At 47.1% G+C, this 221,016-nt stretch carries 266 protein-coding genes, 1 pseudogene and 1 riboswitch (2 of these 268 running past the window's edge); of the genes and pseudogenes, 127 read left to right on the forward strand and 140 right to left on the reverse strand.

All coding sequences use genetic code 11. The features are described from left to right. Nucleotides 1–157: the 3' end of a GGDEF domain-containing protein gene (locus ACY2IG_RS08045; RefSeq protein ID WP_290774554.1), read on the forward strand. Its footprint begins 980 nt before the window's first position; the window shows 157 of its 1,137 coding nt (coding positions 981–1,137); its start codon lies beyond the left edge, outside the window; it ends in the stop codon at nt 155–157. Nucleotides 158–212: 55 nt separating this feature from the next. On the opposite strand, the gene ACY2IG_RS08050 is transcribed toward ACY2IG_RS08045, so the two are convergent. Together ACY2IG_RS08050 and ACY2IG_RS08055 are read right to left on the reverse strand one after the other, a co-directional pair. Continuing rightward, complete coding sequence (locus ACY2IG_RS08050; RefSeq protein ID WP_035408158.1) at nt 213–506, reverse strand: hypothetical protein; 294 nt, start codon at nt 504–506, stop codon at nt 213–215. A 204-nt stretch (nt 507–710) separates the two neighbouring features. Continuing rightward, a complete protein-coding gene (locus tag ACY2IG_RS08055; protein WP_290750139.1) occupies nt 711–1,394 on the reverse strand; it encodes a hypothetical protein in 684 nt (227 codons plus the stop codon). Between the two features lie 124 nt (nt 1,395–1,518). On the opposite strand from ACY2IG_RS08055, the gene ACY2IG_RS08060 reads away from it, so the two are divergent. After that, a complete protein-coding gene (locus tag ACY2IG_RS08060) occupies nt 1,519–2,592 on the forward strand; it encodes a threonine aldolase family protein (protein ID WP_462618692.1) in 1,074 nt (357 codons plus the stop codon). Here ACY2IG_RS08060 and ACY2IG_RS08065 read toward each other — a convergent pair. Then, entirely contained in the window at nt 2,562–2,969 is a 408-nt protein-coding gene (locus tag ACY2IG_RS08065; protein ID WP_462618693.1) for a MerR family transcriptional regulator, read from the reverse strand. The two genes, ACY2IG_RS08060 and ACY2IG_RS08065, sit on opposite strands and share 31 nt — an antisense overlap. An 82-nt stretch (nt 2,970–3,051) precedes the next feature. Between ACY2IG_RS08065 and ACY2IG_RS08070 the strand changes: the two genes are divergently transcribed. The 3 genes from ACY2IG_RS08070 (at nt 3,052) to ACY2IG_RS08080 (ending at nt 5,172) form a co-directional block, all read left to right on the forward strand. After that, the gene (locus ACY2IG_RS08070; protein ID WP_035408149.1) at nt 3,052–3,801 is read left to right on the forward strand and encodes an SDR family NAD(P)-dependent oxidoreductase; all 750 of its coding nucleotides are present in this window, start codon (nt 3,052–3,054) and stop codon (nt 3,799–3,801) included. A gap of 530 nt (nt 3,802–4,331) precedes the next feature. Further along, nucleotides 4,332–4,673 (forward strand): DUF3139 domain-containing protein, encoded by a 342-nt coding sequence (locus ACY2IG_RS08075; protein WP_308101481.1) that lies wholly within the window; start codon nt 4,332–4,334, stop codon nt 4,671–4,673. 250 nt (nt 4,674–4,923) lie between these two features. Beyond that, nucleotides 4,924–5,172 (forward strand): hypothetical protein, encoded by a 249-nt coding sequence (locus tag ACY2IG_RS08080; RefSeq protein WP_056061193.1) that lies wholly within the window; start codon nt 4,924–4,926, stop codon nt 5,170–5,172. 66 nt (nt 5,173–5,238) lie between these two features. On the opposite strand, the gene ACY2IG_RS08085 is transcribed toward ACY2IG_RS08080, so the two are convergent. Together ACY2IG_RS08085 and ACY2IG_RS08090 are read right to left on the reverse strand one after the other, a co-directional pair. Further along, nucleotides 5,239–5,565 carry a DUF3139 domain-containing protein gene (locus tag ACY2IG_RS08085; protein ID WP_214853536.1) on the reverse strand — a complete coding sequence of 109 codons (327 nt, stop codon included), beginning with the start codon at nt 5,563–5,565 and terminating at the stop codon, nt 5,239–5,241. Nucleotides 5,566–5,636: 71 nt separating this feature from the next. Continuing rightward, the gene (locus ACY2IG_RS08090; protein ID WP_462618694.1) at nt 5,637–6,146 is read right to left on the reverse strand and encodes a hypothetical protein; all 510 of its coding nucleotides are present in this window, start codon (nt 6,144–6,146) and stop codon (nt 5,637–5,639) included. Nucleotides 6,147–6,283: 137 nt separating this feature from the next. Here ACY2IG_RS08090 and ACY2IG_RS08095 point away from each other — a divergent pair, with 137 nt between their 5' ends. Next, nucleotides 6,284–6,688, forward strand: a complete 405-nt coding sequence (locus tag ACY2IG_RS08095; RefSeq protein WP_462618695.1) for a class I SAM-dependent methyltransferase — start codon at nt 6,284–6,286, stop codon at nt 6,686–6,688. 75 nt (nt 6,689–6,763) lie between these two features. Beyond that, complete coding sequence (locus ACY2IG_RS08100) at nt 6,764–7,696, forward strand: cation diffusion facilitator family transporter (protein ID WP_426273282.1); 933 nt, start codon at nt 6,764–6,766, stop codon at nt 7,694–7,696. 47 nt (nt 7,697–7,743) lie between these two features. Here ACY2IG_RS08100 and ACY2IG_RS08105 read toward each other — a convergent pair whose 3' ends face one another. Next, entirely contained in the window at nt 7,744–8,061 is a 318-nt protein-coding gene (locus ACY2IG_RS08105; RefSeq protein ID WP_023468204.1) for a hypothetical protein, read from the reverse strand. A 175-nt stretch (nt 8,062–8,236) separates the two neighbouring features. Here ACY2IG_RS08105 and ACY2IG_RS08110 point away from each other — a divergent pair, with 175 nt between their 5' ends. Together ACY2IG_RS08110 and ACY2IG_RS08115 are read left to right on the forward strand one after the other, a co-directional pair. After that, nucleotides 8,237–9,436 carry an MFS transporter gene (locus tag ACY2IG_RS08110; RefSeq protein ID WP_462618696.1) on the forward strand — a complete coding sequence of 400 codons (1,200 nt, stop codon included), beginning with the start codon at nt 8,237–8,239 and terminating at the stop codon, nt 9,434–9,436. Between the two features lie 376 nt (nt 9,437–9,812). Next, on the forward strand, nt 9,813–10,553 hold the full coding sequence (locus ACY2IG_RS08115) for a sugar nucleotide-binding protein (RefSeq protein WP_462618697.1): 741 nt from the start codon (nt 9,813–9,815) through the stop codon (nt 10,551–10,553). A gap of 49 nt (nt 10,554–10,602) precedes the next feature. Here the strand turns inward: ACY2IG_RS08115 and ACY2IG_RS08120 are convergent, their stop codons facing one another. Next, on the reverse strand, nt 10,603–11,742 hold the full coding sequence (locus ACY2IG_RS08120; protein ID WP_462618698.1) for a globin domain-containing protein: 1,140 nt from the start codon (nt 11,740–11,742) through the stop codon (nt 10,603–10,605). A gap of 139 nt (nt 11,743–11,881) precedes the next feature. Continuing rightward, entirely contained in the window at nt 11,882–13,513 is a 1,632-nt protein-coding gene (locus tag ACY2IG_RS08125) for an ABC transporter substrate-binding protein (RefSeq protein ID WP_462618699.1), read from the reverse strand. 102 nt (nt 13,514–13,615) lie between these two features. Here ACY2IG_RS08125 and ACY2IG_RS08130 point away from each other — a divergent pair, with 102 nt between their 5' ends. Next, nucleotides 13,616–14,851: an MDR family MFS transporter gene (locus ACY2IG_RS08130; RefSeq protein ID WP_462618700.1), complete on the forward strand. Its 1,236-nt coding sequence runs from the start codon at nt 13,616–13,618 to the stop codon at nt 14,849–14,851. A 15-nt stretch (nt 14,852–14,866) separates the two neighbouring features. Continuing rightward, a complete protein-coding gene (locus ACY2IG_RS08135) occupies nt 14,867–15,430 on the forward strand; it encodes a GNAT family N-acetyltransferase (RefSeq protein ID WP_462618701.1) in 564 nt (187 codons plus the stop codon). A gap of 92 nt (nt 15,431–15,522) precedes the next feature. On the opposite strand, the gene ACY2IG_RS08140 is transcribed toward ACY2IG_RS08135, so the two are convergent. The 6 genes from ACY2IG_RS08140 to ACY2IG_RS08165 form a co-directional block, all read right to left on the reverse strand. Further along, nucleotides 15,523–16,038, reverse strand: coding sequence for a DinB family protein (locus ACY2IG_RS08140; protein WP_462618702.1), 516 nt, complete (start codon nt 16,036–16,038; stop codon nt 15,523–15,525). A 76-nt stretch (nt 16,039–16,114) separates the two neighbouring features. Then, nucleotides 16,115–17,020 (reverse strand): helix-turn-helix transcriptional regulator, encoded by a 906-nt coding sequence (locus tag ACY2IG_RS08145; RefSeq protein WP_035408125.1) that lies wholly within the window; start codon nt 17,018–17,020, stop codon nt 16,115–16,117. A gap of 712 nt (nt 17,021–17,732) precedes the next feature. After that, entirely contained in the window at nt 17,733–17,867 is a 135-nt protein-coding gene (locus ACY2IG_RS08150; RefSeq protein WP_308102102.1) for a DUF2164 family protein, read from the reverse strand. Between the two features lie 194 nt (nt 17,868–18,061). Next, nucleotides 18,062–18,475 carry an SRPBCC family protein gene (locus ACY2IG_RS08155; RefSeq protein ID WP_290753212.1) on the reverse strand — a complete coding sequence of 138 codons (414 nt, stop codon included), beginning with the start codon at nt 18,473–18,475 and terminating at the stop codon, nt 18,062–18,064. A 126-nt stretch (nt 18,476–18,601) separates the two neighbouring features. Beyond that, complete coding sequence (locus ACY2IG_RS08160) at nt 18,602–19,360, reverse strand: hypothetical protein (protein WP_462618703.1); 759 nt, start codon at nt 19,358–19,360, stop codon at nt 18,602–18,604. 1 nt (nt 19,361) lies between these two features. Beyond that, a complete protein-coding gene (locus ACY2IG_RS08165; RefSeq protein WP_056061231.1) occupies nt 19,362–19,685 on the reverse strand; it encodes a PadR family transcriptional regulator in 324 nt (107 codons plus the stop codon). Between the two features lie 141 nt (nt 19,686–19,826). Here ACY2IG_RS08165 and ACY2IG_RS08170 point away from each other — a divergent pair, with 141 nt between their 5' ends. The 3 genes from ACY2IG_RS08170 to ACY2IG_RS08180 are packed head-to-tail and all read left to right on the forward strand — an operon-like array spanning nt 19,827 to nt 22,145. Beyond that, nucleotides 19,827–20,492 carry a GntR family transcriptional regulator gene (locus ACY2IG_RS08170; RefSeq protein ID WP_462618704.1) on the forward strand — a complete coding sequence of 222 codons (666 nt, stop codon included), beginning with the start codon at nt 19,827–19,829 and terminating at the stop codon, nt 20,490–20,492. Beyond that, nucleotides 20,492–21,424 (forward strand): DMT family transporter, encoded by a 933-nt coding sequence (locus ACY2IG_RS08175; RefSeq protein ID WP_462618705.1) that lies wholly within the window; start codon nt 20,492–20,494, stop codon nt 21,422–21,424. Before ACY2IG_RS08170 ends, ACY2IG_RS08175 begins: the two co-directional genes overlap by 1 nt. Before the next feature lie 16 nt (nt 21,425–21,440). Beyond that, nucleotides 21,441–22,145: a DUF554 domain-containing protein gene (locus tag ACY2IG_RS08180; protein WP_035408116.1), complete on the forward strand. Its 705-nt coding sequence runs from the start codon at nt 21,441–21,443 to the stop codon at nt 22,143–22,145. A 44-nt stretch (nt 22,146–22,189) separates the two neighbouring features. Here the strand turns inward: ACY2IG_RS08180 and ACY2IG_RS08185 are convergent, their stop codons facing one another. Together ACY2IG_RS08185 and ACY2IG_RS08190 are read right to left on the reverse strand one after the other, a co-directional pair. Continuing rightward, entirely contained in the window at nt 22,190–22,660 is a 471-nt protein-coding gene (locus ACY2IG_RS08185) for an NUDIX hydrolase (RefSeq protein ID WP_462618706.1), read from the reverse strand. Nucleotides 22,661–22,665: 5 nt separating this feature from the next. After that, nucleotides 22,666–23,409 (reverse strand): arylamine N-acetyltransferase family protein, encoded by a 744-nt coding sequence (locus ACY2IG_RS08190; RefSeq protein WP_462618707.1) that lies wholly within the window; start codon nt 23,407–23,409, stop codon nt 22,666–22,668. Nucleotides 23,410–23,592: 183 nt separating this feature from the next. Between ACY2IG_RS08190 and ACY2IG_RS08195 the strand changes: the two genes are divergently transcribed. The 3 genes from ACY2IG_RS08195 to ACY2IG_RS08205 are packed head-to-tail and all read left to right on the forward strand — an operon-like array spanning nt 23,593 to nt 26,520. Then, nucleotides 23,593–24,513 carry an ABC transporter substrate-binding protein gene (locus ACY2IG_RS08195; protein ID WP_329470941.1) on the forward strand — a complete coding sequence of 307 codons (921 nt, stop codon included), beginning with the start codon at nt 23,593–23,595 and terminating at the stop codon, nt 24,511–24,513. Nucleotides 24,514–24,571: 58 nt separating this feature from the next. Next, complete coding sequence (locus ACY2IG_RS08200) at nt 24,572–25,555, forward strand: FecCD family ABC transporter permease (protein ID WP_290773181.1); 984 nt, start codon at nt 24,572–24,574, stop codon at nt 25,553–25,555. A 5-nt stretch (nt 25,556–25,560) separates the two neighbouring features. Then, nucleotides 25,561–26,520 carry a FecCD family ABC transporter permease gene (locus ACY2IG_RS08205; protein ID WP_374120245.1) on the forward strand — a complete coding sequence of 320 codons (960 nt, stop codon included), beginning with the start codon at nt 25,561–25,563 and terminating at the stop codon, nt 26,518–26,520. A 105-nt stretch (nt 26,521–26,625) separates the two neighbouring features. Here the strand turns inward: ACY2IG_RS08205 and ACY2IG_RS08210 are convergent, their stop codons facing one another. Then, nucleotides 26,626–27,201 carry a hypothetical protein gene (locus ACY2IG_RS08210; protein ID WP_290754664.1) on the reverse strand — a complete coding sequence of 192 codons (576 nt, stop codon included), beginning with the start codon at nt 27,199–27,201 and terminating at the stop codon, nt 26,626–26,628. Between the two features lie 75 nt (nt 27,202–27,276). Between ACY2IG_RS08210 and ACY2IG_RS08215 the strand changes: the two genes are divergently transcribed. Then, a complete protein-coding gene (locus tag ACY2IG_RS08215; RefSeq protein ID WP_035408106.1) occupies nt 27,277–27,609 on the forward strand; it encodes a hypothetical protein in 333 nt (110 codons plus the stop codon). A gap of 118 nt (nt 27,610–27,727) precedes the next feature. Here the strand turns inward: ACY2IG_RS08215 and ACY2IG_RS08220 are convergent, their stop codons facing one another. From ACY2IG_RS08220 to ACY2IG_RS08230, 3 genes are read right to left on the reverse strand one after another with little or no spacing between them, the layout of a single operon-like run. Continuing rightward, nucleotides 27,728–28,657 carry an ABC transporter ATP-binding protein gene (locus tag ACY2IG_RS08220; RefSeq protein WP_308101503.1) on the reverse strand — a complete coding sequence of 310 codons (930 nt, stop codon included), beginning with the start codon at nt 28,655–28,657 and terminating at the stop codon, nt 27,728–27,730. Continuing rightward, nucleotides 28,657–29,346 (reverse strand): ABC transporter permease, encoded by a 690-nt coding sequence (locus ACY2IG_RS08225; RefSeq protein ID WP_308101504.1) that lies wholly within the window; start codon nt 29,344–29,346, stop codon nt 28,657–28,659. Before ACY2IG_RS08225 ends, ACY2IG_RS08220 begins: the two co-directional genes overlap by 1 nt. A gap of 28 nt (nt 29,347–29,374) precedes the next feature. Beyond that, complete coding sequence (locus ACY2IG_RS08230) at nt 29,375–29,788, reverse strand: DUF4064 domain-containing protein (RefSeq protein ID WP_056061264.1); 414 nt, start codon at nt 29,786–29,788, stop codon at nt 29,375–29,377. A 187-nt stretch (nt 29,789–29,975) separates the two neighbouring features. Here ACY2IG_RS08230 and ACY2IG_RS08235 point away from each other — a divergent pair, with 187 nt between their 5' ends. Beyond that, nucleotides 29,976–30,278 (forward strand): DUF2089 family protein, encoded by a 303-nt coding sequence (locus ACY2IG_RS08235; RefSeq protein ID WP_056061265.1) that lies wholly within the window; start codon nt 29,976–29,978, stop codon nt 30,276–30,278. Then, nucleotides 30,275–30,559 (forward strand): hypothetical protein, encoded by a 285-nt coding sequence (locus tag ACY2IG_RS08240; RefSeq protein WP_035408095.1) that lies wholly within the window; start codon nt 30,275–30,277, stop codon nt 30,557–30,559. Before ACY2IG_RS08235 ends, ACY2IG_RS08240 begins: the two co-directional genes overlap by 4 nt. 141 nt (nt 30,560–30,700) lie before the next feature. Here the strand turns inward: ACY2IG_RS08240 and ACY2IG_RS08245 are convergent, their stop codons facing one another. Beyond that, complete coding sequence (locus ACY2IG_RS08245) at nt 30,701–33,922, reverse strand: ABC transporter permease (RefSeq protein ID WP_462618708.1); 3,222 nt, start codon at nt 33,920–33,922, stop codon at nt 30,701–30,703. A gap of 562 nt (nt 33,923–34,484) precedes the next feature. Here ACY2IG_RS08245 and ACY2IG_RS08250 point away from each other — a divergent pair. Next, nucleotides 34,485–34,841 (forward strand): hypothetical protein, encoded by a 357-nt coding sequence (locus ACY2IG_RS08250; protein WP_462617694.1) that lies wholly within the window; start codon nt 34,485–34,487, stop codon nt 34,839–34,841. A gap of 65 nt (nt 34,842–34,906) precedes the next feature. On the opposite strand, the gene ACY2IG_RS08255 is transcribed toward ACY2IG_RS08250, so the two are convergent. Genes ACY2IG_RS08255 through ACY2IG_RS08265 form a run of 3 tightly spaced genes read right to left on the reverse strand, consistent with a single transcriptional unit; the run spans nt 34,907 to nt 37,445 of the window. Further along, nucleotides 34,907–35,284: a VOC family protein gene (locus tag ACY2IG_RS08255; protein WP_290773163.1), complete on the reverse strand. Its 378-nt coding sequence runs from the start codon at nt 35,282–35,284 to the stop codon at nt 34,907–34,909. A 17-nt stretch (nt 35,285–35,301) separates the two neighbouring features. After that, a complete protein-coding gene (locus ACY2IG_RS08260) occupies nt 35,302–36,465 on the reverse strand; it encodes an MFS transporter (RefSeq protein WP_462617695.1) in 1,164 nt (387 codons plus the stop codon). Further along, entirely contained in the window at nt 36,462–37,445 is a 984-nt protein-coding gene (locus ACY2IG_RS08265; RefSeq protein WP_462617696.1) for an ROK family protein, read from the reverse strand. The genes ACY2IG_RS08260 and ACY2IG_RS08265 overlap by 4 nt, the downstream gene beginning before the upstream one ends. A gap of 260 nt (nt 37,446–37,705) precedes the next feature. Between ACY2IG_RS08265 and ACY2IG_RS08270 the strand changes: the two genes are divergently transcribed. From ACY2IG_RS08270 to ACY2IG_RS08285, 4 genes are all read left to right on the forward strand, one after another. Continuing rightward, a complete protein-coding gene (locus ACY2IG_RS08270) occupies nt 37,706–38,611 on the forward strand; it encodes a methyl-accepting chemotaxis protein (RefSeq protein WP_035408084.1) in 906 nt (301 codons plus the stop codon). Between the two features lie 109 nt (nt 38,612–38,720). Next, entirely contained in the window at nt 38,721–39,209 is a 489-nt protein-coding gene (locus ACY2IG_RS08275; RefSeq protein WP_035408082.1) for a GNAT family N-acetyltransferase, read from the forward strand. A 34-nt stretch (nt 39,210–39,243) separates the two neighbouring features. Then, complete coding sequence (locus ACY2IG_RS08280; protein WP_462617697.1) at nt 39,244–39,822, forward strand: GNAT family N-acetyltransferase; 579 nt, start codon at nt 39,244–39,246, stop codon at nt 39,820–39,822. Further along, entirely contained in the window at nt 39,804–40,280 is a 477-nt protein-coding gene (locus ACY2IG_RS08285; protein WP_462617698.1) for a GNAT family N-acetyltransferase, read from the forward strand. Before ACY2IG_RS08280 ends, ACY2IG_RS08285 begins: the two co-directional genes overlap by 19 nt. A gap of 40 nt (nt 40,281–40,320) precedes the next feature. Here ACY2IG_RS08285 and ACY2IG_RS08290 read toward each other — a convergent pair whose 3' ends face one another. Next, nucleotides 40,321–41,373 carry a C45 family autoproteolytic acyltransferase/hydolase gene (locus ACY2IG_RS08290; RefSeq protein WP_035408076.1) on the reverse strand — a complete coding sequence of 351 codons (1,053 nt, stop codon included), beginning with the start codon at nt 41,371–41,373 and terminating at the stop codon, nt 40,321–40,323. A gap of 162 nt (nt 41,374–41,535) precedes the next feature. Here ACY2IG_RS08290 and ACY2IG_RS08295 point away from each other — a divergent pair, with 162 nt between their 5' ends. Further along, a complete protein-coding gene (locus ACY2IG_RS08295) occupies nt 41,536–43,242 on the forward strand; it encodes a methyl-accepting chemotaxis protein (protein WP_462617699.1) in 1,707 nt (568 codons plus the stop codon). Nucleotides 43,243–43,384: 142 nt separating this feature from the next. Here ACY2IG_RS08295 and ACY2IG_RS08300 read toward each other — a convergent pair whose 3' ends face one another. Further along, the gene (locus tag ACY2IG_RS08300; protein WP_056061296.1) at nt 43,385–43,888 is read right to left on the reverse strand and encodes a DNA topology modulation protein; all 504 of its coding nucleotides are present in this window, start codon (nt 43,886–43,888) and stop codon (nt 43,385–43,387) included. A gap of 81 nt (nt 43,889–43,969) precedes the next feature. Here ACY2IG_RS08300 and ACY2IG_RS08305 point away from each other — a divergent pair, with 81 nt between their 5' ends. The 7 genes from ACY2IG_RS08305 (at nt 43,970) to ACY2IG_RS08335 (ending at nt 49,741) form a co-directional block, all read left to right on the forward strand. After that, the gene (locus tag ACY2IG_RS08305; RefSeq protein WP_462617700.1) at nt 43,970–44,392 is read left to right on the forward strand and encodes a hypothetical protein; all 423 of its coding nucleotides are present in this window, start codon (nt 43,970–43,972) and stop codon (nt 44,390–44,392) included. A 302-nt stretch (nt 44,393–44,694) separates the two neighbouring features. After that, nucleotides 44,695–45,135: a VOC family protein gene (locus tag ACY2IG_RS08310; protein ID WP_462617701.1), complete on the forward strand. Its 441-nt coding sequence runs from the start codon at nt 44,695–44,697 to the stop codon at nt 45,133–45,135. A 79-nt stretch (nt 45,136–45,214) separates the two neighbouring features. After that, entirely contained in the window at nt 45,215–45,544 is a 330-nt protein-coding gene (locus tag ACY2IG_RS08315; RefSeq protein ID WP_052019022.1) for an ArsR/SmtB family transcription factor, read from the forward strand. 19 nt (nt 45,545–45,563) lie between these two features. Then, a complete protein-coding gene (locus ACY2IG_RS08320; protein ID WP_290750260.1) occupies nt 45,564–46,859 on the forward strand; it encodes an arsenic transporter in 1,296 nt (431 codons plus the stop codon). Nucleotides 46,860–46,874: 15 nt separating this feature from the next. After that, complete coding sequence (locus tag ACY2IG_RS08325; RefSeq protein WP_462617702.1) at nt 46,875–48,533, forward strand: FAD-dependent oxidoreductase; 1,659 nt, start codon at nt 46,875–46,877, stop codon at nt 48,531–48,533. A 108-nt stretch (nt 48,534–48,641) separates the two neighbouring features. Continuing rightward, the gene (locus tag ACY2IG_RS08330) at nt 48,642–49,259 is read left to right on the forward strand and encodes a flavodoxin family protein (RefSeq protein WP_308101515.1); all 618 of its coding nucleotides are present in this window, start codon (nt 48,642–48,644) and stop codon (nt 49,257–49,259) included. Further along, nucleotides 49,256–49,741: a YusW family protein gene (locus ACY2IG_RS08335; RefSeq protein WP_290750264.1), complete on the forward strand. Its 486-nt coding sequence runs from the start codon at nt 49,256–49,258 to the stop codon at nt 49,739–49,741. The genes ACY2IG_RS08330 and ACY2IG_RS08335 overlap by 4 nt, the downstream gene beginning before the upstream one ends. Nucleotides 49,742–49,987: 246 nt before the next feature. Here ACY2IG_RS08335 and ACY2IG_RS08340 read toward each other — a convergent pair whose 3' ends face one another. From ACY2IG_RS08340 to ACY2IG_RS08360, 5 genes are all read right to left on the reverse strand, one after another. After that, the gene (locus ACY2IG_RS08340) at nt 49,988–50,773 is read right to left on the reverse strand and encodes an endonuclease/exonuclease/phosphatase family protein (RefSeq protein WP_462617703.1); all 786 of its coding nucleotides are present in this window, start codon (nt 50,771–50,773) and stop codon (nt 49,988–49,990) included. Beyond that, nucleotides 50,770–51,300 carry a GNAT family N-acetyltransferase gene (locus ACY2IG_RS08345; protein WP_462617704.1) on the reverse strand — a complete coding sequence of 177 codons (531 nt, stop codon included), beginning with the start codon at nt 51,298–51,300 and terminating at the stop codon, nt 50,770–50,772. Before ACY2IG_RS08345 ends, ACY2IG_RS08340 begins: the two co-directional genes overlap by 4 nt. 162 nt (nt 51,301–51,462) lie before the next feature. Further along, nucleotides 51,463–51,939, reverse strand: a complete 477-nt coding sequence (locus ACY2IG_RS08350; RefSeq protein WP_056061317.1) for a hypothetical protein — start codon at nt 51,937–51,939, stop codon at nt 51,463–51,465. Beyond that, nucleotides 51,939–52,145: a helix-turn-helix transcriptional regulator gene (locus tag ACY2IG_RS08355; protein WP_035408056.1), complete on the reverse strand. Its 207-nt coding sequence runs from the start codon at nt 52,143–52,145 to the stop codon at nt 51,939–51,941. The genes ACY2IG_RS08350 and ACY2IG_RS08355 overlap by 1 nt, the downstream gene beginning before the upstream one ends. A 179-nt stretch (nt 52,146–52,324) precedes the next feature. Beyond that, nucleotides 52,325–52,492: a hypothetical protein gene (locus tag ACY2IG_RS08360; RefSeq protein WP_462617705.1), complete on the reverse strand. Its 168-nt coding sequence runs from the start codon at nt 52,490–52,492 to the stop codon at nt 52,325–52,327. Nucleotides 52,493–52,778: 286 nt separating this feature from the next. On the opposite strand from ACY2IG_RS08360, the gene ACY2IG_RS08365 reads away from it, so the two are divergent. From ACY2IG_RS08365 to ACY2IG_RS08375, 3 genes are all read left to right on the forward strand, one after another. Continuing rightward, entirely contained in the window at nt 52,779–52,997 is a 219-nt protein-coding gene (locus tag ACY2IG_RS08365) for a hypothetical protein (protein ID WP_155960153.1), read from the forward strand. 133 nt (nt 52,998–53,130) lie between these two features. Continuing rightward, nucleotides 53,131–54,042 (forward strand): PhzF family phenazine biosynthesis protein, encoded by a 912-nt coding sequence (locus tag ACY2IG_RS08370; RefSeq protein WP_462617706.1) that lies wholly within the window; start codon nt 53,131–53,133, stop codon nt 54,040–54,042. After that, entirely contained in the window at nt 54,014–54,619 is a 606-nt protein-coding gene (locus ACY2IG_RS08375) for an HAD-IA family hydrolase (RefSeq protein ID WP_308101520.1), read from the forward strand. The genes ACY2IG_RS08370 and ACY2IG_RS08375 overlap by 29 nt, the downstream gene beginning before the upstream one ends. Nucleotides 54,620–54,658: 39 nt before the next feature. Here ACY2IG_RS08375 and ACY2IG_RS08380 read toward each other — a convergent pair whose 3' ends face one another. The 3 genes from ACY2IG_RS08380 to ACY2IG_RS08390 all read right to left on the reverse strand — a co-directional run bounded on the left by ACY2IG_RS08380 (nt 54,659) and on the right by ACY2IG_RS08390 (nt 57,622). After that, nucleotides 54,659–55,840 carry an MFS transporter gene (locus ACY2IG_RS08380; protein WP_290750289.1) on the reverse strand — a complete coding sequence of 394 codons (1,182 nt, stop codon included), beginning with the start codon at nt 55,838–55,840 and terminating at the stop codon, nt 54,659–54,661. 8 nt (nt 55,841–55,848) lie between these two features. After that, the gene (locus ACY2IG_RS08385) at nt 55,849–56,451 is read right to left on the reverse strand and encodes a TetR/AcrR family transcriptional regulator (protein WP_290750293.1); all 603 of its coding nucleotides are present in this window, start codon (nt 56,449–56,451) and stop codon (nt 55,849–55,851) included. 118 nt (nt 56,452–56,569) lie between these two features. Then, nucleotides 56,570–57,622, reverse strand: a complete 1,053-nt coding sequence (locus ACY2IG_RS08390; protein ID WP_290786941.1) for a hypothetical protein — start codon at nt 57,620–57,622, stop codon at nt 56,570–56,572. Nucleotides 57,623–57,913: 291 nt separating this feature from the next. On the opposite strand from ACY2IG_RS08390, the gene ACY2IG_RS08395 reads away from it, so the two are divergent. The 3 genes from ACY2IG_RS08395 (at nt 57,914) to ACY2IG_RS08405 (ending at nt 61,326) form a co-directional block, all read left to right on the forward strand. Beyond that, nucleotides 57,914–59,206: a methyl-accepting chemotaxis protein gene (locus ACY2IG_RS08395; RefSeq protein WP_462617707.1), complete on the forward strand. Its 1,293-nt coding sequence runs from the start codon at nt 57,914–57,916 to the stop codon at nt 59,204–59,206. A 78-nt stretch (nt 59,207–59,284) separates the two neighbouring features. Continuing rightward, nucleotides 59,285–59,980 (forward strand): hypothetical protein, encoded by a 696-nt coding sequence (locus tag ACY2IG_RS08400; protein WP_462617708.1) that lies wholly within the window; start codon nt 59,285–59,287, stop codon nt 59,978–59,980. Nucleotides 59,981–60,384: 404 nt separating this feature from the next. Further along, on the forward strand, nt 60,385–61,326 hold the full coding sequence (locus ACY2IG_RS08405) for a sensor domain-containing diguanylate cyclase (RefSeq protein WP_462618719.1): 942 nt from the start codon (nt 60,385–60,387) through the stop codon (nt 61,324–61,326). A gap of 51 nt (nt 61,327–61,377) precedes the next feature. On the opposite strand, the gene ACY2IG_RS08410 is transcribed toward ACY2IG_RS08405, so the two are convergent. Next, nucleotides 61,378–61,998, reverse strand: a complete 621-nt coding sequence (locus tag ACY2IG_RS08410) for a serine/threonine protein kinase (RefSeq protein ID WP_290775070.1) — start codon at nt 61,996–61,998, stop codon at nt 61,378–61,380. A 155-nt stretch (nt 61,999–62,153) separates the two neighbouring features. Here ACY2IG_RS08410 and ACY2IG_RS08415 point away from each other — a divergent pair, with 155 nt between their 5' ends. The 5 genes from ACY2IG_RS08415 to ACY2IG_RS08435 are packed head-to-tail and all read left to right on the forward strand — an operon-like array spanning nt 62,154 to nt 66,324. Next, nucleotides 62,154–63,632 (forward strand): carboxypeptidase M32, encoded by a 1,479-nt coding sequence (locus tag ACY2IG_RS08415; protein ID WP_462617709.1) that lies wholly within the window; start codon nt 62,154–62,156, stop codon nt 63,630–63,632. Next, entirely contained in the window at nt 63,632–64,354 is a 723-nt protein-coding gene (locus ACY2IG_RS08420) for a glycerophosphodiester phosphodiesterase (RefSeq protein WP_462617710.1), read from the forward strand. Before ACY2IG_RS08415 ends, ACY2IG_RS08420 begins: the two co-directional genes overlap by 1 nt. Nucleotides 64,355–64,367: 13 nt before the next feature. After that, nucleotides 64,368–64,817, forward strand: coding sequence for a hypothetical protein (locus ACY2IG_RS08425; protein WP_035408033.1), 450 nt, complete (start codon nt 64,368–64,370; stop codon nt 64,815–64,817). A gap of 10 nt (nt 64,818–64,827) precedes the next feature. Next, nucleotides 64,828–65,385 (forward strand): guanylate kinase, encoded by a 558-nt coding sequence (locus tag ACY2IG_RS08430; protein ID WP_214853717.1) that lies wholly within the window; start codon nt 64,828–64,830, stop codon nt 65,383–65,385. 51 nt (nt 65,386–65,436) lie between these two features. Beyond that, nucleotides 65,437–66,324 (forward strand): aminoglycoside phosphotransferase family protein, encoded by an 888-nt coding sequence (locus tag ACY2IG_RS08435; protein ID WP_329470993.1) that lies wholly within the window; start codon nt 65,437–65,439, stop codon nt 66,322–66,324. Between the two features lie 75 nt (nt 66,325–66,399). On the opposite strand, the gene ACY2IG_RS08440 is transcribed toward ACY2IG_RS08435, so the two are convergent. The 4 genes from ACY2IG_RS08440 to ACY2IG_RS08455 all read right to left on the reverse strand — a co-directional run bounded on the left by ACY2IG_RS08440 (nt 66,400) and on the right by ACY2IG_RS08455 (nt 68,878). After that, nucleotides 66,400–66,645 carry a hypothetical protein gene (locus tag ACY2IG_RS08440; RefSeq protein WP_035408028.1) on the reverse strand — a complete coding sequence of 82 codons (246 nt, stop codon included), beginning with the start codon at nt 66,643–66,645 and terminating at the stop codon, nt 66,400–66,402. Between the two features lie 83 nt (nt 66,646–66,728). Next, the gene (locus tag ACY2IG_RS08445) at nt 66,729–67,214 is read right to left on the reverse strand and encodes a tetratricopeptide repeat protein (RefSeq protein WP_056061357.1); all 486 of its coding nucleotides are present in this window, start codon (nt 67,212–67,214) and stop codon (nt 66,729–66,731) included. Nucleotides 67,215–67,286: 72 nt separating this feature from the next. Beyond that, nucleotides 67,287–67,730, reverse strand: coding sequence for a MarR family winged helix-turn-helix transcriptional regulator (locus ACY2IG_RS08450; protein WP_035408025.1), 444 nt, complete (start codon nt 67,728–67,730; stop codon nt 67,287–67,289). A gap of 71 nt (nt 67,731–67,801) precedes the next feature. Next, nucleotides 67,802–68,878 carry a GTP pyrophosphokinase gene (locus ACY2IG_RS08455; RefSeq protein ID WP_235514003.1) on the reverse strand — a complete coding sequence of 359 codons (1,077 nt, stop codon included), beginning with the start codon at nt 68,876–68,878 and terminating at the stop codon, nt 67,802–67,804. A gap of 140 nt (nt 68,879–69,018) precedes the next feature. On the opposite strand from ACY2IG_RS08455, the gene ACY2IG_RS08460 reads away from it, so the two are divergent. Next, complete coding sequence (locus ACY2IG_RS08460) at nt 69,019–70,155, forward strand: Six-bladed beta-propeller, TolB-like protein (RefSeq protein WP_462617711.1); 1,137 nt, start codon at nt 69,019–69,021, stop codon at nt 70,153–70,155. A 347-nt stretch (nt 70,156–70,502) separates the two neighbouring features. On the opposite strand, the gene ACY2IG_RS08465 is transcribed toward ACY2IG_RS08460, so the two are convergent. Then, the gene (locus ACY2IG_RS08465; protein WP_023468292.1) at nt 70,503–70,925 is read right to left on the reverse strand and encodes an organic hydroperoxide resistance protein; all 423 of its coding nucleotides are present in this window, start codon (nt 70,923–70,925) and stop codon (nt 70,503–70,505) included. Nucleotides 70,926–71,033: 108 nt separating this feature from the next. Between ACY2IG_RS08465 and ACY2IG_RS08470 the strand changes: the two genes are divergently transcribed. Further along, nucleotides 71,034–71,465 carry a MarR family winged helix-turn-helix transcriptional regulator gene (locus ACY2IG_RS08470; protein WP_023468293.1) on the forward strand — a complete coding sequence of 144 codons (432 nt, stop codon included), beginning with the start codon at nt 71,034–71,036 and terminating at the stop codon, nt 71,463–71,465. Nucleotides 71,466–71,482: 17 nt separating this feature from the next. Here the strand turns inward: ACY2IG_RS08470 and ACY2IG_RS08475 are convergent, their stop codons facing one another. Next, nucleotides 71,483–71,938, reverse strand: coding sequence for a hypothetical protein (locus ACY2IG_RS08475; RefSeq protein WP_023468294.1), 456 nt, complete (start codon nt 71,936–71,938; stop codon nt 71,483–71,485). Between the two features lie 126 nt (nt 71,939–72,064). On the opposite strand from ACY2IG_RS08475, the gene ACY2IG_RS08480 reads away from it, so the two are divergent. Genes ACY2IG_RS08480 through ACY2IG_RS08495 form a run of 4 tightly spaced genes read left to right on the forward strand, consistent with a single transcriptional unit; the run spans nt 72,065 to nt 75,766 of the window. Then, complete coding sequence (locus ACY2IG_RS08480; protein ID WP_056061365.1) at nt 72,065–72,556, forward strand: PH domain-containing protein; 492 nt, start codon at nt 72,065–72,067, stop codon at nt 72,554–72,556. Continuing rightward, the gene (locus tag ACY2IG_RS08485) at nt 72,553–74,001 is read left to right on the forward strand and encodes a PH domain-containing protein (RefSeq protein WP_462617712.1); all 1,449 of its coding nucleotides are present in this window, start codon (nt 72,553–72,555) and stop codon (nt 73,999–74,001) included. The genes ACY2IG_RS08480 and ACY2IG_RS08485 overlap by 4 nt, the downstream gene beginning before the upstream one ends. Nucleotides 74,002–74,035: 34 nt before the next feature. Then, nucleotides 74,036–74,956, forward strand: a complete 921-nt coding sequence (locus ACY2IG_RS08490; RefSeq protein ID WP_462617713.1) for an alpha/beta hydrolase — start codon at nt 74,036–74,038, stop codon at nt 74,954–74,956. Between the two features lie 18 nt (nt 74,957–74,974). Continuing rightward, nucleotides 74,975–75,766: a protein phosphatase 2C domain-containing protein gene (locus ACY2IG_RS08495; protein ID WP_462617714.1), complete on the forward strand. Its 792-nt coding sequence runs from the start codon at nt 74,975–74,977 to the stop codon at nt 75,764–75,766. Between the two features lie 35 nt (nt 75,767–75,801). Here the strand turns inward: ACY2IG_RS08495 and ACY2IG_RS08500 are convergent, their stop codons facing one another. Further along, nucleotides 75,802–75,948 (reverse strand): hypothetical protein, encoded by a 147-nt coding sequence (locus tag ACY2IG_RS08500; RefSeq protein ID WP_462617715.1) that lies wholly within the window; start codon nt 75,946–75,948, stop codon nt 75,802–75,804. 148 nt (nt 75,949–76,096) lie between these two features. Between ACY2IG_RS08500 and ACY2IG_RS08505 the strand changes: the two genes are divergently transcribed. After that, a complete protein-coding gene (locus ACY2IG_RS08505) occupies nt 76,097–76,693 on the forward strand; it encodes a DUF1129 family protein (RefSeq protein WP_462617716.1) in 597 nt (198 codons plus the stop codon). A gap of 21 nt (nt 76,694–76,714) precedes the next feature. Next, entirely contained in the window at nt 76,715–77,899 is a 1,185-nt protein-coding gene (locus ACY2IG_RS08510) for a hypothetical protein (protein ID WP_462617717.1), read from the forward strand. A 47-nt stretch (nt 77,900–77,946) separates the two neighbouring features. On the opposite strand, the gene ACY2IG_RS08515 is transcribed toward ACY2IG_RS08510, so the two are convergent. Continuing rightward, on the reverse strand, nt 77,947–78,207 hold the full coding sequence (locus ACY2IG_RS08515; protein WP_462617718.1) for a hypothetical protein: 261 nt from the start codon (nt 78,205–78,207) through the stop codon (nt 77,947–77,949). A gap of 222 nt (nt 78,208–78,429) precedes the next feature. Further along, a complete protein-coding gene (locus ACY2IG_RS08520) occupies nt 78,430–79,893 on the reverse strand; it encodes a potassium/proton antiporter (RefSeq protein ID WP_462617719.1) in 1,464 nt (487 codons plus the stop codon). A gap of 160 nt (nt 79,894–80,053) precedes the next feature. Here ACY2IG_RS08520 and ACY2IG_RS08525 point away from each other — a divergent pair, with 160 nt between their 5' ends. The 11 genes from ACY2IG_RS08525 to ACY2IG_RS08575 all read left to right on the forward strand — a co-directional run bounded on the left by ACY2IG_RS08525 (nt 80,054) and on the right by ACY2IG_RS08575 (nt 91,011). Further along, nucleotides 80,054–80,926 (forward strand): SDR family NAD(P)-dependent oxidoreductase, encoded by an 873-nt coding sequence (locus ACY2IG_RS08525; protein WP_462617720.1) that lies wholly within the window; start codon nt 80,054–80,056, stop codon nt 80,924–80,926. A 222-nt stretch (nt 80,927–81,148) separates the two neighbouring features. Further along, a complete protein-coding gene (locus tag ACY2IG_RS08530) occupies nt 81,149–81,634 on the forward strand; it encodes a GNAT family N-acetyltransferase (RefSeq protein ID WP_329468254.1) in 486 nt (161 codons plus the stop codon). 73 nt (nt 81,635–81,707) lie between these two features. Beyond that, entirely contained in the window at nt 81,708–82,757 is a 1,050-nt protein-coding gene (locus ACY2IG_RS08535) for an oxidoreductase (RefSeq protein WP_462617721.1), read from the forward strand. A 183-nt stretch (nt 82,758–82,940) separates the two neighbouring features. Then, the gene (locus tag ACY2IG_RS08540; protein WP_462617722.1) at nt 82,941–84,017 is read left to right on the forward strand and encodes a C39 family peptidase; all 1,077 of its coding nucleotides are present in this window, start codon (nt 82,941–82,943) and stop codon (nt 84,015–84,017) included. A gap of 139 nt (nt 84,018–84,156) precedes the next feature. Continuing rightward, entirely contained in the window at nt 84,157–85,860 is a 1,704-nt protein-coding gene (locus tag ACY2IG_RS08545; protein WP_329468259.1) for a DUF2339 domain-containing protein, read from the forward strand. Nucleotides 85,861–85,994: 134 nt separating this feature from the next. After that, nucleotides 85,995–86,813: an iron uptake system protein EfeO gene (efeO, locus tag ACY2IG_RS08550; protein ID WP_329468261.1), complete on the forward strand. Its 819-nt coding sequence runs from the start codon at nt 85,995–85,997 to the stop codon at nt 86,811–86,813. Nucleotides 86,814–86,815: 2 nt separating this feature from the next. Beyond that, on the forward strand, nt 86,816–88,048 hold the full coding sequence (gene efeB / locus ACY2IG_RS08555) for an iron uptake transporter deferrochelatase/peroxidase subunit (RefSeq protein ID WP_369792028.1): 1,233 nt from the start codon (nt 86,816–86,818) through the stop codon (nt 88,046–88,048). Next, nucleotides 88,032–89,705 carry an FTR1 family iron permease gene (locus tag ACY2IG_RS08560; RefSeq protein WP_462618720.1) on the forward strand — a complete coding sequence of 558 codons (1,674 nt, stop codon included), beginning with the start codon at nt 88,032–88,034 and terminating at the stop codon, nt 89,703–89,705. Before efeB ends, ACY2IG_RS08560 begins: the two co-directional genes overlap by 17 nt. An 86-nt stretch (nt 89,706–89,791) precedes the next feature. After that, nucleotides 89,792–90,253, forward strand: a complete 462-nt coding sequence (locus tag ACY2IG_RS08565; RefSeq protein WP_035407992.1) for a YflT domain-containing protein — start codon at nt 89,792–89,794, stop codon at nt 90,251–90,253. Between the two features lie 93 nt (nt 90,254–90,346). Beyond that, the gene (locus ACY2IG_RS08570) at nt 90,347–90,712 is read left to right on the forward strand and encodes a YciI family protein (RefSeq protein WP_308101542.1); all 366 of its coding nucleotides are present in this window, start codon (nt 90,347–90,349) and stop codon (nt 90,710–90,712) included. Then, entirely contained in the window at nt 90,709–91,011 is a 303-nt protein-coding gene (locus ACY2IG_RS08575; protein WP_214853777.1) for a putative quinol monooxygenase, read from the forward strand. Before ACY2IG_RS08570 ends, ACY2IG_RS08575 begins: the two co-directional genes overlap by 4 nt. A 40-nt stretch (nt 91,012–91,051) precedes the next feature. Here the strand turns inward: ACY2IG_RS08575 and ACY2IG_RS08580 are convergent, their stop codons facing one another. After that, nucleotides 91,052–91,369: a hypothetical protein gene (locus tag ACY2IG_RS08580; protein WP_290750393.1), complete on the reverse strand. Its 318-nt coding sequence runs from the start codon at nt 91,367–91,369 to the stop codon at nt 91,052–91,054. A gap of 79 nt (nt 91,370–91,448) precedes the next feature. Next, nucleotides 91,449–91,985 carry a flavodoxin family protein gene (locus ACY2IG_RS08585; RefSeq protein WP_290750396.1) on the reverse strand — a complete coding sequence of 179 codons (537 nt, stop codon included), beginning with the start codon at nt 91,983–91,985 and terminating at the stop codon, nt 91,449–91,451. A gap of 145 nt (nt 91,986–92,130) precedes the next feature. On the opposite strand from ACY2IG_RS08585, the gene ACY2IG_RS08590 reads away from it, so the two are divergent. Next, nucleotides 92,131–92,799: a hypothetical protein gene (locus ACY2IG_RS08590; protein WP_214853785.1), complete on the forward strand. Its 669-nt coding sequence runs from the start codon at nt 92,131–92,133 to the stop codon at nt 92,797–92,799. Here the strand turns inward: ACY2IG_RS08590 and ACY2IG_RS08595 are convergent. Continuing rightward, complete coding sequence (locus ACY2IG_RS08595; protein ID WP_290771975.1) at nt 92,787–93,638, reverse strand: alpha/beta fold hydrolase; 852 nt, start codon at nt 93,636–93,638, stop codon at nt 92,787–92,789. The genes ACY2IG_RS08590 and ACY2IG_RS08595 overlap by 13 nt on opposite strands. A gap of 113 nt (nt 93,639–93,751) precedes the next feature. Between ACY2IG_RS08595 and ACY2IG_RS08600 the strand changes: the two genes are divergently transcribed. From ACY2IG_RS08600 to ACY2IG_RS08610, 3 genes are all read left to right on the forward strand, one after another. After that, a complete protein-coding gene (locus tag ACY2IG_RS08600) occupies nt 93,752–94,756 on the forward strand; it encodes a helix-turn-helix transcriptional regulator (RefSeq protein WP_290750405.1) in 1,005 nt (334 codons plus the stop codon). A 154-nt stretch (nt 94,757–94,910) separates the two neighbouring features. Then, a complete protein-coding gene (locus ACY2IG_RS08605) occupies nt 94,911–95,237 on the forward strand; it encodes a hypothetical protein (RefSeq protein ID WP_290750408.1) in 327 nt (108 codons plus the stop codon). Between the two features lie 326 nt (nt 95,238–95,563). Next, complete coding sequence (locus ACY2IG_RS08610; RefSeq protein WP_462617723.1) at nt 95,564–96,082, forward strand: hypothetical protein; 519 nt, start codon at nt 95,564–95,566, stop codon at nt 96,080–96,082. 245 nt (nt 96,083–96,327) lie between these two features. Here ACY2IG_RS08610 and ACY2IG_RS08615 read toward each other — a convergent pair whose 3' ends face one another. The 3 genes from ACY2IG_RS08615 to ACY2IG_RS08625 are packed head-to-tail and all read right to left on the reverse strand — an operon-like array spanning nt 96,328 to nt 99,256. Further along, nucleotides 96,328–97,302 carry a hypothetical protein gene (locus ACY2IG_RS08615; protein WP_462617724.1) on the reverse strand — a complete coding sequence of 325 codons (975 nt, stop codon included), beginning with the start codon at nt 97,300–97,302 and terminating at the stop codon, nt 96,328–96,330. Then, nucleotides 97,299–98,345: a DUF58 domain-containing protein gene (locus tag ACY2IG_RS08620; protein WP_035407969.1), complete on the reverse strand. Its 1,047-nt coding sequence runs from the start codon at nt 98,343–98,345 to the stop codon at nt 97,299–97,301. The genes ACY2IG_RS08615 and ACY2IG_RS08620 overlap by 4 nt, the downstream gene beginning before the upstream one ends. 2 nt (nt 98,346–98,347) lie before the next feature. Further along, entirely contained in the window at nt 98,348–99,256 is a 909-nt protein-coding gene (locus tag ACY2IG_RS08625) for an AAA family ATPase (protein ID WP_056061438.1), read from the reverse strand. 224 nt (nt 99,257–99,480) lie between these two features. Here ACY2IG_RS08625 and ACY2IG_RS08630 point away from each other — a divergent pair, with 224 nt between their 5' ends. Beyond that, a complete protein-coding gene (locus tag ACY2IG_RS08630) occupies nt 99,481–99,708 on the forward strand; it encodes a hypothetical protein (RefSeq protein WP_290758460.1) in 228 nt (75 codons plus the stop codon). Between the two features lie 33 nt (nt 99,709–99,741). On the opposite strand, the gene ACY2IG_RS08635 is transcribed toward ACY2IG_RS08630, so the two are convergent. From ACY2IG_RS08635 to ACY2IG_RS08675, 9 genes are all read right to left on the reverse strand, one after another. Next, nucleotides 99,742–99,957 (reverse strand): DUF3006 domain-containing protein, encoded by a 216-nt coding sequence (locus ACY2IG_RS08635; RefSeq protein WP_290750423.1) that lies wholly within the window; start codon nt 99,955–99,957, stop codon nt 99,742–99,744. 21 nt (nt 99,958–99,978) lie between these two features. After that, complete coding sequence (locus tag ACY2IG_RS08640) at nt 99,979–100,839, reverse strand: ComEC/Rec2 family competence protein (RefSeq protein WP_414651178.1); 861 nt, start codon at nt 100,837–100,839, stop codon at nt 99,979–99,981. Next, entirely contained in the window at nt 100,836–101,387 is a 552-nt protein-coding gene (locus ACY2IG_RS08645; protein ID WP_462617725.1) for a histidine phosphatase family protein, read from the reverse strand. The genes ACY2IG_RS08640 and ACY2IG_RS08645 overlap by 4 nt, the downstream gene beginning before the upstream one ends. Before the next feature lie 46 nt (nt 101,388–101,433). Then, nucleotides 101,434–102,228 (reverse strand): DUF3307 domain-containing protein, encoded by a 795-nt coding sequence (locus ACY2IG_RS08650; RefSeq protein ID WP_308101547.1) that lies wholly within the window; start codon nt 102,226–102,228, stop codon nt 101,434–101,436. After that, a complete protein-coding gene (locus ACY2IG_RS08655; protein WP_035407956.1) occupies nt 102,225–102,872 on the reverse strand; it encodes a hypothetical protein in 648 nt (215 codons plus the stop codon). Before ACY2IG_RS08655 ends, ACY2IG_RS08650 begins: the two co-directional genes overlap by 4 nt. A 286-nt stretch (nt 102,873–103,158) precedes the next feature. Then, entirely contained in the window at nt 103,159–103,629 is a 471-nt protein-coding gene (locus tag ACY2IG_RS08660; RefSeq protein WP_230088538.1) for an NUDIX domain-containing protein, read from the reverse strand. Between the two features lie 297 nt (nt 103,630–103,926). Then, on the reverse strand, nt 103,927–106,332 hold the full coding sequence (parC, locus tag ACY2IG_RS08665) for a DNA topoisomerase IV subunit A (protein WP_462617726.1): 2,406 nt from the start codon (nt 106,330–106,332) through the stop codon (nt 103,927–103,929). After that, on the reverse strand, nt 106,325–108,295 hold the full coding sequence (parE, locus tag ACY2IG_RS08670; protein WP_035407952.1) for a DNA topoisomerase IV subunit B: 1,971 nt from the start codon (nt 108,293–108,295) through the stop codon (nt 106,325–106,327). Before parE ends, parC begins: the two co-directional genes overlap by 8 nt. A gap of 178 nt (nt 108,296–108,473) precedes the next feature. Beyond that, nucleotides 108,474–108,875 carry a CoA-binding protein gene (locus ACY2IG_RS08675; RefSeq protein ID WP_035407950.1) on the reverse strand — a complete coding sequence of 134 codons (402 nt, stop codon included), beginning with the start codon at nt 108,873–108,875 and terminating at the stop codon, nt 108,474–108,476. A gap of 429 nt (nt 108,876–109,304) precedes the next feature. Here ACY2IG_RS08675 and ACY2IG_RS08680 point away from each other — a divergent pair, with 429 nt between their 5' ends. The 9 genes from ACY2IG_RS08680 (at nt 109,305) to ACY2IG_RS08720 (ending at nt 120,214) form a co-directional block, all read left to right on the forward strand. Beyond that, the gene (locus ACY2IG_RS08680; protein WP_462617727.1) at nt 109,305–110,345 is read left to right on the forward strand and encodes a tyrosine-type recombinase/integrase; all 1,041 of its coding nucleotides are present in this window, start codon (nt 109,305–109,307) and stop codon (nt 110,343–110,345) included. Nucleotides 110,346–110,375: 30 nt separating this feature from the next. After that, the gene (locus tag ACY2IG_RS08685; RefSeq protein ID WP_462617728.1) at nt 110,376–112,985 is read left to right on the forward strand and encodes a DEAD/DEAH box helicase; all 2,610 of its coding nucleotides are present in this window, start codon (nt 110,376–110,378) and stop codon (nt 112,983–112,985) included. Continuing rightward, entirely contained in the window at nt 112,982–113,512 is a 531-nt protein-coding gene (locus tag ACY2IG_RS08690; protein ID WP_462617729.1) for a glycerol-3-phosphate acyltransferase, read from the forward strand. The genes ACY2IG_RS08685 and ACY2IG_RS08690 overlap by 4 nt, the downstream gene beginning before the upstream one ends. 13 nt (nt 113,513–113,525) lie before the next feature. Further along, nucleotides 113,526–115,076: a GNAT family N-acetyltransferase gene (locus ACY2IG_RS08695; RefSeq protein WP_462617730.1), complete on the forward strand. Its 1,551-nt coding sequence runs from the start codon at nt 113,526–113,528 to the stop codon at nt 115,074–115,076. 291 nt (nt 115,077–115,367) lie between these two features. Continuing rightward, nucleotides 115,368–116,039, forward strand: coding sequence for a 50S ribosomal protein L25/general stress protein Ctc (locus tag ACY2IG_RS08700; protein WP_214728666.1), 672 nt, complete (start codon nt 115,368–115,370; stop codon nt 116,037–116,039). A gap of 95 nt (nt 116,040–116,134) precedes the next feature. Beyond that, nucleotides 116,135–116,234, forward strand: a riboswitch (TPP riboswitch). 100 nt (nt 116,235–116,334) lie between these two features. After that, nucleotides 116,335–116,907 carry an ECF transporter S component gene (locus tag ACY2IG_RS08705; RefSeq protein ID WP_462617731.1) on the forward strand — a complete coding sequence of 191 codons (573 nt, stop codon included), beginning with the start codon at nt 116,335–116,337 and terminating at the stop codon, nt 116,905–116,907. Then, nucleotides 116,904–118,433 carry an ABC transporter ATP-binding protein gene (locus ACY2IG_RS08710; protein WP_462617732.1) on the forward strand — a complete coding sequence of 510 codons (1,530 nt, stop codon included), beginning with the start codon at nt 116,904–116,906 and terminating at the stop codon, nt 118,431–118,433. Before ACY2IG_RS08705 ends, ACY2IG_RS08710 begins: the two co-directional genes overlap by 4 nt. Then, nucleotides 118,405–119,127 carry an energy-coupling factor transporter transmembrane component T family protein gene (locus ACY2IG_RS08715; RefSeq protein ID WP_462617733.1) on the forward strand — a complete coding sequence of 241 codons (723 nt, stop codon included), beginning with the start codon at nt 118,405–118,407 and terminating at the stop codon, nt 119,125–119,127. Before ACY2IG_RS08710 ends, ACY2IG_RS08715 begins: the two co-directional genes overlap by 29 nt. A 55-nt stretch (nt 119,128–119,182) precedes the next feature. Further along, nucleotides 119,183–120,214 carry an NAD(P)/FAD-dependent oxidoreductase gene (locus ACY2IG_RS08720; protein ID WP_462617734.1) on the forward strand — a complete coding sequence of 344 codons (1,032 nt, stop codon included), beginning with the start codon at nt 119,183–119,185 and terminating at the stop codon, nt 120,212–120,214. Between the two features lie 71 nt (nt 120,215–120,285). Here the strand turns inward: ACY2IG_RS08720 and ACY2IG_RS08725 are convergent, their stop codons facing one another. Further along, complete coding sequence (locus tag ACY2IG_RS08725) at nt 120,286–121,104, reverse strand: alpha/beta fold hydrolase (protein WP_308101556.1); 819 nt, start codon at nt 121,102–121,104, stop codon at nt 120,286–120,288. A gap of 154 nt (nt 121,105–121,258) precedes the next feature. On the opposite strand from ACY2IG_RS08725, the gene ACY2IG_RS08730 reads away from it, so the two are divergent. Further along, complete coding sequence (locus ACY2IG_RS08730; protein ID WP_462617735.1) at nt 121,259–122,527, forward strand: hypothetical protein; 1,269 nt, start codon at nt 121,259–121,261, stop codon at nt 122,525–122,527. Beyond that, nucleotides 122,524–123,795: a hypothetical protein gene (locus ACY2IG_RS08735; RefSeq protein ID WP_462617736.1), complete on the forward strand. Its 1,272-nt coding sequence runs from the start codon at nt 122,524–122,526 to the stop codon at nt 123,793–123,795. Before ACY2IG_RS08730 ends, ACY2IG_RS08735 begins: the two co-directional genes overlap by 4 nt. Before the next feature lies 1 nt (nt 123,796). Here the strand turns inward: ACY2IG_RS08735 and ACY2IG_RS08740 are convergent, their stop codons facing one another. From ACY2IG_RS08740 to ACY2IG_RS08755, 4 genes are all read right to left on the reverse strand, one after another. After that, on the reverse strand, nt 123,797–124,033 hold the full coding sequence (locus tag ACY2IG_RS08740; RefSeq protein ID WP_035407893.1) for a hypothetical protein: 237 nt from the start codon (nt 124,031–124,033) through the stop codon (nt 123,797–123,799). A gap of 115 nt (nt 124,034–124,148) precedes the next feature. Then, nucleotides 124,149–124,478 carry an antibiotic biosynthesis monooxygenase gene (locus ACY2IG_RS08745; protein ID WP_035407890.1) on the reverse strand — a complete coding sequence of 110 codons (330 nt, stop codon included), beginning with the start codon at nt 124,476–124,478 and terminating at the stop codon, nt 124,149–124,151. 33 nt (nt 124,479–124,511) lie between these two features. Next, nucleotides 124,512–125,135: a hypothetical protein gene (locus tag ACY2IG_RS08750; protein WP_035407887.1), complete on the reverse strand. Its 624-nt coding sequence runs from the start codon at nt 125,133–125,135 to the stop codon at nt 124,512–124,514. Continuing rightward, a complete protein-coding gene (locus ACY2IG_RS08755; RefSeq protein WP_462617737.1) occupies nt 125,132–125,563 on the reverse strand; it encodes a GNAT family N-acetyltransferase in 432 nt (143 codons plus the stop codon). The genes ACY2IG_RS08750 and ACY2IG_RS08755 overlap by 4 nt, the downstream gene beginning before the upstream one ends. A gap of 44 nt (nt 125,564–125,607) precedes the next feature. Here ACY2IG_RS08755 and ACY2IG_RS08760 point away from each other — a divergent pair, with 44 nt between their 5' ends. Next, nucleotides 125,608–126,393, forward strand: coding sequence for a pentapeptide repeat-containing protein (locus ACY2IG_RS08760; protein WP_035407883.1), 786 nt, complete (start codon nt 125,608–125,610; stop codon nt 126,391–126,393). A 70-nt stretch (nt 126,394–126,463) separates the two neighbouring features. Here the strand turns inward: ACY2IG_RS08760 and ACY2IG_RS08765 are convergent, their stop codons facing one another. Both ACY2IG_RS08765 and ACY2IG_RS08770 read right to left on the reverse strand, forming a co-directional pair. After that, nucleotides 126,464–127,186, reverse strand: a complete 723-nt coding sequence (locus tag ACY2IG_RS08765) for a nucleotidyltransferase domain-containing protein (RefSeq protein ID WP_462617738.1) — start codon at nt 127,184–127,186, stop codon at nt 126,464–126,466. Beyond that, the gene (locus ACY2IG_RS08770) at nt 127,176–127,649 is read right to left on the reverse strand and encodes a hypothetical protein (protein WP_035407879.1); all 474 of its coding nucleotides are present in this window, start codon (nt 127,647–127,649) and stop codon (nt 127,176–127,178) included. Before ACY2IG_RS08770 ends, ACY2IG_RS08765 begins: the two co-directional genes overlap by 11 nt. Nucleotides 127,650–127,848: 199 nt before the next feature. Here ACY2IG_RS08770 and ACY2IG_RS08775 point away from each other — a divergent pair, with 199 nt between their 5' ends. Continuing rightward, nucleotides 127,849–128,418: a recombinase family protein gene (locus tag ACY2IG_RS08775; RefSeq protein ID WP_462617739.1), complete on the forward strand. Its 570-nt coding sequence runs from the start codon at nt 127,849–127,851 to the stop codon at nt 128,416–128,418. A 26-nt stretch (nt 128,419–128,444) separates the two neighbouring features. Here ACY2IG_RS08775 and ACY2IG_RS08780 read toward each other — a convergent pair whose 3' ends face one another. Next, the gene (locus ACY2IG_RS08780) at nt 128,445–128,852 is read right to left on the reverse strand and encodes a hypothetical protein (protein WP_035407875.1); all 408 of its coding nucleotides are present in this window, start codon (nt 128,850–128,852) and stop codon (nt 128,445–128,447) included. A 145-nt stretch (nt 128,853–128,997) separates the two neighbouring features. Here ACY2IG_RS08780 and ACY2IG_RS08785 point away from each other — a divergent pair, with 145 nt between their 5' ends. Then, nucleotides 128,998–129,381 carry a hypothetical protein gene (locus ACY2IG_RS08785; protein WP_290758543.1) on the forward strand — a complete coding sequence of 128 codons (384 nt, stop codon included), beginning with the start codon at nt 128,998–129,000 and terminating at the stop codon, nt 129,379–129,381. Nucleotides 129,382–129,397: 16 nt separating this feature from the next. Here the strand turns inward: ACY2IG_RS08785 and ACY2IG_RS08790 are convergent, their stop codons facing one another. Continuing rightward, complete coding sequence (locus tag ACY2IG_RS08790; RefSeq protein WP_462617740.1) at nt 129,398–129,925, reverse strand: hypothetical protein; 528 nt, start codon at nt 129,923–129,925, stop codon at nt 129,398–129,400. 110 nt (nt 129,926–130,035) lie between these two features. On the opposite strand from ACY2IG_RS08790, the gene ACY2IG_RS08795 reads away from it, so the two are divergent. Next, nucleotides 130,036–130,635: a TetR/AcrR family transcriptional regulator gene (locus tag ACY2IG_RS08795; protein WP_308101565.1), complete on the forward strand. Its 600-nt coding sequence runs from the start codon at nt 130,036–130,038 to the stop codon at nt 130,633–130,635. A 40-nt stretch (nt 130,636–130,675) separates the two neighbouring features. On the opposite strand, the gene ACY2IG_RS08800 is transcribed toward ACY2IG_RS08795, so the two are convergent. From ACY2IG_RS08800 to ACY2IG_RS08855, 12 genes are all read right to left on the reverse strand, one after another. Next, nucleotides 130,676–131,965 (reverse strand): MATE family efflux transporter, encoded by a 1,290-nt coding sequence (locus ACY2IG_RS08800; RefSeq protein WP_329468335.1) that lies wholly within the window; start codon nt 131,963–131,965, stop codon nt 130,676–130,678. Next, entirely contained in the window at nt 131,959–132,696 is a 738-nt protein-coding gene (locus ACY2IG_RS08805) for an ABC transporter ATP-binding protein (protein ID WP_462617741.1), read from the reverse strand. Before ACY2IG_RS08805 ends, ACY2IG_RS08800 begins: the two co-directional genes overlap by 7 nt. Continuing rightward, complete coding sequence (locus ACY2IG_RS08810) at nt 132,675–133,421, reverse strand: ATP-binding cassette domain-containing protein (protein ID WP_462617742.1); 747 nt, start codon at nt 133,419–133,421, stop codon at nt 132,675–132,677. The genes ACY2IG_RS08805 and ACY2IG_RS08810 overlap by 22 nt, the downstream gene beginning before the upstream one ends. Continuing rightward, nucleotides 133,369–134,019 (reverse strand): ABC transporter permease, encoded by a 651-nt coding sequence (locus ACY2IG_RS08815; RefSeq protein WP_462617743.1) that lies wholly within the window; start codon nt 134,017–134,019, stop codon nt 133,369–133,371. Before ACY2IG_RS08815 ends, ACY2IG_RS08810 begins: the two co-directional genes overlap by 53 nt. A 173-nt stretch (nt 134,020–134,192) precedes the next feature. Continuing rightward, complete coding sequence (locus tag ACY2IG_RS08820; protein ID WP_462617744.1) at nt 134,193–135,128, reverse strand: ABC transporter permease; 936 nt, start codon at nt 135,126–135,128, stop codon at nt 134,193–134,195. After that, on the reverse strand, nt 135,128–136,645 hold the full coding sequence (gene nikA, locus ACY2IG_RS08825) for a nickel ABC transporter substrate-binding protein (protein ID WP_462617745.1): 1,518 nt from the start codon (nt 136,643–136,645) through the stop codon (nt 135,128–135,130). The genes ACY2IG_RS08820 and nikA overlap by 1 nt, the downstream gene beginning before the upstream one ends. A 163-nt stretch (nt 136,646–136,808) precedes the next feature. Then, the gene (locus tag ACY2IG_RS08830) at nt 136,809–137,723 is read right to left on the reverse strand and encodes a methyl-accepting chemotaxis protein (RefSeq protein WP_462617746.1); all 915 of its coding nucleotides are present in this window, start codon (nt 137,721–137,723) and stop codon (nt 136,809–136,811) included. A gap of 115 nt (nt 137,724–137,838) precedes the next feature. Beyond that, nucleotides 137,839–138,597, reverse strand: a complete 759-nt coding sequence (locus ACY2IG_RS08835) for a glucose 1-dehydrogenase (protein ID WP_308101574.1) — start codon at nt 138,595–138,597, stop codon at nt 137,839–137,841. A gap of 124 nt (nt 138,598–138,721) precedes the next feature. Beyond that, nucleotides 138,722–139,159, reverse strand: coding sequence for an Asp23/Gls24 family envelope stress response protein (locus ACY2IG_RS08840; RefSeq protein WP_035407860.1), 438 nt, complete (start codon nt 139,157–139,159; stop codon nt 138,722–138,724). A gap of 42 nt (nt 139,160–139,201) precedes the next feature. After that, complete coding sequence (locus tag ACY2IG_RS08845; protein ID WP_035407857.1) at nt 139,202–139,408, reverse strand: DUF2273 domain-containing protein; 207 nt, start codon at nt 139,406–139,408, stop codon at nt 139,202–139,204. Between the two features lie 15 nt (nt 139,409–139,423). Continuing rightward, nucleotides 139,424–139,966 carry an alkaline shock response membrane anchor protein AmaP gene (gene amaP, locus ACY2IG_RS08850; RefSeq protein WP_035407854.1) on the reverse strand — a complete coding sequence of 181 codons (543 nt, stop codon included), beginning with the start codon at nt 139,964–139,966 and terminating at the stop codon, nt 139,424–139,426. Nucleotides 139,967–140,250: 284 nt separating this feature from the next. Then, nucleotides 140,251–140,700, reverse strand: coding sequence for a hypothetical protein (locus ACY2IG_RS08855; RefSeq protein ID WP_462617747.1), 450 nt, complete (start codon nt 140,698–140,700; stop codon nt 140,251–140,253). A gap of 85 nt (nt 140,701–140,785) precedes the next feature. Between ACY2IG_RS08855 and ACY2IG_RS08860 the strand changes: the two genes are divergently transcribed. Continuing rightward, complete coding sequence (locus tag ACY2IG_RS08860) at nt 140,786–141,514, forward strand: SDR family oxidoreductase (protein WP_035407846.1); 729 nt, start codon at nt 140,786–140,788, stop codon at nt 141,512–141,514. Between the two features lie 65 nt (nt 141,515–141,579). Here ACY2IG_RS08860 and ACY2IG_RS08865 read toward each other — a convergent pair whose 3' ends face one another. From ACY2IG_RS08865 to ACY2IG_RS08875, 3 genes are all read right to left on the reverse strand, one after another. After that, the gene (locus ACY2IG_RS08865; RefSeq protein WP_462617748.1) at nt 141,580–142,548 is read right to left on the reverse strand and encodes an LLM class flavin-dependent oxidoreductase; all 969 of its coding nucleotides are present in this window, start codon (nt 142,546–142,548) and stop codon (nt 141,580–141,582) included. Nucleotides 142,549–142,611: 63 nt separating this feature from the next. Next, nucleotides 142,612–143,301, reverse strand: coding sequence for an ABC transporter ATP-binding protein (locus ACY2IG_RS08870; RefSeq protein ID WP_462617749.1), 690 nt, complete (start codon nt 143,299–143,301; stop codon nt 142,612–142,614). Nucleotides 143,302–143,408: 107 nt separating this feature from the next. Further along, nucleotides 143,409–143,801, reverse strand: a complete 393-nt coding sequence (locus ACY2IG_RS08875) for a hypothetical protein (protein WP_290750545.1) — start codon at nt 143,799–143,801, stop codon at nt 143,409–143,411. A gap of 195 nt (nt 143,802–143,996) precedes the next feature. Here ACY2IG_RS08875 and ACY2IG_RS08880 point away from each other — a divergent pair, with 195 nt between their 5' ends. Further along, nucleotides 143,997–144,515 (forward strand): DUF4256 domain-containing protein, encoded by a 519-nt coding sequence (locus ACY2IG_RS08880; RefSeq protein WP_462617750.1) that lies wholly within the window; start codon nt 143,997–143,999, stop codon nt 144,513–144,515. Nucleotides 144,516–144,654: 139 nt separating this feature from the next. Continuing rightward, on the forward strand, nt 144,655–145,518 hold the full coding sequence (locus ACY2IG_RS08885) for a sensor domain-containing diguanylate cyclase (RefSeq protein WP_462617751.1): 864 nt from the start codon (nt 144,655–144,657) through the stop codon (nt 145,516–145,518). On the opposite strand, the gene ACY2IG_RS08890 is transcribed toward ACY2IG_RS08885, so the two are convergent. Further along, the gene (locus ACY2IG_RS08890) at nt 145,480–146,169 is read right to left on the reverse strand and encodes an alpha/beta fold hydrolase (protein ID WP_462617752.1); all 690 of its coding nucleotides are present in this window, start codon (nt 146,167–146,169) and stop codon (nt 145,480–145,482) included. The two genes, ACY2IG_RS08885 and ACY2IG_RS08890, sit on opposite strands and share 39 nt — an antisense overlap. Next, nucleotides 146,166–147,011, reverse strand: coding sequence for an alpha/beta fold hydrolase (locus tag ACY2IG_RS08895; protein ID WP_462617753.1), 846 nt, complete (start codon nt 147,009–147,011; stop codon nt 146,166–146,168). The genes ACY2IG_RS08890 and ACY2IG_RS08895 overlap by 4 nt, the downstream gene beginning before the upstream one ends. 39 nt (nt 147,012–147,050) lie before the next feature. On the opposite strand from ACY2IG_RS08895, the gene ACY2IG_RS08900 reads away from it, so the two are divergent. Together ACY2IG_RS08900 and ACY2IG_RS08905 are read left to right on the forward strand one after the other, a co-directional pair. Beyond that, nucleotides 147,051–147,716, forward strand: coding sequence for an HAD family hydrolase (locus ACY2IG_RS08900; RefSeq protein ID WP_462617754.1), 666 nt, complete (start codon nt 147,051–147,053; stop codon nt 147,714–147,716). Then, on the forward strand, nt 147,713–147,874 hold the full coding sequence (locus ACY2IG_RS08905; RefSeq protein WP_313491489.1) for a hypothetical protein: 162 nt from the start codon (nt 147,713–147,715) through the stop codon (nt 147,872–147,874). The genes ACY2IG_RS08900 and ACY2IG_RS08905 overlap by 4 nt, the downstream gene beginning before the upstream one ends. Here ACY2IG_RS08905 and ACY2IG_RS08910 read toward each other — a convergent pair. From ACY2IG_RS08910 to ACY2IG_RS08925, 4 genes are read right to left on the reverse strand one after another with little or no spacing between them, the layout of a single operon-like run. Continuing rightward, the gene (locus tag ACY2IG_RS08910) at nt 147,866–148,303 is read right to left on the reverse strand and encodes a GNAT family N-acetyltransferase (protein WP_462617755.1); all 438 of its coding nucleotides are present in this window, start codon (nt 148,301–148,303) and stop codon (nt 147,866–147,868) included. The genes ACY2IG_RS08905 and ACY2IG_RS08910 overlap by 9 nt on opposite strands. A 14-nt stretch (nt 148,304–148,317) precedes the next feature. After that, nucleotides 148,318–148,773 carry a hypothetical protein gene (locus tag ACY2IG_RS08915; protein ID WP_462617756.1) on the reverse strand — a complete coding sequence of 152 codons (456 nt, stop codon included), beginning with the start codon at nt 148,771–148,773 and terminating at the stop codon, nt 148,318–148,320. After that, complete coding sequence (locus ACY2IG_RS08920) at nt 148,770–149,051, reverse strand: sigma-70 family RNA polymerase sigma factor (RefSeq protein ID WP_462617757.1); 282 nt, start codon at nt 149,049–149,051, stop codon at nt 148,770–148,772. The genes ACY2IG_RS08915 and ACY2IG_RS08920 overlap by 4 nt, the downstream gene beginning before the upstream one ends. A 48-nt stretch (nt 149,052–149,099) precedes the next feature. Beyond that, complete coding sequence (locus ACY2IG_RS08925; RefSeq protein WP_462617758.1) at nt 149,100–149,264, reverse strand: hypothetical protein; 165 nt, start codon at nt 149,262–149,264, stop codon at nt 149,100–149,102. 158 nt (nt 149,265–149,422) lie between these two features. Between ACY2IG_RS08925 and ACY2IG_RS08930 the strand changes: the two genes are divergently transcribed. The 6 genes from ACY2IG_RS08930 to ACY2IG_RS08955 all read left to right on the forward strand — a co-directional run bounded on the left by ACY2IG_RS08930 (nt 149,423) and on the right by ACY2IG_RS08955 (nt 153,207). Then, a complete protein-coding gene (locus tag ACY2IG_RS08930; protein WP_056061557.1) occupies nt 149,423–149,833 on the forward strand; it encodes a hypothetical protein in 411 nt (136 codons plus the stop codon). Beyond that, complete coding sequence (locus ACY2IG_RS08935; protein WP_462617759.1) at nt 149,830–150,390, forward strand: ATP-binding protein; 561 nt, start codon at nt 149,830–149,832, stop codon at nt 150,388–150,390. The genes ACY2IG_RS08930 and ACY2IG_RS08935 overlap by 4 nt, the downstream gene beginning before the upstream one ends. Before the next feature lie 171 nt (nt 150,391–150,561). After that, nucleotides 150,562–151,368 (forward strand): phosphotransferase, encoded by an 807-nt coding sequence (locus ACY2IG_RS08940; RefSeq protein WP_462617760.1) that lies wholly within the window; start codon nt 150,562–150,564, stop codon nt 151,366–151,368. Between the two features lie 116 nt (nt 151,369–151,484). Next, on the forward strand, nt 151,485–151,853 hold the full coding sequence (locus tag ACY2IG_RS08945) for a hypothetical protein (RefSeq protein ID WP_462617761.1): 369 nt from the start codon (nt 151,485–151,487) through the stop codon (nt 151,851–151,853). A gap of 199 nt (nt 151,854–152,052) precedes the next feature. Then, a complete protein-coding gene (locus tag ACY2IG_RS08950) occupies nt 152,053–152,883 on the forward strand; it encodes a DUF2268 domain-containing putative Zn-dependent protease (protein ID WP_308101591.1) in 831 nt (276 codons plus the stop codon). Nucleotides 152,884–152,892: 9 nt separating this feature from the next. Beyond that, entirely contained in the window at nt 152,893–153,207 is a 315-nt protein-coding gene (locus tag ACY2IG_RS08955) for a hypothetical protein (protein ID WP_056061570.1), read from the forward strand. Between the two features lie 58 nt (nt 153,208–153,265). Here the strand turns inward: ACY2IG_RS08955 and ACY2IG_RS08960 are convergent, their stop codons facing one another. Further along, complete coding sequence (locus ACY2IG_RS08960; protein ID WP_462617762.1) at nt 153,266–153,400, reverse strand: hypothetical protein; 135 nt, start codon at nt 153,398–153,400, stop codon at nt 153,266–153,268. Between the two features lie 351 nt (nt 153,401–153,751). On the opposite strand from ACY2IG_RS08960, the gene ACY2IG_RS08965 reads away from it, so the two are divergent. The 4 genes from ACY2IG_RS08965 to ACY2IG_RS08980 are packed head-to-tail and all read left to right on the forward strand — an operon-like array spanning nt 153,752 to nt 158,445. Further along, nucleotides 153,752–154,447, forward strand: a complete 696-nt coding sequence (locus tag ACY2IG_RS08965) for an ABC transporter ATP-binding protein (protein ID WP_308101593.1) — start codon at nt 153,752–153,754, stop codon at nt 154,445–154,447. A 26-nt stretch (nt 154,448–154,473) separates the two neighbouring features. Further along, nucleotides 154,474–155,244 (forward strand): hypothetical protein, encoded by a 771-nt coding sequence (locus ACY2IG_RS08970; RefSeq protein ID WP_462617763.1) that lies wholly within the window; start codon nt 154,474–154,476, stop codon nt 155,242–155,244. Between the two features lie 19 nt (nt 155,245–155,263). Beyond that, nucleotides 155,264–157,900 carry an ABC transporter permease gene (locus ACY2IG_RS08975; protein WP_462617764.1) on the forward strand — a complete coding sequence of 879 codons (2,637 nt, stop codon included), beginning with the start codon at nt 155,264–155,266 and terminating at the stop codon, nt 157,898–157,900. A 17-nt stretch (nt 157,901–157,917) separates the two neighbouring features. Further along, nucleotides 157,918–158,445, forward strand: coding sequence for an HAD-IIIA family hydrolase (locus ACY2IG_RS08980; RefSeq protein ID WP_462617765.1), 528 nt, complete (start codon nt 157,918–157,920; stop codon nt 158,443–158,445). 202 nt (nt 158,446–158,647) lie between these two features. On the opposite strand, the gene ACY2IG_RS08985 is transcribed toward ACY2IG_RS08980, so the two are convergent. Further along, complete coding sequence (locus ACY2IG_RS08985; protein ID WP_255359375.1) at nt 158,648–158,770, reverse strand: hypothetical protein; 123 nt, start codon at nt 158,768–158,770, stop codon at nt 158,648–158,650. A 265-nt stretch (nt 158,771–159,035) separates the two neighbouring features. On the opposite strand from ACY2IG_RS08985, the gene ACY2IG_RS08990 reads away from it, so the two are divergent. Both ACY2IG_RS08990 and ACY2IG_RS08995 read left to right on the forward strand, forming a co-directional pair. Then, nucleotides 159,036–160,292 (forward strand): hypothetical protein, encoded by a 1,257-nt coding sequence (locus ACY2IG_RS08990; protein ID WP_462617766.1) that lies wholly within the window; start codon nt 159,036–159,038, stop codon nt 160,290–160,292. Between the two features lie 30 nt (nt 160,293–160,322). Continuing rightward, nucleotides 160,323–161,597 carry a hypothetical protein gene (locus ACY2IG_RS08995; protein WP_462617767.1) on the forward strand — a complete coding sequence of 425 codons (1,275 nt, stop codon included), beginning with the start codon at nt 160,323–160,325 and terminating at the stop codon, nt 161,595–161,597. Here ACY2IG_RS08995 and ACY2IG_RS09000 read toward each other — a convergent pair. Together ACY2IG_RS09000 and ACY2IG_RS09005 are read right to left on the reverse strand one after the other, a co-directional pair. Continuing rightward, on the reverse strand, nt 161,578–162,108 hold the full coding sequence (locus ACY2IG_RS09000; RefSeq protein ID WP_462617768.1) for a nucleotidyltransferase domain-containing protein: 531 nt from the start codon (nt 162,106–162,108) through the stop codon (nt 161,578–161,580). The genes ACY2IG_RS08995 and ACY2IG_RS09000 overlap by 20 nt on opposite strands. After that, nucleotides 162,105–162,692, reverse strand: a complete 588-nt coding sequence (locus tag ACY2IG_RS09005; protein ID WP_035407786.1) for a TetR/AcrR family transcriptional regulator — start codon at nt 162,690–162,692, stop codon at nt 162,105–162,107. The genes ACY2IG_RS09000 and ACY2IG_RS09005 overlap by 4 nt, the downstream gene beginning before the upstream one ends. A gap of 153 nt (nt 162,693–162,845) precedes the next feature. Here ACY2IG_RS09005 and ACY2IG_RS09010 point away from each other — a divergent pair, with 153 nt between their 5' ends. Both ACY2IG_RS09010 and ACY2IG_RS09015 read left to right on the forward strand, forming a co-directional pair. Then, entirely contained in the window at nt 162,846–163,562 is a 717-nt protein-coding gene (locus tag ACY2IG_RS09010; protein ID WP_462617769.1) for an ABC transporter ATP-binding protein, read from the forward strand. Further along, nucleotides 163,562–164,590: an ABC transporter permease gene (locus tag ACY2IG_RS09015; protein WP_035407779.1), complete on the forward strand. Its 1,029-nt coding sequence runs from the start codon at nt 163,562–163,564 to the stop codon at nt 164,588–164,590. Before ACY2IG_RS09010 ends, ACY2IG_RS09015 begins: the two co-directional genes overlap by 1 nt. On the opposite strand, the gene ACY2IG_RS09020 is transcribed toward ACY2IG_RS09015, so the two are convergent. Next, on the reverse strand, nt 164,591–165,271 hold the full coding sequence (locus ACY2IG_RS09020; RefSeq protein WP_462617770.1) for a hypothetical protein: 681 nt from the start codon (nt 165,269–165,271) through the stop codon (nt 164,591–164,593). 103 nt (nt 165,272–165,374) lie between these two features. Here ACY2IG_RS09020 and ACY2IG_RS09025 point away from each other — a divergent pair, with 103 nt between their 5' ends. The 3 genes from ACY2IG_RS09025 (at nt 165,375) to ACY2IG_RS09035 (ending at nt 166,187) form a co-directional block, all read left to right on the forward strand. Continuing rightward, a complete protein-coding gene (locus tag ACY2IG_RS09025; RefSeq protein WP_329468422.1) occupies nt 165,375–165,719 on the forward strand; it encodes a DUF2200 domain-containing protein in 345 nt (114 codons plus the stop codon). Between the two features lie 12 nt (nt 165,720–165,731). Beyond that, the gene (locus ACY2IG_RS09030) at nt 165,732–165,902 is read left to right on the forward strand and encodes a hypothetical protein (protein ID WP_023468416.1); all 171 of its coding nucleotides are present in this window, start codon (nt 165,732–165,734) and stop codon (nt 165,900–165,902) included. Nucleotides 165,903–165,977: 75 nt separating this feature from the next. Beyond that, nucleotides 165,978–166,187, forward strand: a complete 210-nt coding sequence (locus tag ACY2IG_RS09035) for a hypothetical protein (protein ID WP_029341800.1) — start codon at nt 165,978–165,980, stop codon at nt 166,185–166,187. Between the two features lie 58 nt (nt 166,188–166,245). Here ACY2IG_RS09035 and ACY2IG_RS09040 read toward each other — a convergent pair whose 3' ends face one another. The 6 genes from ACY2IG_RS09040 to ACY2IG_RS09065 form a co-directional block, all read right to left on the reverse strand. Beyond that, a complete protein-coding gene (locus tag ACY2IG_RS09040; RefSeq protein ID WP_329468432.1) occupies nt 166,246–166,788 on the reverse strand; it encodes an NADPH-dependent FMN reductase in 543 nt (180 codons plus the stop codon). Between the two features lie 54 nt (nt 166,789–166,842). After that, a complete protein-coding gene (locus ACY2IG_RS09045) occupies nt 166,843–167,826 on the reverse strand; it encodes a ring-cleaving dioxygenase (protein ID WP_035397186.1) in 984 nt (327 codons plus the stop codon). A gap of 58 nt (nt 167,827–167,884) precedes the next feature. Beyond that, on the reverse strand, nt 167,885–168,319 hold the full coding sequence (locus ACY2IG_RS09050; RefSeq protein ID WP_329468436.1) for a MarR family winged helix-turn-helix transcriptional regulator: 435 nt from the start codon (nt 168,317–168,319) through the stop codon (nt 167,885–167,887). 136 nt (nt 168,320–168,455) lie between these two features. Beyond that, nucleotides 168,456–169,079: a Type 1 glutamine amidotransferase-like domain-containing protein gene (locus ACY2IG_RS09055; RefSeq protein WP_329468437.1), complete on the reverse strand. Its 624-nt coding sequence runs from the start codon at nt 169,077–169,079 to the stop codon at nt 168,456–168,458. A gap of 25 nt (nt 169,080–169,104) precedes the next feature. Continuing rightward, nucleotides 169,105–169,863 (reverse strand): aminoglycoside phosphotransferase family protein, encoded by a 759-nt coding sequence (locus ACY2IG_RS09060; protein ID WP_329468439.1) that lies wholly within the window; start codon nt 169,861–169,863, stop codon nt 169,105–169,107. Next, on the reverse strand, nt 169,860–170,285 hold the full coding sequence (locus ACY2IG_RS09065) for an Lrp/AsnC family transcriptional regulator (protein ID WP_064299803.1): 426 nt from the start codon (nt 170,283–170,285) through the stop codon (nt 169,860–169,862). Before ACY2IG_RS09065 ends, ACY2IG_RS09060 begins: the two co-directional genes overlap by 4 nt. Before the next feature lie 136 nt (nt 170,286–170,421). Between ACY2IG_RS09065 and ACY2IG_RS09070 the strand changes: the two genes are divergently transcribed. Then, a complete protein-coding gene (locus ACY2IG_RS09070; RefSeq protein WP_215147551.1) occupies nt 170,422–170,580 on the forward strand; it encodes a DUF1272 domain-containing protein in 159 nt (52 codons plus the stop codon). 35 nt (nt 170,581–170,615) lie between these two features. Here the strand turns inward: ACY2IG_RS09070 and ACY2IG_RS09075 are convergent, their stop codons facing one another. Together ACY2IG_RS09075 and ACY2IG_RS09080 are read right to left on the reverse strand one after the other, a co-directional pair. Beyond that, a complete protein-coding gene (locus tag ACY2IG_RS09075) occupies nt 170,616–171,080 on the reverse strand; it encodes a DUF4188 domain-containing protein (protein ID WP_064299802.1) in 465 nt (154 codons plus the stop codon). A gap of 1 nt (nt 171,081) precedes the next feature. Next, a complete protein-coding gene (locus ACY2IG_RS09080; RefSeq protein ID WP_029341807.1) occupies nt 171,082–171,618 on the reverse strand; it encodes a PadR family transcriptional regulator in 537 nt (178 codons plus the stop codon). A gap of 147 nt (nt 171,619–171,765) precedes the next feature. Here ACY2IG_RS09080 and ACY2IG_RS09085 point away from each other — a divergent pair, with 147 nt between their 5' ends. Then, nucleotides 171,766–172,038, forward strand: coding sequence for a hypothetical protein (locus tag ACY2IG_RS09085; RefSeq protein ID WP_064299800.1), 273 nt, complete (start codon nt 171,766–171,768; stop codon nt 172,036–172,038). Nucleotides 172,039–172,043: 5 nt separating this feature from the next. Here the strand turns inward: ACY2IG_RS09085 and ACY2IG_RS09090 are convergent, their stop codons facing one another. After that, nucleotides 172,044–172,601, reverse strand: coding sequence for a histidine phosphatase family protein (locus ACY2IG_RS09090; protein ID WP_462617771.1), 558 nt, complete (start codon nt 172,599–172,601; stop codon nt 172,044–172,046). Further along, nucleotides 172,598–173,260 (reverse strand): Type 1 glutamine amidotransferase-like domain-containing protein, encoded by a 663-nt coding sequence (locus ACY2IG_RS09095; protein ID WP_329468452.1) that lies wholly within the window; start codon nt 173,258–173,260, stop codon nt 172,598–172,600. Before ACY2IG_RS09095 ends, ACY2IG_RS09090 begins: the two co-directional genes overlap by 4 nt. A gap of 90 nt (nt 173,261–173,350) precedes the next feature. Between ACY2IG_RS09095 and ACY2IG_RS09100 the strand changes: the two genes are divergently transcribed. The 8 genes from ACY2IG_RS09100 to ACY2IG_RS09135 all read left to right on the forward strand — a co-directional run bounded on the left by ACY2IG_RS09100 (nt 173,351) and on the right by ACY2IG_RS09135 (nt 179,401). Beyond that, nucleotides 173,351–174,070: an alpha/beta fold hydrolase gene (locus tag ACY2IG_RS09100; RefSeq protein WP_329468454.1), complete on the forward strand. Its 720-nt coding sequence runs from the start codon at nt 173,351–173,353 to the stop codon at nt 174,068–174,070. Nucleotides 174,071–174,151: 81 nt separating this feature from the next. Next, the gene (locus ACY2IG_RS09105) at nt 174,152–174,859 is read left to right on the forward strand and encodes a hypothetical protein (protein WP_462617772.1); all 708 of its coding nucleotides are present in this window, start codon (nt 174,152–174,154) and stop codon (nt 174,857–174,859) included. A gap of 10 nt (nt 174,860–174,869) precedes the next feature. Then, nucleotides 174,870–175,574 carry an AAA family ATPase gene (locus ACY2IG_RS09110; RefSeq protein ID WP_056061652.1) on the forward strand — a complete coding sequence of 235 codons (705 nt, stop codon included), beginning with the start codon at nt 174,870–174,872 and terminating at the stop codon, nt 175,572–175,574. A 103-nt stretch (nt 175,575–175,677) separates the two neighbouring features. Beyond that, entirely contained in the window at nt 175,678–176,001 is a 324-nt protein-coding gene (locus ACY2IG_RS09115; protein WP_308101613.1) for a hypothetical protein, read from the forward strand. Nucleotides 176,002–176,056: 55 nt separating this feature from the next. Then, nucleotides 176,057–177,307 (forward strand): type 2 periplasmic-binding domain-containing protein, encoded by a 1,251-nt coding sequence (locus ACY2IG_RS09120; RefSeq protein WP_329468462.1) that lies wholly within the window; start codon nt 176,057–176,059, stop codon nt 177,305–177,307. 17 nt (nt 177,308–177,324) lie between these two features. Then, nucleotides 177,325–178,323, forward strand: coding sequence for a carbohydrate ABC transporter permease (locus tag ACY2IG_RS09125; RefSeq protein WP_462617773.1), 999 nt, complete (start codon nt 177,325–177,327; stop codon nt 178,321–178,323). Next, complete coding sequence (locus tag ACY2IG_RS09130; RefSeq protein WP_308101616.1) at nt 178,320–179,150, forward strand: carbohydrate ABC transporter permease; 831 nt, start codon at nt 178,320–178,322, stop codon at nt 179,148–179,150. The genes ACY2IG_RS09125 and ACY2IG_RS09130 overlap by 4 nt, the downstream gene beginning before the upstream one ends. 23 nt (nt 179,151–179,173) lie before the next feature. Further along, nucleotides 179,174–179,401 (forward strand): helix-turn-helix domain-containing protein, encoded by a 228-nt coding sequence (locus tag ACY2IG_RS09135; RefSeq protein WP_308101617.1) that lies wholly within the window; start codon nt 179,174–179,176, stop codon nt 179,399–179,401. Here ACY2IG_RS09135 and ACY2IG_RS09140 read toward each other — a convergent pair. Together ACY2IG_RS09140 and ACY2IG_RS09145 are read right to left on the reverse strand one after the other, a co-directional pair. After that, nucleotides 179,376–179,786: an SRPBCC family protein gene (locus ACY2IG_RS09140; protein WP_308101618.1), complete on the reverse strand. Its 411-nt coding sequence runs from the start codon at nt 179,784–179,786 to the stop codon at nt 179,376–179,378. The two genes, ACY2IG_RS09135 and ACY2IG_RS09140, sit on opposite strands and share 26 nt — an antisense overlap. A gap of 305 nt (nt 179,787–180,091) precedes the next feature. Next, complete coding sequence (locus ACY2IG_RS09145) at nt 180,092–181,372, reverse strand: right-handed parallel beta-helix repeat-containing protein (RefSeq protein WP_462617774.1); 1,281 nt, start codon at nt 181,370–181,372, stop codon at nt 180,092–180,094. 118 nt (nt 181,373–181,490) lie between these two features. Here ACY2IG_RS09145 and ACY2IG_RS09150 point away from each other — a divergent pair, with 118 nt between their 5' ends. Next, complete coding sequence (locus ACY2IG_RS09150) at nt 181,491–182,069, forward strand: hypothetical protein (RefSeq protein WP_462617775.1); 579 nt, start codon at nt 181,491–181,493, stop codon at nt 182,067–182,069. A 36-nt stretch (nt 182,070–182,105) separates the two neighbouring features. Here the strand turns inward: ACY2IG_RS09150 and ACY2IG_RS09155 are convergent, their stop codons facing one another. After that, nucleotides 182,106–182,720 carry a histidine phosphatase family protein gene (locus ACY2IG_RS09155; protein WP_462617776.1) on the reverse strand — a complete coding sequence of 205 codons (615 nt, stop codon included), beginning with the start codon at nt 182,718–182,720 and terminating at the stop codon, nt 182,106–182,108. Between the two features lie 144 nt (nt 182,721–182,864). On the opposite strand from ACY2IG_RS09155, the gene ACY2IG_RS09160 reads away from it, so the two are divergent. Beyond that, nucleotides 182,865–183,752, forward strand: coding sequence for an alpha/beta hydrolase (locus tag ACY2IG_RS09160; protein WP_462617777.1), 888 nt, complete (start codon nt 182,865–182,867; stop codon nt 183,750–183,752). Nucleotides 183,753–183,822: 70 nt separating this feature from the next. Here ACY2IG_RS09160 and ACY2IG_RS09165 read toward each other — a convergent pair whose 3' ends face one another. The 19 genes from ACY2IG_RS09165 to ACY2IG_RS09255 all read right to left on the reverse strand — a co-directional run bounded on the left by ACY2IG_RS09165 (nt 183,823) and on the right by ACY2IG_RS09255 (nt 204,368). Next, complete coding sequence (locus ACY2IG_RS09165; protein WP_035407717.1) at nt 183,823–185,223, reverse strand: MFS transporter; 1,401 nt, start codon at nt 185,221–185,223, stop codon at nt 183,823–183,825. A 204-nt stretch (nt 185,224–185,427) separates the two neighbouring features. After that, nucleotides 185,428–186,117 (reverse strand): hypothetical protein, encoded by a 690-nt coding sequence (locus tag ACY2IG_RS09170; protein ID WP_462617778.1) that lies wholly within the window; start codon nt 186,115–186,117, stop codon nt 185,428–185,430. A 20-nt stretch (nt 186,118–186,137) separates the two neighbouring features. Continuing rightward, nucleotides 186,138–186,668, reverse strand: a complete 531-nt coding sequence (locus ACY2IG_RS09175; RefSeq protein WP_462617779.1) for a nucleotidyltransferase family protein — start codon at nt 186,666–186,668, stop codon at nt 186,138–186,140. Further along, a complete protein-coding gene (locus tag ACY2IG_RS09180) occupies nt 186,658–187,644 on the reverse strand; it encodes a quinone oxidoreductase family protein (protein WP_462617780.1) in 987 nt (328 codons plus the stop codon). The genes ACY2IG_RS09175 and ACY2IG_RS09180 overlap by 11 nt, the downstream gene beginning before the upstream one ends. 97 nt (nt 187,645–187,741) lie before the next feature. Next, nucleotides 187,742–188,665, reverse strand: coding sequence for a DMT family transporter (locus ACY2IG_RS09185; RefSeq protein WP_308101627.1), 924 nt, complete (start codon nt 188,663–188,665; stop codon nt 187,742–187,744). Nucleotides 188,666–188,770: 105 nt separating this feature from the next. Continuing rightward, complete coding sequence (locus tag ACY2IG_RS09190; RefSeq protein ID WP_462617781.1) at nt 188,771–188,974, reverse strand: hypothetical protein; 204 nt, start codon at nt 188,972–188,974, stop codon at nt 188,771–188,773. Between the two features lie 31 nt (nt 188,975–189,005). Continuing rightward, nucleotides 189,006–189,323, reverse strand: coding sequence for a hypothetical protein (locus ACY2IG_RS09195; protein ID WP_035407705.1), 318 nt, complete (start codon nt 189,321–189,323; stop codon nt 189,006–189,008). Nucleotides 189,324–189,352: 29 nt separating this feature from the next. Next, complete coding sequence (locus ACY2IG_RS09200; protein WP_329468488.1) at nt 189,353–191,797, reverse strand: ABC transporter permease; 2,445 nt, start codon at nt 191,795–191,797, stop codon at nt 189,353–189,355. Beyond that, the gene (locus ACY2IG_RS09205) at nt 191,794–192,540 is read right to left on the reverse strand and encodes an ABC transporter ATP-binding protein (RefSeq protein WP_375091817.1); all 747 of its coding nucleotides are present in this window, start codon (nt 192,538–192,540) and stop codon (nt 191,794–191,796) included. The genes ACY2IG_RS09200 and ACY2IG_RS09205 overlap by 4 nt, the downstream gene beginning before the upstream one ends. A gap of 776 nt (nt 192,541–193,316) precedes the next feature. Next, a complete protein-coding gene (locus ACY2IG_RS09210; protein ID WP_329468492.1) occupies nt 193,317–195,380 on the reverse strand; it encodes a beta-galactosidase in 2,064 nt (687 codons plus the stop codon). Nucleotides 195,381–195,416: 36 nt separating this feature from the next. Continuing rightward, complete coding sequence (locus ACY2IG_RS09215) at nt 195,417–196,232, reverse strand: sugar ABC transporter permease (RefSeq protein ID WP_290753232.1); 816 nt, start codon at nt 196,230–196,232, stop codon at nt 195,417–195,419. A 38-nt stretch (nt 196,233–196,270) separates the two neighbouring features. Beyond that, nucleotides 196,271–197,527 carry a carbohydrate ABC transporter permease gene (locus ACY2IG_RS09220; protein ID WP_329468496.1) on the reverse strand — a complete coding sequence of 419 codons (1,257 nt, stop codon included), beginning with the start codon at nt 197,525–197,527 and terminating at the stop codon, nt 196,271–196,273. A 75-nt stretch (nt 197,528–197,602) separates the two neighbouring features. Further along, nucleotides 197,603–198,871 carry a sugar ABC transporter substrate-binding protein gene (locus ACY2IG_RS09225; protein WP_290750730.1) on the reverse strand — a complete coding sequence of 423 codons (1,269 nt, stop codon included), beginning with the start codon at nt 198,869–198,871 and terminating at the stop codon, nt 197,603–197,605. A gap of 116 nt (nt 198,872–198,987) precedes the next feature. Continuing rightward, nucleotides 198,988–199,980: a LacI family DNA-binding transcriptional regulator gene (locus ACY2IG_RS09230; protein ID WP_462617782.1), complete on the reverse strand. Its 993-nt coding sequence runs from the start codon at nt 199,978–199,980 to the stop codon at nt 198,988–198,990. 284 nt (nt 199,981–200,264) lie between these two features. Further along, nucleotides 200,265–200,687: a cytidine deaminase gene (locus ACY2IG_RS09235; RefSeq protein ID WP_462617783.1), complete on the reverse strand. Its 423-nt coding sequence runs from the start codon at nt 200,685–200,687 to the stop codon at nt 200,265–200,267. Nucleotides 200,688–200,697: 10 nt separating this feature from the next. Then, the gene (locus ACY2IG_RS09240) at nt 200,698–201,468 is read right to left on the reverse strand and encodes an ABC transporter permease (RefSeq protein WP_035407693.1); all 771 of its coding nucleotides are present in this window, start codon (nt 201,466–201,468) and stop codon (nt 200,698–200,700) included. After that, nucleotides 201,465–202,166: an ABC transporter ATP-binding protein gene (locus ACY2IG_RS09245; RefSeq protein WP_462617784.1), complete on the reverse strand. Its 702-nt coding sequence runs from the start codon at nt 202,164–202,166 to the stop codon at nt 201,465–201,467. Before ACY2IG_RS09245 ends, ACY2IG_RS09240 begins: the two co-directional genes overlap by 4 nt. 96 nt (nt 202,167–202,262) lie before the next feature. Continuing rightward, complete coding sequence (locus ACY2IG_RS09250) at nt 202,263–202,703, reverse strand: NUDIX hydrolase (protein ID WP_308101632.1); 441 nt, start codon at nt 202,701–202,703, stop codon at nt 202,263–202,265. A 39-nt stretch (nt 202,704–202,742) separates the two neighbouring features. Then, a complete protein-coding gene (locus tag ACY2IG_RS09255) occupies nt 202,743–204,368 on the reverse strand; it encodes a M3 family metallopeptidase (RefSeq protein ID WP_290786693.1) in 1,626 nt (541 codons plus the stop codon). Nucleotides 204,369–204,527: 159 nt separating this feature from the next. Here ACY2IG_RS09255 and ACY2IG_RS09260 point away from each other — a divergent pair, with 159 nt between their 5' ends. Then, on the forward strand, nt 204,528–204,734 hold the full coding sequence (locus tag ACY2IG_RS09260; RefSeq protein ID WP_035407684.1) for a helix-turn-helix transcriptional regulator: 207 nt from the start codon (nt 204,528–204,530) through the stop codon (nt 204,732–204,734). Beyond that, complete coding sequence (locus tag ACY2IG_RS09265; RefSeq protein WP_035407681.1) at nt 204,731–205,429, forward strand: DUF3169 family protein; 699 nt, start codon at nt 204,731–204,733, stop codon at nt 205,427–205,429. Before ACY2IG_RS09260 ends, ACY2IG_RS09265 begins: the two co-directional genes overlap by 4 nt. A gap of 44 nt (nt 205,430–205,473) precedes the next feature. On the opposite strand, the gene ACY2IG_RS09270 is transcribed toward ACY2IG_RS09265, so the two are convergent. Next, nucleotides 205,474–205,623: a hypothetical protein gene (locus ACY2IG_RS09270; RefSeq protein ID WP_197026211.1), complete on the reverse strand. Its 150-nt coding sequence runs from the start codon at nt 205,621–205,623 to the stop codon at nt 205,474–205,476. Between the two features lie 98 nt (nt 205,624–205,721). Here ACY2IG_RS09270 and ACY2IG_RS09275 point away from each other — a divergent pair, with 98 nt between their 5' ends. Next, a complete protein-coding gene (locus ACY2IG_RS09275; RefSeq protein WP_035407678.1) occupies nt 205,722–205,904 on the forward strand; it encodes a hypothetical protein in 183 nt (60 codons plus the stop codon). Between the two features lie 5 nt (nt 205,905–205,909). Then, nucleotides 205,910–206,773, forward strand: coding sequence for an NAD-dependent epimerase/dehydratase family protein (locus ACY2IG_RS09280; protein WP_462617785.1), 864 nt, complete (start codon nt 205,910–205,912; stop codon nt 206,771–206,773). A gap of 48 nt (nt 206,774–206,821) precedes the next feature. On the opposite strand, the gene ACY2IG_RS09285 is transcribed toward ACY2IG_RS09280, so the two are convergent. Continuing rightward, on the reverse strand, nt 206,822–207,787 hold the full coding sequence (locus ACY2IG_RS09285) for a phosphotransferase (protein WP_462617786.1): 966 nt from the start codon (nt 207,785–207,787) through the stop codon (nt 206,822–206,824). A 110-nt stretch (nt 207,788–207,897) separates the two neighbouring features. Here ACY2IG_RS09285 and ACY2IG_RS09290 point away from each other — a divergent pair, with 110 nt between their 5' ends. Next, entirely contained in the window at nt 207,898–208,299 is a 402-nt protein-coding gene (locus tag ACY2IG_RS09290; RefSeq protein WP_462617787.1) for a VOC family protein, read from the forward strand. A 201-nt stretch (nt 208,300–208,500) separates the two neighbouring features. Here ACY2IG_RS09290 and ACY2IG_RS09295 read toward each other — a convergent pair whose 3' ends face one another. The 7 genes from ACY2IG_RS09295 to ACY2IG_RS09325 all read right to left on the reverse strand — a co-directional run bounded on the left by ACY2IG_RS09295 (nt 208,501) and on the right by ACY2IG_RS09325 (nt 214,819). Continuing rightward, nucleotides 208,501–209,952, reverse strand: a complete 1,452-nt coding sequence (locus ACY2IG_RS09295; RefSeq protein ID WP_462617788.1) for a 6-phospho-beta-glucosidase — start codon at nt 209,950–209,952, stop codon at nt 208,501–208,503. Between the two features lie 14 nt (nt 209,953–209,966). Further along, the gene (locus ACY2IG_RS09300; RefSeq protein ID WP_214854097.1) at nt 209,967–211,805 is read right to left on the reverse strand and encodes a beta-glucoside-specific PTS transporter subunit IIABC; all 1,839 of its coding nucleotides are present in this window, start codon (nt 211,803–211,805) and stop codon (nt 209,967–209,969) included. A 166-nt stretch (nt 211,806–211,971) separates the two neighbouring features. Next, nucleotides 211,972–212,814, reverse strand: coding sequence for a BglG family transcription antiterminator LicT (gene licT, locus ACY2IG_RS09305; RefSeq protein ID WP_290773905.1), 843 nt, complete (start codon nt 212,812–212,814; stop codon nt 211,972–211,974). A 176-nt stretch (nt 212,815–212,990) separates the two neighbouring features. Next, nucleotides 212,991–213,344, reverse strand: coding sequence for a hypothetical protein (locus ACY2IG_RS09310; protein ID WP_462617789.1), 354 nt, complete (start codon nt 213,342–213,344; stop codon nt 212,991–212,993). After that, entirely contained in the window at nt 213,341–213,556 is a 216-nt protein-coding gene (locus tag ACY2IG_RS09315) for a helix-turn-helix transcriptional regulator (RefSeq protein WP_462617790.1), read from the reverse strand. Before ACY2IG_RS09315 ends, ACY2IG_RS09310 begins: the two co-directional genes overlap by 4 nt. A gap of 63 nt (nt 213,557–213,619) precedes the next feature. Beyond that, nucleotides 213,620–214,435, reverse strand: coding sequence for a GNAT family N-acetyltransferase (locus ACY2IG_RS09320; protein ID WP_462617791.1), 816 nt, complete (start codon nt 214,433–214,435; stop codon nt 213,620–213,622). A gap of 147 nt (nt 214,436–214,582) precedes the next feature. After that, the gene (locus ACY2IG_RS09325; RefSeq protein WP_462617792.1) at nt 214,583–214,819 is read right to left on the reverse strand and encodes a MarR family transcriptional regulator; all 237 of its coding nucleotides are present in this window, start codon (nt 214,817–214,819) and stop codon (nt 214,583–214,585) included. Nucleotides 214,820–214,893: 74 nt separating this feature from the next. Here ACY2IG_RS09325 and ACY2IG_RS09330 point away from each other — a divergent pair, with 74 nt between their 5' ends. Together ACY2IG_RS09330 and ACY2IG_RS09335 are read left to right on the forward strand one after the other, a co-directional pair. Beyond that, complete coding sequence (locus tag ACY2IG_RS09330) at nt 214,894–215,250, forward strand: hypothetical protein (protein ID WP_462617793.1); 357 nt, start codon at nt 214,894–214,896, stop codon at nt 215,248–215,250. Between the two features lie 12 nt (nt 215,251–215,262). After that, nucleotides 215,263–216,030, forward strand: coding sequence for a nucleotidyltransferase domain-containing protein (locus ACY2IG_RS09335; protein WP_462617794.1), 768 nt, complete (start codon nt 215,263–215,265; stop codon nt 216,028–216,030). Here ACY2IG_RS09335 and ACY2IG_RS09340 read toward each other — a convergent pair. After that, nucleotides 216,019–216,497 (reverse strand): annotated as a pseudogene (locus ACY2IG_RS09340) (class I SAM-dependent methyltransferase). The gene ACY2IG_RS09335 and the pseudogene ACY2IG_RS09340 overlap by 12 nt on opposite strands. Nucleotides 216,498–216,680: 183 nt before the next feature. Here ACY2IG_RS09340 and ACY2IG_RS09345 point away from each other — a divergent pair. Beyond that, nucleotides 216,681–217,316: a homing endonuclease associated repeat-containing protein gene (locus ACY2IG_RS09345; protein WP_462617795.1), complete on the forward strand. Its 636-nt coding sequence runs from the start codon at nt 216,681–216,683 to the stop codon at nt 217,314–217,316. Between the two features lie 48 nt (nt 217,317–217,364). Here the strand turns inward: ACY2IG_RS09345 and ACY2IG_RS09350 are convergent, their stop codons facing one another. Genes ACY2IG_RS09350 through ACY2IG_RS09360 form a run of 3 tightly spaced genes read right to left on the reverse strand, consistent with a single transcriptional unit; the run spans nt 217,365 to nt 218,637 of the window. Continuing rightward, nucleotides 217,365–217,775, reverse strand: coding sequence for a DUF4362 domain-containing protein (locus tag ACY2IG_RS09350; protein ID WP_462617796.1), 411 nt, complete (start codon nt 217,773–217,775; stop codon nt 217,365–217,367). Nucleotides 217,776–217,793: 18 nt separating this feature from the next. Next, nucleotides 217,794–218,300, reverse strand: coding sequence for an SRPBCC family protein (locus tag ACY2IG_RS09355; RefSeq protein ID WP_056061754.1), 507 nt, complete (start codon nt 218,298–218,300; stop codon nt 217,794–217,796). After that, the gene (locus ACY2IG_RS09360) at nt 218,272–218,637 is read right to left on the reverse strand and encodes an ArsR/SmtB family transcription factor (RefSeq protein ID WP_462617797.1); all 366 of its coding nucleotides are present in this window, start codon (nt 218,635–218,637) and stop codon (nt 218,272–218,274) included. The genes ACY2IG_RS09355 and ACY2IG_RS09360 overlap by 29 nt, the downstream gene beginning before the upstream one ends. Before the next feature lie 136 nt (nt 218,638–218,773). Between ACY2IG_RS09360 and ACY2IG_RS09365 the strand changes: the two genes are divergently transcribed. Next, nucleotides 218,774–219,628 carry a LysR family transcriptional regulator gene (locus ACY2IG_RS09365; protein ID WP_462617798.1) on the forward strand — a complete coding sequence of 285 codons (855 nt, stop codon included), beginning with the start codon at nt 218,774–218,776 and terminating at the stop codon, nt 219,626–219,628. Here ACY2IG_RS09365 and ACY2IG_RS09370 read toward each other — a convergent pair. Beyond that, nucleotides 219,616–220,242, reverse strand: a complete 627-nt coding sequence (locus ACY2IG_RS09370; protein ID WP_329468549.1) for a hypothetical protein — start codon at nt 220,240–220,242, stop codon at nt 219,616–219,618. The genes ACY2IG_RS09365 and ACY2IG_RS09370 overlap by 13 nt on opposite strands. Nucleotides 220,243–220,360: 118 nt before the next feature. Here ACY2IG_RS09370 and ACY2IG_RS09375 point away from each other — a divergent pair, with 118 nt between their 5' ends. Further along, on the forward strand, nt 220,361–221,016 hold the 5' portion of the coding sequence (locus ACY2IG_RS09375; RefSeq protein ID WP_329468551.1) for an SDR family NAD(P)-dependent oxidoreductase. It continues 112 nt past the right edge of the window; the window shows 656 of its 768 coding nt (coding positions 1–656); it begins with the start codon at nt 220,361–220,363; its stop codon lies beyond the right edge, outside the window.

The raw sequence follows: 221,016 nt of genomic DNA on the forward strand, positions 1-221,016 counted from the left end.
GTACGAACCCCTTTGCCGGGTCAGCGTCAGTCTTGGCTTGACGTCACTTGTACCCGAAGAACAGACGACAGAGAAGGAAATCATCGACCAAGCCGATCAAGCACTGTATCGAGCGAAAGAGAACGGACGGAATCAGATTGGGGACTTGGCAGGGTGAATACGATAAAATCCCCCGCGTGAGTGTTTGCTTCTCACACGGGGGATTTTTCATTTCATTGTAAGATGACGCAATACGATCGATCGGAAATGAGAGGCGCCGATATGACATAAACCGTCCTGACAGGTTCACCACCGACACGCGCATTAAGTTGTGTGAGCTGGGAACGAATCTTACGGCTTAAGCCATATCGTAATTCAGTACTGAGCTCATCAACATCTTCCTGTACGTGCAAGAGAAGTTGAAACGGTTCAAGCGAAAAGATTGAAAAATCACAGGAAATCCGTGGATCCTCGAATTTTTCATTCAATTCCTTCTTAATGTAATAGGCTTCTTGTGCACTAATCAACTTTTCTCACCTCACTCTCCTGATAAATCAACTCTTTCTCTACTATAGTCTATATTACCCATTTTTCTGGCAACTAATCGTCTGATTTTGAAAAAAAGTCAATCCGAATTTTGAAATCATCCAAAATCTATTTTCAAGAAATCCTCTTAAACTCCGCCAAAAAAACGCCAAGCTTCAATGAGCAAGGCGGAAGGAGAGAAAAATTCAAGATATCGAAGACTGGACATGGCATTTTTTTAAATATTGTTCCATAGCTTGGACGAAGAAGGTCAGTTGATGAGTGGAGATGACGGGTACCTTTCCGTACCGCACTTCAAAATAAAGCGGATCAACAGGTGACGGAAAAGCGATTCGCTCGAACCATTCCGTCACGGTCTCATGTGTCCTGCGCTGTAACGAAAGCGGAAGTTGCTCATTAAAACGAACGAGTTGTTTTCGAATCGAGTCAGCAGGTAGGTCTTTTGTCTCATAAACGAAAATCGGGAAGCGTGGTGGAAGTACATGACCCGATGCATCAAGTCGCGGACGACGCAACCACTGGAGATAGTGCCATAAAAACCAGCTACAAAACAGGAGAACGAGACATAAGATGAGAAGATAAGGAGGTGTCGTCACCGAAGAGTCAAAACCGGTCCGGAACCAAGGAGTAGGTGGATCGGCTTCACTAATCGTGACAGTACTTCCGTCTCCGCCGTATGAGGTTCCTTCCTCGACTGCACTAAACATCGATGCTTTCGGACCACAGCGATCAATGCAGTATGTATTTGTTGCTGGATCGATTCGTCCAAGCAGTGATGTATAGAATGACGGGACGAATTGTTGGATGGCAAGCAGTAGAAGACAGACGATTGGAATAAGAAGCAACAGGCGAGTGCGGAGCGTTTGCACGATAGGGACACCTCCTTTGACGAGTACGTTTAACAGACGTTCGCTACACAGTATAGCAAAAGTGGAGATGGAATATTTTGATTTTTTCAAAAAATAGTCATTGATTTAGAAAGGAATGGATAGTATGGATTTACGATCGAGTTACCAAAAAGCGACAAAACGATTGGATGGACACGGAAGTCGAACCATCGGAATATTACAAGAAGCGTTGCAAACCGTTTCTGCCGATCAACCAAGCGATATGTATGGAAATGGCGAATTGATTAAAACGTTTGAACGTAAGATAGCAGACTTACTCGGGCACGACGATGCGATCTTTTTTTCGAGCGGTACGATGGCGCAACAAATTGCGTTACGGATCTGGTCTGATGAACGGAATAATCGTAAGGTTGCCTACCATCCCCTTTGTCACCTCGAGATTCATGAGCAGGATGGGTTGAAGGAATTACACGGGATTAAACCAGTACTAGTCGGAGAAGTCGATCGCTTAATGACGATAGACGACGTCAAAGCCTTGCCGGACGTCAGCTGCCTGTTACTCGAACTGCCACAACGCGAACTCGGCGGACTGCTTCCGTCGCGTGAGGAACTTGAAATCATTTGTGCATATGCACGGGAACAAGGAATTCGTCTGCACTTGGATGGGGCACGCTTACTTGAAATCTTACCGTACTATGAGGCATCGGCAAAAGAAATCGCAGAGTTATTTGACAGTGTCTATATCTCTTTTTATAAAGGTCTTGGCGGCGTCGCAGGAGCGATCTTAGCCGGACCGGAAGCATTTTGTCGCGAGGCTCGCATCTGGAAACGTCGCTATGGCGGTGATTTGATTAGTCTCTATCCGTATATTCTATCCGCGGATCATTATTATGAACAACGAAAAGACCGGATGGCGGAGTACTATGTAGCCGCAAAAGCACTAGCGAGCAGCTTGAATGCGATACCAGGCATCTCGACTCGTCCCCTTGAGCCGGTCTCAAACATGTTTCATCTTTACTTTGAGGCAGATAAAGCAGTCGTCGAGGAAAAATTGATTGAAATCCAGTTGCACGGAAAAGTTGGTATCGCCGGCTATCTTGTAAAGAAAGAAAAAGGCTGCGCAACGGAAATCAATATCGGCGATAGTTTTCTTGCATTGACGACTGACGAACGCGAAAGCGTCTTTCGTCAATTGACGGAGGCGTTCTCAGAGGATTGAATGACATCAGGAGCGGGAATCGTAGGATGGAGGCGACGATAGGTGTCGACTTTTTCTGCGATCATCCCCTCCGTTTCTTGTAATGCTGCCAGTTGAGCTAAGACGTTTGCATGGTGTGCTTCAAGCAACGCAAGGCGTTCGCGGGTCGTATCCTGCTCGCCGTGAGCAAGAAACAGTGACACATACGTACGGATTTGCTCGATCGGCATATGCGTTTCACGTAAGCGGAGGACAAATCGAAGCCACGTCACGTCTTGGTCGTCATAACGTCGTTGGCCATTCTGGCGCTTCGGAAAGAGTAATCCTTCTTTCTCATAATAGCGAATCGTATGGGCACTCGTCATCGTCAGTCGACTGATTTCAGAAATCGTATACATGAATCTCACCTTTCTGCTTGACTTAGAGTTCACTCTAAGGATTAGACTCTGACTATACCAAATCGAAAAGGGGATATGCTAGATGAAGTACACGGTCATTACAGGAGCAAGTTCAGGAATTGGGTATGAGACGGCAAAACTACTCGCAGGAAAAGGAAAGTCACTCGTCCTCGTCGCGCGCCGGACGTCAGAGCTCGAAAAACTTCGAGATGAAGTCAAACAGATTTCACCAGACAGTGATGTCATCCTCAAGTCGATCGACCTTTCTGATAACCAAAACGTTCATGATCTTTATGAAGGCTTAAAAGAACTTGAAATTGAAACATGGATCAATAATGCTGGATTTGGTGATTTTGATCTCGTCCAGGACATCGATCTCGGAAAAATCGAGAAGATGCTCCGCTTGAACATCGAGGCATTGACGATTTTGTCGAGTCTGTTCGTCCGCGACCATCATGATGTCGAAGGAACGACGCTCGTCAATATCTCGTCAGCTGGCGGCTACCGGATTGTACCGAACGCCGTCACGTACTGCGCGACGAAGTTCTATGTCAGTGCCTATACGGAAGGACTCGCGCAAGAACTGCAAAAAGGCGGCGCAAAACTCCGGGCGAAAGTGCTCGCACCAGCTGCGACCGAGACAGAGTTCGCCGATCGTTCGCGCGGGGAAGTAGGGTTCGACTACAGCAAGAACGTCAAGAAATATCATACGGCAGCAGAAATGGCAGGCTTCCTGCATCAGTTAATCGAAAGTGATGCAATCGTCGGGATTGTCGACGGTGAGACGTATGAATTCGAATTGCGTGGTCCATTGTTCAATTACGCAGGATAAAAACTAAGTAAGGTCCCTTTTCAAATGAAAAAGGGACCTTATTTATGTAAGCATAATTTATACGAATTTCATGAATGCATCAAAAAAAGACATCAATTACTTATTTTTTTAAAGATTTTTTTCGCTAACTTCCATACGACATAGACGACTGCGCCGATGATCAAAAGATTTATCAGAGCGCCGAAAATCATGAATTGTTCCACGATTCAACCACCTTTCTACACTTTTTTAGAGGCGTAAGCATCTTATTTACGTGAGAACCTCAAGCCTATAAAGAATAACGCCATTAGAACTATTGCAATGTTCACGGCTAATGTTAATCGCTCATTATCAATCACTCGACCATTTAAGAAGTTCAAAGTAAGAACAATCAACATAAATAACAATAAAAAGTATTTTATGGATTTTTTTATCATAAATGACTTCCTTTTTTTGTGTTCTTCTATTAGTTTATACATATCGACATTTTAAAAACAAGGAGAATGTCTAATACGAAGAATGACACAGAAACGATTCTCAGGAGTGATGAAATGAAACGAACCTTTATATCGATTACGTTATTGATGATTTTAGGATTGGGCATCATCGGTGCTTCAGCCTATAAGTCGTTGTACTATGATGAAAAACAAGAGGTTACTCAGTCAATCAATCACTATCTGAAGCGACATGGATATATGGTACATGTGAAGAACAAAGAAATTCGCTATGATACGAGCACAGGTGAATTCTTCGCACGCGTCGTGTTCGAAGATGAACCGAATAATGAATATGAGATTTATCAATCGGGATCGAGTCACATTGAAGTTACGGGATATAAAGACGGCGTACAGATTACGAACAAACAAGAAGGACGGTATATTTCAAAGGATTGACAACACGTTAAATCCATTGAAGAAACGAGGTGATAGAATGAAAAACATGATCTTTTTAGGAAGCGTCGTTGCTCTACTAACGGTACTTTTTTCACTTCATTACGGAGTACACCTTATCGATGATACAACGCTTAAAATATCTCTGTTGATTTCGCTAATCGTTGTATTGATTGCGCGGAAGAAATGGAAGATTGCGTTTACTACAGCGGAATGATTTTGAGAGTGTATGAAGGATTGGGAGAGATAAAGGATGAATGAGAATGAATTCTTTGACTGGAAAATCAGCTTGGATGATGAACTATATGCCGTCATTGATGAGAAGGCGAGAAAAATGGTAGTCATGGGAAACTTCATCGAACTAACTGCAGTCTTGTGGTTGGATCAAAAAGGCACACTGCAATTAAAGCCGACGTGGGATTGTGTCATATCCATCGATGATGCTGCAAAACAGATTACGATCCGCTCGGCAGAATCATTGAACATGAAAGAAGAATGTTAAGTTACCAAAAACGAGTCCATTCACGAAATTCGTGGAGAGGCCTCGTTTTTGATTTGAAAAGACAAGTTACTTTAATTCATGTTGACCAGGGACAGTCACTTCAACATTATGCTGGTCGTATACGGTCGTCAGTACATGCCCCTCAATGATTTCATAGTAGTATGTATGATCCAGTTCATTCGTGTATGTGATTTTCATCTCATATCTTCCAGTTTTTGAATCATAGACCGTTTCTTTTTTAGAGATATCCTGATCGTATCCTGTTTCAGCCAACAAACGTTCAATCTTGATTTCCGTAATCACCTTAGATCCTAATCGATACGTTGGATAGGCGGCAATTAGCATGACGAGAACGACAAGGGTATAGACTAGTGGACGTACTTCTTTTTTCATGCAATCACTTCCCTTCAATTTGATGGTATAGATATAAAAGTCGTTTGAAAAAGGTCGCTCGTCTGCGTCATTTAACGAAATCGAATTATTTGTATCAAACGAATCATGGTAGAAAGAAGAAGATACAAAGCGGACGCGGTCATTAATACCAAACAGATATATATCAGAAATGTGTTCAGATTAAAAAATTGTGAGTTTAGATAAATGGAGAATCCGACTAAAACATCATCGATGTAATCTAAAGCTAATCCGGCATCGATCATGTGTTGTTTTTTGAGATGCTGATATGTAACGTAGCTTTCCCGCTGATGAAAATAACCGATGTAGGTATAGGTAGCGGCTAAAATGATCGTAGTCATCAAAGAGAGGGGACGAGCGTCAATCAAATAAAAAAGAACGATGATTCCTAATACGATAAGTGGAAGCAGGAAAACGATGATGTAAGCAAATAAAATTCCTGGATTGCCGTTTCCGCTGATCTGATGAGAACTTACTTCAAATCCATGTCCTGCCCAGAAGAAAAAAGCACAAATCGTTATTAACACTAACAAGACAATCTGTAACTGTTTCAAACGGTTCATTTGCTGACTCCCTCCATAAAAAAACGTCTATGTATAGTATTACATGTTTCTCTGATTTCATAGTGTGGGATTTCAGTGATAAGGGATATCGGAAATTTACTTTTCAATCATTCTCCTTTCGCAAACGGACGCATCGCATGTTACGGGACTTGATCTCTTCGAAGACAATGGTTCGTTCTGCGACGCTTCGTAATCGACAAGCCATTCAAGCAAACCGAGCGACGATTCAGCTAGCCAATCTGAATCACTTGAAGTTAGTGCATGAGACGGTCGAAGGTATTTATAGTATTCGTACGATCTATTTTTGGGAATCCGTCGATCGAACGCTTCAAGAAATGTATCGAGCCTTACGACCAGGCGGACGATTCGTTTTAACATACTGTGATGGAAAAGCAGGGGAAGAGGGGGAAGAACTACATGAGCGGATCGAACGGGAATTCATCCCGCTTGCAAACAAAATGGGATTCGAATCAGTCATTTTGAAACGTGGACCAGTCATTCGTTCGTTTCATACGGTAGCGCTTGTGGGATATAAAGGATGAGCCCGTTGACCAAAGAACAGTGGCACGTTATAATTCAAATAGACGTTTGAATGAAAGGTAAAAGGGGGCAATGTCATGGCACATGATCATCATCACCATCATCATACGGACAATAAAAAGGTACTCGGCCTGTCGTTCCTGATCATTACTGTGTTCATGATCGTCGAGGTCATCGGCGGGATTTGGACGAACAGTTTGGCATTGTTATCAGACGCCGGGCACATGTTAAGTGATTCGATTTCACTTGCGATTGCCCTGTTAGCCTTCCAGTTCTCGAGTCAAGCACCGGATGCGAACAAGACGTTCGGTTCAAAACGCTTTGAAATCTTAGCCGCAATCCTAAATGGCGTGACGCTGATTGTCATCGCTCTCTATATTTTCATTGAAGCCATTCAACGCTTCATCGATCCACCCGCTGTCGCAACGACGGGGATGCTGATCATTAGTGTCCTCGGGTTGCTCGTCAATATTTTAGTTGCCTGGATCATGACACGCGGTGGTGGGCACGAACATAACCTCAACATGCGCGGTGCGTATCTGCACGTCTTAAGCGACATGCTCGGATCGGTCGGTGCGATTGTAGCCGCCTTGCTGATCCTATTCTTCGGTTGGGGATGGGCGGATCCACTTGCGAGTATCATCGTAGCGATCCTCGTCTTACGGAGCGGTTATTACGTGACGAAGGCGTCCGTTCACGTCTTGATGGAAGGAACGCCGAGTGATGTCGACATTGATGAGGTCGTTTCGACGATTCAGACGAACGAAGCCGTTCTCGGACTACATGATCTACACATCTGGTCGATCACGAGTGGTTATAACGCGTTATCGTGTCACGTCGTCGTCAAGGAGAACATGACCGTCCGGGAGTCGGAGTCGATTCGCGAACAGATTGATCACGACTTAAAACATGTCGGCATTAACCACGCGACCATCCAGGTCGAGACGGATCAACACGCACATGGCAATACGTTGTATTGTGACGGCAAACACGAATCGCATACGCATTAAAAAACGAGCACTCGTCCAAAGTCGGACATGTGCTCGTTTGCTTATGCTCAAATGATCGGCACCGTTGGTAGAAACAGCGTCGCGAACAGACTGATACTCAAGAACATCGAGTATCCGAAAAAGGTCGTTTTGGCATTTCCAGCAGCTCGGTTACCTAAGTACATGAAAAAGACGATGGATAAGAACGTCAAACCCGTCAATACGGACGAGTGGTGTTGATCCGGCGAAGGAGCAAGCGACTGGACAAGATGCGCGAGACCAAGCGGCAGGACAATCAAAAGAAAGTAGTAGCCTAGACGTGCCTCAGACGGGACGTCGACCTGTTCCTGTTCGGTTTCATAGTCATAACGCGTTTGCGTTTTCATGGATCTTCACCTCCCTATGCGTTTTAGTATAGCGAATGAACATGTCGGCTCTGTTACAGATGGGTAAGAATGCCTTAACAGACGATGACGATGTGATGACGAAAAAAGAATGGGCAGCAATTGAGAAAAATTGTAAGATGAACAAGAAGTCGTTTTAGGAAAGGAATAAAGCATCATGTCACGTGCGTTTCGTTTTATGTATGTCTCCGATTTGTTATCGACTGTCGGGACGAGTTTTGTTTATATTGCGATTTACTGGTTGAGCGCGGAACAGATTAGTGCTTCCGGTGTCGCCTTGCTTGCAACAGGTGTGTTTTTGATTCGTTTTCTCGTCTCAACGTTCGTTGGACCGTGGATTGACCGTTTCGTCAGCGCATCGTTGTATCAAACGTCCTTACTCATTCGCTTGCTAGCGCTTGGTATTACGTTAGTGGGAATCGGTCTGACAGACGTCGTCTTACCGTGGTTACTTTGCTTGCTCGTCGTTCAGACGATCCTGCAAATCGTTGGTGGAAATGCTGTCTTCACGTGGGTCGTTGATCTAGTCGAAGATGACCAATTGCCGCAAGCGAATGCCTATCTCGCAACAATCGAACGGATCGGGACGTTAAGCGGATTCTTACTTGGTGGGATGATGGTTGCCCACTTCTCGATTGCGAGTATCTTGTGGCTCGATCTGGGACTGCATCTCGTTGCCTGGTTGCTCGTCCGACACATGACGGGACAGGTCGCAGAAGGAGCGCGTGTCGGATCGTACCGCGAAGCGTTACTCGAAGGGATTCATTACGTCGCGTGTGACGGTCGCTTAAAATGGATCCTTGGTTGTGCGATCCTTGCGAACTGGATGATCACACCGATGAATACTTTACTTGCACCATATGCCAAGGATGTCTTGTCGGGAAATGCCCAGACGTTTTCTGCACTCGAACTGGCGACGGTGATTGGGGGGATCACGATGTCGCTCCTTTACGGCAAGTGGGTCGTCTCGATCAGACAGGATAAGCTGTTTCGGATCGCAGTCGTACTGCAAGGACTCGCGATTGCAATCGTTGCTTATATGTCGTCCGTGCCCCTTGCGATTGGCGGATTCGTTTTACTCGGCATGGCGCTGACATTGTTCGGGATTCCGTTTGCGACATTGTTACAACGCTCGACGCCTGCGCACTTGCTTGGACGGGTTCGAACGGCGATGGTCGCAACATCAACGGCGTGTTCTGCACTCTGTTACGGATTATCATCGTACTTGACGTCGCTCTTTAACATCTCATTTGTTTTCCTACTGTTTTCCTTAAGTGGTCTCGTGTTGACAGCTATCTGGTTACTCATTCATCGTAACGTTTCCTTTACCGAGGCACGACAGGACAAGGTCGGATGAAATATCCGCCTTGAGGTGGAGGTAAGCGGTTTCGCGCTTATATACACTAGAGATAGAAATGAACGATGAGGAGTGGAGTCGATGGAGAGTTTATGGATCACGGCATTATTGTTTTTGATTCCGATCAGTGGGATGACGGTCTTTTTGAATGTACTATGGCGTCGAATGGCAACGGAAGGCGTTTCGGAGTAATCATGAACTAAACAGTGCGCCTGCTTACCGAGATTAGATCGGATAGCAGGCGCTTTTTTCATTTGAGTCATGACTGGTCGTAGAAGAATAACCTCAGATTCGTTAATTCAGCGATTCGCGTGTAAACTGAAGTAGCAAGTGGTTTTATGATTTTTTCGATCGAAACTAAGGGGGATGAATCACAATGAAAGCAATCATTACAGGCATGAACGGAACGGTGGCACCCGTCGTTGCGGACGTCTTAGCAAAGCACGATATCGAGACAGTCGCGTGGGATCGGACGAAAGTCTCAACGACTGACGAGTCTCAGATGCGGACGTTTTTAGAAACGGAACGACCGGATTATTTCCTACATATTGGGATGGGGTCCGTCAGTTGGACGGAAGCGCTCGTCCGTTTGTGCCAGGAATATCAGATTCCGTTCTTCTTCACGAGTACGGTGTCTGTCTTTTCGGACGACGTGCCGGCACCGATTGACAAGGACGCTGTACCGGATGCGACCGATGAGTATGGTGCCTATAAGATTGCTTGCGAGCAAGCGATTCAAGCAATTGATCCTCAAGCAAAAATCGTCCGAATCGGCTGGCAGATCGGGACGGAGGCAGGTTCGAACAACATGGTCGACTTCTTTACGAACGAGATGAACCAGCACGGCGTCATTCGGGCGAGTCGGAATTGGTATCCGTCGAGTTCAGTGCTTGAGGACACAGCTGAAGCGCTCGTTACGATTTTACTTGAACGCGAAGCGGGGCTCTATCAGTTGAACGGAAACGATCGTTATTCGATGTACGATTTAGCGCATGCCTTAAATACACTCCACGCGAAAAACTGGACGATTGAACCAGTCGATGAACCGCGCCGGGATAACCGGATGGCGACAGATGTCGTTTTGGTCCGTCCGTTGTCAGAACGATTGCCACTCTAATCAAACATCCCGCTCTACTTGACGTGTATCAAAGAGAGCGGGATGTTTTTTACTGCGTGACTGGCGTTTCCGCGGCAAAAGCGAGTGCCGGTCCAAAGATTTCGTAATGCAGTTTGTCCGAAGACGCCGTGAAGTGTTTAATGACGTATTGAATCATTGCTTCCGGACCACAGACGTATGTCGGATCCGTGATGCTTGCGATGACGTCTTTCGGTAGACGTCCCGCTTGATCCGTCGCCTGGTGCTCTGCGTAACGAATGACGCGAGCGCCACGCTGCTCAAGCAGGGCGAGTTGTTCTGTAAACGGACGATTGCGTTCATCTTGGACGGCGTGATGTAATGTCACGTCTCGTCCAGCAGCTAACGCTTCGTCTGCCATCGCAAGCATCGGTGTGATGCCGATTCCACCAGCAATTAGAACGACGGGTTCACCTGATGCATCAAGCGTGAAGGCACCTGCTGGCGCACTGATTAACACCGTATCACCGATTCGAGCTGCATGTAAGTAGTTCGAGACAATGCCTTCTCGTTTGACACCAATCGTATAAGTCGTCGTGTTTGATGCCGCCGTCAGACTGTATTGACGATTGTGCCATAAGCCATCTTGATCTTGAATCCGTATCGTGATGTATTGCCCTGCTCGATAATCAGGGAGCGGACTGTCCGTTTTGAAAGTCAGCGAGCGGATGCCGTCTGCTTGTTCCTGGATATCCGAAATCTTGACGGACTGATAACCGGAAAAGTCTTTCGCCTGTTCGTCCTGCGTGTATAGTTCGGCTTCGAGTGTGATGAACAAATCGGCAATCTTCCCGTACGCTTCACCCCACGCTTGCAGGATTGCAGGCGTTGCGGCTTCCCCTAAGACGTCTTGCATCGCTCCGAGTAATTCTTGACCGACGAGTGGATACATCTCCGGCTTGATTTGTAGACTCCGGTGTTTATGCAGCACTGGTAATAAGACTGGTTTTAACGTCTCGAGTCGATCGATGTGAGCAGCAGCGGCATAAACGGCTGTAGCGAGTGCTTGCGATTGTCGGTCACTCCGTTGATTCGATTGATTGAAGACATGTTTGAGTTCTGGATGAGCTTGAAATAAACGTTGATAAAAGACTTTCGTAATTGCGGCGCCATGCGATGCAAGGACCGGGACGGTTGATTGAACGATTTGAATGGTAGAGGTTGATAACATAAGACCACTTCCTTTTCACTAAGTAATGAACACAGTCTTAGTATTTCGTAGCCTCGTCATTAATACAACATTTAAAATACTAGATTAAAGAACTTCGTGCGTTTTGTCACAAGCAAGTCAAAATATCGACAAGGATTCGTCACGATTGATTGGATATCCAGAGCTTTGAGAAATCAAAATAACCGAATGAATCAATCGTGATATTTTGCAGCTCGATCGGATACGGAATTAGTCGTGTATCGTGATAGAACGGGATGAAATACGATTCGTTAATCAAGTAGCGTTCGATTGCTTGATGAATCGGAAGCCAGTCTTCGAACGGTGTTGTATCGTATTGTTCAATCCATGTCAGCATCTCGGGCATCTGCTGAAATAGCCGGATCGGTGGTGAAAAAGTATTCGTCATGAACTGATAGAAGGCGTACTGGACATTCCGCTCGAACACTTCGGCATGAATGGCGAGATCGATCGTATCGTAGACATGAAAATCCGTAATACTCTCTTCGAATCCGACTTCGACGAACTCATACGGAATCCCGTCCTGATCAAATCGCTGACAGAGCCAACGTGTTACTTTGTCCGTAAAATCAGTCAACTTGATCCGGATCGGTTGCGTGAACAAAACAGCAGGACCGTCCGGGACGGTATACGATGGACTATAGGACTCAAGAAAACCAGAGTCGTTCGGTTGTGTCCGCTCATGGAAGTCATGAATGCCATCACGGACTTCCGTGATGAGCCGGTGGATATAATGTCGCGCTGCTTTTGATTCAAACGGACCACCGGCGCGTGGATGGAGAAAGACGAGACCAAATCCGGACTGCGTCGCGATCGTATCAATCGGACTGGAGTCAGATGCTGATGTCCGGTAGACCGGATCGTATTGCTCCGGCATCTGGATGAACTCAATTCGGTCGAGCAGGGCGCGGATGCCAAAGTAATTCGGAAATGCCGTCAGAACGGTTTTCTTATCGTCATGTTGCGTGAGTTGAAATGGTCCCGTTCCAATGCCATCTTTGATGATGCTCGTATGAATCGAAGCGAGCTGCGGCAAAATCGAACTCCTGCGCTGATCGAGTGTGAGATCGACCCGGTACGGACCGTTCGAGACGATATGTTTGACGTGCCGATAGGAATAAGCGTAAGCCGGATAGGCGATCAAGGCACGCAGACTCTTCGTCACTTCCTTACTCGTCAGGAGCGAACCGTCATGAAAGCGGACGTCCTTACGTAAGAAGAGACTGAGCATCGGACCATTCCAGGCATAGTGATGTGCCAGTTCGCCTTGGATGTTGCCGTCGACGTCAATCGTAAACAAACGGTTGAAGACGTTTTGGACGAGGTGAGCACTATGAATGTCAGCTGCTTCTAACGGGTGTGTCGTCAAGAAGTTGCGTTTCCGAGGAATCAGCAAGGCGTCCGATGTCGTTTGCGTATAGCCAAACTTTCGCTCGAGTTGGCGCATGAAGCGTCCTGCTTGGGCCGGTGACCAGTCCCACGACAGTTCTTCCGTCACTGATTCGATCGAATCACGGTCGATCCGCTCGAGCATCCGTTTCGCATACTCCCGTTCGACGTGGCGTAACCAGACGAGTTCACTTAAGTTGCCCCGTCCGCGACCACTCGTGTAATTCATCCAGCCGTCTTCCTGCCATTTATTGAGATATCGTTTTGTTTGTTTAGGACTTAAATGGATCGCTTCCGCGAGTGTCGTGATCGGATAATGTCCATTTCGGCAAGTCTTCCATAACATAAAAAGATAAGCATCCATCGTACTTCTCCTCCTTAAAAGGGGACATCTTTTTTATATGACGTCCATTTTTATTATGTATTGTCTTGTTTATGATACAGCTAGAGAATGGAAGGTGACAATATGAAATGGAAAGAAATACCGAAACCAATTAAAGTACGTCTCATCACATCGTTTTTCAACCGGGCTGTCTCGTTTTCGATCATGCCGTTCATGGCTCTCTTGTTCGTCAAGGCATTCAACGAAGTCATCGCCGGTGCGTTTTTGATCGCGATGGTCTTCGTCAGCTTCATCACCAATCTACTCGGCGGATATCTCGCCGACCGCTTCTCTCGTAAACGCCTACTCGTCACGACATCTGCGCTCACGGCGTTGACGTTCATCACGATGGCGATCTCGTTGACGCTCGACTGGATGCTGCTGTTCATGGTCATCTACGCCGTCTTCTCGGTGACGAGTAATCTTGGTCGACCGGCAATGGGGGCGATCATCATCGATGCGACGACGAAGGAGAACCGCCAAGCGGTCTATGCGCTCGACTACTGGTTGGTCAATCTCTCGATCGCCATCGGAACAGCGCTCGGGGGCTGGCTCTACGTCAGCAATCAATTGCTGTTGTTTTGGATCTTGAGCTTTACGTCGTCCGTTTTACCGATCGCGTACTACCTGTTTCTCGACGACACACCGCGAACGTGGCAACGTCAGAAACTACGTGGTGTCATCACGGATATCTTTACAAGCTATCAACTCGCTTGGCGGGACCGTCCGTTCGTTAAGGTCGTCTTTGGTTCGATGTGTATCTTAGCGGCTGAGTTTTCGATGGGGAGTTACGTCGCCGTCCGCCTCGCTGATTCGTTTGAACCGCTATCGTTTGCCGGGTGGTCGATCAACGGGGTTCGGATGATGAGTATCATCAACATCGAAAATACGTTGCTCGTCGTCACGTTGACGTTCATCGTCCAGCGGCTTGCGAAGCGTCTGTCTACGCGCCGGACGCTCGCTGCAGGTCTGATGCTGTACACGATCGGTTACGTTGTCGTGACGAGTGCCAACAGTATGACGGCACTGATGCTTTTTATCTTCATCGCAACGATCGGCGAGTTGCTCTACTCCCCGGTCTTAAACACACAAAAAGCGAACATGATGCCGGCGGATCAACGCGGGGCGTACTCGGCCTTCGCCGGAACGTCATTCGCAGGAGCTGATTTGCTTTCTCGGTCGACGATTTTAGTTGGGACATTTTTAATCCCGTCGATGATGAGTGTTTACCTCGGATTGATCCTTTTGACGGGCTTCGGTTTAATCTATACAAGTCTGTTCGTGAAGGAATCGGTCGAACGACAGCGAAACGTATCTTAATAAGGGGGAATACAGATGAACTTACCAGATATTTTAGAAACACCACGGCACGTGTTGCGCCGTTGGCAAGACGACGATGCAGGAGCCTTATATGCTTACGCGAAGGATCCAAATGTCGGACCGAAGGCAGGTTGGGCACCGCATGCGTCGCTTGGCGAAAGCCGCGAAGTGATCGGGATCTTTCAAGCGTCGCCCGGCGAGTATGCCGTGACCAATAAGGAAACGGGTGAAGTGATTGGGAGCTTCGGTTTTCACTTCAATCGTCGACCGGACGAAGCGATCACGCATGACCGTCAAGTCGAAATCGGCTATGTCCTCGCTCCTGACTACTGGGGAGAAGGACGGATGCCGGAGATCGTCGAAGCGATACTTGATTTCATCTTTCGGGAACTGCCGATCGATGTCGTCTGGTGCGGATACTTTGATTTTAATGACCAATCACGTCGTGTCATTGAGAAACTAGGCTTTACGCATGTCCTTGATCGACCGTTCGTCTTAGAACGAATTGACGGACGGACCGTAACGAGTCATGTCTATAACTGGACGCGTGAGCGGTATGAAGCAATACAAGGGAATTGATAAATAGATAAAATAAAAAGGCGTGCACCGGTGCACGCCTTTTTATTTTATATAGTGATGTCTAAATAGACATTAAAAACGAATACATTCTGTTATGGCTTAACTTTCATATCTTCATACCAAAAAAGAGAATAATCCATCATCAATGAGGATTCATTTTGCTGCCTTAACATGGTAGTAATGTTCCCCAGGTGATACGTACCGTGATTGGCTACATGTAAAAGAATTTCTTCAAAAGTCGTTTCCCGTGGACCAGACCAAGGATTATCCACATGTATCGTCATAGTAAGATTTGAGTTCTGATTTATAAATAGTTGATACTTTGATGCTATATTTTTGAATGCTGTTTTGAATTCTTCAATTGTATATGCATCAGTTAATGGTAATTGACTCATCGCACCTTGTAGCGCTTGTTGAAATTCTACTTTTTCTAAAACATGAATCCACATAGTATCAACTGCAAGAATATGACTAAGTGTTTTAGCGATTGTCGGATAAGAGCTTTTCACCTCTTTATTTAATAGATTTTCAGGTAATGCATCCATATGATCTAACATCAACTGCATCGCCCAGTTGTGATATTCATACATCGTTTTTCCGGCATTCATCCAAATCGCTCCTTTAATTGTAGTAAGAACTGTCTAACTACGTTCATTATAAAAAAGGATATATGACATCTGAGTGTCATATATCCTCATATAGATTAACTATTTTTTTGGCTTCATTTCTTAATATGTCTTGTAAGTACAAGGGATGAATAACAACTACACCTGATCTGAAGCTTAATAAAATGTTGATTAACCATTCCGCATGTAAAGGTGAAGGTAACAATAAAGTCATCGTAACACTACCATCTTCTTCAAAAACCATCGATTGATGCTGAAAATGGTTTAAGACTACATGAATGGATTCAGGATGAACTCTTAACGTGATACTTTCCCGTGCGGGCTTCACGACAGCTCTGTCTCCAGGAATGGGATGGTTATCCTGAATAGATGTTGAAAGTCTTTGAAGGTTGAGCATATGTGACACTTTGAATTCGCGGTAATCATTTCTTAAATAACAATAAGCATAAAGGTACCATGTACGAAATTTATATCGTAGAAAAATAGGATCTACTTCTCGAATGGTCTGTTCCTTTTGAGCACTGATGTATTGAAACAGAACTCTTTTTGATTCTTTGATACTCTTTTGAAGATCAATTAAGAAAGTAGGCTCAATGGATTGATCAGCTAAATCAATGTGTAAATGGTTATTTTGTTCTTCTGTCGTAAGAATCGATAGCCGTTCTAGCGTATTTTTTAAATCTTGATCATGTAATTGCGCTGATAAACTTTTCATTAAAGATAGAACATCGACCATAGAAGACGCATTTAAAAAGGTCTTATCCCATTTATAATTCTCAATAATACCGAAACCTCCATTAGTTCCATGATAAGAAGTAACGGGAATTCCAGCTGCACTAATGGTTTCGATATCTCGATAAATCGTTCTCTGAGAGACATTTAATTCACTAGCTAATTGAGCGGCCGAGATCGTAGAGCGATGCAGTAACTTAAATATGATAGTCAGTAATCGTTCGAGTTTCAAAAAATTCTCCTTTGTATTAAGCACGACTATAGTGTGAACCGTCATTCCATACAAATAATTACGTTTAGTATAATTGATTTGTTCGTTCTATGGAGAGATTAAAAAGTACTTCGTAATGAATTGAATCAAAATCCAAAGAAAAAAGTATGCATCGCGCATACTTTTTGTGGTTTTCCTTATCTTATTAGATATGTTTGAGTTGTGAATCTAATTCAATATGTAATTTTGACCTATTTCTTTAAGAATTTATTCGGCGATAAGACAGCTACCACTTTGAAGTCGGGAAGCTAACACCAAAAAAATGAAAATTACTTATGAATCATAAAAATGTAAAATCAAGGGTTACGTATGGAAAAGGAAGTATGTTAAAATTCGGTTCAATTCAAATAAAGTCCTTATCTAAATAAGAAGGAGAGTGGGAAAAAATGAATCAGGTTGCAGCCATAAGTATGCTAGGAAACGTCTTTATTTTTATAGTCGTTTTATACTTTATTTACAAAATGATTCAATACATTCGACTGAAATGATCCGTCATCCTATAAAATGAACAATGGATGGTTCGATAAAAAAATAATGAGATACATTTTAATGAAACATAGTTGAAAGTGAACGCTAAAGAGCAAAAAAGTATGCGCCGGCGCATACTTTTTTGTAGAGGATGACAAAAGATCTCTGCTAAAAATATATTATGGAGATACGGGACGCTTGAGCGTTAACAATTCATCGTCGAGTGACGCGAATGACTTAACACAGCCGCATGAGCGTCTTGAATTCCAATATTATAAAAGTGAATAGCAACTGACTCTTTGATGAAATCAAAAACACGTTCTGCGGCGAACTCAGACAGCTCTTCGTTGCGCTCTTCTAAGAAAAAATCTTAAATAGACTGGATAATTTGTTATTGTTCTTTACTAAATCGATTGAACATAACGACACTCCCTTTATCTTTGTTGATCTCTGAATGATCTAAAAAAACTACAAGAGAATGTATTTTAAAATCACAGTCTATATTTTGTCGTAAAAAAATGTACATGCCTTCCTTTAAAATGTTGCTTTTAATTTCTGAAGCATCCCATCCCAACCTTGGTCCATAAAGTTACGGACACGACCTTGTGGCTGATTTGCTTTCGGCACAAGGTCATCAGCGTTTTTCCATCCGCTGTGTGTCACAGTGAAAAGGGTAAGGTCGTTCAATGGAGTTAGGGAGAAGGTCACGATCCATCCATCTTCATCCCAACTAAACGATAATTCTCTTTCTGGTTGTACGTTTAATACCGTGCAAGGAGATGGACCAAAAGGAGATTGAATATGAAACACACATCCTGTTTGTGCGACAAGGTCGTTTGGCATAAACCATTTAGATAAAGAGCGAGCCGTCGAGATGTTCTCCCATACCTGTTCAATGGGCTTGTTGATCTTAATGGAATGTTGAATATCTTTCACAGATTGATGCATCGTTTACAACCACCTATTCTTTTTTAATATATTTTATTCTAATTCTATCCTCAATTTTTTCTCAATGATATACAAAAATGATCTTAGCGCTGAGGTCATTTTAAGTATCAGAACCAAATCGTTGCTTCAGTGCTTTGAGACGTTTGACTGATCTTGTTTAGATTCACGAATAAAAGCGACTGTCATTGTAATGGCAGCAACAGCATATCCGACAAGTCCAGAGGTCAATTCCGACCAATCAAATACAGTACGGAGAATGATTTGGGGAACAAAATAGACGAGCAATGCAATCGGCAAAATCCATGTCTTCGTCTTCCATGCCGTGACAAGAATCCAGATAATCAATAGGGCACCAATCATCCAGCCGACGCTTGGGAATAACGTGATCTTTGGTGAATCAACAAGTCCGTTGACGATCAATAGTCCGATGATTAACAGAAAATGAATACTACCATGAATGCCGTAACGCATGATACGAGGGCGCGCGCCATCACGTAAAGCATCTTGACGGAAGAGAAACGCCAAGGTGGTCAGGTAAACGGCACTAATCAACAGGAAACCGCCAACGAGCAGGATACTGAACGTCGTTGTACCATCCAAGAGGTTTTGGAGATAGAGAAAACTGGATGCGCCGAGAAAAACTTGCAAGACGAGCCAAAACGCTTCTTTTGGATCAAATGCCATCTCTTTAGAAATCGATTGGATGTAATCGGCGGGACTATCACCTGTGATCGCGCGAACCGATTTTCCGTCTGCTTCCGCTTCGATCAGGTGATCCTCGAGTTCGTTGACAATCTCGTTCGTCGCCAATTCATTTTTACCCGAAGCAAGTAGGTATACCTTTAAGTCTTCCAAAAATCGTTTTGATTCCGTCGATAGGGTCATCTCATTCGTCCTCCTTTAAAATGCTTTCGACACTCGTTGAAAGGTGATGCCATCTTTGTTTGAAAGCGGCGAGTTCTTCAACACCGCTCGTCGTGATCGAATAATACTTTCGTTTTGGACCGGACGGGGAGACGCGAGAGGTTGCTTCGATCCAGTCCAGTTTTTGCATCCGAATCAATAGAGGATAGATCGTTCCCTCACTGATGTCAGCGAATCCGTACGCTTTCAGTTTCGTCGCCAGTTCATAGCCATAAATCTCTTCTTCCGCAATCAGTGCGAGTAAGCAACCGTCGAGAATTCCTTTTAACATTTGCGTCGATGACATCCGCATCTTCCTTTCGCTACTTGGTATTACAAGGTAATGATACGCTATGCTATTTTGTATTGCAAGGTAGTGAGTAAAATAAATCCAATGAATTTTAGGATGGTGCTTTCGCGATGAATTGATATGTAATATATTACTTGTATGAAACCTACAAATGATTTAGCCATTGCACGACTTCCTTTAAGTGAGGAAGTGTATCGACGCTTGCAACACCACATCATCACCTTACGTCTTGCCCCAGGAGAAAAGGTGAACGATCAAGCACTCGCGGAAGCGTTCGGTGTCAGTCGGACACCGGTCCGCGAAGCCTTGAAACGACTCGAAGAGGAGGGATTGATTTTAGCAAAACGGGGTTCACGGACGATCGTGACGGAACTCGATGCCGAACAGGCACAGCAAACCTATCCAATCATTGCGACACTGCATGGGTTAGCGGCGCGTTTAGCAGGATCAATGCTGACGGATGACGATCTAACGAGTCTAAAGTCGATTCATCAACAATTCACGACGGCAATTGATCAGCAGGATACAGAGGCGGCACTAGCACTTGACGATGCCTTTCACGATGTCTTCGTGCAGCGCAGTCAAAACGATCAACTACGAGAGACAATCCGTCGATTGACCCCGTTGATCCGCCGGCTCGAATATGCTCAGTTTGATCGTCTCGGACGCCAGTCGATTGCCGATCATGCAGCGATTTTAGATGCATGTCAACAACAGGATGTCGAGCAACTCGTCCAGGCGACGGAGCATAATTGGAACGGGCTCGGACGTCTACTCGTCTCGACACTAAAGGAGGAGAGCTGATGCGACCGATCATTTATGGAATTTTAGCGGCAATGTTTTTTGCCGTCACCTTCATCTTGAATCAATCGATGCAAGGGGCAGGCGGTCACTGGATTTATAGTGCGTCGCTCCGCTTTTTCCTGATGTTGCCGTTCTTTATCGTCATCGTCATGATCCGACGGGGGATCGGGCGCGTCTTTCAGGCGCTTCGAGCCGATATCGGCTTTTGGTTACTGTATGGAACGATCGGCTTCGGACTGTTCTACGGCAGCATCTGTTTTGCTGCTGACTACGCACCAGGCTGGTTGATTGCCGGGACATGGCAGTTGACGATTTTAGCGGGACCGTTGCTTGCCCCCTTGTTCAACCAACGGATCCCGTGGTCAGCACTGAAGTATTCCGTCCTGATCGTCCTCGGTGTCGTCGTCATGCAACTATCGGTCGCGGGAAGCCTATCGCTGCAGTCACTGTTGTTCGGTGCCTTACCGGTCCTCGTCGCGGCAATTGCCTATCCACTCGGGAACCGGAAGATGATGGAACGCTATGGGAACGAGCTCGATGTGTTTGAACGGATTCTCGGAATGACACTTGCCAGTCTACCGTTTTGGATCGTTCTTTCCATGATTGCCTACATACAGGTCGGATTGCCGAGTGTCAATCAAGTGACCCAGTCCGGATTCGTCGCGTTGTTCTCCGGCGTCATCGCAACGTCGCTTTTCTTCTACGCGACGTCGCTCGTTCGGACAGATCCGGTTCGGTTAGCAGCGATCGAAGCAACGCAATCGTTCGAGATCGTCTTTACCGTATTCGGAGAGATTCTTTTCCTTCACGCGGCACTACCAACGGGACTCGCGACACTCGGAATCATCCTCGTCATGCTCGGGATGACGTTGCATAGTTTGAATCAGGCAGAGCGAACCGTCGTTCGTTCCGCTAAACGAAAAATCAATTGAGAAAGTAGGCTGTCAGATGGTTTTAACAGGTACACTCGTCAATACCGTCCTGATCATCATCGGGACGTTGCTTGGATTAATGTTCCACCGGATACCGGAACGCATGAAGGAGACCGTCCTGCAGGCGATTGGACTTGCTGTCGTCGTGCTCGGAATGCAGATGGGGATGAAAAGCACGAACTTCTTGATCGTCATCGGTAGTCTAGTTCTCGGTGGTGCAATCGGCGAGTGGTTCCGGCTCGATGAGAAACTCGACCGGATGGGAGCGTGGCTCGAACGTAAGATCAGTCGGGGTCGTCCGTCGAACATCGCGGAAGGATTCGTGACAGCGACGTTAATTTTCGTCATTGGCGCGATGGGTGTGTTAGGAGCCCTCGACGGTGGACTACGCCAGGATCACGACGTCCTTTATACGAAAGGATTGATTGACGGTTTTACGGCACTCGTCCTTAGTTCAACGCTCGGGATCGGTGTCATGTTCTCAGCGATTCCCGTCTTTCTCTATCAAGGGGCGATTGCATTAAGTGCTGTTGCGATCACGAAATTCATTCCCGACGCCGCACTGCAGGAATTTATTCTTGAGATGACGGCGACTGGTGGGGTGATGATTGCGGCAATCGGTCTTAATCTCGCTGGCATCACGAAGATTCGTGTTGCGAACTTGTTACCGGGTATCGTCATCGTCGCAGTTATCGTCACCGGTCTCCATCTGTTTTCATGAAAAATCCCCACTTGTCCGAAAGCGGACGAGCGGGGATTTTCTGTTTATGTCTCGATCAATTCGTGTGTCTCGTAAGCAGTGATTGTATGTCCATCGTAATGGAAGTCATGCAACAACGGTTGATCCGTTGACAAAGCGACCGGTAAGTAATGCCGGAGATTGCTGATGATTCCCATGTTTTCATCGTTTAAGATCCAGTCGAGTGTTTTCCAATCAAGGATACCTTCGATCGTCATGACCGGTGTCGGAAACGGGCGGTCTTTTAGTTCAGCAAGATAGAGATACATGCCAGACGTTTCTTCCCCGTGTAAGCGAACGATGCCTTTTGCTGTCACTTTGTTGAGCGTGATGCCCGTCTCTTCGAACGTCTCGCGGATGACAGCAACTTCCGGTGTCTCGCCCTGTTCAATCTTGCCGCCGACACCGTTCCACATGCCCATCGCTGGTCGTTTTTGGCGGTTGACGAGTAAAAAACTATCCGCGTGGCGAATTAAACAAAGCGTATATCGATCCATGTTCATTACTCCTGTCCTAAAAAGTGAGACTGATACAGCATCTCGAATTGAGCGGGACCTGCGACCGGCAATTCGGTTGTCGTCGCTTCTTCAATTCGTAACGTCCGCTCAGTCAACGTCTTTTGTCCGTGCGACGTCCGCATCGCGACGAGGCGACCTTTATTAAATGGCGAAGCGTCGCTCTGCTGGATGATCTGTTCCATCTTCGATAAGTCATCTGTTGTAATGGATGTCTCGCGGTCGAACCGGTATCCAGTCACAAACTCCGCTTGTCCCGTTCGCTTCATCTCAAGTGTGTCATTATTGATGATCCGGTAACTGCCGCTAGCGGAATGAACGGTCTCCCCATTCAACGGAACCGGAACGAGCGGTAAATTGACGCCGAAGCCGGTATCGAGCAAGTGTGTTTCATTCCAAATGATCGCGACATGGGTCGGTCCGGTCGCTGACCAGGCATCTGACTTCGTATCGTAGACAGTCGCTTGAACGAGTCGAACGGGACAATTCAGTTCCTGCAGGACCCGGTGCAGCAGTCCGTTCAAGTCATAACAGACACCACCACGTCGCTCCGTCAGAAACGTTTCAATGAAGCGCTCGTCGTTAAACGGACGGATTCGTTTCTCAAGCACAGTCGTATTCTCAAACGGTAACTGGTAGGCAAAGGCTTCGAGTAAACGAGGTAACTGATCAAACGTGATCGTCTCAAGCGGAAATCCGAGCCGTTTTTCCAAGTCTTTCATCCAATCCATCTGTAATCCCTCCTTTATATACTACCTGATTATCCCATATTGCTTCAGAAAATGTGGATTTGAGCATATATTATCTGAAAATAAGGATAACCCTTTTGTTCGATGGGAATCTTTGATATGCTGAAACAGGATTAATTAAGAATGATTCTCAATGTCGAATCACGAACTAAAGGAGGTCTCATCATGAGACGGAAAACTTGGATGACAGCGTTGACGCTACTCGTGTTGAGCAGTTTGATGCTTGCGGCCTGTTCAGGTCAAGCAGAACAAACAAACGAAAAGACGCGGACGATTACGCATGAGGCAGGAAAAACGAAAGTGCCGGAGCACCCGAAGAAGATTGTCGCACTTGAATACTCATTCGTTGATGCGTTAGACGAACTTGGGATTACACCAGTCGGAATCGCACAAGAAAATAAGACCGATGTCTCCGGATTACTCGGAAAAGACATCGCGTTCACGGAAGTCGGTACACGTCAACAACCGAATCTTGAAGTAATCAGTTCCTTGCAGCCGGATTTAATCATCGGCGACTTCAACCGACATAAAGGAATCTACAAGCAACTGCAAAAAATCGCACCGACGATCATCTTGAAGAGTCGGAATGCGACGTACGAAGAGAACATCGAATCGTTCAAGACGATTGCGGAAGCAGTCGGGAAAACTAAACAGATGGATGACCGACTTGCCCTGCATGAAGAACGATTGAATGCAGCGAAGAAAAAGGTGGATCCAAACGACAATCGAAAAGTGATGGTTGGTGTCTTCCGCGCCGATTCACTGACGGCACATGGTGAGACGTCGTTTGATGGTGAATTACTCGAGAAGATCGGTATCGAGAACGCTGTTACGAAAACAGCGGAACCTACCGTTACGATTACGTTAGAGCAGATGGTCAAATGGGATCCGGACGTCATCTTCATGGCGGAAGCCGATCCGAAACTGCTGAAGGAGTGGAAAAACAACCCGCTCTGGAATCAGATCACAGCGGTTAAGAACAAAGAAGTTTATGAAGTCAATCGTGACCTTTGGACACGCTATCGAGGACTTGACGCTGCAGAACAGATCGTTGACGAAGCGATTCAATTGTTACAACAGAAATAATGAACGACAAAAGCCGGAGCAATCTGGCTTTTCGTCTTGATGAAAGGGGAACCATCCGGTGCAGCGGAAACGTCTGATTTTTGTACTCATATTACTCGGTTGCTTGGCGGTTTATAGTAGCCTGTTCTTTGGCATCACACAGATGAATCCGATTCACTTAGTCCAGGAGTGGATTAGTGGCACGACATCAAAAGCAGGGCTCGTCCTGACAAATCTGCGCTTACCGCGGCTCTTACTCGGATTGTTGCTCGGAGCGAATCTTGCCGTTGCAGGGGCAATCATGCAAGCCGTGACACGAAATCCGCTCGCTTCACCGCAAGTCTTTGGTGTCAATGCCGGTGCGTCATTTCTCGTCGTCTTAAGCCTGCTCGTCTTTCCGTCGCTCGGAACGGCAAATTTGATCTACTTTGCCTTTGCCGGTGCCTTAGTCGGTGGAGTGCTTGTCTTTTCGTTCGCCTCCGTTCGCGGGATGACAGCATTAAAACTTGCCCTCGTCGGGATGGCGATCCATCTCTTGTTGACGTCGCTGACGAAAGGCTTGATCTTGTTCAACGACCGGATCACGAACGTCTTGTACTGGTTGTCCGGTTCGCTCAGTGACGCGAGCTGGCTTGAACTACGGATCGTCCTCCCATGGTCGATTGCTGGTTTGCTTCTTGCGGCGAGTCTCGCGAAATCACTCGCTGTCTTCCAACTGGGACAAGACGTCGCGGTCGGTCTCGGGCAAAAAGTGACGCGAATCCGTTTGCTTGCCGGCATCAGTGTCGTCTTACTCGCAGGCGTCACCGTTGCAGTCGCCGGAGCGATCGGTTTCATTGGATTAATGGTTCCGCACATCACGCGGCGCCTCGTCGGGGAAGATTACCGGATCGTTCTGCCGGTCGCTGCCGTCATCGGTGGACTTCTGCTGACGTATGCCGATGTCCTCGCGCGGTTCATCGCCTATCCGTATGAGTCACCAGTCGGCATCGTGACGTCATTGCTCGGTGCACCATTCTTCCTTGTTCTGGCACGTCGTCAGATGAAAGGGGGATTACGATGAAAGACATGCGTCGGATTTTGATTGTTGCGGTGCTCGTGTTCTTCGCGAGTTTTGCCTTACTGTCGGTCGGCTCGATTCAGTTATCGTTATCGGATCTATGGCAGTCGTTCTTTGGTGGAAAGGATGCCTTCATCGTCCAAAATTACCGACTGCCGCGAACTGTCCTTGCTTTCTTAGCAGGTGCGAGTTTCTCACTTGCAGGAGTCATCTTACAAAGTGTCATCCGTAATCCATTGATTTCGCCTGACGTGATCGGTGTGACGAATGGTGCGTCACTGTTCGCCGTCTTAACGATTGCCCTCGTGCCGGATGGTCCGCTCTTGTTAACACCAATCGCTGCTTTCATCGGAGCAGCACTCGTCATGCTGGCATTGATGATGCTTGAGCGGGGTGGGAATGTATCCCGCAGTTCGTTTGCGTTACTTGGTATCGCGGTCAGTGCGATTTGTGCTTCAGGGACGGAATACTTGTTGATCAAGTTTCCGCTCCAAACGAACGATTCACTCGTCTGGCTCGCTGGGAGTCTGTTCGGGAAAGGGTGGCAGGAAGTGATGATCTTAGCGCCCGTGCTCGTCGTGATTGGTGCAATCATCTTCTATCGCCATCGTCAACTCGATGTCTTATCACTAAGTGAAGAAGTCAGTATCGGTCTTGGGTTACCAATTCAGCGGACGCGGCACATCTTCTTGGCGCTCGCGGTCATTCTAGCTGGTGTTGCCGTCGCGACGGTCGGTGCGATTGGTTTCATCGGACTGATTGCGCCACATATGGCACGGCGTCTCGTTGGTCATAAGCATCTTGCTGTGTTGCCGATGGCGCTGTTGCTCGGCGGAGGGTTACTCGTCGTCGCGGATGCACTCGGTCGAGGGATACATCCACCACTTGAAGTACCAGCCGGATTGATCACAGCGATCATCGGTGTGCCGTATTTCCTGTATCTTTTACGGAGAGAACGGACGGCATGATGTTCGATCTACCAAAATGGAGTCCTAGCGCTTACGCGAAGGACTCCATTTTTATGAAAGGAAAGAAGTACGCACTTGACGAATCATGGCGACATCTTTCTATATTTATTTGGCTTCAAGTTGGTTTGATTTTTCTACTTCCTCTTTATACTTTTCTAAAAATTCATCAACTGAAACGTTATTAGCGTTTGGATTCGATTCAATGGTTAATTTACTCGAAGAAACCGATGTGCTTTGATCGTCTACATGTGATGGAATTTCAAGTACCAATTGATCACCTAAACCCGTTTCAAGACCACTTTTTCCGAAGTTAAAAGTTCGTGTGACATACGCTTCAGCATAATTTTTTTGATTCTCTGAATAGACTTTGACATCAGAAATGTTGTATTTGAATGAATTCAGCTGAATTTTATCGACTTCCGTAGTGGATAGAAAAATCAATACAGCCTCGTCCCCTTCAGATAACTTTGAAAGGTTAGTATGCGCTAATGGAGTATTGTTCAAGAAATCTGCTTTTTGTTGCTCAAGCACTGTAGTGAAAAAATCGAAAGCTTGTTCCTCTGTGATGCTACTCTTAGATTTTTCTTGTGCAACATTAGAATCGGCAATCGCATTACTCCATAAGAAACCAGCATATAGGATGACACCTAAAGTGAGGGATGAAAAAATAGTTTTTTTCACGATCGCGACCTCTTTCTATTGTTTGATTCATGTTATTATATAACAAAAAAAACCAAAAAAGGAAAGGGTATAAAAATGAGTAAATCGAATTTTAAGAAAAAAAGGAAAAAGAAATTTTTGGCACTATTTTTAGGAGTTATAGCCCTCATTGTATTACTCATGCCGGTACTATCACCTATTCTGTTTACGGATGCTACGCCTAAAGGTGCTCTTAGACACGAACTATACAAACAAGGCTATTACTATCAAAATTACTTTGCGGTCATTACGGAACAAGATCCTGTTGCAGAACGGTACCATATGTTTTGGTATGATTGGAAAAGTGAAACGGGAGGAACACCTTTTATCTGTTATTCAAAGAAGGTAAACGCGGAAAAGTATGCTGTTTCCTGCGGTACGGGTCCTTAAAGTGGTATCTTATATAAAATAGAATTGAGCTACATAAATCAGGCTTCCTGACATCGTATATTCACGATGCTAGGAAGCCTGATTTTTAATTCATAATGTATCGATTTAAAACGAGTGTTTAAGCCGAGCGACTTTCTGTGCCTAGATTCAAGAAGATTTCTTCTAAGGACGCTTCTTCTACTTCGAGTCGATAGACATGGATCTGTTGTGAGACAAGATAAGAATTGATCGTCGCAATATCCTGTTCACTTTGGACGATGAACGTTGACTGAGTCGGGGAGACATTGACGTCTTTCGCAAGCGTCGACAACTTGGACTGCAAGTGTAGTTGCATCTCATTGTCGAGCAACGCATGTTTGACATGAACATTGATGTTTTTCTCATATTGTTCCCGTAACTCCTCCATCGTACCTTGCGTTTGGATTGATCCAGCCTGCATGATTGCAATCTCCGTACATAGTTTTTCGACCTCGTCCAAGTTGTGGGACGTTAGAAATATCGTCGTTCCGTCTGCTGCAATCTTGCGAATCAAAGAGTGAATTCCGAGAATCGAGTTGGCATCAACGCCAGATGTCGGTTCATCTAAAAATAAGATATCCGGTCGATTGATTAAAGCTTGGGCAATGCCGAGCTTTTTTTTCATCCCGAACGAGTAGTTCTTCGTTTTCATATCGATCGCGTCTTCGAGTTGTACATCACGCAGAAGTTGCTTCAACTCGTCGATCGTCGTCTTCAGACCAAGGACTTTACTGAAATACTTCAAGTGATCGAGCGCCGTGAAGTTTTCGTAAAAGGTCGAGTAATCCGGTAGAACACCAATCCGTGTCCGGACATCTTTCAAGGAATCGTTCGGCGCTCCGAGTAACTCGAACGTCCCGGACGTCGGGCGGACCAGTCCAGTGATCATATTGATGAACGTTGATTTACCGGCGCCATTTTGACCTAGGAATCCGAAGATAGCCCCTTGCTCGATCTCGAGATTCAGCTGGTTGACGACGTTCTTATTGCCGTATTGTTTCGTTAGATTGGTTGCACGAAGGGCTAACATCAGAGATCTCTCCTTTTAAAGATAATCAGAGTCGTCAAGACGAAAACAGCGATATGAATCAAAACAAGGTAAGTATAAGCAGTGTTTTCTTGCGTATAGTAATAATATGGCGTTAAGTAAGACAACGTATCAACGATGACATTCTTCGAAATAAGACTCCACATCCCGATGATCGGAAGCGCGATCGAGATGAAGATTCCGACGAACATCGTCATCGAGGAACTATTGACGACTGTTGAAAGAAACAACGACAATCCAATGAAATAAGAGACGAAGATGATGCTTTGAATCAAATCGACGAAATGAAACGACTTTGAAAACGGAACGATCAATATGAGGGAAACTGTCAGGCAGAGGACCCAAAATGATACGTTGCCTAAAAACTTCCCGAAAATGATGTTTTCACGGGACGTTTTTGTTGCAAGAAAACGAATCGTCTTCGACTCGATCTCTTTATTGACACTACTATGAGAAATACTTGTCACGAATAAAGGAGCAGCTAAAAACAGAAGTAACATCAATCCGATGATATACGCATTGTTACCTAGACCAAGATCACTGAGTTGCCCTTTGAACTGGCTGACGAGTTTAGCAGAACCAGTCGTCACGCCGAACAAGACGACGATGATCAGGATGGCGCGGATGCTTTGAAAAAGTGATTTGAATTCGCGAAGCGTAATGGCAAACATATATAGACGCACCTTTCTCTAAGTATGATTAATATTGTCGCGCTAGCTTCTTATTCTTCGATACATTCGTGATACCGGCAATCAAGTAAGCGATTGAACCGAAGGCGCCGGCGAGTAACGTAAAGATTCCCCCGAGAATCGCTGTAATGATCAATAGCTTTCCAGCAGAACCGTTTTTGCGAATCCGGACGATTGAGAAGATGCCTCCTAATGTACATAAGAGCGAGACGGCACCAAGGTACAAGAAGAATTGTTGAAAGGATGTGAGGATTTGATTAGCCGTGACATCCGTGATGTTTTCATCGCGAATGAATTGATCGACCAAATCTTTCATGCCAGCGTGATCCGCAATCGAGCCAGACAATAGAAAACCGCCTAAGCACAATGATCCAAACAAAACGATACCGATGACTGCAAATATGTACTCTGTTGTTCTTTTCAAGTAAAACACTCCTTTTCCTTATTTTTCCGATTTGACATTCCTAAACTACCATGACTTGAATCTCTATGACAAGTGGGAAAATGAATATATTTTAATTTTTTATTGGTTAAATGTTTAATTAATATCAAAAATACTTTAACTTTATTTAAATAAATGCTATTGTGAATACATGGGAGGGAAATGGTAAATGAAGAAAGATGATGTTCCCGATTGGATTTTATCTCTAGAATTGGAAGAAGTGGAATTCGTAAAAAAATTCATCGTAAGCTCAGGTTCCTTGAAGGAACTAGCAAAACATTATGATGTGTCCTATCCGACCGTCCGAATTCGTGTCGATCGTATCATTCAGAAAATCGAAGTGAATGAGAAAATCGAGAATGAACCGTTCATCACATATATTAAACAAATGGCAATCGAGGATCGCATCACGATTGAGGATGCAAAAAAAATAATCGAAAAATATCGACTTGAGAGGGGTAACAATCAATGAATTTCTTCGTTTCTGCTCTACTTATCAGTATCTGTTTAGGAATACAGTATTTCTTATCGAGTCGTCACAATCCATATCTTGGCATCATCATGCCGATCATTTTAGTGATCGTGATGACGTGGCGTTACTTTGATGGTAGATATAATAGCCTATTAGCCTACGTGTTGATTTTAGGAATCGGTTTGATTTCACTTTGGGAACAATGGTCGCGTGGTCGAAAAGCTTTAAAAAAGAATCAAGAAAAAGAACTAGAACGAATGCGCGTGCACGATACGCTGTAAAGTCGTACATATAGTTTCACATACAGACGATCTTGAGAGAGATCGTTTTTTCATGAAAAAATGAGAGTAGCCTCTGCTTTGATGATGAAACCGAGGCGACTCTCATTTACATGTTCCGTGCTAGATTCATATTACGGCATATTAATCGAGTTCAATCTTCACTGTCGTATCCTTCGGAAACGCATCATCCGCAGCAAAGAGAACGAATACTTTCTGGTCGACAGGGACTTGATAGACCAAATCGACGGTTGACTTATAGGGAGAGAAGTATTGATAACTATTCCTGAACGCTTTCTTATTATGATTAACGTAATCAACGGTTTCATATTCTTTTCCGTCGAGTGACGTTATCGTAAATGTGCCAGGTCGGTAAATCCCAAATGCATTTTTTTCTGTGGTGTATGGATCGTACAAAACAACAGGAATCGTGACATAGCGATAACCGGTCTTTTCCTTTAGATTAAGTTCTTTTGGTGTTGGAATGAGTGATTTAGCATAGAACAGTTCAGATGTAGCTTCCGGATCACCCGGATAGGTTTGAATAACCCCTTTCTTCATCAGTTTTTTAAGTGCTTTTTGATCGTCTGTTTTCTTGTCAGCGGATGTTTTTGTTTCCGAAGCCAAGTCTCTTAATTTTTGTCCGCTCGTCTGTTGTTTCGGCGGCGCACTCTGTGGTGTAGTCGTCGAGGATTCGGTTGAGGCGAACAAGAACAGGCTCGCAACCCCGATACACAAGGAAGCAGCAATCGATCCGAGAACCCATTTGAAACGTCCTTCTGTCGCCTGTGTATTTTCAACGACACTACCGAGTGCCGCATTCGGTGTAATCCGGACAGCGCGCTCGGCAGGAAGTAAGGCACCTAATACGCCAGTGATCACAGGAATCAAGAGCATGATGCTGAGGAAACCAAGCTCTTGGACCGGGAATTGTCCGTAAACGAAACCGATCATTCCAAGTGCAGTCAAAAGACCAATCACACCAGCACAGAGTCCCGTCATCATCCCTTCACTTAGTACGAGTAAACGAACTTGTCTGTCTTGCCAGCCGGTTGCTTTGAGGACGGCAAGCTGACTCTTGCGTTCATTAACGTTTTGCCACATGATTTCGGTCGTCGTTAGAATAGCGATTAATAGAGCGACGCCCATCGCGACGTAATGCATCGTCCCGACTTCGAGCGCGACATATTCGCCGAGCCACGTTGCGTACAAGACGCCTTTTAAGCGGAACGTGATGAAGAGAAAGAAGATGAACAGACTCGTCGGTAAGGCAATCGCAACGACCGATAGCAATGTTCGTTGCCAGTAGGTGACAAGCTGATTGGTACTCATCCCAAGCACGCTACGCGCGCGGACGAAACGACGACCTTTTGAGACTTCACCAGAACGCATGCTTTCATACGGTTTGATGCGTCGGATGAGCGTCATCGGTACGAGCGTTCCACCCCAGTAAATGAGTAAACCAGCAAGACTGATCAATAGAATCCGACCGATTGCGATCGGATTGTCCGTCGTGACCCAGAACGAACCGAGAATCGTCCAAGCAATCAAGACGACGAGTGTACCAAGTATTGTTGCTTCGAGGAACAGCAGTTTCGAAAGCTGACGAGGGCGCCAACCGAGCGATAGTAAAATCGCGAACTCTTTCTTTCGAGCGTAGAGCAAGATGATATTCGAGCTGAAGACATAGACGAGTGCGACGGCGATGACACTGGCGATGATGCCGCTCATCCCAACTTTTGCTTCCTGAAAGATCGCAATCGACGAGCCGAGCTTAATCCACGGTTGCTGAACCCAGCCAAGCGCTGATTCGTCTTTTAGCCCCGGTAAATAGGTCAAAGCGAGTTGCGGCGAGGAACCGAGTGTCACGTCCGTGATCAGTCCGGTCTTCTGTTCGATTTCTGTTGCGACTTGCTGGAGCTTCTTCTCGCTAGCAGCGTTCATTGTCTCGACACCTTTGACGTTGACGCGGATGGCTGAAATCGCTTTGTCGCCACGAATCTTGAATGCGGCATCGAGCGTCGTCAGCATCGATGGTGGTTTTGTCAGAAAATCATACGGATCATTCGTTGGTTTGACGTCTCGGACCGGATTGACGGGACGTTCATTCTTGTCCATCACCCACTGAGCTTTCGAAGGGAAGTACGTCTCCATCGGCAGTTCCGTCAACGGATCTTTCGAGATATTCAACTTTTTTGGATCGAAGACGCCGATATAGTTCAAGTTGACTTTTGGCCAGTCCGCGCTATCTTTTCCGAACATCCTCGCTTCCCGGTACATACTGCGTTTAGCGAGTAAGGAATCTTGGTCGACTTGTTTCGGTTGGACTTGATAGGTGAACGGCCAACGTGATGCGTACGGACTTTTGATCGAGCGGTAGTCGATCGGAGACGGTTTTAAGGCAATCCACGTAAAGGAATTACTGTTCGTCTCTTCAGCAGTCGGTAACGTATGTTTTAAAATATCATTGACGAGCTTCTTCTGGACATCTTGTGTCGTGATCGTATAACGTTTCGCACCACTTGTCGGTAAGGAGTCTAAGTATTCTTTTCCGCCTTTTTGTTCGACTTGTTGTACCATGTCGTTGATGGATTTCTTTTTAGACGGAAGCTCGACTTTTTCGTACGTGTAGATGCGTGACGCATCGACATATTCACGATTGTTCAACAAGATTGGGATTTGAACACCGTCTTCCCCGAACGAGATGACCTGATCATCTTTTGAAAAATAGTTACTATAGGTTCCTTTTGTCGTCGCTTGGTCCAAGCCGACGAGTGCGGCTTCCGCTTCGGGATCAACTCCTGCAATCATGACTTGGCTCCCATACTCAAAAAGTGGCTGCTTTCCAAGGAGGAGGGGAGACACCCCTGATTTTTTTGCATCCCCTGTGGGTTCCCATCCTGCTGCTAAGTAGGTGACCCCACTCGATGATTCGTTTTGTAATCCGGTATCTTGCGTATCTTTGATCGTCAGTTTATAAATCCCTTCTTGATCGATCGTGTGCGTACCGACACTCGAAACTGTTTGATTGTAGCCGATCATCGCGATCGGGGCAGCGACCTCGACGTCAGTGACTTTTTTGATCGTCTCGTATTGTTTGCGGGTGATCCCACCATCGAGACCACTCATATAGTTGGGCTCAAGTAACTTCAAGTCTTCCGTTACGCTCCGGCTGCCTTCCGGGCGGACGACGAGGTCGTAAGAAGATCCCCAACGCTTTTGTAGCTCATCGACGACAGTCCCGTTATTGGCTTGCGTCGTACCGATCAAATAACTCAGTCCGGTACTGACGATCAGGACACCGACGAGCAGCAGGATGAAGCGCTCTTTATTGCGCCACCAGGAATTCCAGATGAACTTAAGCATCGGCAAAAACCTCCTGCGTTTGAATGTACGGTCTCGTTATTAACGGATTTCGATGAGTCGATCTTGCGTTAAGCATCGACTGAAGTGAAGTATGACTGAATGCGTGTAACGAATTGGTCATACGTAAAACCTCCTTAATGACGATTTAAATTCCATATGTAAGTAAATAAATCCAATACCTACCTAATTATAACCATAGATAAAATGAAAAGAGAAAGTTAATAACTGAAAAATTAGTCAATTTACATATTTACCAAATAAATGGACTAGTATGAGCGACTGTTTTTCTGAAATGTAATGGATGAATTATTAAACGAACGTTGTCAATGTTTTACAGAACTATACGTTATGTTAAGATAGGTGAATCGAACGATAAAGACAGTAGGAACCTCAGTTCATAGAGGCTTTTACTGTCTTTTACTATTTTCGAAAGGTGTAGGCATCTATGAAAAAGCGAGTATTGCAGAAAATGAAGGCAATTCTGTTGATGAGTCTTCATTTTGGATTCATCTATTTATTGATGAATCCAGTGAACCTCGGGAGTGTTTAAGAAAATCTGTTCATGACGATATTCGTTCTGATCGAGGTCTATGTCGTGACGGTCTTTTATACGAGTTTGATTTTTTTAGGGATCGGGACACCGCTATCATTAGGGATTGAATATATCGTGAGTCAGCAAAAGCATAAGCGTAGATGGTCGATCGTCCTGCACCTGCTGTTAGGAGGAGTTCTGACATTATTAATTCTTCTTCTATTTGGCATCTTGCCACCATTTTCAGCGTGGATGGATACGGAGATTCTATTGAAAGTAATCTTCTTATTGTTCTACCCAGTAGGGTCTCTTCTCGTATTTGAACGAATGATCAATCGTCGGAAGTCTGCTCGTCAAGAGAAATACCAACAAGCAGAAAACAATTGAACAGTCATCGACCGACAAACAATCCCTCACTCTAATCAGAATGAGGGATTGTTTCGTTTCATCTATTAGACCGTCAATTCAATCACATTACCTTCCGGGTCCGCGATCGTACTTTCATAATACCCGTCACCTGTCGTCCGAGGACCGTCAAGATGTTGTATACCTTCATCCTGTAACCGAGCTGTCCAGTCATCGACCGCTTGTTTACTGCCGAGCGAAAAGGCGAGGTGGGCATAACCGAGCGCATTCATCGTCCGTTCCGTGATATCCGTCCGTTGCATCAATTCAAGACGCGCACCACTCGAGAACGTCAGGAAATATGACGTGAACCCTTTCATCGGATTATGATATCGCTCGCCTGTCGTAGCATCAAAATGTGTTTCGTAGAATTGACGCATCCCTTCCAGGTCTGCCACCCAAAGGGCGATATGTTCAATCTTCATCTCCATTCCTCCTTTTTTCAAGACGCTTTTGCCAATCGCTGTCTGAATAACATCCGGTTCAATCCTTCCGTAGCGATCAGCATCAAGAAGATGAGACTGATCGTGAACCAATGGAACAACGATAAGGAGTAGGACGTCGCCAGCCATCCGAACAATGGCGGCATGAAGGTACTACCGGTATAGGCGAATGCCATTTGTACCCCCATCAGCCGTTGCGCCGCGGCCTCCCCGAAGCGAACCGGCGTCTCATGGAGCATTGCCGGATAAATTGGTGCGAGACCAAGCCCGACAAGTACGAAACCAAGCGGCATCCAGGCAGCAGGTGCGAGGATGAAACAGGTGGCTCCGACGAATGCCGTCCATTGACCGACACGAATCAAACGACGATTCGACCAGCGCAGCGATAGAAAACCACTGATGAAGCGCCCCGCGGTGATACTTCCGTAGTAGACGGAAATCCACGTCGCTGCTGATGTTACGGAAAAGGACCGGACTTGGACAAGATAACTGCTGCCCCACAGCCCGACGACCGCTTCGGCTCCACAATAAAAGCAGAAGGCAGCGAGAGCGGCAATCAATCCGCGTGGTTTTCCGGACGACGTATTTACGGTCTGAACCTGTTGAGACACATGTTTCGGAGCCCGCTTCCAGAGGGGTAAGCTGACGATTAAGACAATCATCAAGACGAGTTGCAATGCGCCGACGACGAGGTAACCAAAACGCCAGCCGGAATCGAGCAATACGCCAGCCATGATGAGCGGACCAGCCGTCGCACCGATGCCCCAGAAGCAATGGAGCCAGTTCATGTGATGCGCTTGATAATGCGTGGCGACGAAATGATTCAACGCCGCGTCGACGACTCCAGCGCCCAGTCCGAGCGGAATCGCAAGGACGAAGAGCCAAATCAAGGACGGAGCAACGTAAAAACCAATCAATGCCAGAGCCGTCAAACCGGCAGAAGCTGCCGTGATCGGACCTGTTGAATAACGTTCGATCAGTCGACCGCTAAACAGACTCGAGACGATCGTTCCGGCAGCGATCGTCATGAAGAGCCAACCTGCCATGTCGAGCGGGGCGTCGAGATCGAGCCGCATCACAGGCCACGCCGTACCGAGTAACGCATCCGGAAGACCAAGACTGATGAAAGCGAGATAAATCAAAGGTAATAGTAGACGGGTCATCGGGCGAGACCTCCTATCGGAATTTGTTCAATGAACGACTGGATGCTGAGTTGCATCAAACCATCTAAATAATCGGTTTCCCAGTCGCCTTTTCGCAACTGAGGTAATTTGCTGAGCGGAAAGCGCTTGGCGCATCGATCCGTCAATCGAGCTAACCCGTCATCCGAGACATCTGACGCTGCGAACAAGATGACATCCGGATTTAAGGTGGCGCTAAACGAGAGGATGATTCGACTTAACGCCTCATACCAGTCGTCTGAGTGTGGTGTAGTCGTCGCGAGGGCTTGTCCGACATTTCGTTTGTCGTCAAACGGGATGAACGAGATCTCTCCAGCGAAGTGATGCGCTCCGTGGACGACATGACCTGAAACGGCGACACCGGCTCCCGGTCCGTTCGTTCCGAGATACATATAGACGGTCGTCTCGTTATCAGAAGCTTGCGCACGGACCGCAGCGTTCATATCATTTTCGACGATGACGGGTCGCCCGAACCGTTCAGTCAGTTCTTGTTGTAAGGGGCGACCGTCTAGCGTCGGATAATCCGGGGCGAATAGGATTGTGCCGGTCGTATCAACGGCACCGGCGACACCAATCGCAAACGTCTGAATACGTGGATGATCGTTAAGTAATGCTGTCAGCGTGCTCAATAAAACAGATCCATGATCCGTTGAATCGAAGTTCAGGCGATCCGTTGCGATCACATGTCCACCGACGTCGTGGATGCGATACTGCAGATACGTCCGTTCGAGATAAAGAGCGAGTCCGTGAAAGTGATTCACGCGATAGCGATACCGTTTTGCCGGACGACCACCGCGAACCAATTCAAGTGGTGTCTCTTCAATTTCCCGAGCAGTGATCATCTGATCAATCTGTTTGCTCGCAGTCGGAAAACTGACGTCTAGGACGTTCCGAATCACCGGAATCGTATCGAGATGGTCGATCAAAAAAGCGTGACGCGTACGAGAGAGGACTTCAGTCAAAGGATAAACCTCCAATTTGGATTACTTATTAAAATATTTTAATAAGTTTTGATTTAAGTATAGCAGGTCGGGAAATATAGACAACAAAAAAGAGGAAAGAAATAAATCCACTGAAAATCATGTTTCATTCTTACTCTCTCTGGATAATAATAAAAGAAGTGAAAAAATTTTAGTCATATATCTTTAATTCATACTATTCCGATTTGTAATATCTTGGATAGCCTGTAACGGGAGGTAGATGGCGAGAGGAGCTTGTAATCATGACAACACAACTATCAACCGACCTAGGATCCCAAGATATTGTAGCCTCCCTGCGCGATAACGTCGCGATGATTCGATTCGATCGGCAACGTCGTGTCGTTGATGTCAATGGCTTGTTCGCGAAGACGATGAAATATAAACGAGAAGAGATGATTGGGATGCAACATCATCTATTCTGTACGACGGAGTTCGCAATGAGCGACAATTATCAAGCATTTTGGCAGAAGCTTTTCAGCGGCTTCAGTACGGCGGATAAAATTGAACGGATCGATGCGTATGGTCAATCGATTTGGCTAGAAGCGACCTATATGCCGATTTACGATGGAACGGAAGTGACCGGTGTCTTGAAGATCGCCTCTGATATCACCGATCGTCAGCAGACGATTCAACAATTCGCGACTTCGTTTGATGCGATCGCCAGTGATCTGAACACGCGGTCGACGCATGGCGAGCGGGAGAGCAAAGCGTTACGGCAAACAATCGAGCAGATGGCTGAGACGACCCGTGATAACCATCAGACGATTGAACGCTTGCAGCGCCAGGCGCAAGATATCGCCCAAGTGACCGAGACGATTAAAACGATCGCGTCCCAGACGAATCTCTTGTCACTCAATGCCTCGATTGAAGCAGCACGAGCCGGTGAACACGGGAAAGGGTTCAATGTCGTCGCGACAGAGGTCCGCAATCTCTCGAAACTCGTCGAGCAAGCCGTCGTTGATGTCCGGCAAACGACACAGCGAATGAACGATGAACTACAGCGGATTGCCCGTGCGATGACGCAGGCAACGACCGATGCACAAGCAAGCGTCATCGTCGTTGCGGAAACGGTTGATCGTTTCCATGACGTGCAGAGTGCAGCATCGTCGTTAACAGAGACAGCGCGAGATTTTACAAAAGCAATTTAAGTGAGAGACGGCATTCCGATAAACGGAGTGCCGTTTTGTATAAAAAGTATCCCTACACTTTGGAATAATATGTTAATATACTACAAAACGAAAAGGGAGCGAACTTCTGATGAATATCCGTACTGCCCGCCCTGACGATTTTCAGGCGTTGATTCCGCTATTCCAACAAATTCATGAGCAGCATGTAGCTTTACGCCCCGATCACTACCGTCCGCACGAGATGCCGGTTTCGGAAGACTTATTTTTGTCGCAACTCGACCGATCAGATTTCGAAATCCTCGTCGCGGAATACAAAGGACTTGCCGGTGTGATCGTCTTAAAGGAAGATATCATCGAAGGGAGCGGCTTCGTCTTTGATAAACATTACTTACGGGTCATCAGTCTCGTCGTTGCGGATACGCATCAGAAGCAAGGCGTAGGCAAGCGATTGATGCAAGCCGCTTACGCGCATGCGAAAACAATTGGTTGCGACCGGATCGAACTCGGCGTCGATGACGCCAATCAAGAAGCGATCGCCTTTTACGAGGCACTCGGAATGTCTGTCCGCTCAAGACGGATGGAATGGAACGTGACGTCTAGCAGGGAAACGACGTCGTGACGTCAAACAACAGTTACTAGAAAGGGGAGAGGTCATGTTCAGGTTACAAGTGTCCGATCACTTATCGCTTCAATTGTTCGAACGGCACCATGCGGAGACATTATTCGCCCTTGTCGATGCCAATCGCGCACATCTTCGCGAATGGCTCGGTTGGGTTGATGGTACAACAGATGCCATTACATATCAGGAAGTAGTCATCCCAGCATGGTTGCAACAGTTTGCCGATGGTAACGGGTTTACGTGTGGCATCTATCTTCAGGAGGAGCTCGTCGGAACGATCGGTTTGCATGCAATCGATCGGCACCTCGGACAAACGTCGATCGGCTATTACTTAGGAGAAAAGGGACTCGGGAAAGGTGTCATGACGGACGTCGTCCGGTTCGTCACGCACTATTGTTTCGAGACGCTCGGCTTGAACCGCGTCGTCATCGAGTGTGCGACTGGAAACGTCCGGAGCAGACGGATCCCGGAACGACTCGGGTTCACGGAAGAAGGCGTCTTACGGGATGCTGAGAAATTGTACGGAACTTATCATGACCTCCAGGTCTATGCGATGTTACGACGGGACTGGACGAAAACGCAGGAGGTAGCAGCATGCGCATCGAGCAAATGAATCAAGCGACGTATGATGCTTACTTACCGGTCGCAATCGAGGAGTATGCGGCAGATAAGTGTCGCGCCGGTACGTGGTCAGAGAACGAGGCGCATAATAAGTCGACAGATGAGTTTGCGACGTTGTTGCCTGAAGGTCTGAAAACGAAGGATCATTATTTGTTTACGTTTCGTGACGAGACAGACAGCGACATTGGAATGGTCTGGGTTCACGTAAAAGAAGAATCACGCGGACGTTCCGCTTTCATCTTCGATGTCAAGATTACGTCCGATAAACAAAACCAAGGGTACGGCAAAGAAGCACTCCGATTACTGGAAGTGATGTTAAAACGGATGAACGTCAAAAAGATTTCGTTACACGTCTTCGCGCATAACGAACGGGCGATTCATGTGTATGACTCGCTTGGGTATGAGAAAACGGATTATCATATGTCGAAACGACTAGACGTTTCCCAGTAAAAAAGATGCCTCTTGCGCAAGCAGGAGGCATCTTTTTCGTTTAACGCCATGTCTGAAGTGTATTTGCAAACTGGATGGTCGTCTCAAGTTCTCCTGTGATTTCACTTGCTGTGAAGTCGTTGCCAGCGAGCCAGTCGGCAAAGTCGAACGTGACCGGTTCCTGATCACCACCGAGCGCGAACCAGACCTTTAACTCTTCCGGGAAGTAGGCAGACGTATGGATCGTTCCTGCCCACTGCGCATATAAATCAGCGAAGACGCCTTTATCAGTATCGTTCAAGAGTCGGAAAGCGGATTCCGCATCTTGAATCATATGTTGATGTGTCTTTAGCTCCATCATCCGACGTTTTGAGTCATCCAGGTGATAGCGGTTTTCGTGCTGTAGCAAATCGAAGTGATTGGTACACATGTTCGATTCCCGCACTTGGACGTCGCGTGCCGTCGCCTCGATGACAAACGAACGCGCGGATTTATCGTGGACGACGTACGTGAACGATCCGCGATGTGGAATCTCTTTGACGAGTGAGATCGCATCGTCGACCGAGGTACACATCTCGAGGATGATCCGCCCGATCATGAAACTGACGAATCCATCTCCCGGCCGCCGACGATTGATGAAGTTATAACCCATCGCAAGACCGTGTTCGTTCATCCCGTCCATTCGACCGGTCACCCGAGATGCCGGGCCGATGATCGCTGAACCGCCATCGTTCGGTTGAAAGACGGAAAATCGTCCGTCGTACGTCATCGGATGATAATCATAATTGCGAACGAGAAAATTATCACCGGTCATGATCGAACAACCACTTTTAGGACCTTCAACACGGTAATGTCCGAAATGGAGTAAGGTGTCTGGCAATGATAGTTCGAGTTCGTCTTGCAGTCCGAGCAACTCGTCCCAGATGTGCGGAGCATACCGAAGGAACATTTCCTTCGTCTCGACCGGATCGACTTGAAAGCGAGGAACACGGATTTTCCAGTTGTCCTCTCGGTTATGGAGCAACTGATTTCGTTTGACGTAACGCCCTTGTTCGCGACCGAACTCATAATGACTGCCGCGGAATTGCGTGATTTCATTGGCTACTCGTTGCATGGGACTCATCCTTTCTTCAACTGCTGTATGCTGATTATATCGAACGCAAGGGAGAAAGTCGTACGGCAAGTCTTTACTAAAGCACATCTAAAGTATGGGAATATTGAAAAAATAGTCAACTTTTTCAATCCTGAACCGATAACAAAAACGGGAGGGGATGGAATGAAACATATGTCAGTCAGACGGAAGATACAAGCTTTGATCGCAACAGCCGTCGTTGCGATGCTACTCATTGCGGGAGCAGGACTCTATTTCTTGAACCAGATGTCAAACGCTTCCCGAGCGATGTATCAGGAGAACTTGATTCCGATCCAAGAAGTGGCACAGATTCGGATCGATACACGGGCTCTCGATTCCTTTTTAGTGGAGATGATCCTAACGAAGGATGAAGCACGAATCACGGAACTCCAAGCCGATATCGATACGCGACAGGCTCAGATTCGGTCGTCGGTCACGAAGGTTGAAAAAACGGGACAATTTGATGCGCGAGAAAAGAAACAACTCGAGGAGTTGAAGGATAATGTCCTCGCCTACGACAACTCGATGACGCTCGTTCAAGATGCGGCGACACGAAATGAAGAGGAAGAAGCCTACACGGCGTATTCCGATGGTTTGGAACAAGTCCGGGATAACGTCGCGAACTCGGCAAAAGCATTAATGGCTTCAATGACGAAACAAGCGAAGATGTTAGATGCCCAGAATCAAGCGGAAAAACAAACCGCCTTTTACTTAATGCTCGGTATCTTTTTACTGGCGGTCCTCTTGTTTGCAGGACTTGCCTTATACATCACACGTCTCATCACACGTCCGATTCGTCAACTGCAGGGTTGGATGAATCAGTCAGGTAAAGGTGACTTGACTGTCCGAGGTCACTATGATTCGAAAGACGAACTTGGTCAATTGACGACATCGTTTAATGAAATGATCGCCTCACAACAACAAGTCGTCCTTGAACTTACGGGAACGGCAGACCGCGTCGCCGTTGCGTCGGATGAGCTTAGCGTCAATGCGGAATCAACGACGAAAGCAACAGAGATGGTCGCTGTGACGATGGAAGAGATGGCAAGCGGTGCAAGTCAACAGCTGCATCAAGTGTCCGATGCTTCACGGACGATTGAAGAGTTGACGACGTCCGTCCGCTACGTCGCCGGCAATGCGCAACAGATGACGGAACGGACGGCGGACGCGATGGAAAAAGTCGCGCTCGGGGGGAAGGTCGTCGGATCACTCGGAACGCAGATGGGACGTATTCAAGAAGACGTGTCGCGTCTCAGCCAAGTCATTGATGGTCTTGGCAACCGATCACAGGAAATCGGTCAAATCACGGATTCGATCAAAGGTGTCGCGGCACAGACGAACCTCCTCGCTTTAAACGCAGCAATCGAGGCAGCACGCGCTGGTGAACAAGGACGCGGATTCGCCGTCGTCGCAGCGGAAGTCAAGACGCTCGCGGAGCAGTCGGCGGTCTCGGCAAAACAGATCGAGTCGTTGATTCGGGTCATTCAACAAGAGACGGAAGCATCGGTCGCCTCGATGGAGAAAGTCTCAACCGAGATGACGAGTGGAATTGCCGTCGTCGATCAAGCCGGTGCCTCATTCTCAGAAATCGAGACAGCGATCACCGACGTGACAGGGCACGTCGAAGATGTGTCCGGCGCCGTTCAGGAAATGGCGGCAGCGAGTGAACAAATCGCTTCTGTCATGCGGACGATTCAAGCGGTGACGGAAGGAACCGCTGCTGGGACACAAAACATCTCCGCTTCGACCGAGGAGCAGATGGCGTCGATGGAAGAAATTTCGTCTGCATCGCAATCGCTCGCGACGATGGCGGATGATTTAAAACAAGTCACAGGCAGATTCAGCGTGTAAGATATTGCACTACGACCATGAGGGGTAACCGTCATGGTCGTTTTTTTATTTGTGGTAATGACTGGAAAATGGGCAGAAGAGTAAATTTGTTTCGTCGTATGTACATCACTAAGGATGACGAAAGGTAACAGATGGACCGATGTTATGAAAGTGATTGAAGAAACTGTTTGACAGCGCGGCGGGACCGCAAATGAACGATTTGTTTATCGGACGTCGCTTTAAGCGTTGAAAGGATACTCGGTCGCTTATCGATCGGAAACCGCCAAATCCATTTCAGAAAATCAAGCGACAGTTTCTCGGGACAGCCTGCCGCCATATCCGGTCGGCCGGTCTTACGATAGCGCAAGGTCCGTTTCAGCGCACGGTACAGACAAAGCGTCCGCGGCAGATCAAGGAAGATGACCGTATCAGCGGCATCGATTCGTAAGTCAAGCGTTCCACCGTAATTACCGTCGATGATCCATGGATCACGCGATATGAGTGTTTGTTGAATCTGGCGTTGTTCCTCACGCGAAACCGCCTCCCAGTTCGGACGCCACAATAAGCTGTCGAGGTGATCAACGGGATAACTTAGTTTTTTGCCCATCTCGCGGGCAAGCGTCGATTTACCGGACCCACCAGAACCAATCAGGATGATTTTTCGCATCATAGACCTCCTATTTTTTGTCATAGGAATTGATCATACCACGGTTTTCTAGTCGAGGATAAAACGAAAGGAGTGAATGAGATGGTACCAAACTTCATAATCGAAGGGATGACGATTGTTTTTACACTACTCGTAATCAGCTGCGGCGTGATATTCCTGCCGCAGCGGTGGAAGCGATATGGCTTAATTTTACTTGGTTTGGTGGCAATCGGGTGCAGTTCCTTTTGGTACATCCGACCGATGCTCATCAATCAACAGATTGCTGAGAATGAGAAATTGCTTAAGGTGGAACTAGCACGTCGATTTCCTGGTGAAGTCTACACTACAAAAACACAAAAATTTTCGTATGAGTATTCGGCGAATCCGGCTTCAATCGAAGTCGAATTTGCAAATGAACCTAACGTAACTTATTTTCTAGATATGGATGGGAACCGGATTAGGTTGTCAAGTTTTATCTTTAAAAACGGAGGATTTCCACAGGATTTACAGCATGAATTCAAATAAAGACCGGATGCTTAAAACATCCGGTCTTTTGATTAAGTGGATTTCAATTTTTTCGTTGCGGACATCGTTTTGACGGCAGAGAAGGTAATCAGACCGAATCTGACCCAAAATATGTTCTAGGTCGCAAGGACGAGAAGGTTGACGTCTTCCATGTTATTTCGACTCCTTTTCGTAAGTGGACACGATCTTTCATACTTATATTTTAATGACGATACAAACTGCAGACACCACGTCGAAACGCTCTAGATGTGCTTTCTAGCAACGGTTTGACAACATTCTGACACACTTGAGGGGGATAAAGGATGCCGATTAAACGAACGGATCATATCAGTCTGAACGTCGTGAATTTAGAAGAAGCGATTCACTTTTTTTCGCTGTGCGGGCTCGAAGTACGTGGACGATGGGAAATGGAAGGGAAGTTGCTCGATCGTTTGTTGGATCTAGACGGTGCAAAGACGGAATGTGTCGCTCTTGGGTTACCAGGTGAAGCAATCTGGCTCGAACTGGTTCGGTTCAAACGACCAGTTGAGACGTCCACTGTCGTCCAGTCCGTTTATTCCAGTGGATTGCGTCATCTCTGTTTTGAAGTGACAGGACTCGATACACTCCTCAAACGGTTAGCGAATCATGGATATCAACCGATTGGGGACGTCGCGAATTACGAAAATGAGTATCGCCTATGTTACGTAAGAGGACCTGAAGGTGTGATCATAGAGCTAGCAGAAAAAATCGATTCCGTATAAACACGGGATCGATTTTTTATTTCTTGTTGTATAACCAAATGGTTATATTATATCCTGATGAAGAAAGGACGGGAAACTCATGACACGATTTGATCCAGAAATAGAAACGATGAGTCAGTATCTCAAAGGGTTAAGTGATCCGGTACGGCTGGATATCTTACGTCGATTACAGGTGCGCGAACACTGTGTCTGTGATTTGACCGCAGCATTCGATATTTCACAACCCGCGATCAGTCGACATTTAAAACGACTTCGAGAACAAGCGATCATCTCCGAACGCCGCGATCGGCAATGGATCTATTATCGCTTAAATCGGGAACATCCTTATTACGGTCAACTGGAATGGATGCTAAGACGGCTGGATACAGCAGATGTGCGCTCCAGTTCCTGTACCGTATTAGAAATCTAACAGAAATGAAGTGAATTAATTGACAGCATCACAATGGCTTGCGATCGGAATATTTCTGATCACCTTATTTTTGATCATTAAACAACCGAAAGGGCTAGGTATCGGATACTCAGCGATCGGGATGGCGATTGTCGCGCTTTTAACGGGCGTCGTCGAACTGGGAGACGTCGCGACCGTCTGGGGGATCATCTGGAACGCGACGTTCACCTTCATCGCCTTGATCGTCATCTCATTGATCTTAGATGAGATCGGCTTCTTTGAATGGGCCGCGTTACATATGGCCCGAATCGCCCGCGGTGGCGGTCTTAAACTATTCATCTACATGACGTTACTCGGTGCCCTTGTCTCGGCCTTGTTCGCGAATGATGGGGCTGCCTTGATTCTGACACCGATCGTCCTCGCGATGGTCCGTCACTTGAAGTTACCGGATGCGGTCGTCCTGGCATATGTCTTCGCCTCCGGCTTTATCGCCGACACGGCAAGTCTTCCGTTCGTCATCTCGAACCTCGTCAACATCGTTTCGGCGGACTTCTTTCACATCGGTTTTACAGAGTATGCGGCACGGATGGTCTTCGTCAACGTCTTTTCGGTCGTTGGTAGTCTGCTTGTCTTGTACTTCTATTTCAAGAAGCAGATCCCGAAAGTCTATGCCGTCGAGGATTTGGCGAAACCGACGTCTGCGATTCGCGATATGCGGATGTTCCGTGCTTCATGGATCGTCCTTGGCTTGTTGCTCGTCGGATACTTCACGAGTGATGCGATTGGCATTCCGGTCAGTCTCGTTGCTGGCATCATCGCTGTCTTTTTCTTATTCCTGGCGCAAAAATCACCGAGTGTTCCGACGAAGAAGGTCCTTGCCGGTGCCCCGTGGGCGATCGTCTTCTTCTCGCTCGGTATGTATATCGTCGTCTACGGTCTGCGCAATGCGGGACTGACGCAAGTCCTTGCGGAGTTGATCGAGTGGATGGCGACGAACCTCGCATCGGCGACGTTTGGAATGGGCTTCCTTGCCGCTCTGTTGTCTTCTGTCATGAACAATATGCCGACCGTCATGATCAATGCGTTGTCGATCGAGCATACGGCAACGACGGGAGCGATTCGTGACGCCTTAATCTACGCGAATGTCATCGGTAGCGATCTCGGTCCAAAGATCACGCCGATCGGAAGTCTTGCAACCTTACTGTGGCTCCATGTCTTGCGCTCGAAAGGGGTCCGGATCGGTTGGGGACAATATTTCAAAATCGGTACCGTCTTGACGATTCCGACGCTCGCCATCGCGTTGCTCGGACTCTACATCAGTTTATTACTCTATTAAGAGGAGGACATGAATATGGCGAAACTACTTATCATCGGCTCGGTCGCTGCCGGCACATCAGTTGGGGCGAAGGCACGCCGTAATAGCGAAGACTTAGAGATCACGATCTACGACCGGGACGAGGACATTTCCTATTCCGGTTGTGGGATTCCCTATTTCGTCGGCGGTGAAGTCGCTGAGCTCGATGAATTGACGCCACGCGACGCAGCGTTCTTCAAGAAACGTTACAACATCGACGTTAAGACGCGTCATAACGTCGAAGCGATTGACCACGAGACGAAGACAGCGACGATCCGTCATCTGGATTCGGGTGAGACATTCACGGATACGTACGATACGCTCGTTTTCGCGACTGGTGCCTCTAGCATCATTCCGCCGCTACCAGGCGTCGATCTCGAAAACGTCTTCCCGGTGCGTAACATCCGTCATGCAGATGCGATTCGTCGTTTTGTCGACGCGCATGCCCCAAAGCATGCTGTCATAGTCGGGGGCGGATTCATTGGACTCGAGATGGCGGAGCAGTTGACGTATCGCGGAATCGAGGTGACGCTCGTCGAACGATTGGCGCAAGTCATGCCACCGCTAGACGTTGATATGGCAAAACGCGTTAGTGACCATCTTGAGGCGAACGGCGTCATCTTGCGACTCGGTGAGTCCGTCGCTTCGTTCGAAGGGGAGAAAACGGCTCGTGCAGTCGTTCTTGCGAGTGGCGAGACGATTGAGACGGATCTCGTCATCCTGTCAGTCGGTGTCAAACCAAACACGCAACTCGCACAAGAGATCGGTGTGACGATTGGACAGACCGGTGCGATCGCCGTCAATCGACAGATGCAAACGAACATCGAAGGCGTTTATGCGGTCGGTGATGTCGCCGAGAGCTTCTCCGTCATCACCGGTCAACCACTGTACCGTCCGCTTGGTTCGACGGCGAACAAGATGGGACGAATCGCTGGGATGGTCATCACCGGTGAAACGATTGAACACCGAGGAATCCTTGGAACGGGTATTTTTAAAGCATTCGATTTGACGGTCGCCCAGACCGGATTGACTGAAAAAGAAGCCCGCGACGCCGGGTATGATATCGAAGTGTTACACAACATCAAGCCGGATCGCCCGGAATATCTCGGCGGCAAAGAAATGGTCATCAAGGCGATTGCAGATCGGAACGATGGTCGTGTCCTCGGTGCCCAAATCGTTGGTCCGCAAGGGGTCGATAAACGGATTGATGTCCTTGCGACCGCAATCAGCTTCAAGGCAAAAGCGGAAGACTTATTCCATCTTGATCTGGCCTATGCGCCGCCATTCTCGACGACGAAGGACCCCATTCATTACACCGGGATGGCCCTCGATAACGCGATCAAACGAACGGCCCGTCTGAAAACACCGAATGCTTTGATGGAAGAGGTCGCTAAGGGTCAGGTCTTCCAAATCATCGATACGCGCTCACGCGCTCAGTTCGAGAAGAGTCATGTCGACGGGGCAATCCATATTCCGCTCGGTGAGTTACGTGAGCGGGCGCAGGAACTTGATCCGACGGTACCGACGATCGTTTACTGCAATAAAGGTGTCACAGGAAACGCGGCACAGAACGTCTTGAAGAATCTCGGGTTCAGGGACGTCTGTAACTTATCCGGTGGCAATCAAAACTATCAACACATCAAGTCATGTCTCTGACGAGGAAAGTCTTCGCGAAAGCGGAGGCTTTTTTTGTTTACTTCGGATTAGAATCAGGAAAGGATTAAGGACGAGGAACATGTCAATTCAAAAGGGGAGGATGAACGGATGGTACGCGCTTTATTTTTGAACTGCACATTAAAAGCATCACAAGAACCATCGAACACGGAAGCGTTGATTCGTGACGTGATCGCGTACTGGGAGCATGAGGACGTCGATTCAGAAATCGTCCGTGTCGTCGATCATCAAGTCGCATTCGGTGTGACGGAAGATGAAGGGAACGGCGACGAGTGGCCGGCACTCTTCGACAAAGTCAAACAAGCAGATATCGTCGTCATCGGGACACCGCTGTGGCTCGGTGAAAAAAGTAGTGTCGCGACACAAGTCATCGAACGGTTATACGGGGGAAGTGGCTTGACGAACGACGTTGGACAAGCCATCTATTATAACAAAGTCGGTGGTGTCATCGTCACCGGCAACGAGGATGGGGCGAAACACGCGTCCGCGTCGATTTTATACGGTCTGTCGCACATCGGATTCACGATTCCCCCCAATGTCGATGCGTACTGGGTCGGTGAAGCGGGACCTGGACCGTCTTACATCGAAGCCGGACGTGACAATGACTTCACGAAACGGCATGCCCAGTTTTTAGCTGCCAATCTTTTGCATCTTGCTCGGCTATTGAAAGCGCACCCGATTCCAGCAGAAGGGAATGTGATGGAATGAAGAGAGGATATGTTACAGGATACGGTGTTGCGACCTTATTTGCGATGAGTCTAATGGTAGCAGGATGCGGGAACGACGAAACGGCGTCGGACAAGGTCGAGGACGGATCTACAAACTCGAATACGACCGACAATACGATGAAAGATAAGGATGCGGTCACGAAAAATGCAGATACGGATTATGGATTCACCAGTTTATCGATTGAAGCGGACGTCAACGGGGATATGGACGCAATCGACATCAGCTATGACCGAGAGAATGACGGCACGGAAGCCGAATACCAGTATAAAGATGAAAACAAACGCGGGGACGCGGCAATGACGGAACTCGACGCGAAGTTCAAGAACTTAAAAGTAGATGCGGATACATCTGAGAAAGATGTCATCGCGGAAGTGGAGCGTGTATTTGCGATTCAAGATGCGTCCCGCCTCGAGGTGGAGATCGACTTCTCGGACGGAACAGAAAAAGAATATAAAAAATAAACGACGGGGCTGACTCACATGTCGTCCTCTAAAGATAAGGGTGGCAGAATGATGATCTGCCACCCTTATCTCGTAAAAAAATGACGCGTCACACGCCACTCCTACAGGAAAAAGCGCATTATGCGCTGTCAGAGACAAACAAGACCCGCTTTCCTGCTTGAATGAAGCAAGAAAACTGGCTTGTGTCTCGCCTGAGGAAAGGGCGTAAAAAGACGCGTCATTCTTTTTTGAGTCAGCCTCGTCGTTTTAGTGAATCGTCATATGAGCGAGGACACCATAATGATCGCTTGGTATGACGTGATGGGGCAGTCGTTCATGTCCGATCAATTGAACGCGTTGTAAGGTCACTGGTGCCGGTGAGCGTTGACACAATAACCAATCGTACCGTGCAGGTGTCGTGATACCGTCATTCTTTTTAGCATACGAATTCGTCATAGGATCAAGAGTCACAGGAGCAAGTTGACCGGTCCGCATCGCAAAACAACCAGCGAGATCGACCCACTCCTTAAGCGTTGCTTGATGCAGAGAAGAATTTGGACAATCATTAAAGTCACCACCAAGGAACTCGACCGTCGCGTCATCTGTTTGTGAGGCAATCCATTCGTTGACGAATCGAAGTTGATCGAGTCGAATGTCTGAAGCACGCCAGTTGAAATGAATGTTCGTCACGGCAAAACGAACGCCTTCAATCGAAAACGGAATCCGAATCGCACAGTGATGGTTGATGTTTGCTGTCGCGGCAGCACTCGAATCCGTTCGCTCAAACGGCAGTTTCGTTAAAATGGCAAGTCCTTCATCCGGTGAATCCATATAAGGATCCATCATCCAATACGGATAACCGGTCGCCTCTGCGAGATGTTCAGCGATTGAGACGAACGGTTCATCCGGATGAAACGTCGACATCACTTCCTGCAGAAGAAGAACATCCGGTTGATGCTGATTGATTTCCGCACACAATGCCGTAAACCGTTCCTGACGCTTGTATGGATGATGCCAAATGTTATACGTCGCGATCGATAATGAGAAACTCATAACGCTAAGCCCATCAGGACAGTATCATAATAACAGCCGTCCGACAGCAACCGATCGTGGCGTAGTCGTCCTTCTTCTAGGAAACTGTGACGTTGGTAGAGTCGGATCGCCCCGTGATTCGTCTCGACGACTTCGAGTTGGATTTTCAGAAGCGACTTCGTCTTCGCCCAAGCGATCATCCGGATCGTCAATTGGGTGCCGATTCCTTGTCCCCAATCCGAACGCAGGACCCCTAAGCCGAACGATGCTTTATGGGCAAAGCGCTTTAATGCAAATCCACGACACCTAGCGTAAGCAATGAGTTGTTCCTCCCGTTCAACGACGAGGATTTGATCCGGAACCGATGAATTGTGTAACTGATCAATGAAATCGGTCGCCGTCATCACGTCCTCACCAGGCATCCGGTCGAAGTACTCCGTTTCCGCGTCAAGTGCTTGACGTAGTGCAGCAAGTGCTTCAGCATCACTAAGACGAGCCGGACGAATGTGGTAACGTTGCGTATTAAATGAGTGGTGCGTCGTCTGCATATATTAGCCTCCCATCTAGATAGAATATGCCAGCATTGTGGCATTGTTGTCGGATTAAAATCGGTCACATGTATATGCTAGGGAAACGGTGTATCACGAAGAGGGTCAACTGACGGACCATCCGGAGCAGGCGCAAACTCAATAGTCCTTCGTCAAACGATGTTAGCGGCGAACGTGGACGATCCAAGCGGTCATATAGGTAAGTGTTCCAACCGATAGGACGAGCGCGATCGCATAAAACGGAAACGAAGGATACCGTTCAAGTAGTGGCTGTTCAAATAAAAAGGCAATCATCAGGATAGGAAGACTGATCAAAAAAGCAACGTACGCTGCGCGGGTCGCCTTACCAGTGATAAGGGCTTCTCGTTCGTCCGAGTCAGAGAATTCTGCTGTTGACGTCGACCATTTTGAAAATGACCGGGAGCGATCCGTTCGTGAGAGATAGCCAATGCATGAGACGACAATAGCGATGATGATCAGTGGTAGCATGATGCTGAGATCGAGCTCAAACGACAGACCGGTACCGGATACAGGATCATCTTGAAATAATTGAAGTTTGTCATGAATCGCACTGATGAGAGACGCAGCTAAAAAATAGAGACAACAATTTAAAACAGATTGGGTTATGACGCGGTTCATCAAGACTCCTCCTCTAATTGAAATAATTCCTCTACTGGTCGATCGAAGACGCGAGCAATTTGCATTGCGAGTAGTAAGGATGGCGTATAGCTGCCTTTTTCAAGCGAGATGACGGTCTGGCGTGTCACGCCGATCCGTTCAGCGAACTGTTCCTGCGTCCACTTCTGTTGTTGGCGGTAAATCCGGACTTGATTCGTCAGCTTCATCCAGCGACCTCCTTTCCAGTTGGTTATATTGTAAAGTCTGTTTTACATTTTGTAAAGTGAACTTTACTTTTTGGATGAGAAAAAGCCAATGAATCAAGACGATCCATTGGCTAAGTCGTAAACGATACATTCAAATTGGTTTATATTGCAATGGGAATGAAGCGAGCCATTTGCAAACATTACATGATGTGCGGCGTTACAATGATGGCTACGAGACACACGAACGTCGTAATGACGTGATGTCGTCGTAAGGACAAGGGAAGCAAAACAAGCCCTGCGATCGTGACACCGATAACGATCCATCCTAAAAGAAATTCCGTGTCATGGGAAGCGATCGGAATACTCAATAGATACGCTGTCGCGTGCGGAAAGTAGCCCAGTGTTTGAAAAGGATCCCGCTAAAAACACCAATCAATAGCAAACCGATCGAGAGCTGAAACCGTTTTTTGGATTTAATCATATAGATGCTCCTCATCTGTTTGTTTAACGCATGACTTCGTGATCGGTGCGTCTACCTTCTAGTCATTCGTCAAAATGAATCGAATTCCTGTCTGTTATCTTTCTCGGAACTTTATCAAAAATCCTTGCTTCTACACACCAATCGGAATATTCAGATAATAATCGGGTATCATCATGAAAACACCATCGCCGATTCAGTGGAAAGGAGAAGAGAAGATGATGCCTGAACTGATACCGGATGACCGGGAGCTCGAACGAAGGATTCGAATCGTCCATCTGTTGCGAAAACTGGGTAAGACAGACGAAGCAATTGCAAGGTCCCTCTATGTACCGATCGAATGGGTCCAGTCGATTTATGAAGAAGACGACTGGCAGCAAATGCAATCATCCTAAGGCAAGGGCGTCTCGTCCTTGTTTTTTCATCTGTTCTGTTAGACTTATTTTATAAAAATGAAATCAGGATGTCAGAAATTAAAGATACATAACAACACGGTGCGTGATCTGAAAACTGGACAGGAGGAGACAGATGATTGAAATATTGCACTATGATGTATTTACGACGACACCAGGAACCGGTAATCCAGCCGGAGTCGTCTTATCCGCCGATCGATTGTCGGAGCTTGAGATGCAACGGATTGCTCGGACGAGTGGATTCACGGAAACGACATTCGTCCTCTCTTGCAAGCGGGCAGATTATCAAATTCGTTTCTTTGCACCGGAACGGGAGATGGACTTGTGTGGACATGGTACGATCGCTGCATTGACGGCGATCGATTCACACATTGGTGTACCTGCAACATGTCACATCAAGACAAAATCAGGTATCTTGCCTGTGATTCGATTAGCGCATGGCATGTTTCGTTTACGACAAGGGCGACCTTGTCTGCACCCATTTAATGGTGACGTTGAGGCAGTCTTAGCATCGATTGGATTAGAAATGAAACATTTAGATGAACGATTTCCGATCGTTTATGGAAGTACCGGGAATTGGACGCTTGTGTTGCCGATTCGCCGTCTCGTCGATTTTCAACGGATGATGCCAGATCATCAACAATTTGCATCCGTTTTGGCTGACTATCCTCAAGCATCGATTCACCCCATCTGTTTCGATACATATGATGCGCAGGCGACTTTACACGGACGTCACTTCTCAGCAACGGGATCAGGCAGCATTGAAGATCCGGTAACAGGAACGGCGAGTGGTGTGATGGGTGTCTACTACCGAAAATTCATGAAGCCATCCGTCTCAGGAACGATGATCACTGTCGAGCAAGGACATGAGATAGGACGATCAGGTCAGGTAAAAATTCATGTCTACGGTGAAGGACTTAATCACAACGACTGGAAGGTTGAGATGGACGGGCAAGCCGTCTTTGTTGGAGTAAAGAAAGTGGGAGAGGAAGAGGCAGATGTTGAAACACTTCATTTGGGATTTTGACGGCACCTTGTTCGATACATATCCGGTGTTGATCGATGTTTTCGTGGACATGCTCGAGAGCGAGGGGCAATCGGTCGATCGAGAACGTGTCGCTGAGCTGATAGCGATCTCGGCTAAGACGATGTATGAGGCGTTTGCGGTGTCCGAAGCATTCATTACGAACTACAAACAACAAAAGGCGACGATCGAGCGCGAACGGTCCGGTCCGTTTCCGGGAATTCATGAATTGCTTGAGACATTATCGGCAAGTGGTGCGACGCATCATATCGTCACCCATCGTGGAACATCCATTCATGCGTTGCTTGCAAAACACGAATTGACGCATCATTTTCAAGACATCCTGACTGCAGCACATGGCTTCGTCCGTAAGCCGGATCCGGAAGCTGTCACGTACTTGATTAATCGGCATCAGATGGCTCTAGACGAGACGATCATGATCGGGGACCGGGAACTCGACGTCTTAGCGGGACATCGTGCGGGTATTGCCACATGTCTGATCAACGAACGACCAAATGAGACGGTTGCGACCTATACGGTACCGACGCCTGAACAATTACACGAACGATTGCTGACATAACGACAGCCCCGCTTCCAGTGATGGGAACGGGGCTGTTTTTTAAGAAGACAAACGATCCGTTTCAGTTACTTCAGTGCGTGGTGCATGCCAGAAGTATGTCAGTAAAATACCGACCGCAAGCATCATCGTCGCGAAATAAAACGGATAGTTAAGGTTGACGTCAAACAATAATCCGCCGACGATCGGTCCAAGAATATTTCCGATACTCGTAAACATCGAGTTCATTCCACCGACAAAACCTTGTTCATCCCCGGCAATCTTCGAAAGATAGGTCGTGACGGCTGGTCTCATCAAATCAAAGCCAACGAAGACGACCATCGTCACGAGAATGATCGAGACATAGTTCGTCACGAACGTCATTAAGACGACGAGCAACGTCGAACCAATCAAACTGTATCGGATCAAGCGAATCTCGCCGAACCAACGTGTCAAACGATCGAACAGCCCGACTTGGACGATGACGCCGACAATCGCACCAAGGGAGATCGCAAGCGCGATATCTTTTGCCGTGAAACCGAACTTCCGGTCAACGAACAGCGCGAACAAGGACTCGAACGAGGCGAGACCGAACGATGAGATCAATAGGACTAGGAAAGCGATGAAATAGAGCGGACTAAATACTTTCCGAAAACCCGTCTGTTGTTTGATGGTCGTCGCCTCATAATGACGGTTAGGTTCCTTGAGCGTAAAGATAGATAACACCATTGCCGTCAGACCGAACGCGGCAGCAAAGAAGAACGGCGTTCGCGTGCCGAGGTCAGCAAGGAACCCACCGATCCCTGGTCCGATGATGAAACCGGTCGAGATGGCGGCAGACATATAGCCAAGCGCTTTCGGACGGGTTTCGTTCGTCGTGATGTCAGCGATGAAAGCGGTGACAGCTGGCATGATGAAGGCCGCACTGACACCACCGAGAATCCGCGACGCGAACAGGACTTCGACCTGTTGACCGAGACCGAACAAGAGCTCAGACATGCTAAAGATGAATAAACCGATGATGATCATTGGCTTGCGTCCGTATTTATCGACGGCACGTCCTGCAAGCGGGGACAGAATCAATTGCGCGAAGGCGAAGGCAGATACCATGTAACCGACCGTCGCCCCGGAAATGCTTAACTCATTCATGATCGTCGGTGTGACAGGAATGACGAGTCCGATTCCGAGAAAAGCGATGAATAAGTTGAGCAGGAGTGTACTTAAAATCAATGTATTGTTTTGCATAGGTCACCTCAATTGTTTGGAATCGTTTTCGACATGCCACGCCAGACGATTGGCCATACGGCTTGCTGTCTAGCATGAAAGGCGTCGACGCCGTTATAGACAAGTTCTGTCAGCGTACCTTCAGCGACCGTCAAATAAGCAAGCGCTGCACTTTTATAGTCCGTCGAATAGAGGATCTGTTCCGTTCGGTCACGTTCGCGTAACAGACGAGTCAATAAATCATGCAGTGAATCGAAGAACGGGTTGAAGCGATCGGTCATCTCTTGTTCGAGTTTTTCTGGTGGAAAATAGGCTGCCCGAAGGATGAATCGCATCAGAACATCATCCTGCTGCTCTAAAATGAACCAATCGAAGAAGCCGTGCAAGGATTGCTCGAGCGGTTGCTGTCGTGTTTTTGTGAAATACGTAGCGAAACGACGCTTTTGTTCCTGCAAGGCATACGTCGTCGCTTGCAGGAAGAGGTCATCTTTGCCTTTATAATGCGCGTAGATAGACGGTTTTTTGATGCCGACTTCTGTTGCGATCTCTTGTAGCGATGCTCCTTCATAGCCATGCGCTGCAAAATGATGGATGCTCGTCTGTAACAATTGTTGCGCTTTCAGATAAATCACCTTCCTAACGGTCGTTAGGTAATACTGTAACAGGAAATTTCATGGGCAGTCAATGAGAGTGTCTTACCGCACAAAAAAACTGACTCCGCCATGGCGGAATCAGTTTTATAAGGAATCATTATTTATTCATGACACGACCGCGTGTTGCGACGCGTGAACCGACAATCCCAGCGAACGACGTGAAGATCAGTGTCAGAAGGAGACCGACGAACGCCCAGATCGAAACTTTCGATGCCGTTTGTGTCGCTTGTTCCGTTTGCTGACGAACATCTTGAACCGTTTTCTTCAAGTCAGCTGATGTCTCGTCGAGTGTTTGTTTCGCATTATTGATTTGTTGCGTTGTTTCTTTTGTTGCCGTGTTTAAACCATCGACAATGTTTTGCGTCGCTTTATCTGCCTCGGCGCCTGTAAGATCCGTGTTCTTTGCAACAGCGTCAGCGATTTTCTTTTCATCGACGGATTTCTCGATCTTTTCAGATCGTGCTGTCAATGAATCACCGAGATCCTGAACGATTTTGTCGAAGTCTTCTGGTTTCGTAATAGCCTCTTTACCAGCAGCCGTGACGTCATCTTTGACAGCATCTAGTTGACCTTGCAGGTAGTTAGGTTGTAATTCTTTGATGTCTGTATCCTTAAGAATTTCTTCGACGTTGCCATCGAGTTCCTTCGTATCGATATCTGAGACGTTTTTCGTAACGGAGTCGAACCCTTTCGTCGCAGCGTCTTTTGCAGTCGACGCGACAGACCCGATGCCGCTACCGGCAGCTCCACCGACTGTTCCGAGTAATGAACCGACCGATTGTAACGTATTGACGGTCGTAAACGTCAAGAGAGCGAACAAGAGGATGACGCTCGTCGACCAAGTCAAAAATCCGTGAATGAGACCGGCTCGAGCTGACGTCACACCAGAAACGAATCCGGCAACGAATAACGAAATGAGCAATGACAGAATCGCCCAGATGATCAAGCCTGTTCCGACGCCATCGAATGGGTTATTCGACGTGACGTCCGTGACGCCGAGACCGATCGCCGATCCAATCAGACTGAAAAGAATCAATAAAGATAAGAATGATACCACACCGGCAAAAATTGAACTCCATGAAATGTTACGACCCGCACCGTCCGCTTCCGCTCGGAAGTGGGATGAAAAGCCTTTATTTGTTTTTTCCATAATCAGCACTACCTCTCCCAAAATTAATCTTTCAAGTTTGAGATGTTCATGAATAGCAAAGCTTCATCTCAAGTTTCTTACGCGCATAGCTCTTATATTTCCGGGAAGTAACAAAGAGAAACCTAGTATTACAGTTACATGATTAATGATCGTATGAACTTCAAAATATACGGAATATTCCAACATGCAATTACCATGACATGTAGAAAGAGACTAACGTTTCCCTTTAAAGGTCAATCAACGGTGACGATATAAGAGGTGAAGTGAAATTAAAAACAAGGAGATGAATATATGAATTGGTTTAAGAAATCACCTTCACCTTCCTTTGACGCGCTCATTGAAGTCGAACGCACGCATGTCATATTGAATGTTCCAGCATCTTTACATGAACAATTACGTCTAATCGGTCTACACGCCATCGATTTACAAATTGCACGAGTCATCCGCGAGGATGTTTCCCGTTGGATGCCGAGCATGGTCGATGCGTTCTACGAGGAGTTAGTCCGGGTTCCGTCTCTCCGTCAGTTAATTGAAAAACATTCGACACTCGAACGGTTGAAAGGCACCCTCGCTCGGCACATCTTACAAATGTTCGATGGTCAGGTGACAATGGACTACATCGAAGCCCGGCGCCGGATTGCTGAACGGCATGTTCGGATCGGTTTGCACAATAAATGGTACATCGCTGCCTTCCAGAAAGTCTGGAACGTTCTCAGCGAGAAGATTGACGACAGTGCTTGGCCGGAAGCAGAGCGTGTCCGAATCATGCGGGCAGCGGGAAAACTATTCAACCTCGAACAACAGATTGTCATGACGATGTATGAGGATCAAATCGATGAAGAACGCCAAGCGATCGCGACAGCAAAACAACACGTCGGGGATGGCGTTCAAAAATCGACCGAGGAACTCGCTGCGATGAGTGAGGAGTCGTCAGCAAACTTTCAAGAGATTGAACGGCACGCTAAACACGTCTCAACGACGACAAACGCGATTTCGATCCAGTTGACGGAAGCGGTCAGTGAAGCAGAAGCGGGTGTCGTCCTGGTTGAAGAAGAGACACGGCGCTTTGAGCATGTCGTTGAAGATTTATCACGGACGACCGAACAAGTCGCTGAACTGTCCCGTCTGTCGCAGGAAATCGAACGGATCGCTGGGATGGTGACGACGATTTCTGATCAGACGAATCTACTCAGTTTGAACGCCTCAATCGAAGCGGCACGTGCCGGGGAGATGGGACGCGGGTTCACCGTCGTTGCGCAAGAAATTCGGAAGCTTGCCGAAGAGAGTAAACAGTCGGCAACAGAGACGTCGCGGATCGCCCAAGAGATTACGCAAAAGATGCTCGTCGTCTCAGAGCGGATGGGAATGACGGAGACAGCGGTCGTCCGGACGACGACAGAGATGCAACAAGTCGTCCGTGCCTTTTCACGGATTTCGGAACAGACCGACAATGTCTCGCGGCAAATTCATGAACTATCGACTGATACGAAGGATGTCGCCGGCACGATCGAAGGCATGCGTAAGATTGCAGAAGCGATTGCTGAGACAGCGGATGATTTACAAGAAGTCGCCGCGACCCTCTGATTTAGTCCTCCTTTCCATGTGAAAGGAGGACTTTTTTGACGTTTTATGGAAAAATAAAGTTGGAGGTGTGGAAGGTTTATGGTGCAGAGTCTATTATTGATTGTTTTATGCTTTTTCGCTTTGATCGGACATTACCTGACGACAGGAGAACTTGCTCCACGTGAGTTGTATGGATTACTTGGTTTAACGGGCGTCGCTTTCTTGATCGGTGGAGTTGAATGGTGGCAAATCCGGCGTGATTTGCGTTATCGTGGACGAGAGGCAGGGGTGTCCGTTCGCTTAGCGGACCGGGCGACCCAAAAGACGAATACGGTTTTTCTCGCGCATGAACAATGGCTGACGTTCTCACGACGTTATGCCACTTGGTGGCAGGCGATCCTTGTGCGCTTCAAGAAGTTTGAATCGTTTTTCCTCGATGTAACGTTCGACGGAGAAGGAACCCGTCTTCAAATTAAAGAAACGAGAACGGAATGGCTTCGCAATACGACACATTTCGTGATTCGTAAAGATGGACGTGACGTCGGTACAATCCGTACCGATCCGGCACTTCGTCAGCAATTGCGACTACAAGAAGTCTTACTCGTCTCGTATGCCGGTCAGGAGTATCAAATTCGTTCCTCGACAGTCACGAGAAAGATCGGCGTTTATCAAAACGGGGACTGCATTGCGACGGGTTCTCGACACGGGGCGCAACTTGACTTTGATTGTGAGACGAATATACGTCTATTAGCTGTCGCAAGCATGATCGTCTTTCGACTTGTTTATTCAAAATGATTTTATTTCAAATACCTTATAGTAAGAAAAATAGAATGAGCTAGTTTCAAGAGAGTACGGCGTTACATACTAAAATGCTCTTATTACGAAAAATCCGACTGGCTGATACGGAAGCGATGTTTAGAACGGATTGTGGAACAATGGAAATGGTAGCGAGGCATTAGCTGCAGTCCTTGTCTTTGGTTTTCAAGAAATGCTCCTTTATAAGGTTTCAGTCGCCCATAATATCGATAAAGCTCCAGGAGGAATCATGCAGAAGGTCGGTATGATTCAAGAAGGAGTGTATGGGTGATGATTCGCAATGCGACTGGAAAATATAAGGATTGTGCAATCGATGGGCTGCTTCGTGAAACATATGATCTAAAAAGAACGAATAACGAATGAGGTGTGATACGTTGCAAGAAATGACACTGTATCGGAATTTTAACGAACTGGCAGATGATGTATTGGAATTAGCGAAAGAGATTCTACCTGATCAATTGTTATATTTAACGACGATCGAAGAAAACCAACAGATGATTTTACGACTCTCAAATGATCATCAACGAATCGAGATTCGAGCAGGACAAGTGTTTGAGATGGAAAAGACACTTTGTCGTCACATCAATTTCGAACAGAACGAACCCATCTGGTATGAGTCCATTAGCGATGACGAGCGCTTAGAAGATATGCAGGACGCATTAAAAGCGTTACAGATCGAGTCCTATCTCGGGATTCCAATCAGTTTAACGAATGGTCAAACCTTTGGTACGTTGTGCGCTGTCCATGATGAAGCAAGTCAATTCGAAGAGAAGAGCATTCAATTTCTCCAACGGATCGCGAAACTGTTTTCGTATTACCTTGAGCTCGAACAGTTTGCTTGGAAGGACACGCTAACACAATTGTATAACCGACGTTATTTGACGAGACAGTGGGAAACGGAACAGCAACATTCCGGTGCGCTGTTTTATCTTGATCTCGACGGATTCAAGCAAGTGAATGACGTGTATGGGCATGAGACCGGCGACAAAGTCTTGATCGACGTCGCGAAACGACTACAGGATAGTACACGTTCTTATGAAGACGCGTTTTCTGTCCGGATCGGGGGAGACGAGTTCTTGATTCGTTTCACCCATCAGAAGACGAAAAAGGAGTACGAACGAATTGCGCAGCAGCTCCTTCAGAAACTTGGAACATGGCAGACGCCATACGCTGTCTCGACCAGCATCGGGATCGTGCTGTTTGATGATGAAACCGTTAAGCTAAAAACGATCATTCAACAAGCAGACCGTGCGTTATATGCCGCAAAAGGAGACGGTAAGAATACGTTTCGTTTTGCGGATGCTGTCTCACATCGCGTCCAATAATCAACGAAAAAACGCGATGTTTCCTCACAAGGAGGAGCATCGCGTTTTCAATTAACCGGTCTTTCGAATCGATTCGAACAAGCGTCCCTTATAGACATCAGCGATCGTATTGAGGAACGTCTCGCTCAGTTTTTTCGGGAAGAACGGTTTTGCATAGACATACTGGTAGGCTTTCTTCAAATCATCCCATTGTGTACACGGTTCGGTTTGACGGAACCTTGCGACATCGATGATCCGTGTTCCATTTGCCGTTAACAAAATATTGCGTAGATGAATATCTGATGGATTAAGACCTACGGCGCGTGCCTCTGCTAGCGCTGCATCGACTGTCGTTAAAACGGATTCTGGAATATAGGTCCCGCTGACGAGGCATTCGAATAACGTTTGTCCCTCGATGTATTCGAGCACAAGGTAATCGGATCCATATTCGAACATCCTCGCATACGTCGAAAACGTCGTCAGTTGTTCATAAATGCCGCCTTCTAACTCAGCGAGAGGACGAAATGACGGATAGAACTTCTTGATGACGCGGTCGGTGCCACGAACCCGGAATACATAGGCGCTACGACCGGTGCCGATCCAGTCGAGCTCTTTTGGGAGATGTTCGATCGTACAAACCGGTCCCGTTTCTTTCAACTGAATCAAATCGGCTAACTCAGCGTCTGTCTTCACTGTTGCCACTTCCTTTCGCTCTGCTTGATCGTATGTTCATTATACGCTCATCTGACGGGAAAAGTTTCAAAAATCATTCGTGTGTGAAAGTTTTGAACATTTTGTGATATGCTAAAAATGCTATACTGTTACATACTTCAAGGGGGTCTCTAATCATGTCAACGACACAACAATGGCGCGACCATTTTGATGGTCTTCGCGCATACGAAGAAGCCGTCGCATTACTATACTGGGATATGCGGACATACATGCCGGATCAAGGTGCAGCGAACCGTTCCGCTTCAATCGGATTCCTCTCAACAGAGAGCTTCCGTCGCCGGACAGGAAAAACGTACCAACAATTACTGGCAGCGATGGAGCAAGAGACGCTGACGGGCATCGAAGCGATCTCGTTCGCGAAAGCAAAAGAAGCATTCGATCGCGACTCGAAGATTCCAGAAGCCGAGTATCAAACGTTCATCACGTTGATTTCGGAAGCCGAGAGTGTCTGGGAAAAGGCGAAGGACGCGAATGATTGGTCGATGTTTGAACCATATCTCGAGAAAATCGTCGCGATGGAACGCCAGTTTGTTGAGTATTGGGGTTATGACGCGCACCCGTATGACGCACTCCTGCATGACTATGAGCCAGGGATGACGGTCGCAACACTCGATCCATTGTTTGCGGAACTCCGTCAAGCAATCATTGGTTTGCTCAGTCAGCTCGAAGGAAAAAATTTCCCGACGCTTGATTGGTCAGCGGACCGCGAGACACAGATCGCCTTGAATCAAGAATGGCTCCGTGATATCGGTTATGACTTCACGTCCGGTCGATTGGATGAGACGGTTCACCCGTTCCAAACGACGATCAACCGGAAGGATGCGCGGATCACGACGAAATATGATGAGAACGACTACCGGAACTCCGTCTTCGGCACGATGCATGAAGCCGGACACGCGACGTATGAGCAAGGTATCGAACCGGAACTCGATTCTCTCGGTCTCGGTGAAGGTGCTTCGATGGGGATCCACGAATCACAATCACTGTTCTTCGAGAATTTCATCGGACGTAATCAAGGCTTCTTATCAGCACGTTATCATGGTCTACAACAAGCAATCCCGTCGCTTGCTGATGTCCCGTTCGAACGCTTCTATGCAGCGGTCAACGAAGTCAAGCCGTCACTCATTCGGATCGAAGCCGATGAATTGACATATGCCCTTCATATCATCATTCGGTATGAGCTTGAAAAGCGCCTGATGACGAAAGAACTCGAAGTGAAGGATCTCCCGCAAGAATGGAACCGTCTCTATAAAGAGTATCTCGGCGTCGATGTCCCGAATGACGATAAAGGGGTCTTACAAGACGTCCACTGGTCAGGAGGCTCGTTTGGTTACTTCCCAAGTTACGCGCTTGGTCTCGTCTATGCAGCACAATTGAACGAAGCGCTTCGTCGTGACGTCGAAAACGTCGATGGTCTGATTGCAGCTGGTACACTCGCACCGATCAAAAGCTGGCTGAAAGAAAACATTCACCGTCACGGGAAATCGAAGACACCGGCTGAACTGATCGAAGCAGCAACGGGTCAATCGATCTCGGTCGCACCCCTCGTCAACTACTTGACGAAGAAATACACGCGTGTCGTCGAGGCACTCTGATGTTATGGTTTGCACACCGCGGTGTCAGTGACCGTTTTCCTGAGAACACGCTTGAAGCAATCGCCGCTGCAATCGAAGACGACGTCGATGGTGTCGAGTTCGATGTCCATTTCTCAAAGGATGGTGTTGGTGTCATCATTCATGACGAGACTGTCAACCGGACGACGAACGGGACAGGGCGTGTGATCGACATGACGGTCGCTGAACTGCAAGCACTCGATGCCGGAGCACGTTTCAAAGGGGAAGCGATCAAGACGAAGATTCCGACGCTTGACGAAGTACTAGCAATCCTCGCACCAGCGACACTGCGGCTCAACATCGAGCTGAAGACGGATACGATTCGCTATGATGGCATTGAAGCGTATGTCCTCGAGCGTTGCGCGGCGCACGGCATTTCGACGGATCGGTTGTTGTTCAGTTCGTTCAACCATTATTCGGTTGCTCTGATTCACAAGCTTGACCCGAGCGTCGAGACGGCGATTCTGTATCCGTATCCGATCTATCATCCGGAAGAACAAGCCCTCCGGATCGGTGCGACAGGGATTCATCCCGATTACCGACGCGTGACTGAGGCGGATGTCGCGTTCGCTCACGCAAAAGACGTCACGGTTCGGGTCTATACCCCGAAGACGATCGACGATGTCCGTCAGATGCAAACGATCGGTGTTGACGCCGTCATCGTCAATGATCCAAAAGGAATGCGCGACACACTCGAAGGATGAGGAGGAGGAAGGGATGCGCAAGGAATACGTATTCGTCATCAGTTTGTCGCTCGTCGCTTTATTCGTCGGTCTCCAGCTCGGCTTTGCCCGCTTGCCGGAACCAAAACCGAAACAAGTGACGACGACACCGATGCGCCCTGCGGATTATGAGGCAGGACTTGCATCAGCGAAACGTGAATTGAAGCAGATTCAGCGCTTCACCTTGAAAAGCACCCTTCCTGCTAATGGAACGACGGTGACTTGGATCTATGAGACCCCATCCGATGAACGGATTGCGGTCGATTGGTACTATGTTGAGAGTTACCCGGAAGCTCAAGTCCAGATGACACGTAATGAGACGTCCCGGATCATCTCGTATGAACGCTACTTGATCGTCATCCGACCAATATACGGGACGGTCGTTGATAGTGAACTAGAACAGTTCGCGCTCCGCTTTACAGGTTATTTCACGACACAACAATAGGGGGAAAACGATGTCAGGTAAAATCATTCTCTTGATTGGTGGATCGGGCAGCGGAAAGTCTTCCCTAATCAAACGTCTGCGGACGGAATACGCACACGTCCGGTTCATCCCGTCCGTGACGACACGACCGAAACGTCCGACGGAAATTGATGGAGCAAGCTATCACTTCGTCGACGTCAAGACGTTCCAGCAACTGATCCAAGAGGACGGGTTCATCGAATACGCCCATGTTCACCGCGCGTGGTACGGAACACCACGGCAAGCGTATGTCGATGTCCTCGAGCAGGATCAAATTGTTATCAAGGACATCGATCCAAAAGGAGCAGCAAACTTTAAACGTCTGTTTGGTGATCAAGTCATCACGATCTTCGTCTCGGTCCCACCCGATTTGATGAAGGAGCGATTGTTGATGCGCGGTGATACACCGGAGTTCGAAGCGCGACTCGTCGATTACGAGGAAGCGTGGAAAGACCGCGATCACTACGATTATATGATCGAAAACATCGATTTCGAAACGGCGTATGCCGATCTGCTTGAGATCATTGCCAGCTATATCCCACAGGCATGACGAAGAGGACGCAAGTAAGCGTCCTCTTTTTGTCTTCAGAAAGGAGTCTTCATGCTACCAGATCATCCATTACTGACTGAGATCGATAGCGTTAGACGGCTTACCGGACGCTCGCACCAAGCCGTCTGGTCCGTCAAGACGGCAACAGCACACTACATCGTCAAGGTCGTGACGGACCCATTAAGTCGTCAGTTTGAACGTGAGGCGGCTTTAATGATCCCAGAACAAAAGGGAATTTCTCACGCCTTACCGCTAGCGACCGGACGGACTGCGACGACCGCGTACGGCATTTATCCATACTTATCCGGACGAACCGTCCGAAGCGTGCTTCTCGAGTCACCGGAATTAGCTCCTCGACTCGGTCAGGAGGCAGGGCGAGCGTTGAGAAGCATTCATGACGTGATAGCACCGAGCGGGACGGCGGCATGGAAGGAACGTTGTCAGGCGAAACATGACCGCTATCGCGCAGCGGTTGATGGGTTGCTTGAGCCAGAGTGGATCGAGCGACTCGATCGGTTCATTCTTTTGAAGCTCTCCCTTTTAGCTGAGCGTCCGAATCAACTGCAACATGACGATGTCCATCTTGATAATCTTCTTGTTGAGAATGGACATCTCTGTGCCTTCCTCGATTACGGGAATCATGATTACGGCGATCCGTGGCATGACTTCGTCAAATGTGGGTTGTTTCAAGTCGAGACGAGTCCCGTCTTTGCCCGTCACATGATCGATGGATACTTTGAGAACGAAGTACCTTCTAACTTTTGGCAAATCTACAGCCTCTATATGGCGATGGTCGTCTTCTCGTCTCTCGTCTGGGCAAAACGGTTCGATGTAGACGGATTGGAGGCAATGCAACGACGTGTTCAGCGGATCATCCGAGACCACGATGGGTTTCAGTGTGAAATACCGCTTTGGTATGAGAGGCAAAGCCATGACTAAAAAATGGATTCGTCTCTCACTTGAAGAGAAACGAATCCATTATTTTTTGAGTGGACCTTTAAATGAAAAGGGAGATTACCATTCGAATCCTTCTTCACTATACTTGCCGTTCGAATTGAAGAACCGTTCTTCTGTTTTACCGTTTACCGTATTCGTATAAATCACGTAGACGTCGAGATGATCGTTTTGATCCGCCATCTTCTTAGCGGCTTTCTTAGCATCCGCTTCAGTCGTATATGTTTCTGACTTACTTGCCTTGCCGTGTTTTTCTTGCCCTTGTTCTTCATAACCCTCTACTGTCCATACTTTTTTTGATGACATCATTAACTTCCTTTCCTGCCAAAAGCGAGTCCGCTTGGCTGTTACATTATGCTGTGCGAACCAATCCATCGTCAACTGTTGCTTTATTCCGTGTCGATCTCGTCCAAATGATCGGCATAATAACGAAGTGCCCGGTTAAATGTCTGAATCGAGGCGTCCGACGACGTCGCAGCAAGACTCTTGAGTAACCGACCGACAGCCTGATTGACTTGACCAAGGTTGTACTCCGTCATCGCGAGGAATGCTTGTAAGGCGTGGGCGTCTGGAAATTCAAGCAACGCGCTTCGGAAAACGCTTGATGCTTCTTTGAACTGACCGATGACGCGGTATGTACTGCCGAGCCCGATATAAGCTTGCAAGCGGTCCTCACCAGCAAGACCGAGCGCAAGTGCTTGTTCATAGTAGGGGACAGCAGCCTGTTCCTCACCAAGACTATCATGACACCAGGCCATCTGATAGAGGACCGTCGGATCGTTAGGGGCTGTTTCGACATACTGACGGACGAGTTCCTTTGCTGCTTCATACTGCCCTGTCTTTCGTAAGTGTTGGACTGATTCGAAATCAAACATCGTGTTTCCTCCTAATCGATTACTAAAAAACGGATCCGATCGCTTTTGACCGGATCCGTTCCATCGAACAGCTTAGACTGTTTTTTCAAGCTTCGTTAAGAGCGAACGGAACAACTCCAGTTCCTGATCCGAGAAGTCCTCAAAGACGTCTGCAAGGTAATCCATCTTCATCGACTCGAGTTTTTCGTAAAGCTCAATGCCTTTCGGTGTTGCCCGCAGTTCGACGACGCGACGATCGAGCTCGCTCCGCTCACGTGAGATCAACTCTTTTTTCGTCAATTCGTCTGCCAGAGCCGTAATCATGCTTGCTGAAAACTGGAACTCTTGTGAGAGCGCTGAAGCAATTTGTGGACTGTTCGCACAAAGTGATTTTAAGATGAAGAACTCGTTACGTGTCAAGTAAGTCGTAAACATGCTACGCACGTCCTTTTTGATCGCGCGGTAGTTCATCCGTAATCCTTTTTCCGTATCAACGATCAACTGATCGCGTAGTGCTACTTCTAGTGTAGTTGCCATGTATCCTTCACTCTTTCTATACCGTAGTTTCTTTCACTCGTGATTTAGTATAGTGAAAAATTTTAGTTTAATCAATATTTTTCTCTTGAATCATCTGACTCGACGACACGGGCGACTTGAGCGACGATTTCTTCGACGTTACGTAACTCCGGATAGAAACGGCGGAAGAAGTAGTCAATGCGGTGCGTATCTTCGCCAGCGATCGTCAATGCCATACAGATATAGGCGATCCCGATTCCTTGACGAGGCAAGAATGGGTTCGGCATGACCTTTGCACAACGTAAGGCGAGCGGACTATGTGTCGAGACCGCTTCAATCAGTTCACCGTACGTTCGGATATCGACGTAATGGAACATCCGAATCAGTTCGTTGATCAGTTGTTGATCGGAATCGAGCATCATCTGTGACGTGACGAGACGTTTGTCGAGTTCGCTGATGACGGGGGAATGATCGATGAAATAGTTCAAGTTATCTGCTGTGATCCGGACTTGATGTGGATCAGACAAGATTTGTTGGACCGTCTCATCTTCGAATTGTTTCAATTGCTTCTTGATGTTGACGAACTCCTGATCGGCGATCTCTAGAAGTCCTGCCACTCGACTGAAGCTGCGCCGGACTTCTGCTGGGACGCTGTTCGGATTTTTATATCCGAGATCATGCTCGATCTCGGCCCACGCATGTTGGAGGATCGAGCGGATCTGAATCTCTGCCGTATAGTCCTTGAAACGTCCATACTCGCTCAAGGCAAGCCGCTGTTCACTGAGTGACGCGACGAAGTGGACCGAGAGGTAACCAAATTCCGTCGTATCAAGCAAGGTCGACTTATCGACCGATTGATCGCGATCGATTGCGAACTCATTCTCGATGATTCGCGCCGCTTCCCGAACGTCGTCATGGAAATAAGTGACGATCCGGATCCCGGTCAAGTCATGGACGTCCTTGAGCGAACGGTATTTATTCGGTTGCCGTAAGACCTTTTGATACAGACTCTCGGAGTCTTTCGTCCGGGCGACGATTGAGTGGTACTTGATACCCGCTGCGTCTAACAGCTCGGACAGAAGCATCTTCAACTTGTCGGCATAGGCATCATATTCTTCCTTATCATTGACGTATTCGAGCATCATCGTATTTAAATCTTGTGATTGCACCGTTTCGCACCTTCCTCATCCTGTAGTCATCTAGCCATATTGTAGCACTCTGCTTCACTAAACGCACAAGAAGACCCTGTTTGAAGCAGTACGATTCGTGGGAAAAAGACAAGTAGTATGTGTTCAGGAGGAGATTGAAAATGGAAATAGTGGATGCCCGTGCTTTACCTGCCGATCATATGGATGTCTTGCATGTTACACCGTCGTCGATCTATTTTCGACGTCGCCTCGATGACGCCCGTTACCACATCAGTCGGTATGATCTTGAAGATCAAGAACAAGTCGATCTGACGCAGCAGGCTTTGACGGATCACGGACCGACCCGTCCGTTTGTTCGTCATGGAAAGGTCTATTGTCTGAATGAACATACGCAAGAGCAAGGCGGTGAGACGGAAGTGCTCGTCCTCGATCTCTTGTCCGGGAAACGCGAGCAGATTGCATCGTTTTACGTGGAAGGGGATTTGACGCTCTACTGGGTGCTCAATGAGAACTATCTCGTATTCTTGCAGACGACGGATACGACGTCCGCGTTTCTATATGACGTCAAGGACGAATCACGGCAGACGATTCGCGATCCACGGCTCTACGGGATGACGGAGAATTACCGGGAACTCTATTTCTTTCTCGTCACGCTCGAAGAGAAGGAGTACATCGTCTGTAACGCTCGGCTCGATGAGTTCTCGTTCTATGATGCCCTTGAAAGTGGTGTCATCTCACCAGAAGATCCGATTGATCACTCCGAAAGTCTGTTGATCGCACCACTGTCGACCTTGATTGAGGAGATTGAACAAGGTGTCGAACATTTATCATTTGCGACACTACTGAAATTAGATGGGGAAGGGGATACCGTCCAGTATCTCGGGGAACAAGAAGGACATCTCATCTTCAGTGCCTATACCGATCGTCTGAACGAAGAAATCTTTTACCGGATTGATACGGAAGCGAGTGTCGAAGAGGTCGCCCGGATCCAGTGGAGTGACTATGAACCGCTTGACTTCACATACGATGACGTTGAGTCGACGATCTTCATCGTTAATGACCGTTCCGAGCACCATCATGAAGTAATCAACTTACGCAACGGTGCCCGATTCCTTGATAAAGAACCGTTCGAACGTGTCTTACGCGGACGTTTCTATCTACACGAAGCGGTTGGAGACAACGCGGAACCAATGGTCACCGTCTATGACGCAGAACATAATGAACGCTATCGCTTCGAAGATGCCTATTATGTCACTGTGTCCGGGGAACTTGTCATCTTATCAGTCCATCAACTATAAAAAGGTGGGACTGACTCAAAAAAAGAATGACGCGTCTTTTCACGCCCTTTCCTCAGGCGAGACACAAGACCCGCTTTCCTGCCTTATTCAAGCAGGAAAGCGGGTCTTGTTTGTCTCTGACAGCGCAAAGATGCGCTTTTTCTGTAGGAGTAGCGTGTGACGCGTCATTCTTTTTGTTACGAGATAAGGTTGGCAGAATGATGATCTGCCAACCTTATCTTTGTAAAAACTGACTTTTGAATCAGTCCCGTCTGTATGAACATATAATTATTTCAGATACCATAATTTATATAAAAAACAAAAAAACCAGCCGAGAGTAAACCTCAGGCTGGCTAGAGATGCTACACTTATTCTGCGTCAGTCGTACGTGTGTAGACGTCAACTTGAATGTTTCCAGCAGTTGCACGTGAGTAAGGGCAGACCGTATGCGCGACTTTCGCAAGTTCAGCCGCCGCTTCTTCCGAGATCCCACGGACGAGAACATCGAGTTCGACGGAAAGCATGAATCCGTCAGCTGCTTCGTTTAATGTCACGTGTGCTGTGACTTCACTGCCATCGTGTTTGATCCCTTGTTTGCGAGCGACCATGTTCAAGGCAGAGTCGAAGCAAGCAGAATATCCTGCAGCAAAGAGTTGTTCTGGGTTCGTTGCTTGTTTTTTCGATCCTGGTACTGGCATTGCGAGGGCGACGTCAAGGATTCCGTCCTCCGATACGACGCGTCCGTCGCGACCTCCGACAGCTGTTGCAGATGATGTGAACATTGGTTTCATGTGTGTAACTCCCTTTCGTTGTTAGATTCAAATAAGTAGCTTACAATTAGATTGTATACAATTTAAATCGAAATGCAACTCGTTTGCTCACGATAGGAGGAATTTTTTATGAACCCGTTAGCTTTAGATGAACAACTCTGTTTTCCGTTTTATGCGATTTCGCGTGAGATCACGCGTCGTTATCGTCCGTTACTTGAACCCCTCGGTCTGACGTATCCACAATATCTCGTCATGCTCGTCGTCTGGGAGGAGGAGGGACAATCTCTTAAAGCCATCGGCGAACGGCTCCATCTTGACTCCGGTACGTTGACGCCGTTACTAAAGAAACTCGAAGCAGCAGATTTGTTGCGACGCGTCCGTAAGCCGGAAGACGAACGACACATCCAGATTTTTTTGACAGATGCCGGTCGTGCGTTACGGAAACAAGCAGAGACCGTTCCGCTTGATCTCGTCCAAACACTCGACGTCGATGAAGAAGACTTACGCGTCGTCAAAGCGGCACTGAATCGTCTCGTCATGAAAATGAGCGACCCGGATTAACCGGATCGCTCATTGTCTTATTTACGGCGGAAGCCTTCTTCTTCAAGATAATTCGCTGCTTCCTTATACGAGTTGAATGCACCGTCTAAAAGATCACCGGCGTAGACGAGCCACGTGTCGATGTCTTCATTGAGTAACGTCAATTCGAACTGGTTATCGTTGACCCATGTTTCTTCGAGTGTTTCGACCGATTGGACTGTTGAGAGTGCTTTGATTGCATCTTCTAATAAGAGAATTAAAGCAGGCTCTGAGAATTCACGGATGTTGACGAAACCTTTTTCGTCCGTTTCATAACCTGGTAGACCAGCGGCATAGACGAAGCCGTTACCGTTCGGATGTAAATGATAGACGAGATTCTTCTTCTCATACTGACTGTCCGGAAATTGGAAATTGACGCGCTTCAGCGAGACATCTTTTCGGACGAGTTGTGGGAAGGTCTCGATAATTCGTAGTTTTTCTTCAAAAGTTAACATGGTTCCTCCTTGGTGTTACAGTTCTTCACTTCTATATATGCGATGAAATCAAACAAAATGTCAACCGCTGTCTGAAACCAAGCGACGTTTTTAACCGTAAATGGAAACGAAAGGAAGTGTTTTTTGATGTCTACTGTACAATGGCATACGCTGCCAGAACGATCGATTCGAGCAGAACGGCTCGGATTGTTGCCGTTACATGGCTTAATCGCCGTCATCTTGATCGGAACGACGATTACTCAAGTCATGTGGCTCGACCTGACACCTTGGTGGATGGGCATCGTCGGTCTGCTTTGGCTGATCTATTTCATTCCCCGTATCGTCTACATACCCGTTCTTCGCTTGAAGTATATGCGTTACCGCATCGATGAGGAATTTCTCGTCGTCCGCAACGGCATCTTCTTCCGCCGCGAAGTCACCGTGCCGCTTGTCAAGGTGCAATTGATCGATAGCCAAACGGGACCGATCCTGCGTCGCTATGATTTGATCACACTGGATATTCGAACGGCATCCGGCTTCGTCACGTTAACTCGACTCGATCGTGCGCAAGGAGACGCGCTACGCACACAAGTCGAACGATTCGCGAAACTCGAGGAGCGGGAGGAGGAATCGTTATGACCCGGCGCGTCCACCCGCTGTTCATCGTGATGTCGAGTATCTCGATCATCCGCTCGCTCCTGATTCCGTTCGCCGCCTTGATTTTAAATGCGATCCGAAAAGGCGAGATCAACACCTATACGTGGATCGGGATCAGTGTCGGGATTGTGTTCGTCCTCTTATACGGGATCGCCTCCTGGTATTTCTATACGTTCACGATTGATGCCGAGACGATTCGGGTCCGCAAAGGAATTCTCCAAAAAAGTGAACGGACGACGCAACGTAAACGGATCGAGTCGATCGGCATTCAGCAAAACGTCATCGAAAGACTGTTGCGTCTTGCGACGTTGACCGTCGAGACATCGTCCGAGAGCGGAACACCGGAAGTCGAACTGAAGGGGATCCGACTTGATTTTGCGAAAGAACTGAAGTCGTCGATCAAAAACGAGGGACAGCTCGTCGTCGAAGAACAACAGGCGGAAGTCGCCTATACGATCCCCGTCCGCGATTTGGCATTAGCTGGTGCCTTGTCGGGACGCGTCGGACTAGCGCTCGTCGGGATCGGGACCGCTTATCAATTCATCGATCAGTTCATTGAACGTTATGTCGATCGACTGTTCTCGGAACTCGCTCATTTATCGTTGTTCGTCTTGACGGGACTTGGCGTACTCGTCTTACTCGTCATCTACATCGGCTCGATCATCGTCTATATCTTGAAATACGGTTCGTACCGTGCCATCTTGCAACACAACCGATTGTTGATCGGGTACGGGATGTTGAACCGGACCGAGGTCGCGTTTCATGCTGATAAGATTCAAGCCCTCGTCATTCAGGAAAGCTGGATTCAGCGTTTGATCGGACGAGCGAGTCTGTCCTTGCACATCATCTCGGCGACCGGAGAGAAGGAGCGACTGTTGCTCCATCCGTTCATCCGGACGAACGAGATTGATCCGTTTCTGGCGACGTATCTGCCGCGCTTTCGTCAGTTCAGTCCGCAGCATGAAGTCGCACCGATCGGTTTTCGCTACCGGGTTCGTTGGCCGTTACTCGGTTATGCGCTGTTGTTTACTGCATTAAACAGTGTTGTCATCATCGTCCTTGATTCCTCATGGCGCTTCTTGATCTTGCTTCTGTTCATCTGGTTACCGTTCTATTACTTCGCTGTGCGCAGCGGTTACCGAAAGACCCGTTTCGGAACCGGCCACGATCTCTTGATGTTACGCAAACAATGGGTCCAAAAAGAGACCGTCTATACGCCACGACTGAAAATCGAGGAATTGACCTGGTCCGTTTCTCGCTGGCTCGAAGCAAAGGAGATTGCCCGGATTGAGATTCAACTACGGGGCAATACTGCTTTTAACGCGCTTTATTTTGAACGAACGGATATCGATACCTTACAGCGCTGGTATAAACAATCGTTCCTTTCGACCCCGTTAGCAGGGGAAGTGAAAACCGACGACGAATAAGGAAAGACTCACTGTCGGAAAGGAAGCGAAGCACATGCGCAAATGGGGAATCGGCATCGTGTTGCTCGTCACGTGTCTGCTACTGTTCATCGTCTATGATGGATACCGGATGCAAGAAACATTGATCGGTCAGTCGGACGCTTCTCCGATTCTGAAGACGACGAGAACGGACGGACAGGTGACGAAAGACGAGACATGGTTCAAACAAACGAGCGAGACACAGCAATGGTCGAAGGACGGGCTCGTCCGCTTCGGTCGTTATCTACCGGTTGACGGTAGCAAACAGACAGTCCTCCTCGTCCCGGATGAGATGATGTTTTCACAGACCGGTGTTTATGCACTTGCCCGCTATTACCATGAGGCGGATTTTAATGTCTTACTCATCGAACGGCGTGGTCAGGATCGTAGCGGTGGCGTCCGGAATTACGGTTGGCTCGATCGACTGGATGCCTTGGAATGGACGAAGCGCTTGCTTGCTGAAAACGGAGACGATACACGGATCGTCTATCATGGACTCGGTGTCGGCGCATCGACCGTCTTACTCGCTTCTGGCGAGACCGTACCTACACAAGTCCGGGCGATCGTTGCTGAAGGAGCTTACGCCCGACTCGACGACTGGTTCAGTCTACTCGCGGATGAACAAATCCTTTACCCGGCACTGCCGTCTCTGACGGTCGCGAGCATGTGGAACAAAGGCGAGCAGGATTTCTTTTATGGCGACGTCTCGGTGACGCGCCAAGCAACGAAGAGTCGGGTTCCGACGATGTTCATCCACGGACTGAAGGACGATCTCGTCCCGGTTCGGATGATGTACGAACTGTATCAAGCAAAAACGGGATTAAAACAATTGTATCCGGTTCGCGATGCCGGTCATGACGAGACGTATACGATGGACCCGGACAACTACGAAAAACGATTACGCTTATTCCTGCAACCGTACTTGCGGGAGATGTAAAGAAGGGAAGACTGATGCATGCAGACGACACAATCATCCTACTACTGGGTCGGATCCGACGAACCATTCGTTGACACGAAGCAGATTGACCAGATTGGTCGGGTGACGCTCGGTCGATTCGGAGGCTGCTCAAGAAGCGGTCAATATAAAAACGAAGACGGGGCTGCCATCTTGATCGGCGACGATTGGGAGATGACCGTCGTCTTAGACGCTCATAAGACAGCGGATAGTGCAGCACTTGTCTTAGAGCACCTGGCGCAACATGAGTCGCGTATTCGAGATGATCTAGATGCCCCACTCACTGAAGCGTTCAGTCGAATTGAGACGACCATGTTGGATCTCTTTCAAGATCCCGACTTCATAGCGGCATGCGCAACGTTACAAGGGGAGACCGCCTGTCTGATTGCCGTTCGCAAAGGGCGCTTCATCTGGTGGTTATCCATTGGTGATGTCGTCTTGTACCTGTTTCATCCAGAGTTGATGAACATGGGACAAGCTGCTTTAAACCAGCGTCAATTCTATGAATGGATCGGTCGTGCAAATACGTTTGCCTTACCGGTACCAAGTTACGCGCGTGGGATCCGCGAATTGCGTCAAGGTGAGAACCAATTGTTCGTGACGACGGATGGTTTGCTTGAGTGCCCGGGAACCCCATATGCTGACGCGTTGCAGATCGAGAAAACTTTACGATCAGGTGGTGTCAAAGAACTTCTCTCGACGATCGAGGCACAGGGCGTTCGTGACAGCACGACCGTCGTCACGTGGAGGGTCACGATTGAGGAACACGCCACGCGACCAAGCGATACATAACACACCCCGCGTTCCTCTTGGAGCGCGGGGTGTTGTCATTCTATTTCAGTTGGTTGTTCCTGCTGCTGATCAAGTTCGATCGGTTCTTGGTCGACCGGTGTTTTGGCTTCAATCAATGGGAAGGCGATGCCCGCACTGGTCAACAAGGTGATCAAAGCGGCGCTCGTCAATGTTTGGCGCATGATCCGACACGTCCTTTCTATCTGATTCCGACACTATATTTTAATAATTCTGAACATTTTTCATCGTTTCGTCAAGCAATCTTTTACTTCCACTACGTATTTTTCCCAAAAACCCAGTATACTTAAACATGAAAAAGGGGGAAATCGATTGAAATTAACGAAAGCCAACACACGTTTATTAGAAACCGTTTTACCACGATTGAATCTGAACGTTTCAGAACCGGACCGGACGGAAATTGAAGACCGTCTGCGGGCAGATATCTACGAAGCCCAGCGGAAGCAGCGTCCATTCGAAGAGATTCACGGTCGATCCGTCGAAGCACGCCTCGATCAGATGATCGCTGAGTTACCACAACGACATCGGATGGAGACGCAAAAACGCTGGACACGAAACTATGTCTCCTCAATTCTGATGTTCATCTTCATCGAAGGGATCGACGGATTGTTCCAATTCGCCCTGATCGATTACTTATTCTTCTCAATCATCGCTCTTTTCTTGATCGATGCGATGTCACAAGTCATCACGGCACCTAAGATCAAACAAGTCAAACCGCGGGTGTGGATTCAATTCGTCATCAGTTTCATTTTATTCTCAACCTATAAGGCACTGCTCGTGACGGTCTTCCCGGCACCGGACGTCTTGATTCAAGTCAGCGGAATGCCGTCTTATCTCATCGGCATCGCGGGACTCGTTGGTCTCTACATCTACTGGTCAAAGAATCCGTTACGAAAACGCGGCGCATAATTCGCGAGAGGGGATGGTTGCGTGGAGTTCACACATTGGAAACGACGGTTGCAAGATCATTTCGAACGAATGGGCTTTTCCTTACTGACGGAACGCCTAGCGATGCAAGACATGGTCAAACTCGAAGCGACACATGGTGCCTTCCTGTTCTTCCCGGTGACGATTCATCTCTATGAACGGTCCGGCTGGAAGATGGTCGCGTTTGAGGCAGAGACGGGGGAGGATCCGCAACTCGTCGAGCAGCAGATTGCCTCGTTGTTCCAACTCTTGATGGTGACGTTCCAAGAAGAAGAGCGCGAGTTCTTACTCGGATTTCATGCGAATACCGGTCGTTACCTGACGGACCGTAATGCACCCGTCGGACGGCTCGTCCGTCTGATCGAAGAGTGCTGGTATGACGGTGACGTCCTGCGAGTCGACACATTCGATCCGTTTCCGGGACTGTTCGTCGCACCACCTTTTGCCCATCAAAGTTATGCCTTCATGCCGGAAGAACGGACGTGGCGCTTATCCGTCGGGCGTACTGGACGTCCGGCGAACGATTATCGTTTCGACGGAACGATTTTGTCCCCACACCGCTTACCGGAATCGGAATTATTTACTGTGACACCAAAGTCGGTACCGTTAGAGGATGAAGAGGCGATCCGAAACTTACTGGAAACGGAACGACAGACGATTGCTAAGTTCCATGATCGTGCCATGGCGACGATTCAGGCGTACGACCCATCATTTGGTTTTGCTTGGCGCGGGACGCAGACATTTTTCCACGGTGTTCCGGTCAATCCATTCGCACAGCGCTTGTGGCTCGAGAACGGCGTGACGCGTTACCGGATTCTACAACAAGGATCGACGCGATTGCTTGCTTCCGGTGAGACTTGTGACGCTGTCATCGAAATGCTCGATGCTGCCGTCAGCAGTGAAGAACCGGATGGTCTATCCGTCAGTCCGATTGGTCAACTGATCCTCGGGATTTGGCAACAGATCGAGTCGGACGAAGCGACGTATATCACGAACGTCGATTGCCGCGGCATCTCGCGTACACAAGCCGATAACCGGATCCGCCACGCGCTAGCACGACAAGAGACGATCGAGTGGGTGCACCGGGCACCGAACGAAGATGATATTTGTCGCTTTGCCGGTCTGACGTTGACCTTCCCGCATCGTCCACCGGGTGTCATCACGATTGAACGAACGGAAGCAGAATAACACGAACAGGCACGTCCGCCAGTAAGCAGACGTGCCTGTTCGTTTTTTTAGTGCGCGTGCTGTGACAATCGATTAAAGACGACGGACAGACTGTAATAGATCATTGCTGTCAGAGCAGCGATCGTAAAAGAAAGCGGCAGGTCAAATGCGTCCTTCGTCGTCAAGAGAATCAGGAGACTCGCGATCACGATACCGTACACTCCGTAACCGAGGACTGTCGGCACATACACTAATGTCGTCGATGACCGGTTGATGATCATGCCGATAAGGAAGTCGAGTAAGAAGCCGGACAGCAAGATGATCGGCAAGGCGAATAAGAAAATATTGAACCGAATGAATCATACATCGTATCCGATGTCCGATCTCGGAGCGGTGTATAGGATATGTATGCTAGGACGGTGCAAACGAGCGTGGTGGTCAAGATGACGGCAAGTAATCGTTTCAACATCAAGGTTCCTCCTTTATTTTCCTTTTTGAGTATATCAATCTTCATCAAAAAACACACCCTACTGGAGGATGTGTCAAATGATCTATATTCCGAGTGACGCGATCAACCGTCGCACGTCCTGATCCGCTTGTTTAGGTGTTAAAATCAACAGTTGATCGTCTACGAGGACACGTGTCTGACCACGCGGCGTCAAGATTTCATCTTCACGAATGATCGCAACGACGAGCACATCCTGGGGCATCTCGATATCCTGTAACGTTCTTCCGGCAATCACACTGTTTGTCGAGACCCTGACCTCGATGATCTCCGCTTGCGGATGCGTGACGGTCATGAATTTCAGGAACGGTTCGACCGTCGTGTCGGGCTGTGTCTCTAGCCCCATTCGCCGGACGATCCACGGCAAGGCCGTTCCTTGCAAAAGAGCAGACGTCATGACGGTGAAGAAGACGATATTGAAAAGAAGCGGCGCTTCAGAAAGACCACTCGAAAGCGGATAGGTCGCGAGAATGATCGGAACGGCGCCCCGTAATCCGGCTGCCGTGATGACACTCTGTTCTTTGACCGTGTACCGAAACGGAAGCAACGACAAGACGACGGCAAGTGGACGAGCGAGCAGGATTAACGTCAGGACGATGACGGCCGAGACGAACAAGGTCCGAGGATCGAGTAATTGTTTTGGAAAGACGAGCAGTCCGAGCATGATGAACATGCCGATCTCTGCTAGATGCGACAAGCTACCACTAAATCGTTTGAGCGTCTCGCGGTAGATCATATCATGATTGTTGATCCAGATTCCGGTCAGATAGACGGCGAGAAACCCACTGGCGTGCAAAATCGTCGCGAGACCATACGAGAAGAGCGCCCCACTGAACAGAAGCGTCGGATAAAGGGCGGACGATGGCAACTCGATCCGGTTCAGCAGTTGCGTGACGAGATACCCGATCGCAAGACCAACTAGTGTCCCAAGTCCCATCTCGTAGATGAAGGAAAGAATACCCGCACCAATCGAGAACGATTCCGGTGCCAATGCAAACGATGTGAATAAGATCGTGAGAAAGACAGCCATCGGGTCATTCGTTCCAGACTCCGCTTCAAGCGTATGTTTGACCTTAGCATCGACCGGTCGTCCACTTAACAGAGAAAAGACAGCCGCCGCATCGGTTGAGCCGACGAGTGCGCCGATCAGTAACGCGACCGGCCAAGAAAAATCAAGCAGATAATGTGCGACGAAAGCGATGATTCCTGTCGTTGCGAGGACTCCGATGGTCGCGAGCGACAGGGCGGCGGGGAGAATCTTTCGGAAATGTGTCCATTTTGTATGCAAGCCGCCGTCAAATAGAATCAAGACGAGCGCCATTGTCCCATAGAGACGCGCTTGTTCAAAATCACCGAAGTTGATGATTCCTGAAACGTCGGACCCTGCGACGATACCGATAACGACGAATAGGATCAACGTCGGTACATTTAACCGGACAGCGAACTTCGTCGTGATGATTGCAATCAGTAATAGTGTGCCTGCGACGAACAAAATCGTACCTTCTTCCATCCCACCACCTCTTTCTTGATGACATGCTCTCTTCTTAGTATACGTTATTTTTCGAAAATTTCGAAAAATAACACCAAAATAAGGTGTATAAACGAATAGAAAAAGGAAAACTAGAAGCAGGACTAGTGCGTTCAAAATGGAACATCAAGGAGGAAGAGGGATGAACATCTGTATCGTCACGGGTGCCAATTCTGGTATGGGAATGGTCACGATTCAAGAATTACTGGAGCGGGGAGATCGTGTCATCGCGACCGTCCGGTCTCAGAAAAAAGCGACGGCACTCGTTCAACTGTTGCGGGAAAACGGTGTATCGCATACACAACTGGAAATCGAGATCGTTCAACTCGATCAACTGGACTCCGTCCGTCGTTTTGCGGATCGCCTGTTCGACATGGTGGGTCGAATCGACCGTTTGATCCTAAATGCTGGAGTCATGGTACCGCCGTATCATGTCACGAAGGACGGTTTTGAATCGCAATTCCAAGTCAATTACTTGAGTCACTTCTACTTGATCGAGCGATTGTTACCTTTACTCGAAAAAGGACAAGATCCGCGCGTCATCTCGATTTCCTCTCTCGCCGGTGAAGGCGGCTTGATCCGGACCGACGTCGAACTTGAGGCGATCGCGCACGTCAAAAAAGAACATTACAGCCCGATGCGTTCTTACCGCGAATCGAAGCTCATGCAAATGATTCATATGCGTGAGCTAGCTGAAAAGCACGGCGACCGGATCACGTTCGTCAGCGTCCACCCGGGGATCGTCAATACGGATCTGTTCTATCGCGGCAAGTACGGCAAAGTGATGAAGACGTTACTCAAACCAGTCGCGCAAGTCGGATACTGGACCGGAAAACTTTATACACCGGAATACGGTGCGAAGACGGCGCTCTATCTCGCAACAACCGACGACCCACTTGACAACGGCGGCTATTATGCGGATTCCGCTCCTCGACTCAGCAATCCGATCGTCGAAGATGACGAGTACCGGGCACAAGCACGGAATTTGTCGCGCCGCTGGGTCGAATTATCCTGAACGCCAAAAAAACGACCGGCTCGTGGGAAGCCGGTCGTTTACCGTTGTGACGACTGGGGGTCAGATCACTCCTAAAGAATACGTTACATCGAAATAAAATTGTGGAATATGAAAAAAATCACAAAATAATGGGCAAACATGAAATCTTGAAGCAAAAAGGTTTTCTTCTCGCTTCGCATTCGTTAGGATAGAGAAGAATTTTTTTGTAACAGGAGGAATAACATGATACGACAAGCTACATCAAAAGACGTTCGAAACATCGCAACCCTACTTGAGCAAAAAGCGCTCTCCCTCAAAGCCGGTGGCAGTAGCCAGTGGTCTGCTTATCTTGAGCAAGACATCGAGCAACTCGTCGTGCGAGATTTAGAAGCCGGTCGCCTGTATGTCTTTGAGGATCAGAACGAGCTGCTTGGTTCCGTTGCCCTGCTTCCTTCGCTCGAATGGGATCAATCCTTGTGGGATGATGTAGAAGGTCTGTATATCCATCGAATCGTCGTCAGCGACCGCGCAAAAGGACGTGGAGTCGGTCGGAAACTGCTGGAACATGCGATTGCTGTGACAGAGGACGAAGGGGAAATCCTACGACTCGACTGTGTCGCTTCAAACGAGTTTCTCAATGCGTATTACACGTCATTCGGCTTCGTCCATCAAGGAACACGGGACGGGTTCGCGATTTACGAGTATGAACGCATCGAAGCGACAGCCTGAAGCGGTTCAATCAAGACAACGGTCGTTTCGTTTGGTATGGTAAGAGAAAAAGAACGGTTCAAGGAGTGATCGGATGCGATTGAATATCGGCTTCATCGGCTTTGGCAAAAGTACGACCCGTTACCATTTACCGTACGTGATGATCGAGGACAACTATCACGTCACCTGGATTTACAATCGGAAGGAAAAACCGGAGCTGTTCGCGTCCTATCAGGATCAACTGCCAGATGCACGTTTTACGACGGATGTGTCTGAGATGCTCGCTGACCCGGCACTTGATGTCGTCGTCATCAATACACCACCGGCTACCCATTTCGAATACGCGTTGCTCGCCTTGCAACATCAAAAGCATGTTCTCGTCGAAAAGCCGTTTACCGTGACTGAAGAGGAGACGAAGCGTTTATTTGCGGAAGCACATGCGCAAGGCGTCAAGATTCTCGCCTATCAAAACCGACGTTACGACAGCGACTTCCAAGTCGTCGCGCAAATCATCCGGTCCGGGAAACTTGGTCGTCTCGTCGAGGTCGTCTCGCAATTTGATCTATTCCGCCCAGAAGCGGCGTCAGCTGATGCGCGTCACGAAAACGGTGCGCTTTACGGACTCGGTGTTCATACGCTCGATCAAATCATCGCTTTGTTCGGAAAACCGGACAAGGTCGCCTTTGACGTGCGCAGTGTTCGACTGCCGCATAATCCAGACGACGCGTTTGCGATTGATCTCTATTATCCGGAGCTGAAAGTCAGTGTTCGGACGAGTCACGTCGCGCTTGCTCCGGCACCGAGGTGGATGTTACACGGAACGAACGGTACGTTCATCAAACAACACGTCGATCGGCAAGAGCTCGACCTGAAAGCGAACTACTTCCCGGGAGAAGAGGGGTTCGGTGAGGATTCGGAAGACGATTACGGTCGTTTGATTTATCATGATGAACACGGTCACTTACAAGACGTCCGGATTCCGAGTCCCGTCGGTGATTACGGCAAGCTGTACCGTGCCTTTTACCGTAGTATCGTCGAAGATGCACCGCTTCCGGTGAAAGAAGAGGATACCTTGTTTGTTGCCCATCTGCTCGAACAGGCTTTTGCGCAACCGTCACCTTATATCTTGACGATCCAAAATTAAATTTTAATTTGATTGCAGGTTGATGACAACTCGACTGTGCCCATAGGCATGGTCGGGTTTTTTTGATATAAAGAACAGGTGCATTCCTTATTTTTCAGATTTTTCTAAAGAAATGTTGATTATTTTTTCAAAAAGTTGGGAATAAGGGAATGTCTCACCAAATTTAAACATAGGGGGTCTATCATGAAACGATTCTTATCCGCATTGCTCGTAGCGGTTGTCATCGTTGGCGTACTCAGCCCTTCGTTGATCGCTGAGGCCGCGACGAAGTTGACCGTGACGACGGATGTCTTACGCGTCCGCGAGAAACCGTCGACATCGAGTAAGATTCTCGGTAACGTCTACAAAGGGAACGTCTACACATCAAAGGGAACGTCCGGCAGCTGGTATAAAATCAGCTACAAATCCCGCACAGGCTACATACACAAGAACTACGTCAAATCGTCTTCGTCGAAATATACGTCGACAGGAACGAAGTATACGACGGTCGGCACACTTAACGTCCGGACGGGTGCTGGAACGAAGTATAAGGTCGTAGGACAGCTGAATAAAGGGGTTGCCGTTGCGACATACGGCACGTCAGGGAGCTGGACACGGATTCTCTACAAGGGAAGCTACCGCTATATCTCGACGCAATACGTTTCGAAGTCAAAACCATCGACGACGACGAAGCAGTTAAACGTTCCGTACTACAACCAATATTCACTCGGGTATCCATCTGGCTGTGAGTTCGTCTCGTTGAAGATGGCACTCGAATACAAGAAAAAAGCCGTTTCTGCTGCGTCACTCTATAATCAAATGCCGAAAAGCATGAAGAACGCGACGTATAAAAACGGGAAGTATTACTGGGCAGATCCACAAAAGATGTTCACAGGTAATCCCGCTGGAACGCTCGACTACTACAAGAACTGGGGAATCTATCCGAAAGGAATTCTACCTCTCGCTAAAAAATACCGCAACGGGTCCGTTGATATCTCAAAACAAGGTGTTTCAAAGATTGAGAGTGAGATCCGTAGCGGAAACCCGGTCATCGTCTGGGCAACGGTCGATTTCAAAAATCCATACGGTTATTTCTCTTGGATTAAACCAGACGGTAAAACATTCACAGGGTACCGTAATTATCATGTCATGCTTGTGACGGGTGTCTCGAGCGGTTCGTTCTACGTTTCAGATCCATATCGTGGCAAGTATAGTGTCAGTCGCTCGCAGTTCACATCCGTTTTCAATCAAACGGGACAATATGCGTTATCTGTTCGTTAATTCCTCATCCGGTCGCCCCGACGCGACCGGATTTTTGTCATTTTCAGGCATATTGATACGAAAACTACTGTAAAATGAAGGAGTTCACCTGCTAGGTGTGTAAAAGAATGACAATGTATCCATGAAAGGAAGTGAAGAGATGGAAGATCCACGGATCACGCGTCTCGAGCAGGAGGTCGAAGCGTTACGCCAACGCGTGGCTGCCCTTGAAGGACAGCACACTTCGTCTGTCGCACCTGAACCGAGCGAACCAGAAGTAAGTACAGTCGCCCGCCCAGCTCCGCGCCCTGCTTATACGAAACGAAAACCGGTTGTTCCTCCACCAACATTTAAGGAAAAACGCTCCCGCGAAGACTGGGAACAGGTCATCGCGACCGTTTGGTTACCCCGGATTGGAGCCATATTCGCCGCACTTGGGGCTTTGTTCCTCTTTTCCTACGCCTCGGTTGCCGGTCTGATCAGTCCGCCTGTCCGCATCGGAAGTGGGGTATTGATCGGTTTACTCGTCATCGCCCTTGGAGAATACCAGTATGAGAAGAAACGACGTGAGCTCGGGGTCGGACTCGTCGCGACCGGTACGATCGTCGCCTTGGCGGCACTGTTCGCCGGGATGGCCTTATATCAATTCTATCCACCATCTTTAGCCTTCTTACTTGAGCTCGTCGTCGTCTTCATCGCGTACGGTTTGATGCTCTGGATGCGATCGCAAGCCTTGCTCGTCCTCGTATCCATCACCGGCTTCTTATTACCGTATCTGCAATTATCAGATAATCCAAACTTACCGCTTTTCTTATTGTACGAAGTCATCCTCTTCGCAGCGATCTTCTTTGCGGTTGACCGACTGAAGGCAAAAAAAGCGTTTGTCTTCGCTTGGGTGATCTTTACGATCGCACTCGCGTTCGGTCTACTCTCGTTAGAGCTCTACTGGCTTGATGAACAGGTACCACGACTTGATGAATGGTCTCTCTTACTTGCGACATTCTTCGGCTACGGTGCGACTTCCTTCGTCGGAAAACGGATTCAGTTTGAGAAGAACGTCCCAAGTTGGCTCGCTGGGGGTGTCGTCTTACTGACGTTACTGATCCTTGACTGGTCGTTCGGTACGCTGATCGCGATTCTGTTCGCTGGCACTGCCTATCTGCTCGCTGAACGATTGAAGGATCTCGCTCAAAACGGTGTCGGTCACGTCGCCTTACTCGTCGCCGTCCTCTTGATTCCGGCAGATGCCCTCAGCTGGACGTATCAACTGCGCTACTTTTTGATTGCTGGATTAATCGCTGCATTCTGGTTCGTTCCACGAGCGCGAATGCCACACCAACGGTTATTTAACGTCGGATTGTATGTCGTCTTCATCTTCTCGGCTGTCGTTGACTATGAAACCTATCAAAACCTAGGTTTATCCTACGCCTTGACCGTTCTAGCGATGGTCCTAGCTTCGACGGCGTTCGTCTTACTCCTCGTTCAGACACATCGTGATCCGAGGTGGAAAGGGTCGTGGCAACTCGTACTTGTCCTAGCGGCAATCGGTGTTTTTACGACCTATACGTTGATCATCATGGAGTTACCGTTCTATCGCGGTCTTGAAGAGACAGCGCGTAGTACGACGTTATCCGCGGCTTATATCGTCCTTGCCCTCGTGCTCGTCGCGATCGGTCGGATGCGGACGTCGTCGACATGGCGGTTATCCGGGTTGTTGCTCCTGACGATCAGTGCCGTCAAGCTTTTATTGTTTGACTTGTCATTCCTCACCTTGTTCCAAAAAGCGTTCGTCTTCATTGGCTTTGGGATTGTCACGTTCATTATTTCACGGACCTATTTCAAAAAACGAAAAAAAAATACCTGACAAAGCGCTTGGATTGGTCAAAAATGACTAATTCAAGCTTTTTTTATTAAGCAAAAATTTTTATTGATAACGATTATCATTGTCGTCTATACTGATGAAGGAACTGACTTAACCATTTACAGGGGGAACGATAGATGAAACAAGCATTGTTGATGACAGGCGCACTCGCGGTCGTCTTAGCGGGTTGTAGTGAAGCCAAACAAGCGGAGAAACCAGCACCGAAAAAGGAGAATTTCGATCAGGTCGTCACCGATTACCGGACGTATGCAATCAATGAAATCGATACGTTCGTTCGTGAGACAGAAAAATTCACCGATGCCGTTCAAGCGGGCAAACTGGAAGAAGCGAAAGCATTGTACGCACCGACGCGGATGTATTACGAACGCGCGGAACCGATCGCGGAAGTGTTCGGTGATCTCGATCCGAAAATCGATGCGCGAGCAGGCGATGTCAAAGCGTCGGAGTGGGGTGGCTACCACCGGATCGAACAAGGGTTGTTTGAAAAGGGAACGACAAAAGGCTATGAAGCGTACGCGAAGCAATTGATGAAAGACGTTCATTTACTGCGGGCGAAGGTCGAGACGGTCGAGGTGACGCCGGAACTACTCGTCACGGGGGCGACGGATCTATTAAACGAAGTCTCGACGTCAAAAGTGACAGGCGAAGAAGACCGTTATTCGCATACGGACTTATATGACTTCGCAGCAAACGTCGAGGGGGCTGAAAAAATCTATGACCTGTTAAACCCGGCGCTGAAGAAACAAGATGCGGCGTTATCAAAAGAGATCGCTGCTCGCTTCAAGGATGTCCACGCTTTACTCGATGCGAAGAAACAGGGTGACGGCTATGTCCTCTACACGAGTCTCTCGAAACAAGACGTCAAACAGATGAGTGTCGCAATCAATGAACTCGCGGAACCGCTCTCGAAGATGGGCATCGTACTGGAGGGATAAGCATGAAACCAATACAAGAAGGCGTCACGCGACGGGATGTCCTGAAGGTCGCAGGCTTGACGAGTCTCGGGGCCGCCCTGTATGCCAGTGGTCTTGAGAAGTTTCTTCCGCGGACATTAACTGTTGAAGCAAGTGATCAAGAGCCGTTCTACGGGACGTATCAGGCAGGCATTTTGACACCACCACAAAACCACGTCCAAGTCGTAGCGTTTGATATCAAGACGGAGCGACGCGATGAACTCGTTGATTTATTAAAACGCTGGACACGGTTATGTGCCCGACTTGCGGCTGGGTTACCATATGGCGATTCCGACTCCCGTTACGTCCCACCGGAAGATACGGGGGAAGCGGACGGATTATCTGCCGGTCATTTGACGTTTACGTTCGGGTGCGGTCCAAGTCTATTTGACGGTCGCTTTGGTATTCAGCATAAACGACCGGAGGCGCTTAAACCGTTGCCGACGTTCGATCTCGATCGTTTAGATGAAAAATGGGGCGGAGGTGATCTTGTCGTTCAAGTTTGCGGTGATGATGCGCAAGTCGTCTTCCATGCAATTCGTAACCTCGTCCGTGTTGGGCGCGGAACGGTCGCGATGCGATGGTCGCAAGCTGGCTTCCAGCGCAGTAAAGCAGCAGATGCCTCTGGCGGGACGCCGCGCAATCTATTCGGCTTCAAGGATGGCACGGGAAATCCCGACGTCTCGAAGCAACAAGTCCGGAAAGAATCGCTCTTTTGTCAGTGGCAGGACGGGACGCCGTGGTTAACGAACGGCTCGTTCCTCGTCGTCCGCCGCATTCAGATGCATCTCGAGGTTTGGGACCGGACGATCCTGAAGGAACAGGAACGGACTTTCGGACGCGAACGTGCTTCCGGGGCACCGCTCGGCTCAACAGACGAGTTCGCTTCCGTCACCCCAGCGAAACGACAAGCTCGTGGCGAAGCTGCCTTACCGGTTGACTCGCATACCGCTGTCGCGCATGGAGACGGGAAGACAGCGATCCTACGCCGTTCCTACTCTTATCAAGACGGCATTGATGAGAAGACAGGTGCCCTCGATGCTGGACTACTCTTTTTATCGTATCAGCGTTCGCCAAAACAATTCATCGCGATTCAGCGCCGTCTTGCCGCGCAGGATCGACTGAATGAATACATCACGCACCGTGGAAGTGCCATTTTCGCCTGCTTCGGTGGGATCTCGAAAGGAGGCTACATCGGTGATGCGTTATTTGCGTAATCTTGTCCTTTTACTTGTACTCCTTGTAGCTGGTCAACACGCGGTGCCTGTCCATGCTGCTTCGACGGATGATCTCTATGTCGCAATCGGACAAGCCCTGTCTGCCGTCGCAAGTGAAGATCGCGCGGCACTGAATCAAGCCATCGATGAATTAGGGCAAGCTGCTCAAGATTTACCTGATCAACAAGCGGCAATCACGAAAGCCGTCAAACAGGTCGATGCAAAACGATCGGCAACGTTTCCTGAAGTCCGCGAGCAACTGACGGCACTCTCTGCTGCCGTCCGGAAGCAGGAAGAAGCCACGAAACCGAAGACAGATCCGGTTGCGAAAGCAAAGGTGAAGCAATTACTTTCGTTGACAAAAGAGATGCGTCAAGTCAAAGCGAGCGATCGTCCGGCAGCGGAACAACGATTGTTGACCGCTTGGGCAACGCACGAAAGTCTTGTCCGTAATGACAGTATCGGTCACTATGGCAACATCGAGATGGCGCTTGCGTCGATTCGGATCGCCGCGGCGCGAAAGCCTGCGGATACGAAGGAGTGGAAGTCGGCACTTGATCAATTCGACAATGCAGTCCAGTCCTTCCTCGACGGAGAACAAGTCCAAGCGAAGAAAACAGGACTGCAGTCACTGCTGACACCGCTTGAAGAGGCGCAGACCGCGCTTGCAGCAAGTGATTTGCCGCAAGCGAAGCTGGCACTCGAATCGTTTCTGAAGACCTGGCCGCGAGCCGAAGGTGAGGTCCGGACACGAAATGAAGGTCTCTATTCCCAGCTTGAATCAGACGTACCACTGCTACTTGCTCGGCTGACGCCGGAAACTCGGCAAAAGACGGCACAAGAACTCCAGTCGTTCGAGAATGCTATTGCACAATTACAAACAAAGACGCATTATACGTTCATCGACGCGATGCTCGTGATGCTCCGGGAAGGTTTGGAAGCATTATTAATCGTCAGTGCACTTGTTGCCTTCGCACGGAAAAGCCGAACCAAACAAGAAGGTAAGGTCTGGGCAGGTGCCGGGCTTGGTCTGATCGCAAGTGGTCTGTTAGCCCTCATCCTGCAGACAGTCTTTCAAGCCTCATTCGCAGCAACAGGTCGCGAACAAATCGAGGGCTATACGGGAATCGTCGCGGTCGTCGTCATGCTGTTCGTCGGCTACTGGTTGCACTCGAAAAGCGCCGTCGCGAAACGCAAACACTTTTTGTCGACGCTCTCAACGACGTCCTTGTTCTTCGTCAGTTTCTTGACGATCTTCCGGGAAGGTGCCGAGACGTTGTTATTCTATATCGGAATGGCACCAGCGATGACGAAGACTGCCTTGTTGTCCGGGATTGGTCTTGCAATCGTCATCATCGGACTCGTCTCGTATGCGGTCATCCAGATCGGTGTTCGTTTACCGATCCATCGTTTGTTCCAAGTCGCATCCTGGTTAATTTATCTGATGGCATTCAAGATTCTTGGTACGAGTCTGCACGCGTTGCAGCTGACAAACGTCTTACCGATCCATCCGATCAATGGACTCGGAACCGCCGGCTGGATCGGCTTCTATCCGACGATCGAGACACTCATCCCGCAAGTCGTCCTGATGATTTTGATTGCGATGTTTACGATCTGGCAAAAACGACGCACAGCAGCAATCCAGACGGCTGCTTAATCCATTTTTCAATTTCAGGTTTTAACTATTATGTTTCGGGTATAACTTCTTATCAGCAGCTTGCTGCATGAAGGAGAGGGATTTTTATGCTTGAAACGCGCATCGTACGAAACATGACCGCTGTCGACGCAGAAGTGACGAGCCTTAAATCAAGTGGTTATTCGAATAAACAGATCTATATCTTTGCGAAAGACGAAGAACTCGCGGAACGCATCGCGAACGATACGCAGACGTTACCGTATCGCGTGACGAAGAAGTCGTTCTTCGAGACCTTATTATCAGCCGTCCGGAGTAACCGGAAAGACCGGATCGCTCAGTTGTCCGAGCTTGGTATGACGAAGGATGTCGCCGAGGACCTAGAAGATGAAGTCCGACACGGTCGGATTGTCATCGTCGGTTCGAAGTCTGATTTACTGAATCCAGCGTTTGCGGCATCGTATGTGGCGGATGAAGCAACCGATTATGGTGCTGGCGTTCCGAAACTCGAAGATGAGGAAACGACAACAACATTACCAGCCGATCAAAATGTCAAATTAAAAGATGAATGATACGTAAGCCTCCTGTTTCTCAGTATAGAGACAGGAGGCTTTTGTTTAACCTTCTCTTGGAAGGGAATGGAAAGGATGAAAGGAGGAAAGACGATGCAATTCTTATATGTTGGCTATTACGATGCAGACCAGATGGATGCTTTATCGAAGGAAGAGATTGACGCCTTGATGTCGCGTTGTGATGCGTTGATGAACACCTTTAATAAACAAGTGAACGTTTTATCAGACTGGCACCCGGGTCTAGCGACACAAGCACTTTACTGGCGAGATGGTGTCGTGCAGACGAATGATGAACCAGATCGCTCGAGTGGGGAGCAAATCGGCAGTTTGATCGTCTTTGAAGCACGTGATTTAGATCATGCGATGGAACTAGCTTTCCTTCATCCGACGACTCAAGTCGCAGAAGGGGAATCTTACGGTTGGCGAGCGGAAGTTCGACCGTTATCAGGTACCTCATGATGTATGGATTATGGACGACATTTACGACTCAAAACGGACAACGCGACAACGTCATTGCCCTGTTGCTTGAAGCTGCGGCTTCTCTTGCGACGCATCCGGGCTGCCTGCACTACATCATCAGCCGTTCTGACGAGCCAGATGTTTTGCATGTTCGCGAAATTTGGACGGATTCGGCTACTCATCAAGCATCCTTAACTTTACCGGTGACGCAGCACTTGATTACGCAAGCGCGTCCGTTACTTGAACATGTTGAACGTGTACTGGAAGATCAACCGCTCGGTGGCAAAGGACTCATATAAATCAAAACCCCTTCTCTCATCGAGAAGGGGTTGAATGCTTTTAGGTTGCTTTCCACTTGATATCGATGACGTCTGACGCTCGCACCATTCGGCGCATACCTGTCGATGTGACGAGTTCAATCGTTCCACGGTCATGAAAAATCGCTTGGATTGAACCGGATACCATATCCAGTTGTTTCAATCGGACGTGGACCGTCTGTCCGGTCCGGACTGCACGTTCCATGATGTGTTGCAAGGAGAGGCGATCACGAACAATCGTCTCTTCGCGTGATTGATACAAATGTTCAAGATGAAGGATATGCTGGCGTGAAGTCAGTTGTTTCCACTTGCGATTCGATCGTTTTTTAGATGCGAACATGGCTGACCACCTCCTGAATTGAGTCGTACGCTAGACAGTCGTGCGCTCTGCTTCAGATAATTCCCTTCAAGATCCGTGCTTAAACACGTGCACCTGACATTTTTTCGCGAAACGCCTCGATGGCCACAATTGCTTCTTGATCGTGTTCGACCTCACCCGGTGCATTCCCTTCGGCAAGAATCGTTGTCTCAAGCGTCGCACCGAGGAACGACGCGATATGCTTGAACTGCGTGACGAGTGCCTGTCCTTTGATGCGCGGATCGTCTCCACCGACGGCAATCAAGTGGAATCGTTTCCCTGCCATTCGGCTTTTGAAGTCGAGCTCTTCGTCGCGCAGTGACTCGCTGAATCGGTCGATGAATAATTTCATCTTCGTCGACATCGAGTACCAGTAAATCGGTGTGATGAACAGGATGTCATCGTGTTCAAGCATCGCTTCGACGATTCGGCGATAATCATCACCGATCGGCAAAAAGCCACCATGATGACGGCGGTCTTCAATCGGCTGAATCGAGACGTTCGCCAAATCGACAGCCACATGACGGATGCCTTTCAACGCTTGTTCACCTAGCCATTCACTGTTTCCTTTACGTGAGCTACCATAAATCGTATACATATCGTGCATCTCCTTTTGAATTCGATTGTTTTATTCTATTCCAAACTTCACTGTCAATACATCGATATGCTCACAATTGGTTTTGAATAAGGGTTTTGCGGAAAAAGACAAGAAGACGAAAAACAAATAGGGGAGGAACAGTCGAATGGAGAGAAGTACGCTCATTGCGCTAGAAAAACACTTATATGCCATCCACCTCGAAATGGATGGACTGGCGCGGCTGATTACGAAACAATTGATTCATTTGAGCCAAGTGGCTGCATCCGTCGAACATTTTCGGCGGATGAGCTTTGATATCTATAAACATCGGACGTCGCTCGAACAGGTTCCGTCACAAGTCTTATATGAGACGGCTCTCGATTACGAAGATTGGCTCGAGGAAGAATTTGATGAGATTCCTGCTAATTGGCAACTGGCGACGAAAGAAGAAGAGGTACTCGAGCAGCTCTGGTGGTTCGAATTCTCACGGATTCTAGCGGAACTCGAAGAATGGCTCAGTCTTTATCTGATTCGCCGAATTCGAGAAGATGTCCGCTATATGCCACCGGTGATCGAGAAGAACGCCTACGCCTTGTCGGAAGATGCCCGACACGTCTTTTGGCGACTTTTACAACGTTCCGTCGCGAAGCCTTCATCAAAAATCAAGGCCAATCAATTATCGTGCCGAATGGGGATCGCCGAGATCGCCCGCTGTGCCCGCCTCAATCAAGATCGAACACGTCGTGCGATCGGTGAACTGAAGAACCGGGGACTGGTTGCGATCGAAGAGGACGACGAGAAGTTGAAGATGCGGCTTCGGCTTCAAGTCATCTGATTGAAAGCGATGAAGCGTTCAATCATGCGTTCATCCCGACGCGCGGATGGACCAATCCAAATGAGATGACCGGGGCTCTTCGATTCGATGAACTGTGCATGCGGAATGCTTCGTCGAGCGTATTCCGCGTGTTCGAACGGAACAGCACGGTCTGACTTTGAATGGACGATCAAAACCGGACACGTGACGGCTTCGAGTCGCTCTTGTCCTAAGTCTTGCGTGATATCGAATAACACACCCCGTCCTGGACCATTTTGAAGACCGACCTCATATAACAACGAAGCATCCGTCTCACTGATGTGAGTACGGATTGTTTCGCGTGGTAAGAGACTCGTCATCTCGACCATCCGGACGGCCGCTTCTTCAGGAAACTTCCGAATTTTATCCTTCACATACGCCCAAATCCCCCATTGAATGAACTGCAAGGGACGCTGCAAGACCGGTTGGATGAGTAGGCGATGATAAGGAAGTGAAATCCGATGCGTCATCGCACATGCTAAGACGAGGGCATGAACGCCCGTATCCATTCCGGCAAGGGCGATCGCCGTCGGTCCTCCGGCTGAGATGCCATAAACGGTATAGTGTTCGATTTGACGGGATGCGAGCCACCCGGCGTAAAATGTCGCGAGCGCCTCTGGATTATCTGCGAGTTGAAGTGGTGTTCGCCCATACCCCGGACGCGATGGTACGATGACACGATACCCTGCAGCAATCAATTTCTCGACATGGTAGATTTCCCGATAATCCGACTGCGTCCCATGAATTAAAAGAATGACGGGACCGCTTCCGCTATCCCGGTAATCAAAGCGCTGACCGTTCCATTCTGCGATACAATGCATCCAAATTCTCCTATCTCTTAATATTTACCATTTTATTGTTAATCTAATTTTCTTTTTCATGTATACTGTAAAGTATAACCAAACCATTGTGACTTAGGAAATGAGGATGCGTAGTGTCAAACGAAAAATTAACAAACCGTGACCGCTTACTTGCTGTACGAGAAATCTTCGAACGTCAGTCGGATGAAGATCATACGTTGACGCTTGAGGAATTAAGCATGGAACTCTCGAAACGAGGCTTAATCGAGAAGCTATCCCGAAAATCGTTAAAGGATGATATTGCAGCACTTGCTAAATCAGGCTTCGACGTCGTGGCGGAAGAGACGAAGAATGGACTTGCCATTCCGTATCATCTCGTCAGTCGTCCTTTTGAACATCATCAGCTCCGATTGCTCGTCGATGCCATCGCTAGTGCGAAGTTCATCTCGGAAAGTGAGACAACAGCTCTCGTCAAGACGCTTCAATCCCTGACGAGTGATAAGATGGCGGAGTCACTTCAGCCGGTCCTACATACTGTCAAAAAACCAAAAGGGATGACGTCCCGCTCAATCGATACGATTCAGAAAGCAATCAGCGAAGGTTTCGTCATCAGCTTCCAGTACCAAGGGAAATTCAACGAACGGACGCGAAAGTTCGAGTTACGCAAGGATGGCGAGCATTATCTCGTTTCACCAGCACATCTATTGATGGATAATGGAAATTACTATTTGATCGGAAGAGACGAACGGATCAAAGAGGTTCGAACGTATCGGGTCGATCGAATCGTTGATTGTAAAGCATTCGAACCGATGGAAGAACCGGTCTATGTCGAGCCAAGTTACTTAAGTAATATGTTCAACATGTATGGAGGAGAGAACGAGCAATTGACGCTTAAATTCCAGGAGAGTCTGATGCCGACCGTCGTTGACCGGTTCGGGACCGATATCCGTTGTCGTCGTCTCGATGACCTCTGGTTCGAGGTTAAGGTCGATGCGCTCTTTTCTGACGGCTTCATGATGTGGCTGATCCAGTTCGGCAACCAAGCAGAAATCATCGCACCTGTCGAACGCCGAGAGACATTCAAGAATAAAGTAGCGGGTCTTGCGACGATGTACCAAGTCGAAACACCTGCTCTTTAAGAGGTAAAGCAAGGTTCATTTGACCATGGATCTTGCTTTTTTAATTACGGAATAAAAAAATGTCGTTTTTTGTCGGATATTCATATTTGAATATTTTAAGCGAATAGTTCCAGTTACTATTATAGGTATCTGATACTTATGTAGGAGGAACGACATGCAACAGATGGAAAAAAGCCGATCAAACGGGATGCGGAAATTAGGTGCTTTCCTGTTCTTCGTTTGTTTATCCTATACATCTTGGTACTTATTCTCACTTTTTGTCTTTCATTTCGTGTTACCAGAAGATGTCATGACATCACTCGACATCGTCGCGTTCGGATTCAGTCCGGTTATCGCTCTTGTTGTCACCATCGGATCGCTACGTTTGATCGAACGGCGCATGAAACCTAAATTTACCCCCCTTTTATTCATCGGGTATATGCTTTCAACAAGTGTTTTGATCTATTATTCAGTTGCCTACGCGCTTCTACCCCGACTGTGACTTGCAACTCCCCAGCAATTGGCATATGCTACGCTTATAGCTTGCTAGGTAAGGGGGGATACGATGAACGCACAGTATATCCTCGACTGGATGCCGCTCGTGATTCCTGTCGGTGCCATCGTCTTTATTGTCGTCATTGCGCGTAAGGCTTCAAAAATCGATGCTGAAAAGTAAGAAGACTCCAACTAGGGAGTCTTTTTTTATCGGATTCCGTTGACACTTTATTCTTGTGATTTCCCTATTGTTCGAAAACATAACGCCACACATTTTTATGGTATAAAGAAACTAGGTGAAAGACCTAATATCAGGAAATCATGGAGGGACAGATGAGACAAAGAACCGTCATGACTTTACTTGCACTCAGTCTACTGCTTACCGTGTGTATGTTGAAAAAATCGACGTTGACGCCAAAAGCTAGTACCATCGATCTCACCATCGCTGTCGTCGGAACGGCTCCAGTTCTTACACAATCTCCGGACTTCCACTCAATTGATCTGCAGGAAATCAAAGGAGATTTACGTCAATATGACGCCGTCATGATCATGCCGGAGTACTTACATAAAGCAGCAGGACGTGACTATCCCTCCGTCTACCGGAAAGCACATATTCCATTTTTCTTCATCGGCTCTCAAAAATCCATCGAACCGTTTCTTGATCCGAGTCTCTCCTATGAGGGAAGCATCTCGGTGCCGAATCCGACGTTTGCAGCTGGTATGCTCTATGACGATACGCAAGAGACGACCTGGTTGTTCGGAGAGGGGATCGAACGACCGAATCGTTCGGAGCAACTGAGGATCTATCAATCGATTTTTCAAACGATTGAACAGAGCCACCTGGAAAATTAACGCTTGAAGGAAACTAAACCGAAAGTGTCCGGAAGTGTACTCATTTCTTTCCGCTTCGGTCTGTTTTTCGTCCATCGAAATGTTTTGTTGGCGCTAAGACGATTTCCCGGATATTGACATGTTGTGGTGGCGCGATGGTGGATCAAACCGTCTCTGCGACTGGTGACTTGCGACGACACTACGCAATCAATTGATGCGCACTTAATGCGACAAAAAGCCCTTGCTCCACGAGCAAAGGCTTTTTGTTAACGTTCGATTTGTTCGCGTACTTGACGCCGGAACGTTTGGATATCATAGGCGGGTTCGCTTGTACTGAATTCAATCCCGTCGATTAAACGCGCATTGGATGACGCATCCGGGAACTCAATCCGCATCAACCACTCAAGCGTCGTCTCCTCATGACGTCTTGGGAAGGCTTGTTCAAGTTGCGAAGCAATCTTCAGCAACGGGTGATGACTATAACGTTTTGGAGCATGCGTTCGTACCTGTTTGGAACGTTTGACAGTCTGTTCCATTTCAATCGGAATGACTTTTCGCTTCCGGATGACGTACAGCGTGATTGCAACTAACCATACAGTCACGATTGCCGTCACGATCCAAATCCAATGTGACGTTCCCGCTTGGACCGTTGCTTGTTTGACGTCTTCCACGCTTTTGATGTTTTCAAGTCCCATCGCGCGGTTCGTCATGTTGTCCGCTTTTCGTCCGAGTGGCTCCGTCCAAAGGAAGAGGGAGCCAAATGCTTCAAACAGCGGTCGGATCGAATTCGTCACGGACCCTACGAGTACTTCCTTCGTCAATCGAAAAAGACCGGCTAAAAGGAGCCCTAACGTCAGCATCAGACCAACTGTTAAGAAGATACGTCGCCATTCTGTCATATAGGTGACGACGAATGGATACGCGACGACAAGGAAGAGGAGCAAAAAGGCACCAAGCGGTGGAGTCACACCTGGGAATAGAATCATCACGCCACCGACGATCAGTCCACTTGCGGCGTAACGCCAAGCTGACTCGACCGTATCAAGAAATGCGGTCCAGGCGACGAAGATAAGAGCTAAAATACAAGCAACCGGAGATAGAATGAACAGTAATCCCGCTGCGAGTAGCTGCAGTCCAATCCGAAGCGAGCGGTGCGGCACGAAGGCAAGTGCCGGGAAAACGAGTGCTAGATAGAACGGAACGGGTAACAGACTCGCTAGGAAAATCCACCAGAGAATCATGCGCTCACCCCTTTCTGCCGATGACCGAGATGGATCTCTGCCGTCGTTGACGGAACGCTCCGTTGTAAGCGTTTCGTGAAATAGCGGCGCTCGAGTGGTAAGTCATATTCTGAGATCCGGGCAAGACATTCCATCGTCCGAAGGAACTGATGTTTCCCCGTACCGGACGGGACATGATACCACTGACCCGTTCGATTGACCATCGAGATCCAAAGACTGTAGGAAGCGCCTTGTTTTTCGAGTTCGCGGATGATTGTTGCGGCACGCGATAAGAGTTTCTCGAAGTCAGAGCGGAGGGCGAGCCCGTCTGCTGACAGACCATCGACGATCACGGCATAATCATGATTACGTTTCCGATCATATTGATACGAATACAGTTCGTTTGTCTTTGCATAGGCAGACCAATAGATCGATTTCGCATCTCCGGAATAGGGAACGACTGAATGAAAACTCGAACGATCCGAAAACGGACTCGAACGATCAATCGTCTCACCCGGAATCATCCGCTCGTTCCACTCGACGGACGCTGGTGCGAAGTCCGGGAAGACATGCCCAAGTTCCTGGATGTCGAGCGTGATATAGATCGTCATCAGATGAAACGGATCCGAGATCATGATGTCAAACGATTGAATCCGAATCGTTCCTCGCTGTGCGGCAATGACATCGATTGAAAACGGGACGATCGTCTGTTTACCGACATACATGTGTTGACGCCAAAACTGACTATTCGCGTCAGGAAGCTTGATTTGATCCCCGAGTAGACCGGAAATCGTAATCCGTCCAAGCGGCAACTTCGTCGGATTCGTCAGCTCGAACGGAATCTGGATCGCTTCTTCCCGGAAAGCACGGACTGTCTCAAGGAGGCGGACGTGGATCCGCTTCGCGACATATTCAAGATAATAGGGCATCACCCAGCCGTATATCGTATAGGCAAATAACAAGGCCGCCATCCAAACAGGACCATAGAGTCCGACGATGATCCCACTTGCGCCCGTCATGGTGAGAATGATGAGGTTAAAGGCTTTTGGTGTGATCAATTGCATGATTACACCTCAGTTGGAACGGTGAGTGAATCGAGAACCTGCTGAACGAGACGTTCGTTCGACAACTTCAGCGTCGCTTCAAGTGTTAGGACGAGTCGGTGAGCGAGAAGCGGCGTTGCTAAGTGTTTGACGTCTTCTGGTGTGACGTACGTCCGCTCTTGCATCCAAGCACGCGCTTTTGCTGCCTTTAAAAGGGCGAGTGTCGCTCGTGGACTTGGTCCAATCTCAACGTCACGATGGGCGCGGAGTGCGTCACAGACATCAAGTAAGTAATTTTCGACGCTGTCCTCAATCGTGACAGCAACCACTTCCTCTTTCCAGTCGTTGAGTTGTTCGAGTGGAATGTGTAGATCGGCTGCGGTCAGATGCGCTCCACGTAACAATGCTTTTTCCGCTTGACGCGTCAGGGGAGCGAACGACAACTTGAACAAGAAGCGGTCGAGTTGCGCATGGGGGAGCGGGAACGTGCCGTGTCCGTCGAACGGGTTTTGTGTCGCGATGACAAGAAAGTGTTGGGGTAGCGTATACGACATATCACCAATTGTCACTTGTGCCTCTGCCATGGCTTCAAGGAGAGCGGACTGGGTCCGTGGAGTCGTTCGGTTGATCTCATCAACGAGGACAATGTTCGCAAACAGCGGACCAAACCGTTGTTCGAACGACCCAGTGAGTGGGTTAAACAGCTCCATTCCGAGTAAATCCGTCGGTAACGTATCTGCTGTACATTGAACACGTGAGAATTTTGCATCGAGTGTCTGTGCGAGCGCTTTTGCTAGTGTTGTCTTACCAGTCCCGGGACGGTCTTCGAGTAAAATATGCCCCTCGGCAAGTAAACCGATCAATAAATGATCAATCACATCGTCCTGACCAAGGATGGATTGCTTAAGTGATGTCCGTAACGTTTGAAACATAAACGATTCCCCCTTTAAGATGCTTTGTATTTCTAAAGTGTACGAAAATTCAGAAAAAACTGCTAGTGATTTTCCTAAAACGATTGGTCTAGAAATACGTCTACCTTTTATACTACCATTTTCATCCAAAAGTTTCGTGAAATATCAAAAACATTGAAACAGGATTAGGAAGTCATTTATCGAATAATGTATTTAGGGTTGCTAAGATAAGGAGGAATGGACTCATGAAACCATACACTACAGAATCCGATACCACTCCAGTCGTTCAACATGACGTCGTCCATAGTCCGCTCGATGATTACCAACGCGTCGTTTCCGGAGGTCCCCCGAATCGTCGTGCCTTTGCCGCGATCCGTCGACTCCCAATCGGATTACGTTTGCTTACGTATACACTTGGTTTCTTATTCACAGCAAGCATCCTCACTGGACTCATCATCAGTCTACTTGATTAAAAAAGACTCCCTCAGCGCACCGAGGGAATCCCATCATTCTTCAAAGAGATCATCCATCAGCTCGGTGATCTCTTTTTTACGCTCGTTCGTCTCATTGCGTAAGATTCGAATCGAGCGTCCGCTCCAATCGAGTCGGTCGCCAATCGTCGCTTGGCGCGGTAAACGACTTTTCGGTAATGTGATCGTCTCACGGTCGTCGGTCTCACAAATTGCTAGATCATCTTCAAAATCAGCTACGGTCAATCGCATCTGATACACCTCCGCGTCTAGTTATTCCGGTCGTAAATCAGGCCGGTTCGATTCCTTGATACCGTCACCAGTCGAGATATACTGAATCGTTCCACTTTGATCGGTTCGGTCAATCGTAATCCGTTCTGCCTTCAGTTCTTGTAAGACGGAAGGACGTGGATGACGATAGGCATTGTCCTTTCCGGCTGAGATCAAGGCACGTTTTGGTGATACAGCTTGTAGGAAGGGCAGGGAGGACGATGTGTCTGCCCCGTGATGTCCAAGCTTTAAGACATCAGCACGTACATCGGTGTTTGACTCGAGTAATTGTTGTTCAGTTCGGATCGGCGCGTCGCCCATGAAGAGGAAGCGGTCTTGTCCATGTTCGACCCGGAGGACGGCACTCCAGCTGTTAAGATCCTGTGTCCCGTCTGTTAGAGGAGCAAGGAACGTAAAGCGTGCGGCTTCACTCGGTATTTTAAGACCTGCCTTAACTGACTTGATCGTCACCCCTTCGCGTTTGACGGCAAGGAGGAAATCGCGATACGTCTCCGTCGTATGCGTGACTCGCGGGGCATAGACGCTGTCGACTGGAAAGGCATCGAGGACGGTATCGAGTCCACCGATATGATCGGCGTCCGGATGTGTCGCAATGACCGCTGTTAAGCGTTTGATACCCAATTTTTGCAGGTAGCGGACGACATCTTCGCCTTTGCCGTTATTCCCACCATCAATCAAGATCGCATCTTCCTTCGTTCGGATGAACGTGCTATCTCCTTGACCGACGTCAAAACCATAGATCTCCATCTGTCCTGCCGTCGGGGCAGGGGGTTCTTCGTCCCGTGTCGTATAGAAGATGACGATTAAACAGAGTGCTAATAGAATCGTTGATCCCCATTTCAACATGTCGGTTCCTCTTTCTCGAACAGATACAGCATGCCATTGCGCGGATGACCGAACCGTGGTCCGCTGTAACCGCGTCGTTTTAAGGCAGCGCGCATCAGAATCATCATGCCGCCGTGACCGACGAGTAGAACCCGTTCGTCGTCTTCGAACATTAATTGATTTAAGAGCACTTCAATCCGTTCATTCGCATCCTTGATTTCGGCTTGAATTCGTTTACTGAACGGGGCTGCGAATCGACCGAGAACCGCCCAGCCGAGGAACGGTAATCGGAGATTCGACCGAATCGTCGGAAACGGCACTTCACGCAGCAGATCCGTCACGATGATTTCTTGATCATAAACGCTCTGCGCCGTCTGGACGGCACGCGGCATGCTACTGGCATAACAAACGGTCCAGTCAATCTGACCGAGCTCGACCGGTTGAATATCGATCTCTGACGTATCATACCGTTCAATCCATTTTTCAATATCGCTAGCGCTAATCCAGCCTTTCATCGGATATCCTTCCGTCACCCGGTGATGCCTCACTAATCCAATTTGTTTCATATGTCGTACGACGGATTACACCGTCTCCCTCACTTTCATTCATCGTTTACAAAGCGACACGGATTGCCAGTCCACATAAAATCGCTCCTAAGATACTGAGCAAGCTCCCGATGATGTAATATTCCGCAAAGCGGCGATCTTCAAACTGTTTAAAACGAGCCAATGCCTTCAAGGCAATGATGAAGCCAATGGCTCCAGTTGCATTCGTGACAACGAGCAGGGTGATGATTGCTCGTTCGACGAGACCGATATAACGTCCGATCCCGATTAATTCCGTCGTATAACTGCGCGCAGAATCTTCGACTTCGTGCGTGACGGTCCGCGAGATGCCATCTAATTGCTCTTTGCGTGTCACTTTCCGCTCGAAATGCGCTTCAATCAACCGCGGCGCGAATGGTGCGAGCATCAGGGCGATTCCGTGACCGAGTAACTCCGTCGTCACTAAACTAAAGCAAAGAATCCACAGGATCTGCTCCGGTCGTGCGAACGACAACGACCAATCGATCGGAACGAACACCCATGTCAAGGCGATGATGGCAACGATATGTAACGCTTGATCGATCCAGTACGCTGCTGCTTGTTTGACGCGGCGTTTGAGCGGGGAAGCATCGAGTAGGGCGTGAAACACGAGAATGCTGCCTCCAAGCCACCCGGCGATGTCGATGGTCAATTCCCGTTGGATGACGAAGAACGCAAGCACAAGTAGCATCAGAGCCGCATGAACGGCAAGATGTTGGAGTAAGATGCGTTGGTGTCGATGTTTCAGTTGCGCCATTCGTTTCGTCTGTAATGGAAAATCAGCAAGTAGATGGACAAGTAAAAGACTAAGTAAGACGGTCACCGAATCGCCTCCCAGACTTGGAATTGCTCCAGTGCCTGGGTCAAGGCAGCTTCAAGTCGCTTCCGTTGCTTACGCTGCGAGCGGGAGACGAGTTTTGCGACATTTACGCGGGCATCTTGTTCCTTGAAGCCCATCTTCAGTCCGATCTCTTCATACGTATCATCCGGATATCGATCCATCAACCGGTGCAGTTCAATCTGACGGTCCGTCTTCCCGAAGTAAGCCGGATACAGCATTTCGAGATAACCGTTCAGCAAGGCAGTCGGTAAGTAGGGCGGTCCAGCAAAGGCAATCCGCGATGGAAGCGTCTTCGCTAATTCCTGTGCTTCGAAAGCATGAATGATTGCACTACCATTGGCTTCTTCAGCCCGCGTCGTCGAAATCGTCTCATATTGACCAAATCCAATCCCGATGTAACCTGGCAACTCTTGATTCAATAAGTGCAGAATGACCGGATAACTAACCGGATAATCCGCGAATACCGCTAGTAAACTATCGCCGGATTTGATTTGAAACGGAACAATACTCAATGGAAATGCTGTATTCAAATCGTTCGCGAGTACACGAAGCGCTTGAAGTAACGCTTCTTTGCTCGGATAATCGCGGGAACCTTTGACATCAAACGACAAAGCAACAGCTTGCATGACGATTCCTCCTGTTCGTTTGTTACCACAATGATGGAAACATTTAATTTGTTACCGTTAAAAAGGTAACATTTGCAGTGTTACTGTTATTAGAGTAACAAAGAATAAGGAGGAAGACCAACAGGACGATAGACCGATTTTTAAATGGCAGGGGGGATAAATGGATTTGACTAAAATATCATTTTTTTATTTAGGTTAACATAACATATATTATCAATAGTTATAAGAATTTGTCTCATAATCAAGGTAAACTTAAGATAGTGAGACAAAACAAAAAAACACGGGATTAACCGTGTTTTCGACAATCATACGGACGTGTCCGTTCCAATCGATGAATCAAACGATCCAAGAATATATGATGGCGGCGTTCGAGTTGCGTGATCCGTTCAAGCGGCAACCACGCAAAATCAAAGAAATCACCGCAATCCTGACCGTCACCAGCAACACAATGCGTCCAGCGGTTCTCTTGGCATTCAATGTGCGCATGATAGAAATACGTGTAATGCACCCGCATTCGCTCCGGATAACGCATCTCTTCTTCGCCGATGTACTGGACGGATGCTAACGAGAGACCACTTTCCTCAAGCGTCTCACGGACAGCCGCTTCTTTTGCGATTTCAGCATCTTCGATCGTACCTGCAGGAATCTGCCAATCACTCTCAGGAGCCGATTGTGGATGAAAAACAAGTAGTTCCCATCCGTTAGGTTTTTCCCGAGTGATATAGATTGCTACTTTTTCGCGACGTCTGAATTTCATCTTCATCACCTCTCCAAGGTCGGCAGATTGCACAACAAGCAGCTAAAGGGACGGTCCCGTAGCTGCTTGATCAATTGACGCTATAAGCAAAGCTGCGGAGACGCGTGACCCGACGCTTGTTCGTGACGAATCGTGACCTGACTATTTCTTCTATTGTAGCCGTTATTGGTCAGTGTTTCAATTTGTAAACGATATTTCTCGCGATAAATCTCAAAATTCCGAGCATTCGTCTCAAAATTCCCTCTCCTGCCCTGCTAAATCTAAAAAAGCTCCCCCGCTATCCGGAGGAGCCTTATCTCATCGTGTATACCAGTCGAGCAATGGACCGAATTTCTCTTCATCATAGGCGAATGAACCGTTCGATAAGCGGTCGAGGAACGATAACGAACCGATTTGGATCGTTTTCTCCTGCTCTTTCCCGCTAAGGACCAATTCCTTTGCTTGCGTGACATCGATCAATGCTGCGACCCGGTGTGGTTTTGACTTCAAATCACGCAGTAATTGTAAGCCACGGAGCGCACGGCTCGAGACTTGGAACTGATCCGCGAGACGCATCTTCTTCAAGGCACCCCGTTGCGTCAAAAGAACGATCTGCGGCGCTTCCTTGAAGCCGATCGCACCCGCGACGACGTCCTGATCCTTCAGGTTGATCGCCTTGACACCGGCAGCCCGGACACCGACGACCGGGACGTCATCTTCCGTGAACCAGAGCCCGAAACCGTTCTGTGTCGCAAGGAAAAGATCCGTTTGACCCGTCGAGACCTGAGCGTACAAGACTTCGTCGTCTGCCTTCAGACGGACGCCTTGGAGTGGTTTTGACTTCCGCTGTGCATTGTAATCACTCAGTTTCGAGCGTTTGACCATCCCTTGACGGGTAACGAACAAGCAGTGATGGGCTTCATCGAACGAGCGGACGAGATCCGCTGAAAGAACCCGGTCACCCGGTTCGAGAGGGACGAGGTTCGCGACGTGTTGACCGCCATCTTTCCATTTCGTATCCGGCAATTGGTGGACCGGAATCAGCAAGTAGTTTCCGCGAACGGTCCAGACAATCAAGTGATCGGTCGTCATCGCTTGCCCTTGGAGCAACGGACGATCCTGTTCCTTCAAGTCCGGTAAGTCGTTCGAGGCACCGAATGAACGGAGTGATGAACGTTTGACGTAACCGTTCTTCGACAGGAAGACCATCGTTTCCTCGACAGCGATCATGACTTCCGTCTTCAGCTTCAGTTCTTCTACTTCCGCTTCGATCGTCGAGCGACGTTTGTCCGCGACTTGTTCTTTCAAGACCGTCAATTCCTTGATGATGAGACGATTACGTGTCTTTTCATCGTTGAGGATCTTCTCAAGACGAGCGATCTCCTTCTCGAGTTTCGACGCTTCTTCCTGCAACTCGACGATATCGGTATTCGTTAACCGGTAGAGTTGAAGCATGACGACGGCTTCCGCTTGACGGTCCGTGAAGTTGAACCGCGCAATCAGCTTGTCCTTCGCATCTGCTTTATTCGATGCAGAACGGATCAAGGCAAGTGTCTCATCGAGGACAGAGATCGCTGTCATCAAGGCGGAGACGACTTCCTGGCGGCGTTTCGCTTGCTCAAGATCAAATGCTGTCCGGCGGATGACGACTTCCTTGACGTGTGCGAGATACGCATCAAGCAACGTCAAGACGCCCATTTGCCGCGGTGTCCGCTCGTGGATCGCGACCATATTGTAGTTATAGGCAATTTGTAGATCCGTTTGTTTGAGATAGAAGTGTAAGACACCTTCCGCGTCCGCTTCCTTTTTCAACTCGATGACAACACGTAAACCATCGCGATCGGTCTCGTCACGAACTTCGGCAACACCTTCAACCTTTTTATCAAGACGGAGTTCTTCCATCCGTTTGACGAGGTTCGCTTTGTTGACCTCATACGGGAGCTCAGTGATAACGATTTGCTGGCGACCGCCCCGCAATGTCTCAATCGTTGAACGCGAACGGATGATAACTTTCCCACGTCCTGTCTCGAACGCCTTTTTGATGCCGTCAAGACCTTGAACGACGCCACCAGTCGGGAAATCAGGACCTTGCATGTGCGTCAATAAGTCATCGACGTTCTGAACCGTACCGGAGATTCGACCGATCGCAGCATCAAGGACTTCCCCCGCGTGGTGCGGTGGAATCTCGGTTGCGTAACCGGCGGAAATCCCCGTCGAACCGTTCATCAGCAGGTTCGGTAGTAGTGATGGTAAGACAAGCGGTTCCTCCGTCGTATCATCGAAGTTGAGCGTGTAATCGACAGTCTGTTTATTGATCCCGTCGAGAATGAGACTCGAGACTTTCGAAAGACGGGCTTCCGTATACCGCATCGCTGCCGCGCTATCGCCGTCGATTGATCCATTGTTTCCTTGCATATCGATCAACGGGTAACGGAGCTTCCACTCTTGGCTCAAGCGGACCATTGCTTCATAGACCGATGAGTCACCATGCGGGTGGTAGTTACCGATGACGACGCCGACTGTCTTCGCCGATTTTCGGTAAGCACGGTCGAACAGGTTTCCTTCCGTATGCATCGCATACAAGATCCGACGTTGTACTGGTTTCAGACCATCACGGGCATCCGGTAAGGCACGATCTTGAATGATATATTTCGAATAACGACCAAACCGGTCGCCGACGACTTGCTCGAGCGACAGGTTCAGGATGTTTTGTAGATTAGACATGTTCGTTCACACTCTCTTTCGTCACGTGCTCGTTCTCGATGATCGAGAGGTCTTCGGCGAGACCGAAGGCGACATTGTCCTCGATCCACGTCCGGCGGTGTCCGACGTTATCTCCCATCAGGACAGAGACGCGTTTTTCCGCTACGGCAGCATCGTCGATCGTAACCCGGATCAACGTCCGTGTCTCGGGATCCATCGTCGTTTCCCAGAGTTGCGGTGCGTTCATCTCCCCAAGTCCTTTGTAACGCTGGATCATATAACCTTTACCGAATTTCTTCGTTGTTTTCTTAAGGGTCTCTTCATCCCAGACGTATTCGAACTTCTCCGATTTGCCTTTCCCTTTTGAGACACGGTAGAGCGGTGGTAAAGCAACGAAGACCTTCCCAGCGTCAATCAATGGGCGCATGTAGCGGAAGAAGAAAGTCAGCAATAAGACTTGGATATGCGCGCCATCGGTATCGGCATCGGTCATGATGATGACTTTGTCGAAATTACAATCTGACAAGTCGAAATCAGCTCCGACACCGCCGCCAATCGCGTGAATGATCGTGTTGATTTCTTCATTCTTCATGATATCGGCAAGTTTCGCTTTCTCTGTGTTCAAGACCTTACCACGAAGTGGAAGGATCGCTTGGAACGTCCGGTTTCGTCCTTGTTTTGCAGAACCACCGGCAGAATCACCCTCAACGAGGAACAATTCATTCTTGTCCGCGTTTTTTGAAGCCGCAGGTGTTAGTTTTCCGTTCAAGATGCTCGAACGTTTTTTCTTTTTCCCGTTTCGTGCTTCTTCGCGCGCTTTCCGTGCCGCTTCCCGGGCTTGCGCAGCGCGAATTGCTTTTTTGATTAACAGTGTCGCCGTTTGCGGGTTTTCCTCCAAGTATGTCGAGAGACGACGACTGATGACAGCGTCACAGCTCGTCCGCGCTTCCGGTGAACCGAGTTTCGACTTCGTTTGTCCTTCGAACTGAAGGAATTCTTCCGGAATTCGGATCGAGACGATCATCGTCAACCCTTCGCGGATATCATTTCCGTCAAGGTTCTTATCCTTTTCCTTCAAAAGCGTGTTTTTCCGGGCATATTCATTCATGACCCGTGTCATTGCTGTTTTTGCCCCGACTTCATGTGTGCCGCCGTCGCGTGTCCGGACGTTGTTGACGAACGAAAGGACGTTTTCCGAGTACGCATCCGTGAACTGGAAGGCGATATCGACTTCGATCTCGTTTTCCGTTCCTTCGAATGCAACTGTCGGATGAAGCGTGTCTTTATCATCGTTCAAGTACTGGACGAATTCGCTGACACCGTCTTGGTACTGGAAGATGTCCTGTTTGTCGGACCGTTCGTCCGTCAACGTAATCTTCAGACCTTTTAGCAAGAAGGCTGATTCGCGTAAGCGTTCCGCAAGCGTATCGTAGTTGTATGTCAACGTACTGAAGATCGAGCCATCTGGTTTAAAGTAGACGCTCGTTCCTTTTTGGCGCGTCGTACCCGTTTCAAGCAACGTCGTCTTCGGAATCCCGCCGTTTTCAAACGTTTGCTCATATTGTTTCCCGTCACGGAAGATCGTTACTTTCAAATCCGTTGATAAGGCGTTAACGACCGACGCCCCGACACCGTGTAAGCCACCGGACGTCTTATATCCACCTTGACCGAACTTACCACCGGCGTGAAGGACCGTGAAGATGACTTCAGCAGTCGGTTTTCCCGATGCATGCATCCCCGTCGGCATCCCACGTCCATGGTCACGGACCGTGATTGCATTATCTTTATGGATCGTGACATCAATTTGTTCCCCGAATCCTGCGAGTGCTTCATCGATCGCGTTATCAACGATCTCGTAGACGAGATGGTGAAGTCCACGGTGATCGGTAGAACCGATATACATACCTGGGCGCTTCCGGACTGCTTCGAGTCCTTCGAGCACCTGTATGGCATCATCATTGTAGTTATTTAAGTCTGTCGCCATTCATTTCACCTCAAAATTCAAAATTACGACGTCGTTTTTACAAACGTTCGTTCGTTATTTCAAGTAGTCTGTCTCTAATTGTAGGCATCTTCTTGCTTCCTGACAAGCATAACCTGTAATGGGCATGAAAAAAGACACCTTCACGAACGGGTGAAGATGCCTAAAGTCGTGCGATGACTTACAGGTATTGATGCTCGATTTTGATGCAACGATTCTCAATATATGGAATGCCAGCGCCGAGCGCCAGGCTCTCTGCTTCGACACTTGAGAGACCAAGTTGATTCCAAATCATCCCGACGTCACCGTGAGCGACAGCATCTTTCGCGACATCCGCCAAAAACTCAGACCGACGGAAAACGTCAACGATATCGATGTGTCCTGGAATGCTTGCAACACTTGGATAGACTTTTTGACCGTTCCATTCGTTTAACGTTGGATTGACCGGAATGACTTCGTACCCGTGTTGAACCAAGTAGTCAGCAATCCAGTTCGCCGTCTTCCCAGAATCACTTGAGACACCGACGACCGCAATTCGTTTCGCATCCTTCAAATACTGACGTGCTTCTTGATCGGTAATCATTTAGAACTCCCCCTTATGAAAATAACTCTTACCTAACAGTCTATACCCGAACCAAGATGAAGTATGCGAAATCAAGCACGTTTTCGACGTTTTTCAGAAATCGTCTTGAAATCAAATGAGTCGACCAATGACCCACCAGACGTCTTCTCGATGCAACTGAGAGCGAAATTGACTATTCATTCTTTTTTATCGTTTTAGGTTACATAATACTATTATTGTTATTAAATAGTCTCTACAACCCTTAAACCCCTAAAAATAAGTTAAATTCTCACGTGCATCGAGTTGACCAACGACCCGTCTAGCACCTTGTCGATGCAACTGAGCGCTCCCTGTCTGACAATTTAACATTGCGTGAAATAACTATTTCACGCAAACAAGTGTCTGACGTACCAACGTTTGGTATACTACTACTAGAGGGGTGATTGTCGGATGAGTTTATTTAAAAACCTAGGAAAAACAATACATAAAACGACCGTTTCGGCTACAGCATCAGCGATTCCCGGTTATGAGCGGATGCCACGCTTCATTCAGTCCTATTTAGATCAGTTAGCAGCCAAACATTTCTCATTAGCAACGATGCGTCGGTACGTCTATGACTATGAAGCGTTCTTCCAATTCGTCGCTGCGGCGTCAGGTGAAGAGGTAACAGCGCGAGATATTCCGCTTGAAGCATTCGTCGAGATCGATGCAGCAGGAATCGAAGCCTACGCCGAATACCTTGCCTTAACGAAACAAAATGCACCGAGCGTCATCAACCGGAAGTTATCAGCGTTACAGTCACTGTTTCGTTATTTGGTCGATACCGGTCAGTTGTCGGAAAACCCGGTCGCCAAAGTCAATCGACCGAAACAAGCCAAACGGGAACCGGTTTATCTGACAAAACGCGAATGGGACGAATTGATTCAGTTATTACCGTCAAACGTTGAGATGAATGCCCGTGAAGCGTCGCATTATGAACGGGATCGTGTCCGCGACGTGACGTTATTCCAATTACTTGGCTATAGCGGGATGCGTTTAAGTGAGATGACGCAACTCGTCTGGAACGATGTCGATTTCCACGAAAATACGCTCCGCGTCATCGGGAAAGGCAATAAAGAACGATTGATTCCACTTGCGAAACCAGCACGAATTGCCTTACGCAAATACGCGATCCATTATCAGATGCCAACGAGCGGCGCCGTACCTGTCTTCCAAAAACACGGGAAACCACTCAGCCCACGGGCAGTCCAGCATATTTTGCAGCGGCACACGGAACGACTGAAGCCAGTTCTCCCCTTTTTAGAGCGCAAAAAAATTACGCCACATAAACTACGGCATACGTTTGCGACACGACTTGCGACCGGCGGGGTCGACGTCCTGACGATCCAGCAGTTACTCGGTCACGAATCCGTCGCAACGACGCAGGTCTATGCCCATATCGGTGATTCGGAGAAAAAACGCGCCGTCGATTTATTTGATGGTGAACGATAATAATATTATGTTAACTAAAGGAGGGATCTCATGAATTACGGGCTCAGTGAACGTAAAATCAAACAGATGTCTGATGCCTATGCCTTTCGACGGGGAAAGAAGTATGTCGCTGCCCGAAAGGTTACGTTACACAATTACCGGATGGGTGACGAGCTAATTGAAGCGAGCGTAGACGGTGAGGAACGATTCACGGTGACGGTCCGCGTCAAGGCGCACGGTGTCGACGCTGGCTGTAACTGTCCGTCGCTTGCGATGGATACGTCATTTTGTGGACATATCGTCGCTGTTTTGCTGGCGATGCATCATGTGCAGGCACACGGCACACCAACACCGCTCTCGCCGCAAATCCGCCCTTTTACGGCAATTCAAGTCGACGACGCAGGCGCGCGCAACTATTTACGCAGTCTCACACCCGATCGTCGGGTGGCGATTCATTTCGAACTGACTGGACCCGTCGTGACGCTCAAACGATTGACGGATAAACAGCAGCATCAACTGTCCCTGCCCTACTTCGATCGTTTGCTTGGACAGACAAAGTATTTGCAGCGGGTTGCGGATGTTTCGTTCAGTCCTGATTTACAGGAACGGATCGTTTCCGGTACGCCGATCGTTAAGCTCCATCTCGATCGAACGGCTCAGAAAGTTGAAGTCCGCGTGTCGTTTGATTATCAAGGGATTCAGCTGAATCCGCTCGATGAGACGATTTACGTTGGACGGGATCAAGTAACGGAGCAAAGTGTCTTACGCTATTTACGTGAATTCCAAGCGACACCATCGAATTCGCACTATGTCATCACCAGTGACGCCGCGCAGTATGCTTTTTTACGGAGTCTGCTTGACGAACGGGTTGCGCTCGGTCAACTGGAGTTATTTGCAACGCAAGCCATCCGAACGACGTTACCAAAAGGACCCTTTCATCCGCGGATCGAAGTCGACGTGACAGACCGCCTCGACTGGCTTGTGTTCAACTTTTCGATGGATGGAATTCCGGAAGACGAGCTGAAACGTGTCCTGAAGTCGCTCATCTTACAAAAACGCTATCACCGCTTGAAATCCGGACAGTTCGTATCTTTAGAGGCACGGGCCTTTCAGCAGTTGCAACGGGTTCTCGCCCAGATGGAAGCGAGTGAACGCGACTTACGCGACGGGCGACTCGTCTTACCTGCCGTCCGGAACATGAAGCATCTGATCGGTGCCTCCATCCTGCATCTCCATGCCGATTTGCTCGAGAAATGGTTCGAATTGAAATCCGGACAAGGATTCCGGCTCGACTTGCCGAATTCGTTAGAGTCACAACTCTATCCGTATCAACGGACGGGCATTCAATTTCTAAAGAATTTGGACGCGCACCGATGTCACGGCATCTTGGCCGATGAGATGGGGCTTGGAAAGACAATTCAAGCGATTGGTTATGTAGCAACGATTTCGGATAGTCGTGCACTGATCGTCGCACCAGCATCACTGCTCCGCAACTGGGAGGCGGAACTGAAGCGCTTTTTACCCGGTCGACCGGTTCATGTCGTGACGGGTTCTCAAACTAGCCGACTTTCCGAACTGGAGTACTTGGCTGAAAACACAGTGACGATTGTCTCCTATACGACGCTTCGGACCGACGTCCGTCGCCACCCTGTATATGACGTCGTTTTCTTTGATGAAGCACAGCACTTGAAGAATCCGCAGTCACAAACGGTCAGTCAACTGCGACATCTGCAAGCAAAACGCCGGTTCGCCTTGACAGGAACACCACTTGAGAATCGACCGCGCGATATCTGGTCGATCTTCCATGTCTTGTTTCCGGAATTACTGCCGGATCTAGCGACGTTTGAGAAATGGTCGTTTGATGACATGCAACAATTCATTCAACCATTTTTATTACGGCGTGAGAAAAAAGATGTCTTACAGGACTTACCAAAGAAGCAGATCGAGCATCATTATGTCGAGCTCGGACCGAATCAAAAACGGTTATATGCGTCGTATCTCGCCAAATTGCAACTCGAGACGCTGCAGCATTTAGACGAAACGAAACGTGAAGATCGTTTGAAGTTACTGGCGGGCTTAACGCGGTTGCGGCAAATTTGTAACGATCCGGGATTATTCGTCGAGGGGTACACAGGGGAAGCAACGAAACGAACGCGTCTGCTCTCACTGATTGCAGAAAAACGAGCAGCCGGAAAACGGATCTTGATCTTCTCACAGTATACGCAAATGCTCGAGCGCATTCGTTCGGATCTCGCGCAACGTCACCTCCCCCACTTCCTATTGACGGGTGAGACACCGCTCGAAGACCGGGTCGCGTTATGCGACCGGTTCAATGACGGTGAAGTCGATCTCTTCTTGATTTCGCTGAAAGCTGGCGGAACGGGACTCAACCTCGCCTCCGCTGATACCGTCATCCTGTTTGACAGCTGGTGGAATCCGGCCGTCGAACAACAGGCAGCCGATCGCGCCCATCGACTTGGACAACAGTCTGACGTGACGGTCATCAAATTGCTGACACGCGGAACGATCGAAGAGAAGATGACGGAATTACAAGATCGAAAAGCCAAAATGGTCGATGCCGTCCTGACGGCTCCAGACAGTGACGCCTTGACCGTCAAGGAACTCGTTCATCTCGTAACGACAAAGGAGGAACAACGGTGATCCTTGATCTCCTGCTTGGTTATCTCATCGGTAGTATTTTAGGTGGTACGCTCTTTAAGTACATTAGTCGTACCGATTTGGCAAAGGTCGGTTCCGGAAACATCGGTGCCCGCAATGCCCATCGTGCCGGTGGGCTTCCGGCTTTTTTATTCGTTTATCTGTTTGATGCCGCGAAGACAGTCTTTGCGTTGCAGATCACTGACACGTTTTATCCGGTCGCCCTCGCCGTGCTCATCGGTCACTTGTTTCCATTGTTTCACCCACGACGCGGCGGTAAAGGGTACGCTGTATTTTCCGGAATCGTCTTCGCTATCACGCCATGGGCATATCTTGCCGGATTAGGCATACTCGGTTTGTCTTATCTCGTAACGAAAGATAGTGTCAAAGCGGGGCTTATTCCGGTCGTTTTACTTCCGTTACTACCCGTCTTCTTAGACGCAGGGTCAGTCAATATCTTGTGTACCGTTGCCGTAAGTCTACTTGTCCTGTGGGCTCATGATGCACTCCACAAGCCAGCCATTACATAAGGAGGACGTCTCCATGATCGACTTTTCCATTGCAACTGCGGACGACGCGGAAGCAATCCATGAATTGAACTACCTCACCTTTACAGAAGAGATTCCGCAACATCAACCGAACATCGAACGGAAACGAATTGATCGATTCCATGATCAGAACACTTACTTGATCGGTAAGGAAGACGATCGACTCGTCGCGATGATCGCCATTCGAAAGCATCGTCCCTTTTCGCTTGAGGAAAAGGGCGTGACGCTAGAAGAGACACTGACGGACCCAGCGGAAATCCGCTTACTTAGCGTTCGTCCCGAATACCGCAATAGTCGTACGTTCATGCAATTGATGCGCTTTTTAATGGTCTACCTCGAGCGGGAGACGATTGATCACGTCTATATCAGTGGTACGACGCGGGAAGCAAAACTATACGCGCGATTCGGCTTTACACCAATTGCAGCTACGCTTGGTAGTGGTGACGCCCAGTTTGTACCGATGTTGTTGTCGCGCGCAACATACGAACGATCCGTCATTGCGGATGTCTTACGTCCCCTGCATTTTCTAGCCGGTCCGGTCGAGGTTGCGCCGACGGTCCGTCAAGCGGCGCAACAAGCACCGCGTCCACACCGGACGGCCTCGATGCGGCAGCTCGATCAAGATTTACGTGGCCGAATGTGTCAGTTGCTGGATTTGCCACATGTCTCGATGGCCGTCGGCAGCGGTACGCTCGCCAATGATATTGTCGCGCAACAACTCACTGGACATGGATTGATCCTGAACGGCGGCGAGTTCGGTCAACGCTTGATTGATCACGCGGCACGTGCCGGCAAGTCCTTTGATGTCCATACGCTTCCCCTCGGTCACCCGATCGACTTGAAGCAACTCGCTCATCAATTGAGGCAAACGGCATACAACTGGATCTGGTTGACGCATTGTGAGACGTCAACGGGTGTTCTCTATGATCTTGATGCAGTAAAAGTGCTGTTAGATCAACGAACCGCACTCGTCGTCGATGCGATCAGCGCTGTTGGAACCGGACATTTCTCATACGATGGCTGCACTTTCGTCACGACTGTTTCCGGGAAAGCGATTGGTGGTTTACCGGGTCTTGCGTTCATTGGTCACGCAGATCGCGTCCTACCTTCTCTCTGTATTCCCCGTTATCTGGATTTAGGACTCTACGCAGAAGGGGTTGCCTTTTCCGGCTCGTCGAACCTGTTGCTTGCCTGTCAGGCAGCGCTTGATGACCTCGATCTTAATCAAGCAGCAATCAAGATGACCTATCTCGAACAAGCCGTCCGCGCAACTGGATTCCAACTCCTCGCACAACAAGAAGCACAAGCGCCGGGAATACTGACGATCGTTCATCCGTCCGCAACTGATTTAGGCGACGCTCTGCGTATTCAGGGGTATCACGTCCAGTACGAAAGCGACTATCTCGTTTACAATCAGTGGCTTCAAATTTCGACGATGGGACAGACGACGATACGACAAATTGGACGTCTCGTTCGTGTTTTAGTTCGTGAAAATCAACGAATCATCATAAAGAATGAAAAAAACGAAAGACCTCTCAACCCCTGATTTCAAGCGGTTTGGAGGTCTTTCGACTTCAAAAAGATAAAAAAAGAGGTTTATGGATTTAAAACATAGGGGTATAAACTCATTAGCACCGCATCAAACCGGTGACTTACTCACACATGTTTCTCAATATCAGCGTAATGACCTGGGAGAGAAATGCAAAGTCACGAAAGCGTCAGATTCATGAGAGTCTGAAACCGATTGTCTTAGCATGATTCATATTGTTCAGGATTCGTCCTGCTCCTACATTCATTACCTTTTGAGGGCTATACCAAATTCAAGGGGGAAATGAACATGTCAGTTAATTTAACAGCCGAAAAACGCGAGGTACGTCCACGCTCACTCCGTAAACAATTGCGTCATGAAGGAAAAGCTCTTGGCGTCGTGTATGGTTACAAAGTGGAAAGTACACCAATCGCATTTGAAGAAAAAGAATTGCTTAAAATCGTCCGGGAAAACGGTGAAAACGTCTTGATTTCACTCAAACTCGACGGTAAAAATATTAACGTCTTGATCAATCGCCGTGATATGGATGTCTTCACCCCAACAGTCGATCACGTTGAATTCATCGCCGTGAAAATGGATGAAGAAACAGAAGTCGAAGCAGACGTTGTACTCGTTGGCGAAGCAGCCGGTGCAAAAGTTGGCGGCTTCCTATCACAAACACTCTTTAAAGTAACAGTCGCCGCTACACCAGATAAATTACCAGAGAACGTCGAAGTCGACGTCACGAACCTCGAAATCGGCGATTCGATTTCTGTAGCCGATCTTCCAGAACAAAAAGATTTCCGCATCGTTACAGAAGGCGACATTCAAGTCGCAGCTGTCGTCGAATCGACACTCGAGCAGGATCTTGAAGAAATCGAGGAAGCAGAGGCACAAGCAGAAGCTGGCGAAGACAACGAAGCGGAAGCAACAGAAGCATCTTCAGAAGAAACAGCTGAAGAGAACGAAGACAACAAATAAGTCGTTTAACGATACGCCCTTTGCGGCGTATCGTTTTTTTGTGTCTTGACAACAGACGCTGGATTGCCTAAAGTGAACAGCGTATCACCTATTACCATATCCACTAGGGGAGCCCAATTGGCTGAGACGATTCACTTCGGACCCTTCGAACCTGATCTAGTTCATACTAGCGTAGGAAAGTGGAGCGATCACATCCAATGACTCCTGCTGCGCGCAGTTTTTCTGAGGACCGCTCTCTTTTTTACGGAGGGCGGTCTTTTTTGGCGTCTCCCCCATTCAAAGGAGGACGTATCTAATGCAACACTGGAAAATGAAAGAAATCATGGTCATGATGATGCTCGCCGTCGCTTGCGGCGTCATCTATCTTGGTTGGTCAACACTCTGGTTACCGATCTCAGCGATCTTCGGTCCTGTCGGTGCCAACTGGATGTTTGGCATCTGGATCATTGCGAGTCCGCTCGTCGCAGCAATCATTCAAAAGCCAGGTGCCGCTTTAATTGCGGAAGTCGTCGCGGCAGCCGTCGAACTGTTCACAGGTAGTCATTTTGGTTTATCCGCTCTTCTGATCGGAGTCTGCCAAGGACTTGGTGCGGAACTCGTCTTCGCGATGACGCGTTACCGTCGTTATGACACATGGACCTTGATGTTATCGGGTGTCGGAGCCGCGATTGGTAGCATCGTTTATAGTCTAATCGCGAACGGATTCGGTTACTACACAACGACGACGTTGCTTGCGACAACTGGCTTACAATTGATCAGCGGCGCATTACTCGGTGGCTTGCTTGCAGCCATTCTCGTCCGTCGCCTTGTTGCGACTGGTATCTTGAACGGGTTTGCGGCAGGACGTGCGAAACGAGAAATCGCATGATTACTGTCGACGACCTCAGCATCCGCTATCCCGGTCAGATGAAATCGGTGCTCAATCATGTATCGCTGACGATTGAGCAAGGGACGACCCTTCTGCTCGGACGAAGTGGGAGTGGCAAGACGACATTACTTCATGCCCTTGCCGGACTGACACCGGAAACGATTGAAGTCGAACAGACTGGTACCGTTACCCGGTCCGGTTCGGTCGGAATCTTGTTTCAAAATCCAGAAGAACAGTTCTGCATGGAGACGATCGGACGCGAAATCGCTTTTAGTTTAGAAAATCGCTCGATTCCGCACGTGGAGATGGATGAACGAATTGAACGCTTACTCGCACTCGTCGGTCTCCCCCTTCCCTTCTCGACACCGATCGCGAGTCTATCCGGTGGAATGAAACAGCGTCTCGCGCTCGCAGCGGTCCTAGCACTTGAGCCGACGATCTTATTACTCGATGAACCAACGGCTCAGATTGATCCAATCGGACAACACGAGCTGATGGCGTTGATTTTTCGGATTCAAAAAGAACACGATTTAACGATCGTCTTGATCGAACACCAACTCGATGTCTGTTTGTCGTACGTCGACCAGGTCGTCTTGCTTGAGGACGGATCGATTACTGCGACAGCAGATCCACGGGATCTGTTCCCCCAGGATTACAAAGAGCTTCAAACGAAAGGTATTGCCGTTCCCTCTTTGTATCCGTATACGTTAGAGACGTTACCCATAGATGGACCGCAAGCGGCGCGACTTCATGTGCCTTCCACCGTCGCTACAGCTGGTCGCTCTTTGTTACACGTCGCTGCATTATCGACGAAAGCACCATATCCGCTGACCGATGCGACATTTTCCCTGCAGACAGGAGAATGGGTGATGCTGCTTGGGGCAAATGGATCCGGGAAAAGTACATTGCTTGCGACACTCGGGCGGTTGCTTCCCAATCGTGGAACGTATCAGCTCCAGGGACGTCCGGCTCATCGTTACTCCCGGCGTCGCTTTTATGAGCACGTTGGCTATGTCTTTCAACAACCGGATCTGCAGTTTCTTAAGCTGACGGTCGAAGCGGAAATCGACTGGAGCCACCGGGCAGCGACGAACGTTAAGCGCGCGGCGTTGCTCGAACGGCTGGAACTGACATCTGTCAAACAGCAGTCACCACTTGCTCTTAGTACGGGACAACAACGACGGCTCAGCGTCGCAACGATGCTCGGACAAACGAAAGACTTATTGTTGCTCGATGAACCGACCTTCGGACAAGATGGATTGACGACACGACGCTTAATGGAACAGTTACAGATGGAACAACAGAACGGTACGACACTCGTCATGGCGACGCATGATATGGAGCTCGTCGCCCGGTATGCGGATCGTGTCCTCGTCATGGAGCAAGGACGGATTGCTTTTGACGGTCGCCCAAGCGAGTTATTCGCTGACGTTCCATTACTCGAGCGCTGTCAGCTACAACGTCCACTTTCGTACCAATTCCAGGAGGTGAAACGTGATGCAAACGAACGTGTCCCCGTTCGCTAAACTCAATCCCGTCATTAAAGGAAGCGGATTGTTTTTGATCATGTTTGCCTTGATTGCAACGAATGACTGGGTCAAAACGTTAGTATTCCTGAGTTTTGCTATCGCACTGCTACTCTTCTCCGGATGGGGTCCTTTTGATTTCTTGAAGCGACTTGCGCCGTATAGTCTATTATTCTTATTGACGTTCTGGATGATGGCGGCTTTCGGCAAAGGAACGAATACTCTTTGGTCGTTTGGTTGGTTTCATGTCACGTTGGAAAGCGTCGCGCACGGCTGGTTACTTGCCTTACGGATGGCAACGTTCGTCTGCCTGAGCCTCGCTTTCGTCACGACGACCGACGCGACCCGTTTCGTAATGAGCTTGATCCATCAGGCGAAGTTATCACCCCGCTTTGCTTACGGGTTCCTTGCCGGGATTCGCTTTCTGCCGCAACTGGTCGAAGAAGTCCGCGTTTTGCGACAAGTCCGGATGATTCGCAATGTGTACAGTCGCTTTCCTGGTGATGGATTTCTTTCAATCGGCTTACCGCTCTTCTCACGGTCGATCCAGCGGGCAGAACGGATGGCGATTGCTCTCGAAGCCCGTCACTTTTCAGCAGAGCGAACGTATTACGAGGTACCGGTCGTTCAGCGTCAGGATATTATTTATCTCGTGATCATCCTCCTATTCATCAGTCTTGTCTTTTGGCTATGATTACCGCCACCCGTATCCGGGTACACTCTAGCAAGACAGATTGAAGGAGAACGACATGAAACGTATCCTCTTGATTGGTGCAGGTCACGCTCACCTGCATTGCATTACACACGGAACAACAGAAGACGTCGAGTGGCTGGTCCTGAACGCCTCGACGTACCAATATTACTCGGGCATGTACTCTGGACTTGCTGACGGAACATACGACATGGATGAGATGCGTATTGACGTCGCCGCCTTATGTCGTGCCTATGATAAACCATTCATCGAGGAGACCGTCATCAAAATCGACCCTGTTGAAAAGGTCGTCTTCGCTGCATCCGGCAGACGTTACACCTATGACGTCGTCTCAACGAATATCGGCTCATTCGACTGGTCGGAAGATACGACGCGATTATCGATTAAACCGAACTACCGGTTACCGGATACATTAAAGCGACTGCAACAAGCAAAGCGTCCGGTCGTGATGGGGAGCGGAGCAGCTGCCGTCGAGATGGCGGTGTCCTTGAAAGCGGCGGGTGTACCGATCACATTGATCTCGGATCCAGATATCCTTTCTCGTCATCCGGCAGCGGAAGCCATTACGAGACGGTTAAAAGAACTCGAAGTGTACTGGATCCGGGAACGTCCTATAGATGACGAACTACCACTCCGCTTTACGCATCATCCACCAATCGAGTCAGATGCAATCGTCCGCTTGACGGGTGCCAAAGCTCCGGCATTGTTTGCAGACAGCAATCTCTTCACCGAAGACGGATTTTTACTCGTCAATGAACAGTTACAAGCGCTCGATCATCCAAGTTTGTTTGCTGCGGGTGACGCGGCGACCCTCGTCGCCTACCCCGACATTCCGAAGAATGGTGTCACAGCTGTCCGACAAGCGCCAATTTTGCTTACGAACCTTTTACGATACCTCCAGGAAGAAGCACTGCAAACCTATCGTCCGCAAATGAACTATCTGACGATTTTATCGATGGGACCGCGTCATGCGGTTTCCCTATATGGTCGTCATTATTCGACGCACCCGTTCGGTTGGTACCTGAAGCGCTGGATCGATCAACGGTTCATGCGGAAGTATCGCTCATAAAAGTGTGCGCCGGCGCACGCTTTTTCTGTACACAAAAACAAGCCATGGACGCGTGTCCATGGCTTGTTGGATTAGACGGTTTCATTTCCTTTAACGTACGTCAGTAATGTCTCGTTGAACTTCTCTTGTTCGTCAAGCAACATCCCGTGTCCACTCTCTTCGAAGACTTCGAGTCGTGCATGTGGGATTTCTTTTTGCATTTCTTCCGCAAACTCGAACGGACAGACTTGGTCTTTTTTACCGTGGATGATCAACGTATCGACTTTGATGTTTTCGAGTTTTCCACGTAAGTCTTCGTCACGCAAGGCGATTGCTGACTGAATCGTTCCGTGGGATGAAGCGGCGATGCTAAGACCATGGAACCATTGTTGCAGCGGTTCTGGATGTTCCTTCGCAAAGAAGATTTCACCGAATCCTTTGAGCATCGACGGACGATCCTGTTTCGTATCGGCAATCAACGCATCGACTTCTTCTTTCGTCATCCCATATGGGTAACCGTCACGTTGCGTAAAGACTGGTGCCGCAGCTCCAGCTAGAACAAGCTTACTGACTTTTGAATCCCCATATTGCAAGAGATAGGACAAGGCGATCCCTCCTCCCATCGAGAAGCCAAGCAACGTGACATTCGTTAATTTGAGCTGTTCGATGACTTCATTGACATCGGACGCCATCGTCTTATAGTCGTATCCCGTTGCCGGTGCATCTGATTTGCCATAACCACGATAATCGATTCCGACGTAACGGTACCCTTCTTCGACGAGCAGATTCTTTTGATACTCGAACATGTTGTTGTTTGCTGGCCAGCCGTGTAAAAAGACGACCGGTTGACCCGATCCGACATCCTCAACGTAAATCTTCGTGCCATCAACTGCTTGAATGAATGTACCCATCATAAAACCCCCATAGTAATAGATTGACCATGCATGCATCTATTATTCCCGAGTCGAGGGATGTCAAACATCTTGATGTTGAAACGTTATAGAAAATTCTGTCTATTATAGAAAATATGGTAAAATACAGACAATCGTATAGAGGAGGTTTTTCATGAGACGCTATATACATACTGGTATTCTCGCAGGAGCAGTTCTTCTTGCCGGATGCGGAAAAGAACAATACTTAGATCTTACATATGATGCTAATTACTGGGGCGGTATCTCGACTACCTTTGATGGTCAAGAGATACCGGATCTCCCGAAAAAACAAACGGCGGCTTTGTTGAAGGCTTGTCAGCAAAAACCTGACATGACGCGCTTGCCTGATCGATATGTGCAACACGAAGGATTTGATTTATACTTCCTGCCTCCGAGTGTCCAAGGGCGCGAGTTCCAACACGTCCGTTTCCTGTCAGACGAAAAAAAGGACTATTTGGCGTGTCAGCCGATTCGCCACGCGGATTATGCGATCCACCAAATCAAGCGCAGTGATTACCCATTCGTCGATTGGTCGAACCAACCGCTTAAAGCTAAATCGACAGACGTTCGCTTTAAGCCTGTCCCAAAAGAAGTGACGGATCAACAAAAACAAGAAAATGAAGAAAGTAAAGACACGAAAGGACTTGGTCGTTACCTTTTCCCATCGTATCAATTGTCCTTACCACCGGAAGGACAATTCGTTCTCTTCATGAAAGACAAAAATAAGGATAAAGAACAAACACTTTTTGAGACGACCGAGTCCCGAGCCGGTTCCGAATTGAATTTAGCTTTTCGTGTCATTCCGAATAGTGGTTTGCAGCACACATCGATCGAACTCATGACCAGTGGTGATCGTATCGGAATTCCATCCGTCATTCAAGACCATGTAATGGGGCAATCGTATCAAATCAAGCGAAAACAACTTCCTGCTACGCTTTCAATGGGACAGACGGTTCCTTTTGCGACTGTTTGGAAGAAAGAAGGAGGCAAAATCGTTCAAGAAACATCGCTATATATGCGTCTCAATCAGACCTACAAAAAACCTGCGAATTACAAATATGGCTTTCTTGATGCATCACCAACCACATATGTCGGCTACATTCACGACTCACCAAAGCAGCTCGTCGATAACGATTTTAAATTCATCTCGGCCATTCCAGATAAACTAGCAAAAAAAATGGCTCAAGAATTAAAAGAGACCGATGTGATGGAGCCACAAGGAACAAAGCTGAAACAGAAAAAATTGACCTTGATCCGCAAAGGAAAAAGTCAAACGTTCGAACTATTCGAACGCAAACGAGCTAAAAAGCTTGAAATCTATGTTGTCAAACTGGGATCAAAGAAAGGTGCGAAGCTGTCAGGTACGACAAGTGAAGCACTTAGTGAGGTGCTCAATCAATGAATAAACGTTACTGGATCGGACTAACACTTGGAGCGACGCTAGCATTAAGCGGTTGCCAAAGTGACGCCCCGAATTTTAAATGGGATTACTTATCACAAATGTATGATGGAGGGCAATTCAACGAAAAAGAATCTCGCACTTTGTCAGCTAAAGAGCGAACCGTCATCCAAAAAACATGCGCATCTAAAGCGAGCGATGCGCCCGTCAATTACGCTGTCGGTAACATCTATTCCGTCATGATGACGAATCCGTTCGAAGATTATGATAGTCAAACCGTTCGTTACGTGAAAGCTGGGAAAAAGACGTATTTATATTGTCAGACATCGTCTAAAGATGGGTATTATCCGTTACCAAAGAAAGAAGACATCTTCAAGAAGACTACTCTGACTCCACAACGGAAGAACTTTAGCATGAAGCCTGTTGTATTAAAAAAAGACGACTGGTTCAATCCTGATGAGAAAATCGCAGACCATTTTGCTCGAAAATTAGAACTTCCAGGATCAGGTTACCTCGTCATCGAGGCAACGGATGTCACAAAAAAAGATGCACGGACGACGACTTTCGCATACGCGAATTCTCTGACACCGTTCACCCGTGATGTCAATCTCTATCTCGTCTACAATCAACAATACGATTCGACATACGACGTTTCGATTCGTATACCGCAGTTGTATGGTGGACGCCGTGCGGAACACCCGATCCATTCAATGAAACAACCAGGAAAGGTCCGATTCGTTCCGGGTGACGGCACGCCGGAGCATTATGGAACGGTCATCGCAACGGAGAAAAACGGACGCGAATTCCGCTACGAATTATCGATTCGCCATACGATGCAACAACCGACTGAACTCCAAGTCCAAGGACCGGATCGAACAACAGACGACGACGTTGCGGAAAACCAAAACGAGACACTGTTCCATCAAAAACAGTTTTCGCATATCCGTTTTGAAGAAGATGATCGAGGAAATCATTTTTCGGAAAAAGATATTGATTGGGAAAACATGATCATGATGACAAGTGATGAATCCGGGAAATTAAAAAAAGCGATCAAGACGAGTGAACAGGCTGATGTGCGGGGCAAGAGGGCGAAGTGGAAATACTTGACGTTCCGAAAAGGCGTGACTGGTCAACAGTACGAAGTCTATCTTGATAAACGCGTCAAAAAGACTGACATCTACTTAAAGGATCCAAAGCGTGACGTGTCGATTCACTTATCAGCAACGGGTCGTGACATCATCCTCCCTTTATTCGAGCAGTATGAAAAATGAATTATGTCATGAAGACGAAGTGTTGTAGTAAATAAATCAAGGAACACCAGAAGATGAAGGCGATCCCCTCTCGCAACCACTCTTTACGTGTCAACGGTTCACGTAAGAAGGAGACGCAAGCAAACAGTAAGACGAAGAAGTAGAGATAAATGAAGCCACCGCTCGTCAAGAAACCGAAGAGCAGGATCATACCACCGAGGACGGATAGGCTAGAGACGACAGGTTTACGATAGACCATACGATGCCACCTCGTTTCATCTAGTTTGTTAGAATATACCCAGATTACGGTAAAACAATCTAATGTATTATTACACACAAGACCCCCGAGAAGAATCCTCTCAGGGGTCTTGTATTTATTCTGTTGCAGCGCTATGGTCGGCGACGATCGCATATTCCGTGACGGTATTCGACGTCACGAGCGGTTTGACTTCGGACGTTCCGTTATCTCGTTTATGGTGAACCCCTTTATACGCTTGACTCTCCTGCCATGCATGAAACGCCGCTTGATTCGACCATGTCGTCATGATCGTGACGATGTCTTCTTCTTCCTGACTAATGTCGACGAGGACTTGCATCCGGTGGAACCCCTCCATCCGTTCGATTCCCTTCGTCGTCTTAAAACGCGCTGCGACTTGATCTGCTGCGCCCTTCACGACGTGTAGCTGATTCATGACGATCCACATGTTCTTTTCCCCCTTTTTTTCGTCTTCAGTATACTAAAAGTCACGGGTCATAGAAAACGCAGATGCGTTTTCGCTTAATGACGTCAAGCGTTGGATCGTCTCTTTTCCATCCATACGCGTCGCGATCATTTCGAAGTAGAGCGAATGCGGGAAGGCGTCCGGTAACGGTTGGATGGTATGGAAACGTTCCTGACCCGCGACGGTTAACGAGCGCTGCATCGGACGTAATGGTACTTCCCCATCAGCCGTCATCTTATACGGCTCGAACCGAATCGTTTTCATTTGTTTTGAGCCATTCATGCCGTAGGCGACGAGATACCGACCTTCCGGTGTCGCAAGTAACCGTCCCTCGAACCAATCCGCCTCCGTCGTCTGCTTGGTGCGAATGATTCGATCGATCCGTTGTGCCTCATCATTTTGTTGCAGGAGCAGAAACAAGCGATCATGTTTTGCTTCAAGATATGCGACGGCATAATGTTCAGACAATCGTTCGACGAAGTAGACATCACGCGCTTCGATCGATGTGTTCGTCATCTGTTTATATAACTTCGTGACCGTTTTTGCAGTGAAGGAAGGGGTCTCTGGACGCTGGTACATTCCCGTCAATGCTCCGAGTACTAATCCAATAACTAAAATAAAAAGAAGTCGGCGTTTCATCGGTCGACCTGCTTGACGAGCAGGTGATAGCTAGCACCCGGAGGATAATCATCGATTCGCCCGACTTCGATGAATCCCTGTCGTTCATAAAACGAGAGCGCTTGAAATGAAAAGGTCTCGACACGGATTCGGTCGATTCCTGCTTCTCGTGCCCATGTTTCTAATCGATGAAATAACGTCGTGCCAAGTCCACTTCCCCGCTCCTCCTCGACGACAAAGAACCATTCAATATGTAACCAGCCCCAATACGCATCTCCTGTGATGCCACCGATCGGTTGATCGTTTCGCTTCGCAAGCAGAGTGACGGCTTGTGTTCCATTTGACCGTTTTATGGCATGAAACGGCGAAGTCTCGACGTTATAGCGTCGCACCTGTTGTCTGATCCAGTCTTGTCCGTCTTCATTTTCATTGAGTTGAAATTGCAGCATATCCGGACTCCTTTCTTGCTATAGTAGTAGTGGAGGTGAATACGATGGAACCTACATTCCAAATTGATTGTACGAAGTGTTTTGGTTTATGTTGTACGGCACTCGCTTTTTCGAAATCCAGTGATTTCGGTCATGATAAACCGGAAGCGACACCGTGTCGCAATCTTGACGCGGATTACAGCTGCCGCATCCATGAGCGGTTACGCAATAGCGGCTACAAAGGCTGTACCGTCTATGATTGTTTTGGTGCCGGGCAACATTTGTCACAGCGGACGTTTCAAGGCGATGATGCACCAAAGCGACGCCAAGCGATTTATGCTGCCTTCCCGAAGATGGTTCACTTGTTTGAGATGATGTGGTACGTAACGGACGGAAAACGTGATGTCACGCGTGACATGCACAATCAACTCGATGAGATGCTTGCCGCGTTGACCGGATACGCTGCCTTACCGGCGGATCAATTTGCACGGCTTGACCTGATGTCAATCCGTCAAACCGTCCGCCCCCTCCTTGAAATGATCGCTTCTCGTGTTCAAGTTCAGTATAGCGGAAGACGCGACCAGACACCACGCGACTGGGTAGGAAAACAGCTACAAGGACGAGATTTTTCAGGTGCCAGCGTTCAGAACCAGTGGTTGCTGGCGACGAACTTGTCGAATAGCCGTTTGTGCGGTGTCAACTTTCTCGGAGCTGATCTGCGAGACTGTAACGTCAAAGACGCGGATCTGACAGACGCGCTCTTTTTGACACAAGCACAAATCAATGCCGCAATCGGCAATGCAGCGACACAGTTACCGCCGCGTTTGCTCCGTCCGTCCCATTGGCGTTAAACAGAAGCGAACGATAAAGAGACACGTTTTCGGATCATCGACCGAAAACGTGTCTCTTTTTATATGCTTGTTATCTTTTGCCGAGCATAAAGCCGTCAAAATAACGCCCGCCAAACGGTGCGAGATAATCGTCGACTAACGCGATGACGGCTCGGCGGTCATTCGACTGATAATACAACTCAAAAGCCATTGTGTGTCGACTGGCATATTCTTCGTCAAACTCCGCAAGAGCACGAATTGTCCACTTCCCTTGTCCGATGTAGCGTTGATTGGCACGAAGGACGAATTCGATGCTCTGTTCATATAAACGTGATGCAATCGCTAGACCTTCTGCGCGGTTCGTCACACTCTCGAAGTCGTCGAGCAAGTCACTTAAAAAATAACGCGCGCGTTGTTGCTCCGGATTCGACCACGCAACAGGTCCATCTGCCAATTGTTGAACGGCTTCCTTGCGGACAGAGGCAAGGTGTGGATGATCCTCGATCGTCCAGCTGTCAGCAATCATGCGTTGCAGGGACGGGCGACCACGTTCCCGGTCACTCTCGAAAAAATGCGCGATCGTCTCAAAGGAATGGACGAATGCTTCGATCGGGACACCATCATAGGTAAACGATTCCCGGTATGCCTGCCGTCGACTTGCTTCAAAGATGATTAAATCGACATCTGATTGTACGGTCGCTTGTCCTCGCGTATGACTGCCGGCAAGTAAGACGGCACAATGATCCAGATAACGTGACGCGACGAGCGGCATGATCCAATCACACCACTCCATGCGTGTCCACTTAGTCTTCAACTTGTTCACCAATCCCGGAGAAGACGGCTAGTTCGTCACCCGGTACGGCAACGATCGTCGCGTCGGCTCGGTGTGGCGCGAGACCGATATCGATCGCCCACGATTCGTAATATGTATCCGATCCATTCAGGACGAGCGTTTGTCCGTTACTGAAGGTCAAGAATAAATGTGGTGCCGTCTTGCCGATCCGGACACCGGTGATCCGTTCCGCATGCAATGAAACGATCAAGTGTAGCATCTCTTCCTTTGTCGCATGGCGAACGACCCAATTCTGTGTCGTCTCGACATCGCCATAAAATAGACGGTCCGTCTCGATCCGAAGTCGCAGTTCAGGCGCTGTCGTATCGAACAAATTGATGAATTCGAGCGTGACGTAGCCTGCGACATGAACCGTCGCCAATTGTGTTCCGATGAAATAGGTCGTCAAAAGCTGACGGGCGAGTTGATGATCTTCTTTGTTCATGATGAGCACCTCATTTAAAAAGAATGAATGGTATAAGGATGAGTCCGAGAAACTTACTTCCACTCAATTTACCACAAATTAGTCGATCCGAACATGAGAAGAAAGGCATGTTTTCGGTTTTCTACGGCACGAAGGTGAGAATACGGTATACTGATGAGGAACTGACGTCGATTGTGATCGACAGAGAGGAGCTCCATCCATGCAATATTTCTATATGAGACCCTATCCGGATGATCCAGACTGTTCTACGCAACAAGCGGAAGCCGACAAGGTTGATGTGACGACACGTATCATCGAGACCCATGATTCGGCCAAACGACGGACGGAACTCGAACAGATGCTTGAGGCGCTGCAAGCGGGAGACGAAGTCATCGTCACACATCTATACGTCCTAGCAGACTCGACACGGCACTTGATTGAGATGCTCGAGCAAATGGAGACACGTGGCGCGACGCTTTGGTCACTCCGCGAACAGATTCGCACGAGCGAGCGTGCATCCTTGTCGTTCCTTGAAACGGCCAACCACCTGGTCCAGTTGCAAAGTGATGTCATCAGCATGTCAACGCGTGCCGGACTCTCAAAAGCAAAAGAGCAAGGAAAACAGACCGGTCGACCGCGCAAACCCGATGAAAATGTCCGCCGCGCGATTGCGATGTATCAAAGCAAAGAGTATTCGCTCGCTGATATCCGAGAACAGACCGGTATTAGTAAAAGTACGTTATACCGGTATCTCGAAAGCGAGACGATCGATGCAACGGATAAAGGCTGACTCCATTGTGGAATCAGCCTTTTTTGTCAGCTATTTTGCTTTAATGTGTTGCCGAGCCATTTTTGGAGGGCTTTACCGCCTTCATAGAACGAACAATCCCGTAATTCATACGTATGACCTCCTTGTTCAATCAAGTCGAGGAACGTATTCCCGACGTCCCGGTTTTCCCATTTCCGCTGATCCGTCAAATACTTGAAGCCAAAGTTACACTCGACGTTGAAGATGATGTGGAAGGGTTCCTTGAAAGATTGGACGGCGCGGATCATCTCGATCAAAATCATTCGTTTTGGTGACGACGCTTCGAACGTATCGAACAGTGTCGTCCGGCGTCCGTGAAACTCGATGACACGGATTGCGCGTCCGGTATCAGCTTTAAAGTCATAACTCGTCCGAATCGAGACGATGATTTCACGTTGGTCTGGTTGTACTGGCATGGTGTATCGCTTCCTTTCTCTCGGTCGATTATAGCATGGACCTGTTCAATTTTAATAGATGTCAACGACTCGGTCTCAAGAAGGATTGTCGTAACCCAAAATTTGTCTTATACTAAAATTACCAAATACATAAAGGAGCGTTTTCGTGAAACATCTATTTTCGATACTCCTCTCGGCGAGCCTCTTGTTCACGGGTTGCTACTGCACTCTCGACGAACGGACGGACGAGCCACACTTCAAATCACGTGCCCGCTCCATCTCCTCGTATCATACTTTCGACATCGAATACGCGAAAGGACTACGTAAGGAACAAGTCTCAAACCGTACGGTTACCGTGACGGATTCAAATGGTGAGCGGATGCAAACGGAGATTGAAGTCCTAGACGGCAAAGAAATCCGAATCAAACCACCGCGTACTGGATATAAAAAAGGACGTCGCTACATCATCCACATTCGGGATTCAATCGACGCCCGGAAAGAAGTACATACGAATACGATTCGGGAACGAACCTTCACTGTCGACCGCTGACAGCCAAGGTTCGTTTTTATTTAGAGCGAGCTGGAAAAACGGTATAACTCATCGAGATGACGCCATCGAACACAAGAACGAGTCCCCACAGTTGTAACGTCCGCAAGAGGCTTTCGGTTTGTTCGGTATTTCCGAGCCAGAGAATCATTGCTCCGAGTAAGGCACCACCAATCAAGAATGCCAGGATGTGCCGATAGAATCCGTTGCGTTCCCGTCGCGCACGCAATATGCGTTCTTTTGCTACTTGTTCCTTGAGGATCACCCGGCGATACACCCCATCCGCCCAAGCAATCATCTGCTTCCCAAATGCGAGTGATACGCCGATGTAAATCGCAGCAAGTCCGTGTGCAAGCGTAGCTGTGCTACCGCGACTTAAGTCCAACACTGTTAAGACCAGTAAGACGATATCAATCACGGGTGACATCGCCATCAATCGAAAACCAAGCTTCTCTTGTCTGAATCCATAACGCACGATCAGTCCTGCGACGATGAATACCCAAAATAGAATTTCACAACAAACGATTGCCCAAGCGACGAGTTGCATCGTGATCCTCTCCTTTTTTAATACGACTGTATCATAAAGATAACATCACTTTCGTTACTTGACTAGTCTTTTTAATACATTCGTGCTAAAAAAGCTGATATACTTAACGTATGCCAAAACAAGTCAATCACGAAGAACGAAAACGCCTCATCGCAGAAGCAACGTGGCGCACGATTTCTAATGTCGGTATCGAACAAGCTAGCGTCCGGACGATCGCCAAGGAAGCAGGTCTGTCCCTTGGTGCCTTACGGTATTACTTCACGACCCAAGAAGAATTGCTCCGTTTCTCGATGCAACTCGTCCAAGAACGGGTCCAAGAACGCATTACAACCATTTTCGAGAGGGGAGGAACACCAGAAGAGACGTTATGCAACGTCTTACTCGAAGTCTTGCCGTATGCACCTGAGCATCAGCTTGAGATGCAGGTCTGGTTCCAATTCATGATGTCTGCATATGCGTCTCAATCAACAGAGAATCCAGACGACATTTACCACATGTGTCTGGTATTACTGACACGGATTCCGGACGGTACGTTCCGAGCAGATATAGACATCGAGCTTGAGAGCGAACGTCTCGCAGCACTCGTTGATGGATTAGCCTTTCATGCGCTGTTTCGACCAGAACGTCTCCCGAAAGAACGATTACGTCATGTCCTTGTCCATCACTTGAATGCCCTATTCGTCCGCCCTTTAGCGATCGACGACAAATAACCCGAAGTTCCTTCATCTGCATGAGGGAATTTCGGGTTATTCATTGTTTCGCTTCTACGAGGATCAACGATAAGGAGCGGATTAAAAAGAACGTCAGAAATGCTGCCCAGACTCCCTGATTGTCAAAACTTGATGTCGACAGCAGCACAATCGCAAAACCGATCCCTGCTTGAATCATCGAGTTCCGGACTGGAGTTGCCTCGACACGACCAGCAAAAATTCCTTCGTAAATCATCGCCCACCCGGCAATCAGCGGTAGGATGATGATCCAGAGATAATAGTCGCGCGCCGCGTCTAGGATCGCTTCTTCTGAAGTGAACAACTGAAGCAGCGGTGTTTCAAGGAATAGGAGCACAAGTGACCAGAACACGACTGAGTAGAATCCGAACGTCCGTGCCAAACGGACACTCGTCCGGTATGCTTCCTGATCTTGATGCCCTCTCGCCCGACCGACAAGAACGGTTGACGCATGACCGAGTCCACCAAACCAATAGGAGATCAGATACTGAATCTGCAGTAGGATCGCATTGGCTGCAAGGATATCTGGTCCGAATTGTCCTCCCGCTCGTGTAAACCAGCCGGTAACGAGTAACAGGAAAATCGTTCGAATGAATAAATCTCGATTGACACGAAAGAATTGACGGTAGGCGTGCCAATCCGTCAAGGCACGCAGTTCGTCGCGCGTCATCGACAAATGACTCCGAATCAGATAGAGACTGCAGGCGACAATGCTGATTTCCGCGATGACGGTCGCAAGCGCAATTCCAGCAACACCGGTGTTCAATCCGTAGACGAATCCAATATCGAGTACGACGTTGACCCCGATACTGAATAATTGGACGAATAAAGCATGTTTGACTTGTCCCGTTCCGATTAACCAGCCAAGTAACGCATAACCCATCAAGACGAACGGTGCGCCAATCATCCGGTACGAGATGTATGTCTTGACTGCATCCAGCAAGTCAGCGGGTGGCGCAAGTAAATAGAGTCCAATCTGTTCAAGCGGCTGGCGGAATAACAAAATGAGCAAACCGATACAGGCTGCTAGGAACAGCGGTCGGTAGAGCGAAATCCGTAAGGCATGGGCGTCATTCGCGCCGCTTGCCTGAGCACTGAATCCTGTCGTACTGACTTTTAAAAAGCCGAACAACCAGTAGATTGTATTGAAGAAGACGGCACCAACAGCAATCCCACCGATCGCGCGCGGATCACCCGATTGACCGATGACGACGGTATCGGTCACACCAAGCAACGGTGTCGCAATACTTGAGAGAATGAGCGGATAGGCAAGTAACCAAAACGTTTTATGGTTCGGTTGAGTACTCACCATGTGCCCGCCTCCACGAATCGTTGCGTATAGGAACCACCAGATTCTAGTCGGTCAATCAAATCAACAGCATGACCGTCGCGTAAGACGAGTATTTCTGAACACAGACGACGGATAAAGTCGATATCGTGCGAAATTAATACAAAACTGACACCGAGTGTTTGTTGCAAGCGTTCCAATAGTTCGATGATACACGCCCGAGAAACGACATCAAGACCTGTCGTCGGTTCATCCATGACAATGACGTCGGGTTCAATCGAGATCGCGCGGGCAAGCGCGGCACGTTGAATTTGCCCCCCACTTAATTGATGAGGAAGTCGAGCGAATAGCCGTGACTCTACCCCGACAGCAAGAGCTAATGCTTCAATGAGATCCTCTTCTGACGTCGCTGGAAAATACCTTAAGATTGGGCGATGACAACGAAACGGTTCAAGAATTGATTCGCGAACCGTCCATTCTGGATTAAAAGAAGCGAGCGGATGTTGAAAGACAGCCTGAATAGCTCGTCGTTCGTTTTGTTGCCCACTCGGAAATATCTTTCCATGTAAGAAAATCGAACCATGAGAGGGCTCGAGTAGACCAAGGATCAATCGTCCGAGTGTCGTCTTCCCACTCCCACTTTCACCAATGATGCCAAATGACGACTTTGCCATCACTTGAAACGAGATATTCGAGAGGATGGGTTGCTCCTTCATTTGATAAGTAAGGCTTGTTACGGATAAGACAGATGGCATGATTTCTTCCTTTCTTCCATTGATATACGATGCGCTTGCATCAAGGCAAGCGTGAACGGGTGACGACTTCGTTTCATCATCTGCGGAGTTCCCGTCTCGACGATTTGCCCTTCCTGCATCAAGACGAGCTGGTCGCCATAATGTAAAGCAGGTCCTAATTCATGGGTGACGAACAAGATCGTTGCACCGTACTGGTGTTGGTATTCGGTCAACCAGTCGAGTAAACGACGTGTCAAGACGGGATCAAGTGCTGTTGTTAACTCATCCGCCAAGATCAACCGCGGTTTTAAGGCGACGGCAAATAGGATTGCGAATCGTTGCAATTGCCCACCACTTAACTCGGATGGAAACCGGTCCAACCAAGCAGGGTCCAACTCGAGCGTTTGCAAAACATGATCGATGTGAGGTTGATCGATCTTTCGTTTATGCGCACGATACGTATCCCGTAACATCTGACGCATTGTTAAAAACGGAAGAAACGCATCTGTGTATTGTTGTGGTATGTAACCGATATCAAGTCCTCGTCGAAGTGGTTCATCTGAAAGGACCTCACCTCTAGAGGACATCCCGTCCGGCAATCGATCTAGTAGTCGTTTAAGCAGGAGTGTTTTTCCACTTCCGCTCGCTCCTACGAGACAAATGAATTGATGAGCCGGCAGCGATAGGTTTATATCATGCAGAAGGACGTGTTTCGCCCGAACGTGTAAGCGCCGAATCTGAATCATCTGATTGTCCTCCTTTCTTCTTCATCCGCCGGGTCCACCCCATCGTCGCAACGACGATGAGGACGATACACGCACCTGGTAAAAGCATGAGTCGAGGAGCCGAACTGAAATAAGGACGCCCTTCGTTTAACATTGCTCCCCATTCTGGAAATGGTGCCTGGACACCAAGACCGATATAAGAGAACGCTGACAAGAACAAGATGACTTTCCCGACATCCAAACTCATCAAAACGACGACTTGACGGATGATCGGTGGAAGGATGTGGCTTCGTAAAATCATCTCGTCAGTTAGACCATTGATTCGTGCCATGCTGATATATGGTTTTTGAATCGTCTCGGTCACGAGCGTCTCACTTAATCGCGCATAAGAGATCCATTTGATGAGTAAAATCGCAAAGATTAAGCCTTGTGGACTTGCACCGAATAATCCAGCGATGACGAGTGCTAGAACGGTATCCGGAAAAATGACGAGACCATCTGCTAATCGGTGTATCAAACGATTGAGACGTCCACCATAAAATCCAGCAATACAACCAAGGAAAGTACCGATGATTGCAGTGAGTAAAACAGTAAGTAGGCTGAAACCTAAGGATATCAAACCAGCTAAAAAAAGACGAGCTGCGAAATCTCGTCCTAAACCGTCTGTTCCAAGCCAATGTTCAATAGAAGAGGGTTCAAGTCTCTTCGTTACTTTAACTGTAAAAGGATTATTAAATAAGGTATATGAAATAAAAAGTAGTAGACATCCCCCAAAAAACATCATTCTTTTTTTCATCGATCTGTGCCCCTTTTCCAATCTGGTCGTAATACCCGGTTCAGCGATCGGATTCCTTGATGCAATACGAGAATGACGCCTGTCGTCAGAAAGATGTATCCTTGGATTAGCGGATAATCACGTTGTAAGATCGCATCGACCATCAACTTCCCGACACCCGGATACGTGAACAGCACTTCAAGGACGACGACGCCTCCGGCAAGACTACCAAGCGTCAGACCGAATACGGACAGAACCGGTGGCAGACTTCCACGTAACGCATAACGCCAAAGAATCGTCCGCTCCGCTACACCGCGAATCCGTGCCAATTCAATATACGGTTGGTCCAGTTCACGCCGTAAATTCAGTCGAATCAACGGGATATAGACGCTCGCAAGCGGAAAACCAAGTGAGAGTGCTGGGAGAACGAGCGACGTCATTCCCTCTCGTCCCATCACGGGAAGCCAGCCGAGGCGGACGGCAAACAGGTCAACGAGTAACAGACCAATCCAAAAACCAGGTATCGCTGCACCCGCGATACTAACGGCGTTTGCAAGTCGAATGACGTAGTGACGCGTTGTCATTGCACTCCCGATTCCAAGTGGTAACGCAATCAGTAACGCAATCGCAATTCCTCCTAACGCCAGTTCTGCCGTCACGAGATAACTCTCGCGCAGCATCTCGATGACCGGTCGTCCGGTTTGCAATGAATCTCCAAGCTGTAAGGTGAGGATGTCTTGCAACCAATGAACGTATTGCATGAGTAGTGGCTGGTCGTACCCTAATTCACGGCGTGCGACCTCGATTTGTTCGGGTGTCGCTGATAATTCATCGATATTTAATAACGTCAAAACCGGATCTCCCGGTAATAAACGCAATAAACTAAAACAACTGAACGTCATAATGAGCGTAAAAAGACTCAGCGATAGCAATCGCTTGACAATCGGATGCATTACTCGTTCACCCGAAGCGTACTCGTGATCATATAGTACTCACTTTTTTCTGTCTTCCACCCTTTGACACGTTTGCTGTCATAGGCGACAAGCGTCGAAGGATGGAGCAAGAAGCTGTTGTAACGCTTTTGATCGACATATCGTGCAATCTGCTCAGCAAGACGTGAACGCTCATCGACCTCAAGCGTTCGATTCAACGTCTCGACTTGTTTCGTCAAGACTGGATCTGTAACACGACTGAAGTTCAATCCTCCGTTTGGATGATAGGTCGCATTCAAGTAATACCCGGCATCACCGCGAGGAGCTGTCAGATTGCTGTATGTCGCCATGTCCCAGTCCCGGTTACTCGCCATATATTCTTCCGGGACATCAATTTGCTTGATCTTAATCGTCACACCGATCTTTTTCGCGTCGTCCTGGATGACTTGGGCAATCATTGGTAAGTCAGGTCTAGCGGCATACGTCAATAACATTAACGTTAAGGGACGACCATCTTTTTGCATCAATCCATCTCGTTTTATGTAGCCTGCTTGCTTTAGCCATTCTTCAGGTGTCTTCTGCTCTTGCTTCGGATACTCTGGAGCGAACGGGAATGATGATAGGAACGGACCGCGTGCTTTAACAGCATACCCTTGCAGAACATGGTCGACGAGCTGTTGTCGATTAATCAAAGCGTCCATTGCTCGTCGGACTTCAAGCGATTGCATCGGTCCATTCGCGACATTCATCGTCAACTGATGGACACGAAACGTATCTGTCGCTTGAACCGTCAACCCCTCCGCTTTCAGTTGTTTGACACTCTCGATCTCTGGACGATAGACAATATCCGCTTGCCCGGCACGTAAAGCATTCGTCCGTGCTCCGGCGTCTTCGTTGAAGACGAAATCAATCGAAGCGAGTTTCGCTTGTTCTTGCCAGTACGACGAAAAGCGCTTTAATTCGACTTTTGTTCCGGGAGCGAATCGCTCGACTTGAAACGGTCCTGTACCGATCGGTTGTTGTGTCACACCGTCTGCATCCGTATCGATGATTGCCGTGTTCGGATTAACGAGTTCCGAGATGAACTCCGGATAGGTCGTCTTCGTTTGAATGAGCAAATCCGGTCCGTCTGTTTTGATGGTCTTGATGTTCAAGGCATTTTTGACACCCGGATTTTCCTGAATCGAGCGCTCAAGTGACGATTTGACCCCAGCGGCATCAAGTTGTTTTCCATTATGGAATGTCACGTCGTCTTGTAAGACGATCCGCCATGTTCGTTTTCCTTCGTAGGACCATTTCTTCGCGAGCCACGGCTCGACCGTCAATCGTTCGTCATCCAGACGAACGAGCGTCTCCGTTACTCCCGCGCGGAGCGGAACATAACTACTGTCCCGATGTGGATCGAGTGATTGTGTCGCGAAGTTATAAACGAACGTCAAATGCGCTTGATCTGACTTTTTTTCAGAAGAAACACAACCGGCAAGTGTCAAACTCAGTAAGACACTCCCGATGAGGCATGTTGTTTTATATGTAGACATTGCTCTCCACCTTTAAATCGGAATAATTACGTTTTAAATCATATCGTAATGATTCCGATTTAACAAGCATCTTTTTTATTTCTCTATATTGTTTAAACAACATAAAAAAATATACCGGAATGTACAAGTCGTTTGCTTGAACGTTCCGGTATAATGGATTCATTTATAAAACGTCGACGAATTGTTTTGCCTGGTGCTCCAGTTGTTTAGCAGAATCAGCCAACTGATCGAACTCACTCACCGTATGTTCAAGCTGATCGGTACTGTCCTTTACCTTGCTTGAAATCCGTTCGATACTGTGCGAGACCTCCTTGATCCGCTCAACGATCCCTTCGATATTCTCCTTGATTTCTCCGATCGAATGCGAGACTTTATTCGACAGGTTTCGAACTTCGGTCGCGACGACATCGAATCCGCGTCCATGTTCTCCAGCACGTGCTGCCTCAATTGCCGCATTCAAGGCGAGTAGATTCGTCTGCGCCGCAATTTCACGGATCGTCTTGACGATGTCAGTGATCGAGTTTGCATCTTTACGCAAGGCGACAAGACTCGATAAGTTCTCGACGGATTCCGACTCGATTTGTTGGACAGTCGCAAGAACGTTCAAACCGTCTTGTCGACCACTTTCCGATTTGACCGTCAAGAAGGCTGATGTCTCGTTGAGTTCGGCCGCCATTCGTAAAACGTCCTGCTGGCGAATCGTGATGTCCGATGCAATTTTCGAGACCCCGACGACCCGGCGTCCGTCATCCGAGTAAATCGGCATATATGTCGCTTCGAGCCACTTCTGTTGTCCGTCAGCAGCCCGGCGTTCAATCTTATCCTGATACGTGATGCCTTGCATCAATTTTCGCCAAAACAGCTCGTAATCTGGACTATTAACGAAAGCCGGAAAACAGAGATCACGATGGTATTTACCGATTAACTCTTCCACTTCGTACCCCATCGTCCGGGCAAACAACTCATTTACGTATGCGACTTTGCGTCGATCATCAAAACGAATGATGGCTAGATTTTGTTCGATTGCCCGGATGACTTGTGTGTCGGTGACCTGTGTTACTTGCTCATGTATCGACATGCCGATTCCTCCCTGGATTCAAACTGAGGTCATGATTTACCTATTGTCATATTATCCCTTATATCGACAAGTTCCTGCTATTTTAAATTAAAATCTAGTAAATAAAGTATTCATTTTAATACGCACTCCATCCCCCATCTGCGACGACGATTGCCCCGTTGATGAAACTCGCCTCGTCGGACACGAGAAACAATGCCAAATTTGCGATTTCATTCGGCTGACCGGCTCGTGGATTGAGACCCATGCCAAGCATCGCGCGCCCCATCCCGAATTCATTCAGATTCGACATCGATTGTCCGATGTTCGTCTCGACAGCTCCAGGTGCGATTCCGTTACAGCGAATACCATCTCCGGCATAAAAGAAGGCGGTATTCTTCGTCAGACCGATGACGGCATGTTTGGAAGCCGTATAGGCTGCTCCTGCTCGGGCACCGTTTAGACCGCCAATCGAGATGTTATTCAGAATGACACCACCTTTTACTTCCTTGAAATGTTTGACCGCTTCGCGCATCAGACGCATCGTTCCTGTCGTATTGACTGTAAGGACATGATCCCAACGTTCATCTGAGATGTCTGCCACGCCCTCCATCCCGTCCATGATCCCGGCATTATTGACGAGAACGTCCAGTTTACCGAAAGCGTCGATTGCTTGTTTGATGAGTTGTCCTGCTGCCTTTTGTTGTGCGATATCACTCGCAACAGCCATCGCTTCTCCGCCCGCTTCCTTGATGTCAGAGACGACCCGTTCAACGGTTTCCAACCGAATGTCCGCTGCGACGATTCGTGCGCCTTCTTGTGCAAACAATTTTGCCATGGCTTCACCCATTCCTGAGCCGGCTCCGGTGACGATGATCGTTTTTCCTGTTAGTCGCATCGTGAATCATCCTTTCATCTATCGTGATACTAATCTATTCCCGTTCTCATCATCAAATGTATCAAACGTCATGTCGATTCCATGAAAAAAAGACCCGGCGAGTTTGTCGGGTCTTTCGACTTGCTTATTGCAGTTCGCGGCTTTTTTCTTCTTGTTCGTTGTTCGATTTATTTTTAGCTTCGAACTCGGCACGTGTCATGACATCCTCGACATGCATATTGACTTCAACGACTTCAAGGCCAGTCATGTCACTGATTGATTTTTTGATTTTAGCGACTGTCTCTTGGAAAATTGACGGAATATTTTTGCCGTATTCGACAATGACTTTCAAATCGAGTGCAACTTGACGTTCTCCCACTTCGGCACCAATTCCTTTTGTGATGTCTTCCGTGCTCCGGAGACGATCCGTCAGTCCACTCATGAATCCACCACTCATTGACAAAATGCCTGTCACTTCGTTCGACGCGATCCCAGCAATTTTTTTGATGACTTGATCTTCGAATGTCAATTTATTCTCGCGTACCACTTCGTTTTCAGTTGTTGGGTTTACTTCGTTTGCCATTTGAAATCTCTCCTTTTAAATGTTTAGTAAGTTATATATGAATCAGTCCCGTTGAAAGAACTGAATCCACCCTTCAATGTCGAGTGCACCATCGCGCCATTTTCCAATTAAAAATCCAATTGCTGCGAAGGCAACGATAAGGATTGTCGGACCAAAGCCAATCGTCAGGAATAAGATGGCGAGGATTAGACCGGCAAGTCCCCCGATCAGTCGGAACCGATACGGATAGAGTGCTTCTCTTGTCTTCATGTTCCCTCTCCTCCTTTAGACGACACGTTCCGATGTTTTCGTTTTCGTGTCACTGATCGTGACTTTCGTACTCGTTACTGGCAACTCAAGTAAGGATTCGACAGCTTGTTTAGCTCGTTCTTGAATTTCCTTCGCAATCGTCGGTAACCCATCTTGTCCAAAGACCGAGCAGTCGACTTTTAAAGCGACCGTTTCTTTTTTCGAATGGATATCGGCATGGACACGCGGTGTCCGTACACCACCGATCCCACGAATCGACTCTAAAGCCGTCCGTTCGATCGTCTCCTTCGAAATCGTAATCGTTCCGTCACCCGTTTGAATCAACAGTCGTTGACCTTTCGAGCGGCTAAATAATCCTGTGAATAATAGAATAACGAATACGAATGCTAAAAATCCTCCAATGGATAGAACGGTATAGCTATACCATTGCTGATCCTGCCACTGCTCGATTAACGAACTAAGCCGTGGAACATCATACACACCGAGCACAAGCAGCCCGACACTGATTAGTCCGAGTATGCCTATGATGACGAGTAAGAATCGATTGAACCCATTCATCTGCACCTCTCCTTTACGATTATTGACTTCTTTCACCTAGGTGATTCAACACATGAAATATTATGTGTATGGTGTGTTTATTCCCGTTCATTAGAACCCGAAACATTCAAATACACTTTCGTTCAAATGTTCATATATTCTGATTATTCAGACTAAATTAATCAAAACTAGTGCCTTATTTACTATATTTCACGCAAAAGACCTCTTTCCACTTAAAAAGAGGTCAGCATTCGAATCATTTACCATTAAAAATATATCCTGTCAATATGTTTTTGTCCCGTTATTCACTTCACATCAATTGGAAAGGCAAAATCGCCATTACCTTCTTTCCAATCGGCTTTAATCTGATAGACATACTTTCCGGGAGTCGAAGGAACGGTAATCCGCTCAATCTTCTTATATGTTTTCATCTTTTTATGATCTTTGACCGACCATAAGACAATCGCGACGGACTTCGGAGCTGGTCCGTCTTCAAAACGAATCGTCAATCGATCTTCAGGATTTGCTCGCGTACTCGAATCACCTTTTACTAAATCGACGGCTTCGGCCTTTGCATCAGCTGTTTCTCCGCGAAACATGCCTGACCAACTATAGGTACCTCTATATACCTTTACTTCACGGTTTTCGATTGTCACGGTAGGTTCTGGTGGGTGATGTCGAAATGGATCACGTGAAAAAAACCATCCGACTGCAATCGCAATCACAATCAATCCAATAAATAGAAAACGTTTCATAGACAAACCTCCTACTTGATGTTTTTAAATCAACAAAAGCGGCAATATCTCTCAAGGAGTACGTTATTCAGAAGGAGGAGTTCAGATGATTCAAGATAAAGTCGTCATCATTACAGGGGCATCAAGCGGTATCGGGGAAGCAACCGCGAAAGAGCTTGCGAAACAAGGAGCAAAACTCGTTCTTGCTGCACGTCGGGAAGATCGTTTGCAAGAGCTTGTCAAAGCGGTTGAAGCTGAAGGTGGTCAAGCCGTTTATCAAGTGACGGATGTTACCGATCGTGAGCAAGTTGATGCACTCGCAAAACTTGCGAAAGACAAGTTTGGTTCTGTTGATGTCATCGTCAACAACGCTGGATTAATGCCACTATCGCACCTCCATAAGAATCAGCAGGACGAATGGAACACGATGGTCGACGTCAACATTAAAGGCGTACTCCATGGAATCGGAGCAGTCCTGCCGTATATGCGCGAACAAAAAAGCGGACATGTCATCAACATCTCTTCTGTCGCCGGTCATGAAGTCATGCCGTCGAGCGCCGTCTACAGCGGTACGAAATTCGCGGTGCGCGCCATCACGGAAGGTCTTCGTAAGGAAGAATCGGTCGACAATCACATCCGTGCAACAATCATCTCACCGGGAGCGGTCGATACGGAATTGAAGGACCATATCTCGGATGAAGAGATCAAACAAGGAATTGGTGACTTGAAAGCCATTGATGCGAGCGCAATTGCGCGTGCCATCGCATATGCTGTCAACGAACCAGAAGATGTCGCGGTCAACGAGATCTTAATTCGTCCGACAGCGCAACGTTAATTGAATGTAGATGTGTAAACAGGACCCCTCATTAGCAAAACAGCTATTGAGGGGTCCTGTTATGTTCAGAGAAGTCGCTCCGCGATGAGCTGGTACGACTGCAATCGCTTTTCTTGATCAAAGGCATTGTTGATCAGTAAAAACTGATCTGTTTGATAACGCGTTGCTAATGCCTCAAGCTCCTGTGCAACAACGTCCGGTGTACCGACAATCGCTCGCCGTCGATCTTTACAGATCCGTTCCGCTTGAATGTCATTCCAGATTTTTGCTTCAGTCGAGGCAAACGACGGAACGATAGAATTCCCGAGTCGAACGCCTTGAATCCAGGCATCTTGAGTTCGAGCGAGACGTTCTGCTTCTTCTTGCGTCGGGGCACAGATGACGAAAACGCAGACGATGACGTCTGTTCCTCCTGCCTCACGATAAGTGGAAAGTGTCTCTTCCCAACGATCCGGATTGATGAAGTGACCAAAAACGAGACCACGGTCTTGTTCTGCAGCAATTTGCGCACTACGTGGCGACAGACCAAGGATTGAGATCGGAGACGCTTGTCGATCACGCGGTGTCGTCTTGACGATCCGGTATGGGTGTCGATTCGATAGACTATCTGTCAAGAAGCCAGCCGTTTCCTGAACGAGTCGATTAAACTCAGCTGCCCGATTTTTTTCACCATCTGTCAAAGCAAGTCGTGTCCGCTCACTTCCACCTGGAGAATTGCCGATCCCAAGTTCGATCCGTCCCGGATAAAAGGCGTCGAGTGTTGCAAAACTCTCGGCCACTTTTAGCGGATGATATTGCGGTAACAACACTCCACCTGAACCAAGTTTGATTTTTGAAGTCTGCGCACCCATTCGGGCAATGAACAACTCCGGTGATGCACTGAGCAAACCGTTCGTATTATGGTGTTCTGCGAACCAGTACCGTTCGTAACCGAGTCGCTCGGCTTCTAAGATGAGTCGTTCCGTCGCTTCCATCGTCGCTTCGACCGTATCGCCCTCATGCAATGGTACTTGATCCAGTATTCCTAGTCGCATCACGCATTCCTCCTCTACCCTCTTAAGTGTAAAGGGTGGAGGAACGGAGTTCAAAAACGAGGCTCAGACACGGACGAGACGATCTTCGATAATAACGCCGTCTCGCATCTCGATCGTTCGATTCGCCCGTTCCGCAAGTGCCGGGTCGTGGGTGACAAACAAGACGCCACACCCTTTCTCTTCGTTTAATGACCGTAAAAGATTGAAGATGATTTCTCCCGTATCTGTATCGAGGTTCCCTGTTGGCTCATCGGCAAGCAACCATTTCGGTTCATGAACGAGTGCTCGGGCAACGGCGACCCGTTGTTGTTGTCCACCGGAAAGTTGCGACGGCAAACTGCCTGCTTTATCGGCGAGACCGACTTGCGCGAGTAACTGCTCGGCGCGTTCTTTTTTATCATACGGTACTTTCCGACCGAACAGTGGCGCCATGACATTTTCAAGCGCCGTCAACGTCGGAATCAAGTGAAACTGCTGGAAGATGAAGCCGATGTTTTCGAAGCGAAAGTCGGATAATTCTTTACTGTTCAATTTGTTGATTGGTTTCCCGTCATAATGCAACTCCCCGCTCGTCGGTCGATCGAGCGTGCCGATTAGACTGAGTAACGTTGATTTTCCAGATCCCGAAGGTCCGATGATCGAAATGAAGTCGCCCGCCTTAAGTGTCACGTCGATGTCTTGTAACGCATGTGTCTCGACACCGTCTCCTGAAAATGATTTTCCCATCTGTTTGCATTGAAATGTTCCTTCCATATGTACCCCTCCATTATTCTTGATAACGTACTATTCAAGAATAGATTGGTAATTCCTTCTAAATGAAAGGAAATAAAAAACAGTACTCTTATGGAACAAGAATACTGTCAGGAAACTCTTGGTTGAATAGAAACGAAATTTTTACGATAGACGATCTCATACGGTAAGACGAACAATATACATGCAAGAGTCGTGAACTGAATCATGCTACCGATTGGTGGTAGTGGAGACAGCGATGCTTCGTGCCACACTTCATATAGACCAATGAACAAAAACAGAACGACGCTACTCGTCGTCACGTAGATAAGCAACCGAAGGGTCAATGGATAATGTCGGACAATCCATAACATCGGTAATCCAAAGATAAAATAGGATAACGTCATCGCAAACGTCCCGAACTGATAGACGATCTCAAAGTCAATCGTTGTCAGGAACGAATACGCCGTGAACGCTAAGAACGAAAGAATCGTCACAACAGCCGCATAACTGATCCAGCGCATACGGTTGGCTCCTCTCCTGAATGTTATTCCTGTACACGCGATCGTGACAGAAACCTAATATGTACAATTAGTGTAGGTAGTTCGATTTCATTTGTCAATTATCTTCAGATTGACTTATTCAGTCTATGTACGATTGTAATGAGAGCGAATTCATAGAATAATGAAAAAAGAGAATAAGAAAGTGAGGTTTTATCGATGGATGAACAATTAACGGTGTTTCGTGATCGCTTTGAAGCTACACCTGATTACCACGATGGTCTTTCGTTTATTGAGGTCGAGTCACGTCTGACACCTTCAAAACGAGCAGCACTCGCTTGGATGGAACAAACAGGAGGAGAACCGAATGTCGTAAACCTTGATGGACGATTCGTCATCATCGATACGGTCAAAGAGAGTCCAGCTGGTCGACGAAGCGTTTGTTTTGACGAAGTCGCTCGACTCGGTCGAAAGAAAAATGCGCCCGAAGCTAGCGTCGAGTCAATGATTGAAGCACTCGATCTCGACCTGTTGACACCAGAACAATATCAAAAACTTCAGACACAGTTTTCGCTTGACGAAAAGACCTCCAGTTGGCTCGCAACACCAGACGTGATTCGTCAAAAAGGTGGCGCTTTGTTTGGAGATCGTCGTTATGAGACGACATTCATCTATCACAACGGAGTGGATTCCTATTATGCGAGCCGCGGATTCCGTGTTTTACTTGAATTGGAATAAACCAAAAAACCGCTTCGTAGTCTAAACGAAGCGGTTTTTTACAATAATAGGGAATAATACCTAATCGTGATATGATGGACGTTGATTACAGGAGGTGGACGTCATATTTGTATTGGGATTGATTATAGGTAGTCTTTTAATGTTGCTCAGTTTCCGGTTATTCCACCAGCAACAACCGGATACAATTGCGTTATGTAAAGATATCTTCTATGTGTTTGAAGTCCATCCGGAATATCGATTCCGATATATTAGTCCGTCCCTCGATGACCATATCGGCAAGGGAGTGGCAGCAGCCAGCTATATGGATCCGGATCAGTGTTTTGCAAGGATTCATCCGGAAGACATCGAAGTCTTGATGTCGAAGATTTCGGGCGACTGTGACTACGATCAACCGTTCCGGCAACGCTGGCGGACAAATGACGGGACGTACGTCTGGTTCGAAGAATATGCGACACCGATTCGCGAAAATGGACAGATTGTTGCCATCCAAGGGGTGATCCGTAACATTGACGAGCAGTTGAAATCACAACAGGCATTGCTCGATCAATACCGTATCGATGCCTTGACACGGCTTGGGAATCGCCATGCCTTTAACGAGGCTGTCCGCGATCTCGATCAAGAGAAGGCGACGTATGGATTGATTCTGCTTGACTTGAATGAACTAAAGGAGCTTAACGACCGGTTCGGTCACGCGGTCGGTGACGCCTTGCTTGAACAAACAGGACTTTGCATCCGCCGCTTAACAGATCATGGTTACCGGATCGGTGGTGATGAATTCGTCTTGATCGACGATAGTCCGTCGATTGACACGTTTGAGGCATTCGTCGAACACGTCCGCTCGACGTTCGCGACGCACGAGATTGGACTCGCGATCGGTGCCGTTCATTCGACAACAGGACGCCGGATCGACGACGTCCTGCATGAGGCAGATGCACGGATGTATCAAGAGAAGATGAAAAAACGCTTAAGTCGTCAGCATGGATTGATGCGCTTGAAGCAGTAAGGCGTTGAAGCGTTCTGGTTGATCGAGATTTGCCGTATGCCCTGCTTCCTCGACCGGTAAGACGATGACGTTCGGCACGTGTTCCGCAACGAACGCGGTTGCGTCGACTTCGTACGTTTCATTCGTTCCGTTTAGGATGACGACCGGCAAGGTGATCGACTGCAACATCGTTTCCGTCAGTGCCGGGAAACGGAACGTCATCAAATCGAGGACTGCCCGTGCTGTCGTTTTCCAGGCAGGACCATGCAACTGTTCAAATTGGTCGGCAATTTCCGGTGCTTGCTGATCGATGTTAAGGAAAAACTCTCGTTGTTCGCGCATCAGCGGTTCCATCGCTTTAGGAATGAATGGTGAAAAACCCGTGATACATACCCCTTTGAGTTCGTCCGGTGGGTCGAGTGCCAGTTGCATCGCAAGCGTCGCGCCGAGCGACAACCCGAGAATCCATCCTGGACCTTCCTGTGCCATCCGTTCGAGGATGGCACGTGTTGCTTGTTGTAAGTAATCCTCCGTTGCCGGTTCCGTCGTCATTCCGTGACCAGGTAGATCGATCGGAATGAATGTAAAATCATCCGCTAGAGCGGATAGTTGTGGCGCAAAGTGTGTCGCTGCCGTTCCCATTAACCCATGCAGTACGTACATGCGTGTCATACGGTAAACTCCTTCGGTTGATGTAGTGTCAAAATCGCGCTTGCGACGACGTCCGGACGATCGCGATGCATCAGGTGTGATGTACCCGGAACGAACGTCACGTTCGCCTGATAGGATAGATTCGCCTGTCGCCGTATTAATTCCTGCCATTTATTTTCCATTCGTTCGAGTTCATCTTCCGGAAAACCGGCTGCTATCATCGTCTGGATTGAGTTCGTTTTATCCCGACCGAGAACGGTCATCGGGAACCCAAGATCGCGCATGAGTGGCTGAAGCGCCTTCGCATCACTCTTCCACTTTGAAATGATGGCATGCATCGCCTGATAGTACGCTGGGTTCCAATCCGTACGGTCGTCACCATCCGGGAAACGGTCACGTAAATCAGTTGCTGTCGCTAATTCCGCGAATCGTTCGATCCAGACGGCGTCGTCCCCTTCCTTATCGAGCGTCGGTGTATCGAGCTGATCAAGTTCTTCTAAGTCAACGGATGTCGCCTCGACGAGGACGAGACCGGCGACACGTTCCGGATAATGTAAAGCGAAAGCTTGTGCGACGAGACCACCGTAGGAATGTCCGACGAGTGTGACCGGGATCGTGATATTCGTTGCGCTGAGAAACTGGTCGATTTGGCGTAAGATGCCGGTCGTTCCGTCCATATAATCGTCTGACCATTCGTGCGGATGAAAGCTGACGACGCGATATTCCGGTGTTAGTTTCGTCAGAATGTCCGCCCAGTCCTGATACGTTCCACCGAGTGATGGTAATACTAACAACGGTCGACCTGTCGAACCGTCATCGTAGTACGTCACTTGTTTTCCCTGATGTTGCATAATTCGTTCCATTATAATCACTCCTTTATACTTTGAAAGATGGTGTTTACCTTGATTCGTGCTTTATTGTTTGATTTAGACGAGACGTTACATGACCGGTCCGGTTCTCTTCCCTATTTCCTTCGGGATCAGCATCAACGTTTTCGTGAAGTTGCGCATGTTCCGATCGACGACTACATCACGACGTTCTTATTGCTTGATCAAGAAGGACGCGTCTGGAAGGACGTCGTCTATACGGAAATGATTCGTCGCTTCGAATTGTCGCTTTCTGTTGAAGTACTGCTACACGACTACGTGACGCGTTATCCGATCTTCGCACGGAGCTTTCCGGGAGTCGACACCTTTTTTGCGCAATTACCGCCTGAGCTACCCATAGGCTTACTGTCGAACGGTCGGACGACGTTCCAACGTGTCGTCTGTGACGCAATCGGACTGTCTCCCTCCTTTACGCAGATCGGGATCTCGGAACAAGAAGGCGTCCGTAAACCGGATCCGGCATTTTTCTTGCGCTTAACGGACCGTTTAGGTGTTCGCCCGGACGAAGTCCTTTATGTCGGCGACCATTACGACCACGACATCTTACCGGCGCGCGCCCTCGGCATGCAGGCGATTTGGAAGCGCACAGGCGATGTTCCGTTGACCGACACGCAATTTTCGGACTGGCGCCAGTTACCTGCTCCACTCCAAGATCTGATACGAAAGGAGAACCAGCCATGACGGAACAGATTCGCCGTTTCCAACCTGACGATTTTGAGCAGATTCATCGATTGAACGCATTAGAAGGGTGGCAGGATCTCCTGGCAACCCGTCAATCTGCTTCCTTTTATGAACAACAAGGATTTCGTGCTTTCCATGGTTTCCGTAAATCACGATGAAGCGAGTGATTTCGAATAACTCGTGCTCGTTACGCTGTAGCCCATTGCTTGATAAAAGTGATGGGCTGCTTCGCGTTCCGGTCGATTGCCACTGTTCAGCAAGACAGCAGTCGCTCCTCTTTCGTGTGCCCAGTCTTCCGCTGCTTGGATCAAGCGGCGACCGATTCCCCGCCGACGATGTTTCGCACTGACGACGAACGCGACGATTCGGACATAGGTCGTATCATGCTCGAACGCTTGCGCCTGAAATAGACCGACGCAGCCGAGAAGCATATCGTCGTCTTCTAGCACAAGCAATTCATAATCCGGATGACGAGTGATCCGCGAAAATCGTTCGCGTAAAACGTCCTCGCTTGCCGGATAACCAAGGTGCGTCATCAATCCGACCAATTGCGGTAGATCGTCTTCTTTCCAAGACCGGATGGTCATATTTCTCTCCCCCCTTATCGTGTGGGCGACAGAATCATCACCCGTTCTCGACCCTCTACCTCACCGACGACCAGTACGTGCTCAGATACCGGATCGTCTTTGATTTGATAGACGGTAAACGCATCAAGGTTCGACGCAAAATCAGATGTGTCCTGTTCCAGTTGCGTATCGGTCAAGACATCATCCGTGACGCCGAGTCGCTTCCCTTTCAGCTGTTGCCAGTCTGTATCCGTAATTTTTTTGGCTACCGTGTATAACTGTTCATCATAATACATGCCGACCACCATCGATTGCGACGATTGCTCGGGAACGGTCTCATGCAAGGAACTAAAGCCGATGATCGTCAGACCTGCTGCGAGGCAAACAGCTTGTACCGAGCGCCGGCGCCGTTTCGCTTTGCGGATACCCTGAATTGTTCGTTGCCTGACGGATGACGGTACGTCGATCAAGAATTTTGGCTCGTGATTCATAGACTCATCCCCTTCTGTCGTCGTACTTTCTCGAGTGCGCGGTACAACGTACTTTTGATCGTACTCAGTGGCACATTGAAGGTTTGCGCAATCTCTTGCAATGGCAAATCTTCTTCATACCGGAAGTAGACGATCGAGCGCTCGGTCGGCTCAAGGACATCCAGTAAATCGTCCAAGTACAAGCGATCGACGAGACGCTCTTCAAACGACGTCGTTTGACTCGGTTCGATCGCGAGCGGCTGAAACGACGCTCGATGTTGCTGGAAAGCGCAATTCATCGTGATGCGCGTCAACCATGTCTTAAAATACGAAGCATCCCGTAAACTCTATCGCCCACGCCATGCCCGGTACGCGACCTCTTGGACGTTCTCAAGCGCTGCCGTCTCCTCTTTCAGATAAATTAAGGAAATACGGTACACATAGTCTTCTTCTGCGAATAAAGCTGCTTCAAAAGCAGCATCGGATAATGCTGCACCTGACTTTCGAAACACATCGGCATCCTCCTTTTTTGCAATCACTCCCTTATTAGATACGCAACACATTTAAAAAGTTTCATTTTTTTCAAATTTTTCTTATAATTCCCTTTTCTTGAGTGAATGAATTCGATAGGATGGGACACAGAAAGATAAAAAAGGAGGATGTACGACGAATGAAACTCTATATCGCTTCTCGCTTTGACCACATTTTGACCGTCCGCTGGCTCCGGGATGAACTCCGCTTGCGTGGTCACGATTTAACATACGACTGGACGAAGAACGACCGGGCAGAAGATTCTGAAGCATTAAGAAAAATTGGTCTTGCGGAATTCGAAGCTGTCAAGCAAGCGGACGCCTTCGTCCTCGTGTTACCAGCAGGAAAAAGTAGTCACGTCGAACTCGGGATTGCGCTCGCAACGAATCGCCCGATTTACTTATGTATGCCGAATGCGACCTACTTCACCGGACCATTGGCCAGTACGTTTTATCATATCGGACGGACGACTCCTTGCTTCGGAACGAAAGAAGACTGGCTCGCGCAGATTCTCGCCGATCGCTTACCGGAAGAACAACTGACGTCATGAGGACCGTCCTGTTGACGATTGGACCGACCCATGCCGGGAAAACGACGTTCGCACGACAGCTTGCTCAACGTCTACCAGCAAGCCTTGTCATCGATCAAGATCTTCAAGCACGTTTTTTGCTCGAACATTATCCAGACCTCGTTCCAACAGAAGGACCGAATCAGATCAAACATGACTTGACGGGATGGTTGATCGAAAAGGCGATTACTTCCTCCTTTGAGACAATCATTTTATGTAATGCCAACACTACAAGGACCGGTCGGAAACAGCTGTTAAATCAATTTCCCCTTTCGTCGTTCCGCTCGATCCTCGTCTGGTTCGATTTACCCGAAGCCATCCTTTCAAACCGACTGACTCACTCCAAACGCGATGGACGAGAAATTCGTGGCGAATCGTCGTACTACGACATCTATCAGCAACAACGAATCGAGCCGCCAGTTACAGGTGAAGCGGACAAAATCGTTCGTCTTCGTTCGCCGGAAGACGTTGAAGCATTCCTCGATCATGTCACGGATTCGTCGCATGACTTTCTTTTCGATGAAGTGTCGACTGATTGAATAACATTACAATCGCAAGTAAAGCATGAACATGAGATTCGACCTTCTTTCGACTCTTTGACCGTCGATTCCAGGCTCGTGGTAAAGACAATTCGTTTCTCTTAAGCGGATTCATAATGACCAGTCGATATGTAACCGATTACAAATGAAACAAAGAAAGTAGGAACGATTATGTCTGAAGAACAACGATTGACTGGCGGAAATGTCTCCGCTGTCTATCAAAAAGGCAACTATGTCTATCGTACACAAAATGAGAACAGTCCAAATGTTCACCGTCTATTACGCCATTTAGAAGCGAAACATCTATCCGGTGTTCCGCGTTTCGTCGGCATCGACGAACAAAATCGAGAGATTCTGACCTTCCTCCCCGGTGAGACGGCTGACTATCCGCTAAAAGCGTACATGTGGCAAGACGATGTGTTGGACGATGTCGCACATCTGATGTGCAAGTATCATGACGCTACAGTCGACTTCGAAACCAGTGACTGGGAGCCATTGATCAACACCCCTATTCCATACGAAGTCATCTGTCACAATGATTTTGCTGTCTATAATACGATTTTTCAGAATCAACGTCTAAGTGGCGTGATCGACTTTGATTTTGCAGCACCCGGACCACGTGCATGGGATATCGTCTACGCGCTCTATACGTTCGTCCCGCTCAGCAGTAGACGGCAATCACCTGACGGATCCATTCTTGCCTATTCATCGGAGCAAGATGATGCACGCTTCGCCGAACGAGTGAGTCGATTCCTTGATGCTTATGGTTATGAAGGTCCGCGTTCCGAATTGCTACCGATGTTATTGTTGCGCGTCGAAGCGCTATATCTGTTGATTGATCAACGAGCTGTCGACGGCGATGTTGCCTTCATGAAGATGAAAGAAGAGGGGCACGATACAAATTATCGCGCGGAACATCGTTTCATTGCCAAGCATGGTACGAAATGGTTCATCGATAACGATTCATCAGAAAAATAACAGTTTATCCTTTACTTCAAATGTCCGTGATTTTCATAGAGGAGTGATCTCCCCTGAAAACGATCGATCTTGATTTTTTACTGACGACTGAAGAATACGAACTTGAACTGGATAAGATGTCGCTAAAGGCAAATGATCATTATGCGATTGATTTCTATTTTTATGGGGCTGACGAAGCGTTCAAGCTTATAATCAACGATCCTTCGCGTGATTACTTTTTGATGCGTTTTGAAAAGTACGCCGTCTTCCTAGGAACGTTACAAGAGCATGGCATCATCGACGAGAAACTTCGGAACCCGTATCCAGTCGTGAAGTCAAAAGAATCGATGTTCGGTGATTTTGCTGCGAAGTTTATGAAAACGGATGAAGTCTATACTGAACGGGGAGACTTGCACTTATTTGCTGTCAGGACGCATGAACAGGATTTTTACATTTTGTCCTACAGCGATCCGATCGTCGTTGATCATATGACGAAAGAGTATTGATATAGAAAGCAGTTGTTACATCATAAAAAAGGAGGATGAACGTATATTGAATAAATCACTGATATTACTTTTAACTGCTCCCCTTCTGCTTTTATCTGCTTGTACAGAGGAGCAAAAGACAACACAACCCACTACTGAACTGTTATCAAAGAGTACAAAAGTAAAATCCGAATCTGTAAAAATCGATGCCGAAAGTAAATTGAACATTGTTTTTCTTTATGAACCATACAAACAATATCTACAATCGTCCTTAAAAAACAATGATCCTGAAGAAGATAAAAAGAATTATGCGAAATATGTCTTAAGCTATATCGACAAAATCGGGGAAAAGGAGCAGTTTGCGACAGCCGACTTGAAAGGTTTCCCAATGTTGCAATCAACCGTGTACGAACAAGAGCTACTCGACAAAATCGAGAACTTGATGAAACAACAAGATGACATTACAAAAATCATTAAAAAAAATTACATCGCTTCTCATAAGATCCTTCCCAAAAAGAAAAGTACCATCATCGTCGCTCCGGTTAATCCTGAATCCTCTTTCGATCTTCAGTCAATGAAAGGTGTTACAGGAGCAGCCTATAAAGATGCATTCATTCTCTATCTGGATACAAACTACGATAAAGACATCCTGGCATATTCGACGGCACACGAATATCATCACTTAGTCCTCAAGGATACACCTGATTTTAGTTTAAGTACGACTCTTAATTCCGTCATCGTCGAAGGAAAGGCAGATGCCTTTGCCGACCGAATCGTCAAAGGCGTCTCGCCTCCATGGAATGTCGAAATGGATGAAGCAACGAAGAAACATGTCGTACATCTGGTCAACAGCTATGAAGTATCACAACTCGACTTCGTCGTAGGTAACAAACAAAAAGAGATTCCTCGCTGGAGTAACTACATTTTGGGACGTGATATCCTCAATCACTATTTTGAGTCGCATCCAGATCAGTCCATTGCTGACTGGACCTATACGAATCAAGCAGATATCTTAAAAGGGTACACGTATCAAAAGATTCTTGAACAATGAGGTGCTTTCATGAAATACATATGTCCCGTCTGCGGATATGCGCAAATGGACGACGTTGCTTATGACGAAAATGGTGACGCTTCGTTTGAAATTTGTTCTTGCTGCGGCTTTCAGTTCGGAGTAGACGATAATGTCGAAATCGAGGACGGTATCTTTTTATCGAGAAGTGAGACACATGACTTGTATCGCTCAAACTGGCTCAAAGAAGGTGCTAAAGTCTTTAGCCCTTATGCCTTTGAGCCTGGTACAGGAAAGGGTGAACCTTTAGCGAGAACGGCTTTGAAAAAACAATTACGAGCAATTCATATCAGACTAGAAACATAAAAAAGGAGCGCTGCTTTTCACGATGACTCGTGTGAGTTCGTGCTTCTTTTTTATGTCATCATGCTTGAAGCTCGTGCATCATCAACATAATTGTCATGCTAGTTCCTTGATCCGGATGATTTTCAATCGTTACCTCATCTTCAGGTGAAGCGATAATTCGTTTGAAGATCGACGGACACGCCAAGTAAATCAAGGACAAGTCGAAGTAATTTCTTCGTCCACTGTCGTTCCTGAGAAGTAGAAGAATATTTTTAATGTCTTCGACTCCACTACTCTTTTCGTTCCTTACGCCTCTCATCGTCCTAAAAAGATGGTGGTATCAATTCACAGGAGCTTCAGCATGATTCTTCTACTAATGCATAGCCATTTCTTACGTCTTCGTTTCATTTTAAATATCTCCCTAGATTGGGGTTAATCCAATCTTAGAGAGAAGTTATAAGAAAAACATAAATGAGTAAGGATTTCGAAAATAAAAACACAATAGACAAAATTTTCTAAAAATAATACACTATATTTAACCAAATTATGTAAAAGGAGTGGTCACATGAATATTACCTTTCAAGATGTTTCGCACTCGTTCGAGCGAAGCGGTGTCCGGACCGATGTCTTGCATCAACTAAACGGACAATTTTTGCAATCGGAAGTAACGGCACTCGTCGGTCCGTCCGGGTCCGGAAAATCGACGTTCCTTAGTCTCCTTGGTTCGCTCGATCGTCCGTCGTCCGGTCAGATTCTCTATGACAGACAGGACATTACGTCTTGGAAAAACAAACGGTTATCACAATTCCGCTCGCAAGAGATCGGCTTCATCTTCCAGCAGTTTCATCTCCTACCGTCACTGACGGTGTCTGAAAACCTAAAGGTCGCCTTGTTAAAACAAAAGACGTCGTTTAATCAAGATGAGCGAATCCTCGAGCTGCTCGATCGGGTCGGACTCGACGACAAACGAAATGCTTTACCTGCTCAACTATCCGGCGGGCAACAACAAAGGGTGGCAATCGCCCGCGCCTTGTTGCATCATCCGCAATGGATTCTTGCAGATGAGCCGACTGGTAATCTTGATTCCATGACCGGTGACGCGATTTTTGAACTGTTGCTAGAACTGCATCGTGAAGCCAAATGTGGCGTTTTATTTGTCACACACGACTTAGAACTCGCCGAACGCGCTGACCGAATTCTCTTCATGCAGGATGGTCGGATCGTCGAAGACCGCCGAAAACGCACGGTGCAAAGTGTCTAAGTACTGTTTATGAGGAGGTGTCTGCGATGCAAACGTTTCGAAGCAAACTGATTGCGAGTTTCATTGGCTCTATTGTCGTTTTTCTATTGTTGTCCGTATCGACGCAGTCTGCGTATGAAGCGTTTCGGAATGCGGACTTCTCGGAACAAGAGACGACGATCGTGAGGGGATGTAATCATAACGACTTATCCAATTTATTCTTCACAAAAAATAGTTGTAATTTCGATGACAAAATCGATGAGAGAGAAGACGGCATCGATTTAGGTGAGTCCGATGATCAAAATAAAAGTACGGGTGGCACATCACGCGATCGAAAAGTAAAGGACCTTCCTCCATTTTCGATTATGAATGTTATAGAAAGCACATCCTCCTCTAACAAAATGATATTCTTCACCGCTGTACTTGTACTGGTTGCTTTCGTAGGATACCGGATTTTTCATCGTCGGCGACGTTCATCACTACCACGAGAATTTGAAAGTGAATCAACCCGCTGGATCCAAGCATCGTCTGAAACGTCCATTCGGCAAACAAATCTTCAGTCGGTACTCACTCCGCCAGAACAATCACTACGCCTGATGCTATTTGATTTTAATCAACGCTTACCACGCGCCCTCAAGCGGCGAAGCCATGAATCGTTGACAGACTGGACAGATCGCATTCACCTGGTGACGCCACTCTCACCTTATTTCGTCACCCGCTACGCGGCGCAAGCAGAAGTAGAAGCACTCGATGCACAAGCGATTCATCATTTCGAACAAGATCTTGCGCACTATTTAAAGACAAAGCTCTCCCACTAAACTACAAAGGAGACTACATATGTTACGCTTCGTCATCAATCAATGGCTTCGGCAGCGCGGGAAATTCACCCTGACGCTCGTCGGTGCCCTGATCATCAGTGCCGGGCTCAGTTTAATGTTCAACTTGACCGACTCCAGTCAAGGAACGGTCGAACAGACGTTACAAAAGAAATGGTCGTCTGCTTATGATATCGTTGTGCGACCAAAAGGCAGCCAGATGTCGACGGAATCAAATAATTTACTCGAACCGAATTATCTCAATGGGATCAATGGTGGGATTTCGTTTAAACAATACGAAACCATCAAGAAAATGAACGACATTGAAATTGCAGCTCCGGTCGCTGTCATGGGGTATGTCATGTCTAACGTTTCCTTTGAAAAAGCGATTAAAATTCCTTCCACACCGGGAATCTATCGTTTTACAGAAACCACTTATATTCAAAACGGCTTCAAGAAAGAGCAACAATCAAAAACTGTGCTTCATCTTGCTCAAGGAACAAAAGTTCAAGTTCCTGAGAACGCTTCATTCATTTCTGAACAAATTGATGGTTTTTCAACGGCTGTCGCTAGAAATCCAGTCCTGATCGTCGGTATTGATCCAAAAGAAGAAGCACGGTTGGTCGGTCTGGACAAGAGTGTACGTACGACGAACAAATCCCGATACTTCAATTCGACTGATCACCATGAGTCAGACGCGGCTAATAATCAAAATATCATCCCGATCTTAGTGAATCCGAACTCTTTTAATAAGGGAAGTTATGACTATGATATCGAACGTCTCGATGCTCCTTATCAAACCGAACAAGACCAGCAAAAACTAATTGATAAGGTCATCAAAACACAACCAAAACGGTCTATTATCAATTCTCCTCTTGCCTCTTATCCCGCTAAGAGTATTCAACACCTTTCCATCCCAACCGCTAAAGTAGAAGAAACCTATCTGCGAACGATGGTTGAAAAAACGAACAGCTTACAAACGGATTCTGAATATGCAGAAGGAGGACAATTGGTTTATCAATCTGGCCCTCTTCAATTCCAATCAACGCTTAGTCCATTTACAAGCCGATGGAGCAACGCTTTCGAAGTATCCGCGACGTCGACACGAATTTCAGGAATCGGTGTTGAGAAGGAACTTATTTCAGATAAAGGATTTCGCTCCCTCACATCGATGGGACAAAAGGTTAAAAAACCAGAACAAGGCTCATCTAATGTCCGCTTTCCATTTTTACAATTTAAAGTCGTTGGTCTGTACGATCCGAAAAACATCAAGGTCTCAAAAGACCCGCTGAACGAGTTACCAATGGAAACTTATCGTCCTTCGTCTGCCGATCTTGTTTTAGATGCGAAGGGGGAACCTGTCAACCCAGCGAAATCGATTGATACGTCTGGTAATCCCGTCGGACTGTTGACGAGTTCTCCAAACATCCTGACGACGATTGACAGCGCGCGAGCAGTCAATGGTGAACAAGCCATTTCTTCGATTCGCCTTAAAATCAAAGGCGCTTCGACCGTCAGTGAAGCATCGGAGCAACTACTCCAAGACGTGAAAAAGCAAATCGAACAGAAAACTGGATTAATGGTCACAATTACTAAGGGTTCCTCTCCTCAACCCGTCGTCACGAAGGTTGTCGATGACGGTAAGACGCTTGGCTGGATCGAACAACCGTGGATCCACATCGGTGCCGCGATGACGATTTTCCGCGAGACGAGTGTCGGTTTTTCAGGAGTCATCTTCGCAATGCTCGCGGTCGCGATCGTCTATGTCCTCGCGACGAGCTATGTCTCGATGTTAGCGCGTCGGAAAGAATTCGCTGTTTTACTCGCACTCGGATGGCGGACGAAGGATCTCTACAAAATCGTTTTGATCGAGGCGGCGATTCTCGCTGGATTCGTCTCGACGGTCGCCTTGATTGTCGAAGGCATCTTCTCATATGTCCGTAATGAAGCGATGAACGGCTGGAGCCTCCTCTGGATCGCGCTATTCAGTCTTGTCATCTACCTCGCTGGTGCCGCTTGGTCGGCGTGGACGATTCGCCGCATCTCACCGTACGAAGCGATCAAGACCGGCGAATACGCGAAAGCTGCTCGCGTCGGACTGAAGCTTCGTTCGACGATGACACTTGCACTAAAGGAACTGATTGGGAAATGGAAGCGTAATAGTTTGTCCGTTCTCTCAATCGCTCTACCAACAGCACTGCTGACATTCTTCTTATTCGTGACGTTCCATTTACAAGGAGTGCTTTACACGTCTTGGCTTGGTCAGTTCGTTGCCTTACAAGTCGGTCCGATGCATTACGTGACGATGGGTGTTGCGATCACAATCGCTATTTTGACGACGGGTGAAATTATGTGGCAAAACGTCACAGATCGCCGCGCCTCACTCGCCGTCTTAAAAGCACTCGGCTGGACGAACGGCGCAATCCGACAGTTGATTGTCCTCGAAGGCTTCCTCGTCGGCCTGATTTCTGGAGTACTTGGACTGATTGTCGCCTACACGACGATTTACGTTCTATACGATCTTGTTCCATGGAATGAACCGTTGTTGATTGGTGTATCGCTCGCCTTACCGATTTTGTTCGGTGTCATCGCCGCCTTCATCCCAGCACAACTGGCAGCACGTGTTCAACCGTATCAAGAACTGAAAGATGCTTCGTAATCAAAGGAGTTGTACACATGAATTCTATTCAGGCAATATTTCTTGACCGGGACGGAACGATTGGTGGAGATGCTACCGTCCACTACCCTGGAACGTTTGCGTTATTTCCATACGTTTCTTCGCTAATCGAATGCTTACGCAATCAAGGGATTTTACTGATTGCGTTTACGAATCAACCTGGTATCTCAAAAGGATTGGCGCGTGAAGAGGATTTTCGAACAGAATTACAGAACTTCGGCTTTGATGATACGCTGATTTGTCCGCATGCCGCGGAAGATTGTTGCACTTGTCGCAAACCATCACCTGAATTATTATGGCAAGCACAGGCAAAACACGATCTCCGACTCGATCAATGTGTCGTCATCGGGGACCGGTGGAGCGATATGGTGGCAGCTGCGCACGCCGGGTGTATCAAAATCTTAGTCCGAACCGGTGCCGGAGAGAGCTCCATTCGTGATTACGCTGATCGCGTGGAACAAGCAAACGTCGACTATATTGCCGACGACTTAACTGACGCGATTGCTTGGCTCGATACGCAAAACTGAACAAACGAAAAGGCGCGTCTTCCACAATGGAAGTCGCGCCTTTGTTATTTCTTCGAACGTTTTGGTTGAGAAGATGCGTAGACACTAACCGCTAACACAAATAAGATTGCAAACCATGTCCAAAATGACATGTTATCGCCTCCTTTAAATAATGAGTAGGTACTTTAACTATCTTCTTTTTATTACCAATAAATCCCTGCAATCATTTATTAGCGATTTTTCGTAATAGATAAAGCGCGTAGATGATCGATGGAACAGCCATCGCCATGAGGATGATATGGACACTTCCGAATAACACGTTCATAGCTAGATTAAAATCTGACACTTTTGTTTCCTCCTACAGCTTAATACTACTTCTAGTTACTTTTCTAGAATAATACATTAAACCTCGTTCGACGCCTTACAATTATGTAATAAATTTCAATTCACATTCTTTTTCCAATACTTCACGTTACACTGAACGTATGAGAAAGAGAACGTAACCATCAAAAGTCTTCTCTTTTCCTTAAACAATCAACTAATTTTGTACACCTATTTTTAACAAATCATTATTACAAATCAGCCAATCGTTATCGAAAGGTGTGAACGTAGTGCATATCTTAACTAACCAATTAGTCGAATTCATTATCGAGAAGTATCAGTTAAATGATTACATTCTCTATGATTCATCTTACGCTCGAGACAAAATGAACGATCAAACCGTCTACTCGTTTGAGACGTTTTGGATTCCGCGAGGTGCATCGGTCATCGAGGAAGAGGATGGCACGATGCTTCCTGAAGGAACCGTGCAGATTACAATTGACCCTGTCACGAAACGAACGACGACGTTATCCTTACACGGTCCGAACTCGATTCATTCCGTGCCTGACGATTTACGTGATCCAACCACTCGGATGACATGGATCGAATCAGAGACCGATATGATCCATGGTACGCATTTCATGCTCAAAGAAGAAAACGACACTTTTTTCAGTTATGTGAGTTGTCACGAAGGGATTCGGCTATCTCCCGGTTGTTTCATTCACTTAACGTTAACGGAAAATGGTCAACTCGATGAGTTGTTCCTATACGGCCCTCATCCGAGTGATCATCATGTGAAACAGGAACCTTTCGCTTTAACGCTCGAGGACATCGACTCGCTAGCTAAACAACAAATAAAGCGGTTCTCCTATACAAAACCAGGACATCAATACGCGCATACTGTCGTCGAGACGATCGTGACGCAAGAAGGATCTATCCTTTTGCCTAGTAAACTGGATTTCACGTCATCACTCGATCGAAATGACATCTTAACGTGGGCAAATCCGTCAACTTCAATTCTCAAACGCCATCCTTTCCAATCAGCAGCAAGTGTGACAGCAGAGGATGTGATCATGCAGACCGAACATCCTGATTTTCGTCCGATCCAGCAAGAGACGGTGAACGCCTGTCGAAACGCGATTCAAGAAATCGTCCAAAACGTTTACCCTAGTGAATCCGGACAATGGATGATTCGTCATATCTACCGGCAACACCCTTACCTTGCTGTCAAATTATCTCGCGCGAATCCGACGTCCTGTGTTGATCAGCAAAGACGCGTCACGATTCTCCTTGATGAAAAGACGCTTGACTGGATTAGCTTGACCGACGATCAGGAACTCCATACCGTGTTCGCATCTGTTACTGCACCAGAGCTCGAGGATGATCAGCAAGATGTCATTTTCAATGCATTACGTCCGTACCTTTTGCTCACGCCGCGTTATGTGTTCGATATCTCAAAAGGTCAATACGTTCTTTGTGGTTTGCTTGACTCGAACCATGCCTACTTACCAGCAACAAATGAGGTCGTTTTAATACGTGATCTATAAAGTGAAGTTAGATATAAAGGAGTGAACGAGTTGCATCCATTAACGAAAGATTTAATCTCCCATATCCAAGACAAATATCAACTGAACGATTATGTCTTACATGAAACCTTCTATCGCCGTGAAAAAATTCGTGGTGAAACGCAATATTCGCTTGAGACATGTTGGTTCCCCATCAATCACGGTCCTTTGTCTGAAGACGAGAGTTATCCAGACTGTACGATAGAGATTCAAGTCGATACGGCTACAAAACGAACAACTTCGATTCATGTACATGGCGCTGTCACGATTCATTCTCTTCCAGAGGATTTACATGATCCAGACATACGGATTGCTTGGCTTGAGCAAGAATTAGGAATGACGTTCGAGAAGCAGTTCATGTTCCTTACGCATCAAGATTCCCTGTATCAGTATGTCAGCTGTCATCACGGAATTCGCCTCTCCCCTGGTCTGTTCATATCGCTTGAGCTAACGAATGAAGGAGCGCTCGATTCTTTCAGTATCTATGGAACCCCCGCGCTGAGTAACAAGTATCCGACTGAACCGTTCACATTGTCACCTGTACAAATCACACCGATCATTTCAGAACAGATACGGTTCTGTTTACTACCTGGTGAGCAACAACCAATACAAGCGCATGCAATTGAAGAAATCTTTGTTTCTCAAGACGGCTTGCGCACGTATCCTCTAAGTAATCCCGAAACTTCGTCCGTTGCCATGAACGAGATCGTGACATGGGACAAACCGTCCACGTTCTCCTATACGCGCAAATTGATTAAGCGGCGAGACACCGTCACGGCACTCGATGCCGAAGCTCAAACGCCACATCCGGATTACCGACCGTTGACTGACGGGATGCTGGAAACATGTCAGTCGATTGCTGTAGATCTCATCGCTGCGGAATATCCTGAGGAGTCCGGAGCGTGGACGATTCAAGAAATCCATCGGGATTTTCCATTCATTAACGTAGTAGTACGCCGGACTCGTGACGACATAAATCTCGCTTACAAACGTCGTTTGACGATTCTTCTGATGGAAGATACTTTTGAAGTCAGCCTAATCGTTGATAACGAAGCATTTATTGACCTCTTTCATGATTCGACACAAGGATTGCCAAATAGCGTTCCCGAAGAAGTCATACGTCACGCACTCATGCCTTACCTGACATTGAAACCGTATTATGTCTTCGAGCGGGCACTTGACCACTATGTTCTCTGTGGTTTGCTTGACTCGAACCACGCTTATTTACCGGCAACAAATGAGGTCGTCTTACTCGACGACCTGTATGTCATTTCAGCCACTGATTGATTCGCTTCTTTACTACTTGCGGAAGAACGAGGCTTCTCAGCTGTTCGAGACGCTTACGGTCCACTTCCCGTTTTGTAAATACGTCTTCAATCATCGTGACCTTTTGTTCCCGCCCTGGAATCAGTTGATAGATGACGTACCAATCGACGAGTGCCATGAACGGACGTCCAGCTGAATCGATCGATTGTTCATCAAACGGATAGACGAACACGCCCTCGTCATGACGAACCTGAAGTCCGCTCATCAGATCAAGATCGATTCCTTCGATCATAAATTCTTGGAATACTTCCGTTGCATAGAGTGACGTCTCGTCTTGTTCAACGACAGTTCCCATCTCAGATAACAATAGGACTGCCCGTTCGGCGTCCGCTGACGCGACGACGAGATCGATGTCGCGCGGAGTGACAGGCAGTCCATGATGTGCTAGCAGCAATGAACCACCGATGCCGAAGCGAATTTGCTCTTGTTGTAATGCCTTGACGATATAGGCTAATACTTCCTGTAAGTTCATCGCCGGAACCCTGCCGCTCGAAACGGTCCTTCCATCGAAATCGTAAAGATGATCCGGGCAATCTCTTCCGGGGTCGTCTCATTCGGATGACTCAACCACGATTCAATGACACCGAGATGGGCAGCAGAAAGATAGGCGATGAGATAGTCTTCTGGAACGAGTCGTTCCCCCTGTTCGTGTAACCCTGAAAAAAGAATCTGTTGCATGTAATCACGGACGCGCTTCCGAAACATCCCGTCACTCGTCGGACTGAGCAAGATTCGCATCAGCGTCCGATTCTCATAGAGAAAGATCAAAAACGGAATGATTCGCCGGTACGGAGAGTCCTCCGTTTTGTTGATTAGGACAAAGGGAATCTCCCGTTCGAATGTCGCTTCGATCTTTTCAAAGATTTCATTCGTCATCCGTTCGAGCAATTCGTATTTATCGGCGTAATGATGATAGAATGTCCCGCGATTGACTTCAGCGCGATCCGTCAATAACTTGATTGTCACGGCGTCAAAGCCGACTTCGTCGATCAGCTGAAGGAACGTCTCGCGTATTCTGCGGTCGGTTCGAATGATGCGTAAATCCTGTTTTTTCATCGAAATCGCCTCTTTCTTCAACAGTTTGTCAGGATATGTCGCTTAAGCAACAGATGGACTTCAATTGGTCATTGCTCCCAGTTTCTCTCCCTTTTATAATGAAATTAATCAACACGTTGTTCAATAATTATTTTATAAAAAGGGGAGAATACGATGGATTTACAACTACACGGTGTATCGAAATCGTTTCATCAACAGGACGTCCTCCAAAAAATTGATCTTTTGATTCCGTCTGGTGAGATTTGTGGCTTGCTTGGTCCGTCAGGTTCCGGTAAGACGACGTTGATTCGCTTGATGATCGGCGCGATTCAAGCAGATGCTGGGACGATTCAAGTCGGTAACACCTTGATGCCGAACTTTAAGATGTTATCAGAGATCGGTTTCATGCCACAAAACGATGCTTTGTACGAGGATTTATCTGGTCTTGCGAACCTACAGTTTTTCGGTTCCTTATACAACATGTCTCGTCAGAACTTAGCAAAACGAATCGAAGAAGTGTTGACGCTCGTCGATTTGACGAATGATCAAAAAAAGCTCGTCCGTCATTATTCCGGTGGGATGAAGAAACGATTGTCCCTTGCCATCTCAATCCTACATCGTCCAAGTATTCTATTTCTGGATGAGCCGACCGTCGGGATTGATCCCGTGTTACGCCGACAGATTTGGAATCAATTCCAAGCGATTCGTGCGAAAGGTACGACGATTGTCGTCTCGACCCATGTCATGGACGAAATCAATGAATGTGACCGGGCAGCATTGATCTATAACGGTCGAATCATCGCCTACGATCCGCTCGACCGTTTGCTCGCACAGACGGAAAACGGAAAAGTTGAAGAACTATTCCTGCTCGCCGGAAAGGGCGTGACGTGATGTGGCAACTCGCACGGCGGGTCATCCGTCAAACGTTGAACGATAAACGAAGCGTCGGACTGATTTTGCTTGCTCCATTGTTAATCTTCACCTTAATCTATTTCCTACTTGGAAACGATGACTACACACCTGTCGTCGCCATCAGTCAAGATGTACCGACTCCAGTCTCACAAGCGATCGAAAAACAGGATCTGTCGCTTAAAACGTATAACGGCAGTGATGCGGACGCCTATCTCAAAGATCATGAAACGGTCGACGTCGTCTTAGACATGGAAGACAGTCAGCTAGCGTTGAACCTCCGCGAACCTTCGACGAAAAGTTCCAAAGCACTACGCGAGATTCAAGCTGGACTTGCGTCACTGCAACCGACGATGCAACTCGAGACGAACTATCTGTACGGAGATGTTGATCAATCGACCTTTGATGCGCTTGGCTTCGTCTTTTTATCGCTGTTCTCATTCTTCTTCGTCTTTATCTTGTCAGCAATGGCACTCGTCAAGGAACGCAGTGGCGGCACGCTCGAGCGGTTGATGATGACACCGATTCGCCAAACCGACGTCATCTTCGGCTATACGCTCGGTTATAGCGTCTTCGCCTCGATCCAGGCGATTCTTGTCGTCCTGTACGCGACGACCGTTCTTGACTTACCGTCTGAAGGTTCGATCATCTGGGTCTTCCTGACGATGCTTGGACTTGCCGTCGTCGCGGTCTTGTTCGGGGCAACGATTTCGATCTTTGCCCAGTCTGAGCTGCAGGTCGTCCAGTTGATTCCCTTTACGATCATTCCACAAATCTTCTTCTCGGGTTTGATTCCGCTCGATCTAATCCCGTACGGACTCGGTAACATCGGATATATCACCCCAATTTTCTACGGAGCGAGTGCGATCAAAGAGGTGCTCGTCTACGGCAATGGGTGGTCCAGTATCTGGCCGTACTGGCTCGGACTATTCCTTTATGGAGCAGCCTTGTTCCTGTTGAACATGCTTGCTCTTAATAAGTATCGCGGACACCAAAAAAGACACGGCTGATTACACAAGCCGTGTCTGATTTTGCTTAAGCTGTTCAAGAAAAACAGTCCTTCGAGAGGGATCGAGTGTCTGCTCTGCCACGTCGGCATATCGAACGAGTTGATAGATCTCATGCGGGACCGTGACCTCTAAGCGTGTAAACCACTCCGTCAGCGTCTCATATGTCCGCCGTTGTTGCACTGGAGCAAGTGATCGATTGAACGCGCGCACCGCTTCACGAATTTTTGAATCAAGAATACTGTCTTTAGATGAGGACTGGACTTCAGGCGTTAGCGGAAGCGATAGAGCGTTTCGTTTCGGTTGATGACTTGATGGGAATGACCACTGCATACGGTTGAATCGTTGTCGACGATACAGGTAGATGATGACTAGAGCGACCATCCAAGGAGTCATACGTGCGATTTGATTGATCGCATCTGTCAAGAAACCTTTCCCAAGCTCAATCGGTTTTTTCTTTTTAGGTTCCTTCCGATATCTTTCGTGCCCAATTTTTGAAGAATCCGGTTGTTTGATGATGTGCTCTTCTTTCACATAGATGACTTTTTTAGTCGGTAAGATCTTGCCCGGAATATATACCCAGTTTCCTGTCGATTGATCAATCGGTGGATCGATCAATGCTTGATACGATAGTTTTACACCCATGACGCCTAAAAATAGGACTAGGCACGTCAAAAAAGTCATCCTAATGATTCGATATCTCATTTCATCCTGCACCTCCAAACCGAATTGAAATCCGTGACACAAGAGCTTTTCCCATATGTTACCATGAAAGGTGGCAATTCAGATGAGTTACGAAAAAGTATTTCAAATGCCGATGCAGAAGCTGTATCAGCTATACCGTCAAAAAGTCGAGCGTAAGCAACGGACACAAGAGGAACTCGATGACGTGCTGTTCTGGTTGACCGGACACACGAAACCAACTCTTGAACAAGCCATACAAACCCAAAACGTCGCAGCTTTTTTCGAGCACGCACCCGCCCTGAACGAACGCCGCTTTTTAGTCACTGGCGTCATCTGCGGGATTCGTGTGGAAAATCTAACGGATCCGCACATTCGTAACATCCGGATTCTCGACAAACTCGTCGATGAGTTGGCGAAAGGAAAAGCGTTAGCTAAAATCTTACGATAAGGAGGAATGCTGATGTCTACTTTACTCAGTACACTGGCGATCCTCGTCATGGTGACCAGTGTGACCTATTTCATCGTCTATCAAGTCAAACGAAATAAAGGAACCCATCGTTCACCCGTCTATCGACTTGCTTTTAGTGGTCTGTTGGTCGGCTTGATGGTCAGTTATTTTTTGTTGACGTGAGTCGTGATTTTTAGTTTTTGATTTAAACAATAAAATCATTAATACAGTATTTGAAATAATGAAGGAGGTATACGATTGAAGATTCGAAAATGGATCCTTCCGCTTTTGCTACTCATCTGTCTTGCTTCACCGAATGCCGCAACAACATATGTGAAATGGACGGTCGCTCCGACGGGTCACTATCTCGAACGTCTTCAAGCGGCTGACATTCCTTATAAAGTCCGCCAACACACGCTTTACATTCAAGAAAAGGATCTGCGCCGCGTCACGTCGTGTTGTACATGACAACGATAGAAAACCCCCTCATTTCAGCGAAATGAGGGGGTTTCTGATCAATCACGAATTAGCGAATCGTTTTTAATGCCGTTGCCCACGGAATGACTTGATCGAGCATCTGGTTGACCGATGTTTCTTGAACGGCTGCCGCTTTTAAGACCGATCCATTCTCGAAATCAGTGAACAAGGATAACGCTGGATGCACCCGGACGTCGGCGATCAATAACTCACCTAAGATGCCGCGCAAATGTTCGGCTGCCCGTGCCCCACCGACAGAACCATAAGAGACGATCCCTGCCGCTTTGTTGTTCCATTCGACACGTAGATAATCGAGCGCGTTCTTGAGTGACGCTGCAATCGAATGGTTGTATTCCTGGACGATGAAGACGAAGCCGTCTTGTGCTGCGACATCCTTCGACCAAGCAGCAGCACCCGACGCATCCCCATCCTTTTCACCAAGGAGCGGTAATTTGTAGTCGGCGATATCAAGAATCGTATAGTTCGCATCATCCCGTTGATCAGCCAGTTGTTTGACCCATTTTCCGACTTGTGGGCTGAGACGTCCTTCACGTGTGGATCCTAAGACGATACCAATGTTTAATTTCTCCATTTTCATTACCTCCTCTTGTTTAGATGCGGTTAGTTACATTATCGTAATGTTCTCTTAAAGGTATTCTTTTTCGATCTTGCGCGTACTCCGGACCGTATCGATCGGACGGACCATTTGTTCAATCTGTGCCCGTTGTGGCTCGAGGAATGGTGGTAATGATAATTTCTCCCCGACCGTTTCGTATGGCTCATCACCCATGAAACCAGGACCATCCGTTGCCCATTCGAACAAGACACCGCGCGCGACACGGGCATAGAGGGACTCGAAGAAGAAGCGATCGACGTAACCGGACGTGTTGAAGCGCAGCTGTTGCATCCGCTCGATCCATTCCTGTAAGGCAGCCGTATCTTCAACGCGGAAAGCGACGTGGTGCACCGTTCCGAATCCTTGACGTCCGCTTGGTAGAACGACGTTGTGCTCAACGATGACTTGTGCGCCGTTTCCTCCTTCGCCCATCTCGAACAAGTGCAGGGAACCAGCTTGATCGACTTCGCGCATCAACATCGCTTGTTCGAGTACCGCTTTTAAATTGTCGAATTCCGCGATCCGGATGTGAATTGGACCGAGTCCCGTGATCGCGAACTCGAGGGGTACCGGACCATTTTGCCACGGTGTGCCGGAAGCGACACCTTGATTATGCTCGTCAGAAATCAACATATATTGTTGCTCATCGAAATCGACGAACGAGAGCGTCTGCTTGCCGAATTGTTCTTTGATACCACGGTGCTTGACGTCATATTTGTCAAAGCGTTTGATCCAGTATTCGAGTGCCGCATCCGTTGGGACACGGAACGCTGTCTTGAAGATTTCATTCGTTCCGTGTGATCCCTTTTGGATACCAGGGAAATCAAAGAATGTCATATCCGTGCCGGCAGATCCTTTATCATCGGCGAAGAATAAGTGATACGTCTGGATGTCATCCTGATTGACGGTCTTCTTGACCAATCGCATCCCTAGGACGTTCGTAAAGAAGTCATAGTTTTTTTCGGCACTGCTCGTAATCGCCGTCACGTGGTGGATTCCTTTTAGTTCATTCATGAAAAATCGCTCCTTTAATGGTTATTATCTCGAATTCGAGATATCAGTCTAAAAAATTTTATTGTTTTTTTGCTTGATAGCCGATCGTTTTGGCTGTCTCGATGAATGCTTCGAGGTCTGACGGGGCTATTCCTTGAAATACTTGATTAATCGCTTGCTCGTGCTTCGGAAAAATAGCTTCCATCAGTTGGTGTCCTTCAGAGGTCAGTTCCGCAAATGTCACACGCCGATCCTCTGGACATGCTTTTCGGACAACGTAATTTTTCTTTTCGAGCTTATCGATGACATAGGTGATGCTACTGCTCGTGATCAAGACTTTTTTCCCAATCAATTGAATCGGTTGCCTGCCCCTGTGAAACAGCAACTCAAGAACCGAAAAATCCGTTGGGTTCAACCCCCATTGCGCAACATCCTTCTTGATGACTTCATGTAACGCATCGACTGCGCGCACCATGACCGTCAATGCTTTCATGTTCGGATTCGGTCGTGTCATTTCGTTCACCTCTTTTGTATCTTCAATTCATATATCTTTAATTCGAGATAAATATACCATCCCGATTTTTGTTCGTCAACTGTTTTGAATCACTTTAAATGATGATAAACACTTTAGATGTTCGAAGCGTTTATCATCATTTAAAACAAAGCACGTGCCCTTCTCCTAATCGATAGTGATCTGTCCCAGAAAGAATATACGCCGTATCATCAGGTAATCCGATGGCATGATCCATTTGAGGCAGGTGTTCCTGAAAACGGGTTGCCCGTTTTTCCTGGTTCAAGTGTGGACAGAGACAACCGCTCAGCCAGCCCTCTCCCGTATCCAGGCAATAGTCTGTTCCGTCCTCACTCGTACGGATCCCGTATTCCATCGCATAGATCGCTCCAGCACTGACACCGACGTACCATGTTCCACGCTTAACGGCTTGTTCAAGCAATAGATCCATGCCTTTTAGAGCAAGCGTCTGAACGAGTAACGGGTAATTGCCACCGCCGACATAAAGAATGTCGGCACGTTCTATTAATCGTCGTTGCGTCGCCATGGATAGTTCGTCGTCAAATAGCGTGACGACCGAGACGATCGCTCCAAGTGCTTCATATGTATCTCGAAATTGGTATTGGTATAACGATTCATCTCGACTTGCCGTCGGCAGGAAGACGATATGTGGCGCGTGTTTCGTCAGTTGAACGACATACCGATTGATGAATTGGTGAGACGGAGCAACCAGTTGACCGCCTCCGATTAGCATGAGGTTCATCTTTTTTCTCCTTTGCATCGGCTTTTTAGAAAAAGGAATACAGTCCGTGTTCGTAATAATCAAATTCTCGTGTAGTTAGTCGCTCAAATCGATAGCCTTCATAAAAGGCATCGAGGGCTCGCGGATCATTGATGATTGGACTGATGGCGAGAGCGATATCATACCGCCGATCGCCCGGTCTCATCGCTCCGACATCAATGAACGAGAGCTTTCCGTCCGTCGCAACCAACAGATTGTCTGTCGTACAGTCGCCATGAATCCAACTGGCAGTTATCGGCTCCGGACAGGAGGACTTTAGTTGTTTCAGTAAATCCATCGTGCCGGACGTCCAAGCAGATGCGACATAACGTTCCGCTGTCATAAGTCGTTCCGTTAACCACTCCTGTGACGTTCCCCCTGTCGTGCGTTGATGAAACTGGAAAAGATACGTTCCGAACGCTTGCCACAGCTGAATCCGTTGCTCGCTTGTCGCCTGTCTTAAGGCTGTCGTCAACGTCATCCCGTCTCGCCACTGCATCAAGAGATGGCTTTGCTGTTCCGTCTTAAAAAAACTAACGTACTCAGGTAGGAACCCTGGTTCTCGTTGCATCCATTCTTCTAAGACAATTGCTTCTTCTGCGAGCCATCCTTGGTATCTCGCTTCCGTAGCAGTCTTTAGTAAGTAACTCCCTTTCTTTGCTTCAATCCGGTACACAATCGAAGTTCCCCCTTGCTCAAAAAGCTTTTCGACGTGCCCGATATCCCCCGTCAGTTGTTCGATCCGTACACGGGTTGCTTCCGTCATACCGTATATCCCGTGAACGGCACTGGCGTCGACAGTCGAATCCAGGTCGACGGTTTGCCGTAGACCGATGCGTCATCAAGAAAACGTTCCAGCGTTGTAACGGACGCCGTTTGCAACTTGACCATGAAGTTATAGCTACCGGTCAGGCGATGACACTCGACGACTTCTGGATGTCCTTTACAAAATTCAATCAAGCCTGCGCAGCGTGTCTCTTCGAACATGACGACCGCGAGTAACCCTTGCGCGAGTGCTTCCGGATTTATGACAGCGCGGAATCCTTCGATGATTCCCGCGTCCTCCATTTTTCGGACCCGTTCGATGACGGCAGGTGCCGATAACCCGATCTGTCGTCCGAGTTCCGACCATGGAATCCGGGCATCATCTTGCAGAATCCGGACAATCTGTTGATCAATTTGATCCATTTTTCATCTCCCTTTCGAATTAAAACCACTTTCTTCAAATTAACATGGAATCAAAGGAAAATATAGCCTTTCCCTATGTTCTCCTACTGTGCTCATCAAAATGCTTTTCTTATACTAATTACAGGAGGTGATACATATGGAATCAACCTGTGTCCGGTGTCAAGAAACGATTGAAACGACGGTCTATCAGTGCTCGCACGCTTGTACGTTTTGCGAACCGTGTACGAAAGCGCTCGATCATATTTGCCAAAACTGCGGGGAGATGCTCGAACCCGTCACGCCAGTCGCGACATAAAAAGACGGATGCCTCGGCACCCGTCTTTTGTCTATTTAGATCGTCTCTTGTGATTGTCGCTCGGCTAAGCGCTCTTTTGCTTTTTCTTGATGCGGCTTAATCGCCGACTCCCCGAGTGCTTTCGCTAGACCTCGGGTTGGAAGATTGACATACATCGACTCATAATTGCTGACTTCGAACGTCTCATGGAAGATCCCGACCGCTTCTGATGTCCGTGCCTTCTGATTGAATCGTTTCCACGCCGTCAAATGACGGGAACCATGGGCATATGCCATCAATTCTTCCGTCGAACGCCAATACTGAATCAACGTCACGGAACGCCAACCGACAAGTGACTCATGCGAAATCAGACCGACATCGTTTTCATAACACTCTTGTAGCATCGGTCCCATCGCTTGGACCGTCGGTAACCACTGCCGGACAGAACGTAGGCGATTGATCCGTAAACCGATGATGAACACGACGACGTCTTTGTTCGGAGTCGCAATGATCCGTTTCATGTCAATTTCCTCCTTCAAGGGTCTCAAGGGAAGCGTCGCACCAGTCGAGTAACGCCCGTGTCTTCCGAATGCCATAATCAAGCGTCAATAACCAATAGACGGCATCATTCGAGTCAGGATAAGAACGAATCATCGCATCGATCGCTTGATACGTCTCAAGCCGTTCTTCGAGCAATCGCGCGTGCTCCTGAATTTTCTGCAAGGTGACCTCTTTTGAAGCATGTCGAGCGAAGTACAGCTTCAACAACAGGTCGTTCCGTTGCACGGGCAATTCGACGGACGGTTCAGCGACCCACCGCTCGAGCTCCGCATGCCCGTTTTTCGTCAGAGCGAATTGTTTCCGTTCCCCATCCGTGACCTCTTCAACGATCAATCCTTCCGCCTCTAACCGTTTCAGCGTCGGATAGACTTGTCCGAAGCTGATTTTCCAAAAGTGATTCAAGCTCGTATCGATCGTGTGTTTCATCTCATAACCAGACGTACATCCGCTTGCAAGAAGTCCGAGAATCGCATAACGGGTCATATTTTCTTTTGGCATCGGTCCCTCCTATATCTAAAAGATAGTATCTTTTAGATATAGTTCCCGTTCATTCAAATGCCAAACAGGAAATTTACTGGATGAAGCAGGAATTCTCATTTTAATTCCGAATTCTTGTTCACATACTTAATTAAAAGGAGTTCTCACATGACATACGCTAAAGCTTCTCTCTTCTTTAGTTTGCTCGGTCTGCTCATCGACTCTATGATTTTCCCGCCGTTCAACTGGTCGTTCGGACCAAACTCGATGCTTACGATACCGATCGGACTTGTCATTTATCTGTTTGGAATCGGACTCGGGATCGTCGCCATCAAACGACGCGAACCGGGAATCCTCAAATATGTCAGTCTCGCCTGTTCCGTTCCTCTTAGTGTGTTACTACTGCTATTTCTCGGTTTCATCTTCAGCGGGCAGATTTAATCATTTTACAAGAGTTGTTCATGAGACGTTTTCCCGCTTGCATCGAATGTCAGCTGATGGATCGCTGGACTCGCCATCGCGCTCAGCCACTCATTTGCCGGTCGTCCAGTGTAGTGTTCGAGCACTAACGCCAACACGAGACCATGCGTCGCGACGACCAATCGGTGGTGCGGGTGGATTTTACGTAGCTGATCGATGGCTACTAGAGCACGATTGCGTGCTATTTGATTCGACTCTCCACCTTTTTGCGCGTAATCATCATTTTGGAATGATCGCTTCAACAGTTCTTCTAGCCGTTTAGGTGATAAACGTTCGTCTGTTTCCTGAAAACACCGTTCTTGAAACGCTGCCTCGTAGATCGGCAAACCTCTTTGCTCAGCGAGTGGGCGAACGGAGTCCATCGCCCGTTGCATCGGACTCGAGTAGATGGCGTCAATCGGTATCGCTTTAAAGAACGCTACGAGTTCCTGCGCTTGTTCCTGACCTGCATCCGTTAATCCCCGCCCTCGATCACTGCCTGTTTTGATCGATTCGCAATGGCGAATGAAATAGAGCGTCCTCATCGCAACTGGACCCACTTTCCTTCAGAAATCACGTCTACGTTCGAACCGATAACACGGATCGCTGTCGCGTCGTCGATCGCGTACGCCGGATTCGTCAATGTCTCAGCCCAAGATTTGGCAGCTTGTAAGTGATTATCTGGTAATTGCGGATGATCGAGATGCGGGAAAATTGAAAAGTCAACGAGACCTAATGTTGCGTCCGATTGCTCCGGCGTCTTTTTCCATCCAACGAAATCTGTTCCGATTCGTGGCGTAAGGACCATGCTGCCGGCGCTCATCCCGACATAAACACCGGTTAGTTGCGGTAATAGTCGATCGAAGCCCGATTCGACGAACCAGTGATATAGAAAGAGTGGATCACCACCATTAACGAGAATGACATCCGCTTGTTCGACCGCTGGTTGCCAAATTGCTGGATCAATTACCGAGACCGCTGATAATTCCAACAGACCGACTGACTTCCATCCTAAATCGACCATCGGTGCCTCATCTTTTCCTTGAATGAAGTTTGTAGCAAGCTCCAATCCTTTGGATAACGCATATGAAGCTGTCGTGATCGCGATGGCATGGCATTCCTCAATCGGTTTTCTGAGCATCTCGCGTAACGCGTTGTGAATCGATGGATTTTGTATCCCACCAGACGTTAATAAATAGTCCATCATGATACCTCCTGTCCTTTGCTTCAGTTTACAATATTTGTTTCTTTCTGGTATCCTTACTTTTATTCCCACTAGAATAGGAGGAATCATATGTCTTTCGACTTAATGACGTTACCTGAAACGACGTTACACTATCGTCTGATTCTCGGAACTTCCGATCAACCAACGTTTATCTTTGAAAATGGATATGGACAAGATCTTTCAACCTGGCAACCAATCATGGATCAAGTTGAAGGACTTGGAACGATCTTGATGTATGACCGTACGAACATCGGTGGTAGTATGCAGCATGATTCCGAGACTAGTCGCCAGAGCGTGAATCGCCTTCGCCGTTTGATCCATACCTTATCTCTCAAACCACCCTTTATTCTTGTGGGTCATTCCTATGGCGGCACGTTAGTTCGACAATTTGCATCGCAATATCCAAGTGAAATAAAAGGTCTATTGCTCATCGATGCAACACCAGAGTCCTATATTCAACGCTTCTTACCAGTGATGCCAAACACGTTCCAATCCATATACAAAAAACAATTCACGCTCGAATGTACATACAAAGATTTTAAAGAGAGTATTGAAGCGACGAACGTTGATATCCTCTACCCATTTCCAGTCATTGTTCTGTCTGCTGGTAAAAAAGATCATTATTCGCGTGAGGCGCAACTATTGTGGCACGAATTGCAACGACAAACTGCTGCACAGTCGATCCAAGGCTTGTTGATCGAAGTTCCAAACAGCCGGCACTTCATTCAACAGGATGCCCCCCATATTGTTGTCGATGCGTTACATCGTTTGATTTCAGGTGATTCTTAAGCTCTTTTCAAAGGAACTATTTCCCATTTCCAAACGTATACTTAATATAAGCTTGATTCGACACACTGATTGGAGGCACATATGTACTCGATTCCTAGCTACTTCATACTTTACTTAAAAATCATGCTGACGGATAAGATTCCGGTCTTTTGGTCGTTGATCTTCCCGTTGATTCTCGCGTTCGTCTTCGGGTCACGCCTCGACTTCACCGAGAACAGTTTCCTCTCGTTCCTCGCGCTCTTTTGGGGCTATATCTTACTTTCGATTTACGTGAATGGCATCGGACTCCAACTTGCCCGGATGCGGGAACATGGTTTGATGAAGACGTATATCATGATTTCCGGTAGTAAGATTGGTTGTATTCTCGCACTCGTTCTTGTTCAGCTCGTATTTGCAGCCGTTAGTTTAACGGTCTTTACGACGATTCTGATGCTTGTGTTCGGCTACTTCTCACCTTTAACGTTGTTACTCGCTTATCTCGTCTTGGTGCTCAGCATCCCGCTTGCCTTCGCGAGCATCGCTTTGACAATGCTGCCGGCAAAGATTTCGAGTATGTCGACATTGCTCAACATCGTCATGTATCCACTCTTCTTGTTCGCGAGTAGTCAACCGGATCGTTGGTACAGCTACTTGAATCCTTTTTATGTCATGAAAACACTCGGTCTCGCTGTCTCTGAGCACGTTACGGGAGCATCGTTCCTTATCTTGACCGTCGTACTCGTCGTTTATCTGTTACTTGGTCTATTCTCTGTCAAACGCTTTAATCTCATGTCATTGCTGACTCGATAGGAGGATTCAGATGCACGTCCAACACATACGCTTCAACTATCCGAAATCACCAGACCTGTTACACGACGTCTCCTTTTCGCTCATTCCCGGAAAACTGAACGTCTTGATCGGGATGAACGGTGCCGGCAAAACGACACTGTTTGATTGCATGACCGGTGCCTTACCGATTACATCTGGTGAACTTGATTTACCTCATATTTCAGACATTCTGTATCTCACACAATTCATCTATTACTCGGATGAACTAAAAGGCAAGGATGTCGCCGTCTTCGTCGGTCGGCTCGCCCGCTTGAAAGCATATCGCAAGCAAGAGACCTATACGCACCATCTGAAACAGCCACGAGAGCTCGATCTATTCGCTCATCTTTGGGAGATGAAAATCGGCAAGATGTCCGCTGGCGAAAAGAAATGGTTGTTCGTCACACTGTTGACGACAATTCCACGTTCGCTCTACATCTTTGACGAGCCGACGAGCGGAGTTGATCCGGCAACACGACTTCATATCATGCGACGCTTCGAGCAGATGACCGCAAGTGGACAAACGTGTCTCTTCTCGACCCATCAATTACACGATCTATTACATACCGATGCCCACGTCATCTTCCTCCATCAAGGTCGTATTTTGTATGAAGGTGACTTCAAGGAGTGGTTGAATCGATTTGAGACGACTGATCCAGACGTCGCGTTCGTTCAAATGCTTGAACTGGCAGGGTAACGCAAACCATCTCTTTATTGAGGTGGTTTTTTTGTAATATTTGAAATACAGGTTTTCAATAAACATGTACAGGATATACATAGTTAAAGGAGGTGTGGGTGTTATGAAGTTTTTTAGTGGTGCCCACTTTGTCAATCTTGTCGAGCACCATTTCTCAGAAGAGAATATCGGAATGCACATTGATTACATGACTGCCAATTCTGCTAAATTGACGCTTACTTTTAAAGAGACGGTATCTCCGATGAATAGTGCGTCGGTCAGTCAGGTTGGAGAAATTCATTATCAACTCCATTTACCAACACTCGAAAAACGTATATTGATTCATGGTCCTTACATTCGGACTTACCAGCTATTTCTTGGACCAGGTGAGTCCATGCAAGAGTTCAAGGATCTTCTGCATGACATCGCGCAACACCATCAATGTTAGTTGAAAACATGTATTTATTACATTTGTTCTTATTTTGTAGAAGGAGTGATGAAACATGCGTACTCATAAAATATTTCCACTGCTTTTATTAAGCGGTTTATTGTTACCGCTTACAGGATGTGGTGACGGTAAGAATGCAGATGGCAAGATTGAGATTAAGTTCATCAATGGATTCACAGGTGGCGATGGTCAATATATGACGAAAATCGTCAAGGGATTCAATGCAAGTCAGAAAAAGTATAAATTGGTCCAATCGCAAGAGAAAGATCATTATACGAAATTCAAATCAGGAAAATACGATTTAGTTGTCATTCATGAAGCAAGTTTACGAACGTATCAGTCGGATCAAATGATTCAGCCCGTTACCGATTATATGAAACAAGCAAACATCAAAGAGAACGATTTCTTAACATCTGGAGTGGACTCTGCCAAAGTTGGCAATAAAATGTACGCCCTGCCGTTAGACATTCACCCACTCACGATGTTTTATAACAAAAATTTAGTTAAATCTATGCCTAAAACATATGCTGATCTCGAACAATTGAATGAACAACTTCAAAAGAAAGATGATCATCTCTACGCATTCGGTCTTCCATCAAGTGGACTGACTCCATTCTATCTAACTGTTGCGGCTGCACAAAATGACATTCAACTCGAACGTGATGGCTACCTTGATTTTGCGCAACCTGCCTATGCAGATGCGTTGATGAAATATCATGATATGATATTCGTCGATCAAATTTCACCTAAAAAATTAGGACTAGATGGTGAATTCCAATCTTTCATGAAAACAGCATCGAATAACGCCAATCAGACCGCTGTATCATTTACGGGTCCTTGGTATTATTCAGCAGTCAAGGATAAATATAAAGATCAATTAGGCATTGGACCAATGCCCCTCTTATTCAAATCAAAAGCTACGACAGGAAATGCCCATACGATCGCCGTCAGTTCTTCTGTTCAGGATCAAGAGGTCAAGAAAGGAATCTCTTCTTTCTTCAAATACCTCTACACTCCGAAACACTTAGCCAATTGGGCTGAATCGGGTCAAACCCCTTCTCACAAAGAGACATTAAAATTGATTACTGATGATCCATCCCGGTATGCACTCGCAGCTGAAAATCAAAAGCAATTGAAAGATTATGTTCGTGCACCCCGGGTCTATCAGTTTGATGAGCAGATGCGGTATATGAACGAAGTCGTGTTCGCAAAATTAACGAGTGATCGTAATCTGACGAAAGATGCCTTGATGACAGAACTGAAAAAAGCGACCAAACAGGCTCAAGAAATTGCTAAATCCAAGTGAGTTAAAGGAGGAGACCAATGTATTTGACACGACGATCACGTTGGTTCGGATTGCTCTTTTTACTTCCGTTCCTTATCTGTTTCGTTTTATTTTGGTTACTCCCGCTAGTGTATGGCATCTGGATGAGTCTACATGATTTCAGACTGTCTTTTGGAGAAAATGGTTTCGTCGGTCTCTCGAACTATCGGGATTTACTTGTTAATGAGACCGTACATCAACGTCTCTTTTTAGCAACGTTAACGAACACATTATGGTTCATGGTTTACAGCGTACCGTTACTTGTTATCTGTAGTTTATTGCTCGCGCTCTTAATCCGTCATCTTCCACGACGATTTAAAACATTCTTTCGGACGATTTTCTTCATGTCCTACTCCATCTCGGTGACAGCAGTATCTGCCATTTATCTTTGGTTGTTTGCGACGAATGGTGGATTCATCAATCGATTGTTACTTGATCTCCACCTCATCAGCTCACCAGTCAATTGGACGAGTGATCAACCGTTTGCCTGGGTCGTCATCGTCATTGCGACTGTATGGTGGACGGTCGGCTTCAATATGTTACTCTTCTTGAATGCACTGGAAGAAGTGGATCACACGTTATACGAAGCAGCTAGCTTAGACGGCGCGTCTCCCTGGCATCAGTTTATAAGCATTACATTACCGACGATTCGACCAATTACATTTTTTGTCCTCATTACGACGTTAATCGCTTCTTTTAATTTGTATGGACAAACGCTTTTGATTACCCGAGGAGGACCAGAGCAATCGACGACCTCATTGATCATGGGAATCAATACGACCGTATTCGGTCAGAATCAGTTAGGAATGGGAGCAGCGATGGCACTATTAATGGGATTCATTATGATGATCATTACCGGTATGCAGTTCTTTGTATCCTATATGGCAACAAAAAAAGAACCTGTCTCATCGAAATCCGTTGCCCAAAAGAAGTCAACTTCTTCAGCTACAGACATTACTATCAAGAGCGATGCTGAAAAGGAGCGGAAGATCACATGAGACACAAAAAAACGACGACGATCCTGTTGTTGACCGTAGCCAGCTTATTATCGATCATTTTTTTACTTCCGCTTGTCTGGATGATATTAACATCATTTAAAACGTTAAGTGATTCGCTGGAAAGCGCCAGCCTACTACCGAAATCTTGGACGCTTGAAAATTACCGTCTCATCTTAAACGCTAGTAGCGAGTCTCCCTTAATTCGATGGTTGTTAAACACGACGATCGTCACTGTCCTAGGAACATTACTTGTTTTATTTGTCGACGTGTTAGCCGCATACGCTCTAGCACGCCTTCAGATTCCAGGTCGTAAAATCATTCTCGCCATCGTCGTCATCGCTTTGACGATTCCAGGCATCGTGACATTGTTCCCAGCGTTTTATCTCTTTAGACAAGCAGAATTACTTGATTCCTATGTTCCTCTCATCGTGCCCTATGCTGCAGGCACACTTGGTGTTTTTCTGATTTACAACTTTCTGCGGACATTTCCGAAAGATTTAGAAGAGGCCGCTTATCTCGATGGGGCGAATCAATGGCAGGTGTTGACGAAAGTCATTCTACCTACCTTGCGCCCTATCATCACGACGCTTGGAATCGTCACCTTCCTTGCGATCTATAATGATTTTCTGTGGCCATCTCTTGTAACGAATGAAGCAGAAATGAAAACGATGACACTTGGCATCGCTACACTCGTCCAAGGATCAAACTTTGTCAATCCAGCAGCCATGATGGCTTCAACTGTCATCGCAACCTTGCCAGCGCTATTACTCTTCATCTGGGCAAATCGTTTTTTCGTCAAGGGAATCACCCATTCTGGTCTGAAATGACCTTAAAGAGGAGCTGCTATATCATGCGAGCATTACGACATATAAACATGGAACAACGCATGAATGCCGTCCTCGATTGTTTGGCAGCCGCAAAGGATTACCAACGTATCGCCGGACGGCATGATGTATCGTATCAACAATTGTATAACTGGGTTCAGCGGTACGAGAGCGGCGGTATTCCTGCCCTGACGGACCGCCGTGGTCGGAAGTTACGAAGCGAACGACTTATTTCGACTCAGCATACGCCTTAAACCGATCAAGAATTGCTTGCCAACCCGCTTGTTGCATTTCAGGCGGGTTGATCGTTTCGGCATCAAACGACTCAACAATCTCTGTATGGTCTCCGTTTCGAGAAAAGTCGATTGTCACCTGACGACCATCCTCAAGGACATAGGCGATATGTTCATGCGGCACAATTGACTCATATGTACCCGTGAAATCAAATCCCATGCTACCGTCTCTTGCTTCCATGCGATTCGTGAATTGACCACCGACCGTCAAATCATTTTTTGACGCCGTCGTATGCCAATCGTCAGACGCTGCGTTCCAGCGTTTGATGTCTTCCGGCGCGTTCCAAAGCTCCCATACTGTCTCGACCGGACGGTCAATCACAGCTTGAATCGTTAGTTTCGTCATTATTCTTCCTCCTTATAATTTAAGTTTCCTCCTTTTTTCGAGAACGCCTAAACAAATCCCTTGTTTCAACCAATTAATTCAGAGGTGATTTTGGCTCTTTGTTTTCTATATCACAAACAAAAGAATTGCCGGTATGAGACAGATGATTGCATCGGTAATGGTCGGGAGGCGTAATGTTGGACTTGTTAAAAAACGAATGCCCTCGATCGTCCAAACCGTTAATAAGAAGGCTGTCAACGTTGCGAGCCGCCAGTGTCTCGGGATATTGATCCAGTAAGCGAGGAGCCGCTCCGAAAGTTTTATCCTCATTCTCCCTTTCGAACTGCTTTCAAGAAGCTTTGTTCCGTTTTATAGGAGGCGTCGCGCCACATGAAACGTTTCGTATGGTTGAACGTATTTTTTTCAAACTGGTTCCCAGAACTCGTCTTAAAGTAATGAGCGACACTTAAAGGACCGTCGAATGTATTCCTGATGATTGTATTGTCACGCACATCGTGCTGGACAAGCAATTGACCACCCTCGAGTCCTTTCGTATCATTACCGATCAGCTGATTTTGCTCGATCCGGACACGTTTTGTACCGCCCCGCTTCGTGTCATAACCACCGATCGCAATTCCGGTGTAGACGTTTTGCCGTATATCATTCTGGCGGACGATGACATCTTCTGCGTATCGTCCCGCATGTTCACTCGTCACTTCAATCCCGATATCACTCGCTTCGACGAGATTCTTCTCGATCGTCAAATTCTTCCCACCATCGACATAGATACCGGCTGCGTTGTATTCCTTCCCGTAAGCAGGATTGCCGTAGCTCGACGTCCGGTAGACACGATTTTCCGACACGACGCCCTCACGGACGTAGTCGTCTTTCTTCGATCGCGCGATTCCTTCATACCCGATTAAATCAATCCCGATATTGTCGTTATTCCGTAAGATGTTCTTCGTCACACGAAAATGTTTGACATTTCCGTTTAAAACAAATGCTTCGCTGAAACCAAGGCGATTCTGTTCGACTCGGTTTCCGGAGATCGTCAGGTGACGAATCGCTCCCGATCCGTAGACGGCGACCCCGTGTGCATTTCCTTCTTTCGCGAGCGTCTTAATGTGGCGAACCGTATTGTTTTTTAACGTGATGTGTGATCCTGATCCCGTGACCAAAATGCCGATCGGTGTCGCATCCGACCGTTTCGACTGAACGGCTTCGATCGTCAGTCCTTGAATGGTCACGTATTGCCGATCCTTGATCTGGATGATTGGTAAGGTTGCGTCCCGATCTTTGATGTTCTTCCCGCTTAAGACGACCCGTTCTTGTTTGTAATTACGAAAGATAATCGGATGTTGTTTCGTTCCGCTCTGTGTAACATTCAGAGCTTCGTGATACGTTCCCTTACGCAGATAGACGGTCGTTCCGGCCGTCGCTTTTTTTGTCGCTTGTCGTACCGTTTTAAGCGGATGCTTCAACGTGCCGGTATTTTTATCGGTGCCGTTCGGTGCGACGTATAACGATTTTGCCGTCGATTCGGCCTCTTCCCCTGTCGACGTACAACCGACGAGCAGTATGGACGCTAATAACCATTTTCCTTTCATGTTTTCCTCCTTTATTTGACAGTGTGATTCCTGGTACAATATAGGTATCATTTCTAATTTTTTGAATATTTTTAATTTTAACCCGATTTACTATGACTATGGAAAAGAGGAACACGTCATGAAATATGCGCTTTTATTTACTCTTCCCTTCTTGCTTGCTGGTTGCACAACGGAAGCAACCGTCCTTCCAAAAGAGACCGTTAACATCAAGAAGTCTTCCTTTTCGATCACACCCTCTACCGCAAAGGACGAGTCGCAGCAACAGCGGACATTTTTCTTAACTGGTACACTCGATCGCAAACTCCAGCTCAAAGCGGTTCAATTTGACGATACAGAACCCCCAGAGGTGCTAATCGACAAATCGATTCCTGCCGGTACATATGATCGCACACCGTTCCAGTTGACGTATGATTTGAACCTGCTCAAGGATTCGCATGCCTTCACCTATTCGCTTGATGCGAAGAATGGTATTCCTGAGACGAAAACGGTCTATACCTTACCTCAAAATGTCCAGACTGACAGCGGTCAATTCAATGATCAGAAACAGACGAATGCTTCGTTCTATCCCTTACTCCTCAAACGCTATACGACAGGAGAATCGATCATCGGTCGCTCGATTGACACATTATCCTCTCCTCACCTAAAGGTCAGAAAACAAGAAGGCGCAATTTTGATCTATTTGACGAAATCACGATAAGGAGAACAGCGGACCGAGAAAAAGTCCGCCGTTTTTTTAGTCCGCTATGACATGCGACATGTCAGCTTCTAATCGAATCACGGCTTCCCCATCCCTGTATTCAACGATCGTTAAACTCGTTCCATGAATGAACGGCGGATCCCATAATGTCGCGAACGGCTTTCGTTGAAGATATGTCAACAAGATGTTAAGGAAGATGCCGTGGGTGACGATTAAGATGTTTTCGTCTTCTTCATGATCTGCCAGTCGTTCCAAAAACGATAGGATGCGCTCACGAACCTCGTCAAACGACTCCCCGGATTCCGGTATGTATGCGTGTGGAGTTTGCCAAAACGAAGTATGCGCGATGGGATGCGCCACTTCAATTTCCGCTGCCGTCCTTCCTTCCCAAGTGCCCATGTGCATCTCTCGTAATCGATCATCGACGGTGACTGGAATCTTTGGATCAAGATCCATCATCCGAACTGTTTCTCGGACGCGGCCAATCGGACTGATATAAAGGTGATCTAAATGTACTTCACGTAAGCGGTGACCGAGGTCCCGTGCATTCTGTCTGCCTTTCGCTGTTAAGGGAGAGTCTTCCCAGCCTTGCATTCGTTTTTCTAAGTTCCATTCCGTCTCGCCATGACGCGTCATGTAAAGTGTTGGCATCTATTTCATCCTTTCGGTTTCTAGTTTCTTTCAAAAGTGTATCAAAACCTGGCTGTTTTTTCCTGTACCTAGAGAAAACAAATCCAAAAGAGAAATCCACCAATCCGTTCGGTATGATGAAGATAGACATAAAGGAGGAATTCGATGAATCGTCAACAAATGATTGACCTTGCCGAACAGATTCGCTCGGGAGAGGAACGTCCTAAAGTCACACCCCCTCAACCACCGCAAGCTATAACGAGTACGTTACAGGTGCCGACATCGATCGGCGATGTCCGAGTATTGCTGCACTCGCCGATCGATGCAGCAGACATATTACCTGGATTCATCAGTTTCCATGGTGGCGGTTTCATCACAGGAACGCCAGAGATGGACAAACCATGGAATCTGTTTCTTGCTGAGACCGTCAACTGTCATGTTTTTAATATCGAGTACCCATTAGCACCGGAGTATCCATTCCCCGTTCCAGTCCACGTCACCTATGAGGTCGTCCAGTGGATATCTCAACATGCTGATACGCTACACCTCGATGCTGCGCGCATCGCGATCGGGGGACATAGTGCTGGTGGGAACCTCGCTACTGCCATATCGTTATGGAACGCCGAGCAGACACATCCGGTTCCGCTCATCGCTCAAATCCTTGACTATCCTCCACTCGATCTCGCAACGGACCCAGCGGACAAACCGTTTTTTGAAGAAGCCATACCTACTGAGCAGGCACGCCAGTTCAACGCGATGTACATCGCTCGTGCGGAAGATGCGTATCATCACCTTGCTTCGCCACTCTATGCGGCTCAACTTGAAGCATTACCGAAGACACTCATTTTGACGGCTGAGCACGACTCACTGGCGCAGGAAGTTCAGCAGTATGCTAAACGACTTCAAGCAGCAGGTGTTCACGTCGAACACCAGGAATTTGCCGGACAACCCCATGCCTTTACGCATCACGGTGATGCAAACGTAGCGCTTCAGGCTTGGCAACGGATTGCTGATTTTCTTATACATGTCTTTCAGTCTGCTAAACGTTCGTAACGTTGCATCACAAATTCATGAAAAGCAACAGTCCCTCACTCCATCGAGTAAGGGACTGTTCGTATTATCGTCATTCTTTTTTGTCGTCTTCTTTCCACCACAGCGCATCTTCCGGATTTTTTGCGACTTCATGTACTTCCTGTTCCGAAGCAACCGTCGGATGTGATCCTTTGAGCGCCTTACCTGCTGTGTTCTCAAAGAAAAAGAAGAAAGTGATGAAGCCAATGACGCTGACGGCTGTCAGGTAATAGGCTGGAGCGAGTGGATCTTCTGTCGTGTGCACAAGCCAGGTCGAGACGAGTGGGGTCGTCCCACCAAAGATCGACACTGCGATATTAAAAGTAACGGAAAGCGTCCGGTACCGTACATCTGAATAAAAAATACTTGGCAACAGACTTGGCATTGTTCCCTCGAAAATTGACAAAAAGAAACCAATAATGAAGATCCCGATGCCGACGAATAACAACCAGTCTTGCCCGATTAGGAAGAATGAGAGGATTGATGTTAAGGCTAACCCCGTCAATCCAAGCAGTACCAATCGTCGATTGCCGCGCCGATCGCTCAAGCGCCCGAACGAGAAAGCAAGCGGAATCATAATGATCATGACACCGGTGATTAACATCGTACTCGTTGCACTCGGTAGACCGATGATTTCATCCAGATAAGACGGCATATAGGATAACAACATATAGTTCGTGATGTTATAGAAAGCAACGGCGATAAAGCAGACGATGATGTCTTTCCGGTGTTCTTGGATGATCGTCCGAAACGTCGCTTGTTCCTGTTCACTCTCATCGATCTCATTCTCGAAAATCGGTGACTCATCCAAGTGTCGCCGAAGATAAAGACCAAATAATCCGAGTGGTGCGCCTAAGATGAAGGGAATACGCCATCCCCAAGATGACATTTGATCGTCTGATAGAGAGACGAACAAGATCGTCGCTAACACGGAAGCAAGAATATACCCAGCTAATGTTCCGATTTCAAGACCACTACCGTACGCGCTCCGGTGTTTATCGGGTGAAGACTCGGCGATATAGACCATCGCACCAGCATATTCACCACCAGTCGAAAAGCCTTGCAAGATCCTTGCCAACAGTAAAAGAATCGGTGCCCAGACACCGATTTGATCGTAGGTCGGCAGCAGACCAATTAACAAAGTCGAAAATGCCATCATGACGATCGTCGTCGTCAAGACGACTTTTCGTCCTAGACGGTCGCCCATTCGTCCAAAGATCAATCCGCCGAGTGGTCGCATCAAAAAGGCGATCGCAAACGTCGCAAACGTAAAGACCAGCTTCAGTTCATCATTTTCTACACCACTAAAGAAATTTTGACTGATAATGACGGCGAGGTAGGAGTACAACCCAAAATCAAACCACTCCATCGCATTGCCGATTCCAGTCGCATAGACACTCTTTTTCGTTTGCGCCGGATCAACGACATTGACATGTTCCCTTCTGAATCGCATGAAGTTCTCACTTCCTTTTCAATGAATGCGTTACGATTAACAACTCACCTCACCTGTACGACCATCGATCGCTTTCATTATTTTCAACATATGATTTCATGAATAAGATTCCCTCTATGCTTCACAGATAAACGCTCCTCGACCTCAACCATGTACAATTTCCAACTGGGTCATAAAAATAAAAAAAGATCCCCCATGGCGGATCTAAAAGTCATCGGATAGCTTCGAAATCGGACTGTCTGGAGATGCCGTGATGAGTCGAAGCAGAACTTTTTCTGGTCGATCACTGATGAGCCAGATGACGGAGGTCCCGTTTTGATAGGCAAGATTAAGCTGTTTCCCTTGCTTTTGAATATGTACTTTCAACCCGTTGATAGTGCGCGTTCGTTCTCCGAATCGAGCTGGAATACGCTCACTTTCCAGTCGTGTCTCAATCATCGTGTAATGACGATTCGTGACAATTTTCGTCGTCATTTTTTTCTTGTTTCCTTCCCACGCTAGACTCCCTTCGATCGACTCGCCTTTCGTGGATTGATCCCGAATGAGATCCATCGAACTGCTTAACATCCAGTTCGACTTCTTTTCATAAATCATTAGCGAATCATATCGTCCATCGATGACGCTTGCTAGCAGTAAATTATAGTCATCGAATCGCGCGTCCACTCGGAAATCGTCTTGCTTTAACGTATAGGTGGACTTGTCACTCAAGTCATATTTAAACTGATGCTCGGCCGTCTCTACAGCAGTCGGATAGGACCCGCTGTCAAACACACTTGTACCATCAACGTGAATCTTTTCCTTCACTTCGATATTTTTTTCTGGCGCGCAACCGCTGATACAGAGGAGTCCCATTAGTATGAGCGGTATTGTTTTTTTATAACTGATTCGTTTCATCGCATAAGCTCCTTCTTATCTCATGTACATATATGTAGACCTGGATCGTCTTGCCATCCTTTTTCGATCACCCGTCGCTGAAAAATCGAATGACGCGCGGTGCCGGTTTGAAAAGATGGTGTCGGGCGAATAATTCGATCTGTAAAGTCATCTGCTCCATATGGAAGGTAAAGTTCAAAGTCTGGTCGTCTCGTCACGCCGATTGCTGTGACGGTCTCAGGAAACTGTGAAATCGCATCCTTTGCGGACTGATAAGGTGGTAATCCATTGACGAGATGCATTCGCGTTTGATTTTTAACAGACCACGGCAATTCCAATAATTTTCGTAACTGTTCTTCATGACGTTTTTCCGTGGCTTCCGAAAGATCAGTAGGATCGAAATAGACGATATCGATGTCCGATGTCGCCTGTCGTTCGACGTTCCAAATTTTCGAACGTAAGACACCGGCACAGATCCACCAATCAGGCAAGTGGAGTGTCGCTACCAACGCTAGCATCTCTTGTAACTCATGATCGTTTCGTAATCGCTGTTCAATTTCTTTATGATCCACACTCATCTCCTCCGATTCGTAGAACTATTTTCCCTTGATACTGTCGGGATTCCATCAACTGATGTGCCTCTTGCACTTCTGATAGTTGAAACTCGTGAATCATCGGCATCTTCAATTTCTTATTTTCGAGTAGAAGCAGGATATGGGATGCAGCCCGTTTAATCCGATTTGGATCCAATTGACGCGTCGTTCCAAGGCTAAATCCACGAATCGTCCGGCAACTGGCATGGACATCAGTCGTCGAGAGTTCACCTGCTGATCCGCTACTGTTACCAAATTGTACGAGTGTCCCGTAATTAGTGAGACAATCAAGACTTTTTCGCGTTACGTGACCTGCGACAGAATCAAAAATGACATCTGCTCCCTTCCCATTCGTCAACAAAAGGACGTTTTCGGCAAAATCATCATATGTGAATACATGTTCCACACCAAACGATTGTACGTATTTTATTTTCTCAAGATTTCCTACTGTTGCGATGAGTTGCCTCACACCTCTATGTAACGCAAGCTGAATCAATGCAGTGCCTACTCCACCTGCTGCACTATGAATAATGATTGTGTCCGTCGGCTTCACTTGACCAATTTCAGTCAATAACATCTCGCTCAGAATTCCTACTGTAGTAAATAAGATTGCTTCCCGCAACGAGATCGATAGTGGGACTCGATATACGAGTCGCTCGTCCGCTCGAACGATTTCGGCATATGATCCGGTTTTTGCAAATGCCATGACACGATCGCCTATTTGAAATGCCGAATTTGGGTTAGAAGCTATTACAATGCCGGTTACGTCTAAACCAAGTACGACCGGAAATGTACCCGTTGCTTTTCCTCCTCGGCGTTGTTTTATATCAGCAAAATTCACACCCGCCCAAGCAACTCGAATCAAGACCTCTCCAGGGTTAAGTACTGGATCCAAACATTCATCTTGTTGAAGCACGTTAGCCTCTCCGTATGTATGTTGTATGATACGTCTCATCTTATTCCTCCTTATCACCCTTTCATTTTACCTCATATTTCCATTTAACAACATAAAAATAGACATCTGCAACCGACGGATTGCAGATGTCTTTGATTTACAGCCGAATCAATACGATACCACCAAGCATGATGAGCAAGCTGACGATTTGCACACCTGTGACCGGTTGTTTCTTTGCACCGAACCAACCGAAACGATCAATCAACAGACTGCCAGTCAGTAAACCAATCGTGACGATCACGACAGCGAGACCTGTACCGACGAGCGGAACGATGAAGGCATTGCCGGCAACGAATAATGCACCAATCAATCCACCGATCCAAATCCAGGCGGGGAATGGTTGCGAGCGATCAATTTGCCACTTCGTTCGTAAAATCAGATTCAGCAACAACAAAGCGATCGTTCCGATGACGAACGAAATCAAGGCACCTTTCACAGCTGAACCGAGAACACTTCCAAGATGACCATTGATAGCCGTTTGAGCAGCACCCAACGTACCAGTCAGAATCCCGAACACACGCCAGAGAAACAACGATTTTTCTGTTGATGCCATCTGTTGCTTGTGGCGCCGTGCTAAATAGTCACCGAGCGCGACCGTTCCGACGACACCGAGTAACACAAGCGTTGCACCGATGATCCGCGTTAACGAAAGTGTCGTGACGTTCGCTTCAAACAATCCGAAATGATCAATCAACAGTCCCATGATGACCTGACCAAAAATCGGCATGATGACCGTTTGGACGCCTCCGAGTCGCGGAAACAACAAGATGTTCCCGGTCAAATAGATGACACCGAGTACCCCTCCAGCCCAGATCCAGTACGGTTCATCGGCAGCAGCTGTGAGACCTGTGAGGTTCCCGTCGACCAGCAACACAAGAATCAATAAGAATAATGAGCCAATCGAAAAGGAAATCAGCGAAGCGAGGAATGGCGAACCGACGACGCCCCGCAATCGCGTATTGACACTCGTTTGAACCGGTACGAGCAAACCGATGATAAATCCAATGATGATTGCAAGCATACGAGGACCTCCTTATTCATGTGCCCTTTCATCATACGGCAGTCTCGCACGCTGAAGCGACCGGAATGCTCAAAAAGGAGCCGGTTCAACGACCGGCTCCACGAATTAAATCTTTTTCCACGACTTCGGATGCGTCCGCGCAATCCAGACTAGTGCTACAAATAATAAAAATAGCGGCCAGTACATGTCCCGATTGGCGACGAACAACAGGATGCTAAAGCCGTACAGTAACGAGCTGTACAAACGTGGTTTAGCGAGTTGACGTTTTTCTTCTTGAATGAACGCGATACGTTCGGCTTTCGTTTTCATTTAAATCCCCCAACTGATTCAACGTACCTGTTTAATCTGATCGAACGGTTCGTGATCGACCAATGTATTCGACCTTATTCTGAAATACGCGGTACATCCGGTATTCTCCAGTCGGTGCCGATTTCAATTGAACGGCAATCTGGTGACGTCGTGATTTTGATGATTCGGACGCTACGAAATAAGGTTTGACTGACGCGATATTGTCGCGCCCGAACTGCTTCGTCACGTGCCGAACGACTTGCACTTCAACAATCTGCTCATAGGTTGCATCCCGTTCATCTGCGATCATCCACCAACCAACACCGCCAATCACTACAAGTAATAAAATCGCCCCGATCGTTTTTCGCAATTCGATCCCCCCGGTTCACTTGCCCATACTTACTGTTTCAATTCGTGAACGAGGTTTTCCTGCTTCCGTCGGGTGACGAACCAAGCGATGGCTAGGACAAGCACCACCAAACCGGCAATAGTTCCAGCAATCGTCGGGACGTTGAGATAGAATGATCCTGTATCATCAATCCGTGTCACGAAGATTGTCGCACCAAGACCACTGATCAGTCCGAAGATGATGCCGCTCCCAATGAACAAGAGCATTTGAATGAGTGTCAATTGACGCAGCCTGTTTCGAGTCAGCGCAATCGTTCGTAGCAAGGCATACTCGCCTCGTTTTCCACTCACGAAACTGAGTAAGGCGTTTGCAAGTCCGAACCAGACGGATCCACTCATGACGACAAGCGCAATGATGAAGACGAACCAACGTTCCGTCGTTTGTTGCTCCGCATCATGAAGCGCGTCAGATAGTCGATTCATTTGCAATGTCGGATAACTTTGCGTGATCTCTGATAATTTTTTTGTCACTTGCGCCTTCTTTAACTTGGATGGAACGTCGATAAAGACATTCAAGATGTGATCGCTTGGTTGCCGTAGCTCCTCATTCCGCCAATCCACGAGGATGTCTGGTGCTATCTTCTTTTCGATTCCAACGATTCGGAATTGACCGAGCGAAACACTTCGCTCTTGTTCCCCGTCCCATCGGCCGAGCGGCAACGTATCGCCTTTTTGGAGACTGTGTTTTTTAGCGAAGGTACGTGAGATGATGATTCCGTCTGTGTCACTCGTCTGTTCTCCTTCTAAGACGTCAAGACGACGATAGTCCGTCACTTCGTACTCGATTGAGACATATTCTTGAGGCAACTGGTATTCAAAGGAGCTTCGAGACGATAGGAAGGTCGCTTTTGCGCCAGGTAACTCGGTTTCAATCCGTCGAATCAATTGTAGCGGGTCTCCTTGCGATCCTTCATCCAAACGACTCTTTAAGACGACCTCCGTCGGATATTGGCTGATGATGTACTTCCGCTCGTTTTGTTGCACCGTCTCAAGGAACGTCGAGCCGATGACGACGATGATCATCAATACTTGAACGATCAGCATCAACCAGGCGTTTTTCCGAAGTTGCGGCAACACGCCTCGGAAGGCGACGAAACTCGTCGGTCCCGCTAACCGACGAACAATCGGTTCCGCTCGATGGAGCACTCCTTTCAAGAGCAGTGGCGTCGCAAGATACATCGTCAGTAAAAAGGCGATGGTCGCACCAAGCCAGGTCATCGCCCGCGCCCCTTCTGTGCTTGCGATCACTTCTGCGAATAAGATCAAGCTAGCAGTCAATCCACTACTAGCAAGGACGAGACGTTTTCGTCGTATTGGTCGTGACGCCGTTTTTAGATTTTCTCGTAAGACGTGGAGCGGTAACACATCTCGTTTTCGGTAAGCCGTACTCGCGAGCAACATCAGAATCAATAAGGCACTACCTAACGTGATGAGCATCAAGAACGCTCCTTGTTCGATCATGAAGGAGACGATCATTTTCCCTTCCGTTGGCCATACCAGTTGACCAAGTAACGGTAAGCAAATACCACTCAGGATTGCGAGAACCGTTCCCGATAAGACAATCAAGCCGGATTGAACGAGGAATAACTGAAACAGTTGCCCGGTTGTCGCCCCAAGCGTCCGCATGATGGCAAATTGGATAGCATGTTTGCGTAAATACAAGTCGAAGTTCGCCATCAAGATGAAGCCGGAGACGACAAGGATCAGTACTGACAAGATTCCGATGTAGCCGTTCAGCGCCGGTGAGAGCGCTTGTCCCTCCGCAAGTTCAACCCGGAGCTTCGGATTCGCTTTGACGAGTGTATCGGCATAGTGGACGAAATCCACCTCTTTTTTTAGATTGAGCAAGACGGCTTTCGTTTCGATTGGATGGTTCTTTTTCAGATCAGCATACGAAAGCAAGACTTGATCGTGCGAAGCTTCAGATGTTTTTGTATTTGGTAAAATCTCACGGATTCGATACGTCGCTTCTCCAACGCGAAGCGTTTGTCCGACACTACGATCAAGCGACGTCGCGAGTCGAGCTGACACGATCGCTTCTCCCTGTTTCAAATCGTTCGTGAAATGATACCGACTTTTCGTCAGAGCATCCGAATGAACTCCTATCGTCTCCACGTCGGCCATCGCTTGACCAGCGACGCGCGCTGTCGTCTGTAAAATCGACTCTGCGTCCAAGACATCGTGATCCTTTTTAAGTTGCTCAAACACGGACTGATCCGCCTGCTCATCTTCAGGTGTATATTTGACCGTCAGATCGACTTGACCGTATCTTTGTTCACGATCCGCTTCGATTGCGGCTTGATTATGTAGTAAAAAAATGACCATCGTTAAGACGAGACCAATCGAAATCATGACGCTTCCGATTGAGGTCAATAGAATCATCGGACTTTTACGGTACAGTCGGTGAGAAAGACGGAAGAGATGTTGTCGTTTCATACAGCCCCCACGAACTGCTCGTATGTCTCTAAGATCGGTGCCACGTCTCCGGTCGACAGCTGATCGGCGACGATCTGTCCGTCATGGAAATACAGCACACGTTTCGCATGAGCCGCTACGGTCGCATCATGGGTCACGAGCAGGATGCTCGTTTGTTGTTCGCGATTGAGTTCTTGAAGCAACTGCATGATTTCAGCAGATGTCTTGAAATCGAGGTTCCCCGTCGGCTCATCCGCTAAGATGATCGGTGGTCGACTGATCAAGGCACGTGCGATCGCGACACGTTGTTGTTGTCCACCCGACAGCTCTTGCGGTCGATGATTGTTCCACTTCGTCAGTCCGACTCGTTTGAGCCAAATCTCTACCTCTTGGTTGATCGTTTTGTCATCCATCCCCTTCAACATCAACGGTAAGGCGATATTCTCATGGACCGTCAAATCATCAAGCAGGTGAAACGATTGAAAGATAAAACCGATGTGCTGCTGACGATACAGTGTCGCAACAGGTTCAGTGAAGATATCGCGTTGTCGTTTTCCCTTTAGCGTCAACGTTCCACTAGTTGGTGTGTCAAGTGCCCCTACTATATTCAATAGTGTACTTTTTCCGGAGCCACTTGTTCCCATGATGGCGATGAAACCACCTTCTTCTAACGTGAAGGAGATTTGTTTTAATGCCTCGACCGTTTCTGTTCCCCGCGTATAGGTTTTTGATAATCGTTCTATTTCTAATAAACTGTCCACCAAGATCCCTCCAGCAACATGATATCATTATAATAACCAATATAAGTATTTTTTAGAAGTAAATACATAAAAAAGCTGTTATACGCAAATTATCATGGGAATAAAAGGAATTGTACTCATTTGAACGAGCTAGTCCTAATAAGGAAAAGGCAAACATACAAATTAGAAAGTAAGTGAATAGATGATTTGCACGTTAGATCACTCTATTCAAGAACAAGCTATTTCTCAATCGATCTCTGGATTTTCGCTAGCGAGCGTCAAAGATCAGGAAGTCGTCTACTCCAATGGATTTGGGATGACAAATCTTAAGGATAGCGGGGTTCCCGTCACAGCGAACACATTTTTTGAATTTGAATGGAACCGAGATGACACTGTGTATGCACCAGGACAATCTATACTTCACTCAGGATACGGATGAAAATCCAATTGTGACAATCGGTTTTGTCGAGAATATAATCGAGGACGTCCATTATATGGTTCTAAATGGACAAACCTGCAATCGGATTGAACAGGGATTACTCGAAATAAGGGAGAATGAACACTGCAATACCTTGATTGTCCAAGGCAGTTGGGAGTTTGATTAACTGGGAATCAAATCGAGCCCCATCTAAGCTAATCGACTTTTACCTCATAAATACGAAAGGACCTCCCTATCATTTGATAAGGAGATCCTGCGTTTTTCAGTACTGTTACCGATTTGCATCATCTCAGCCTCGGTTTCTGAGAATATTTTGCAAAATCCGTTCCACCCTATACTTTCTACATATTTTCTGACGACGTTATTTTTCGGTGCTACACTTCACAATTCTTACTTCGTACGGTTGTAGTAACATAGTTCCGATGAGTCGTTCTTTCGTCAAGTATTCTTCGACTGGATTTTTCAGTTCAATCGCTTTGACTTCTTCCGAAAAATTCATGATAAATCCGTAGATAGACGACGCATCGATTCTCACCTGCACCGAGACACCTTCTGGATGTTCAATCTGAAGAGGCGATAGCAAATTCAACGAAGAGATGATTTCTGCATAAAAATCGTTTTGGAATCGCTCCTCCAACCTTCCACCAATGTACCAAGCGACGCCCTCTCCGTGATTATTCCGCGTCACTGCCGCTGTCTCAGCATAAAAGTCTTCTGTATAAACTCCAACTGTTTCAGCTGTCACTACTTTCAAGACTGTCGCATAATCCTTTAGTTCATATGTCTTATCGCGGAACTTCACTCCATTTTTATCCATTGGGTATAGCGTATCGTTTTCAACTGGCTCGATTCCGAACATCGTTTTTAACTCACTTGGCCATCCACCAAAATAAGTTAAGTCAGATTCATCAACTAGCCCGGTCAAATACGTCGATATGAGAGTCCCACCTTGCGCGACGAATCGATTTAACCGTTCGATTGTCTCTTGACTGATTAAATAAAGCATCGGAACGATCAACAGTTTGTAACCATCAAAATCTTGTTCTTTTGTAATGACATCTACCGGAATATCACGCTCGTAAAACGCCCGGTAATGTTCTTGGAGTGTTTGGGGATAACGCTTCGTGTCATTCGAAAATCCTTGCGCATCGTCAAATGCCCAGTTGTTCTCCCAGTCGTATAAAATCGCAACTTCGGCTGGACGATGTGTACCAACGACTTCATCTAAATGTTCTAACAAACGACCGACTTCTGCAACTTCTTGAAAGACACGATTATCAGAACTTCCATCATGATCGACGACTGCCCCATGAAATTTTTCAGATGACCCTCGAGATTTACGCCACTGGAAGTAAAGTACGCTATCCGAACCATGGGCAATCATTTGCATCGAAGATAACAAATGCATTCCTGGTCGTTTAGCTTTATTGACAGGATGCCAATTAACGGCACTCGGCGTCGATTCCATTAACAAGAACGGTTGTTGTTTTAGATTACGAAATAGATCGTTAATAAATCCGACCCTCATCGCCAAACGACTCGTTGACTCCCTGTCGTTATGCCAAGCTGGATACGCATCCCAGCTCACGACATCAACATATTTTGCGAACTGACTATAATCAAGCGACTGGAAGGGAATCAAGTCATCCGTATCTGCCATGAAATTGGTAGTCACCGGTATATTCGGAGTCACTTCGCGTAATGGCTGAATTTCATTTTGATAGAAATTAATGGTTTGATCCGTGATAAAACGACGCCAATCTAAATTTAAGCCGTGGACCATGCTTTCGCCGATTGGCGACGGCGATTCAATCTGCGACCATGCGTTGAACGTATGGCTCCAAAATGCTCCCCACCAAGCAGCATTCAGCCGATCAAGTGTTTTATATTTTTCTTGTAACCAGACACGAAAAGCGGATTGGCATTGATCACAATGACACTCTCCCCCGTATTCATTCGAGATATGCCACATCAATAATGCCGGATGTTTCCCATAACGATTCGCCAATAGTCGATTGATGTGTTGCGTTTTTTGCCGATAAACACGCGAACTGAAACAATGATTATGACGTCCGCCATGAAGCTGTCGAACCCGTCGTTCATCGACGCGCAATACTTCAGGATATGCTTGCGATAACCATGCGGGCCTTGCTCCACTCGGTGTCGCTAAAATTACATTTCCACCATTTTGATGAATGTCATCTATGATTCGATCCAACCACTCGAACGTGTAAACCCCCTCTTCCGGCTCTAATGCACTCCAGGCAAAAATGCCGATGGAGTACGTATTCGTATGAGCGAGACGCATCAATTCGATATCTTGGCGTAAGACATGCGGAACATCCAACCATTGATCCGGGTTATAGTCTCCACCATGGAGCATTCGCCTAGCAGACGTTACATAAGATTTACCTGATTTCTCCATAGATATTCCTCTCCTAAAAAAACTGATTTCTATCTATTACCCTTTTGTTCCACCAGCCGTCAAACCGGCTACGAAATGCTTCTGGAGCAGAACGAAGACGACAGCGATCGGAATACTAATCAAAATCGCACCTGCTGCAAATGTCGTATAACTTGCTCCCATCGCTTCATTCACTAAGTTAAATAGACCGATGGGTAATGTATAGGATTCTTGCGTTCGAAGTATCGTCGATGCCAAAACAAAGTCTCCAAGTGGTCCGGTGAACCCATTCATCGCAATGACCGCTAACATTGGTCGACATAATGGCATGATGATTTGAAGGAATATTCTGGTATTACTTGCACCATCCAACTTTGCACTTTCATCTAAGTCTAATGGAATTGAGTCCATATAACCCTTCATCAAGTACGTATTCATCGGAATTTGCCCGCCTATGTACAATAAAATTAACAACCAATGGCTGTTCATCATCCCTAGAATTTGCGCTAGTACGAACAAGGCTATGAGCGCCGAAAACTGAGGAATCATTTGAAGTAACAAAAATAACATCAATGCTTTATCACGTCCTTTGAAACGAAAACGAGAAAAAGCATATGCAGTGAAAGAGACACTAACGACAGTTCCGATCATTGTAAACACACTGATTTTCAATGAGTTCATGTACCACTGGCTATATTGAAGGCTTTCTTTTCCAGCAAATAATTCACGGTAGTGATCAAAGGTAGGGTTTTTCGGAATGAGCGATGTACTGACCAAACTATTTCCTGGATTAAAACTCGCACCTATCGTCCAAAGAAGTGGATAAAAGATGACGACAGACACGACCAACAAAATGACATAGGTGATGGTCATACGAATGAAACGTAGTCTTTTTATATTCGACACTAGCGTCACGCTCCTTCCTTAAACGAATTTGTTCGTCTAAACTGCCAAAGCGCAATTGTAATGACAAAAATCGATAGTAAAATCGTTAAAGCCGCGGCTAGTGCATATTGACCTGATTGCATCGTCAATTTGTAAATCCAAGATACGAGAATATCGGTCCCTCCCGCATTCGATCCAGGTACAGACGGACCACCACCATTGAACAGATAAATGATATTGAAGTTGTTGAAATTAAATGTAAACTGCGTAATGATGATTGGCGACATCGCAAGTAACACCATCGGCATCGTGATGAAGCGGAATTTCGCAAAGATTGATGCGCCATCGATTGTTGCCGCTTCATATAAATCTTCAGGAATCGATTGTAAGACTCCTGTCGTGACAAGAAACACGTAGGGAAAACCTAACCACCCTTGCATGAAAACGAGTGCCACCCTTGTCCACTTTTCGTTCGTCAGCCAAGGTATGGCGTCGATGCCAAAAAATGCGAGGACATCGTTGTTAATTGAACCAAAACTATCATTGAATAGTCCCGCGAATACTAGAATCGTCACGAATCCTGGAACTGCCCAAGGAAGGACGAATATTGTTCGGATGACTTTTTTAAAGCGAACTTCTTTCTGGTTGACGAGAACTGCTAACAAAATACCTACGGAAATTTGTAATGTCGATGCGACTAATGTCCAAACAATCGTCCATGACAACACATCAAAAAATGTCGATCGCCATATATCGACTGTGAATATTTGAAGAAAAGTAGAAAAACCGACCCAATCAGCTAATTTTGCTGGTGGAGAATGATAAAGATCATAGTTCGTGAAGGCTAAAGCAAAACTAAATAAAATCGGAAAAATAACCGCAAAAATCAAGAGAAACAATGCTGGACTACTTACTAAATAAGGGTATCCTTGTCCAATCAGATTCAAGTAATCTGATTTGAATGAACTTATATGTAATCCATCGTCTCTTTTTTGTCCTGTTCGATATGCATCTCGAAGATTATAAAAATATAGGGCAAGACCGAACATCAATACAATAATAGCGATGATACCTTGTGCTAGTAAGAATATAGAGTTGTCTCGCGGCACTTCCGTACCAAGCGTCACGATACCCCACAACCCCATATTCAACAAGTCAGCGAACGCAATTAAAAATGCAATACTTACCGTAAATAACAACACGCCTTTAATCCACTGACGATGATACAATTGCCCGAGTCCGGGAATCACTGACAAAAGCATACCTATTCTACGATGTTGCACGCCTTTCACCTCTTCACAAATTATTTAGCAACAGACTGCATCAATGGGCTAACCGACGGATCGGAGTCATCCTTCTCATTTTGAGCTGTGCTTCGCTTTAATTTGTCCTTCAATGGTATCAACGGCTTGAGTCATCGCCTGTTTCGGTTCAGCTTTTCCTGTTGCGATAGTTTGAAGGGCTGCATCGACTGGTTTCCAAACTTCATTCATTTCCGGGATATTTGGTGTCAACTCAGCAAATTTTGATTGTTCTGCCACGGCTTGAGCTGCTGGACTTTTTGTAACGATCGGGTCATTCGCCAATGCACTGATGGCAGGTACTTCTTTAGTGATTTCGAAGCGTTTTTTTGAATTTTCTTCGTTCGTTAAATAGAGCGCTAATTTTTCAGTAAGCTCTGCGTGTTTTGAATAGCTACTAACGTTATAACTTTTTACACCTAAAAATGAACTCATATTTTTCCCATTTTCAAGCTCAGGAAGTTTGGCGACCCCAAAATCGATGCCCGCTTTCTCAAATGGTCCAACATTCCATGGACCAGAGATGATAGCTGCTGCCTTTCCTTCCATAAACAGTGATTCCAAAACGTTAATCCCTTGTTCACCAATAATTCCCGACGGAAACAGCTTCTCCTTGTAGAATTTTTGAATGTGGTTTGCTCCTTCGATTGCGCCAGCATTCGCTAAACCGATGTCTTTTGTGTCGTATACTCCACTTTCCGAACGCTTGAATATGTAACTGCCATATCCACTCATGACACTCTGCGCATAATAAACTTGGTCAAACAATGCTAAAAAACCGAACGACTTTTCAGTTTTCATCTTTTTCGACAATGTATACCAATCTTCTATCGTTTTAGGTAACGCTTTATCTGAGACTAATTTCTTGTTGTAATATAGAATCGTCGTCTCCACAGCTTTAGGCACGCCGTAAATTTTGCCCTTGACGATTTGTGAATCAAGTGCAACATCCGTATATTGAGACTGGACTTCTTTCGGAACCTTTATTTCTTTTATGATTCCTTCCGTTACTGCCGTTCCGATTTGGTCTCCAGGCATCGTCAATAAATCGGGACCTGTTCCGGCAGGTCCGTCCAACCGGAGATCTTCAATTTGTTTTGCGTACGGTTTTTCAACAACTTTGATGTTAACATCATTCTCTTTTTCAAATCGTTTCACAGCAGACTTGATTCCTTCGCTTTTTTCGATATCTTCCCAAACAATCAATTTGATTTTTCCATTTTGAGTCTCTGTATTTTTTGCTTCATCTTGCGGACCACACGCAGCTAACGACATACTCAATACAAAACCACTAAGCACAGCAGAATATTTTAATTGTTTTTTCATAAAAAAACCAAACCTCCTTAGAGAATTGTAAAACACAAATGAAAGCGCTTTAACAAATAAAATATAACACTCTAAAAAGATTTAGTAAATAATTTTAGTAAAAAATTTTACTAAAATTAAATGGTGCTTTTTCTCATAATTAACTCAGAACCTATATACAATGTTTTTACTACTTTTCGTTTTTCAATGATTTGTTCAAGTAATAAGTGAATCGCGTTTTTACAAATTTCTTCAATATCAATATTGAAAGTCGTCAAGGGAGGCGAAACATACTTCGCGATACTCGTATTATTCACACTGATCAGGCTGACGCGGTTCGGGACATCAATTTGTTTTTCGTGAAGTGCTTGCAGACAGCCGACGGCGATTGGATCTGCCGCTACAAAAAAAGCGGTTGGCATATTTTCACCAAGGCGTTCAATCGCTTGAATCATTAAATAATAGCCATTATCAACTGAAAAACCATGATGACAGAAGATAAATGTCTCATTTAGCATTCCTTCTTGCTGCATATACTTACGAAAAGCACGTTCCCGCCCATCCATTTCTTCTACATTTGTATCAGCATTCTGAAAAGTTCCACCGATAAATCCAATTTCTTTATGTCCCTGCTGCTTCAGAACTTCAATTGTCTTTCGTGTGATTTGGTCAAGGTCTGGACGCACCGAATCATAGTGTTCAGCATCTGGTGTCGAATCTATGAAGACTCCATTAGTCGTCAACTCTCTTAAATATTCCAGTTCTCGATCCATAAAAGAACCCACTGCAATAAATCCCTCGATGTTTAGCGGAATCTTTTCAATCCCATCCGCTACTTTGTAGGTCGTTAACTCCATGTTATTCTCCCTAGCCAATCTCTCGATCGCAATTCGCATCGTGTGAAAATAAATATCTTCAAGCTCCTCTTTATCTGTCAACCAATACAAAAAAGCAATATTTTTAACGAGTGATTTCATCGTCTTTTTTTTGTAACCAAGCTCTTCAGCTACCTCAAATATCCGCGTTCGCGTCTCATCACCAACCGATAAACTTAAATCATTATTTAATACCCGTGAAACTGTCGAAATTGAACAGCCTACTTTTTTAGCAATATCTTTAATCGTCGCCAAATGATAACACTCCTTTTAAATTTAGATTTAAGTAAAATTTTTAAGTAAAATTACAAATTTTATATTTTAAATTATACCTTTCTTTTTTTATATTACTTCATAATTCATAAAAAGAGGAAGGAAACCATAATGAGAAGAAAAGAATGCATTAACGATGTTGAGCTTTTTTCAATTACAAAACTAAGTGTTCTACAAAAAGAAAAACGAAGAAACTACACATCTCAGACGATGATAGTTCCTTCGTTTCTTTTTTTAAATCAACGAATTTTATTCCATTCTTATAATCACGAACGAACATATTTAAGTGGAATTAAGTCTGCAATCCGCACTTTCGTCAACTGATCGTCGATCTTCAAGAGGACAAACGCGTCCGGTGCATAATCGGAAATCAATTCGCGACACATGCCGCACGGACTGACGACACGAATCGTTCGGTCCGTTTCATCCGAATAGGGATGTCGGACAGCGACGATCGTCTCAAAATCCGTCAATCCATCCGTGATGGCGGAACCGATCGTAATGGCTTCCGCGCACACCGTCACCCGTCCGATATACGCTTCGACATGAACACCCGTTTTCGTCGCGCCATCTTTTGTCCGCAACGCAGCTGCGACGTGATGTTTATCGTCAGCGTAACGGCTTTGAATCGTTTCGGTTGCTAGTTCGACCAGTTGCAGGTCGGCTTCAGTAATCTGATAAGTCTGCATAACGTGCTCCTTACGTGTCTTTTTTCTTATAGGTCAAACCGATGAATTGTGCTTTTTCATTGAATAGTCGACGGTAGGATAGAAAACCAACGAGGACCGATGCCATCGCCGCCGTCGTCAAGATCAGGAATAGAATCAATAGTTGATAAAGGACCGCTTCCATTGGATCCGCGCCACCGATGATCAACCCACTCATCATCCCTGGCAATTGGACGAGGCCCATCGTTTTTTGCGCTTCAATCGTTGGAATCATACTTGTCCGAATCGCGCCTTTTAAGCTCGTATCAATCGCTGTCTTCGCGTCTCCACCAAGCGAAAGAATCAGTTCGATGACCTCGTCGCTTCGTTCGACCTCGTCCTTGAACTTATTAAGAAACAACAAGGACAAAATCATACAGTTCCCAATGACCATCCCGCTGATTGGAATGACTTGCTGGGCTTCAAACGGAATGATTTGTAATCCAAGCAAAATGCCCATCGTCAATGCTTCGACCGCAATCAATGTCAACAAGATGATCCACTGGATCCCGGGAATCCCGTCCCCTTTACGGATGACGTTCAGTGTCGCTGCACCAATCATCAACAGAATCATGAGTAACATGAAAATTGGACTGCCGCTTTCAAAGACGAACGTCAAAATATAACCGATGATCAAGAGTTGGACGATTGATCGAACGGTTGCGATGAGGATGTCCTTCTCTAGACCAAGCCGTAACGTCCGCGCTAAGACGAGGGGGATCAAAATGAAGATCAGCGAAGTCGCCAGTTGGAGATAACTCATACCGATACCCCCTTCAAGAACGCTTGTGTCTCTGCTTGACCACTTGAAACGAGTTCTTTAAAAGCACCAGACTCGATCAATCGACCGTCTTTTAAAAACCAGATGTCGTCGCTGACCCGCTTGGCTTGCTCTAAGTCATGCGTAATCCAAATGATCGTCGTCTGCAACTCCTGCTGTAAATCAAGAATCAGCTTCTCAATTTCTTGTACCATCCGGTAATCGAGACTTGCCGTGATTTCGTCAAGCAACAGGACGTCCGGTCGATTAACGAGTGTTCGTGCGATTCCGAGTCGGCTCCGTTCGCCACCGGACAAATCTTTGACCGGTCGTTCAAGTTCGACGGATAGTTCGACTTGTTGTAGCAAGCGTTCCGCCTCTTCGCGTGGTAACGATTCCCCGATGATCGATTTCGGTAAATTAATATTATCGTAGACGGTACCTGGAATCATCGGCGCGCTTTGGAACGCCATTCCGATCCGTTTGCGGACGTCGAGCAGATTCATCTGCTCGAGTGGTTCGCCTCGAAAACAAATTTCGCCGCGATCGGGAGAAATAAGTCCGTTGATGTGTTTCAATGTCGTGGATTTTCCGGCACCACTCGGTCCGACGAGCGTCGTAATGACACCTTCGCGGAACTCACCCGTTATTTCGTGTAAGATGTGTTGATAGCTGACTTCGTGAAACGTAAGAATCGACATACTGTGTGTTCACCTGACTTTCTGCAAATTTCGGGTAAGGCTCCTGTAGTGTTGTACCCGAAAATCCGTCACCTTAGTACGTCAAGTAACACTTCCTTACGTATGAACGATTTCTCCGGCAAAATCATATGGTACCGTTCGACCAGCAAAAAGCGACTCTTTTGACGCTTCTGGTAAATTAAGATGTTTGAACGCTTCTTCACGGTCCATCCAGACGAGTCCGGAAATTTCTTCTGGAACATTCGTCTTCAATTGACCGGAAGTGATTTCTCCCGCGAAGAAGAAAAACAGACAATGTTCCCCCGCTTGCGGGAAGAATGCTTCCGCCACATGAACGATATCCCCTGGAATGATGGTAAAGCCCGTCTCCTCCAACACTTCGCGTGTGATTGCAGTATGTAGCGTTTCGTCATGTTCGACGGTTCCTCCCGGCAGTGTATAGTAGTCACCGTGTTCGCCACGGTTCTCGACCATCAATATCTGACTGCCTGTAGTATTGAATAACGTCGTATAGACAATGTTTTTACGTATATTCATGTTCGTCCTCCTATCGTTTTGTACATCTGTCGCTCCGGATTAAGACTTTCTCTTTTTAACATCTTCATCGTCTAATTGATCTAACTCATTTATCCAAGCTTCGATTTGACCTTCTAGAAATGTCAGCAACTCTCTCATTTTCGCATCATTCGGTAAGAATGACACACCCGCTCTCGCATAAACCTCTTGAAGCGAATGGGTTTGACTGAGCGCTAAAGCTGCAAGGAAGTCCTTCATCGTTTGGTCAGGATCTTTCGTATAACGGTGATACAACTGAAGAGCGGCAAGCTGCGCTATAGCATACTCAATGTAATAGAAAGGCGTCTCAAAGAGATGAATGACACTCATCCATTCGAGTCCTTTCCAATCAGGCGTTTCCGACCAATCGAGGATGTCCGTATCATAGGTCTCCCGGAGACGTGCAAAAGAAGCTTGTCGTTCTTCCGGCAGATGGTCAGGGTGAGCATAGAGCCATGATTGAAAACGATCGACGATGATCGTTTGCGGCAAGAACTCCACTATCGAACGGATCTGTTCGAGTTTCGCTCGGGCAACGTCTCTTCGATCTGGAATCACTTGGTGCCACTCGTTCATCGTCAACAGCTCAAGTGACATGGCGGCGAATTCCCCTACTTCGAGCGGAATCGGTTGAAGTCCATCATACGTCTCTTTCATTGCATCGTGATGGACGGCATGCCCCATCTCGTGCATGAAGATGACGAGATCATCGAATGTCTGCATACGATTCATGAACAAGAATGATTGACGTTCGACGGGTAAATACTCACAAAATCCTCCTCCAGCTTTGTTTGAACGGGCATCGATATCGAGATGAACCGCTTGGCGCATTTCTTGTAATATGTCAGCAAAAGACGGATGAACGCTCTCAAGAATCGCTTGTGCCTTATCTAAAAATGAAGCGTCAGAACCGGTTATGCGATGATCAATCTGCGTATAGGCCGATTGCCGGACGTCCCACGGATGGAGCGCCTGTTTGCCAAGAAACGTTTGTTGCTCGAGCTGAAATTGCTGTTTAACCGGTCGGAAATAAGTTTGAACGATGCTGGCGTAATGATTGACATCCTTGCTTGAATAATCGATACGACCAAGCTCCGAAAAAGCCAATTCTTCGTAACCCGCCTGATGGCTTGCAGAAGCACGCACTTGTCGCAAGTCGACAAGTTGCGAAAATAATCGTTGAATGACGGATTCATTCGTCCGGAACGCTTCTTCAATCGATAAGAATGCTTGTTTCCGTGTCGGCTCATCTGCATCAAATAAGGCGGCATAGAGATCAGAAACCGCTTCTCCTGATTGTGTCAGCATCGTTGCCTCAATCCGAAGATACTCTTGGATGAGACGCGCTTCCTCTTCCGTTACACTCGTCGCTCTGAGTGACTGTTTCCAGAGTGCTCGCGTTCGGAGTGGGACATCGTCGCGAGAGATAAGATTCATTTTTACCGAACGTCTTAACGTATCGAGTTTGTCTGATAGCTGCTGACGTCCTTGTTCGTATGTATTACTTGCGTCCGAGTCTGTCACGTCTTGGAGATAGGTGATTTTTTGTTTGAGTAGTGTCTCTTCGATTTGTAGAACCGAAGCGATTCGGCACGCAACATCCTCATCATGATAAAAAACATCGTTTACAGATGACTGAGATTTCATCGATGTGTTTCACATCTCCTTTCGACTTATTCTAGTATACAATTTATCCCATCGATATGATTGATTTACATATTAATGACCATCATATTATCTTTTTTGACTATTATCGTTGTCAAAAAGACTATGATAAGTTACATTATATAGGAGGTGAATCCCTATATGAAATCCCGCTTAAAAGAATTACGTGCTCGTCACGGATGGAATCAGTCTGAACTGGCGCGGCGTGCAAACATTTCACGCCAGACAATCAGCTTAATCGAGCGTGAAGAATTCATGCCTTCGCTATTGATTGCTGTCAAAATTTCTCGTGTGTTTGATACGCCGTTAGAAGAAATTTTTTATTTCGATGAGGAGGAATTAATATGAAAAAAGAAGCAATCAAAGTCATCATCGCAGCACTGCTCGGTTTCATTAGTAGCTATATCGTTATGTCTGTCTTCAAACATACCAGCTTGTCAAAGTTTGAACTATCGCTCTATCTTAATTACATATTCACTGGTCTTTTCGTTATCTTGACGGTTCTTACCCTCAGTTATATCGTGCGCTATTTGCAAATTCGTCAATTGACTCGACGTCCTGTTTCTTCAGACGACGAGGATGCGATTGACGGTCAAGTGAATCGATACTATGCGGATGGCATGATGATGGTTCAGGTTTCTACTCTTCTCAGCATCGGTCTCGCATCTTTTAGCATCATCGAAAATCATTTCGGACTTCATTTATTACTAAGTGGTCTCTTTTTCATCATCAGTAGTTTTGCATCCTATTATTATCTTAATCTTATGCGTCACATCTACCCAAACCGTGATTTCCCAAAGTACTCGGAAACAAACTATGTCAAAAAGCTATTTGCCGCCTCAGATGACGGAGAACGACACGTCATGTTAGAAGGTCTCATTCGTTCACAATCTTCGTTGCAACTCCTATTGATGGGTGTCATCGTCGTATTGGTCATTTATTCGTATGAAACCGGACAGTCTCAGATCTTCGCAATCAGTTTATTGATTATCGCCTTGATTTGGAGCAACGCGAAATATTTCCTTTATGTACGCAATCGCTAAAAAGGAGCATACAGTCAATCGACCGGATGCTCCTTGACATGCCTTCAAAAATCACGATGATTTTGCTGCTGATGGACGTCGTGCTGGTTCAGCGTATACTCCTGACCATCGAGCGAACGATGCTTCGACTGACTGCGCGCTGAAATGAACCAGACGACTCCACCGACGGCGAGAAAAATAGCAATGAAGATCATAGACACCTTTCTTTAGATTCTTTTTTTACTTTATTCTTCCAACATCCTTAATTTTCCTTTACGATAAGGTAGAAGATAAAAATATAGGGAGCGATAGGATGTTTGGTAAAGAACCGACATGCATTCATTGTGGCAAAACGATCGAAGGAAACGAAAAGGTTTATATCCAGATGCGTTATCCAAAACATCGCGGGATGACGGAAGTAAAAGCTTACTTAAAAAGCGAAGGTCGTTTCATTTGTGAGAAATGTTTCGCTGAAAAGACGGAGTCAAAGGAGTAAGCATCATGAACTTAAACGAGAGTACGATTTTGATTACAGGGATGACCGGGACGCTTGGCTCACGTGTCGCGCAACGTTTTCTTAAAGAAGCGTGTGAAGTTCGAGGACTCTATCGTTCTCAGGAACAGGCGGATCACTATTCAACAAATGACGTTATTCCAATCATCGGCGAGCTCGGTAATCCGGCTTCGCTTGTTGCAGCACTTCAAGGCGTCAATCTCTTGATCCACTGTGCTGCCTACCTTGGGGATGACCCCGACTTAGCGGAAGAAGCAAACGTCACAGGTGTGAAACATCTCGCCGATGCTGCGACAAACGCTGGTATTCAACGCATCATACATATTTCGACGACTTCTGTTTACGGAGAAGTGGTAAGTGGACACTTTACGGAAACATCACCGCTCCTACCGTCAGAGCACGTCTACATTCATACAAAGCAGTTATCGGAACGCCTGTTACAGGAATATACACCCGATTCCGATTTAATCATCCTCCGACCTGGTTCTATTTGTGCCGAGGAACAATCCTACTGGGGGGATCGACAAGTCGAACGGATGAAAGTGGCAGATCTCATTACTTGGGTACACCCGGAAGACGTCGTTCCGTGGATCCATGCGGATAACCTAGTCGAGATGATTGTTTTTGCTGCAACAAATGCGCAAGATGGGGACATCTTTAATGCGATTGATGTTAATCTGCCAGAAACAGATTTCCGCATGAAATTGATTGAAGCAAGTGGTAAACCATTTAAAGTACCAGATCGTTCAGCGGAACAAGCGACATTTTCGAATGACCGGATCAAGCAACTCGGGTATGTTTCGTTTCGTACTCCTGAATCAACCGTTGAACATCTAGTCAAATCATTTTAATAACGAAAGAGGCATCGAATCGAATGATTCAGTGCCTCTTTCTGATGATCATCTTGCCAATATCCCCTTAATCCAGAGATTCCGGTCGTGAACCTGTAGTTCTTTTATCGTTAAAAGGACCTGCTCTGTTCCGAGCGTTCGTTCCGCTTCAGGAACACTGCGTTTCCCGAGTGAACGATCCAGATTGAACTTCAGCCAATCCAACTTTCCTTGGACACTGATATCGATGACATGAAGCCAGTCGACATCAGGCAAACGTTGATTTATCGTATAACCAGCAAGAACTGCGTTAAATCGATCACGATCAAACGTATCGTCTTTACGTTTTGACCAATAACAGGCGGTTTCAAATACGTCGACGGCTCGATGAATCAATCCTGCAGACTCCCAGTCGATCAAGACCGGACCATTCGTTGTCCAGAGAACATTTTTCGGATCAAGATCACGATGGCTGACGATCCAGTCTTCAGGTAGTTGCAGTTTTGCTTCCAGTGCTAATCGTTCCAGCCGTTGTAGCTGTTCCTGTTCTTCGACTAGCAACTGTAGCCAGTCTGATTGCTGTCGCTTTCCTTCTTCTAGGTAATCGTTCCAATCGATTGGCATACTGGAGGTATCTGGCTTTGAAAAGCCAGTCGTCGCCACGGAATGACCATGCAATCGTCCTAATTGAACTCCGATTTGTCGTGCATGTGTCGGTCGAATTTGATCGGCTGATAACGTCTTGCCATCGACCCAATCAAACAAAAGGTAATCCGAGCCGTCAATCATCTGCACCACTTGATCGTTGACGCGACGTGCTGGTAATGCTGCTAAGTAAAGAGACGCTTGCATCGCAACGTCTTCTGACATCTTAAAGTTGTTTCGTGCTTCAGGACGTCGCATGATTTCCTGATTCAATCGTTTTAAGACATAGAATCCTGTCGTTGTCTGTAGTCGCCACGACTCATGCAGAAGACCACCCGTCAATCGGACAGGTTCGCTGATCGTTTGCCCTAACGAAAAACGTTCACACATCAAATTTATGACATGTTGCATAGTATTCTCCATTTCTATCACTCCAACTGATTCGCGAAATGCTACACTAGTTCTGCATGATTGCATTGAACACGAAGGAAGGTTTTAGTATGAAACAAATTCATCACATCTGCATTCAGACGATAGATTACGTCGCATCCAAACAATTTTATGAACAGCTCGGGTTCACACTCGTTCAGGAATCGCCTGGTTTTCATGATCGCGACTTTAACAGCTGGTTACGACTCGGTGATTTCTATATCGAGTTACAGACACCCAAATCCGGTCAACCGTTCACCGATTACACGAAACAAGCAGCGGGTCCTGTTCATTTCGCCCTCTATGTTGACGACTTGCAAGAGGAAGTAACACGACTGGAACAACTCGGGATGCCTTTTTTACCAAAACACGGTGGAAACATCTATTTCGTCGTCGATGGACATCTGAGTAAATTAAAAGCACCGGAAGGAACGATCATTGAATTGCGCGATACGTTTGCGATTGAGAGCTAAATCTTTATTATTCCTGCTTAGATTTTTTTATAACCATTTAAGAAGGGTTATCGCCTTAATTTATTTTATAGTTATAGTACCATGCTGTTCACTCTGTTCTAAGAATACTGCAAAAATCTTAATACAAAATACGAATAACACTAAAAAAAGCTAACGATTCGTAATCTAAGCATTTCTAGATCCGCATCGTTAGCTATACTTTTATTTAATTTTAATATGTTTTTGATCTTCTATACAGGCACCATTAGATGCAATTACCTTTTTATACCAATCAAAGGACGCCTTCTTCCGTCTACTATTCGTTCCGCTACCATCATCATGACGATCTACATAAATATAGCCATACCGTTTTGCATATTCACCGGAAGACGCACTGACGAGATCGATACATCCCCAACTCGTATAACCGATGAGTTCTACTCCGTCTTGTATCGATTCGTACATTGCTCGAATATGATCTGTTAAATAAGAAATCCGATAGTCATCTTGAATGTTTCCTTCTCCATCCAATTCATCAAATGCACCTAAGCCATTTTCGACGATGAATAAGGGAAGTTGATAACGGTCGTATAGCTGATTTGCCGTTAGACGGAGTCCTTTCGGATCAATCGTCCATCCCCATTCTGATTGATTCAAATATGGATTTTTGACAGTCGGGAACACATTCCCCGCCGTCATTTTATCCAGTATTTCCGGATCAGTACTGATACAGCGACTCGAATAATAGCTAAAACCAATAAAGTCCACTGTGTGGTTGCGTAATAGTTCAATATCACCTGGTTCCATCTGAATTTCAATACCAGCCTCTTTCAATTGTCTTAATGCATAACCCGGATAGGCACCGCGAGCTTGTACATCAATGAAGAAGAAATTCTCACGATCACGTTCCATTGCTTTTTCGACGTCATCTGGATTACAGGTATAAGGATACGTCATGGCTGCTGCCAACATACACCCTACTTGAAGATTCGGATTGATCGTATGAGCAATTTCCACGGCACGCGCACTCGCTACCAATTGATGATGTGCCGCTTGATACTGAATCTGTTGTCGATTCTCTCCTTCTGCGAATACTAATCCAGCTCCCATGTAAGGAAGATGGAACAACATATTTATTTCATTGAAAGTCATCCAATAACGTACTTTCGAATGATAACGAGATACGATTGTCTCAACATATCGTTCGAAGAATGTGACCATTTTTCGATTACGCCAACTTCCATAATGCTCTACTAAATGAACGGGTACATCAAAGTGTGCCATTGTAACGACTGGCTCAATTCCATATTTTAATAATTCATCGAACACCTCATCGTAAAACTTCAATCCTTGTTCATTTGGTTGTTCTTCATCACCCTTTGGGAAGATACGTGCCCATGAAATCGATAAACGAAGCGCTTTAAACCCCATTTCAGCGAATAGAGCGATATCCTCCTTATAACGATGATAAAAATCAATCGCCTCATGGGATGGATAAATTAATTCTGGAAGGGGCTCATAATGCGATAATTCTCCCTTCATAACGGCTCTTCGAGTTGAACCACTAGGAATTAAATCAACGGAAGATAATCCTTTCCCATCGGATAAATAGGCACCTTCTGCTTGATTGGCCGCAATAGCGCCACCCCATAAAAAGTTTTTTGGAAGTTGCATCGTCTCATCCTTTCTTATGCAAAAGCAGGTTTATTGTATTCACTTACTGAAATTTGATCTTGATCAATCGTAATTTGTCGTTCTTCTGATAAATTCGTGAAAATCACAGGTGTGATGATGTCATATCCTTCCGCTTGAATCGATTCAATATCAAAAGTGATTAATACATCTCCTGGTTCGATTTTCTGGTCTTGTGCGACGTGTAATTCAAAGTGAGTTCCATCTAAGCGTACCGTATCAATCCCAACATGAATGAGGATTTCCATCCCATTCTCTGATCGAATACCAATCGCATGCTTGCTTGCAAATATAGCAGTTACTTGACCTGATACTGGGGCGATTACTTTTCCTTCAGTTGGAACGACTGCGAAACCTTGTCCCATCGCTCCACTCGCAAATACACTATCAGAAACTTTTTCGAGAGAAACGATTTGACCTGAAACTGGGCTTGGAATCGTCATATCTGTTGATGCACGAACATTTTTTTCTGCTTCTTTTTCAATCGGATCATCTTCAAATCCAAGGATGTATGTTAAGACCATCGATAAAAAGAATGAGACACCGACACCAATTAACAACCCGTAAAATGCTGTCATACTATCGCCAATGAAGACGGGTAACGTCAATAATCCCGGAGGACCAGAAGCTACTGCTACACTTCCAAAATGCCCTACGATCCCTCCACCCACTGCTGCACTAATGACAGCCGCAATGAAAGGACGCTTTAAGCGTAAAGTGACTCCATATACGGCAGGTTCTGTAATACCGAATAACGCGGTAATTCCCGTAGAACCTGCTAATGTTTTTAACTTTTTATTTTTTGAACGAAGCATGACACCGAACGATGCTCCTGCCTGTGCAAAAATTGCTGGAGCAGTTGCCGGTTTGATATAGTCATATCCTTTAGTGGCAATGTTATTGATGAAAATCGGAACGACTCCCCAGTGAATACCGAAAATGACGAGGACTTGCCATACACCAGCAATGAACGCCCCTGCTAAAATTGGGTTAAATGCTAATACCTTTAGAATGAAGGCAGCAATCAAGTCGCCTGACGTGACACCGATTGGTCCAAACACGATTAACGTTAATGGAACGATTGTAATGAGAGCAATCAAAGGTGTAACAAAATTTTTAACACTCTCATGGACATGTCGATTGAAGAATTTTTCAACATAACTCATGACCCAAACGGCAAGAATGATTGGAATGACCGTAGATGTATATGACATCATCGTCACGGGTATACCGAAGAATGTCGTCGCGACTGCATCCGTCTTCAGTTGAATGATTGTTGGATAGATCAAAGCACCCGCTACAGTCATGGCAACAAATTGATTGGCACCAAACTTTCGCGCTGATGTAACCGCTAACAAAATAGGTAAAAAGTAAAAGAGACTATCCGCTGTAGCATTTAAGATGATATACGTTGTTTCAGTAGGAATTAACCAACCTGCATTCGTCGCAATCGCAAGTAAACCCTTTAAGATACCAGCTCCCGCCATGACACCAAGCAATGGCGTAAAGATACTTGAAATAATATCGATTGCTCGACCAAAAATGTTTCCTTTTTCATTTGTTTTACTAGTTTCTGTCGACTCCTCCATCAGCTTTGTTTGTTTTCCAATTGCTTGATATACCTCAGGTACTGTATTTCCGACAACGACCTGAAACTGCCCTCCGCTCTCTTTTACAGCAATGACACCTTCTAGTTTTTCAAGTTTTAATTTATCAGCCTTTGCTTTGTCTTTAAGTACGAATCGTAGTCGAGTCGCGCAATGAACAAGTGAACTAACGTTTTGTTCGCCTCCGACAGATTCAATGATTTCTTTTGCTAATTGATCGTATTTCATAAGACACCTCCATAGTTGATAGACACAAAAAGAAACCTAGATGAGAACAAGTAACGTATTTCATGAAAATACGTCTTGTTTCACCTAGGTTTCGCCTGCTTGACCAGTAACAATCCCAATAAATATATATTTAATAAACAAATAATAACATTTTTACTTTTATATGTCAACTACTCTTTTTTTCTTTAATTAATCTTGTGATATGAACCGTTAGGTATAATTTTTCTTCATCCGTCAACCGATAATCATATTTTGTCTGAATAAAGGAAGAAATTTTTTCAGTACAAATATAGGACTTGGGATATTGCATTTTCACTAGATCAAAAAGCGCACTCTCATCTCCTTCATATTCGGTTCGCGTCACGAGTCGTTGTGCAAAAAATTTGAGATGAGTAACAAAACGATGATAGGCGAGAGTATTCTCATCCCACTCCAGTGCAAAGTGGTATTTTACGAGATTCAATACTTCTTGAATGACTTTTGTCATTGAAACGATATTCGGCATCTCTTCGTTTAATTCAGCATTCACGATATGAAGTGCAATATAGGCTGCTTCGTCTTCAGGTAATTTAATATTGAATTTTTCTTCAACCAATTTAAGCGCTTGCAAACCTACATTAAACTCATCTTGGTATAAACGCTTAATCTCCCAAAGCAATACATTTTTGATCTCTAAACCTTTTTCATGACGTTCTAATGCAAAATGCAAATGGTCGGCAAGAGCGATGTAGACAAGTTCATTGAGTTTTTTTCCAAGCGTCAATTTTGCAATCGTTACGATATCATCAGTCAAGACGATGATTTCTTCAGGAATTTCTTGAAGTAATAATTTAAATCGTTCATGATTACCTGCATCATCGAGATAAAAGACTTTTTCTACATCTGAGGCTAATATCGTCTGTCCTGAATTCCGCTTAAATCCGATTCCCTTCCCCATGACGACTCGCTCACGCCCTACTTCGTCAAATACACTAATAACATTGTTGTTGAAAATTTGGTGAATGATCATCGGTGACCTCCTTTCAAATCAGGAAAATAGAAAAACCCAAATCAAACGTCACTCACGGTTTCAGTGATCGCTGATTTGGGTTTCGCCTGCTTGACCAGTAACAATCCCTATTCCATTACATTCTATACCATTGTTGATAACGGTTACAAGTATCATTTTTATAAACATTTGCTTCTTCATATCTTTCGATTCACGTACAGCAGTATAAGTGGAAAGAACAAGACTTGTCCTCCTAACGCTAGCAACAGAGCAAATTGAATGTCTTGAAGGATTGATAAATTGACGAGAACTAAAATCAAAAAAAGATATCCGATACTTACGAGATAAGCGATATGTCCACTACGGATTTTAATCGTTCCTTGACGCTCATCATACGGTTCCGTTGGCGAGAATACCGTTCCTGTGATACGTGACGTGACACCTGCTAAAACGAGGATGATTCCGAGTGTTTTAGCCGCAGGATCCGTCATTATTAGGTACAGACCTACTCCTATTAAAAAAATATCTAGTAACACATTGACTCGCATCATTCCGCTCCCTCCTCGTTCGTTCGACTCGGTGTAAAGATGTCTTCGATTCGTTTCTCAAACAAATCAGCCAGTGCAAAAGCGAGGTCAAGTGACGGATTATACCGCTCTTTTTCGATGGAAATGACCGTCTGACGCGATACGTTCAATCGTTTTGCCAGTTCGCCTTGCGACCAACCTCGTTCCTCGCGCATCTTCTTGACCTGATTTTTCATAGTTCCACCTCGCTTATTCCACTATATGTAAATAACGCATCACCTGTCAAGTTTCCTTTACACCTACTTCAAACGCTCCCACATGATATACCGATCGTCGCTCCCAATCTGAATCAATTCCGCTTTTTCAAGCACCCTGATCGATGCTTGATTCGTCAAATCCGTCTTTGCGAGTACAGCCTTCACTTCGGTTTGGTCGAACACCCAATCAATCAAGGCTCGGACGGCTTCCGTCGCAAAACCTCGATTGAGAAACGCTGGTAACAAACCATAACCGATTTCGACTGCTTGTCGCGAGTCTGGTTTCCCTTTGAATCCAATATCTCCGACTACCTGCCCGTCTTTTGTCATGACGAGCCAACTTCCCCAGTACAGCATCAATGGATCTGACGCGAGTAACGTCAAGTGATGCTGTACTTCAGGTCCGTTCTCGTATTGCTGTTGTTGTAAACGCGTTACGTCTGTCGCTGTGCATGGATAAATCGTCAATCGTTCTGTTTGAAGGGTTACCATCGCTTTCTCTCCTTTTCCGTTACGTCTGCCACCACTGTTGTAGATAACGTTGAACATACCAACAGACGATAAAAAAAACTCGTTGCACCAACTATACTGAAAAACACAGGAATCCCTAAGCGAATGAGCCAATACAAGACAGCTAGCAATAAAAAATGTCGCCGGTAACCCGAGTAACACACTCTTTAAAAATGTACTAAGCTCGGTCCGTTCACTTCCTTGTTTGACGAGCCAGGCGAAACTGATCAGACTAACAACCGGCAACGCGGACAAGACGCCACCTAGTGACGGTGAACGACGGGCAACTTCGGTAACGAGACCGATGACCACTGCGCTTGACAATACCTTAACGAGAAAAGCAATCATCTGCAGCCTCCCGCAATAATCGAAACGCCTGTTCAATTGTCTGTTGGTCTGTTTTTGACATCGTAGCAAACACTCGATTCAACCGTTCAGGATCAAGTTCTGTGTGACGCCGAACGATAGTATCTCCATCGTTTGTTAAATCGATCGTTACTTGACGTTGATCTTCCGGATTCCGTTTTTTTCGATATAACCTAATTTCTCCAACTTTTTGACGTGCTCGGACGTCGTATTATGTGAGAGGCGAAATGCCTCGGCAATCTCCTTGATCGTCGGATTCGTCGCAAATTGAATTTGTTGGAGAATACGTACACTCTGGTGAGATAGATTTCTTTGAACCGTGACTGTAGTCGTTTGTAAATTTTTTTCAAAATCAGATGAAATCATGATGCTCCCCCTTATATCGCATAACCCGAATATATCGAAATTACGATATATAACTAGAAAAAGAGGTGTGTTTCATGAAAAAAGTTTTAGCTACTACAATGTTAATTGTTCTTTGTCTCAGTGGATGTCAGGAAGAGACGACGATTACAACGACAGACCTCATCGCGGCTGAAGCCATCGAGCAAAATCAAGATGTGATCCGCTTAAATGACCGTGTTTATCGACTGGATCAATTAGTAACTGTCTCGGATCTCACCTTAACACCTGGTCCACGTATCAAAAAAATGCGATCCGAAACGACACTCAAGGACGGCATGGCGAATCGACTTAAGAGCGGTACGGTCATCTATCAAGAAAAAGATGATACGATGTTTTTATATGTGCAGCGAAACAAGACCTGGTATCGCTATCAATCAATTCCTGAAGGATGAGGAGGAAGACAGATGCAGTATCCAACGACATTTGGCATGAAAAATGGCTACATCCACAATCCAACTTCCGCTGAAGCAATTCCTGTCCGTTATCGTACCGTGATTCGCGACGTCGTCGCCTATGTACAAACCTTATCCGCGTTTCATGGCGTGTACTTGTATGGCAGCGTTGCAAAAGGAACGGCTCGTCCCTTTGAATCCGATCTCGATTTTACACTGATTTTGACAGAACCGTTGACGGTAGAAGAACACATGCAGTTAGATGAACGGACAGAACATTGGCTGACGAACTATCCATTTGTCACCAAAATCGATTATGACATCGGTCTGCTTGGCGACGTCATACGGGATGACGAAGCACTTCGCTGGGGTGTCTGGTTGAAGTCCGTCAACTTATTTTTGGCAGGCGAAAATCTCCAAAGTCGATTTCCGTCCCTTCGTCCGACACGTGCTCTTGGCTTCGCGTTAAACGGTGGGTTATGCGAGCAGTTGAAAACTGATTTATTTCTCCTAGAAACAGGTCAGGTCGCTCTGCTTGATTCGGATTCAATCGTGAAACGGATTGTTCGGAGCGCCTATCACCTCATCTTAGAGAAAGATCAAAGCTTCGTGCATGACCTAGAGACACTCCGACTGATCCTGTTTCATTATTTTCCTGACGAACCGCGCTTTTTGTCACTGTTCGCCTCTTACGATACGCAACAAATCGTCTCGCTGGAAGATGTCCGTTATTTTATTGATTGGTTCTCAACTCGGATGTCGGACGAGTCAATTCTTTAATCGAAATAAACCTTTCCACAGTCCAGCATGATCAAATAATGCCTCTGGATTGTCGACGGGTTTCATTTCCGTTAGTTCGATGATGTCGAATGCATCGAATATGGAGAGTAATCGCTCTTTCGTATAGCCAAGTCCACCTTGGAGACTATTTTCCTGATAGACTTCCCAGTTCGTCAACGTCGATCCGCCAAGCTGAAAGATCCAGTCCTGTCACCGAGAAATCGTGTGTTGCGAGATAGATCGCATTTCGCCCCGGTCCTGTTCCGAGATCTAGAACGTCATCTGGCGAGATCCAACCCTGTTCGACGTAGCGAACTAAGTTCTCATCAGGAATATTCTTAAAAAAACGGGACCGGTTTCTTCCGATCTTCATAAAACTTGTCCCAAAACGGTCCTGGTTCACGCAGTCGCGCATCGAGCATCTTTAAAATATCCTCCATCGTATCAATCGTCTGTGTTTCTGTCATTAATCATTTTCCCCTCTTTTCATCTATAATATTGCATTCGCTTTACTTCCCTGATTTCCCTGTATTTTATGGATGAAAATGCACCATTTTTCTTACCTTACGATATTGTTAGTATGTTCTCGAAATCGCTCATGCTACACTAGCCTTTAATTGAAACAACCATTCAAAAGGGAGATATCTTGCATGCGTCAACATCCGACTTCCACTTCTACTTTAGCAACGGATGAGAAGATCATCCGCTTGATTCAAGGTCTTCATCAAATGCACCATTCACCTATGAAAGCTACCCATTATCAAAAGTTAGCGGCTCAACTTCCTTACCCATCACTTGAAGAAATCAATGCACGATTCGGCTCGTGGGCACACCTTTTAGAGAAAGCTGGCATCGTCAAGGCTTCCCATTTATCGACGAAAGAACGCATGACGTTGAACCGTCCCGCCGCGGTCAAACGAACGAAACGGTGGTCAATCGAAGAAAGCGTCGCCTTTTATGTCGCACAAAAAGGAACGAACATGACGATTCGCTCCTACACGGAATTACGGGATTTACATCCAGAGATGTTAAGTGCGAATACGATCATTCGTCGGTTCGGTACGTGGAAAAAAGCCTTAGCACACTTCGACCTCACCTCGAACGGTTTCTTCACTGACCAAGACTGCCTAGAAGCACTTAAACAAGCTGCAGAAACTCATGGACCGCTATTGACGAGTCAGCAGTATGCTAAGTGGGCACGTGCGCACCAAGCACCTTCACTGACTTTATTGATTGAACGTTTTTCAAGTTGGCGTGAAGCTTTGCGTCGTCTTGATAGCGAATGAAAAGGATCGTGCCCGCTGATTATTTCGACGGGACACGATCCTTTTTGATTATTGTTTTGGTAATCGTAGCAATTCATGATCCGTTCCTTCAGCGCATTTACTTAACGCATAGATTGCCTCTTGCTTCACGATCGTTTTATCGAGTTGCTGACAGACTTCATTCTTTCGATCGTCGTCTGTTGAACCGAACTGATCACGTGATGCATCAGACGAATACTGATACGTCTTGCCGTCATACTCGACGTCATACACAATCGGATCTCCCTCGGTCGTGTAGGCTGTGATGCGAATCTGATCTGATTTTCCTTGCTTCGACTTATTCAAAAAAGACTCGAATCGGTCGCTGTTCTCAACACCTTTCTGGACGATGATGTCGCCGTTCTCCTTTGCCTCTTGCATCGTGTACTTTCCACAACCTACTAAGAATAGGATACATAAAGCCAAACCGATCTTCCGCACCAAAACATCGACTCCTTCTTACTGTTTCGTCAATAGGTGATCTAGGCGATACAGTTGCGACGTGAAACCTTCCTTCATTCCCATGCCCAGCACTTCTTGCACAGCTGCTTCCGTTTCGTAAGTCGATTCAAAGACAATCAATGTCGTTTCTCCATGGTCAATAAATGTCGTGACATTTTCACTACCTGGTAAATTTTCAGAGATAGCTCCTGACGCGTCGGAGAAGTAATCGGCATGACTATAGGTGTTCGGGGCATCGATATGTCTAAAAATTGCTTTCCCCCACGACTCCATGCCATAAAAATCACCTTGTGTTGGATCGACACACCGCATGCAATAATGCCAAACGCCGTCCGGTTGAAATTCGAACGTTTTGATTGTCGTCTCCCAGCCTTCTGGTCCCCACCAGGCTTCGAGTTGCTCTTTTTCCGTGAATGCGGCAAAGACGATTTCTCGCGGTGCCTCACAAACCCATTCCATTCGTAGCACCTTACCATCAATCGATGTCTTCAGTTCCTTTTTCATTCGTCTCGTCTCCCTTCGCGGATGATTGCATCCGCTGCAAATGTTCATCTAGACGATACATGCGTGCTTCCATCTGAGCCATTGTGTTACTCCACGTGACAAGTTCTCGAAAAGCTTCTGGACGAAGGCTATACAAGCGACGATTCGCCTGCCGCTCGACAGTGATTAGTTCTGCGTCAAGCAACAGCTTTAAGTGCTTCGAGGTTTGCGGTTGGCGTAAGTGTAGTTGATCGGCTAACTCATTGACGGAGCGAGGACCATTTCGTAATGCTTCGATGAGTTGTAATCGTATTGGGTCGCCGAGTGCTGAAAATCGTGCGGACATCTGCTCGTTCATATCCGTTCACCTCTTTATTTTATATATTCCCACTTTAGAATATTCCAAACTAAGAATATAAAAAATGCAAAATGATTGTCAGATGCGTTCAAATGGCGTACGTTCTAGAGAACCTGTATGAAAAGAGCGTGAACCAATGAAGACCGAATGGATGGAAGCATTCCTCGTCACCGCGGAGACCGGCAGCCTGACGAAAGCAAGCGAAGTACTGCATATGACGCAACCGGCGTTAAGTAAACAAATCAAAAGTCTTGAGAGTGCACTCGACGTCTCGTTGTTACACCGTTCGGCACATGGTGTCACGTTGACGACAGCTGGCGAAATCGTCTTTGAAGAGAGTCGTGAACTGCTTGACCGGATCGATCAGATGAAACGGCGGATCGGTACGATCGACGAACGGACGACCCTGACGCTCGGATCATGGCCAAGCGTCGCGATGACGTATCTCCCCCGTCACGTCTCGCGTCAAGCGACGGCCCCGGATCTCAAGTTGAAGACGGCGCATACGACGATCGATTTGATGCAAGGTCTTGAAGAACGGCGATACGATGCTGTCTTACTCGACGATCGTCACCATGTCCATCCGTATCATACGACGCATTTGTATACGGAGAATTTTTTGCTTTACGTGCATCAAGACGATGAACGATTCGCGGGCTGTACGTCTGTGGCGTTTGAGCAAATTCGTGACGCCTCTTTCTTATCGCTTCCGATCGATTGCGATTCGACGAACATCCTAAAGGACGCGTTCATCGAGCGAGGTGCCGTCTATCAAGCAGAAAACGAGATGGAATTCGGATCGAGCGTCCTCGGTTTCATCCGTGCAGGATTTGGTATCGCTCTATTGCCGGAGATTTTCCAAGATGGACTGTCACCTGAAATCAAGACGTTACCGGTCGACGGGTTTGATGTCATCCGCAAATTGTCACTCGTCTCACGAGACGCCTCCCATCATGCCATCCTGCTTGATTTACTCGGTCAGTCGCGTTGAAGATGCACTTGTAGTTCATTCCTTAGATCATCGACCTGATCTTGCGAAATCTCTGAATCCGGTGTCTCGCCGTAACGGACGAGATGATAGATCGACGGATCGAGCGTGACATCAATCCGTTGTAACCATTCGCCGACCGTCTCTTCAGAGCGGCGGCGTTTTTGTCGTGTCAGCTGCCGATCGAATGTTTGTAAAAGCCGGCGAATCTCTGACTCTGATTCTTCACCGACAAATGTTTGTCGTGTCGAACGATTCTGTGTAAACACTGGAGGCGGATCCATGAGATCGTCGACTACACTCTCCTGTTTGCGCCGTTTTCGTAAACGCTTCAAGAAGTAGCGTACACTGAAGAGGACAATCAGTAGTATGACAAGACCGACGACGCCATAAAAGGTAGCCACTCCTAATGCATCCTTATCCGCAAATCCCTCGCTTCGTACATCTATCTTTTGTTTGGTCGGTTTACCTTCTTCTCCTCCTCCATTAACTATAATTTGGGCTTGAGAAGTTGCTGGATCATAAAAGAAATAACGGTAGACTTCCGTTCCGACCAATTGAATAGCTAAAAGACTCACGAGTGCTATACATAATGTCATAACTAAACCACGCTTCATCTCATCCCTCCTTTTCAATATTTTACCATTATCATTTCGGAATGCATTGATTTTTCTTTCTTTTCAGTCTATTTTTCATTAGAGTAAGTGATAACTCTCATTTAAAGGACGTGACATCATGTATCTTCCTAGTTTTTCGTTAACGAATCAAACATTTCTCATCACCGGAGCTGGGCGAGGCATTGGACGGGCACTTGCTATCGGGATGGCAGAAGCTGGTGCCGACATCATTCTCGTCGCCCGGACGGAACGCGACTTAAAGGAGACAGCGCAAGAAATCGAACGACTCGGTCAAAAAGCTTACGTTTTCCTGTGTGACATCACTGACCGGAAACAAGTCGTCGAGACGGTGGCTCGAGCTTATGAACAAGTGCCGCAGATCGATGGGCTCGTCAACAACGCCGGGATGAACATTCGCTCGAAGGCACTTGACGTAACGGAAGACGAGTGGGAAACGATCCAACAGACGAATCTGAAATCCGCTTTCTTCTTTGCTCAAGAAATCGGGAAACGGATGCAAGAGACAGGTGGAAGTATTCTCAATATCGCCTCCGTCGCGGGGCACGTCGCTTTACGGACCGGTGTCGTGTATGCGACGACGAAGGCGGCGATGATTCAGATGACGAAGGTATTAGCCCTTGAATGGGGACCACAAAACATTCGTGTCAACGCGATCGGACCGTGGTATTTTAAAACACCGCTGACGGAACCCTTACTAAAAGATCCTACATATCTGCAGGAGATCGTTGACGTGACACCACTCGGTCGGGTGGG

The organism is Exiguobacterium sp. EF_C8 (assembly GCF_054956715.1).

Bases quoted from the DNA above. Each gene is read 5' to 3' on its own strand.
- ACY2IG_RS08895 (WP_462617753.1), bottom strand. From the start codon at position 147,011: ATGGAACGAATTATGCAACATCAGGGAAAACAAGTGACGTACTACGAT.
- ACY2IG_RS08370 (WP_462617706.1), top strand. From the start codon at position 53,131: ATGATTGAAATATTGCACTATGATGTATTTACGACGACACCAGGAACC.
- ACY2IG_RS08615 (WP_462617724.1), bottom strand. From the start codon at position 97,302: ATGATTCTCTGGTGGATTTTCCTAGCGAGTCTGTTACCCGTTCCGTTC.
- ACY2IG_RS09320 (WP_462617791.1), bottom strand. From the start codon at position 214,435: ATGATTGCTTTTCTCGTTAAGGTATTGTCAAGCGCAGTGGTCATCGGT.
- ACY2IG_RS08350 (WP_056061317.1), bottom strand. From the start codon at position 51,939: ATGAACCGCGTCATAACCCAATCTGTTTTAAATTGTTGTCTCTATTTT.
- ACY2IG_RS08730 (WP_462617735.1), top strand. From the start codon at position 121,259: ATGAGACGCTATATACATACTGGTATTCTCGCAGGAGCAGTTCTTCTT.
- ACY2IG_RS08940 (WP_462617760.1), top strand. From the start codon at position 150,562: ATGTCTGAAGAACAACGATTGACTGGCGGAAATGTCTCCGCTGTCTAT.
- ACY2IG_RS08930 (WP_056061557.1), top strand. From the start codon at position 149,423: ATGAAACTCTATATCGCTTCTCGCTTTGACCACATTTTGACCGTCCGC.
- ACY2IG_RS08100 (WP_426273282.1), top strand. From the start codon at position 6,764: ATGGCACATGATCATCATCACCATCATCATACGGACAATAAAAAGGTA.
- ACY2IG_RS08775 (WP_462617739.1), top strand. From the start codon at position 127,849: ATGCAATATTTCTATATGAGACCCTATCCGGATGATCCAGACTGTTCT.
- ACY2IG_RS08240 (WP_035408095.1), top strand. From the start codon at position 30,275: ATGAATTTCTTCGTTTCTGCTCTACTTATCAGTATCTGTTTAGGAATA.
- ACY2IG_RS08325 (WP_462617702.1), top strand. From the start codon at position 46,875: ATGGCGAAACTACTTATCATCGGCTCGGTCGCTGCCGGCACATCAGTT.
- ACY2IG_RS09065 (WP_064299803.1), bottom strand. From the start codon at position 170,285: ATGGATCAAATTGATCAACAGATTGTCCGGATTCTGCAAGATGATGCC.
- ACY2IG_RS09285 (WP_462617786.1), bottom strand. From the start codon at position 207,787: ATGTGTGAACGTTTTTCGTTAGGGCAAACGATCAGCGAACCTGTCCGA.
- ACY2IG_RS08635 (WP_290750423.1), bottom strand. From the start codon at position 99,957: ATGCGATTGACCGTAGCTGATTTTGAAGATGATCTAGCAATTTGTGAG.
- ACY2IG_RS09105 (WP_462617772.1), top strand. From the start codon at position 174,152: ATGTACTCGATTCCTAGCTACTTCATACTTTACTTAAAAATCATGCTG.
- ACY2IG_RS09180 (WP_462617780.1), bottom strand. From the start codon at position 187,644: ATGAGACGTATCATACAACATACATACGGAGAGGCTAACGTGCTTCAA.
- ACY2IG_RS08245 (WP_462618708.1), bottom strand. From the start codon at position 33,922: ATGCTTAAGTTCATCTGGAATTCCTGGTGGCGCAATAAAGAGCGCTTC.
- ACY2IG_RS08095 (WP_462618695.1), top strand. From the start codon at position 6,284: ATGTTACGGGACTTGATCTCTTCGAAGACAATGGTTCGTTCTGCGACG.
- ACY2IG_RS08395 (WP_462617707.1), top strand. From the start codon at position 57,914: ATGAATTGGTTTAAGAAATCACCTTCACCTTCCTTTGACGCGCTCATT.
- ACY2IG_RS08975 (WP_462617764.1), top strand. From the start codon at position 155,264: ATGTTACGCTTCGTCATCAATCAATGGCTTCGGCAGCGCGGGAAATTC.
- ACY2IG_RS08420 (WP_462617710.1), top strand. From the start codon at position 63,632: ATGTTATGGTTTGCACACCGCGGTGTCAGTGACCGTTTTCCTGAGAAC.
- ACY2IG_RS08450 (WP_035408025.1), bottom strand. From the start codon at position 67,730: ATGGCAACTACACTAGAAGTAGCACTACGCGATCAGTTGATCGTTGAT.
- ACY2IG_RS08760 (WP_035407883.1), top strand. From the start codon at position 125,608: ATGGAACCTACATTCCAAATTGATTGTACGAAGTGTTTTGGTTTATGT.
- ACY2IG_RS09315 (WP_462617790.1), bottom strand. From the start codon at position 213,556: ATGAAAAATCAGGTCAAGAAGATGCGCGAGGAACGAGGTTGGTCGCAA.
- ACY2IG_RS08220 (WP_308101503.1), bottom strand. From the start codon at position 28,657: ATGTTAGCCCTTCGTGCAACCAATCTAACGAAACAATACGGCAATAAG.
- ACY2IG_RS09295 (WP_462617788.1), bottom strand. From the start codon at position 209,952: ATGCAACTTCCAAAAAACTTTTTATGGGGTGGCGCTATTGCGGCCAAT.
- ACY2IG_RS08195 (WP_329470941.1), top strand. From the start codon at position 23,593: ATGAGACGGAAAACTTGGATGACAGCGTTGACGCTACTCGTGTTGAGC.
- ACY2IG_RS08130 (WP_462618700.1), top strand. From the start codon at position 13,616: ATGAAATGGAAAGAAATACCGAAACCAATTAAAGTACGTCTCATCACA.
- ACY2IG_RS09275 (WP_035407678.1), top strand. From the start codon at position 205,722: ATGTTTGGTAAAGAACCGACATGCATTCATTGTGGCAAAACGATCGAA.
- ACY2IG_RS08165 (WP_056061231.1), bottom strand. From the start codon at position 19,685: ATGTCATCGACGCAAATGTTAAAAGGAATTCTCGACGGTTGCTTACTC.
- ACY2IG_RS08170 (WP_462618704.1), top strand. From the start codon at position 19,827: ATGAAACCTACAAATGATTTAGCCATTGCACGACTTCCTTTAAGTGAG.
- ACY2IG_RS08285 (WP_462617698.1), top strand. From the start codon at position 39,804: ATGCGCATCGAGCAAATGAATCAAGCGACGTATGATGCTTACTTACCG.
- ACY2IG_RS08755 (WP_462617737.1), bottom strand. From the start codon at position 125,563: ATGCTGCAATTTCAACTCAATGAAAATGAAGACGGACAAGACTGGATC.
- ACY2IG_RS08630 (WP_290758460.1), top strand. From the start codon at position 99,481: ATGAAACCATACACTACAGAATCCGATACCACTCCAGTCGTTCAACAT.
- ACY2IG_RS09190 (WP_462617781.1), bottom strand. From the start codon at position 188,974: ATGAAAACGAAAGCCGAACGTATCGCGTTCATTCAAGAAGAAAAACGT.
- ACY2IG_RS08585 (WP_290750396.1), bottom strand. From the start codon at position 91,985: ATGTATACGATTTATGGTAGCTCACGTAAAGGAAACAGTGAATGGCTA.
- ACY2IG_RS08205 (WP_374120245.1), top strand. From the start codon at position 25,561: ATGCGTCGGATTTTGATTGTTGCGGTGCTCGTGTTCTTCGCGAGTTTT.
- ACY2IG_RS09100 (WP_329468454.1), top strand. From the start codon at position 173,351: ATGTCTTTCGACTTAATGACGTTACCTGAAACGACGTTACACTATCGT.
- ACY2IG_RS08140 (WP_462618702.1), bottom strand. From the start codon at position 16,038: ATGAATGCCGGAAAAACGATGTATGAATATCACAACTGGGCGATGCAG.
- ACY2IG_RS09095 (WP_329468452.1), bottom strand. From the start codon at position 173,260: ATGGACTATTTATTAACGTCTGGTGGGATACAAAATCCATCGATTCAC.
- ACY2IG_RS08155 (WP_290753212.1), bottom strand. From the start codon at position 18,475: ATGCATCAATCTGTGAAAGATATTCAACATTCCATTAAGATCAACAAG.
- ACY2IG_RS08405 (WP_462618719.1), top strand. From the start codon at position 60,385: ATGACACTGTATCGGAATTTTAACGAACTGGCAGATGATGTATTGGAA.
- ACY2IG_RS09260 (WP_035407684.1), top strand. From the start codon at position 204,528: ATGAAATCCCGCTTAAAAGAATTACGTGCTCGTCACGGATGGAATCAG.
- ACY2IG_RS08540 (WP_462617722.1), top strand. From the start codon at position 82,941: ATGAAACGATTCTTATCCGCATTGCTCGTAGCGGTTGTCATCGTTGGC.
- ACY2IG_RS09355 (WP_056061754.1), bottom strand. From the start codon at position 218,300: ATGAAAAAGGAACTGAAGACATCGATTGATGGTAAGGTGCTACGAATG.
- ACY2IG_RS09125 (WP_462617773.1), top strand. From the start codon at position 177,325: ATGTATTTGACACGACGATCACGTTGGTTCGGATTGCTCTTTTTACTT.
- ACY2IG_RS08770 (WP_035407879.1), bottom strand. From the start codon at position 127,649: ATGAACAAAGAAGATCATCAACTCGCCCGTCAGCTTTTGACGACCTAT.
- ACY2IG_RS09335 (WP_462617794.1), top strand. From the start codon at position 215,263: ATGCAGTATCCAACGACATTTGGCATGAAAAATGGCTACATCCACAAT.
- ACY2IG_RS08855 (WP_462617747.1), bottom strand. From the start codon at position 140,700: ATGAAACGTTTTCTATTTATTGGATTGATTGTGATTGCGATTGCAGTC.
- ACY2IG_RS08740 (WP_035407893.1), bottom strand. From the start codon at position 124,033: ATGGTCTATCGTAAACCTGTCGTCTCTAGCCTATCCGTCCTCGGTGGT.
- ACY2IG_RS08460 (WP_462617711.1), top strand. From the start codon at position 69,019: ATGGAAATAGTGGATGCCCGTGCTTTACCTGCCGATCATATGGATGTC.
- ACY2IG_RS09210 (WP_329468492.1), bottom strand. From the start codon at position 195,380: ATGGAGAAATCAGGTAAATCTTATGTAACGTCTGCTAGGCGAATGCTC.
- ACY2IG_RS08890 (WP_462617752.1), bottom strand. From the start codon at position 146,169: ATGACACGCATGTACGTACTGCATGGGTTAATGGGAACGGCAGCGACA.
- ACY2IG_RS08120 (WP_462618698.1), bottom strand. From the start codon at position 11,742: ATGTTATCAACCTCTACCATTCAAATCGTTCAATCAACCGTCCCGGTC.
- ACY2IG_RS09185 (WP_308101627.1), bottom strand. From the start codon at position 188,665: ATGCTTGCAATCATCATTGGATTTATCATCGGTTTGCTCGTACCGGTT.
- ACY2IG_RS08885 (WP_462617751.1), top strand. From the start codon at position 144,655: ATGTTGCTCAGTTTCCGGTTATTCCACCAGCAACAACCGGATACAATT.
- ACY2IG_RS08465 (WP_023468292.1), bottom strand. From the start codon at position 70,925: ATGAAACCAATGTTCACATCATCTGCAACAGCTGTCGGAGGTCGCGAC.
- ACY2IG_RS08305 (WP_462617700.1), top strand. From the start codon at position 43,970: ATGGTACCAAACTTCATAATCGAAGGGATGACGATTGTTTTTACACTA.
- ACY2IG_RS09365 (WP_462617798.1), top strand. From the start codon at position 218,774: ATGAAGACCGAATGGATGGAAGCATTCCTCGTCACCGCGGAGACCGGC.
- ACY2IG_RS08605 (WP_290750408.1), top strand. From the start codon at position 94,911: ATGCAACAGATGGAAAAAAGCCGATCAAACGGGATGCGGAAATTAGGT.
- ACY2IG_RS09235 (WP_462617783.1), bottom strand. From the start codon at position 200,687: ATGCAGACTTATCAGATTACTGAAGCCGACCTGCAACTGGTCGAACTA.
- ACY2IG_RS09075 (WP_064299802.1), bottom strand. From the start codon at position 171,080: ATGAAACGGATCATTGCGACTCCGAACAAAGACGTCGTCGTGTTCATC.
- ACY2IG_RS08110 (WP_462618696.1), top strand. From the start codon at position 8,237: ATGTCACGTGCGTTTCGTTTTATGTATGTCTCCGATTTGTTATCGACT.
- parC (WP_462617726.1), bottom strand. From the start codon at position 106,332: ATGTCTAATCTACAAAACATCCTGAACCTGTCGCTCGAGCAAGTCGTC.
- ACY2IG_RS08160 (WP_462618703.1), bottom strand. From the start codon at position 19,360: ATGACCCTATCGACGGAATCAAAACGATTTTTGGAAGACTTAAAGGTA.
- efeB (WP_369792028.1), top strand. From the start codon at position 86,816: ATGAAACCAATACAAGAAGGCGTCACGCGACGGGATGTCCTGAAGGTC.
- ACY2IG_RS08720 (WP_462617734.1), top strand. From the start codon at position 119,183: ATGAAACGTATCCTCTTGATTGGTGCAGGTCACGCTCACCTGCATTGC.
- ACY2IG_RS08315 (WP_052019022.1), top strand. From the start codon at position 45,215: ATGACACGATTTGATCCAGAAATAGAAACGATGAGTCAGTATCTCAAA.
- ACY2IG_RS09020 (WP_462617770.1), bottom strand. From the start codon at position 165,271: ATGACTTTTTTGACGTGCCTAGTCCTATTTTTAGGCGTCATGGGTGTA.
- ACY2IG_RS08430 (WP_214853717.1), top strand. From the start codon at position 64,828: ATGTCAGGTAAAATCATTCTCTTGATTGGTGGATCGGGCAGCGGAAAG.
- licT (WP_290773905.1), bottom strand. From the start codon at position 212,814: ATGATCATTCACCAAATTTTCAACAACAATGTTATTAGTGTATTTGAC.
- ACY2IG_RS09040 (WP_329468432.1), bottom strand. From the start codon at position 166,788: ATGGAGAAATTAAACATTGGTATCGTCTTAGGATCCACACGTGAAGGA.
- ACY2IG_RS08065 (WP_462618693.1), bottom strand. From the start codon at position 2,969: ATGTATACGATTTCTGAAATCAGTCGACTGACGATGACGAGTGCCCAT.
- ACY2IG_RS09000 (WP_462617768.1), bottom strand. From the start codon at position 162,108: ATGAACTTACAGGAAGTATTAGCCTATATCGTCAAGGCATTACAACAA.
- ACY2IG_RS08880 (WP_462617750.1), top strand. From the start codon at position 143,997: ATGGATGAACAATTAACGGTGTTTCGTGATCGCTTTGAAGCTACACCT.
- ACY2IG_RS08570 (WP_308101542.1), top strand. From the start codon at position 90,347: ATGCAATTCTTATATGTTGGCTATTACGATGCAGACCAGATGGATGCT.
- ACY2IG_RS08915 (WP_462617756.1), bottom strand. From the start codon at position 148,773: ATGAATCACGAGCCAAAATTCTTGATCGACGTACCGTCATCCGTCAGG.
- ACY2IG_RS08105 (WP_023468204.1), bottom strand. From the start codon at position 8,061: ATGAAAACGCAAACGCGTTATGACTATGAAACCGAACAGGAACAGGTC.
- ACY2IG_RS09150 (WP_462617775.1), top strand. From the start codon at position 181,491: ATGAAATATGCGCTTTTATTTACTCTTCCCTTCTTGCTTGCTGGTTGC.
- ACY2IG_RS08575 (WP_214853777.1), top strand. From the start codon at position 90,709: ATGATGTATGGATTATGGACGACATTTACGACTCAAAACGGACAACGC.
- ACY2IG_RS08525 (WP_462617720.1), top strand. From the start codon at position 80,054: ATGAACATCTGTATCGTCACGGGTGCCAATTCTGGTATGGGAATGGTC.
- ACY2IG_RS09345 (WP_462617795.1), top strand. From the start codon at position 216,681: ATGCGTCAACATCCGACTTCCACTTCTACTTTAGCAACGGATGAGAAG.
- efeO (WP_329468261.1), top strand. From the start codon at position 85,995: ATGAAACAAGCATTGTTGATGACAGGCGCACTCGCGGTCGTCTTAGCG.
- ACY2IG_RS09145 (WP_462617774.1), bottom strand. From the start codon at position 181,372: ATGAAAGGAAAATGGTTATTAGCGTCCATACTGCTCGTCGGTTGTACG.
- ACY2IG_RS08180 (WP_035408116.1), top strand. From the start codon at position 21,441: ATGGTTTTAACAGGTACACTCGTCAATACCGTCCTGATCATCATCGGG.
- ACY2IG_RS08715 (WP_462617733.1), top strand. From the start codon at position 118,405: ATGCAAACGAACGTGTCCCCGTTCGCTAAACTCAATCCCGTCATTAAA.
- ACY2IG_RS08580 (WP_290750393.1), bottom strand. From the start codon at position 91,369: ATGTTCGCATCTAAAAAACGATCGAATCGCAAGTGGAAACAACTGACT.
- ACY2IG_RS08795 (WP_308101565.1), top strand. From the start codon at position 130,036: ATGCCAAAACAAGTCAATCACGAAGAACGAAAACGCCTCATCGCAGAA.
- ACY2IG_RS09200 (WP_329468488.1), bottom strand. From the start codon at position 191,797: ATGAAACGACAACATCTCTTCCGTCTTTCTCACCGACTGTACCGTAAA.
- ACY2IG_RS08470 (WP_023468293.1), top strand. From the start codon at position 71,034: ATGAACCCGTTAGCTTTAGATGAACAACTCTGTTTTCCGTTTTATGCG.
- ACY2IG_RS08870 (WP_462617749.1), bottom strand. From the start codon at position 143,301: ATGGAAGGAACATTTCAATGCAAACAGATGGGAAAATCATTTTCAGGA.
- ACY2IG_RS09140 (WP_308101618.1), bottom strand. From the start codon at position 179,786: ATGACGAAACTAACGATTCAAGCTGTGATTGACCGTCCGGTCGAGACA.
- ACY2IG_RS09010 (WP_462617769.1), top strand. From the start codon at position 162,846: ATGGATTTACAACTACACGGTGTATCGAAATCGTTTCATCAACAGGAC.
- ACY2IG_RS08080 (WP_056061193.1), top strand. From the start codon at position 4,924: ATGAATGAGAATGAATTCTTTGACTGGAAAATCAGCTTGGATGATGAA.
- ACY2IG_RS08215 (WP_035408106.1), top strand. From the start codon at position 27,277: ATGAGTAAATCGAATTTTAAGAAAAAAAGGAAAAAGAAATTTTTGGCA.
- ACY2IG_RS09265 (WP_035407681.1), top strand. From the start codon at position 204,731: ATGAAAAAAGAAGCAATCAAAGTCATCATCGCAGCACTGCTCGGTTTC.
- nikA (WP_462617745.1), bottom strand. From the start codon at position 136,645: ATGTCTACATATAAAACAACATGCCTCATCGGGAGTGTCTTACTGAGT.
- ACY2IG_RS09005 (WP_035407786.1), bottom strand. From the start codon at position 162,692: ATGAAAAAACAGGATTTACGCATCATTCGAACCGACCGCAGAATACGC.
- ACY2IG_RS08810 (WP_462617742.1), bottom strand. From the start codon at position 133,421: ATGATTCAGATTCGGCGCTTACACGTTCGGGCGAAACACGTCCTTCTG.
- ACY2IG_RS08955 (WP_056061570.1), top strand. From the start codon at position 152,893: ATGAAATACATATGTCCCGTCTGCGGATATGCGCAAATGGACGACGTT.
- ACY2IG_RS08800 (WP_329468335.1), bottom strand. From the start codon at position 131,965: ATGGTGAGTACTCAACCGAACCATAAAACGTTTTGGTTACTTGCCTAT.
- ACY2IG_RS08710 (WP_462617732.1), top strand. From the start codon at position 116,904: ATGATTACTGTCGACGACCTCAGCATCCGCTATCCCGGTCAGATGAAA.
- ACY2IG_RS08920 (WP_462617757.1), bottom strand. From the start codon at position 149,051: ATGAATTGCGCTTTCCAGCAACATCGAGCGTCGTTTCAGCCGCTCGCG.
- ACY2IG_RS09060 (WP_329468439.1), bottom strand. From the start codon at position 169,863: ATGACGGAAGCAACCCGTGTACGGATCGAACAACTGACGGGGGATATC.
- ACY2IG_RS08520 (WP_462617719.1), bottom strand. From the start codon at position 79,893: ATGGAAGAAGGTACGATTTTGTTCGTCGCAGGCACACTATTACTGATT.
- ACY2IG_RS09080 (WP_029341807.1), bottom strand. From the start codon at position 171,618: ATGCCAAAAGAAAATATGACCCGTTATGCGATTCTCGGACTTCTTGCA.
- ACY2IG_RS09130 (WP_308101616.1), top strand. From the start codon at position 178,320: ATGAGACACAAAAAAACGACGACGATCCTGTTGTTGACCGTAGCCAGC.
- ACY2IG_RS08475 (WP_023468294.1), bottom strand. From the start codon at position 71,938: ATGTTAACTTTTGAAGAAAAACTACGAATTATCGAGACCTTCCCACAA.
- ACY2IG_RS08310 (WP_462617701.1), top strand. From the start codon at position 44,695: ATGCCGATTAAACGAACGGATCATATCAGTCTGAACGTCGTGAATTTA.
- ACY2IG_RS08945 (WP_462617761.1), top strand. From the start codon at position 151,485: ATGTCGCTAAAGGCAAATGATCATTATGCGATTGATTTCTATTTTTAT.
- ACY2IG_RS08535 (WP_462617721.1), top strand. From the start codon at position 81,708: ATGCGATTGAATATCGGCTTCATCGGCTTTGGCAAAAGTACGACCCGT.
- ACY2IG_RS08290 (WP_035408076.1), bottom strand. From the start codon at position 41,373: ATGCAACGAGTAGCCAATGAAATCACGCAATTCCGCGGCAGTCATTAT.
- ACY2IG_RS08345 (WP_462617704.1), bottom strand. From the start codon at position 51,300: ATGCAGACGACGCACCACTCATTTAATACGCAACGTTACCACATTCGT.
- ACY2IG_RS08905 (WP_313491489.1), top strand. From the start codon at position 147,713: ATGACGGAACAGATTCGCCGTTTCCAACCTGACGATTTTGAGCAGATT.
- ACY2IG_RS08365 (WP_155960153.1), top strand. From the start codon at position 52,779: ATGAAAACACCATCGCCGATTCAGTGGAAAGGAGAAGAGAAGATGATG.
- ACY2IG_RS09310 (WP_462617789.1), bottom strand. From the start codon at position 213,344: ATGATGCGAGTCAATGTGTTACTAGATATTTTTTTAATAGGAGTAGGT.
- ACY2IG_RS08590 (WP_214853785.1), top strand. From the start codon at position 92,131: ATGGAGAGAAGTACGCTCATTGCGCTAGAAAAACACTTATATGCCATC.
- ACY2IG_RS08780 (WP_035407875.1), bottom strand. From the start codon at position 128,852: ATGCCAGTACAACCAGACCAACGTGAAATCATCGTCTCGATTCGGACG.
- ACY2IG_RS08380 (WP_290750289.1), bottom strand. From the start codon at position 55,840: ATGCAAAACAATACATTGATTTTAAGTACACTCCTGCTCAACTTATTC.
- ACY2IG_RS09115 (WP_308101613.1), top strand. From the start codon at position 175,678: ATGAAGTTTTTTAGTGGTGCCCACTTTGTCAATCTTGTCGAGCACCAT.
- ACY2IG_RS08490 (WP_462617713.1), top strand. From the start codon at position 74,036: ATGCGCAAATGGGGAATCGGCATCGTGTTGCTCGTCACGTGTCTGCTA.
- ACY2IG_RS09120 (WP_329468462.1), top strand. From the start codon at position 176,057: ATGCGTACTCATAAAATATTTCCACTGCTTTTATTAAGCGGTTTATTG.
- ACY2IG_RS08840 (WP_035407860.1), bottom strand. From the start codon at position 139,159: ATGGCAAACGAAGTAAACCCAACAACTGAAAACGAAGTGGTACGCGAG.
- ACY2IG_RS09330 (WP_462617793.1), top strand. From the start codon at position 214,894: ATGAAAAAAGTTTTAGCTACTACAATGTTAATTGTTCTTTGTCTCAGT.
- ACY2IG_RS08330 (WP_308101515.1), top strand. From the start codon at position 48,642: ATGGTACGCGCTTTATTTTTGAACTGCACATTAAAAGCATCACAAGAA.
- ACY2IG_RS08415 (WP_462617709.1), top strand. From the start codon at position 62,154: ATGTCAACGACACAACAATGGCGCGACCATTTTGATGGTCTTCGCGCA.
- ACY2IG_RS09015 (WP_035407779.1), top strand. From the start codon at position 163,562: ATGTGGCAACTCGCACGGCGGGTCATCCGTCAAACGTTGAACGATAAA.
- ACY2IG_RS09050 (WP_329468436.1), bottom strand. From the start codon at position 168,319: ATGACACGACCGAATCCGAACATGAAAGCATTGACGGTCATGGTGCGC.
- ACY2IG_RS09280 (WP_462617785.1), top strand. From the start codon at position 205,910: ATGAACTTAAACGAGAGTACGATTTTGATTACAGGGATGACCGGGACG.
- ACY2IG_RS08980 (WP_462617765.1), top strand. From the start codon at position 157,918: ATGAATTCTATTCAGGCAATATTTCTTGACCGGGACGGAACGATTGGT.
- ACY2IG_RS08655 (WP_035407956.1), bottom strand. From the start codon at position 102,872: ATGCAAGCTGTTGCTTTGTCGTTTGATGTCAAAGGTTCCCGCGATTAT.
- ACY2IG_RS09160 (WP_462617777.1), top strand. From the start codon at position 182,865: ATGAATCGTCAACAAATGATTGACCTTGCCGAACAGATTCGCTCGGGA.
- ACY2IG_RS08835 (WP_308101574.1), bottom strand. From the start codon at position 138,597: ATGCGACTAACAGGAAAAACGATCATCGTCACCGGAGCCGGCTCAGGA.
- ACY2IG_RS09270 (WP_197026211.1), bottom strand. From the start codon at position 205,623: ATGATCTTCATTGCTATTTTTCTCGCCGTCGGTGGAGTCGTCTGGTTC.
- ACY2IG_RS08115 (WP_462618697.1), top strand. From the start codon at position 9,813: ATGAAAGCAATCATTACAGGCATGAACGGAACGGTGGCACCCGTCGTT.
- ACY2IG_RS08845 (WP_035407857.1), bottom strand. From the start codon at position 139,408: ATGAAGACAAGAGAAGCACTCTATCCGTATCGGTTCCGACTGATCGGG.
- ACY2IG_RS08355 (WP_035408056.1), bottom strand. From the start codon at position 52,145: ATGAAGCTGACGAATCAAGTCCGGATTTACCGCCAACAACAGAAGTGG.
- ACY2IG_RS09090 (WP_462617771.1), bottom strand. From the start codon at position 172,601: ATGAGGACGCTCTATTTCATTCGCCATTGCGAATCGATCAAAACAGGC.
- ACY2IG_RS09360 (WP_462617797.1), bottom strand. From the start codon at position 218,637: ATGAACGAGCAGATGTCCGCACGATTTTCAGCACTCGGCGACCCAATA.
- ACY2IG_RS08500 (WP_462617715.1), bottom strand. From the start codon at position 75,948: ATGCGCCAAACATTGACGAGCGCCGCTTTGATCACCTTGTTGACCAGT.
- ACY2IG_RS08225 (WP_308101504.1), bottom strand. From the start codon at position 29,346: ATGTTTGCCATTACGCTTCGCGAATTCAAATCACTTTTTCAAAGCATC.
- ACY2IG_RS08340 (WP_462617703.1), bottom strand. From the start codon at position 50,773: ATGAGTTTCTCATTATCGATCGCGACGTATAACATTTGGCATCATCCA.
- ACY2IG_RS08935 (WP_462617759.1), top strand. From the start codon at position 149,830: ATGAGGACCGTCCTGTTGACGATTGGACCGACCCATGCCGGGAAAACG.
- ACY2IG_RS08135 (WP_462618701.1), top strand. From the start codon at position 14,867: ATGAACTTACCAGATATTTTAGAAACACCACGGCACGTGTTGCGCCGT.
- ACY2IG_RS08375 (WP_308101520.1), top strand. From the start codon at position 54,014: ATGTTGAAACACTTCATTTGGGATTTTGACGGCACCTTGTTCGATACA.
- ACY2IG_RS09215 (WP_290753232.1), bottom strand. From the start codon at position 196,232: ATGACCATCACCTATGTCATTTTGTTGGTCGTGTCTGTCGTCATCTTT.
- ACY2IG_RS09030 (WP_023468416.1), top strand. From the start codon at position 165,732: ATGTCTACTTTACTCAGTACACTGGCGATCCTCGTCATGGTGACCAGT.
- ACY2IG_RS09255 (WP_290786693.1), bottom strand. From the start codon at position 204,368: ATGAAATCTCAGTCATCTGTAAACGATGTTTTTTATCATGATGAGGAT.
- ACY2IG_RS08695 (WP_462617730.1), top strand. From the start codon at position 113,526: ATGATCGACTTTTCCATTGCAACTGCGGACGACGCGGAAGCAATCCAT.
- ACY2IG_RS09155 (WP_462617776.1), bottom strand. From the start codon at position 182,720: ATGCCAACACTTTACATGACGCGTCATGGCGAGACGGAATGGAACTTA.
- ACY2IG_RS09055 (WP_329468437.1), bottom strand. From the start codon at position 169,079: ATGAACCTCATGCTAATCGGAGGCGGTCAACTGGTTGCTCCGTCTCAC.
- ACY2IG_RS08660 (WP_230088538.1), bottom strand. From the start codon at position 103,629: ATGAAATTCAGACGTCGCGAAAAAGTAGCAATCTATATCACTCGGGAA.
- ACY2IG_RS08910 (WP_462617755.1), bottom strand. From the start codon at position 148,303: ATGACCATCCGGTCTTGGAAAGAAGACGATCTACCGCAATTGGTCGGA.
- ACY2IG_RS08275 (WP_035408082.1), top strand. From the start codon at position 38,721: ATGAATATCCGTACTGCCCGCCCTGACGATTTTCAGGCGTTGATTCCG.
- ACY2IG_RS08175 (WP_462618705.1), top strand. From the start codon at position 20,492: ATGCGACCGATCATTTATGGAATTTTAGCGGCAATGTTTTTTGCCGTC.
- ACY2IG_RS08480 (WP_056061365.1), top strand. From the start codon at position 72,065: ATGTCTACTGTACAATGGCATACGCTGCCAGAACGATCGATTCGAGCA.
- ACY2IG_RS08680 (WP_462617727.1), top strand. From the start codon at position 109,305: ATGAGTTTATTTAAAAACCTAGGAAAAACAATACATAAAACGACCGTT.
- ACY2IG_RS09135 (WP_308101617.1), top strand. From the start codon at position 179,174: ATGCGAGCATTACGACATATAAACATGGAACAACGCATGAATGCCGTC.
- ACY2IG_RS08645 (WP_462617725.1), bottom strand. From the start codon at position 101,387: ATGAAACAAATTGGATTAGTGAGGCATCACCGGGTGACGGAAGGATAT.
- ACY2IG_RS09165 (WP_035407717.1), bottom strand. From the start codon at position 185,223: ATGCGATTCAGAAGGGAACATGTCAATGTCGTTGATCCGGCGCAAACG.
- parE (WP_035407952.1), bottom strand. From the start codon at position 108,295: ATGGCGACAGACTTAAATAACTACAATGATGATGCCATACAGGTGCTC.
- ACY2IG_RS08235 (WP_056061265.1), top strand. From the start codon at position 29,976: ATGAAGAAAGATGATGTTCCCGATTGGATTTTATCTCTAGAATTGGAA.
- ACY2IG_RS08485 (WP_462617712.1), top strand. From the start codon at position 72,553: ATGACCCGGCGCGTCCACCCGCTGTTCATCGTGATGTCGAGTATCTCG.
- ACY2IG_RS09240 (WP_035407693.1), bottom strand. From the start codon at position 201,468: ATGAGTTATCTCCAACTGGCGACTTCGCTGATCTTCATTTTGATCCCC.
- ACY2IG_RS08560 (WP_462618720.1), top strand. From the start codon at position 88,032: ATGCGTTATTTGCGTAATCTTGTCCTTTTACTTGTACTCCTTGTAGCT.
- ACY2IG_RS08190 (WP_462618707.1), bottom strand. From the start codon at position 23,409: ATGGATTGGATGAAAGACTTGGAAAAACGGCTCGGATTTCCGCTTGAG.
- ACY2IG_RS08735 (WP_462617736.1), top strand. From the start codon at position 122,524: ATGAATAAACGTTACTGGATCGGACTAACACTTGGAGCGACGCTAGCA.
- ACY2IG_RS08700 (WP_214728666.1), top strand. From the start codon at position 115,368: ATGTCAGTTAATTTAACAGCCGAAAAACGCGAGGTACGTCCACGCTCA.
- ACY2IG_RS08865 (WP_462617748.1), bottom strand. From the start codon at position 142,548: ATGCGACTAGGAATACTGGATCAAGTACCATTGCATGAGGGCGATACG.
- ACY2IG_RS08565 (WP_035407992.1), top strand. From the start codon at position 89,792: ATGCTTGAAACGCGCATCGTACGAAACATGACCGCTGTCGACGCAGAA.
- ACY2IG_RS09070 (WP_215147551.1), top strand. From the start codon at position 170,422: ATGGAATCAACCTGTGTCCGGTGTCAAGAAACGATTGAAACGACGGTC.
- ACY2IG_RS09250 (WP_308101632.1), bottom strand. From the start codon at position 202,703: ATGAATATACGTAAAAACATTGTCTATACGACGTTATTCAATACTACA.
- ACY2IG_RS09225 (WP_290750730.1), bottom strand. From the start codon at position 198,871: ATGAAAAAACAATTAAAATATTCTGCTGTGCTTAGTGGTTTTGTATTG.
- ACY2IG_RS09290 (WP_462617787.1), top strand. From the start codon at position 207,898: ATGAAACAAATTCATCACATCTGCATTCAGACGATAGATTACGTCGCA.
- ACY2IG_RS08875 (WP_290750545.1), bottom strand. From the start codon at position 143,801: ATGCGCTGGATCAGTTATGCGGCTGTTGTGACGATTCTTTCGTTCTTA.
- ACY2IG_RS08270 (WP_035408084.1), top strand. From the start codon at position 37,706: ATGACAACACAACTATCAACCGACCTAGGATCCCAAGATATTGTAGCC.
- ACY2IG_RS08750 (WP_035407887.1), bottom strand. From the start codon at position 125,135: ATGAAACGCCGACTTCTTTTTATTTTAGTTATTGGATTAGTACTCGGA.
- ACY2IG_RS08070 (WP_035408149.1), top strand. From the start codon at position 3,052: ATGAAGTACACGGTCATTACAGGAGCAAGTTCAGGAATTGGGTATGAG.
- ACY2IG_RS08620 (WP_035407969.1), bottom strand. From the start codon at position 98,345: ATGCAATTGATCACACCAAAAGCCTTTAACCTCATCATTCTCACCATG.
- ACY2IG_RS09370 (WP_329468549.1), bottom strand. From the start codon at position 220,242: ATGAAGCGTGGTTTAGTTATGACATTATGTATAGCACTCGTGAGTCTT.
- ACY2IG_RS08965 (WP_308101593.1), top strand. From the start codon at position 153,752: ATGAATATTACCTTTCAAGATGTTTCGCACTCGTTCGAGCGAAGCGGT.
- ACY2IG_RS09025 (WP_329468422.1), top strand. From the start codon at position 165,375: ATGAGTTACGAAAAAGTATTTCAAATGCCGATGCAGAAGCTGTATCAG.
- ACY2IG_RS08400 (WP_462617708.1), top strand. From the start codon at position 59,285: ATGGTGCAGAGTCTATTATTGATTGTTTTATGCTTTTTCGCTTTGATC.
- ACY2IG_RS08280 (WP_462617697.1), top strand. From the start codon at position 39,244: ATGTTCAGGTTACAAGTGTCCGATCACTTATCGCTTCAATTGTTCGAA.
- ACY2IG_RS08390 (WP_290786941.1), bottom strand. From the start codon at position 57,622: ATGGAAAAAACAAATAAAGGCTTTTCATCCCACTTCCGAGCGGAAGCG.
- ACY2IG_RS08545 (WP_329468259.1), top strand. From the start codon at position 84,157: ATGGAAGATCCACGGATCACGCGTCTCGAGCAGGAGGTCGAAGCGTTA.
- ACY2IG_RS08685 (WP_462617728.1), top strand. From the start codon at position 110,376: ATGAATTACGGGCTCAGTGAACGTAAAATCAAACAGATGTCTGATGCC.
- ACY2IG_RS08805 (WP_462617741.1), bottom strand. From the start codon at position 132,696: ATGCCATCTGTCTTATCCGTAACAAGCCTTACTTATCAAATGAAGGAG.
- ACY2IG_RS08830 (WP_462617746.1), bottom strand. From the start codon at position 137,723: ATGTCGATACATGAGCAAGTAACACAGGTCACCGACACACAAGTCATC.
- ACY2IG_RS08495 (WP_462617714.1), top strand. From the start codon at position 74,975: ATGCAGACGACACAATCATCCTACTACTGGGTCGGATCCGACGAACCA.
- ACY2IG_RS09300 (WP_214854097.1), bottom strand. From the start codon at position 211,805: ATGAAATACGATCAATTAGCAAAAGAAATCATTGAATCTGTCGGAGGC.
- ACY2IG_RS09085 (WP_064299800.1), top strand. From the start codon at position 171,766: ATGACATACGCTAAAGCTTCTCTCTTCTTTAGTTTGCTCGGTCTGCTC.
- ACY2IG_RS08625 (WP_056061438.1), bottom strand. From the start codon at position 99,256: ATGTTTCAAACGTTACGGACATCACTTAAGCAATCCATCCTTGGTCAG.
- ACY2IG_RS08610 (WP_462617723.1), top strand. From the start codon at position 95,564: ATGAGACAAAGAACCGTCATGACTTTACTTGCACTCAGTCTACTGCTT.
- ACY2IG_RS08745 (WP_035407890.1), bottom strand. From the start codon at position 124,478: ATGTGGATCGTCATGAATCAGCTACACGTCGTGAAGGGCGCAGCAGAT.
- ACY2IG_RS08440 (WP_035408028.1), bottom strand. From the start codon at position 66,645: ATGTCATCAAAAAAAGTATGGACAGTAGAGGGTTATGAAGAACAAGGG.
- amaP (WP_035407854.1), bottom strand. From the start codon at position 139,966: ATGAATGGGTTCAATCGATTCTTACTCGTCATCATAGGCATACTCGGA.
- ACY2IG_RS08425 (WP_035408033.1), top strand. From the start codon at position 64,368: ATGCGCAAGGAATACGTATTCGTCATCAGTTTGTCGCTCGTCGCTTTA.
- ACY2IG_RS08530 (WP_329468254.1), top strand. From the start codon at position 81,149: ATGATACGACAAGCTACATCAAAAGACGTTCGAAACATCGCAACCCTA.
- ACY2IG_RS08060 (WP_462618692.1), top strand. From the start codon at position 1,519: ATGGATTTACGATCGAGTTACCAAAAAGCGACAAAACGATTGGATGGA.
- ACY2IG_RS09045 (WP_035397186.1), bottom strand. From the start codon at position 167,826: ATGAATGAACTAAAAGGAATCCACCACGTGACGGCGATTACGAGCAGT.
- ACY2IG_RS08260 (WP_462617695.1), bottom strand. From the start codon at position 36,465: ATGACCCGTCTACTATTACCTTTGATTTATCTCGCTTTCATCAGTCTT.
- ACY2IG_RS08075 (WP_308101481.1), top strand. From the start codon at position 4,332: ATGAAACGAACCTTTATATCGATTACGTTATTGATGATTTTAGGATTG.
- ACY2IG_RS08435 (WP_329470993.1), top strand. From the start codon at position 65,437: ATGCTACCAGATCATCCATTACTGACTGAGATCGATAGCGTTAGACGG.
- ACY2IG_RS09245 (WP_462617784.1), bottom strand. From the start codon at position 202,166: ATGTCGATTCTTACGTTTCACGAAGTCAGCTATCAACACATCTTACAC.
- ACY2IG_RS09110 (WP_056061652.1), top strand. From the start codon at position 174,870: ATGCACGTCCAACACATACGCTTCAACTATCCGAAATCACCAGACCTG.
- ACY2IG_RS08860 (WP_035407846.1), top strand. From the start codon at position 140,786: ATGATTCAAGATAAAGTCGTCATCATTACAGGGGCATCAAGCGGTATC.
- ACY2IG_RS08790 (WP_462617740.1), bottom strand. From the start codon at position 129,925: ATGCAACTCGTCGCTTGGGCAATCGTTTGTTGTGAAATTCTATTTTGG.
- ACY2IG_RS08675 (WP_035407950.1), bottom strand. From the start codon at position 108,875: ATGATTACCGATCAAGAAGCACGTCAGTATTTGAAGGATGCGAAACGA.
- ACY2IG_RS08705 (WP_462617731.1), top strand. From the start codon at position 116,335: ATGCAACACTGGAAAATGAAAGAAATCATGGTCATGATGATGCTCGCC.
- ACY2IG_RS08125 (WP_462618699.1), bottom strand. From the start codon at position 13,513: ATGGATGCTTATCTTTTTATGTTATGGAAGACTTGCCGAAATGGACAT.
- ACY2IG_RS08090 (WP_462618694.1), bottom strand. From the start codon at position 6,146: ATGAACCGTTTGAAACAGTTACAGATTGTCTTGTTAGTGTTAATAACG.
- ACY2IG_RS08255 (WP_290773163.1), bottom strand. From the start codon at position 35,284: ATGAAGATTGAACATATCGCCCTTTGGGTGGCAGACCTGGAAGGGATG.
- ACY2IG_RS08595 (WP_290771975.1), bottom strand. From the start codon at position 93,638: ATGCATTGTATCGCAGAATGGAACGGTCAGCGCTTTGATTACCGGGAT.
- ACY2IG_RS08335 (WP_290750264.1), top strand. From the start codon at position 49,256: ATGAAGAGAGGATATGTTACAGGATACGGTGTTGCGACCTTATTTGCG.
- ACY2IG_RS08970 (WP_462617763.1), top strand. From the start codon at position 154,474: ATGCAAACGTTTCGAAGCAAACTGATTGCGAGTTTCATTGGCTCTATT.
- ACY2IG_RS09325 (WP_462617792.1), bottom strand. From the start codon at position 214,819: ATGATTTCATCTGATTTTGAAAAAAATTTACAAACGACTACAGTCACG.
- ACY2IG_RS08185 (WP_462618706.1), bottom strand. From the start codon at position 22,660: ATGGATCGATATACGCTTTGTTTAATTCGCCACGCGGATAGTTTTTTA.
- ACY2IG_RS08295 (WP_462617699.1), top strand. From the start codon at position 41,536: ATGAAACATATGTCAGTCAGACGGAAGATACAAGCTTTGATCGCAACA.
- ACY2IG_RS08820 (WP_462617744.1), bottom strand. From the start codon at position 135,128: ATGCATCCGATTGTCAAGCGATTGCTATCGCTGAGTCTTTTTACGCTC.
- ACY2IG_RS08250 (WP_462617694.1), top strand. From the start codon at position 34,485: ATGACGATATTCGTTCTGATCGAGGTCTATGTCGTGACGGTCTTTTAT.
- ACY2IG_RS08300 (WP_056061296.1), bottom strand. From the start codon at position 43,888: ATGCGAAAAATCATCCTGATTGGTTCTGGTGGGTCCGGTAAATCGACG.
- ACY2IG_RS08725 (WP_308101556.1), bottom strand. From the start codon at position 121,104: ATGGGTACATTCATTCAAGCAGTTGATGGCACGAAGATTTACGTTGAG.
- ACY2IG_RS09170 (WP_462617778.1), bottom strand. From the start codon at position 186,117: ATGAAACGAATCAGTTATAAAAAAACAATACCGCTCATACTAATGGGA.
- ACY2IG_RS08445 (WP_056061357.1), bottom strand. From the start codon at position 67,214: ATGTTTGATTTCGAATCAGTCCAACACTTACGAAAGACAGGGCAGTAT.
- ACY2IG_RS08085 (WP_214853536.1), bottom strand. From the start codon at position 5,565: ATGAAAAAAGAAGTACGTCCACTAGTCTATACCCTTGTCGTTCTCGTC.